Consider the following 230686-nt stretch of genomic DNA (forward strand, 5'->3'; position numbering starts at 1 on the left):
TCGCTGCGACGATGAAGCCGAAAACCGAGGAGTCCGACGAGCTCTAACGGTTAACTGGAAAGATCAGCGCGCTGCGGCCTACCGCGTAGGGTTACTTCGGAGTAGGCTGCCAAGCCAAGCGCGCTGCATATAGCTGCGATCCTGACGAATCTGTTCATGGCTTCCCCTGTCTCGTTGCGGCCGACGTTTCAGGTCGCGGCGGCTACTCGTATAGACGCGGCTTTTGCACATCTTCGATCTTCTGCTTTCGGGAGATGCTCAACCGCCGCAAAATGTGCCGCCTCTTGAAGTGTCTATTTCCTTGGCGTGGTAGTCGGAGGCAGGCAGGGGATTTTTGCCCCAGGTCTCAGTCGAAGCCTCAAAACTCCATTTCAGCTCGACCAGGGCCCAAACGACGGCGGCTTGTCCGCAGAGGATCAGGACCAAAAGTGCTATTTCGAGCATAGATCTACCACCGTTCGTTTGACGCGCTCGGCCACATCTGAACGGCAGTTAGGGCCGTCTGCATCTAATTAAGGTTAGGTTGCGAGCCGGCACCGTTGCAGCGTGCCCAAATCCTATCAAATTCCATGTGGAACAGATGGTACAAACCGTCGCCGCCCTCTGTCGCGGATACGAGCCAAACCGGCGTTTGATCAACATGCGGACCGCCCGGCTGATAGTACTGTATCCAAAGCGTGCTGTTCGTTATGATTAGCTTCCAGTTCGGTTGGCCATCGTAGAAACGAGCATCAACAGCGTGCTGTTTTTTCTTTAGCTCCTTCAATCGACGGACTGATGCCTTGATAGCTTTCGTATAGTCGGCGACAGGGATCCCAACCGCGGCGGCGCGGCCCTTCATTGGAGATCCGTCCGGCTTGCACAAGACGACACGGATCGTTCCTCGAAAGCTTTCCATCGCGTCATAAAGCGGCGACTTCGGATTACCGAACGTGTCGATCCCGTTCGCTCCCAAAATGTAAACAAACTTGTTTTCTGGATGTAAAATTTCTTCGCAAAGCGTCTTCCAAGGCGCGCCACCGTCCGTCTGCCGTGCGTGGGGATATCTGGCCTTAATGCCTGCCTGAGAAACCAAGGCGTGGTTAGCATCAGCACCTTTCAAAATCTCGCTTTTCCTGTTGAGGCTTCTGTTGGCGCGTATCAACAGCGTCACTAGGATAATGTAGCCGACAATCAGTATCAGGAGCGCCGCAGATTGAACCGGGTTCTCGACTACAAGGTCGTAGGGGGTCGAAATAAACCAATCGCGCAAAAACGTTGGGAAGTTTTTGACTGAGGCCCAGACCAATCGCCCCGCTTCGGGCCAAGTCGGCGCGTGGTCGAGCCCGTAAACGGTTTGAAGTAGCGAAAGGGCGTACAGGCCAATTGCTGCATACAACCAACCGCGCACCTTCTTCCAACCCTCTTTCAAAGAGTCAGATAGAGTGCTTTTGGCGCTACTCTTTATTCGATCAAGAAGAACCACAGAAGAGACCGCTAAGCGGAGCTCTTTTCTCTAAACTGTCGTTCGGTTTTGTTAGGAGGGGCTAGGATAGGTTCATCCAAGCTGAAGTTTCGGTGCTCATATTTGAGCTTTTGATCTACGTACCTAGAACCATAGCTAATGCCGCCAGCCACTGCTGTGCCAACTGCGCTAACCACGCCGGCCACGACTAAAAATTCAATCATTTAAAATGCCCCCGATAGACGAATCGTACCATCGTGAGTTGTGAAAAAGAACCATGTATCGAATCGGTGAACACGGGGTTTATTCCCGCTGTGATAGATTTGCAACAGGATTTCGCGAGGTAACGCGCCAGCTTGCCCAAAGTGCCATTGAATCCTCGGATCGCGGGAGTGGTCCCACAACCCCCCTGCCCCGCCCGCATCGCACTAGGCCGGTCTGTCTAAGTGCGATGAGTTCAGTGCAGTGATCCGTCGATGGGGCAATGCCGCGCCTGCCATTCCTCGGCAGTGAGAGGATGGCGCCGGCCTCCATCGTACAGTACCGCGTGCCCCCTGAAGGCGACATGCGCCAGACCGGCCGCCAGCCACCGTCCAATCGTTTCGGGACCCAATGGCAGGTTAGTTTCTGGGATCGGGCAGGTGGCCACGATTACGCTTGGGGTGCCTTGCGTGCCACGGTCACCCTCGAGCTTTTCGATCCTTGCCTAAGCACCCGTGTCATAGATCGGCCCTCAGACCGGCGGCGACGGCCGCAGCACGCTGCTCGGGACTGGCCTGGGTAATCTGCCGCCGGTGCAGGTTTGAGTTCCTGCATCGCTTCGTGGTCACCTGCCACTGCCCGATCGATGAGGCATTTTCGGCGTTCATAGGATAAGCCCGGCAGGCGGTGGCGATGACGGTGCTCAAGCACGGCGACACGCAAATTTGCCACAGCGCGCGTCAATGGAGTGGTTTCCAGCCGGTGACCGAAATAAAGCCCTCGCGGGGGCCGACTTTCCCCGCGTCGACAAGTGCGGCAATCGGCCGGTCACTGTCGGCACGATCAGCGGCCTTGATGAAATGAACCACTCTATTGCCGACAGACTTCCGTTGCTCCAGCAGAGCAATGCGCCTTTCGATGACTCTAGTCATGTCGCTACTCCGAACGCCAGATGCAGCAAATCGTTGTCCGCAAGCTCGCGCGCCCGATTTGCCGACACAGGTGGAAGTTCTGCGGGCGGAGTCAAACGGTCGTCGCAACACTCGGAGGGTTGGAGGTTGCGATGAACGTTGTAATGCGTCGATCGGCGCGGTCAGGACGAGCCCCCTTGCCTTCGCCAGGACGGCCGTCTGTTGCAGGGCGCAATGAACAGAACAAATTTTGGCGGGCGATTGCCGCTGGGTTAAGCAGCGAAGCTGCTGCACTCGAAGCCGGATTGTCACAACCTGTCGGAGGCAGATTATTCCGAAAGGCGGGCGGCATGCCACCAGCGATGTTCAGAACTTCGGCAAAGGCGCTCTCCGGGCGGTACCTCTCGTTGATTGAGCGCGAGGAGATCGCACTTCCCAAGGTGCAGGGCCATTCCATACAGGAGATCGGGCGTCGCCTGGGGCGGGCTGCTTCGACAATCTCCCGTGAACTGCGGCGCAATGCGGCCACCCGCGGCGGCGGGTTGGAGTATCGGGCAACAACTGCCCAGTTGCATGCAGATCGCGATCCGCCCGCCGGCCCAAGCCGGCCAAGCTTGCGCTCAATGCAACCTTGCGCACTTATGTGGAGGAGAGACTTGCTGGCGGCGTCGTTGCCCCGACCGGCGCTCCCGTTCCCGGTCCCGCCGTTCCGTCGTGGCCTCGTCCGGCCGCAGGCCGGTGTTGGCCAGGAACAGCACGTAGTCGTGGAGTTGCTCCGCATTCCACTTGTAGTGCGGCTGGCTGTTGCGCACGCGCTCGCGCGTCGCCGTATAGAGCTGCTCGTATTCATCCGGGCTGAACCATGGCCGGTGCACCACCTTCCCCAATGTCTTGTAGGGCGGCGAGAAGTCCGGCAGGTGGGCCAGCCATCCCTTTTTCCTAGCGACTTCCTCGAAAGAGGTGTTTTTACACCACAAGCGCCCGTCGGAATTTGGAATGGCGTTGCGGAAGATTACAGACAATTTTGGCTCCGAGGCACCCGCACTTTGCCGACTCCCGCGACATCGAGAAATTGCAGATAGCTCCTCCAAATAGGAGCTGTGGCGAAAGGACTCGCCTTAATTAAATCGGAGACCCGGAGCCGGTGACCCTCGAGACTGCCTTCAATCGGCCTCGGTACGCGGGCACACCGCATCGCCACCTCAGACACCACTCGCAACGCATCGCCGATCCCGAGGGCGAGCCCCTGCGAGGCGAGAGCATCGCGGGCGAGGCTGGCGTCGCCGATCGGATGGGCGCCTTCCTCCCTCTCCTCTACCCATTGCAGGGAGGCAACTCCCGTACTGCCGCTCTCGAAGCGGGCGGGATCGAATTTGTCGGCGAACCAAGGGGCGAACGCACGGATTTTCGCCACAACGTCGCACGCATTACCGCGTAGTAGCCCGCCGTTACCGACGACCCCGAGCGTAGCATGCAGGCCGTTGCTGAGACGGTAGGCATAGCCTTCTGGCCCAGCTACAATGGCGAACCCGCCGAGCTCGTCGCTGCTCACGGCGTACCTGAAGGTCCGGCAGATGATAGGTCTCTTCGGGCGCAGCACCCGATGCGCCGTGACTGCAGACCGCCCTGTTGCATCAAGCACCGGCTTACCGCCGCGCAGCCACTGTTCCCCGGGCTGAATGCCGGATCGTATACGCACTCCGACGCGATCCGCTAGCCCCAAGAGTATCAGCTCAAGCGCCGGACGGGCGATATGCGCCGATCTCGGTGCGGGCTCCGCTAGGATCGTAGATGACCTCCACTGCGTGAGCCGCTTGTCGTGTAACCGATCAACGCCGACCGAGCGCGGCGGAACGCCGAGTTCGACGAGCAACGCTAGAAGTTGTGCAGGTATCACTTCAAGACGTGAGGGATCGGTCAGCGAGGGCATACGGTTCGATCTGATCTCAACGTCGACGCCAAGTTGCCGCGCACGGATAGCGGCTATGAGGCCCACTGGGCCTGCACCGAGAATGGTGAGCGGCGGGCGAGCGCGGCCACCGGACATCGCTGCTTGCCCCATAGTTTCATGCCGGGGGATCGAGCGGCGCGAAGTCTGCGCCCGCCGGTGGATCGAATACGACGAGGAAGCCTTGGCCGGCCACGGCATCCGCCAAAACATCGATGCCACCGGGCATGACCATGCTGGTACGAGCGGCGTTGATCTCGGTGGCGCCGAGGAAGCGGCCCTTCCGGTAGCCGTCTCGCAGACTTTCGAGCATGCCCCCGTATGCTGTCTGCAATTCCAGGTGCGCCGCATGTCCAGCAGGCGGGCGTGCTGGCGCGACCGACCGCAGATAGGCCGCCTCCGCGTGCTCCTGGAGCCACTCCTGCATGTCGAGAAACGTTTGGAAGTGGTCCTCACCCTCAGCGATAATGGAACGGATTGCTTCACGCCACTCGTCGGTCGCGAGTGGAGCTACATCAGCCGGCGGCGCGACTAGTGTCGCGAGAATGCGGGAATACAGGCCGTCGACGCCAGCCGATGGCGCCTCGACGTCAATGAAGTCCTTAACGGCCGCCTTGGTAGCGGCTCGCATCGAAACGTCGCGCATCTGGCCCGCTGCCCCGGGAACTCGGCTCGCGACACGCAGCGCGGGCTCGAATGTGCCAGGGGGCATCATGCCCCGAATAATGTCGTTCACCGCTCGGGTATGCCGCATCTCGCCGATGGCGATGCGCATCAGTTCGGCGCGGCTCGCGCGAATATCATCGCGTAAGGCAGCGTTGCCCGCAACGCCCGGGTCCGTTATCGGTTTCAGAGAGTAGGCGGCGCACAAGTACTCTTGTGCCACCGCCAACTCAACCCCCGCCGCGTAACGGAGATGCTCGATCAGGGTGTTAAGGTTTTGCAGCGGGGCCCCGGGCGCCGTCGCCCCGGACGCATACGGCGCGACTATCTCCCGTCTTCCCAAGACGAAGTGCAGCTCCTGCCAGCGATTGTTGATCTCATAATGCCGCATCTCGACTGGCTGGGAGCTCGTGTCAGTCGCTGGCTCTGGCGGCTGAATGCCGACCACACGCGCGCTGCGCTCCCAGGGTACGTCGCGTTGCCACGACTGACCAGTTGCACCGCCACTTGGCAGCACTGGCTGAGCTATGTCGGGATGGTTCGACGCCCAGTAAAAGCAGCCGCAATCACGAAAGTCGTGAGTCCAGGGGCTGCACAGTGATTGGGTCAATTCACCCGGAAGGAACACCGCTGCCAGCGCACCATTGTCGTCGAGGTAGCGGGCCCTCGGCGCCGTGAGTGTGGGCCGTGCCCCGGCTGCGCCCTGCCGCCTAAACGTTAGCGTCACGTCGATACCTTCTGTCAGGAGCCGAATAGCTGTCCAGGCATCGGAGGGGCGACGCCCGACACCTGAGCTGGTGTCGGATAGGTCGCCTTGCACTTCCGCCTCGCCGTCCATTGCGATGAGGGCGAGGTCGAATGCCATCTGCCCGAGCGGACCAAAACTTCCGGCCATACGCGACACAAATACAAAGCGGCTAGCTGCGACGTCGTCAGCGAGGGTGCGGTAAACCGCTACATCGGCTGGCGTGACCGAGCCAGCCGCCCCGCCACGCTCTACTGCATCCATGTCGATCGCAACGATCAACAGAAGATTGCCGATTGCCTCCGCTTCCAGAAACGGGAAGAAGCGGCGTTCGAGATTGCGGAGATCGCATTCGAGCCCGGGAAAGCAGTTACCAACGCCAGACTCGAGGCGCGTCGCAGCCGGATTGCCTGCGATCACCTGGGTGATTCCGCTCTGATCGCCGAAACGGCGGAACGCGGCGACGTTTCGGGCGACAATTTTCGCGGAGTTGGAGCCACTCATGGCTGTATCCCTCGGATTGGGTACGACGCGACGAAGTAGTCTGGGCGCTCGGTGGCGAGCTCGCAGTAGGCGGCGAGGCAGAAGGTCAGCCAGCCGCGGATAAAATCGCAGCCGGCTTCCGTGCGCGTCGCTGCCTCTTGGTGGCAGCTACCCGAGCACAAGTACCGTGCCCAGCAAGTGTTGCAGGGCTTCTGCGCATGCACGTGACGCGCGGTGAGGAAGCGCCGTCGGCGGTGCGAATCGAGACCTTCACTGTTGCTCAAGATGAAGTCGTCCTCACCGATCGCCCGGTGGCAAGCGTACCAGTGGCCATCGGCGGCGACAGAGAAGTAGCCCCCGCCTGCCCCGCAGGGATAGGGTGAGCTAGCGCCAGCGTGGATCTGCTTCAGCGCGACCGCAAGGTTTGTCAGGCGGATAGTTCGGCCGCTCCGCGCACCGGCAAGTTCGCTCCGTGCGACCGCGATGAGTTCGTCCAGGTATGCCTGCCACCCGTCGCCGTCTATGTTCGCATTGTCTTTCGCGGTCCGCAGCGGTGCCACGCCAGCCTCGCTGAAGCCCAGTGCGTACACGGCGGAGAGTCGGGTTGCGAGATCGAGCGCACCGGCTGTGACCGTCAGGCGGGCGGCGACTTGGGCGCGTCCTGGCTCGGCGAGCAATGGGGCGAGACGTTCGACGAGGCGCGCGAAGGTGCCCCGGCCCCGCGTGTCCGGGCGCTGCGCATCCTGCGTCGCTGCATCACCGTCGATGCTCACTGTCACCGCGAAAGGGTGCGTTCGAAAAAGGTCGATATCAGCGGGTAACAACGTCGTGCCGTTCGTAGTGATGGAGAAGCGCACGTCAAGCCCGCGATCGTTGCCGGCGCGACCGGCGTACAGCACGACAGAGTGTATCAACGCTCTGTTGAGGAGCGGTTCGCCACCGATGAAACCGATCGTAATCGGCCGCTCCGGATCCGCCACAGTGAGCAGCCGGTCGACCGCCGCGATCGCCGTGGCATGCTTCATGCGGTCGGCTTGCTTGCCACCAAAAGCGCCTTTGTCGGCATAGCAGTAGCTGCAGGCGAGGTTGCAAGCCGAGCTGACGTTGAGGGAAAGGCTTTGCGGCTGCGGCTCCACCACAAGGTCTAGTGGCGCCTCCCCCGGCGCGGTTTCTCCCAAGGCACTGGCCAGCCGCTGCGCCTCCTCCGGCCGAAGATCGAGGTCGGCCGCCACCTCTGGAGGGAGGTCGAACAGGCGCGAATGTGGCACCACCAGAAGGTGCTCGCCTCGGGCCGAGCGGAAACGTTTATAAAGGGGCGCCGCCGACGGCGCGGGTAGGTGGGTAATGACGTTCATCATTGCCTCGCAACCGCGTCAATACGTGCCAAAACGGCCCTCCGTCGCGAGCGTGCCGAGGTCGACAGGGTGCGTGCCGCCCGCTCCGGCAGAGCGGCCGTGAGCCCGGCAATCGTAAGCGCCCTAGTCTCATCCACCCACCGCATCAACAGCTCGTATTGCCAAGCCGCCAGAGTCAGAGGCAGAGCATTCGACTGGCGCATGAAAGGAGGCATGCGCATCGAGCTGGCGATGGCGTTTTCGAAGCTCTCGACCTCGAATGGCGCGCGCACGATTTCGGCCACCCGATTGCGGCCGGCGAGGGCATCTTGGGCGACAAGTGCCACGAGGTTCTGAATGTCCGCTAGCGCTCGATGCCGCATGCGGGCGTGCTGGCTGAGCGGCAAGGGATCGTCGTTCGTCGCGGCTGGCAGACGATAAACCTGCGAGCGCAACGCGTCGCGCCCGCCCATCGCTCGGTCGGGGGCTGACCGGACACCTTGATCGATGTCGATGGCCTGCAACTTGGCCTCCGGCAGCGATGCCGGAACGAAATCGGGCGGCGGGCGCACGGCGGCCCTCCGGCTGCGGTAGTCGTCGACATTGAACAACGAAACTGTCTCGTAGATGCGCTCGAACAGATCCTCCACCCAGCCAGCCAGTGCCGCGCCGGTAAGACCCGCATTGCGAGCAGCCGCCGTCCCATCACGATCGTTGATTTCGTCGGCGACCGACAGGAATGGCCGGCGGTCCGGTGCGAAGTCAGGCGGCGCAACGAATGCGATGGCCCGCGTCTTCAAGGCTCTCTCTCCGGAAATTTGCAACGTGACATCGAAATGCACCTCGCAAGTATCGTCGACAACCCCAAGTGACGGTCCGTCGGTATCGCCGTTTTGATTGATCAAATCATAAGTATCCCCGGGTTGGACGAGGTTCCCTGTTGAAGCTCCTCGCCACCCGGCTGCGGGATCGAGGAAGGCGTTGGCGCTCGGCACGGCAGGCGCCGGTCGCCCAAGCGTCGGCTGAGCGCTCGCAGCTTCCGGCGGGCCATAAAACTGGCCGCGTCCCGGAGTGTAGCGGAAGCGGATTGTGTCGGTGCGCACGCTGCCGGACCACGGCTGTCCGGCGAGTTGTGGCGTACTTCGCAGCATTTGCACCGTGCCGAGTGGGATGTTCCGGTTGGTCGGAATCATAGGTACCGTTACGCTTGGAGGGCAGCGGCCCTCGACCATTCGCGCGGTGAAATCGTTGCCGAGGAGCATCACCGCCTGCCAGTTGCCAAATGCATGCGCGGGATCGCCCGTGCGGCGCGCGGCCTTGAGGTTCCGCGCGGTGACAGCGACGCGTAGTGAGGCGAGGGAGAGGCCGTCTGCCGCCAACAGCGCCGTGGTCAGCGGCGCCTCTGTCCACGTCGCGGGCGCGCTTCCGGACTCGCCGAGTCGCGCCCAGACCTCGAAGAAGGGCGCCACAGGACGGATGAGATCACCATCTCGGAAGGCGATCGAGGTCGGCAGGAAAGGCGCCACCGATCCGTCCGGTTGCACCGCCAGTGTCCACGAAGGAGCGATGTCCGTCTCGCTTTCGGAGCGAAGCCGCTCGCTGTCGACCCAATCGTAACTGTGGAGTGGAGTAGTGCTACCACCGAGGCGCGCGACGGCGAATGATGGAGTGATGAACAGGGCTTGGATCGGCATGCTGCCTCCCGGGGTGCGATTGCTTCAAATGAGGTGATCGTTCACGCTTCACCTTGATCGTGACTTCCACCATCGCATGGTCGGTCGTGCCGCCCCTTGAGGAGGCATTGCTCACGAGGACTGACAGGCGCTGCAGATCGCGAGAGCTTGCGTGTCACCGAAGCCGTGGGTTGGGGAACGACAGCCCGATTGAATTGGTCTTACGTATGCCGAGCCCTTTATCGAAGAATACCAACCGGCCAAGCTTAACCTTCTGGGCTCAAGAGGTGGTCCGAGCTTTTTGGGAAGTTGCGCCTCATTTTGGCCAGTGACGCCGTAGCTAAAGCGATCGTCCAGCAACTCGTCGTAGGTATCGACAGTGCAAGCAGGGAAAGAAGCAAAGAACGCGATATGAAACATCATGCGCAGAGAACTTGACTTCATCGTCATCCCTCCAGCTGGAGCGGCGCGGCACAACCTTAGCGATGTTCGTCTTCTAGTTGAAGTGCGAATTTCTCCCCGTGCACATTTCGGAGTTCTTCACGTTAGCCCGCACTGATCGGTTCGCTCCTCAACCCGGCAACGCGCGGACGAACGCTGCTTCCGTAAACCTTCTTGCAAGGACGAAAATGGCGATTTCTGTGGGTGCCAATCCAAGCAATAGTTTGCCGGGAATTCCAGTGAGTCCTCGCCAGGCATAGGGGCTTCTTGCGAGACGAAGCCGGCGCCCCAAGGCAGGGCCCGCGACGCAACACCGTCCAAGCAACTCGACCGAAGCTGCGACCTTGTGCCGCAAGTAAAGGCAGGTCCACGTGTCGTCCAAAAGCACGGCGCTGGGACGCCGCAAGCAAAGCCAAGGAGGACTGCCCGCCGAGGCTGGCGCACGTGCCGCGGAGGTCTACCCAGCTGCCGAGTGGCGAGGCTGTCAAGTAGGCGAGGCTGTCAGGTAATTGTGGTTGCAGTACTACCGCGACAACGAGAAGGAAGGACCGCGCCGAACATCTGGAACATTTCGTAGTCGTTACAGGAAAAAAGCGTGGTTGCCGCGAATAAGCCTCGCAATGGCTGATGTGCGCTGAACAGAGCAGGATTCGAGACGGTCCTGCTGGAAACAATGGCATGTGAAGGCAGCATTATCAGCGATGACGGTAAAAACTGATCGCAACGATGCACGCGGGATTACCCAGTTGATCCGGACGGGATGGTTCCCCTCGGTGCTCGCAAAGTCGGATAGGGGCTCAAGAGGTTCGAGCGCTGCTGGTTGCACGCAAGCAGCTTCTTGGGCGACTTATCGATGTGGAATTGAGTATCCCCGGGATTTTGCGTGGCTTTGGGCTGAAGGTTGGCCCGTGACGCGGAAGAATTTCGAAGCGCGGATCCGAGAGTTGGTTGCCGGGCAAGCGACATTGGAGCGCATTGCCACAGCATGCTTTCGGCCCGACCGGCTTTGAAGGCAGAGTACGCGAGGCTACGCAAGGCTGTGCTAGCAACTGTGCGTGATGATGCGTTCTGTCGCCGTCGCGGTCTCATCATCGGCAGCGACAGGCGAGCAAACGTGGTGCGCCAAGGGGATCGTGGCCGACGTCCTAGATGGGCGAACGCACGCTCGGCGCGGCAAAGGTCTCGGCCGGCGGTGCTAGAGCGACGATCGCGGTGGCGGAGATTGGGCCGATGCCGGGACCGGTCATTAGCCGGCGCGATACCTCCTCCTCGCGAGCACGTCGCCCGAGACCCGTGACCCTGTTAGTGCGCCAGCGAACGGCGGAACGAACCGCGCCTACCGCGCTGGCGAACTCGACCAGCATGCCGTCCCCACTGGTGTTTGATATCCGTCCTCGATGGGCAGCGATAGTTGGGTCGACAAGGGTCTTCCTGAGCGCCTTGAGCTGGGCCAGCGTGCCTTCTTCGTCGGTACCCATCAGGCGGCTTTACGCAGCGTCCGCCGCCAAAAAATAGCGATCGTGTCTCGTGGCGTGGTGTAGCTGGTGGCGGGTCACCACGTTCGCCGGCGAGAGCCGGGCTGGTCAGCTGGCGATCGCCGTGAGGCTGACGCTCTGATCATCGCTCAACGTGGCGATTGTTTCCAGTGTCATGTAACGGGCGCGCTGGACGGCCCATTCATCATTCTGTTCGAGCAGGATCGCGCCGATGAGGCGAACGATGGCGTCGTCATTGGGCAAGATGCCCACCACCTCGGCGTGCCGCTTGATCTCGCCGTTTGCGCTCGATCGGGTTGGTGGAGTGCAGCTTGGTCCGGTGCTGCGGCGGGAAGGTCATGTAGGCGAGCACGTCGGTCTCGGCGTCGTGTAGGAAGCCGGCAAGCTTCGGCAGCTTTGGCCGGAGCTGGTCGGCGACCTTGGGCCACTGGGCTCGCGCGGCATCGGCATCGTCCTGTGCAAAGGCTGTGGCAATGAGGGCGGAGACGACCCGCCGTCCGCCTTGCCGGCATGCGCCAGCGCGCTGCGCGTGAAGTGGACGCGGCACCGCCATCAGCTGGCATTGAGCACCTTGGCTACGGCGGCGTTGATAATTCGTGGGCATCGGACACGACGAGCTTGACGCCGCGCAGACCGCGGCGGGTGAGCTTGCGCAGGAACGCCGTCCAGAACGTCTCGGGCTCGGACGGCCCGATGTCCATGCCGAGAACCTCGCGTCGGCCGTAGCGGTTGACGCCGACCGCGACAATCACCGCGACTGAGACGATGCGGCCATTCTGGCGCACCTTCACGTAGGTGGCGTCGATCCACAGATCCGGCCAGTCGCCCTCGATTGGACGGGCGAGGAGGGCCTTCACCTTGTCGTCGATCTCCGCGCACAGCCGGCTCACCTGGCTCTTGGAGATGCCGGTCATGCCCATGACCTGCGCCAAGTAGGAGCCCTTGCGCAGCTTGGGGATGCGCAGCTCGACGGCGCCGGCACGGGTCTCCCAGATCCGGTCGCGGTAACCGTTGCGCTGGGCCAGGTGTTCGGGATTCTTCTCGCCATAGGCCGCCCCGGTCTGGGGCCTCCCACTTCCAGCTCCATTGACGCGAGGCGGCAAAGCCGATCATCTCGCCCAACAGATCGGCGTCGGGGGTCTTCTCTACCAGCGTGCGCAGGTTCATCAGTCGTCGGTCATCGGTGGTTCCTCGGTTGCGTTGGCGTGTCGCAACCCGATCCTACCGGAGAACTGCCGGTGACCACCGCAAAGCCGCCCGCCCGCTACGGCGCTATCGGGGGCGCGTCCGGGCGGCTTTGCTCTACCGAGCTACACCACCACCGGCGACACGACGAAAATAGCTGCCAGTCGCCGTTCTACGATGCTCGCCGCTGGAGCGTTTCTGTCACAACGCTCAGCAGACATTATGTGGCGAACTTTAGATTCACGTTACTATTATGAGAGCCAAAGGCAGATCGACGGTTACTCCAAGTGAATGTCACGTTCGGAAATTCCCGCGCCCGGCAGCATCACCGACGATCAGCGTCGAACGCCTCTGACATTAGGACCGAGTCCAGCGCTTGCTATAACGCTGCTGGCTCCAGAGCGCCTCCGAAGCAATTTGCCTAAAATGCTCTGGTCCGAACAATTCGCCATTACGGCTGAATGAGTGAGATAGATCACAGAAAAAGTGACAACCTGTGCAACAATCCACTTGGGGCTGCAATCTGGAGGATTTGTTTCATGACGATCCTATTTCAATCCCACAGCGGAAGAGAAAAAGAAAAAGGCGCCGGCCCATCAGCAGCGCTTGCAGCTCCGCCCACTGGCACGGACATTGCGGTCGATGAGCAGGCGGACTTCGGCTATTTCGTTCCACCGCTGGATGCGCCCGAGAATTATTTACCGTTATCAGCCGCGACGGTCGGCGAACTCGATACGCTCGGCGACCTTATGATCGAAGCTGCCGCGGCCCCCAATACAGAAGACTCTGGCCCTGATTCGACGATGCCTCCGGTCTTGACATATTGGGGTCAATTCCTCGATCACGAACTGACCGCGCGCACCGACCGCGAGTCCGAAATTACTAGCGTCAAAGAACCGCATCCGCCCGCTGTGTCTTCGACGGTCGAAAGCAAGTTCAGAAACGCCCGCTCACCGCGCTTCGATCTCGACAGCATTTATGGGGGCTCGCCGATCGGTCCCGGCATTACAGCCGATACAGTCACTGTCATATCGGGTCTGCGTCACCCAACCCTCGTGAACAAAATGCGGATCGGAACGGCGGTTGATCCGGGTCCGCTTCCGGATGGATTGGATGAGCACCGCGATCTGCCGCGATACGTCCAAGTGCAGGCCGCCGTTCGGGATGCCGCACTTCGCGCCGCCCAGGCGTCTCTGCCTCCCCCGGAGTTCGCAAAATTCTCGGCGGGACTTCCGCAGCGAGCCCTGATCGGAGACACGCGCAACGACGAGAACCTCGTTGTTGCCCAATTTCATCTGAGCTTCCTCCGATTCCACAACAAGTCTATCGACTTCTTGGCCAGTCACAATACCGGCTGGATCCCGGATTTTTCGTCGGCCCAGGCTCTCACGCGTCTCCACTACCAATGGCTGATTGTCGAAGGCTACGTAAAGGGCGTTTGCGATCCGGCCGTGGTGGACCGGGTGGTTCAGGATCGGGCTTCGCACTTCTTCAAGTTCAGGGCCGAGTTTGATGCGCGACGACCGGGTTCCAGACTTGGCAATGCGCTACCCCTGGAGTTCTCCGTTGCCGGCTACCGGTTCGGACATTCCATGGTTCGCGCGTTTTATGATTACAACAAGAACTTCGGCCGGTCCTCGGGAGGAGCCTTTCTCGACAAAGCGCCCCTTAACCTGTTGTTCGGCTTTACCGGTGGCGGCGGCAATATCGATGGTCCGAAAAAGCTTCCCAAAAACTGGGTCATGGACTGGACACGATTTGTCGGTGTCGCTCCGCACGATTCCGCGGACGGGCTACCGGCACGTGTAGCCCGAAAGATAGATACTGCGCTGGCGCCGCCGTTGGGCGAGATGGTCAAGGAAGGCAACGACGAAACGGACGGGCAACTGAAGGCGCTATTCAAGAGCCTTGCACGGAGAAACCTTCGACGGGGCTACAATCTGAGACTGCCCACCGGCCAAGCCCTCCATAAACACCTCAAACAGACTGGAGCGGTTGAGTCCGATCCGATCACCGACCTGTCGGCCATTTTCAACTCCAAGCCCCAGCTGCGGGATTTCGTCAAGAACTCGCAATCGAAGTTCTTCGAACGGACGCCGCTGTGGTTCTATATTCTGGCGGAGGCGGAGAAAGGCGGTGGCAATAAATTAGGAGAAGTGGGCAGCTTCCTCGTGGCATCAACCTTTGTTGGCGTTTTGCTGGCGGATCCCGATTCCGCGCTGTCGCGTGGTTTCGATCCGACGCAAAGTCCGTTGCGGATGGGCGACAGCAGCCCGATCGACTCGATTGCAAAATGGATGCGCTTTGCAAGCGTCATGGAATAGTTCCACTGGTTAATCGCTCGACTATCCATCTATTTTTCGTCAGTGGGCCTCGCCGCAACAGCGGCGAGGCCCACTGGCCGATCGCACATGCGGGCGCTGGATTAGGGCTGCAGCAGCCACGGAATCGGCAGCGAACTTACTGTCACTCGGAACGCGTCGTCATCATGGGCAAACCGCAGTCGTCGGCCGGTCATAAGTCGCGTAGAATCCGTTTCGGCCCAAGCACGGCCAGCCGCTACCGGCGCTCGGACCAGCCCGACGGTCAGCTTGCTTGGGTTCCTCAGAGAATTGAGCAGTGCCGACAGCGCGCTTGTCGACATCGTGCGACGGTTGGTGGAGTAGCAATGGACAGAATAGCGATCGGCCCGTCGAAGATCGAGCATGCTGCATCAGACTGCTCTCCGAGAGCGGCGTCGCTTTACGACCTACGGCACGTCCTTCACATTCTTCGGCTTCGGCTGAATATCAGGTTGCGCAGACTCCAGGATCGTCTTGACTTCACCCCGCTTTGCGATGGCATCGAAGACATCAGGCACGTCGGTCGAAAGCGAGAAGGATTTTGCGGATCGGTATACCTTGCCGATCTTGATCGCGTCGGCCGGAAGGCTGAGGCTCGCGCTCATGTCGTTTACGATCTCTTTGGCCTTTTCTGGGAGATCATTCGCGGAAATCTCGTCGTTCAAGAACACTTGAACCGACGATGGTTGTCCGGGCGACGTCGTTTCGCGCAGCCGCTTGGCGACGGCTTCGGACTCCCATTCGGACGACGCCTTGATCTTGTCACTCATGGGCAGCTCCTGCCTGGGTGGCTCCCAGCGCACATTTAGCCATCCTATGCTCAGCCGTTTGCCACGGCTGAACATAGTAGCATGACTTGGCCCGATTTATACGGACTAGAGCCGGTCCCTGGCCGATCAGCCGTGCTTTCGCTTTGAGGCCAGGGCTTTTTTGGCCTTGGGCCGCTGCTTCTTGACAGCCCGTACCACTACCCGCCGCACGGGCGTCTTACCGCGAGCGCGTCGTTTGGCAACTCGTCTCGACGGCGCGGCTGCGGCCGTGGCGACCGGAAGCTGCGATCCCGTCAGCAGCTGGAAAGCGCGTACGGCGTCGGGCACGCCGTGACTGCCACGAGCCTGGGGCATGCCAGCTGGCAGAGTGCATGAACCAACGATCGCCCGTTCGAGGTCGTAAGCAGTCGCCGATGGGCTGGCCTGCAAAAGCAACGCCGCAAGACCCGCGACATGCGGGGTTGCCATCGAACTTCCGTTCATGGTCTTGAACTTTCCGCCCGGGACGGATGACAGAACGTCCACACCCGGCGCCGCCAAGGCAGGACACAGCGGATTGACCGGCCGATCGAATTGCTGGCTGCCCGAAAAGTCGGCCACCCGATCGCTGGAGTCCATCGCGCCGACGGATAGGACGTTGGCGTAGTTACCGGGTGAGCGGCTCGTTTCCGGTCCCTCATTGCCCACCGCGATCACGGGCAGAACGTTTGCCGCCCGCAAGGCATCGATAATAGTCTGAAATGCAGGCGTGAAGCCGCGCAGACCTAGCGACATGCTCATGATGCGCACGCCCTCACCGATCACCCAGTCCATGCCGGCCAGGATTCGATCGATCACCTGACCGCCTTCGATCACCATGGCGCTCGCGCGCTGGGCTTCAGGCGCCATCCCGAACTCGCCCTTCAATCCGGAACGGCCGACGATGGTACCGGCCGTATGCGTTCCATGTTCATCGCTGTCCGATGGTTGCGCGTTCGGTACTTGGTCCCCCGCCATGTCGAATTCCGCGAACCTTCCGATCGCCCCCTTCAGCGCGGGATGGGCTGCATCGACGCCGGTATCGAGATGGCCAACAAGAACTCCTTGGCCGGTGATACCGGCCGCCCACAGGCGGTCCGCCTTCAGGCGCTTGATGCCCCAGGTCGGGCCGATGCCGAGTTTCGCGGCCTCGATAGCGACCGGCCGGATAAGGCTCAACTCCGGAGCCTTTTCGACCTTCTTGACCTGCGGGTCAGCTTCCAGCGAAGCAAGACCGTTTGCATTAACATAGCCTATCGCCAAACCAAGATGCGGATAGACTCGAACACGGCGCGACGTCGGCGGCTCTGCCCGTTTGAAGTTGCGGCTTGCGAAGTGGCTTGCTGAAGCCGCCAGGCTTTCGGCTTGCGCCATGTTTGGAATCATAAAATGATTCTCTATCGAACTCTTCGTCTGCGCCGAGGCAGCCGCAGCACCATCTGGAACTCCCTTTAGCGCAACAATCACCTTGGCAAAGCCAATCGAAGCTACGGTATCTTGCAGACTGGATGTCGACATCTTCGTTGCTCCCGTAAAAACGCTTTGAAAAAATCCGACGCGCGATGTTAGTCAGCCGCTCTTACCCAAGATTAAATATTGTAGCATTGCTCGCAGTGGTTGACGGTAGCACCTTCCATGCAGGATTCAAGGCCCGAGCAATTCGCTCTTCCATATGCCTCATACCGACATTGCACGCTCCGTCTTGCGACTTATGCCGATGTATCTCAGGAGATTGGAGGGGCTGCATTTGCGCTGGTTCGCGTCGCAGCCAAATTATAATGATCGAGTAGCAGACATTCTCTCAGCACTGTCCAGCCCCGCCTCGCATTTCCTGATCGGATGGCATTGTCGAGGAGCGACTATCTCTTGTTTCCGGACCGTTGCGCCAAACGTCACTGCAAACGATGTCGTATTGGAAAAAACATGTGCGCTTACTCATGCGTTGGGAAAACGCTTCAGAGGACTTTAGCGTTCGAGCAAGGCGACAGCCTGCTTACAGCTACAGAGAGCAAGCCGCCGAGCGCGAGCTTGGCTCACTAGCTGGGTGCCGGTACACTCGGCCTATTAGGCGCACAGGCGGAGCTGAGTGGTCGCCAGGCGGCCCAAATGAGAGCAATATTGCCGCAGGATGCAAGCTGCGGGTCGTGCGTCCGTGACGCGGTTTGTGTCTACCCTGCACCGGAGCCAACATCATGAACTATTTATCCTACCGGAGCGCGCTTTCGTTGCTCGTGGTGCCTGCCCTTGTGGTGGCATCGTCCGCCCAGGCTGTCGATATCTGGACTGTCGGCGTCGACAACACCCGCCAGGGCTGGAACAGGTCCGAAACGGTTTTGAAGCCCGCTAACGTGCCTAGGCTCAAGAAAATTCGCGAATTTCCCGTTGACGAAAAGATTGACGTGTCCCCGCTTGTCGTCGGTGACAAGCTCTATGTGTTCACGATGACGAACACGGCCTATGTCTTCGACGTCAACACCGGCGCCGAACTCGTCAAACGCCAACTTGCCCCACCGTTCGACCCCGCCGATATCGCCAACCCGCAGGGCATGGGCATGGACCTCCACAATATGTATCGCCATTGGGGAATAACGGCGACCCCTGTGATCGAGGTGGCAACGAACACCATTTATGTGACCACGTTTGGCAAGCCAAACGAGGCCAGCCAGAACATCGAACGTAACAATATGCTCTGGACACTTGACGCAACTAGCCTGGCGGACAAGAACCCGCCAGTGCTCATTGCCGGAAATGCTGACAACGGCGGGGGTGGGATCGCGAACGGCTTCACGACGCCATACCAGAAGATGCGCGCGGGCTTGGGGTTGTTGACCGACCCTGGTGGCAATCGCGCCGTGGTGATCTCGTTCTCGATCAATGGTGAGAACCCGAATGGGCCAGGACACGGATTCGTCGTTGCTTATGACGTGCGCGGCCTCAATCGCGACCCTGGGTTCAAACCGACGCCGGGGATTTGGAACGTCACCCCCGGAGGAGGCGCCGGCGGCGTGTGGATGTCGGGCTCCGGGCCGGCGATCGACGGCACAGATATTTACCTCTCCACTGGCAACGGGATGGATCCCGGATCGATGGCCGGCAATTTCGCCGAGAGCTTCGTGAAACTTCGGTATACCCCCGGCATCGCCGACGTAAACAACGGCAAGCCGACCCTCGATGTTGTCGACTACTGGGGTGCGTTCAGCGATTTTCAGCGCCGCGACAGAGCCGCGCCTCCGGACCGTCAGGCAGCTCAAGATCAGGACCTTGGCTCCGCCGGTGTCGTCCTCATTCCCGCGCGAGGCAACCTGATCGGCGGTGGTAAGGACGGCGTCCTCTACAACCTCAATAAGGACAATCTCGGAAAGAACACGTGGAATCCCCACTTCAACCTCCCGTTCGTCGCGACGTACCTGCCGAATGCGCCAAACGGACCGGCAGGCCTTCCGACGACCACGACGACCGATCCAAACTGGCCGATCATCAAACTCGAACGCAATCTTCCCGCGCAAACACCTAACGGGAAGAGCTATCATATCCACGGAACCCCTGTGTACATGGAAGGGGCAAACAGCGGGATCGTGTTTGTATGGGGCGAGAATGAGCGCCTCAAGGCCTACAACTACAATTTCACAACGAAGCGCATCACATCCTTCAGCGCCCAAGGCACGCAGGTAGCATCCGGAAATGATCCCGGAATGCCCGGCGGACGCCTCGTCATCTCATCAAACGGCTCGGATCCCGGGACCGGCGTCGTCTGGGGCACGTACCCGGTGCTCGGGGACGCGAACTCCAAAGTCGTCCCCGGCGCTCTCGTCGCGTACAACGCGACCCCGGCTGCCAATGGCAAACTGAAGCAGCTTTTTCACAGCCAACCCGGCGAGTTAGGACTCTTCGCAAAGTATTCCACGCCGGTGGTGGCGAACGGGAAGGTCTACGTTGGCACATTCAGCAATAAGGTCGTTCAGTACGGCCTCTGACGCATCGACCGTTGCGCCTCGTCGTGAACATACGGGCCGGCGGGAAAGAGAAGGGAACCGTCGCGATGCAATGCGTTGCCCACCAGGCCGTTGAATCCACGACGAAACCGCAGATCTGCTTGCATCAGCAAGAGGCGGATGGAGTGCGGGCACCTTTCAAGACCACATTCGCTGGATGCGGTTTGAAAAACGTCATGAGAACCGCGGTGCTGGCGCTGGTCGCCTGGAGCACCGCGTCCCACGGACAGACTGGGGACGAGGCGGTACAGAATACACCGGCGCCACAGCGGCAATCTGCTCCCCTTGAGAACACCGCACCCGCGGGTGACGGCCTCAGCGACCTAAATGCCAGGACTTTTAGCTGTGTCAGGGCTGGCTTGAATGCGGCAGCACGCGAGGCCGCTAAAGCTCCGTCGCAGGGCAGTTATCAATTCTCCTACTTCAAGATCATCAAGGACACACACCACTCATTTTATCAGGTCCATTTCAAGAGCAACTATTCGGAAGAGCCCGATTTGAAGTACTGCGTCAGCATCTACTGCCAGCAAGGATGGGACCCAAATACCATGCAGATCTCGGTGAGGCTGATGAGCAATGAACGCAAGGCGACGCTAGCGGCGACTCATGGAGCCGATTGCGGCAACGAGCAGATGCAGGTGAAGCGTCGAGCTAAGCGATAAAGCGACATGCCTGGGTGAAGATCGGGATGAACGCAGATCTTTAAGTGCCCCTGCTAAACTGAGTGGTCATACCAGTCCAGAAACGTTGCTTACCCATCCTGGTAAATGGTGCGCTCGACTATCTGGACGATGTGCTGGCGACTTTCGATTTTGTGATTGCGAGCATCCACAGCCCATTCAAGCTCGATAAAGACGCCGACGGGAGCGCCTGCTGTGCGCCATCGCCGACCCTACTCCACAATCTTCGGCTACATGATGCGCCGCGAGCTTCGGGCGTCGGCCAGCCATTCGCACAATTTTCGGTCAAAATCGGCTGCATTTGCGTATGCCTTGGTATGGAAGATGTCGGTCAGCGGCCGAACTAGACCCCTCGCCGACCTACTACTATGCCTTCGCGATTGGTCTAGAGATCGCTCTCGATCCGCGGCACGCTTGAGCACCACAACGTAAAAGCCGGCGATGCGTTTTCCTCATTGCACCCTCGCGACCGCCTCGCTCACAAATTGGCGAGGGCTTCATCCGCGCGGGTCGCACGCGTCTGGAACGCGGCTGAGCTATTGCGCCCGAGATCCGATCCGTTCGTGGCCGCCGCAGTCGGGAAAGAGAATTCAGTCCAGTTCACGCATCTCCAAAGGCGTTTGCAATTGTATCGGCAGCCCAGAATTGGCAGCGCGGCTGACCTTCTCTGCACGCGGCTAAGCAGCTGCCTGATATCCATGTGAACTAGTTCACTTGGCCGTGCATAAACAGCAGACTTTTCGATTAGATCTACATCGGGGCAACTTCGAGGAGAGATCGGCCCTCTACCTGATGAGTTTGGCAGGACAGGATCATACGCACTCCTTCTCGGCGTAAAAGAGGAGGAAGCGCGATTTGATGCTCTTCACGGTCGCCTCCTACGTCTCGACCCAGAAGGCGCAATCGCTTTTGCAAACCAGCGAGCGAACAGTTGATAGGGGTAGCAGAACAGAATAGCGGGTCAACACGCAGCTCTTTGTTTGCCAGCTGCGACGTCGCACAACGCCACACCGTTTTTGAGGATTGGTTCAAATCGCCGGACGGTCGCAAGGAGAAGGCAGCACTCGTATCGACCAGCGGACAGATTACTCCGCTTCGGATAACGGTTGCGCCTGCTTTCGACACTGAGGAAAGCCGCTCGGGCGCAATCATTACTATTGTGCCGATGGCGGAAGAGCTCGTACGGGCGGAGTTACAGGAAGTCCTCAGTGTACCTGGCTACGAACCAGAAGAGCTGGTTCTCGGCGTGATGAGGGCAGCTAGAAAGCTAATCCCTTACGATCTCGCTACATTCGGAGCGTACACTGATGACACGCAGTATCACAAAACATTGGTGATCACTCCGACACCTGAATGGAAGTGGACCACTGCTTGGTTTGCATTGGGCGAGAAAGTTCGCACTTTTCTCCTAAGCGATCGAACCTGGGGTACGATCTTTAATACCACCGCGGTCGATCTCACCCCCGGAATAGATGAGGATCTCGTTCTTCAGATTCTCGTCAAAGCTGGAATGAAAGCTACGTCACCTTGCCGATTGAACCGTCCCGGGTTTGCCGGAGGCCATTTGGTTAAGTTAAGCTGCCATGGCCGGTTGTTCCAGCATGGCGTAGTAGCGTTGCTCGGCTTCGTCCGGCGGGATGTTTCCGATGGGCTCCAGGAGCCGTCGGTTGTTGAACCAGTCGACCATTCGAGAGTGGCGAACTCGACGGCCTCGAAGCTGCGCCATGGCCCGCGCCGATGGATCACCTTGGCCTTGTAGAGACCGTTGAGGGTTTCGGCGAGACGTTGTCGTAGGAATCTCCGACACTGCCGACAGAAGGCTCGACGCCGGCCTCAGCCAGGCGCTCGGTGTACTTAATGGATACGTATTGGCTTACCCCTGTCGCTGTGGTGCACGAGCCCGCCACGATGGACCGGCCGTCGATCATGTAGTGCCTGCTCCAGCGCATCGAGCACGAAGCCTGCATGCGCCGTGCGCGAGGCCCGCCAGCCGACGATCCTGCGGGCATAGGCATCGATCACAAAGGCGACGTAGACAAAGCCGGTCCAGGTTGCGACATAAGTGAAGTCGGAGAGCCAGAGAACGTTCGGCCTTGGAGCCTTCAACTGGCGGTTGACGTGATCCAGCGGGCATGGCGCGGCCTTGTCGCTGATCGTGGTCTTGACCGGTTTGCCGCGGGTAACCCCTTGCAAACCCATGTCCCGCATCAGTCGCGACACCGTGCAACGGGCAACATCGAAGCCTTCGCGCTTGAGCTGGCGCCAGACCTTGCGCACGCCGTAGACGGAGAAGTTTTGATCGAAGACGCGCCGAACCTCGATCTTCAGCGCGCCGTCCTGCCTGGCGCGCGCCGACCGCTTGGCCGGATCGCGCCGTTTGGCCACATGGGCGTGGTAGGTCGAGGGGCGATCGGCAACACCTTGCAGATCGGCTCGACCCATGCGCCCCACGATGATCGTCAATAAAGGCGATCATCGTGGGACCGGCGGTGGAGCTCCGCCATCGCAAATAAGCGCTCGCCTTGCGCAGGATCTCGTTGGCCTGTCGAAGCTCACGGTTCTCCCGTTCCAGGGCCTTCAGCTTCTCGGCCATCTCAGTCGGGACACCGGTCCGCTGCCCGCTGTCGATCTCGGCCTTCTTGACCCAGTCATGAAGCGTTTGCGGTGTGCAGCCGACCTTGGCCGCAATCGATGTCACCGCCGCCCAGCGCGAAGGGTGCCCGCTGGCGTGATCCAGAACAATCCGAACCGCGCGATCCCGGACCTCAGGCGAAAACTTTCGTCTTGCTTGTCACGGCTCCATCCTCTCAGGAGTTGGAGCCTCCGGCAAACCCGGGGCGGTTCAATACTGGTCACCCTGTTTGCGGTGGTCGGTTATCCACCTGATCGGGGAGCAGGGGCTCTTCGCCGAACGGGCGATTGATGATACCGAGCGCTTCTGTGGCGGCATACACGCGGTTGCGCGAATAGCCGGTACGCTCTTCCAGAATGCCCGCTTCTTGCAGTTGAGCGATCGCTTGATGGACCTGCGGAGGACTGATGTCCAGCAGTTCGCCGAGCCGCTTGGCGGTCACGACCGGATAGTTGTGAAGTTCGTCGAGAGCGCGCGCAGCCGCCGACCCTTTGCGGAATTTGCGGCGTTCTCTCCAGACATCGGATAATTCGGACAGCGCCGCACGGGTCTGGATGAGTTCGTCAACCGTGCCGGTGACGGCGTCGGCCATGAAGGTGATGATCGGCTGCCAGTCCAGCCGTTGTTGGGCATCCTTGAGCGAAGCGTAGTACGTATCCTTTTTACTCTCGATATATGGCGACAGGTACAGCGGCACGTGCTTCTCGGCCGCCATCATGAGCGGTAGGAGGAGACGACCGACACGGCCATTGCCATCGCGGAAGGGATGGACCGCTTCGAAATGAGTGTGCGCTATCGCCATGCGCGTGATGAACCCTTGAGTCATTTGCTGCATTCCCTCGTTCCGCAGAAAGTCGACGGTCTGAGCTAAGCAGCCGGGGACGTCGTCGGGAGGCGGAGGATTCAAACTCGAATATGCGATGTCCTTATTTCCGCCGATCCATACGACACGCGTGCGAAGGTCGCCGGGAACATCCTTGTAGTCCGGATCATCCTTCATCACGGCGCTATGGAGATCTTTGATCAGATCCATCGTGAAGACGCCGTAACCGTCCTTGGCAGCGAGTGGAATGAAGCCATCGAGCGCCACGGCGTAGTTGCGTACTTGACGCGCTTCATCCCTGGCGCCGTCGTCCCCCGTCTCCTCGACCGACAGCAGTTCGTCGAGGGTGCTTTGGGTACCTTCGATCGATGACGAACTCACCGCTTCACGTCTGGTCAGGACGCGGCTGACGATGTAAGGGTCTTTCATGTGGGCGGCGACGGCATCTACCTTGCCGAAGGCCGCTTGGGCGGCGTCCAAAGCCTTTACAGACCCGGCTACCGACACTCCTTCCTCGGGTGGGGCCGGCGGGACGATACCGTAGTGAGAATCGTACGGCGGCGGCAATCGCTTCAGGGTTTCCCGGATGGTGTGGCTGAGATCGCTGCGCTTCATGAAAAGCCAAAGTTAGGCACCAGATTTCCTATTTATAATTAGGGTTCCAGAAAAAAGCCATATCATGCTGCGATCTCAAGGTCGCGAATGTAGGTTTTCGAAGTACGCCGAAGTTCCGTTAGCCTCATTGTTCCCCATATGTTCCGCGCCACGAGTGGCCACTGGCAAAGCCGCGCAGCGCCCTATCCACGCTCCTGAACAGACGGAGAGGCTGGCCGCCAAGGCGGCCGTAGGCAGAACTCTGCCCCAATCGCGCCGGTCGGCCAGAGACGAGATGCCACCGCTTACTAGCGAGCCGTCCTGGACAACCCTTCCTGCCGATGTCAGGGCCCGCCGCTACCCCGGCTCGTGGCAGGCGACGATTGGATGCGGCTGGCCGACGAGGTCTATGAGCTGACGGCGCTGCGTGCGCCTGCGGTGCAACCGCGCCCCGAACGGGATGCGGCGAAATTAGCGGCAGCAGCGCACCGATGCTATGGGGGTGCGCTCAAAGACACAGATGAACAAGCTACCGTAGCTCTTGCTGGCGCGACGGTGGGCTGCCAGGCATGCGGAGGCGTGATGGTGGATGTAGCCATACGGCGGCGAAAGGGCTGAACGGTTCAACGCAGAGCCGCCCGGCACACCGCCCCGCTATTGCCCGCGAAATAGCCAGAGCCTGCCCGAATTGGTTAAAGATTTGTTAATCCGCCTTCGGCAGGCTTGCGGTAAGCGCTGCCGATTAGCCCCCCAGCCACGGTAGCGCGAAGCGATGGCCGGCGGCAGTGATGCCCGCCGGCCATTTCGTTGGTGAGCGCCGCTCGCAAACACCGCGGCGGAGCCCCAGAGGCGGGTGTGTGGACGCGTCGGTCATGAGGCCAACGCTTACCTGCCTACGACCGCCATAATCCGTACTGTCAAGCCAGAACGTCCGGAAAAGTCTTTCCAAAAGTCCTTTCCAACAAGCAGGAACGGACTGCGGACGAAAGACGAACCTCCGGATTTGATCAAGCTGTCCAATTTAGCGCTTGTCGAAGGCCTTCGCACGCTGGAACAGAACGGTTTGAAGTCCGGTGATGATCAACTTGTTCAGTGTCTGGCAATCGCTGGGCGACAGATAAGGAAGCTGGCGCGAACTCTTCCACTGCTCAATGGCGGCGGTGACCGCGGCGCATAATTCGTCATCAGTTGGGCTGGTCATTTGTCGACCTCAATGCGATCGGATCGGCGCTACTTAATCCGCTGCGGATGTGACCTTGCCACCTTATAGTCGACCGCCGCCGTCGATCACTCTAGTAACTGAGCAAAGATTTTCCCACACTTCCTACTCGCTCGCCCACGCTGTTTTTGAAAGCGCTGCAAGCGAGCGTAAACCGCTTGGCGAGTGCGGCCCAGCCGGCGGCCGACCTCCTGAGCTGTGGCGCCTGCGCCAAAGAGCGAGAGCAATTCCGCCTCTTCGTCCGGCAGCCACGGACGCGTCGATGTGCCATCGTTCGTCATGCGCGACGCCCCAAACGCCTAGATACGCGGCGGCGCCGGGCGGCGCGGTGGGTCGGGAAACCGAGTTGGCTGTTCCGAGCGCGGCGGCGCCGGCAAGCGGCTGTGGTCTGGCACGCGATTACCGCGCGTCATCCACGCTGCCAGTCGAGCGTAGCTTCGCCTGAGAGCCGGAACGAGCCAAGCAGATGCACCCTCGTGATCCATGCCGCAGAACAATATCCATGAACCATTTAGAAAAGATTGCCGGTTGTTCCTGATTTGTAACTGATCGTAAACCATGCGATGGCAACAAACGGCCATGGAAGCCGAACACCCGCTTGAAGCGATAGGTCAAGACATCGGTCAGGAGGAAAGGCGCAGGCCCCTTTTCAATCAGCATCACCGGCAAATGCTCGATCCTCTTCGTGACCGCGATTGGGTGTCTTCTTCGAAGCTTACCGATCACCCCGGAACAAAGCTCGCCCTTCTACGAAACGGATGGATGGAGCGACGCTCAACCGGCAAAGGTGTCGAATATCGTTTGACGGGAGCCGGCCTGGCAGAACTTAGCCGCGCCCGATAGGCGCAAACCGGTGGGAAACGACGAAACATGTCGAAATCCATGGAATTGATCGTCGCTAGCTACGTCAAGGTGCGGGACCGTCGCGCGCTGACGGAGTTGCTGGCGCATCGGTGCAAGGTGCTCGCTGAACTGCAAGCTGTATCAGGCATCAACCCCGAAAACGCAGTAAGGGCGATCCAAGACGAACTGGCTGTGATCGAAGCTGGCCTCAAAGAACTTAAACCTCCGCCCGGTTCGCTCCCTGAGAACGAGTGGAGCTAGCGATGCGCGTTAACAAGATCAATTGGGACAAAATCGGCCGAGTGACGGAGCCGGGTCGATACAAGTGCTTTTTCGGATATCTCACCGTCACGCCTGACGACCTCGATGTGTGGGCACGCTATCCGGACGCGACGTTTACTCTGGTCACGAAAACGGCGGATGAGCAGTCAGCTGGCGAAGAATATCGTCTCGGCGCCTTCGATATCGGAAATCCTGAACAGTAGGATGGCGCGCGATCGCCACCTGCGACACTGCCTCTATTGGCGCGGTCTCCAATAGATCGCGTTCGGCGCTACCTCGCGGATCGTGAACGGAACCGCTAGCGGTCGAGAACCCGAGAATTGGCCCGGACCCATCGTGATCTGTGGCTGCGCTAGCCCCACTATTCAGACCGCTTTGCCACTTCGGCTGCGAGCAAATCCCGCTCTTGCAAATGAGCCTTCTGGGTCTCAATCAGGGCATCGAGGATGGAAAACGCGAGAGCGAGATCGCGCCCCTCGCGCTTGAGGTGGGCGATGACCCTCTCTTGCTGACTGATGAGTTGCTCCCCTTCGCGAAGATAGCGCTCGGCTACGATCAAGCGCTCGCCCAAACGCGAAAGCGGCCGGTCCTGCCTCCGCTCCGGCTCAAAGCGGGCGAGACGCCGAGGACCGCACCAAACCTCGACTGGGTCGTTCGCCACCGCGGCAGAGCCTAGCTGTAGAGCCTCTTCGGCGTTATTGCAGTCGATTTCGTGCGCGTTCAGCGTGCTACCGCAGTCGTCGAGCGTGAAGATATAGCAGCGCATCGAGGTTTCGCAGCTCTTGTTCAGTCACCCTTCATTGGGCATTCACTGGGTCAGTACCTTCAGACCTTCCGTCGCGGCTTCTCGGTTCCCGAATTAACTTCCAGCAAGGGCATCAAGCTTAATCCGCGGTTTCGATTGCACCGGGGCTGCTGAGCGCTAGCCTCTCTGCGCCGGACATTGCGCCGTCCGGGTCCACCATGGCGCGGCCGTCGCGCCAAGATACTCGACGCGGCGGCTTCGTTTATCCGTTGCAACGCTATGAGCTTCATTTGGCAAATAAGCCCGACGGTGACCCGTTCGATCTCGTTGAGATGCGACGACAGATCACGAACTTGCGCTCGCAGCACTCAGACAATCTTCTCGTCACATCGCGATTGAACCGCTTCCTCGTGAAGATTGCTTTTCTCTCAGAGCCAAAAGATGCGGCGCACGCTCGACATCTTCAGTCTGAATTTGCTCGGATGCTGCGAACTGTTGACGAAATGGTCTCACGAGGCCGATCCACGAAGCCGCGGCCCAAGTAACACTAACGCACGCACGTTCTTGCGCCGATCCGGCCCTGCGCAGATGCTGGATGCAGTCGCGAAGTCGTCCTCCTTTCGCGTATTGGCGCCTTCGCGGCGAGGGGCCGCCGTCCCCCGTCGGCGGCCCCGCCCATGGGCGACCTAGTAAGCACGCCGCACTACCCGGGGCAGAGATGGCAGTCTCGGAGTAAACCGGTGGGCAAGCGCGAGCACTGCGGCTTCGTCGGTTTCGAGCGCGATCTTCTGGGCGAGCATCACATCGCCAGCCGCCAGGGCATGTTCGGGAACGAAACACCAGCCGATCGCGGGCTGCCCTGATGCGTCGAGCTCTACAACATTGCTCAGGGTACCATATTGAACTCGATATCGCCTGCCGGTGTGAGAACCGGCGACTTCGAAATAGTTGTTGGCATCGAATTGCGCGCGCTGCTCTGGAGATAACCAATCCCGCAGCAGGCGCCGCGAACGCGCTTCCGGGCCGTTTTGCTCGGTGACGCTCCGATAAAGCTCACGGAGGGCACGGAAGCGCGCACTGTTAGCCTCACTGCGTCTGAACAGAAACATCGTCGCATCGCGATAGCTTAGCCGCCGACGAGACGCGGATAGAATAGCGTCTCATCCGCGGTGGGATCAAACGATCCGTGTGACCTCTAGTTCACTGCCCGCCTTCCGCGTGGCGGCGGTAAATCCCTGATCCGTGAGCCGCTTAAATCGCCGTTCAGCCTCGGCGAGGCCCTTCGGATCAGTTTGTTCAAAGAAATGTCTGCTGTCGCCTGCGTGGTCCAGAACGATCTGGGTAGCCATGGAAAGAACTCCCAAGGCCTAGGGCTCTGATGAAGGAAACAAACCTCGCAGCACTGAAAAGTGTTCCTAAGTTCGGCACGCCTTGGCAGTTCTTCTGGCGACGCTTGAAATAAAAAAAACCTGATCCGCCGCCACCTGAGCCGGCACGGACGGGCGAAGGCCGCCGGAGCGGTAGGCGCGAACGGAAGGGGCCGCGGCGACACCGCCGCCAAAACGGGGACGGCTGAACGGTCGATCTACTGCGGAGCGACCCGCGCCCAAGGCACTGATCTGGATCGTTTCAAGACGTCGCGTACCAGCCGTCAGGAAATGGAATGAGCGGCCAGTGCGTGTTTTCGGTGTTGTCGTTCGCGGCGGCGGGTTTGCTCGCAGGTGTAAGATCGGAGGAGCAGGCCTCCACCTCAGCCACCTCAGCGTCACTCGCCGGGCTGCGCGCGGCGCACCTCAAATCGATTTGCATGAACAAAGCTCCCCACCGGAAGCGCGGTTAAATGTGCAGAGTTCTCAAAAAATCGATCAAGACTTAATCACCCCACAACATATGGGGTCGCGTTGGCTAGCGATAGGAGCGCGAACCTGACCTAGTTGGTGGCCAGCTACTCACCCGTTGCCGCGCGCCGACAAACGAAAACGGGGTTTCGGGAAAGCACGTGGAGATCGCCCTGAAAGCAAAAGGAGCCAACGCCCGAGGTAAGATCGCCGGATCACCGTCGTTTAAGGTCGCGCTTCTTCCATAGTGCCCCTAACTCCTCACCATCTGGCGCCATTAGCTGCGCGCGCGACAGGCTGCACAGAGTAGCATTCGAAACTGACGTGAGGCCTAAAGCGAAAATAGTTCCGCTTTGACCCTCTGGCGGAACTTAACTCGCTGCGCTGAACGACAAATTTAGTTATGCCCAGTAATCATGATGACTCCACCGCAATAATAAAAAATAAGGTTGGGCAGAAGCAGGGAGTTTTTCGATGGAAGCTATGCGCCGCTTTCGCGCGATGGCGTTGCTGTGCCGACAAGCCGCCGTGCGTGATCCCGAGAGAAGCTGGAAGCTGCTCGCAGAGGCAGAGTACTGGGAGCATCTGGCGGTTTCGGCTCTAGCTCACTGAGCTTCGGCCTAGCGATTATTCGACCTTCTCTCGTTTTTCGCCGACTACTTCACAAAATTAGGGGCGGGTAATGTCCAGTATTCGTCAAGTTTATAATTGTGCGGTTCTGCGTGAACGTCTGCAAACGATGCTGGCGGAGCTTAGAGAAGTCGAGAAGCTTCGAAACAGAGTCCGAGATGTAGAAGCGAGAACAATCGTCAGGAGACGGCGTGCCAAATTGAGCGGCAGATCAAGAGCGGTTTGAAGACGACGCTAGGTCGCAACCCGAACATTGGGCTGGATGGGCTCGCCCGCGCGACGTCGATGTGCGGATTGCGAGCCATCATGAAAGCTAACATCCTTTGGAAGCAAGGCTTGCGTCTCCATCCCCGCGAGTAAGACGAATGCTGGCAGGAGCTGGTCGGCATCGTTGATAGCCCTGCCACAACGGCGACGACAGCCGTTGGTACACGAATAGATCAGGGCGCCGTTCTCCAGGAGAACCATCTGAGGCCCAGCCGCTCCGAGTCAGAATTGCGTCCTTTCATCCTAGCATTCCGCCGGGCTGAGTGTCGTTGATGCGCTACGTGGCGTACGCGGTAGATTTGTCCGGAGCGGCAGTCGCCATCTACGAATTGGAACGTGCGGGCGATGATGGAGCAAGGCACCGAGCGGAGAAGTTTCTCGAAGCAGATCCGACGTAGAATGGGACGGAGTGCGGCGCGTTGCGCGGCTCACCCGTCCAGCAGCCGAAAGCGGGCGACTGATTACAATTGAGGCGACGGGCCTCTCCGTCCCCAATCAGTGAAGCACCTGTATCGAACCCGGATGTTGATAACGAATAGCTCGCGATCTAAGCTTGCAACCCTATTTAAGGATTGAAGAGCGGCTCATTTCAAGTAAGTAGTGTTCCGAGGCGTACCATGAATAGTCGTGCGCGGCTGTACAATCGGTCTTTTGCCTTGTGGCAGCGTTGTGAGGCGCCCGCACTAGATTTTTGACTGGTCCCCTTCGCCCTGCGGTTCTGAAGGCGCCGTTACTTCGTACGGTTGAACGCCGCGTGATAGCTCGCCACTAGGCGCACTTCTTTTCTGCTCAGCCTGCCAAGGTGTTCTTGTCAACCGCAACCTGCGGCTGCCCAGCTGAAGTCATAATGAGCGCCCAACAACTTCATTGTGACAACAGCGACAAGAACGCAGATGATCTGCAACAACGTTCTGGTCGAGAACACTCTATTGAAGCGCGTCATGGTGCGCCTTCTAGCGCTGGTGACCGAGCCGGATTCCAAGCTTGAGCGCCTTTTGGCGGAGTGAGCCTTCGGAGCGCTTTGTGAGCTTCGCAATTTTCGCAACCGGAGTCTTCGCTTTCGAATGAGCGCGCAGCTCCTTCACGTCAGCCTTCGTGTATTCACGACGCACAGGTTTCTTCTTCGTAGCCGTCTTCTTTGCCTTCTTCGCCACTCTTAGCTCCTCGATTCGAAAGTGGGCGTACTAGCACAGCTACATTGAGGCGCAACTCTCCATCAGTTGACCCGATCCGCTGGTCCGATGCGTGAACTCGCTCAGATGTAAGTTTTGCCGGCGATTTGATGCCGGAGAGATTCGGTATGTGCCCGAAGTTCAAGCACGCATTAATGCGGTGCTGGCGGCGGGTATGACCACCGGTGCTGCCAAATTCTCCACGGCGAGCGCGGCATCCAGACGTTTGGAAAGGCCCGGGCGCTGGCGCGCCTTCACGCCGACCTTCGTCTTTTCTTTGCACACGGGCCAAGTGAGCACGGGCACGGCGTGCTGCGAGCTTGCCCACAGCGCATCCGGTCTGTCCGATTTGCACGCTACAGCGCACAGAAGTTATGCGCCTCCGATCCGCGGCGCGACGCACCTCTTCGTTTGTCGCCGGACGGCCAAGGCTTGAATTGCGAGCAGATTTCATTTATGCCCTTCTATAGCAAGCCGCAGCGCCTTCGGGATACGCTGCGCTTTTCCGCATGAGATAAACGCCACACGTACACGCGCCGTGACCAAGAGATCCTCTGCGCGCCTGCATTCCTGCAGTAACGTAATTGACGCGCCTCTCACCTCTTGCGGGAGAGTAACGACGTCAAGCACGTCGTCCAAGACTGCCGGCCTTAGAAAATCGATTGTCATCGACCGGACGACAAAGGCAAAGCCGGGCGCATCGTTCCGCGCCTCTTGGAGCAGCGCGTGCTGACTCGTTCCGAGCAGGCGCAAGTAATTCGTCCTGCCGCGTTCCATGAAGCGTAAAAAATTTGCGTGATACACAATTTGGCCGGAATCCGTATCTTCGAAATAGACGCGGACCTGCATCTGATGGCGTCCATCGCGAATTTCGCCGTCAAGAGAGGCTGTCACAGTGCGATTTCCCTTGTTGGGTTTTCGAGAACTCGTTCTCTTGCACGGACGCTCTTTTCCAAGCAATCATCAAAATCTTGGGCATTGCAGCGCCCTCTCGTTCGCGCTGTGCGCATCGGGCGGGCAAGCGCCGAAGGGGTTCTCGCCCGCAGTGCTGGTACGTTGTTCGATATGATATCTGGAAGGTTAGGGCAGGTCCAATAGCAGTCAGCTGCTTTGGCGTCGTCTCCCGCAGCGGTGCAGATGACGGCTCCGATGGTTGCCAGGAGTTGGCATCGGATTCGCGTCGCAGGAGCGCGAGCAGTTAGATCCATCCGGCCCCAGAGTCGCAGGCCAGCGGGTCGGTGCGACTCCGACGTGCCTTGCGTCCCATTCAATGACGTTCGTCGTGTAATGACTGCGAAAACGGCATCGTCATGCCGATGAACCGGATCAATCGGATGTCTCGCACCCTCAGACACAAGTATTTCTACTCCGCTTTGCTTAGCAAATTCCCGCCGGCTTACGATTAGCTTCGCAGCGACGCGCTCGCGCCGTACATTCGAAGAATCTCATTTTCATTCACGGCTGCAACAGTCAACATGAATAGGCTCGCCATTGCCAATTGAGACTTCCATGAGCGCTGCGGGAGCAAAAGTCATCCGTCGCCCTGTCGTGACTCTTGTCAGGTCATGGCGCTTGCCGACTGAGGCTGCTGCCGGATGGCGATCCGCATCAGGCGAAAGCCGAATGCAGGGGCTTCGATCGAGCCTCCGAACGGAGCATGCGAACGCCGCACGTGATCCCAGCCGCCTATTCATAGCGCGCGCTAGAAATTTACGGTAGCTTGTGAAGGCTTCGCTGTAATGCCTATCCGAATCCGGTCGCCTCGGGGCCAAAAGGCGATCATGCGACCGCTTGATCCTTCTCACCTGCAAAGTTGGGACAATCCCAACAATGAGGAAATTTGGCTTGAGCTGGCGCGTGCCATTGGACGGCAGCTTGCGCGGGATGAACAAGGCGTTGCGGGGCAGTCGATAGGGGAACGGGATGGCGACACGATCACAAAAAAAGAGGGCCGCGATATACGCCCGCTACTCGAGCGACATGCAAAAAGTGACCTCGATTGATGGTCAGCTATTACTCTGCCGGAAGGTCGCCGCACGCAATAGCCTCGATGTCGTTGGTGAATTTGTCGACGCTGCAAAGTCTGGCCTTACCGAAGACAAGCGCGATGGCTATCAGCGTTTGCTCGAAGGTGTGCGAAAGCAAGACTTCGACGTGATCATCGTCGAGCATTTCGACCGCTTGTCGCGCGACCCCGCCACAATCCAGCGGCTCAAGCAGGTGTTTGAGTTCAACCGCGTTGAGCTGATGGATCAGAAAGGCGTTTATGCGACGGCGACTGACATCAGCATCGCAAGTCTCTACAATACGATCTACAAGCCACAGCTCGCCGACAAGGTTCGGCGCGGGCACGATAACGCTGTCAGCAACGGAAGAATTCCCGGCTCATACGCCTATGGTTATCGGCCAAGGCCGGGCGCGCCTGGCGAGCGGATGATCGATGAGAGCGAAGCGAAGATCGTGCGCCGTATCTTCATCGAGTATACGTCGGGCCGTTCAACGCGAGATATCGCCGCCGATCTTACCCGCGAACGCGTGCCCACGCCTGGGGCCACTCGTCATAAGAACAAGGCTGGTCGTACCACCTGGAATCATCAGTGCATCACTGGCGGCCGCCATGGTCGCGGCATTATCGGCAACGAACTGTATATCGGCGAAATACATTGGAATGTTCGCTCAACAATTCTCAATCCGGAAACGCAGAAGAAGCAGAAGCGCCGCAATCCTGAAGAACGCCACATCATCGTCAAAAACGCCGAGCTGCGGATCGTTCCCGAAACGCTCTGGGATAGAGCGCAGAAGGTTCGCAGTGAGCGCGCTATCCACCTGTTCGGACCGACCGGCAAGCCGCGGCGCCGACCCGTGGTCCCGCGCAACAACGAGCATCCGCTTGCAGGAGTCCTTCGGTGCGGCGTTTGCTATGGCCATATGCGAATCGCTCAGTCCTCCCGGAATGGCGGACCACGCGCCGCATGCGCCAACGCGCATCAGCGAAGCACCTGCGAGCATACCCGCAGCTTTGATATGGACGTTCTACTGAAGGATGTTGCGGAAAAAATGGAAGTAAGATTGCTTTCTCCGAAAGCCATTGAAGAGGCGATGCGTGCCTGGAAGGAGGAGCAGAAGAGCAATCCGCAAAAGACCAGCGAACGCTCTAACCTAGAGCGTCGGTGCCATGTGCTGAACACTGAGATCGAACGCTTGTCATATGCGATCGCGAACAGCCGTCGCAAGCCGGATGAGTTAGTCAAGCGGATAGATGAATGTGACGCGGAGCGGGAAACTCTCGAGGAGCGCCTGCGGTTGCTCGGCAACGGTGGCGAAAACGTGATCCCGTTCGATCATCCGAGGTTTGGTGACCGATATTGTTCGGAGGCAAAGAGACTGGTCACCGCGCTCAAGACAAATCCGAAGGCGATCGAGACTCGTGTCGCTTTCCGCAACCTGCTCAACTGCATTATAGTGCATCCGGCGCGCAAGCGGATGCCCTACGAGTACACCCCGTACTTGAACGCCGCAGCCCTTTTCAGCCCGCAGCTTTTCCCAGAAAACTGTCCCAAAACAGGGAACATCAGCACGTTGAGCTGTTACGACAACGTCCAGTCTGAGAAATCCGTGTCCTCGTAGTAGACGCGGACCTGCATGTGGTGGCGGCCGTCGCGAATCTCGCCGTCGAGATGAGACATGAAGCTACTACTCATGGAATATCAGGGGCGACGACGTGGCGGCGCATGCGCATCAGATTGAGTCCCTCCTGCGCGCGCAAGACGGCGTCTAGCTTCCATCTGGACGAACGCCCTCAATACCTGCTCGATGACGGCAGATGACTCTCCAAGGCCGGTAAACTGCCGTGCCTTTGCGAAAAGCTCATCGTCAATTGAAATCGTGGCAATCATGAGCGCTCCTCCACATCAGATGTAGCATCATCTGACGTAGTTTTCACGCCCCGTCGTCAGGACACCACGGCCCCCCGCCCCAGCGTCACTTCGACGATCTCAGGCGGCACGCCGACGCGGAGCGGCATGATGCTGCAACCGAGGCCGCCGGAGATGATGACGTCGCATTTCAGCCGGACATGACCATAGGCGAGCCGGAGGCCGTGCTGCGGCGGAACCGCCGGCGACCAGCCGAGCAGACGGACCTGACCGCCATGGGTGTGCCCGGACAGTTGCAACGCGACGCGGGCGGGCACGCGCGGCGCGATATTGGGCTCATGCGCGAGCAGGATGATCGGCGCATCGTCGGTGACCTTGGCAAGCGTCGCGTCGAGATCGTCGGCGCCAAAGCGCCCCGTGCTCCGGAAGCGTCGCGCCGGCAGAAAGGCGAGCTGATCGCCGAGCCCGGCGAGCCAGAATGCGCGGCCATCCTTCGCGAGCCGCATGACGTCGTTCTCGTAGACGGGAATACCGGCCGCCTCCAGCGCGCGATGCGCGACCGTCGGCCCGTGCCCGACCCGCTGCACGGTCCTGTCGTCCCAATAATCGTGATTGCCCATGACGGCATGGACGCCGAGCGGCGCTTTCAGGCCGGCCAGCACCTTGGCCCATTCGTTCGCCGGAATGATGCGCGTGACCTGGTGCAGGCCGGCGACATAGTCGCCGAGCAGCACGATGATATCCGCGTTCAGCGCGTTGGTGCGATCGACGATGGCCTCGATCCGCTCCAGCGACATCCAGGGATCGCAGGCATGGATGTCGGCGATCACGGCGATCTTCAGCGGGAAATCCGCCGGCCATTGCCGCGGCGTCGGATGATAGCGGGTGACCCGAAGCCGAAGCATCGGCTCGACGCCGACGCCATAGGCCGCGGTCGAGACGCCGAGGGCGGACAGGCCGCCGATGGAACGGAAGAAATGACGGCGCGTGATCATGGCAGCCCGATCGTGATGCGGCTTCTTGATGCGACCCTATTGGAGCGGAAATGGGGTGCGTTTGTGCAGACCATCTGCACGAGATGACCGGAAATTCATGACGGCCCGAGCAGTCTGCACTTGCGCAGATCAGTCGTCGCTCTCGTCGGTGCCGAACAGGCCGAACTGCGCCGCCGCATCGCGCGAGGGCTCGCTGATGCCGAGGTGGCGGAAGGCGTGCGAGGTGAGCAGGCGGCCGCGCGGGGTGCGCTGCAGATAGCCGCACTGGATCAGATAGGGCTCGATGATGTCCTCAATCGCATCGCGCGGCTCGGACAACGCGGCGGCCATCGTCTCGACGCCGACCGGGCCGCCGCCATAGTTCTGCGCGATGGTCGTGAGATAGCGGCGGTCCATGGCATCGAGGCCGGCGGCGTCGACCTCGAGCGCGCTCAGCGCGTGGTCGGCAATCTTGCGATCGATCCTGTCGGCATCGGCCGCCGAAGCAAAATCGCGCACGCGGCGCAACAGCCGGCCGGCGATACGCGGCGTGCCACGGGCGCGGCGCGCGATCTCGTTGGCGCCATCGGCGCTCATGCCGACGTTGAGCACGCGGGCGCCCCGGGTGACGATGCTCTCAAGCTCTTCGATCGTGTAGAAATTCAACCGGATCGGAATGCCGAAGCGGTCGCGCAAGGGATTGGTGAGCAGGCCGGCGCGGGTGGTGGCGCCGACAAGGGTGAATTTCGATAGCTCGATCTTCACCGAGCGCGCCGCCGGGCCCTCGCCGATGATGAGGTCGAGTTGAAAATCCTCCATCGCGGGATAGAGCACCTCTTCCACCGCCGGGCTCAGGCGATGGATCTCGTCGATGAACAGCACATCGCGCTCTTCGAGATTGGTGAGCAGCGCCGCAAGATCGCCGGCCTTGGCGATCACCGGGCCCGACGTGGCACGAAAGCCGACGCCGAGCTCCTTGGCCACGATCTGCGCCAGCGTGGTCTTGCCAAGGCCCGGCGGGCCGACGAACAGCACGTGATCCAGCGCCTCGCCGCGCTTGCGCGCCGCCTCGATGAAGATAGACAGATTCTTGCGCGCCTGCTGCTGGCCGACGAAGTCGGACAGCGATTGCGGGCGCAGCGCAGTGTCGCCGACATCATCGTTGCGGCGCTCGGGGGTGACCATGCGGGGAGGCGTGCTCATGCGGGCAGGATAACACGGTGCAGCGGTTTCGCGAGCCACCAGCACAGGCTGGCCGGGATGACAGCGACGATGGCGAGCATGGCGGAAAGCTTCAGCGCCTCAGGCGCGGAACGGACACTCGGCAAGATCACCGCCGAAGTTTCGGCAGGAACAACGAACATGCCAAACCCGACGAAGCCGGCGGCGGCCACGGCTGCGGCGAGCCACGCCATCCAGATCATGTTGAGGTCGGCGTAGACCGCAGCCAGTGCGAAGATCAAGCCGGCGGCGACTGCAGGAAGGAACGAGGCGAGAATCGTCGCGATGGCCAGCAGCACGACCGCGACCGAAACCAGGGTGCGCAGTGCCTCCAGTTCGAGGAGCGCAAGAAACATCTGCAGCACCGCGGCACCAAGCGTCGTCACCATCACCGAGACCAGCGCGGCGACCGTCAGCGGCCCCACAACGGAGAAGATCGCGACGATGCCGGCCACGCGCGAAAGGCGACGAAAAAGAATGGCGACAGGATTGGCGCGGGCCGCACTCACTTCGACAGCTCCTTCAGGCCCAGCCGGATGAGCTGCGCAGTCCCGGCGCTCTCGCCCGCGCTACGCGAGGCCGATGCGATCGCGGCGGCAGCTTGCGGCTGGCCGTAGCCGAGATTGACCAGCGCGGAGATCGCATCCGCCACCGGCCGCGGCGCGCGCTGGTCGTCGACGGCGCCGGCGAGGTGCACGACAGCCGGATCGACATTGGAAAAGGCCGGCGCCTTGTCTTTCAGTTCGGTGACGATGCGCTCGGCGACCTTGGGGCCGACACCGGGCGTGCGCGCCACCGCAGCCTTGTCGCGCAAGGCGATCGCGTTGGCGAGATCGGACGGCTGGAGCGTGCCGAGCACGGCGAGCGCGACCTTGGCGCCGACGCCCTGCACGGTCTGGAGCAGGCGAAACCATTCGCGCTCCTGGTCGCTGCGGAAGCCGAACAGCTTGATCTGGTCCTCGCGGACATAGGTCTCGATCGACAGCACGGCGGCCTCGCCCGGCGAGGGCAGATGCTGCAGCGTGCGCGTCGAGCAGTGCACCTGATAACCGACACCGCCGACGTCGAGGATGACGAAATCCTCGCCGTAGGAATCGATCAGGCCCTTGAGCTTGCCGATCATAACCCAGCCACCTTCAGCCGCAGCGCGGTGCTCTGGCGATGATGGGCGTGGGTGATGGCGATAGCGAGCGCGTCGGCGGCGTCCGCGGACGGCGGATCGGCCTTGGGCAGCAAAATCTTGAGCATCATCGCGATCTGCTGCTTGTCGGCATGACCGGCGCCGACCACCGTCTTTTTCACCTGGTTCGGCGCGTATTCGGCAACACTGATGCCGAACATCGCGGGCGCGAGCATGGCGACGCCGCGGGCCTGGCCGAGCTTCAGCGTCGCGACGCCGTCCTTGTTGACGAAAGTCTGCTCGACCGCGGCTTCCATCGGCTTGTGACCGGACAGGATGGCGGCGAGCCCCTCATGGATCGCGAGCAGCCGGCTCGCCAGCGGCAAATCGTCCGGCGGCTCCACCGAGCCGCAGGCGACGTAGATCAGCCGGTTGCCCTCGGCCTCGATCACGCCCCAACCGGTACGGCGCAAGCCAGGGTCGATGCCGATGATGCGAACGGGGCCACGAATCGGGAGCGTCGTCATGGGCCAGTGATAGCGGCTGGCCGCCGTGGGGGAAACAGAAACAGAACGGAAGTAACAGGGGAAGTGGCCCCCTACCCGCCCATCTTCGCCAGCAGCGCGTCCGACACCTCGAAATTGGCGTAGACGTGCTGGACATCGTCGTGCTCGTTGAGCAGGTCCATCAGCTTCAATAGCTTCTCGCCGGTCTCGTCGTCGACCGCGACCGTGTTCTGCGGCTTCCAGATCAGCGCGGCCTTGCGCGGCTCGCCGAACTTGGCCTCCAGCGCCTTGGCGACGTCGCGATAGCCTTCGGTCGAGGCATAGATTTCATGGCCGCCTTCGCTCGATACCACGTCGTCAGCGCCGGCCTCGATCGCGGCATCCAGCACCGCATCGTCGGAGGCGACGCTGCGGTCATATTCGACGATGCCGGTGCGGTCGAACATGAAGGAGACCGAGCCGGTTTCGCCGAGATTGCCGCCGGACTTGGTGAAGAAGGAGCGGATGTCGGAAGCCGCGCGGTTGCGATTGTCGGTCAGCGCCTCGACGATGACGGCAACGCCGCCGGGGCCGTAACCCTCGTAGCGGATCTCGTCATAATTCTCGCCGTCGCTGCCGAGCGCCTTCTTGACGGCGCGCTCGATATTGTCCTTCGGCATGTTCTCCTGGCGCGCCGCGATGATGGCCGCACGCAGGCGCGGGTTCATGTTGGGGTCGGGCGTCCCCAGCTTGGCCGCGACGGTGATTTCCCGCGCCAGCTTGCCGAACAGTTTCGACTTCTGGGCATCCTGCCGCCCCTTGCGGTGCATGATGTTCTTGAATTGGGAATGTCCGGCCATGCGTGATCTTCTCTAGGGACTCGTGCGCCAAGGTGAGCGTGGGAAGCGCGGCCTTATAGGCCGCCCCCCCACTGGAAAGAAAGAGGCTCTACGACTTTAAGGTAACACCGTACTGGACCGTGCCTAGATGTCAGGCATCGTTAACCCTGATTTCATTCCAGCCTGCGAAAATAGCGTCCGACCGTCCCCCGACAAGAGAGACCTGATGGCATTCGGACTATTTCGGAAGCGTCTGCCGGACATGGCTGCAACTGCGGCTGCCCCGCAGGCTGCGCAGCCGGTGGCCCATTCCGAGCCCGCGGCGGCCGTCGAAGGCGATTCGGCCAAGGAAATTCTGGAACTGCTGGAACTCGAGCTGGGCGCCATGATTCGCCAGCTCGAGCGCGCCGCCAATTCGGTGGCCGGCGGCGCCGAGGCCACCGCCACGACGCTTGCCGCCATTCGCGACCGCACCGACGCCCTGACCGGCCGGACCAACGCCGCGCAATCGAACGCCTCCACCTTCGCCCATGCCGCCGACAAATTCACCCAGTCGGCGCTGGGCATCGGCGCGCAGGTTCGCGAGGCCGGCAAGCTCGCCGACGAGGCCAGCGCCGCAGCACAGGAAGCCCGCGCCAATGTCGATCGCTTGCGCGAATCTTCGGCCGCCATCGGCAACGTCGTCAATCTGATCGCACAGATCGCACGGCAGACGACGCTGCTCGCGCTCAACTCGACCATCGAGGCCGCGCGCGCGGGCGCTGCGGGAAGAGGCTTTGCGGTCGTCGCCACCGAGGTCAAGGCACTCGCGGTGCAGACCCAAGGCGCGACGGAGGAAATCACCAAAAAGATCGACGCGCTGCAGCGCGACGCTGCCGGCTCCGCGGATGCGGTGCACCGCATCTCGCAGGCGATCGAGGCCATACGCCCGGTGTTCGAGACCGTCAACGGCGCGGTCGCCGAACAGAACGCCACCACCAGCGAAGTCTCCGGCAACGCGACAAGCGCGTCGGAGTTCATCATCTCGGTCGGCGAAAGCGCAGCCGAGATCGATGCTGCGACCAAGGCGGCCGAGAACCACGGCGAGAACGTCGCCAGCGCAGGCAAGGCCGTGACCGCCTTCGCACAGAAACTGAAATCGCGCTGTGCCGTGCTGCTCCGCCAGAGCGAGCACGACGACCGCCGCAAGACCGAGCGGCTGCCCTGCCATCTCAAGCTCGAAACCGCTCGCGGCGTGCTGCCGGTCTACGAGATATCGATGGACGGCGTGCTGATCGGCGGCGCCGACGCGGGCCGCCTTGCATCGCAAGCCATGATCGAAGGCACCCTCGAAGACGTCGGGGCGTGCCGCCTGCGCGTGATCGAGCAATCCAAGGCCGGCGCCCGCGCGCAATTCGTCAATCCCGATGCCGCGCTCAGCGAGAAGATCGAGGACAGGCTCTGGTCGATCCACGAAGAAAACACCGAGTTCGTGACCCGCGCCATGGAAGCGGGCAACGCGCTGACCGCGATCTTCGAGCAGGCGGTTGCCCGCGGCGAGGTGAAGATCGATGACCTCTTCGACACTGACTACGCCGAAATCGCCGGAACCGATCCGCAGCAGTACCGCACCAGATATCTGCACTGGGCCGACCGCGCGCTGCCGGCGTTCCAGGAAGCCTTTTTGGCAAAGGACCCGCGCTTGGCGTTCTGCGCCATGGTCGATCGCAACGGCTTCCTGCCGGTGCACAACAGGATCTATTCGCATCCGCAGCGGCCGGGCGATGCCGCTTGGAACACGGCCAACAGCCGCAACCGGCGGATCTTCAACGATCCGGCGGGGTTGGCTGCCGCGCGCAACCTGCGCTCGTATCTGGTGCAGAGCTATGCGCGCGACATGGGCAACGGAAATACGGTGATGATGCGCGAGATCGACGTTCCGATTCGCGTGCAGGGCCGGCACTGGGGCGGATTCAGGACGGCCTACAAGCTCTAGTGCGCGCTCAGGCAAGACGCCAACGCGCGAATCACCTCTTAAGACCGGAATTGGAATGGGAATGCCGCGGAGAGCCGGCGAACGGCTCTGACTGGAGGACTCTCAAGACATGTCCGTCGTACAACTTGCAGTACTGGACACCGGCTCCAACCGAACGCTTGCCGAACGGCTGATCGATCAGCTCGCCGATCGCATCGGCGGCCTCGGCGTGGAACTCGCCGACATCGCCGGCAACGTCCAGGAAGTCGCAAACCGCGTCGCGAACCAGTCGGAACGGTTTCATCATCTCCAGGAAACCGCCGAGACGATGGTCTCGGCCAATCACGACATCGCCAATGCGTCGCAGGCGGTGCAAACGACCACGTCAGCAGCGGTCGGCGAGATCGCGCAGTCGCGCGGCGCGGTCGACGCCGCCGTCAGCCACATTTCCGAGCTCGTTGCAGCGGTGGAGCGGATTGAGGCGCGGCTGAGCGCAGTCGGCTCCGCGCTGGCACAAGTCGCCAAAGTGTCCGGCTCGATCGAGGCGATCGCGAAGCAGACCAACCTGCTCGCGCTCAACGCCACCATCGAGGCGGCACGCGCCGGCAATGCCGGCCGCGGCTTCGCGGTGGTCGCAAGCGAGGTCAAGAACCTCGCGGAAGCCACCCGCCAGGCCACGCACCAGATCTCCGACACCGTGCGCGATCTCGACGGCCAGATCGAAGGCCTGATCGGCGAGAGCAGCGATGCCTCGCAGCGCGCGAAGACCGCCGGCGAAGGCGCCCAGCGGATCTCCGGCATCATCTCGCGTGTCCAGCAGGGCTTCGCCTCCGTGGAAGCGGAGATCGGCAGCGTCACGCGCGCGGCGACCTCCAATCTCGGACATTGCGACACCGTCATCAGCGAGCTCAACGAGCTCGCCAAGGGCGTCGACCTTTCGTCGCGCGATCTCAAGAATGCCGATCAGCGCGTGACCAAACTGCTCGACACGTCTGAAGGCCTGATCGCGCTGATCGCCGACAGCGGCGTCGAGACGTCGGATGCACCGCTGATCCGTCTTGTCGTCGAGACCGCAAAGCGGATCTCCGACGAGTTCGAAGCCGCCATCGGGCGCGGCGAGATCACGCTCGACCAGTTCATGGACGAGAACTACCGGGAAATCCCCGGCACCGATCCCAAGCAATACAACACTGACTATGTCGACTTCACCGACCGCGTGCTGCCCGCGATCCAGGATCCGATCCAGAAGTCCGATCCCCGCATCGTGTTCTGCGTCGCCTGGGCCAAGGGCGGCTATCTGCCGACGCACAACCCGAACTACCGCCTGCCGCAAGGCAAGGACCCGGTCTGGAATAACGCCAATTGCCGCAACCGCCGCCTGTTCACCGATCGCGCGGTGCAGAAGGTCGCTGCGAACACCAAGCCGTTCCTGCTGCAGACCTATCGCCGCGACATGGGCGGCGGTCAGTTCGTGCTCATGAAGGATCTGTCCTCACCGATCATGATCCGCGGCAAGCACTGGGGCGCGTTCCGGATGGGCTTTCGGCAGAGCTGACGGTCGTCGCGACGCGCTTGCAGCGGCGACGAATGGCCTCCCTGATTCAAAAACGTCGAAACAACCCCATGCACAGTAGCCGGGGCGAGCAGAATCAATGACTTAAGCTCCAGATGAATCCGTCGGTCCAGGCGCCTCGTGGGGCGTTGCGCCGTCGGGCAAAACAGGCGTAGAGTGCTATTATTCCGAAATTTCCAGCACCTCCTCTTCCGTGCTCTCCTTGTGGGAGCCACGCGATGCGAGCCGCCCTCAGGCCGCGCGGGTTCGCTGCGGGCCTACTGAATGCGACAGACGGGCTTGCCCCGCTTTCCGGTAGCCCGGCGCTGGCGGCGCGCTGTAGGGCCTTCCGGGCCTCCGTTGAGGCGGCCCGGTCGCTGTGCTTTGCCCGATGAACGGCCTACTTTTTCTGCTCTGTGGTCGTCGTGGTGGCCGGGGTGCCATCGCGAGCGTCCCGTCGCTCGTCGCGTCCTGTACGCCTCTCTTGGCGCCGCTCTGTGCGGCCGGTCCGGCGTTCCTGTCGCCGCTCGGTTCGACCGCTGCGCCGCTCCTGGCGGCGTTCTGTGCCCGACTTGGGCGCGTCCGCTGGCGGCGTGGTGGTCGTGGCGGTCGGCGCCGTGGTCTGAGCTTCCGCCGTTGACAGCGTCAAACTCACGGGCGAGGCCACTAGCCCAAAGACCGCTGCGCATCCCATGAAAGTGAGTGCGTTGCGACGACAGACCTGTTTCGGCTCCGAACGTTCATTCATGTTCAGGCTCCCGGTTGCTGCCCCCTCAGAGCATGTCACCAGCGTCGGTGGCCTCCTTATTGATCTGGATCAACTTGGTTCGGTGCTTCAAGCCATTTTGGGATTTCGGTCGATGGGATCGACACTCTCGGAAAGTGAGGGATGATAGTCCCTGCAGTGACGACCAGTCCGTCGTTAAATTTGGTTCGCGCAAAATCCTTGGCTGCTGCTTCGCTTTCAAACGTGTTGGTCAGGCGCGGATGTCGCCGTCGTGACAGTGTGCCGTCCGGCGGCACCTCAAAAGTGACGTACCAAGTGTGTTTCATGCCGTAATGCCGCCCCGGCGGTACCGGTGGCCTATCCCCGCCAGAGAAAGAAAAGCCGCCACCGGGACGAAACGATGACGGCTTCTTCCTGGCTTGTGAAACCGGCCTTTACCGCCGGGCTCCAACGCGATTGACGCCACCATTCGCATTGCCACCGGCGTTATGACGGACTGCGGCGCGCGCCACCGGGCGCGGGCTGAGCACGACGCCTGCCCGGGCAACGCAGCCCGCCGGGTAAGCAGTGTACTGGCAGTACACGACCGCATTGGCCGGGGCTGGAGTGAGGGTGAGACCTGCAAGCCCGAACAGGGCGCTGGCAGCAATCCCGGCAACAGTCGCGGACTTGATCGAACGAAGCTTTCTCGAATGCATGGCGGACCTCCCTTTTCGCACTTGCGTCACCGAAAGTGACGGAAGCCGCCTCAGGTGCGGCTGAACATAGCGTAGGGGTCGCAGTGCGCGGGTTCGATTGATCTACATCAACCTCACGCCCGGAGTGAGCCGCAATCTCGCGCGCGGGGCTCAATGAATTCATGGAAGGGTTCCATCATGCTCCGCTATATTCTCGCTTCTCTTGCCGCTTTCGTTTTGCTCACCGCCTGCTTGATCCCCGATGATGCCGAGGCTCGGCGCGGCGGAGGTGCCTATCGGGGTGGCGGCGGATACCGCGGCGGTGCGGTCGCAGTTCGAGGACCGCGAGGCGGCGGCGCTGTTGCAGTGCGCGGCGCAGGCTACCGTGGCTACGGCTATCGGGGCGGCTATCGCGGCTATGGCTATCGGGGCTACGGTGTAGGGGCGGCAGCGGTAGGCGCGGCTGCCCTTGGCACTGCTGCGTACCGCCGCAGCTGCTACGATGCTTACGGGAACTATATTTGCGCCTATTAATCCGTGGCGACGGGCGATCGCGCGGCTTCGCACTGTGCGGGTCCTTTCGAGGGCGTGGCCTTGTGCGGACCGCGCGACGGCCTGTTGCGAGGATATTCAAGAATCATCCCCCTAAATTACATAGATTAGTGTACACAACGCAGCGCGCGGGTCTTGCGGACCTGCTTGTGTCAGAATTGCCCCGCAGTTTCCCCTTGTTGCTAATCTAATCGAGCGGTTACGGTGCTCCACCTGGATCGGGGCTTGGAGTGCGATGCTTTTCTGGCTGCCTCCCTCACCATGGCGGACCCGTCCCGTGCGGAACCTCACCGCTGCGTTGACCGTCGCATTGTTGGTCGCGACGACAGGCCAAAGTTATGCAGCTGATCCAGCGCCGAAACGTGTTCTGATGCTGCATTCGTTCGGCCTTCGGTTCAAGCCTTGGACCGTTTATGCAGAGGCCATTCGATCTGAAATAAGTCGGCACAGCAAAGTGGAGTTTCAGGACCACTCGCTTGTGGTTGCTCGCCTGAATAACGACAAATCAGATGGTCCGTTCGTCGATTATCTTCACGCCCTTAATACCCAGAACCCGCCCGATCTGATCATGTCCATTGGCGCCCCAGCCGCCAATTTTGTCCAGCGGCACCGAAAAGAGCTTTTTCCAAATACGCCGATGGTCTTGACGGCTGTGGAGCGGCGGCGCGTGGCCTTCGATAAATTGGGCGAAAATGACACCGTGGTAGGGTCTACCAACAACACCATCGAGTTCTTCGAAAATATTCTGAGCGTCTTGCCTCTAACAACCACAATTGCAGTCGTAATCGGAGCATCTCCAAGCGAAACGTATTGGCTGGAAGAGACGCGCCGACGAACCGCGCCGCTGGCGGGGAGAGTACAAATTCGATACTACAATGAACTTTCATTTGAAGAAATTCAGAAGGACGCAGCGACCCTCCCGCCACATAGTGCGATCTTCTGGCTCTTGCTGAATGTTGACGCCGCGGGCGTGGCGTATGAGGGGCCCGGCGCGTTACTCCAACTTTCCAAGGTGGCCAACGCGCCGATCTTTACTCACGACCAATCTTTTTTTGGAGACGGCATCGTCGGTGGCCCCATGCATTCCGTGGTTGAGCAAAGCACCAAAGCCGCCACGGTCGCGCTTCGCATCCTCAATGGCGAAAAGATCGCCGACATCAAGCCATCATTCGTTGACGTTGCATCTCCCATATTCGACTGGCGACAAATGCAGCGATGGGGAATTGCCGAGCGCGATCTGCCGCCCGGTAGCGCCGTCTACTTCCGGGAGCCCACGTTGTGGGAGCGATATTGGTGGCAAATCACGTTCACTATCGCGCTTGTCCTCGCGCAAGCGGGACTGATCGCACTTTTGTTATTTGAGCATCGTCGGCGTCAATTCGCCGAAGTACAGTCGCGACAGCGGATGGCTGAACTGGCCCACGTCAATCGCTTCGCGACCGCTGGTGAACTGACCGCCTCGATTGCTCACGAGATCAACCAGCCGCTTGGGTCTATTCTGACGAACGCCGAAACCGCAGCCGCGATCCTGCAATCGCAGCGTCCCGATATCGCTGCACTTTCTGATGTTGTTGAACTCAGGGAAATTGTGAACGATATTGTACAGGATGACCGGCGTGCCACCGAGGTCATTCGCAGGATGCGCAGCCTCCTTAAAAAGGCGCCGTTCGAATTGAAGCAACTGGACCTCAATGAGGTTGTGCAAGAGACGGTGAGATTTCTTTCGGCACTAACCGTCAGCCGAAAATTCGAAATGGTCGACGTGATCACGTCCGATGCGCTACCGATCCTCGGCGACCGCATTCAGCTTCAACAAGTCATTTTGAACCTTGTGCTGAACGGGGTCGAGGCTATGAAGGACACGTCTCCCGAAAGCCGCACTATCAGCATCCGGACTGCGCGCGCCGATCAATTCGCCGAGCTATCCGTATCAGATCGCGGACCCGGCATTCCAGAAGACAAGTTGAAACAGGTTTTCGAGCCGTTTTACACCAGCAAAGCCGAAGGCATGGGCATGGGCCTGTCCATTGCGCGCACCATCATCGAAGCGCACAACGGGTTCATATCAGCGAGTAATCGGGAGCACGGCGGCGCCTCGTTCACGATCAGGCTTCCCTTTGTCGGTTGATTCAAAACGGCGCCCATACGCGGAGACCGACCCCTCACCCGAGTGAGCCTGCGTCTACCGGCGTCGCTGCCCTCTCCCACAAGGGGAGAGGGCACAACAATGAGCCGCTGCAATTGATCGCGTCAGAAGTGCTCGCCGTCTGACTTCCATAATCGCACGAGTTTCGTCATCGCATGATTTTGTGCATTCGCACGATCATCTGCGGCGATCAACGATCGCCCACTCAGAAAAACGTCAGAAAATGACGATTATCATATCAATTAGCCCAAAATCACTGCAGCGATCGCCGCACAAATTCGTGAACGTCATGGCCTGACGCTCACGCTCCGCAAATATGCATTGCCGGACATGTCGACGCTTCATCGTTTCGCATCGATATGATTATTGTGCGCGCGAATTCGCTGACTAGATCGCCGTAAGCGATCGAGCGAGCAAGGGGATGCATATGGCAACTGTTCTCACCATCAACGCGAAACGAAATCGTTCGACGCGCCACCTGAAATGCCGCTGCTGTGGGTACTGCGCGACGTCCTCGGGATGACCGGCACCAAATTCGGCTGCGGCATCGCGCAGTGCGGCGCCTGCACCGTGCACGTCGATGGCAAGGCAGTCCGCTCCTGCGTCTTGCCGGTCAGCGCGGTCGCGAACCGCGCCATCACCACGATCGAGCATGTCGGCAGCACGCCGGCCGGCGCAAAGGTGCAAAAGGCCTGGCTCGATGCCGAAGTGATCCAGTGCGGCTATTGCCAGTCCGGCCAGATCATGGCGGCCGCGGCACTGCTGGCGGCAACGCCCAGCCCTGACGATTCCGACATCGACGCCGCGATGGCCGGCAACATCTGCCGCTGCGGCACTTATGTGCGCATCCGCGAGGCCATCAAGCAGGCCGCCTCCGGCCGCCAGTCATGAGGTCCGCCATGATCGCAGACAAGACTCTTCCCGACGTTTCCCGCCGCTCGCTGCTAACTGGCGGTCTCGCGACCGGATTCCTGCTCGCCTTCCATCTGCCGCTGCGCGCCGCCGTCAACGAACCGGAGCAGCCGCGTGACACCACCGATGGCAAGTTCGCGCCGAACGCCTTCATCCGGATCGAAGACACTGGCCGCACCGTCCTGATCATGCCGCAGGTCGAGATGGGCCAGGGCATTTATACCTCGATCTCGATGATCCTGGCCGAAGAGCTCGACGCGGATTGGGCAAAGGTTGCGGTGCTGCACGCGCCGCCCAACGACCAGCTCTACGCCAATCCCGCCTTCGGCCTGCAGGCCACGGGTGGTTCGACCTCGATTCGTGCCTGGTGGAAGCCGCTGCGCACTGCCGGCGCGAGCGCGCGCGCGATGCTGGTGCAGGCCGCAGCGGCGCAATGGCAGGTCGAGCCTGCAAGCTGCACGACATCGAAGAGCGAGGTCGTGCATGCCGCAAGCGGCCGCAAGCTCGGCTATGGCGAACTGGCACTGGCCGCACAGGGCAAGACGCCGCCGAAGGACGTGCCGCTCAAGGACCCCAAGGATTTCGTGATCATCGGCCAGCCCCTGAAGCGGCTCGACACGCCGGACAAGGTCAACGGCAAGGCCGTCTACGGCATCGACGCAATCCTGCCCGGCATGAAGATCGCCGCGATCGCCAATTGCCCGGTCTTCGGCGGCAAGGTCGGCAAGGTCGACGACAGCGCGGCTGTGAAAATCCCGGGGGTGCGCAAGGTCGTGGTGCTCGAGGACACGGTCGCCGTGATCGGCGACCACATGTGGGCCGCCAAGAAAGGCCTCGATGCACTCAAGATCGAGTGGAACGAGGGACCGAACGCGAAGCTCAGCACAAACGACATCTGGCAGCATTTACGCGCCGCCAGCGCGAAGGACGGCGTGGTCGCGAAATCGGTCGGCGACATCGCCAAGGGGCTCGCGAGCGGCGACAGGTTCGAGGCGAGCTTCGAACTGCCGTTCCTGGCGCACGCCTCGATGGAGCCGATCAACGCCACCGTTCACGTCAGGCCGGATGCCTGCGAGATCTGGACCGGGACGCAGATCATGACGCGCGTGCAGTCGGAGGCGGCGAAGGCCGCGGGCCTCCCCGTCGACAAGGTGATCGTCAACCAGCATCTGCTCGGCGGCGGCTTCGGCCGCAAGCTCGAACCGGACATGGTGGTCGCCGCCGTGAAGATCGCAAAACAGGTCGACTATCCCGTCAAGGTGATATGGACTCGTGAGGAGGACATCCAGCACGACGTCTATCGCCCGGTCTACCGCGACCAGGTCACGGCGTCGCTGGTCGACGGCAAGGTCGCGGCCTGGAAGTACAAGGTCGCCGGCTCCGCCGTGCTGGCGCGCTGGCTGCCGCCGGCGTTCCAGAAAGGCATCGACATCGACGCGGTCGATGCCGCGGTGGATGCGCCCTACGACTTCGCCAACTTCCATGTCGAATATGTCCGCGCCGAACCGCCGGCGGTGCCCACCGGCTTCTGGCGCGGCGTCGGTCCGAACAACAACGTGTTCGCGGTCGAATGCGCGATGGACGAGCTCGCGCGCAAGGCCGGCAAGGATCCGGTCGAATTCCGCCGCTCGATGCTGACGAAGAATCCGCGCATGCTCGCGGTGCTCAATCTCGCGGCCGAGAAATCCGGCTGGGGCCAACCGCTGCCACCGCGCGTCGGTCGCGGCGTCTGCGTCCAGCCGTCGTTTGCAAGCTTCCTCGCCACCGTGGTGGAAGCGGAGATCGACGATATCGGCGAGATCGTGCTCCGCCGCATCACCTCGGTGGTCGACACCGGCATCGCGGTCAATCCTGATACGGTGAAGGCGCAGATCGAGGGCGGGCTAGTGTTCGGCCTCACCGCCGCGCTCTATGGCGAGATCACCATCGAGAAGGGCCGCGTGCAGCAGTCGAACTTCCACGACTACCGCATGATGCGCATCAACGAGACTCCGAAGATCGAGGTCTTCGTCGTCAAGAGCGGCGAGGCGCCCGGCGGCATCGGTGAGGCCGGCGTCAATGCTGGACCGCCGGCGCTGCGCAACGCCATTTACGCGGCAACCGGCGTCGCGCTGCGGCGCCTGCCGATCGATCGGAAACTGCTGGCTGCGGGGAAAAAGGCATGAGCGGCAAGATGCGTATCCTCACTGGCATCGTCGTGATCGCCATCGTGCTGGCGGGACTCGGCGTCTGGTTCATCCGCGGCCCCGGCCCGCTCGACTTCGCCGGCGGCCCCAAGGTGGCGCTGGCGGATTATCGCGCGGGCAAGCCGGCCGGCGTGCCGGCGAAGCTGGAGAAGGCTGGCATCGTCGAGCGCGGCGAATATCTCGCGAAGGCGGCCGATTGCATGGTCTGCCACAGCAAGCCGGGCGAGAAGGACTATTCCGGCGGGCTCGGCTTCAAGCTGCCGTTCGGCACGCTCTATTCGACCAACATCACGCCGGACAAGGACACCGGCATCGGCAATTACAGCGACCAGGATTTCCTCAACGCGGTCCAGCGCGGCAAGCGCCATGACGGCGCCCGGCTTTATCCGGCGATGCCGTACACGTCCTACACCTACATGACCGACGAGGACGTGCTGGCAGTGAAGGCCTATCTGTTCAGCCTGCCGGCGGTGCGTGCGAAGCCGCCCGAGAACACGCTGTCGTTCCCGTTCAACCAGCGCTGGGCCATGATTGTCTGGTCGGCCGTGTTCAATCCCGACACGCGCTTTGCGCCGGATACGTCGAAGAGCCCGGAGTGGAATCGCGGCGCCTATCTCGTGGAGGCGCTGGCGCATTGCGGCGAATGCCACACGCCGCGCAATCTCGGCTTTGCGTTGGACAACCGCAAGAAATTCGCAGGCGCAATCACGGCCGGCTGGCGCGCCTTCAACATCTCCTCCGACAAGGCCACTGGTCTCGGGAACTGGCGCGACGAGGACCTGATCTCCTATCTGTCGCTTGGCCATGCGCCGGGCCACGGCTCGGCGTCGGGTCCGATGGGTGAAGCGGTCGACCACAGTTTTAGCCAGTTCGCGCCTGAGGACATAAGCAGCATCGTCGCTTATTTGCGCAGCGTGCCGCCGCAGCCCTCGCCCGACCTGCCCGCAACCACCGCACCCGTTGCGCCCGCCTCGCACAAGGACGGTGTCACGGCGGACGCGCGCGGCAAGAAGATGTTCGCCAGCGCCTGCGCCAGCTGCCATGGCTGGAGCGGCGAGAGCCCGGTCTCGCCGATGGCGACGCTGACCGGCACCTGGGCCGTCAACGACCCCGCCGCCACCAACGTCGCGCAGATCGTGCTGTCAGGCACCAAGCGCCACACGCCGGACGGGGCACTATCGATGCCCGCGTTCGGCAACGCGTATAGCGATGACGAGATCGCGGCGGTCGCGAATTATGTCACGGCGCGGTTCGGGACGAAGGGCTCGAAGCTCACGGCGAAGGATGTTGCGGAGTTGAGGGAGCAGACGGCGGAGTAGTGGCGCAGCGGGATTGATGCGCAATCGCGCGTCAATCTCTACTGTCGTCCCGGACAAGCGTAGCGGAGCGGAGCGCAGATCCGGGACCCATACCCACAGGAAGTCGTTTGGCGAAGATTCGGAGTGGGAGCTGTGCCTCACACTACTCCCTGGGGTTATGGGTCCCGGCCCCCGTGCGCAATTGCGCACTAGGCCGGGACGACACTGAATTTGTCGCTTCAGCTCAACCAGAATTTCGGCGTCGCGGGCTCCAGCCGGCCGCCCGCGCGCACCGGCGCGATGCGCAGTGCCAGGCCAGTCGCATCATCGGTCTCGACCGCGACGCCGCTGAGCGTCGCGGCACCCGCTGCCGGCTCGAACCTCCCTGACGGGATCCCTGACGTGAACCTGCGCAGCGGCTCCTCCTTCTGCATACCGATGATGGAATCGTAGTCGCCGGTCATGCCGGCATCGGTCATGTAGGCGGTGCCCCCCGACAGGATCTGATGATCGGCGGTCGGCACATGGGTGTGGGTGCCGACGACGAGGCTGGCGCGGCCATCGCAGAAGAAGCCGATGCCCTGCTTCTCGCTGCTCGCCTCGCAATGGAAATCGACGACGATGGCGTCCGCGGCAACGCCGAGCGGACAGGCACCGAGCTCGCGCTCCAGCGCTGCGAAGGGATCGTCGAACGGGGTCATGAAGACGCGGCCGAGCGCGTTGACGACGAGCGCGTGCTTCCCGTTCTTGGTCTCGACCAATGCGGCGCCGCGGCCGGGCGTACCGCGCGGATAGTTCGCCGGCCGCACCAGGCGCTCGGCGCGCTCGATGAACACAAGCGCTTCGCGCTGGTCCCACGAGTGATTGCCGAGCGTCACCGCGTCGGCGCCGGCGTCGAGAAACTCCTGATAGATCGCTTCCGTGATGCCGAAGCCGCCGGCGGAATTCTCGCCGTTGACGACGACGAGATCGAGCGACCAGTCCTTGACCATGCCGGGCAGATATTCGGCGATGGCATTGCGCCCGGCACGGCCGACGACATCACCCACGAACAGAATGCGCAACTTCAGAACTCCGGAAATCGAATACGTCGGATTCCGTTAGCACATAATCCAGCGCGACGTCGTGGGCTAGTGCCGGAACCGCCTTGATCTCCTGCGCTGCAAAAGCGAGCCCGATGCCGACGATAGTCTTGGCTTTTCGCAGATGCGCGAAAGTGTGGTCGTAGTGCCCCGCGCCATAACCGATGCGATGGCCAAGGCGATCGAAGGCAGCGAGCGGCGTCAGCATGATGTCGGGAATGACTTCAGCGGCCCCAGGCGACGGCTCGGGAATGCCGAGCGGGCCGAGCATCAGGCGATCGTTGGGATGGAAGACGCGAAAGATCAGCGCCTGGCCGCGCGCGGTGACGCAAGGCAGCGCGAGCCTGGCGCCCTGCTCGGCGAGCTTCTTCAGCAGCGGCATCGGATCGATCTCGCTGCGGATCGGCGAATAGCCGGATACGATACTGCCAGGCAGGAGCTGGAACGGCAGCCCGCGCTTGGCGAGCTTGGCGGCGGCGGCGGTGCGTTTCTTTTCGCTCAGCGCATCGCGCGCCGCGAGGGCCTTGGCACGGAGTTCGGCTTTGGTGTTGGTCATGCGCGCTTGCTCCGAAGGCTGAGCCTTGCTCCGCCGTCATCGCCCGCGGAGCGGGCGATCCAGTATTCCAGAGACACCAGTAATCAAACGTCGACGCCGCGGCGTACTGGATGCCCCGGTCAAGCCGGGGCATGACACTGCCGGTTTGTCGTGGGCCATTCGACAAGAACGCATTGCCAAGCAACAAAAGTGCGAAGCCGCGAACGCCGTTGAAGCACTCGATCCCGGAGTTCCCTACGAAAGTAGGTGGGCACCATATGTCCGAGCCCACGGGCCCGGCCAGGGACAGTTCCCTAAAGGATCGATAAGGCCCCGGGGATAATGGCTCCTGACGCGCGTCGCAGCCCCGCTTGGGCAATGTAACAACGATGCTGACGAATCGCCAGCCCGGTGAAGGGTCAGCCGATGGCGATCCCGTTGCCGACGGTCCGGTTCAGGACCTGGGTCGACTTCTCGATGCGCTCGGCCGCAGAGTTCAATGCGTTCACGACCGCGGTCTGGGTCAAGCGGGCGCGCTCGACGGCGGCGTTGCGGAAATCCCGCAATTCGGTCAGCTCCTGCTCCATCGTCCGGATGCGGTTGCCGGCGTCGACCAATTCGTCGCAGACGGTCAGCGCCGCCATCACGGTGAGCCTGGCATCACCGATCTCGCCGAACTTTCCGCGCAGCGACTGAATCCGCGTCTCCAGGCTTTCGGCGAGCTTGAGCAGCCGCACCTCCTGGCCCTCCTCGCAGGCCATGCGGTATTGCCGGCCGTTGATGGTGACGTTGATGTGGCTCATCCGTCCTCTCCGGTATTGAGCACCGAACGTATCGTGACGATCGCGGAATCAAGCCGATCGGAGATCTCGCGGCTGGAGCGCTCGAGCTTGCGCGCCTTCACCAGCGCGCCGTCGAGCTCGTCGGCAAGGCGCGAGCGGTCCGCGCCCAGCGCCTGAATCCGCGCCGCGAGCTCGTTCTCGTCGCGATCGGCGTCACGCCGCCGCTCCACCGCGCTTTCGAGCGAGTCGAGCGCCGCCATGAGCCTGCGGGTCGCGATCTCGATCTCGACGGCCGAGGACTCGGTCATGGCAGAGCTGTTGGATACGCGATCGTTCATGCAGTCAGCGGCGGAACCTGTGGCCTATCCCCGGGGGGCTTGCCGTCCGGCAAAAGACTCGGTTCGGCAAGCGGTTAGAAGCAGAAATTTACGTGGCAAGCTAGCGGAGCGCAACGCCGCCACGAAACTATGCACTGATAGATCGGGATGGGCTTCACCCCGATCTATCAGTTCCTGCCGGGCATGATCTGGCCGGAAAACCGGCCTCCACTTTTCCGGATCATGCCGTAAGCAACTTTTGCGGCCAAACCGGCGTTTGATTGCCTTGGCCTGCCGGAACCGAGATGCTATCCCAGCCGCGACCCCAGCGGCCGAAAGGCTCCTTCCGGCGCGGCGAATCCAGCCACAAGCGCCTCATTTCAGACGGATTTTCAGACATGACGCAGGTCGATCACAACCGTATGGCCAATGCGATCCGCGGCCTTGCCATGGACGGCGTCGAAAAGGCGAAATCGGGTCATCCGGGCCTACCGATGGGCGCCGCCGACATGGCGACCGTGCTGTTCACGCAGTTCCTGAAATTCGACGTCGCCGCGCTGGACTGGCCGGACCGCGACCGCTTCGTGCTCTCGGCCGGGCACGGCTCAATGCTGATCTATTCGCTGCTGTATCTGATCGGCAGCCCCGAGATGACGATCGACCAGCTCAAGGACTTTCGCCAGTTGGGATCGCTGACACCAGGACATCCCGAGCACGGCCACACCAAGGGCATCGAGACCACCACCGGTCCGCTCGGCCAGGGCATTTCCACCGCCGTCGGCATGGCGCTCGCCGAGAAGATGCTCGCCGCCGAGTTCGGTAGGAAGATCGTCGATCACCACACCTATGTGATCGCTTCCGACGGCGATTTGATGGAAGGCGTGTCGCAGGAAGCGATCGCGATGGCCGGGCACTGGAAGCTCAACAAGCTCATCGTGCTGTATGACGACAATGGCATCTCGATCGACGGTCCGACCTCGATCTCCGATTCCGTGGACCAGGTGAAGCGCTTCAAGTCGGCGGGTTGGGCGGCCGAAAAGATCGACGGCCACGACCAGGCCGCGATATCAGCCGCGATCGCGCGCGCGCAGAAATCAAACAAGCCGACGCTGATTGCGTGCCGCACCACCATCGGCTTCGGCGCGCCGCACAAGGCCGGCACCAACAAGGTCCACGGCGAAGCGCTCGGCGCCGACGAACTCAAGGCCGCCAAGGAAAACCTCGGCATTTCGCTGGAGCCGTTCTCGGTGCCCGACGACGTGCTGAAGGCCTGGCGCGCGGCCGGCAGCCGTGGCGCGGCGGCACGACAGGAATGGGAAGCAAGGCTCGGTGAACTCGGCAGCCGCAAGCGCGCCGAGTTCGAGCGTCGCCTGCGCCACGAGCGCCCGGCCGCGCTCGCGAAGGCGTTCAAAGGTTACAAGAAGGAGCTGCTGGAAAAGCCGATGACCGCGGCGACCCGCAAATCATCCGAAGCCGTGATCGAAGTGATTGCCGGCGCGATGCCGATGGAATTTTTGGCGGGCTCGGCCGACCTCACCGGCTCCAACAACAACAAGGCGAAGTCGGCGACCGCGTTCTCGGCCAAGTCGCCGAAGGGCCGCTTCATCCATTACGGCATCCGCGAACACGGCATGTGCGCGGCGATGAACGGCATCTTCCTGCACGGTGGTTTTGCACCGAACGGTGCGACCTTCCTGGTGTTCACGGATTATGCCCGGCCCGCGATGCGGCTCGCCGCGTTGATGGGGACCGGGGTCGTTTATGTCATGACCCATGATTCCATCGGTCTCGGCGAAGACGGCCCGACCCACCAGCCGGTCGAACATCTCTCGGCGCTTCGCGCCATTCCCAACATGCGCGTGTTCCGCCCCTGCGATTCCATCGAGGTTGCCGAATGCTGGGAGCTCGCGCTCAACCGCATCGACGGCCCGACAGTGCTGGCGCTGACCCGGCAGAACCTGCCGCAGCTGCGCACCACCGCACCGAACGAGAGCCCCTGCCGGTTTGGTGCCTACGAGCTGGTCGCCGCCCAGGGCGAAGCCAAGGCGACGCTGTTCGCATCGGGCTCCGAAGTGGAGATGGCCGTGGCCGCCCAGAAGCAGCTCGCCGAGCGCGGCATTCCGACCCGGGTGGTTTCGGTTCCCTCGCTCGAGCTCCTGCTAGCGCAACCAAAGGAGCGCCGCGACGAGATCATCGGCAACGCGCCGGTCAAGGTCGCGATCGAGGCCGCCGTGCGCTGGGGCTGGGACGCCGTGATCGGCCAGGATGGCGAATTTATCGGCATGCACTCCTTCGGCGCCAGCGCCCCTCTCAACAAGGTATTCCAGCACTTTGGCATTACCGCCGAGGCCGCAGTTAACGCCGTTCTGAAACGCGTTTCCTGAGAGTTGAGATTGCCGAAAAAAAGGACTACCTAACTTCCCATATGATCAAGCCCCGCCCGGCCGAACCGGGCGTCCGCCCTAAAAAAACCCTCGCAGGCGCGCTAGCGCGTTGTGCGGGATGACAACGGTCATTGAAGGAGACGAAACATGGCAGTCCGCGTCGGAATCAACGGTTTTGGCCGCATCGGCCGCAACATTCTGCGGGCCATCGCTGAGTCCGGCCGCAAGGATATCGAGGTCGTCGGCATCAACGACCTCGGCCCGGTCGAGACCAACGCCCATCTGCTTCGCTTCGACAGCGTCCATGGTCGTTTCCCCGGCACCGTGACCGTCGATGGCGACACGATCAGCCTCGGCGGCAACAAGATCAAGGTGACCGCCGAGCGCGATCCCTCGAAGCTGCCCTGGAAGGATCTCGGCATCGACATCGCGATGGAATGCACCGGCATCTTCACCTCGAAGGACAAGGCCTCCGCGCATCTGACCGCCGGCGCCAAGCGCGTGCTGGTCTCCGCCCCGGCCGACGGCGCCGACGCCACCATCGTCTACGGCGTCAACCACGACACGCTGACCCGGGAACATCTGGTCGTCTCCAACGGCTCCTGCACCACCAACTGTCTTGCGCCGATCGCCAAGGTGCTGAACGACCTGGTCGGCATCGAGACCGGCTTCATGACCACGATCCACGCCTACACCGGCGACCAGCCGACACTCGACACCATGCACAAGGATCTCTATCGCGGCCGCGCGGCTGCGATGTCGATGATCCCGACCTCGACCGGCGCCGCCAAGGCGATCGGCCTCGTGCTGCCGGAACTGAAGGGCAAGCTCGACGGCGTCGCGATCCGCGTGCCGACCCCGAACGTCTCGGTCGTCGACCTCAAGATCGTCGCCAAGCGCGCCACCGATCCGAAGGAAATCAACGAGGCGATGAAGCGTGCCTCCGAGCAGCAGCTCAAGGGCATCCTCGGCTACACCACCGCGCCGAACGTCTCGATCGACTTCAACCACGACCCGCACTCCTCGACGTTCCACATGGACCAGACCAAGGTGCAGAACGGCACGCTGGTGCGCGTGATGTCCTGGTACGACAACGAGTGGGGTTTCTCGAATCGCATGGCGGACACCGCCGTCGCGATGGCGAAGGTGATCTAACTCCGCAGCTGTTTCGTCATTCCGGGATGGTCCGAAGGACCAGACCCGGAACCTCGAGATTCTCAGGTGCGCAATTGCGCACCATAGTTCGCGCTACGCGCGCCCGGAATGACCTCCTAGAGGCCCGGGACAAGAGAGCCCAGAGATGACCAACAAATTCCGCACCCTCGACGACGTCGACGTGAAGGGCAAGCGCGTGCTGCTGCGCGTCGATCTCAACGTGCCCATGGAGAACGGGCGCGTCAGCGACGCAACCCGGCTCGAGCGCGTCGCGCCGACCATCACCGAAATCTCGGACAAGGGCGGCAAGGTCATCCTGCTCGCGCATTTCGGACGGCCGAAGGGGCGCGATGCCAAGGACTCGCTCAAGCCCGTTGCCGAGGCGCTCGCCAAGGTCGTTAAGAAGCCCGTCGCCTTCGCCGACGACTGCATCGGAGAGCCCGCGGCCAAGGCCGTTGCCGGCCTGAAGGACGGCGACATCCTCTGTCTGGAAAACACCCGCTTCCACAAAGAGGAAGAGAAGAACGATCCCGCCTTTGCCGCGGAGCTCGCAAAACTCGGCGACATCTGGGTCAACGACGCGTTCTCGGCCGCGCACCGCGCCCACGCCTCGACCGAAGGCCTCGGCCACAAGCTGCCCGCCTATGCCGGCCGCACCATGCAGGCCGAACTGGTCGCGCTGGAGAAGGCGCTGGGCTCACCGACCAAGCCCGTCATCGCAATCATCGGCGGTGCCAAGGTCTCGACCAAGATCGACCTGCTCGAAAACCTGGTGACCAAGGTCGACGCGCTGGTGATCGGCGGCGGCATGGCCAACACCTTCCTGCACGCCCAGGGCGTCGGTATCGGCAAGTCGCTGGCGGAGAAGGATCTCGCCGCGACCGCGTTGCGCATCATGGAAAAGGCGGAAGCCGCCAACTGCGCCATCATCCTGCCGGTCGACGCCACCGTCGCCTATCATTTCGCGGCCAACGCGCCGTCGCACGCCTATGGCCTCGACGCGATCCCGGCCGACGGCATGATCCTCGACGTCGGTCCGCAATCGATCGCGCGTGTCCATGCCGCGATCGACGATGCGGCGACGCTGGTCTGGAACGGACCGCTCGGCGCCTTCGAGATGCAGCCATTCGACCGCGGCACGATGTCCGCCGCCAAGCACGCGGCCGAGCGCACCAAAGCCAAGAAGCTGATCTCGATCGCGGGCGGCGGCGACACCGTGGCGGCCCTCAACCAGGCCCATGTGGCCGGTCATTTCACCTATGTCTCGACCGCCGGTGGCGCATTTCTTGAATGGATGGAAGGCAAGCCCCTGCCCGGCGTCGAAGTTCTGCGCACCAAGTAATCGGTCGGCAATTCGTCAGCCGCCTTCAAGCAGTGGCCTTGCAGGCCCAAACGGGAGAAAAACACAGATGGCTCGGATCACGTTGCGTCAATTGCTCGACCATGCGGCGGAGAACGATTACGGCGTCCCGGCCTTCAACATCAACAACATGGAGCAGGCGCTGGCGATCATGGACGCGGCCAACCAGGTCGACGCGCCCGTCATCATCCAAGCCTCGCGCGGTGCGCGCTCCTATGCCAACGACGTCATGCTCAAGCACATGATGGACGCGGTGACCGAGATCTATCCGCACATCCCGGTCTGCGTGCATCTCGACCACGGCAACGAGCCGGCAACCTGCATGACCGCGATCCAGGCCGGCTTCACCTCTGTCATGATGGACGGCTCGCTCAAGGCTGACGGCAAGACCCCCGGCGACTGGGGCTACAATGTCGGCGTCACCAAGACCGTGACCGACATGGCCCATCTCGGCGGCATCTCGGTCGAGGGCGAGCTCGGCGTGCTCGGCTCGCTCGAGACCGGCATGGGCGACAAGGAAGACGGCCACGGGGCCGAGGGCAAGCTCAGCCACGACCAGCTCCTGACCAATCCGGATGAAGCGGTGAAGTTCGTCCAGGAGACCCAGGTCGACGCGCTCGCGATCGCGATGGGGACGTCTCACGGCGCCTACAAGTTCACCCGCAAGCCCGACGGCGACATCCTCGCCATGAACGTGATCGAGGAGATCCACCGCAAGCTGCCGAACATGCATCTCGTCATGCACGGCTCCTCGTCGGTGCCACAGGACCTCCAGGACATCATCAACACCTATGGCGGCAAGATGAAGCCGACCTGGGGCGTGCCGGTGGCCGAGATCCAGCGCGGCATCAAGAACGGCGTGCGCAAGATCAACATCGACACCGACAACCGCATGGCGATGACCGGCCAGATCCGGAAAGTGCTCAAGGACAATCCGGAAGAGTTCGACCCGCGCAAGTACCTGAAGCCCGCAATGGAAGCGATGACCAAGCTCTGCAAGCAGCGGCTCCAGGAATTCAATACCGCCGGGCAAGCCTCCAAGATCAAGAAGGTGCTGACGACGGCCGAGATGGCCAAGCGCTACGCCAAGGGCGAGCTCGCCCCGAAGGTGGCGTAAGGCCTCAACCACATCCTTCCGTCATTCCGGGGCACGCGGAGCGTGAGCCCGGAATCCATGACCACAGCCTGCGGTTATGGATTCCGGGCCTGCGCCTTTCGGCGCATCCCGGAATGACAGCGGCGCCCCTGCGACGAACGTTAACTCGGCATTTGCCCGAGAACGGTCTATTTTCACCGGCAAGGGCAGAATCGTTTTGGGAGGACATCTCGATGAATCTGACTGAGCTCAACAGGATCGCGGCCGCCATGGTCGCGCCCGGCAAGGGCATCCTTGCCGCCGACGAATCCTCCGGCACCATCAAGAAGCGTTTCGACGCAATCGGCGTGGAATCGACCGAGGAGAACCGCCGCGATTATCGCGAGATGTTGTTCCGCTCGAACGAAGCCATGAGCCGGTACATCTCCGGCGTCATCCTCTACGACGAGACGATCTGGCAGAACGCGAAGGACGGCACGCCCCTGGTCAAGCTGATCGAACAGAGCGGCGCCATTCCCGGCATCAAGGTCGACGAGGGCACGCAACCCCTGCCGATGTGCCCGGGAGAGCTCATCACCGTCGGGCTCGACAAGCTCGCCGAGCGCTTGAAGAAATATTACGAGCGCGGCGCCCGCTTCGCCAAATGGCGCGCCGTGATCGACATCGGCAGCGGTATTCCCTCGATGACCGCGCTCAGCGTCAACGCCCACGCGCTGGCGCGCTATGCCGCGCTGTGCCAGGCCGCGCAGATCGTGCCGATCGTCGAGCCCGAAGTGCTGATGGACGGCGATCACGACATCGACCGCTGCTATGAGGTGACGAGCCGCGTGCTCAACAAGACGTTCCAGGAATTGCGCGTGCAGCGCGTCGCGCTCGAGGGCATGGTGCTAAAGCCGAACATGGCCATCTCCGGCAAAAAGTGCGCGAAGCAGGCCTCCGTCGAAGAGGTCGCGGAGAAGACCATACGGCTGCTTAGGGCGTGCGTGCCTGCGGCGGTACCCGGCATCGCCTTCCTCTCCGGCGGCCAGTCGGATGAAGAGGCGACGGCGCATCTCAACGCCATGCACAAGCTCGGCCCGCTGCCGTGGGGCCTGACCTTCTCCTACGGTCGCGCACTCCAGGCTGCGCCGCAGAAGGCCTGGTCCGGCAAGGCCGAGAACGTCGCGGCCGGACAAAACGCATTCAGTCACCGCGCGCGCATGAATGGCCTCGCCTCCAAAGGCGAATGGCAAAGCAGCCTGGAAAAGAAAGCGGCCTAGATCTTGTCGAACAAATCTCCTCCGCCGCGCCCGGCGCCGCGCCTTTATCTCGCGACGCCCATCGTCGACGATCCCGCTTCGCTTCTGGCCGAGCTGCCTGGCCTGCTCGCCGCCGCCGACGTCGCGGCCGTGCTGCTGCGGCTGAAGGTGACCGACCAGCGCACCATGATCTCGCGGATCAAGGCCTTGGCGCCGCCGGTTCAGAAAGCGGGCGCCGCGCTGCTCGTCGACGGCCATCCTGAGCTCGTCGCACGCGGCGGCGCCGACGGCGCGCACCTGCCCGGCATCGCCGCGCTGAAAGAGGCGCTGCCATCGCTCAAGCCCGATCGCATCGCCGGCGTCGGCGGGCTGACAACGCGGCACCATTCCATGGATGCGGGCGAGATCGGCGCGGATTACGTGCTGTTCGGCGAGCCTGACGCGAAAGGCCAGCGGCCGTCGTCGCAAGCGATTGCCGAGCGGCTGGACTGGTGGGCCGAGCTGTTCGAGCCGCCCTGCGTCGGCTTTGCCATCTCGCTGGAAGAGGCCCACGAATTCGCCGTCAGCGGCGCCGATTTCGTGCTGGTGGGCGACTTCATCTGGGCCGATCCGCGCGGACCCAAGGCCGCGCTGGTCGAGATAGATGCTGCTATCAAGAAGGCCCATGCGGCTGCGCTTGCGGGCCAAAATCCTGCGGGTCAAGAGCACGGCTAGCGCCCGACATGAAGCTCCCGCGCATCACCATCCTGGCCACGCTGCTGCTGCTGCTCACAGTGCCCGCGGCCGCGCAGCTCCAGATCACGCCGCCCGTGGCGACGCCGAGCCCTTCGGCCGAGAAAACCAAGGACAAGCCGAAGGCCACGCCGCACACCATCACCAAGAAGAAGGAAGCGGCGCCGGCGCCCAAACCCTCAGCCTCCCCCAAGCCTTCAGCGTCCCCAAAGCCTGCTCCGGCCGCGACCGTGATCCCAGCGCCTCCGACGGACAATCCCAACGTCGATCTGGTGTACGGCGCCTATCAGCGCGGCCAGTACAAGACCGCCTTCGATCTCGCCACGGCCCGTGCCGAAACAGGCGATGCCAAGGCAATGACCATGCTGGGTGAGCTCTATTCCAACGCCATGGGCATCCGGCGCGACTATGCCAAGGCGCTGCAATGGTACAAGCGCGCCTCCGACGCCGGCGACCGCGAGGCGATGTTCGCGCTCGCCATGCTGAGGATTTCCGGCCGTGGCGGCCCGGTCGACAAAAACGAAGCGGTCAAGCTGATGGCGTCCGCCGCCAAGCTCGGCGAGCCCAAGGCGGCCTATAACCTCGCGCTGCTCTATCTCGACGGCCAGACCCTGCCGCAGGACGTCAAGCGCTCCGCCGAGCTGCTGCGCCAGGCGGCCGATGCCGGTCTGCCCGAGGCGCAATACGCGCTCGCGACCTTCTACAAGGAAGGCACTGGCGTGCCGAAGGACCTGGAACGGGCGGTGCGTCTGCTCCAGGTCGCCACTCTGACCGACAATGTCGATGCCGAGGTCGAATACGCCATCGCGCTGTTCAACGGCACCGGCACGCCGAAGAACCAGCCGGCGGCCGTAGCTCTGCTCCGCAAGGCCTCCCGCCAGGGCAGCGCGATCGCGCAGAACCGGCTGGCCTGGGTGCTGATCAACGGCATGGGCACGGCCGTGGACAAGGTCGAGGGCTTTAAATGGCATCTGGTGGCCAAGACCGCCGGCAAGGGCGATCCGGAGCTGGACAAGCAATTGTCGGATTTGCCGGCCGAGGACCGGGCCAAGGCCGAGACTGCCGCCAGGAAATGGCTCGGGACCAAATGACTTGACCTTAAGCCCCTCGCAGGGCACCCCATCCCTCAAACACGCGCGATTTCGCGCCATTTCCCCCGATCAAGACCAGAGCTCATGCTGTATTCCGCAACTATCAATGTCATGGTCAAGGCGGCGCGCCGCGCCGGCCGCAGCCTCAAGCGCGATCTCGGCGAGATCGAGCATCTGCAGGTCTCGCTGAAGGGGCCGGCGAATTTCGTCTCGCTGGCCGACAAGCGCGCCGAGGAGATCCTCTACCAGGACCTCGCCAAGGCGCGGCCCGGCTACGGCTTCATCGGCGAGGAAGGCGGCACGCGCGAGGGCTCCGACAAGAGCCACACCTGGATCGTCGATCCGCTCGACGGCACCACCAACTTCCTGCACGGCATCCCGCAATTCGCGATCTCGATCGGGCTTTCGCGCGAAGGCACGATCATCGCCGGCGTGATCTACAATCCCGCCAATGACGAGCTCTACATCGCCGAACGTGGCAAGGGCGCCTTCCTCAACGACCAGCGCCTGCGCGTGGCCGGCCGCCGCCAGCTCAACGAATGCGTGGTGGCCTGCGGACTGCCCCATATCGGCCGCGGCGACCACGAGGAATTCCGCCGCGAGATGACCGCGATGCAGGAGCGCGTCGCCGGCCTGCGCCGCTTCGGCGCCGCCTCGCTCGATCTGGCCTTCGTCGCCGCCGGCCGCCTCGACGGCTACTGGGAGCGCAATTTGCAATCCTGGGACATCGCGGCAGGCATGATCATGCTGCGCGAAGCGGGCGGCACGATCACCGACATCGACACGCCGGGCGATGCGCTGGTGACGGGCAATGTCGTGTGCGGGAATGAATTCGTGCACGGGGAGTTGGTGAAGATTTTGCGGAAGTAGGCCGCAGTAGCGCGACGGCTCGATCTACGGCGGCTAATCATCGTCCTCGTCGGGTTCGTCGTCGCGATATTCACCGCCGATGGTCAGGCCCTCGATGGCCGTGGCGCCTTTCGACTTGATCACCCGGCGAAGCGGGACCGAACTCTCGCTTCGCAATGCGTCCATCAACTGTTCCGAATGGGTGACAATCCAAATGTCGGCGCGGCGCGATGCCTTGGCGATGAGCCGGGCGAGCGGCGCGAGCAGCGACGGATGCAGGCTGGTCTCGGGTTCGTTCAGCGCGATGAACGGCGGCAGCCGGTAACCCATGAACACCGCGAGCAGGCAAATGTATTTGAGCGTCCCATCGGATAGTTTCATGAGCCCTGAACGGCCGCGGCATATCCGGCAATTGCAGATCGAATTCACACCTGCCATTTTCTTCCCATGCGCGGAGTTCGGCGCCCGGGAATGCATCCTGGATCGCGTCCTGCAGGTCGTTGGCGTCTTCCCGAATGACGTAGAGGGTCGCCAGGGTGGCAGCCAAATCGATGCCATCGGCGCTAAGCGAGGGCGTTGCGATCGCGAGACAAGGCTTTCGTATCGGTGACGCAGGATCCGTGCGGAAGTCATGATAGAAGCGCCAGCCCAGCATTGCATTTCTGATCAGGTCGATTTCCGGGCACTGCTTGCCATCGGAAAAAGCCGCAAGCGCGGTCTCCGACGGCAGCACCGCATCCTTGTGAGCGATCCAGGCGCCACTCTCGCCGCGGACGCTGATGAGCGAATTGACCCGCTCCATCAGCTTGACCGTGCGTTTGCCGCGCGTCGCCTCGATCATTTCGGTCTTGATCATCGGCTCGCCGGAAAACGCGGCCTGAAGCGGGCTGGGAAACCCGAGCTCGATGAAATATCTCATGCTATCGAATGTGGCCGACAGCCGCAGCCGCCCATCTTCGCCTCGTTTGCGTAGGCCGGACCAGCAGACCGAATTCAATCCGCCTTCATCGGCGATCGTGCGGGTGATTTGACCGGTCGCCGCGTCGCGCAACAGCGACAAGGACTTGTAGAGATTGGACTTGCCGACTCCATTTTCGCCGACAAACACCGACAGGGGATGGATGGGTATGGAGAGCCGCCGAATGGAGCGATAGTTCGAGATCGCAATTTCGCTCGGACGCATGACATGCTTTCGATCGGCAGGGTGTCTGTGCATTCGCGGCGTGGTGCGAATACGTTCTTTCAATCCAGGGATGCAGTCTGGATTGAGACTCCCGAGAAAGCAAGCCGACCGATCCGGCGTTCAGTGGCCGCCTCTCACCGGAGCAAACCCGACTGTCATCATCCGCGAAGGCGGATGATCCAGTATCCAGAGACGTCTGTTGGGTACGGAAAGGCCGCGGCCTACTGGATGCCCCGCCTTCGCGGAGCATGACACCTCACCTTACAGCTTGGCCGGTGCGGGCGGCCCGTACATCTCGGCTTTCTTCGCCGCCTTCTCCCGATCCCCGCCCAGCACGCGCTGCACCGAGACGAAGAACACCGGCACCATCAGCAGCGCCAAAATCACCACTGCGATCATGCCGCCCATCACGATGCTGCCGAGCGCCTGCTGGCTGGCGCCGCCGGCACCATGCGCGATGGCCATCGGCAGCACGCCGCAGATGAAGGCGAGGCCGGTCATCAGGATCGGGCGGAAGCGCAGGCGGCAAGCCTCGATGGTGGCGTCCACCAGCGGCTTGCCTTCTTTCCGCAGATCCTTGGCGAATTCGATGATCAGGATCGCGTCCTTGGCCGCAAGGCCAATGATGGTGATCAGACCCACGGTGAAATAGACGTCGTTGGGCAGGCCGCGCAGCATGGCGGCGACCACGGCGCCGACGATGCCGAGCGGCACGGTGAGCAGCACCGCGAGCGGAATGGTCCAGCTCTCGTAAAGCGCGGCCAGGCACAGGAACACCACGAACACCGAAAGCCCGAGCAGGAACGGCGCCTGCGAGCCCGAGAGTTTCTCCTGGAGCGACTGTCCGGTCCATTCATAGCCGAAGCCGCGCGGCAGCTTGCCGGCAAGCCGCTCCATCTCGGCGATGGCATCGCCCGAGGTGAAGCCGGGTCTGGCTTCGCCGGAGATGCGCACCGCCGGATAGTAGTTGAAGCCGGTGATCTGCGTCGGGCCGCGCGCCCATTCCACGGTGGCAAAGGACGAGAAAGGCACGAGCTGGCCCCGGCTGTTCTTGACGTTGTAGTTGAGGATGTCCTCGGTCCGCATGCGGTCGCGGGCATCGGCCTGCACCACGACGCGCTGCATGCGGCCGCGGTTCGGGAAGTCGTTGATGTAGTTCGAGCCGAGATTGGTCGAGATCGTGTTGTTGATGTCCTCGAAGGTGACGCCGAAGGCGCCGGCCTTTTCGCGGTCGATCACGAGATTGACCACGCCGGCTTCGGGCAGGCCTTCGACATAGACCTTCTGAAGCACAGCGCTCGCATTGGCCTCCGCGATCAACTGGTCGGCGGCGCGCATCAAGGCCGGATAGCCCTTCTGGCCGCGGTCCTGGAGCCGGAACGAGAAGCCGGAGGAGTTGCCGAGATTGTCGATCGGCGGCGGCTGCAGCGCGGAGATCTTGGCATCGCGGATCGACGACGACAAATCGCGGTTGATGTCGGTAACGATCGCCGCTGCCGAATCCTTCGGCCCGCGCTCCGACCAGTCCTTCAGGGTGATGAAGGCCTGCGCGGTGTTCATGCCCTGGCCGGAGAAGCTGAAGCCGGTGAGGAAGGTGACGTTGTCGACGCCCGGGCGCTGCGCCAGGTATTTTTCCACTTTCTCGATCACCGCCTCGGTCCGGCCATAGGACGAATCCGACGGCGTCTGCACGTCGGTGGTGACGAAGCCCTGGTCGTCAACGGGGAGGAAGCCGCCGGGCAGGTTGACGAAGGCCCAGGACAGGCCGGCGAGCAGCGCGACATAGACCAGCATCAAGCGGCCGGTGCGCTTCAGCGAGAAGCCGACGGTGCGGGAATAACCCTCCTTGCTGCTGTCGAGCATGCGGTTGAACCAGCCGAACACGCCCTTCTTGGCATGACCATGACCGGCCGCGACGGGCTTGAGCAGCGTCGCACACAGCGCCGGCGTCAGCGACAGCGCCAGGAAGGCGGAGAAGCCGATCGCGGCGACCATGGTCACGGAGAACTGGCGGTAGATGATGCCGACCGAGCCCGGGAAGAACGCCATCGGCACGAACACGGCCATCAGCACCAGCGTGATGCCGATGATGGCGCCGGTGATCTGCGACATCGCTTTGCGCGTCGCTTCCTTCGGCGGCAGCCCCTCCTCGGCCATGATGCGCTCGACGTTCTCGACCACTACGATGGCATCGTCGACCAGGATGCCGACAGCGAGCACCATGCCGAACATCGAGAGCATGTTGATGGAATAGCCGGCGAGCAGCAGCGTGGTACAGGCGCCCAGCAGCGCCACCGGCACCACGATGGTCGGAATGATGGTGTAGCGGATGTTCTGCAGGAACAGGAACATCACCACGAACACCAGCACGATGGCTTCGACCAGCGTCGACAGCACCTTCTTGATCGAGGCCTCGACCACGGGCGTGATGTTGTAGGGAATCTCGTAGCCGATATTGGCCGGGAAGAAGCGAGACAGCTCCTTCATCTTCTCTTCGACGGCGCTCGCGGTCGCCAGCGCATTGCCGGTCGGCGACATCAGCACGGACAGACCGGCGGTCGGCTTGCCGTCGAGACGGGTGTTGAACTGGTAGCTGAGACCGCCGACCTCGATGCGCGCGACGTCGCGCAGCCGCACGGTCGAGCCGTCGGCATTGGCGCGCAGGATGATGGTGCCGAATTCATCCGGAGACGAGAGCTGGCCCTTGACCAGCACCAGCGCGGAGGTGCGCTGGGTCGAGGTCGACGGCTCGGCGCCGATGCTGCCCGAAGCGACCTGCGCGTTCTGCGCGGCAATGGCCTTGTTGACGTCGTCGGCGGTCAGGCCATAGCCGACCAGCTTTGCCGGATCGACCCAGACGCGCAAGCTGCGTTCCGTCGAATAGAGCGTGGCGCGGCCGACGCCGGGGATGCGGCGGATCTCGCCGAGCACGTTGCGGATCATGAAGTCGCCGAGGCCGACCTCGTCGAGGCTGCCGTCGGTCGAGTTCAGCGTGATGATCTGGAGCACCGCGCTGGAGGCTTCCTCGATCAAAATGCCCTGCTGGATCACCGCGCGCGGCAGCCGCGCCTCTACGCGCTTGATGCGGTTCTGCACCTCGACCGAGGCGGCGCTGGTATCGGTGCCCGGCACGAAATTGGCGATGATCTCGACCTGGCCGAGCGAGTCGCTGGTCGATTCGAAATTGAGGATGCCGGAGGCGCCGTTGAGCTCCTCCTCGATCAGCCGCGTGACGCTGTTGTAGAGGTTCTCGGGCGAGGCGCCGGGATAGCTGGTCGAGATCGAGATCGAGGGCGGCGCGATGATCGGGTACTGCGCGATCGGCAACAGCGGAATCGAAATGGCGCCAACCAGACAGATGAACAGCGCGACCACCCAGGCGAAGATCGGCCTGTCGATGAAGAAGCTCGCCATAGCGCGTTACCGCATCAGCTTCTGGGCGTGCCGGTTGTCGGCGGTCGCATCCGCTTCCGACCAGGATTGCGGCTTGACCTTGTCGCCGGCGGCGAACTTCTGGAAGCCTTCGACCACGACCTTGTCGCCGGCCTTCAGGCCCTCGGTGACGAACCAGATTCCGTCCTGCACTGAGCCGGTGCGCACCGGCTGTACCGCGATGTGGTTGTCGTCCTTGACGACGAACACCTCGCTGCCGCCGCCGCCATTGCGCTGGATCGCCTGCTGCGGCACCGCGATCGCGTCGCTATCGAGGCCCTGGTCGATGCGGACGCGGACATACATGCCCGGCAGCAGCTCGCGCTTGGGATTACGGAACTCACCGCGCAAGGTCACCTGACCGGTATTGGCGTCGACCTTGGCATCCGAAAAAAGCAACTTGCCGTCGAGCGAGTAGAGAGTGTTGTCGTCGAGCACGAGATGCACCTTGGCGGCATCGGGCGCGATGCGCTCGAGATCGCCGCTCTCGAAGGCACGGCGGAGCTGGTTGAGCTCGTTCACCGACTGGGTGAAGTCGGCGTAGATCGGATCGAGCTGCTGAATGGTGGCCAGATTGGTTTCGTTCTGGACCGCGAGCGCGCCTTCGCTGACCAGGGCGGCACCGACGACGCCGTCGATCGGCGCGCGCACGGTGGCATAATCGAGATTGAGCTTGGCGCGCGCGAGATCGGCCTTGCGGCCCTCGACCTCGGCATGGGCCTGGCGTTCGGCGGCAATCGCCTTCTCGTTCTCGGCTTCGGGCGCCGCGCGCTGGCTGGTGAGCGTGGCGATGCGGCGCGCCTGCTGTTGGGCCTGCATCAACGCGGCCTCGGCCTTGGCGACCGCGGCGTCGTTGGCCATCACTTCGACCTCGAACGGACGCGGATCGATGCGGTACAGCGGATCGCCCGCCTTCACTTCGCTGCCTTGGCGGAACAGGCGCTCGACCACGATGCCGGACACGCGCGGCCGCACATCGGAGACGCGTGTCGGCGCAATGCGGCCCGGCAGCTCGCGCACCACGGCGCGCGGCTGCGGCTTGACGATGACGATGCTGACGTCGGGGTCGTTGGGCTGGGCGGCTGAAATGGCGGAGCTGGATTGGTCGCAGCCTGCCAACAGCGGCGTAAAGGCCGCGAGCATCATTGCAACGCATGCCGATCGCGCGCGAAGTCCTGACATGAAGTTAAGTGCCCCGATATTGTTGAAAACTGATCACGCGCCGCGGGACCCCGTTCTGGGTGATTCCGCGCGGCCGATGCCGCCAAAATAGAGGGGACTTGCTGCGACGCAACGCACGTTGCGGGCGGCCCAATGTCACACGGTCTAAGGTGCTGGGTTAACGAGGTTTTCTGCGCCTCACCCGATTGTGAGTCCGGTTCCACCGCCGCGTGCTGCGACGGAACATCGCAATTACCCCGCCGCCTTCATCCGGTAGTGGCTGACGCCCCACTCGGTTCCGTCGGCATAACCGAACAGGCCCGAGGTTGCGAGAAAGAACCAGCGCCAGCGTCGCATCCGCTGGGCGGTCTCCTCGCCATGGATGTTGCGCAAGGCCGCCTCGATCAAAGAGCGATGCACGTCGAAATTGGCGAGCCAGTCGTTGGCGGTGCGCTGATAATGCGTGCCGCTCCACAACCATTCCTTCTCGACCGTGAAGATATCGTCGAATTGCCTGACGAGGTGATGGCTCGGCATCAGCCCGCCGGTGAAGACGTGCTGCGCGATCCAGTCGTCGCGATCGGCCCGGTCGAACAGGTGAGAGCCGGAGCGATGGGCGACGATGTGCATGAAGAACCGTCCCTCCGGCGCCAGCCACGCGCGCAGGCGCGTCATCAGCTTGCGCCAGTTCATCACGCGCTCGAACATCTCGACCGACACGATGCGGTCGAATTGCCCGTCGGGCGCGAACACGTTGATGTCCGCCGTGACCACCCGCAGGTTGAGGAGACCGCGCTGCCGCGCCTCTTCCTCGATATGGGCACGCTGCGCCTGCGAGCTCGACACCGCCGTCACCTTCGCGTGCGGAAACTGCCGCGCCATCCACAGCGACAGCGAGCCCCAGCCGCAGCCGAGATCGAGGATGGTCTGACCGTCGGCGAGAGCGGCATGCTCGGCGGTCTGGCGCAACGCCTCCTCCTCGGCCTCCCGCAACGTGGTCGCGTCGGTCTTGTAGAAGCAGGACGAGTATTTGCGGTTGGGGCCGAGCACCTTCGCAAAGAACGAAGCGGGCACCTCGTCAGGCCCGGCATCCGCGTCCTCGGCGATCGGCCGCAGCATCATCCGCCCGGCGAAGGCGGCATCGTCGGCCCCGCCCAGCGCGGACAGGCGGGTCACCGTGCGCGAGCACAGACGCTGGATCGCCGCGCGGATCACGACATCAGGCAGCGGCACCCGTTCGGCAGTCCCGATGATCGCGGACACGACGCTCATGCGACGACTCCGTCTTGGGCGGCAGATCTTGGGCGGCCGGGGGAAAAGTGCGAACTGAACCTGTGGAATGCCGACGATTTGGAAAGTACGTCCTTACCAAAGCCCGGTTTCCGCTTTGGGTTCCCCAGCTCTCCCCGAAATCGGCGCATCCGGCGCTTTTTTTGGGCTGGCGCTGTGCCATAGTGCGCCCCGCAAGCAAGTTAACGGATGATACCGGCCATGCCGCCAGGCGCCTCGCCCCGCTCTTCCATCGACATCGAATATACCAAGCTATCCTCGCCCAGCGTCTTCCTGGTGCGGATGCTGGTCTTTCTGGTGCTCTGCGCTCTGGTGGGGGTGGTGCTCTACAAGCAGATCATCCAGGCCTTCTTCGCCAATCCCGGGCTCAATGCCCTGATCGGCGGCGTGCTGTTCATCGGCATCATCCTGGCCTTCCGCCAAGTGATCCGGCTGTATCCCGAAGTCTCCTGGGTCAACAATTTCCGCATCGCCGATCCCGGCCTTGCGCCCGCCCGCCACCCCAAGCTGCTGGCGCCGATGGCGATGATCCTCGGCGGCGAGCGCACCGGGCGGATGTCGATCACCCAGACCACCATGCGGCACCTGCTCGATTCGATCGCGACCCGCCTCGACGAGGCCCGCGACATCTCCCGCTACATGACCGGGCTGCTGGTCTTCCTCGGCCTGCTCGGCACTTTCTGGGGCCTGATCGAGACGGTCGGCTCGGTCGGCAAGGTGATCGATGGGCTCAAGGTCGGCGGCGATTCCGGCGCCCTGTTCGACACGCTGAAAGAGGGGCTGGCCGCCCCGCTCGGCGGCATGGGCATCTCGTTCTCGAGTTCGCTGTTCGGCCTCGCCGGCTCGCTGATCCTGGGCTTTCTCGACCTGCAATCAAGCCAGGCGCAGAACCGGTTCTACACCGATCTCGAAGACTGGCTTGCCACCACCGTGCGCGAATATGGCAGCGGCGAGGTGGCTGTCGCCGCCAGCAGCGGTGGCGGCGGCATTGCCAGCGGCGAGCTTCAGGCCGTCGTCGAGCGCTTGCGCTCCGTGCTCGAGGAAGGCAGCGGCAGCCGCGGCACCACCGCGGCGATGGCGAGCCTCGCCGAAGCCATCCAGGCGCTGGTCTCGCATATGCGGACCGAGCAGCAGATGATCCGCGAATGGGCCGACGGCCAGGGCGAGCAGAACCGCGAGATCCGGCGCCTGCTGGAGCGCATCGCGCGTCAGCCCGAGAAGGGTTAGCGACATGGCACTGGCGCGCGGCCGCCGCGGCGATACCTCCTTCAACTACTGGCCCGGCTTCGTCGACGCGCTGTCGACGCTGGTGCTGTCGATCGTGTTCCTGCTGTCGGTGTTCCTGGTCGTGCAGTTCTTCCTGTCACAGGAGGTCACCGGCAAGGACAAGGCGCTGGAGCTGCTCAACGCCAAGATCGCGCAGCTCAACGAGCTGCTGTCGCTGGAGAAGCTCGGCAAGCTGACGCTCGACGACCAGGTCTCGTCGCTGAAAGCCGGCCTCGCTTCGGCCGAGAGCGAGCGCGACCGCATCAAGGGCCTCTATGACGGGCTCGCCGCGGCCGGCAACGACGCGCAAGGCAAATCCTCCGAGCTCGGCAAGGCACTGGACTCCGAGAAGGCGGTTTCGGCCCGCGCGCTGGCGCAGATCGAGGTGCTGAACCAGCAGATCAGCGCGCTGCGGCGGCAATTGGCGGCGCTGGAAGAAGCGCTCGACGTCTCCGAGAAGCGCGACAAGGAATCGCAAAATCGAATTGCCGATCTGGGGTCTCGCTTGAATGTCGCCCTGGCGCAGCGCGTGCAGGAATTGTCGCGCTACCGCTCGGAATTCTTCGGCCGCCTGCGCGCCATCCTCGGCAACCGCCCCGACATCCGCATCGTCGGCGACCGCTTCGTATTCCAGTCCGAAGTGTTCTTCGACACCGGACAGGCGGTGCTGCTGCCCGAGGGCCGCGCCGAGCTCGACACTCTGGCGGCCGCCCTGATCGAGCTCGACAAGAAGATCCCGAACGAGATCCCCTGGGTGCTGCGCGTCGACGGCCATACCGATGTGCGCCCGGTCAACGGTCCGAACTTCAAATCGAACTGGGATCTCTCGGCCGCCCGCTCGATCTCCGTGGTGCAATATCTGGTCACGCTCGGCGTGCCGGCCCAGCGCCTCGTCGCCGCCGGCTTCGGCGAATTCCAGCCGCTCGACACCGCCAACACCGAGGAAGCCTACAAGCGCAACCGGCGCATCGAGCTGAAGCTGACGGAGCGGTAGTGTGAGGGTCGCGCGATACTCGCCACAACGTCATGGCCGGGCTTGTCCCGGCCATCCACGATCTTCGGTCTTAGCTGATGGAAAGGCGTGGATGCCCGGGCATAGGCGAGCGGAAGCGACGCCGTCCTTCGGACGGCTATGCCCGGGCATGACGACTTTCGTAAAATGACCGCCCTCCACCTCCGTCCCTACCGACCCGAGGACGAGGCCGCCTCGATTGACCTCTGGCATCGCACCTGGCAGCAGGCCTATCCGCAGATCGACTTCGCGGCACGCCTGGACTGGTGGCGCGAGCGCTGGCGTAGGGATCTGGTGCCGAAGGCCTCGATCGTGGTCGCGGAGCAGGACGGCGCGCTGACCGGCTTCGTCACCATCGACGGCGACGGCTATCTCGACCAGCTCGTGGTCGATCCCGCGCATTGGGGCACGGACGCGGCACGGCTGCTGGTCGATGAGGCCAAGCGCCTGTCACCAAGGGGCGTGACGCTGCTCGTCAACAAGGACAACAGCCGCGCCATCCGCTTCTACGAACGCAACGGCTTTGCCCATGCCGGCGACGAGGTGAATCCGACCTCGGGCCGGCCGGTGCTGAAGATGATGTGGCGGGCGTGACGCCCGTCACGTCGGGATCCCGGGACGTCAGCTAGTCGTTGTGCCCGGAAGTTGCGCCGGCAAGCGGATGGAGATGACCGATGAAACTGAGCGATCTGGCCAAGGGATCTTCGGTCCTGCTCGGCGTCATCGTCGCCGGATATGTCTCGACGAGCTACGTCGACCAGCGGTTGGCCACGCCGGTCAAGACGACGAGTGCTCCGACGAATGGCCTTGGGCCATCGGCCTGCGTTGATGAGGACGGGAGCTGGAAGAACTGGCCATGGCCGAATGTGCCGGCGCTATCGCCGAAGTGTCGATGATCGGCGCTGTTCGCCCACTCGCCGCGACGCGCTCTCGGCTCAGGCGGAGTTCAAGATTGAACTGCCACATTTCGGCTTGGCGGATCGCGCGCTGGCTGTATTCGCGAAGCCGGATCGACTCATCGATCGCTCGCCGCGCCCGCTCCAAAAGTTCGAGAGTTTCCTTGCTGTATGGCTGGGCCATGAGGCGCACTCCCGTTGAGGCGGGAGCGCAAATCATCTCTCAGGCACCGACGCCTACGGACGAGCCTTTGGCCGGCGATACCTGATTAGGCGCCACATCTGGGGGAACTGCAAGGTCCATCCACTCGGCTAAGGGGCGTGGGCTGACCTATCCGAAGTTGCGGAAGCCTACGATGAGCAATCCAAAATCTCCGCTGTCATTCCCCGCGAAGGCGGGGAATCCAGTACGCTGCGGCTTCTCGATTGCTCGCTACGGTCTCGGAGTACTGGATCGCCCGCCTTCGCGGGCGATGACATTGTGAGTGGGGCAGCAGTCCGAACGCCTCCGCCTCACGCCCCCTCGAACTGCAGCCTCGCCAATCTTGCATAAAGCCCGTTCGCGGCCACCAGCTCCGCATGCGTGCCCTGCTCGACGATCCGGCCCTGGTCCATCACCAGGATGCGGTCGCAGGACAAGACGGTGGCGAGGCGGTGCGCGATGACGAGGGTGGTGCGGTGGCGCATCAGCTCTTCCAGCGCGGTCTGCACCAGTGTCTCGCTTTCGGCGTCGAGCGCGGAGGTGGCTTCATCCAGCAGCAGCAGCGGCGCATCGCGCAGGATCGCACGCGCAATCGCGATGCGCTGGCGCTGGCCGCCGGACAGCGTCACGCCGCGCTCGCCGAGCGGGGTGTCGAAACCTTCGGGCAGGCGGCGGATGAATTCGGCGGCGTGCGCGAGCTCGGCCGCGCGCTCGACCTCGGCGTCGGTGGCATCGGGCCGGCCGAAGCGGATGTTGTCGCGGGCGCTTGCCGCGAACACGTTGGATTCCTGCGGCACCAGCGCGATGCGCGAACGGAATTCACGGGGATCGGCGGATTTGACCGGCACGCCGTCGAGCGAGATCGCGCCGCTGCGCGGATCGTAGAACCGCAACAGCAGATGAAAGATCGTGCTCTTGCCGGCGCCGGACGGACCGACGATCGCAACCTTCTCGCCGGGGCGCACGGTGAACGACACGGCATCGAGCACATTGACGTCGCGCCGCGCCGGATAGGCGAAGCTGACCTGGTCGAAGCCGACTTCGCCGCGCGCCGGCACCGGCAGCGCGCGCGGCGAGGCGGGCGCGGTGATGTCGGGCTGCACATGCAGGATCTCGAACAGGCGCTCGGCAGCGCCGGATGCCGCCGAGATCTCGCCCCAGACCTCGCTGAGCTGGCCGAGACCGGCCGCGGCGAAGGCCGCATAGAGCACGAACTGGCCGAGCCGGCCCGGCGTGATGGTGCCGGTCAGCACGTCGTGCGAGCCGATCCAGAGGATCGCGACCACGCTTGCGAACACGATGAAGATGATGATGGCGGTGAGCACGGCACGGGCCTGCGTGGACGTGCGCGCGGCCTCATAGGCCTGCTCCACCTCGCCGCCGAAGCGCCTCTCGGCGAGGCTCTCGCTGGTATAGGCCTGCACGGTTCGGATCGCACCGACCAGCTCGCTCGCATAGGCGGACGCCTCGGCCAGCGTGTCCTGCGCATTGCGCGACAGACGGCGCACCCAGCGCCCGAAGGCGACCAGCGGCAGCACGATCAGGGGAATGGCGAGCAGCACGAAGCCCGATAGCCGCGGGCTGGTGATCACCATCATCGCCGCGGCGCCGAAGAACATCATCAGGTTGCGTAGCGCGATCGAGACCGAGGCGCCGACGGAGGATTTGATCTGGGTGGTGTCGGCGGTGAGGCGCGATACCAGCTCGCCGCTGCGCGCGGAATCGAAGAAGGCCGGCGACAGCGACAGCAAATGGGCGAAGACGTCGCGCCTGAGATCGGCAACGATGCGCTCGCCGATCGTCATCACGAGGTAGTAGCGCGCGGCGCTCGCCAGCGCGAGCACGGCGACGACGGCGATCATCACCGAGAAGTAGCTGTTGATCAGCTCGATGCCTTCAGGCGTCAGGCCGAAATCGATCATCCTGCGCACCGCGACCGGCACCAGCAGCGTGGTCAGCGCCGCGATCGTCAGCGCGACGAAGGCCAGCGCCGCGCGGCCGCGATAGCGCGCGACATAGGGCGCAAGCGCCAGCAGCGGCCGCAGCTTCGCGCGGCTCTTCGCCGGCGCCTCGATCAGGTCGGCTTCGATCGACGGGGCTTCCGCGGGCCCGGTTTCAAGCCGTTCAACTGCGCTCATGAGATCCGACCAAAAGACAAAGAGAGGTGGTCCGCTCCAGATAGGCCGGGCGAGCGGGAGTGGCAAATCCGGGATGTCCCTTAGGGGGTCGCCCGGTCCCCTACCAAGGCCCTGCAATGGCTTGTTTTACAGGGCCTCGTGGGGTATAGACCGCGCCAAATCCGTCATTCGATAGCCACTCAAGTGAGGCGCCGGGGCGCCGAGGAATTGCCATGAAAGCCGAAATTCACCCGAACTATCATACGATTAAGGTCGTGATGACCGACGGAACCGAGTACCTGACCCGCTCCACCTGGGGCAAGGAAGGCGACACGCTGAACCTCGACATCGACCCCAAGTCGCACCCGGCCTGGACCGGCGGCAACGCCCAGCTGATGGATCGCGGCGGCCGCGTCTCGCGCTTCCAGAAGAAGTTTTCGGGCTTTCTCAAAAAGGATTGATCCGGCCGCAAGGCTGGAGACGAAAACGCCCCCGGAGAGCCGGGGGCGTTTTTTGTTTTTGGGGGATGCTCGTCATTGCGAGGAGCTCTTGCGACGAAGCAATCCAGACTGTCTCCGCGGAGGGATTTCTGGATTGCTTCGCTACGCTCGCAATGACAAGGGCTACCGCTCGAACGCCGCCTTCAGTGCGTTGAGATGCGGCACCAGCGGGTTGCCGATCGAGGAATGATCGACCGGCGGGGTGTGGATGGTGGTGTCAAGGCGGCGCACGCGGGTCTGGAGGCTCATCGAGCGATTGATCAAATCCTGGAGCTGCGACGGCAGCTTCTCGATGCTGTCGGTCGAGCCGGGATCGGCGGCGGAGAGCTTGACCTTGGTTTTTTCGCGGTTGGCTTGGCCGAGCGTCATCTCGCCTTCCTTCACCGCGCGGTGCAACAGCAGCCACGAAGCGAGCTGCATCAGGCGGGTGGTCAGGCGCATGCTCTCGGTCGCATAGGTGAGGCTGACGGCGCGATCGAGCGCCTTGGCTTCGGTGCGGCCGGCGCCATCGAGATAGGCGGCGGTCTCTTCGACCAGGTCCATGCCCTCGCGGAACAGGACGCCGAACGCCGCAGAATTGGTGAACCGCTCGCTGAGTTGAACGAGAGCGCCTTCGGCTTGCAAACGTTCCATGGTTAACGCCCCTTACGCAACTGTCTGACTGCCCGGCTTTGGCGCCGGCTTATGATGAACAAATCATTGCGCGGGCGGGACGCCGAGTCCAGTGACAAGCGCGGATATGGTTTCCGCGGGTCTTTGCTCGGAATTCAACCGCGGCGAGACGCAAAAAGGCAGAGCTGGGCGCAAAAAAAGAGCCGCCGGAAAACCGGCGGCTTTGAAAGTTGATAACAGGGAGGCGTCAAACAGAGTGGACAGGAGCCACTCGGTGTCCAAACGAGGACAGTTCCCAGTCATAAACTCGAAAGCTTAATGTGGAGTAAACGAGCGATTATTTTGAGGGTTCGTTAGCCATGTCGGTCAGTGGCCGAGTGGGGTGCGCGAACAAACTTCCGTCGCCCCGGCGAAGGCCGGGGCCCATAGCCACAGGGAAGGTCGTCGCGCGAGCCGGCAACTCCGAGTCTTCGTAAAACTGCTCGCCCGGCGTATGGGTCCCGGCCTCCGCCGGGACGACAGCTATTGTGTGGCTCTACGACTTGAACACGCTGTTGGCCGCATCGCGCGAGGCGCGCTTCTTTGTTGTGGCTTCTTCCAATCTTGCGATCTCGCCCTTGAGCAGCGCGATGCGATCGGTCAGTTCCTCCACTGACAAGAGTGAGAGATCCTGTCCGATGTCATGGCTGATCTTCTTGCGCAGACGGTCGTCGTCTTCCATCGCCATCCTTGTTCCTCCTGCGTTCGCATCACAAGCGGCTGAGGCGGTTGCCAGCCTGCATTGCGCTGGCTAAGCAATGGCCTCGTTCCATCCCGCACCTTTGCTCAAGGACACATCATGGACAAGCTGCCCGCGCAAATGACCGTGGTCGCCATCTCAAAACCCGGCGGACCGGAAGTGCTGGTGCCGGAACAACGGGCGCTGCCGCAGCCCGGTCCCGACGAGATCCTGGTCAAGGTGCAGGCCGCCGGCGTCAACCGGCCCGACGTCGCGCAGCGCTCCGGCGCCTATCCGCCACCGCAGGGCGCCAGCGACCTGCCCGGCCTCGAGATCGCGGGCGAAGTGGTGGCCGTCGGCAGCAACGCCAAGCGGCACAAGATCGGCGACAAGGTGATGTCGCTGGTCGCCGGTGGCGGCTATGCGCAGTACTGCATCGCCCAGGACGGTCAGGCGATGAGCGTGCCGCCGTCGCTGTCGATCAAGGAAGCCGGCGCACTGCCGGAAACGCTGATGACGGTTTGGCACAATGTGTTCGAGCGCGGCGGCTTGAAGTCCGGCGAGACGCTGCTGATCCATGGCGGCTCTTCCGGCATCGGCACCATGGCGATCCAGCTCGCAAAAGCGTTCGGCGCCAAGGTGATCGTCACCGTGGGATCGCAGGACAAGATCGATGCCTGCCTCAAGCTCGGCGCCGATCGTGCCATCAACTACAAGGACGAAGACTTCGTCGCCGTGGTCAAGGCGGAGACGAACAATGCCGGCGCCAATCTGATCCTCGACATGGTCGCCGGCGACTATGTCGATCGCAACTATGACGCCGCCGCACTCGACGGCCGCATTGTGCAGATCGCGACCCTCAACGGGCCCAAGGTCACCGTCAACATCGCCAAGGTGATGGTGAAGCGCCTGACCCATACCGGCTCAACGCTGCGCCCCCGTAGTAATGCGGACAAGGCGGCGATGGTGGCCGCGATCGAGGCGAAGGTGATGCCGCTTTTGCGCGAAGGCCGGGTCAAGCCGCTGATGGACAGCACTTTCCCGCTGGAAAAGGCATCCGACGCGCACCGGCGGATGGAAACCTCGGCACATATTGGCAAAATTGTGTTGGAGGTCTAGGCCAACGGCCCACAGGGCAAGCCGGAAACCCTTTGATTTTCCTTGCTTTCGTGGCATCTATCGCGACGCACCGAACCATCCTGTTCCGTTCGGAAAACGCCGTGCACCGAAGAGGCTGCACCGAAGAGTTTGCGTCGAACGCGGAGAACTGACCTTGCGTCTGATCAGGTGCCTCGCGCCCATAGCGCTGGGCCTCATGATTCTCGTCTGCGCGTTCCCGGCGCGCGCACTCGACGCTGTCAGCGTCCGCGGTGACGCGCCCGCGATCGACCTCACCGGCGTGCTCGAGCATCAGCGCAGCGACGCCGACCGCATCCAGGTCTCCACCGCGCCCGGTACCGACGGCATCGTCCGCCGCATCGAGGTGCGCGCCCGCGAAGGCGGCCAGAACTGGGTGGTGTTCGCGCTCGCCAACAACACCGACGACCAGCTCGACCGCCTGATCGTCGCCCCGCATTACCGCATCGTTTCCTCGGGGCTACTGTGGCCCGACCTCGGGCTGTCGCGCATCGCGACCATCACGCCCTCGACCGGCGACCGGCCGGAGCGGCAGGAGAGTCCGACCGCCGACGTCTTCCGCATCACCCTCGATCCCGGCGCCGTCGTCACCTTCGTCGCGGAGCTGCGCACAGACAAGCTGCCGCAGCTCTATCTGTGGGAGCCGGAATCCTACAAGGACAAGGTCAACTCGTTCACGCTGTACCAGGGCATCGTGATCGGCATCTCCGGCTTGCTGGCGCTGGTGCTGACCATCCTGTTCGTGGTCAAGGGCAGCATCATGTTCCCGGCCGCCGCGGCGCTGGCCTGGGCGGTGCTGGTCTATATCGGCGTCGATTTCGGCTTCTGGGGCAAGGTGCTCGACATGTCGAACAACGCCGAGCGCATCTGGCGCGCGGCGGGTGAGGCGATCCTGGCGGCGACGCTGCTGGTGTTCCTGTTCGCCTATCTCAATCTCAGTCGATGGCACGTGCGCTATTCCCACATCACGGTGGGCTGGCTCGCGTTCCTGGGTTCTCTCGTTGCGCTGGCCCTGTTCGACCCCGCGGTGGCCTCCGGCATCGCGCGCATCTCGCTGGTGCTGATTGCCTTCGCCGGCTTCGCGCTGATCGTCTATCTCTCCACCCACGGCTTCGACCGCGCGGTGCTGCTGATCCCGACCTGGTTCCTGCTGGTGGTCTGGGTGGTCGCGGCCGGCATGACGGTCGCAGGCTCCGTCACCAACGACATCGTCGGCCCCGCCCTGCTCGGCGGCCTCGTGCTGATCGTGATGCTGATCGGCTTCACGGTGATGCAGCATGCGTTCGCGGGCGGCGGCGCCACCACCGGCGTCGTCTCCGACATCGAGCGCCGCGCGCTGGCGCTGGCCGGGTCCGGCGATTTGATCTGGGACTGGGACGTTTCCGCCGACAAGGTCTTCACCAGTCCCGAGACCGAGGCCCTGCTCGGCCTCAAGCGCGGCACGCTGGAAGGCCCGGCCGCCTCCTGGCTGGAAGTGCTGCACCCGCTCGACCAGGACCGTTTCCGCGCCGCGCTCGACAGCGTGCTCGACCAGCGCCGCGGCCGCCTGGTGCAGGATTTCCGCCTGCGCACGCCGGACGGTCACTTCATGTGGTTCGCGCTGAAGGCGCGCCCGGTGGTCGGCTCCGACGGCGAGGTCTCGCGCGTGGTCGGCACGCTCACCGACGTCACCGAGCTGCGCAACGCCGAGGAGCGCCTGCTGCACGATTCCGTGCATGACAATCTCACCGGCCTGCCCAACCGCAAGCTGTTCATGGACCGGCTCGGCGCCGTCGCGCATTTCGCCAAGACCATGCCGACGCTGCGGCCGACGCTGATGGTGATCGACCTCGACCGCTTCAAGCAGGTCAACGATTCCGTCGGCATCGCGGTCGGCGATTCCATCCTGCTGACGCTGGCCCGCCGCCTCACCCGCATCCTGAAGCCGCAGGATACGCTGGCGCGGCTTGCGGGCGACCAGTTCGGGCTGATCCTGCTCTCGGAGCAGGACCCCGCCCGCATCACCGCCTTCGCCGAGACGATCCGCAAGACCATCCGCGCGCCGATCGCCTTCAACGAACGCGAGATCTTTCTCACGGCATCGATCGGTCTCGCTTTGTCCGATCCGCAAGTTCAGCTCACGGACGAGATCATCAAGGACGCCGAGCTTGCGATGTATCACTCCAAGCGCATCGGCGGCGACCGCATCGACGTTTACAAGTCCGCGATGCGCGCGCGAAAAACCGACCGGCTGACGCTGGAGAGCGAACTGCGCCGTGCCATCGAGCGGCAGGAGCTCACGATCCTGTATCAGCCGATCGTGCGGCTCGAAGACCGTTCGGTCGCCGGCTTCGAGGCGCTGGTGCGCTGGGATCATCCCAAGCTCGGACGCATGGCGCCGTCGGAATTCATCACCATCGCGGAAGAGACCGGCCTGATCATCGACCTCGGCATGTTCGTGCTCGACCAGACCGCCAAGCAGCTCTCGATCTGGCAGCGCGCGATGCGCTCGCGCGAGCCGATCTTCGCATCGGTCAACGTCTCCTCGCGGCAATTGCTGCGCCATGATCTGATCCACGACATCCGCACCGTGCTGTCGCGCTCGTCGGTCGCGCGCGGCACGCTGAAGCTGGAACTGACGGAATCGCTGGTGATGGAGAATCCGGAGCACGCGGCGCAGATGCTGACGCGGATCCGCGAACTCGGCACCGGGCTGTCACTCGACGATTTCGGCACCGGCCATTCGTCGCTGGCCTATCTGCAGCGCTTCCCGTTCGACACCATCAAGATCGACCAGTCCTTCGTGCGCACCACCAACCGCGGCACCCGCCCGGTGATCCTGAAGTCCATCATCGCGCTCGCGCACGACCTCGGCATGGACGTGGTCGCCGAAGGCGCCGAGACCGATTCCGACGCGGTCGAGCTCTACCAGATGGGCTGCGAGTACGCGCAAGGGTTTGCCTTCGGCGAACCCATGGACGCCGACGCCGCGATGCGCCTGCTCACGGAAGTCCGTCTGGAAGCGGCGAGCTAACTTCCCCTTCGTCTCACCCAGGCCTGCGCCGGTCGCTCTTCAGCTTCGTGAACCGCACGCTCGCACCGTCCGGCATCCGCATCGCCTTGAAACCCGCGGCGAGGCAGGCTTCGCGCTGCGGCATCTGGATGTCCGGGCTGCGCAGGCTGTCCCACCATGAGGCACGATTGGCCGCGCGCGGCAGGGCCGCGCCGATGATCTCTTCGATCTGTTCATAGGTCAGCACGAATTCCGCCTGCTTCTGCCGCATCAGATAATCGCGCAACGCGTCGTAGTCGTTCACCGCTGTCCTCTTCGCTGGTCGAAGGCCCGCTTTGCCCAAAAACGTGAGCCGCGGAAACCAATTTTTAACTCATTCCGGCAGCGCCGTCCCGGCTTAAACACTACTCAAGCTTTCGGGCGCATTCACTGGTGTCGGGAGCAAACGATGTTGTCTCGATGGCGCGACGTCACGGCCCGCCGGCCATGGCGGCTTTCGGCGAAGCTGCTGATCATCTCGTCCGTGGTGACGGTGATCGGCTTTTCCGCCATTTGCGTCAACGTCATGCTGGACATGCGCCGCGGCGAGGAGGCGCTCGCCCGCCAGACGCTGGAAAACCTGGCGACGACCATCGAGTCCGACGTCAGCCGCAACATCGAGATCTACGATCTGGCCCTCAAGGCGGTCGCCAGCAACATGCTGCTGCCGGAAATCGCCACGGTCTCCAAGCCGATCCGTCACCTCATCCTGTTCGACCATGCGACCACGGCGAGGCATTTCGGCGCGATCCAGGTGTTCGACGCCGACGGCCGGCTGACCATCGACGCCTCGACGCTTGATCCCGTTGCCGAGAACCGGAGCGACGAGGATTACTTCAAGGCCCATCGCGACAATCCGCAAGCCGGGCTCTTCATCAGCCGGCCGATGCTGTTCCGCGGCGCCTATTCGATCGTGCTGAGCCGGCGCATCAGCGACACCGACGGCGGCTTCCTCGGCGTCGTCGCCGGATCGATCCGCTTCAGCTATTTCCACGAATTGTTCGAGCGGCTGAGCCTCGATCCGGACGACACCATCACCGTGCTCAAGCGCGACCGTACCGTCATGATGCGGCGGCCGTTTGATCTCGACGTGATCGGCACGAATCTGGCCGCCCGGCCGGTCTGGAAGGCCGAAAATCTGAAGATCGGCGGCGCATTCGCCGGACAGGGGCCGATCGACGGCACGCCGCGGCTCTATGTCCGCAGCAGTGGGACCGGCCCGCTATTCGTGGTCGCAGGCAAGCCCCTGAAGGCCGTGTTCGAGCTCTGGCAGAGGGAAGCCTATCGCATCGGCGCCGTGGTCCTGGCGCTCAGCCTGTTCATGCTGGACGCTGGTGCTCGCGCGCGAGATCGGCCGGCGCGCCGAGGCCGAGCGCAAGCTCGAGGAGATGGCGACGACCGACGCGCTCACCGGCCTGAAGAACCGCCGCAAGTTCGACCAGGTGATCGACGTCGAATGGCGCCGCGCGATGCGGCAGCAGACGCCGATCGCGCTCTTGATGATCGATGCTGATCACTTCAAGGCCTACAACGACACGTTCGGCCACCAGGCCGGCGATCAGGTGCTGGTCGGCATCGCCATCTGCATTTCCGACTCGGTGAGCCGCGCCGGCGACTGCGCCGCGCGCTATGGCGGCGAGGAATTCGCCGTGCTGCTGCCGGGCACCTCGGTCACGGACGCCCTCGATGTCGCCGAGAAGATCCGCACCAAGGTGCAGGGATGGTCCGACGACCACACGAGCTCGACGGTGTCCTGCGGCATCGCGAGCCTCGTTCCCACCACCGGCATGGACTGGCCGCTGCTGGTCGCCGCCGCCGACAAGGCGCTCTACGCAGCAAAAGCCGGCGGCCGCAATCAGTCGGTGGTCGCGAGCCTGCCGAAGCTTTCGCTGGTGGCTTGAGGGATTGTGCCCTCGGTGTCGTCCCGGCGAAGGCCGGGACCCATAACCACAAGGCATAGTTTAGCGAAGACCCGTCGTTCGGTACTGCCACCGGCCGCAACCGATGGATCACGCGGTATGGGTCCCGGCCTTCGCCGGGACGACTGCAATCACTACTGCCCCAGATACTTCTTCATCTCCGCGATCAGCCCGTCACGCAACTCGGGACGCTTCAGGCCGTAGGCGATGTTGGCGCGGAGGAAGCCGGGCTTGGAGCCGCAATCGTGGCGCTCGCCTTCGAACTCGACGCCGTAGAATTTTTGCGATCTGGCGAGGCCGATCATGGCGTCGGTGAGCTGGATCTCGCCGCCGGCGCCGCGCTCCTGCGTCTCCAGGATCTTGAAGATCTCCGGCTGCAGGATGTAGCGGCCGGTGATCGAAAGGTTCGAGGGCGCGGTGCCCTTGGCCGGCTTCTCGACCATGCCGTCGACCTCGAACATCTTGCCGGTGCGTTTGCCGACGCCGCAGATGCCGTATTGATGGGTCAGATGGTCGGGCACCGGCTCGACCGCGATGACGTTGGATTTTTCGCCGAGCTTGCTGGCGGTGTCGATCATCTGCTTCAGGCAGCCGGGCGAATTGAGCACGAGTTCGTCGGGCAGCACCACCGCGAACGGTTCGTTGCCGACGATGTCGCGCGCGCACCAGACCGCGTGGCCGAGGCCGAGCGGCGCCTGCTGGCGGGTGAAGCTGACGGCGCCGGCTTCGGGCTGGTTCTGCGCCAGAACGTCCTGCTCGGTCTTCTTGCCGCGCGCGGCCAGCGTCGCATCGAGCTCGAACATCCGGTCGAAATGATCTTCGATGACACTTTTGTTGCGGCCGGTGACGAAGATGAAGTGCTCGATGCCGGCTTCCCTGGCCTCGTCATAGACGTACTGGATCAGCGGCTTGTCGACGATCGTCAGCATTTCCTTCGGCATCGCCTTGGTGGCGGGCAGGACGCGGGTGCCGAGGCCGGCAACGGGAAATACGGCTTTGCGGATTTTCATGGGATTGATCGAATACCTGAGGAACACGTGAAGGGAGCAATGGCATCTTGCTAGCTTGTTTGCAGCCGCCAACAAAGGCGGATGTGGGGCCTCATCCTCACAGAGTTAAGAAAAAGGCCACCATCAAAATTTCACCTTTGTTAAGCTGTTGGCAACCGTAGCCAGGCCTCCTGAGGGCGGATTTTGGCCGGACAGGTGTGGACATGATGCAATCAATGGCAGGGCTGGCAAAACGGGGCGGGTCCGTGACCGGTGCGACGATGATTGCGGTCGCCCTGCTGTTCCCGCTTCCCGCCGGCGCGCAGGCTCAGAACGGACTGTCCAATCTGTTCGGCGGTATTTTCTCCGGCCCGAACCCGGCGCCTTCGCAAGCAGCGCCCGGGCCCAGCGGCGTTCAAACGGGAGTTCAACCCTGGACCGGCGAGGACGGCGCCTCCGGCCATCCGCTGATGACAGCCGCCGCGATCCGGGAGGCCGCCGGTAACTTCAACAATTGCGTCGCAGCCATGTGGCCCGATGCCGCACGGCGCAACATCACGCAGGAAAATTTCCAGCGCTTCACGGCTGGGCTCGCGCCCGATCTGCGCATCATGGACCTGATGGACTCGCAGCCGGAGTTCACCAAGTCGATCTGGGATTATCTCGACATCCTCGTGAACGAGAACCGCCTCGCCAAAGGCCGCGAGGTTCTGGCCAAATACAAGGCGCAGTTCGACGCCACCGAAAAAGCCACCGGTGTCGACCGCTACATCATCGCCTCGATCTGGGGCATCGAGTCCAACTACTCGACGCAGATGGGCGACCGCAGCGTGCTGCAATCGACCGCGACGCTCGCCTGCGTCGGCCGCCGCCAGGCTTACTTCAAGGACGAATTCCTCTCCGCGCTGGAGATCGTCAACCGCGGCGACCTCAGGCCCGAACAATTGCGCGGCTCCTGGGCCGGCGCCTTCGGCCCGACGCAGTTCATGCCGACCGCATTCAAGCGCTTTGCCGTGGACGGCGACGGTGACGGCCGGCGTGACGTCGTCGATAATCCCTCCGACCTGATTGCGTCGACCGCCAACAATCTGAAGAAGGACGGCTGGCAGGCCGGCCAGACCTGGGGCTACGAGGTCGTGGTGCCCCAGGGCTTCAACTACATGCTGGCCGACCGCGCCAAGGCGATGACGGTGGCGCAGTGGGAGAAGCTCGGCCTCAAGCGCCCGACCAACCAGCCCTTCCCGCATCCGGCCGAGAAGGCCTATTTGCTGGCGCCGGCCGGCGCACAGGGACCGGGCTTCCTGATGCTGCAGAACTTCCGGGTCATCATGAAGTACAATCCGGCCGAGGCCTATGCGCTGGCGATCGGCCATTTCGCCGATCGCCTCCGCGGCGGCCAGCCCTTCGTGCAGCCCTGGCCGCGGCAGGAACGGGAGCTGTCCCGGACCGAGCGGCTGGAACTCCAGCAACTGCTGGCACAGCGCGGCTTCTACAAGGGCACCCCCGACGGCCAGTTCGGCGGCCAGACCCGGGAGGCCCTGCGCAACTTCCAGGCCTCGATCGGGGTCCCCGCGGATGGATTTGCCTCCTCCGACGCGCTGGACCGGCTGCGCGGGCGGTAAAATCGCGCCGAAAGTAACCCTGAACAGGGATTTTGGCCGGCAGCCTTGACCGGGGCGGCGGTTCACCGTGTATGGGCCAATAATCTTGGGCCAAGGATCCCAGTATCTGAAGAGAATCTGAAAAGAGAATCTGCCCGTTTGGCGCCCGATTCCGTTATTATATTCGAGCCTGTCCCGATCCCCGTTGCACGTGCCGAGATCGCATGTCGAAGAAGTCCTTTTTCAAGGTGCTGACCGAGACCGGCCCGCTGATCGCGCTGGGGACGGCGCTTGCGATTCTGGTCTCGATCGCGGGACCCGCCTCGGCGCAGTTCTTCAACTTCCCCGGCTTCGGCGGCCCGCCGCAGCGCGCGGCTCCGCCGCCGCCGCGGAACGGCGGAGGTGGAGGTGGAGGCGGCGGATGGTTCGGCGGCGACTTCTTCGCGCCGTTCCAGCAGCAACAGCCGCAAGCACCGCGTCAGGACTTTTCGCGCGCGCCGGCGCCGGCCAAGCGCGACACCATTCCCGACAGGAACGTGTTGGTGATCGGCGACGCCATGGCCGACTGGCTCGCCTATGGTCTCGAAGACGCCTACACCGAGCAGCCCGACATGGGGGTGATACGCAAGCACAAGACCACGTCCGGCCTGATCAAGTACCAGCCCAAGGGTGAGCCCTCGGACTGGACGGCTGCTGCGAAGGGCATCCTCGAGAGCGAGAAGCCCGACGTGATCGTGGTGATGCTCGGCCTCAACGACCGCATCGCGATCCGCGAGGCGGCGGCGCCCGATAAATCGGATAAGGCAACGGACAAGGACAAGAAGAACGACAAGGGCGCGCGCGGCAAACCACCGGCCAAGCCCGGCGATGCCAAGCCCGGCGACACCGCCGCGAAGCCGGACGACAAGCCGGCCGATGCCGACCTGCCGCAGGATGATGCCGACAACGCCGACGCACCCGCGGTCGCAGCGCCCGAGAAGACCGCACGCAACCCGAACGGCCTCTACGAATTCCGCGACGAGCGCTGGGTCGAGCTCTACGGCAAGAAGATCGAGGAACTCGCCAACGTCCTCAAGTCCAAGGGCGTGCCGGTGCTCTGGGTCGGCCTGCCCGCGATCCGCGGTCCCAAGGGCACCGCGGACATGCTGTTCCTGGATTCGCTCTATCGTGAAGGCGCGGCCAAGGCCGGCATCACCTATGTCGACGTCTGGGACGGCTTTGTCGACGAGGCCGGCCGCTTCCTGCAGAAGGGCCCGGACTTCGAAGGCCAGATCCGTCAGCTCCGCAGCGGTGACGGCGTCTATTTCACCAAACCCGGCGCGCGGAAGCTCGCCCACTATGTCGAACGCGAGATCACCCGCCTGCTCGCCGGGCGCTCCGGCCCGATCGCGCTGCCGAGCGAACCGGCGACCCCCGACACCAGTGCCGAACCCGGCAAGCCCGCGCCGCGGCCGCTGGCCGGCCCGATCGTGCCACTGGTTGCGGCCTCGATCTCGACCGATCAATTGCTGGGTGGGCCGGGCTCACGTCCTGCCGCCGTCGATGCGCTCGCTGCGAAGACGATGGTGAAGGGCGAGCCTTTGGCTGCGCCCGCCGGCCGCGCCGACGATTATGCCTGGCCGCGCCGCGAAGTCGGCCGCGAGCAGGCCAAGGGCGATACGCCGGTCGCCACGACGACACCCGATGGTGGTACGCCGGGTGCGGCCGCAGCGATCGCCCCGCCAAAGCTTGCGCCGAAGAAGCCACCGGCGCCGCAGCAACCGGCACAGGCAGCGCCATCGATGCGTGATTTCTTCGGCTTTGGTTCGCCGCCGCCCCCGCCGCGTCAATTGGCGCCGGCGCCGCGCAATCCGAATCCCAACCCTGCGATCCCGCGGCCGCCTGGCAACGTCGGGCGATCGGCGGAAGTGTTCCGGTAATTTTCTCAGCTGAGGTCTCGTGTCCCGGACACGCTGCAGCGTGAAAGCTGCGCAGAGCCGGGACCCAGCGTGTCCGACAGCCGCAAAAAGAATGGGCCCCGGCTCAGCAACGCGGCGTTACACGCCGCACTGCGTCCGGAGCCCGATGTATATCGCGCGTTGGCTTTAGCCGTAATAGCGCCAGCGCGGCGGCGGGCGGCGCGAAGGCCGCGCCATCAGCAGCGCGAGCGCGAAGCCGATGCCGCCGGCGACCAGCAGCGCACCCATCGGGTTGTCCTGCACCTTCTGGGCAATCGCCTGCGAACCGTCGCGCAAGGTTTCGGCCGGCTTGTCATAGGCGTCCTTGGCATAGCTGGCCGCGGTGTCCGTGGCGTCACGTACCGCATCCTTAGCCTGCCCGTAGAGATTCTGCACGGTGCCGGCGGCTTCGCGTGCCTTGCCGGACGCCTGTGTCTGCGTATCGCTGGCCATATCTCCGATAGCGCCTTCCGCGCGTCCGGCGAATTCCTTGGCCGATCCGACAATCCGATCTTTATCCATGATGCTCCTCCTCGGGGGTCAGCCCAAGTAACCGATCAGGAGCGGCGCAGTTCCATCTGACTTGAAATTGGACTCAGAGAATGAGCCCGCCGTCGACGACCAATGTCTGGCCGATGATGTAGGACGACAGCGGCGATGCCAGGAACAGCGCAGCGCCCGCCATGTCAGCCGGGGTGCCCAATCGCCGCAGCGGAATGCGTGAAAGTGCACCTTCGAGCCGCTTGGGATTGTCGGTCGTCACCTTGGTCATCTTGGTGTCGACCAGACCGGGCGCGATGCCGTTGACGCGGATGCCATCCTCGGCCCAAGCCTCGCCCAGCGTCCGTGTCAATCCGACCGCGCCGGTCTTCGACGCGTTGTAAGCGGGATTGCCCATGGTGGAATGATAGGCCGCGGTCGAGGACACCATGATCAGCGATCCCTGCGAGTCCCGCAGCATGGAATGAAAGCGCGTGGCGCAGGCCATCAGGCTCATCAGGTTGACCTCGACGACCTTGCGAAAGCCGGCCATCTCGAACTCGCCGCGGCGATAGAGCACCGCGCCCTGCGCGAGCACCAGGATATCGAGCCGATCGAACGACGGCTTGAACGCTTCGACCGCTCCGGCATTGCCGACGTCGAGTTGCGCGTAGGAGAGACCGGTGAGATCCGAGCCTTCCTCTTGCGAATATTCCTTCGCGTGAGCACGCGTGCCGCAAACCGCAACTTGCGCGCCCCTGACGCGAAAGGCTTGCGCGATACCGTTGCCGATGCCGCTGGATCCGCCGACAACCAGCACCTGCTTGCCTGAGAAATCGAGCTCGTTCGTCATCGCTGGCCTCCCCGATTGTCTTGCTTGTTTGACCTGTCTGCGGATCGATGACAGCCTTGTCAATCACAACAAGAACAAGCATGGCACAGGGAAACAGCATGTCCGATTTCAAACAGCTCAGCCGGTCCGTGAAGGGCCTGACTGTTCTCGTCACCGGCGCCGCCAGCGGCATGGGACGCGCGACGGCACGCGTGTTCGCCACTGAGGGCGCCAACGTTGCCGTCACCGACTATGACGAGCAGGGTGCGCTGGCCGTGGCGAAGGAGATCGCGGCAAGCGGCGGAGGAGCGAAAGCCTGGAAGCTCGATGTTGCCGACGGCGGCGAGATCAAGCGCGTGGTCGGCGACGTCGCTGCGCATTTCGGCGGGCTCGACATCATCGTCAACAATGCCGGCATCTCCGTCCGCATCGCGATCGACGACGAGGCCTATGAGGACGCCTGGGCTAGGGGTATCGCGGTGATGCTGACGGCGCATCCGCGCATCATCCGCGCCGCGCTGCCTCACTTGCGCAAGTCGAACAGCCCCCGCATCGTTAACATCGCCTCGACCGAGGCGCTCGGCGCCACCGCATTGCACAGCCCCTATTCGGCGGCGAAGGGCGGCGTCGCCAGCCTCACCCGCTCGCTCGCGGTGGAGCTCGGCCGCGAAGGCATCACCGTCAACTGCATCTGCCCGGGGCCGATCCGCACCGCCATCACCGACCGGATCTCGGAAGAGCACAAGACCATCTACGCCAGACGCCGCACCGCGCTGGGCCGCTACGGCGATCCCGAGGAGGTCGCGCACATGACGCTGAGCCTGTGCCTGCCGGCAGCGTCCTTCCTCACCGGCGCGGTCATCCCTGTCGACGGCGGCCTGATGGCGCGCAATGCTTGAGCGGCTGTAGCCCGGATGGAGCGCAGCGCAATCCGGGGAGGTCTCTCCGCGGCACGATGCCCCGGATTGCGCTTCGCTCCATCCGGGCTACGGGCTGCCATGCGCGCCCAGCGTTGACATCGCCGGCCGCCGGAGTAGTTTTTTTCTTCAACAGAGCGGGACCAACCGCTCGCGGTTCCGGGAGAAACGTCATGACGATCGCCATCCGGCAGCTTCACAAACATTTTGTCGGCGAGGTCTCTGGCCTCGACCTGCGACAACCTCTCACCGAGGCCGAGGCGCGCGAGATCGAAGCCGCCATGGACAAATATGCGGTGCTGGTGTTCCACGACCAGGACATCACCGACGAACAGCAGATGGCCTTTGCGCTGAATTTCGGCCAGCGCGAGGACGCGCGCGGCGGCACCGTGACAAAGGAAAAAGACTACCGGCTCCAATCGGGCCTGAACGACGTCTCCAATCTCGGCAAGGACGGCAAGCCGCTGGCAAAGGACAGTCGCGCGCACCTGTTCAACCTCGGCAACTGTCTGTGGCATTCCGACAGCTCGTTCCGTCCCATCCCGGCAAAATTCTCGCTGCTGTCCGCCCGCGTGCTCAACCCGAAGGGCGGCAACACCGAATTCGCCGACATGCGCGCGGCCTATGACGCGCTCGACGACGAGACCAAGGCGGAGATCGAGGACCTCGTCTGCGAGCACTCGCTGATGTATTCGCGGGGATCGCTCGGCTTCACCGAATACACCGACGACGAGAAGCAGATGTTCAAGCCGGTGCTGCAACGCCTCGTGCGCACCCACCCCGTCCATCGCCGCAAGTCGCTCTATCTCTCATCGCATGCCGGCAAGATCGTCGGCATGAGCGTCCCGGAGGGCCGGCTGCTGCTGCGCGATCTCAACGAGCACGCGACACAAAGCGAGTTCGTCTACGTCCACAAATGGACGCTGCATGATCTCGTGATGTGGGACAACCGCCAGACCATGCACCGCGTCCGCCGCTACGACCAGTCGCAGCCCCGCGACATGCGCCGCGCGACGGTGGCGGGCACGGAGCCGACGGTGCAGCAGCAGGCGGCGGAGTAGGCGCTACTCAGCAATCGGTGTCATCGCCCGGCTTGACCGGGCGATCCAGTATTCCGAGACAGTTGTGATAGAGCCGATACGCTCCGGCGTACTGGATGCCCCGGTCAAGCCGGGGCATGACAGCGGAGGGTGATACACGACAGCGAGAATGGCGCTACGCGTGCCCGGCCTCGTTCGAGAGCATGCCGGGATCGATGCCGATCTTGCGCAGCGCGCGTCCGTATTTTTCGTCGACGTCATCGCCGAAGATCAAATCCGAATCCGCGTCGCAATGCAGCCAGCCATTGCTCTGGATTTCGGTCTCGAGCTGGCCCGGCGCCCAGCCGGCATAGCCTAGCGCGAGGATGGCGTGCTTGGGGCCGGAGCCGTTGGCGATCGCGCGCAGGATGTCGACGGTCGCGGTGAGGCAGACGCCGTCGTCAATGCGGAGCGTCGCGTTTTCGATGTAGAAATCGCTGGAATGCAGCACGAAGCCGCGGCCGGTATCGACCGGACCGCCGCGCAGCACCTTCATGCTTTCGGCATTCTCCGGCAGCTTGATGTGCTCGCCCTTGTTGATGATGCCGAGCTGCTGCAACAGCTCCGGGAAATCGATGCTGCCGGCCGGGTGGTTGACGATGATGCCCATCGCACCTTCGGCGGAGTGGGCGCAGAGATAAATCACCGAACGCTCGAAGCGCTCGTCGCCCATTACCGGCATGGCGATCAACAACTGGCCGTCCAGGTAGCCCGCCGAACTGGGCAGCGCGGGGCCGGGCTTGCGGGTGCCTTCGCCTGTCCTCTTGCCTGTGGGAGCCATCGGTGAAGCACTCCGGTTTCAATTCCTATCCTGATGTCGGGCCGGCCGGCTGTCAAATCAAGGCTTTCAGGGACTTGATTCAAGTGCGTCCATCACAAGCAATTCAATGGTTTGCCGCGGGGCGACCCTGTAAAGACGTACCATGCTGACAAGAGTTCCCCTGCGTGCGGCAATTGGCGTCGCGACAACCCTGCTCGCGTCTTCGCTGGCGCTTGCAGCCCATGCCGACGATTCATCACCGTGGCAGCGCGACGGACATTCCGCGGTGCGGTTGCTTGCGGGATCGCGCAGCGGCGCCGTCCTGCTCGGCGGTATCGCCTTCCAGATCCAGCCCGGCTGGAAAACCTATTGGCGCATGCCGGGCGATTCCGGCGTTCCGCCGCGCTTCGATTTCTCGAAATCCGACAATGTCGAAGCGGTGACGGTGATGTGGCCGGCACCACAAAAATTCGACGACGGCGCGGGCGGCCATTCGATCGGCTATCACGACCAGATCGTGCTGCCCTTGCGTATCATCGCCAAGGCGGCCGACAAGCCGGTGACGCTGCGCGCCGAGATCAATTATGCGGTGTGCGAAAAGCTGTGCATCCCCGTCGAGGCCCGCGCCGAGCTTGGCTTCAACAGCGTCGCCTCGACCGAGGACGCCAATCTGCGTGCCGCGCTCGACACCGTGCCGAAGCCTGCCACCATCGGCGATCCCAACCCGCTCACCATCCGCGACGTCAAGCGTGACGGGCCCAAGAATGTCGTGGTCGACGTGGTCGCGCCGGATGCGCGCACCGTCAATCTGTACGTGGAAGGCCCGACGCCCGATTGGGCGTTGCCCATCCCGGCACCGGTCGAGCCCAGCCCACCGGGCGTGAAGCGATTTTCTTTCGAACTCGACGGACTGCCGCCCGGCGCCAAACCCGACGGCGCAGCGCTGAAGTTCACGCTGGTCGGACCGGAGAAGTCGTACGAGTTCAACACCAATCTGGAGTAGTTGTCGTCCTGGCGAACGCCAGGACCCATTACCCCAGGGAGTAGTTTGGCGAAGATTCCTAGTATGGAACTGCTACCCGATCCCTCCCGATAGATCACGCGGTATGGGTCCTGGCTTTCGCCAGGACGACGTTTGGGGTTGCAACACACTCCACCCAACCGAATCTTAACGAATGGTTGCTAATCCCCAAGGCTAGCGCAGAAGCCTGCCGCGGCATGCGCGTGCGCGCCTTGGGGACCCTTCGAATTGGCCGTGATGGATGCAGAACCCGCAACGACCGGACCTGCCGGCCTCATCGCGCGGCTGCGCGAGAAATTGACGGGCGGGTCGAGCGAGGCATCGCTGACGCGGCGGCTGGCCGGCACCATCTTCGTCATCCGCGTGATCAGCGCGGGCCTTGCCTATTTCTCGCAGGTCCTGCTCGCGCGCTGGATGGGGACGTCGGACTACGGCGTCTATGTCTATGTCTGGACTTGGGTGCTGCTGCTCGGCAGCATGATGGATTTTGGCATCTCGGCCTCCGCGCAAAAGATCATTCCGGAATACCGCGCCCGTGGCGAGCATGCGCTGTTGCGCGGCTTTCTCTCGGGCAGCCGCAGGCTGACCTTTGCCGTTTCCGCACTGGTGTCGCTGGGCCTCGCCGGTCTCGTCAAACTATTGTCGCCCTGGATCGATCCGGCCGAAGAGCTGCCGCTCTATATTGGCTGCATGACGCTGCCCGCCTTCGTCGTCGCCAATACCCAGGACGGCATCGCGCGCTCGCATGACTGGATGCAGCTCGGCCTGATGCCGCAATTCATCATCCGCCAGGCGCTGATCATCGGCATCACGGCCTGCGCCTTCCTGCTCGGCTATCATCTCGGCGCGGTCGCCGCGATGATCGCGAGCGCCGGCGCGGTGTGGATCGCGATGACCGGGCAGATGGTGGTGCTGAACCGCAAGCTCGCCGGTCACATCGAGGCGGGCCCCAAGGCCTACGACATCGGCGGTTGGCTCGCCGTGTCGCTGCCGATCCTGCTAGTCGAAAGCTTCTACCTGCTGCTGTCCTACACCGACGTGCTGGTGCTGCAGCAATTCCGTCCCTCCGACGAGGTCGGGGTCTATTTCGCCGTGGTGAAGACGCTGGCGCTGGTTTCGTTCATCCACTACGCGATGTCGGCGACAACAGCGCATCGCTTCGCCGAATACAACGCAAGCGGCGACAAGGCGCGGTTGTCGGCTTACGTGGCGCATGCCATCAACTGGACGTTCTGGCCGTCGCTGGCGGCGACCATGGTGCTGCTCGCGCTCGGCAAGCCGCTGCTCTGGCTGTTCGGGCCGCAATTCGTGGTCGGCTACGACATCATGTTCGTTGCCGCCATCGGCCTCGTGGTGCGCTCCGCGATCGGCCCGGTCGAACGGCTGCTCAACATGCTCGGGCAGCAGAAGATCTGCGCGCTGGCCTATGCGCTGGCCTTTGCAATGAACCTGGTGCTCTGCATCGCGTTGGTGCCGCGCTTCGGCGGCCACGGCGCTGCGGCCGCGACCTCGATCTCGCTCAGCTTCGAGACGGTGCTGCTGTTCTGGATCGTGCGACAGCGGCTCGGCCTGCACGTGCTGGCGTTCGGGAAATAGGACCAGCGCCCCGGCTCTTCCACGCTTCCGCTGGGGAACAACCGTTTCGCGGCACGCCGAGGAGCGCGGCTAAACTCCTGCCCGTTCAGGAGGGACAGCAAGATTTTTCTTATTGCTTCCAGATGGTTGCGCCGCAGGGAAAGTTTATTCTACGTCATATTGCCCAACTGACGAGATAAACCTAAGATTCCCTGGACATGATCGATCCACTCTACGTCGCCTCCGGTTTCGGCGTCGGCCTGCTGGTCGGGATGACCGGCGTCGGCGGCGGTTCGCTGATGACGCCGCTGCTGATCCTGCTGTTCGGGATTCATCCATCGACCGCGGTCGGCACCGACCTGCTCTATGCCGCCGCCACCAAGACCGGCGGCAGCGTGGTGCATGGCTGGTCGCGCAGCGTGCACTGGCCGGCGGTGCTGCGGCTCGCCTGCGGCAGTCTTCCGGCGAGTGCGCTGACGCTGCTGGTGCTGTGGAAGCTCGACCTCAAGAGCGATTCCGAGCGCAATCTCGTCAACCTCGTGCTCTGCTTCGCACTGCTGCTGACTGCGACCTCGCTGATCTTCCGCAGATCGATCATGGAGCGCTATCGCCGGCGCCTGGAGCAGGTCGATGACCGCACCACGGCGATCGCGACCGTCGTCACCGGAATCGTGCTCGGTGTGCTGGTCTCGATTTCATCGGTCGGCGCCGGCGCGGTCGGCGTCACCGTTCTGCTGCTGCTCTATCCGCGCCTGCCGATGGCGACCATCGTCGGCTCCGACATCGCCCATGCGGTCCCGCTGACCCTGATCGCGGGAATGGGGCACTGGGCGCTTGGCGACGTGGATTGGGCATTGATGGGCGTGCTGCTGTTGGGCTCACTGCCCGGCATCGTCGTCGGCAGCTTCAGCGCAACGCGCGTGCCCGAGACAGTGCTGCGCCTGACGCTTGCCAGCGTGCTGTTCGTGGTCGCCGGCAAGATCATGTTCGCGGAGCTGCACCTGTCCTCGGCATTCGAGACGGCGCTGGCGTGGACGCACTGAACGAAATGGCGGAGCTCGGCTCCGCCATTCGCCGGCGGTCGCGCTCTACTCCGCGGTCCAGCCGCCGTCGATCGACAGGTTGGTGCCGGTGATCTGCGCCGCATCGGCGCCGCACAGGAACAGCGCGAGGGCTGCGACCTGCTCGGAGGTGACGAACTCCTTGGTCGGCTGCGCGTCGAGCAGCACGTCGTTGATGACCTGCTCGCGCGTGAGATTGCGCGCCTTCATGGTGTCGGGGATCTGCTTCTCCACCAGCGGCGTCCAGACATAGCCGGGGCTGATGCAGTTGCAGGTGATCTTGTGGGTCGCGACCTCCAGCGCCACGGTCTTGGTCAGGCCGGCAATGCCGTGCTTGGCCGACACATAGGCCGACTTGAAGGGCGAGGCGACCAGCGAGTGCGCGGAAGCGGTATTGATGATGCGGCCCCAGCCCTTCTTCTTCATGCCGGGCACGGCGGCGCGAATGGCATGGAAGGCCGAGGACAGGTTGATCGCGATGATCTGGTCCCATTTCTCCGGCGGGAATTCCTCGATCGGCGAGACGAACTGGATGCCGGCATTGTTGACGAGGATGTCGACCGAACCAAAACTCTTCTCGCCGAGCGCGATCATCCCGGCGATCTCGGCCGGCTTGGTCATGTCAGCCGGCGAATAGACCGCCTTCACGCCGAAATCGGACTCGATCTTGGCGCGCTCCTTCTCGATGTCCTCCGGCGAGCCGAAGCCGTTGATGACGACATTGGCACCGGCGGCGGCGAAGGCGCGCGCATAGGCGAGCCCGATGCCGCTGGTCGACCCGGTCACGACGGCGTTCTTGCCTGACAAACTACCCATATTACTCGCTCCTTTTTGCCGGGGGCGCAGTGACGTCCCCCGTGAGATCGTAGGTCACCATGGTCTCGCCGGATTGCGGCCGCTCGAGCCAGTCCTTGTGGCGCATCGACAGATGCACGTCACGCACGCCGGCTTCCCAATGCTCGACCATGGCGACATGCGAGAAATCGTAATCCTTGGACGAGGATTCGTAATTCTTGCTGCGGTAGATCAGGTGCACCACGGTAACGGTGCTTTCGCGCGATACCTTGGCCAAGAATTCCACGGAAGGGTCGTTCTTGAGATAATCGGGCAATTTGGAAATCAGGTCGCGCACGGCCCTGCGGGCGTTGTGCACCTGTTTGTTCTTGTCGGTGTTCATCCGCGTGCGGCTGGAGAAGCGGATGTCCTTCTCGCGCTCGGTCGCCTCGAGCAGCGAGGTCGGCAGGTCGCCGCGGGCGCTGAACAGGTCGATCTGGAAGATCAGGAGATCGCGGTCCGTCTCGGCGTCCAGCACATAGTCGAGCGGCGTGTTGGAGGCGATGCCGCCGTCCCAATAATGCTCGCCATCGATCACGACGGACGGAAAGCCGGGCGGCAGCGCGCCGGAGGCCATGATGTGCTCGGGGCCGATTTTCTTGCCAAGCTTCCTGAACTCGAAATTGTCGAAATATTTGAAGTTGCCGGAGGTGACGCCGACCGCGCCGACCGACAGCCGCGTCTTCAGATCGTTGATGCGGTCGAAATCGACCAGACGCTCCAGCGTCTTCTTCAGCGGCGCGGTGTCGTAATAGCTCTCGGCCTGCGGGCTGCCGGGCGGCCAGAGCGGCGCGGGCGGGATGCGCGGCGTGAAGAAGCCGGGCACGCCGAAGGTCGCGATCAATGCGGCGCTGGTCGAGTTGAACAGCTCGCGGCTATGGTCGCTCTTGCCGATCGGCTTCCACGGCACCGGCGCGGAGACCATCTCCCAGAATTCCTTGAGCCGCTTGACGCGCGTCTGCCCTTCGTTGCCGGCGATGATCGCGGCGTTGACCGCGCCGATCGAGATGCCGGCGACCCATTCCGGCTCGAAGCCGGCATGGCAGAGCGACTGATAGGCGCCGGCCTGATAAGAGCCGAGCGCGCCGCCGCCCTGGAGGACCAGGACACGTTGCGCGTTCGCGGGGATTGTTGCGACGTCTGGGCTATGATCAGTCATGCGGAAACAATAGCAGATGGCGAGCGACCGTGGCGACAGTCTGCCGCGGCGTCAATGCATCCCAGGATCAAGTCTGGCTTATCGAGAGTCCGTCGAGGCCAGGATCATGGTCCAGAACACCTTGTATTTGGTGCCGGGAGCATAGCCCGCCGCGATGCCCAATTTTGTGACACCGCTCTTGAGCATGTTGGCGCGGTGCGGGGGCGAGTCGCGCCAGCCGGAAAACGCTTCCGCCAGCGTATGATAGCCGGCCGAGACATTCTCGACCGCAACGGTCGCCGGATAGCCGCCGGCGCTGAGGCGCTTGGCCAGCGGCGCGCGGACGTCATGATCCATCTTGTTGGCCGCCGCCATGGCCTGGGACTGGGATTCGGCAAGCCGCATCAGTTCGGGGTCGATCACGACGATGCCGAGCCCGTTGTTCTGGCGGTATTGCGAGATCATGATCGCCGCCGCCTGCGCATCGAGTTTGGCGCCCGGGACGGACATATCGGCATACATGGACGGCTGCTGGACCGGCGCTTCGTTGCCGGCGCAGCCTGCGAGCAGCAAAGTGATGAGTATTGCGGCCGCGGCGCGCATGAACAGGAGCCCCCAAATCAGGGGCCGTTGTTGCATACCAACCGTGGCTGAAAGGTGAATATTGAAGAAAATCGTCGAAGTCGTTCCGGGGCGATGCGAAGCATCGAACTATGGTGCGCAATTGCGCACCTGAGAATCTCGAGATTCCGGGGCTGGTCCTACGGACCATCCCGGAATGACGGAGATCTAGCCCGCAAATATCCGGTAGCGGCGGGGCTCGAGGCCAATCGTGTCGCCGGCGCGCAGTTCCCGACCACGAGGCGCATCGATCTCGATCGTTTGCCCGCCTGACAGTGCCACCTCGGCCCGCTGCACGGGACCGAAATTCCGGACATGCTGCACGGCCCCCTCGAAGGCGCCGCTGCCGGGCGGGCCGACCAGCATGTCGTGTCGCCGCACGAACAGTCTTGACGCGCCAGGCGCAAGCCCGTCGGCCGCGAGCCGAAGCGGCCGGTCGCCGAGCGTGACGACGCCGTCGGCGATCAGGACCGGAAGCTCGATGGACTCGCCGATGAAGCCGTGGACGAAGGCGGTCGCGGGGCTCTCATAGACGTCATCGGGCGAGCCGATCTGCTCGATCTTGCCCTTGTCCATCACCACGACGCGGTTGGCGACTTCGAGCGCCTCTTCCTGGTCATGGGTGACGAAGATCGAGGTGACGTTGATTTCGTGGTGCAGCGAACGCAGCCATTTGCGCAGCTCCTTGCGCACCTTGGCATCGAGCGCGCCGAAGGGTTCGTCGAGCAGCAGGATACGTGGCTCGATCGCGAGCGCGCGGGCCAGCGCGATGCGCTGGCGCTGACCGCCGGAGAGCTGGCTCGGATAACGGTCGGCGAGCCAATCGAGCTGCACGAGATCGAGCAGTTCCTTGACGCGCACACGGATGGTCGCTTCGTCCTTGCGGATCGCGCGCGGTTGCACGCGCAGCCCAAAGGCGACGTTCTCGAACACCGTCATGTGGCGGAACAGCGCGTAGTGCTGAAATACGAATCCGACGTGCCGCTCGCGCGCGCCCTGCGCCAGCGCGTCCTCGCCGTTGAAAGACACCTCACCGGAATCGGGCCAGTCGAGCCCGGCGATGATCCGCAGCAGCGTGGTCTTGCCGGAACCTGATGGACCGAGCAGCGCGAGCAGCTCGCCGTCGTTGACCTTGAGGTCGACGCCGTCGAGGGCCGCGAAGCTGCCGAACTTCTTGACGAGATTCCTGACTTCAATGCTCACTTGCGTCATGTCCTTCGTCGAGGTGACTTTCGAGAACGGTCTTGGCGATCAGCGTGATCAGCGCCAGCATCGCGAGCAGCGAGGCGATCGCGAACGCCGCGACGAACTGGTATTCGTTGTAGAGAATCTCGACCAGGAGCGGCATCGTGTTGGTCTCGCCGCGAATATGGCCGGAGACGACGGAGACCGCGCCGAACTCGCCCATCGCGCGCGCATTGCAGAGCAGGACGCCGTAGAGCACGCCCCATTTGATGTTGGGCAGCGTGACGCGGAAGAAGGTTTGCAGGCCCGAGGCGCCGAGCGAAATCGCGGCCTCCTCCTCCTGCGTGCCCTGCTCCTGCATCAGCGGGATCAACGCACGCGCCACAAAGGGGAAGGTCACGAAGGTGGTCGCAAGCGCGATGCCGGGCACCGCGAACAGGATCTGGATGTCATGATCGCGCAGCCAGCTGCCGAAATAGCCCTGAGCGCCGAACAGCAGCACGAAGACGAGGCCCGAGATGACGGGGCTGACCGAGAACGGCAAATCGATCAGCGTGATCAGGAAGGTCTTGCCCGAGAATTCGAATTTTGCAATCGCCCAGGCCGCGACCAAGCCGAAGACGAGATTGAGGCCGACGGAAATTGCCGCAACCAACAGCGTCAACTTGATCGCGGACAGCGCCTCCGGGTCGGCCAGCGCGGCGAAATAAGCGAGGACTCCCTTCGAGAACGCCTGCGCGAACACCACGACCAGCGGCAGCACGACGAAGACAGAGAGAAAGGTCATCGCGAGCGCGATGATGACGATGCGAACCGCCCTCGGTTCGGTGCGCAGGTTGTCCCGCGCGGCCGCCGCATGAGCGCGTGCCTTGGCGTCGGGGGCCGAGAGTTGGACGGAATCTGCGATCTGCATCGTCATGATCCGCCCTCAGCGTACCGGAATCCGGCTCTGCGCCCAGCGCTGGAGCCGGTTGACGGCGAAGATGATGACGAAGGATACGACCAGCATGACCACCGCGATGGCGGTCGCATCGGCATAGCGGAATTCGGACAGGCGGATCACGATCAGCAGCGGCGCGATCTCGGAGACGTTGGGCAGATTGCCGGCGATGAAGATCACCGAGCCGTATTCGCCGACCGCGCGTGCGAAGGCGAGCGCGAGCCCGGTGAGCAGCGCCGGACCGAGTGAGGGCAGGATCACGCGAATGATGGTCTGCCAGCGGCTCGCGCCAAGGCTGCCCGCGGCTTCCTCGATCTCAGGATCCAGATCCTGGAGCACCGGCTGCACCGTGCGCACCACGAACGGGATACCGATAAAGATCATGGCGACGAAGATGCCGACCGGCGTGAACGCCACCTTGATACCGGCCGCCGCGAGCGGCGCGCCGAGCCAGCCCTTCTCGGCGAACAACGCGGTCAGCGCGACGCCGGCGACCGCCGTCGGCAGCGCAAAGGGCACGTCGACGATGGCATCGAACAGCCGCCTTCCCGGAAAGCGGTAGCGCACCAGCGCCCAGACGATGATGCTGCCCATCACGAGATTGACGCAGGCCGCCGCGAAGGCGAGCCCGAAGGACACGCGCAAGGCATTCAGGGTGCGGCGGCTGGAGAGGATGTTCCAGAACTGCTCGGGGCTCAACTCGAGGGATTTCAGGAAGAGGCCGGCGAGCGGAATCAGGATGATGATCGACAGCCAGGACAGCGTCAGTCCCATCGTGAGACCGAAGCCTGGCAATGTCCGGCGTCGTGCTACGATTGCGCTCACCAGGCCCCCTGTTTAAGCCCCGTCGACAGCGCCCGATCAGTTCTTGTAGATCTGATCGAAGACGCCGCCGTCGGCAAAATGTTCCCTCTGCGCCTTGGTCCAGCCGCCGAAAAGTTCGTCGATCGTGAACAGCTCGACCTTCGCGAAGGAGCTTTCGTGTTTTTTAGCGATCTCGGGATCGCGCGGACGATAGAAGTTGCGCGCCGCGATTTCCTGACCTTCCTTGGTATACCAATATTGCAGGTAGGCGTCGGCGGCGTTGCGCGTGCCTTTTTTATCGGCAACCTTGTCGACGATCGTCACCGGCGGCTCGGCCAGGATCGAGAGCGGCGGCGCCACGATCTCGAATTTTTCCGGACCGAATTCCTTGAGCGCGAGGTACGCCTCGTTCTCCCAGGCGAGCAGCACGTCGCCAACGCCGCGCTCGACGAAGGTCACGGTCGCGCCGCGCGCACCGGTGTCGAGCACCGGCACCTGCTGATACAATTTGCCGATGAAGTCCTTGGCCTTATCGGCCGAACCGTACTTCTTCTGCGCAAAGCCCCAGGCCGCCAGATAATTCCAGCGCGCGCCGCCTGACGTCTTCGGGTTCGGCGTGATCACGGCGACGCCCGACTTGAGCAGATCGCCCCAGTCCTTGATGCCCTTCGGATTGCCCTTGCGGACCAGAAACACGATGGTCGAGGTATAGGGCGACGAATTTTGCGGCAACCGCTTCTGCCAGTCAGCCGTCGTGAGGCCTTTGCCCGCGATGGCGTCGATGTCGTAGGCGAGCGCGAGCGTCACCACATCGGCCTGCAATCCGTCGATCACGGCGCGCGCCTGCGAACCGCTGCCGCCATGCGACTGCTTGATCTCGACGCTCTTGCCGGTTTCCTTCTGGTAGGAATTCGCGAACGCCTTGTTGAACTCGACATAGAGCTCGCGCGTCGGATCGTACGATACGTTCAGCAGATTGATGTCAGCGGCGAGAGCCGAGCTTGCCAACAAGCCTGTCACGAGCAGTCCTGCCGCGAGCGGAACGATACGACGCATCATGTCCATCTCCATTCACATCAATGACGGCGGCGTCATCGATGGCAGGCATAACTCGGGGCGAAACGCGCTTAAGTCAACGGAACCGGATTTTCTTGTTCGTAGCCGGGCAGCGTAACTTTGCTACGAAGTCTTCATCGTGTGGATGCCGCATTCCGTCTTGGCCCGGCCGCGCCAGCGACCGGCACGCTCATCCTCACCTTCGGCCGTTCTGCTCGTGCAAGGCATACACCCGACCGACAGGAATCCCGACGCAATCAGAGGATGACGCGGCAATTTGGCGCGGGCGAAGATCGCCTCGAGTTCCTCGCGCGAAACATTGGCAAAGGGATTGAACTTCAACCGCGCACCATCGTCCTCGACCACCGGGATGTCGGCGCGCGAGTTGCCCTGGAAGCGCTTGCGGCCGTTGAGCCAAGCGTCGAACGGTTTCAGCGCCCGCGCCAACGGCTCGACCTTTCGGATACGGCAGCAGGCGTCGGGATCGGAGAACCAGAGGTCGCGTTCGGGATCTTCGCGCGACAGCGTCTCCTCGGCGGGCTTGATCGAGCGGACGTCCTTCAGGCCCAGCGTCGCGATCAGCGTGTCGCGATAGGCCAGCGTCTCCTCGAACAGCCAGCCGGTGTCGAGGAAGATTACCGGGATGGCCGGATCGACATCGGCCATGACCTTCAGCAGCGTCGCCGATTCCGTGCCGAAGGACGACACCAGCGCGAGCTTGTCGCGCCCGACCGTCTTCAGCGCAGCGGCGATGATTTCGGCGGGCGAGGCATCGCGCAAGGCGCGATCGAGCTCCTCCGCCGAAGGCAGCGCAGTGACGGACGTCGAAGCCTGAGGCGCGACTACGTTCACGTGCCGACACCCTCGGAATGACGCAGTTGCATGCGCCGGTGCAGCGCCGTGATGCGGCCGTCACCGGTGGGCTGGTAGAATACCGAGTAGCGCTTCGCGGTCTGCATGAAGGCTTCGGCGTCAGCCTGCTTCTTGACGTCGAAGGAATCGAAGCCCGCGCGCAGCATGAACACGAACTGGTCCCGCAGGATCTGGCCCGTCGCACGCAATTCGCCGCGGTAATTGTAGCGTTCGCGCAGCAGCCGCGCCTGGCTGTAGGCACGTCCGTCGCGGAAGGTCGGGAACACCAGCGCGACGACCGCGATCTTGCCGAGGTACGGCACCAGCTCGGCGATGTCGCGATTGTTCGGCCAGATCACACCGACCTTGCCGGTCCGCCTGAGCAACGCGTCGGCGTCGCCGACGAAGCGCTCCGCCGGCACCAGGATGTCGCCGCCCTCGGGCAGCGGCGTGTCGACCGCGAGCTTGACGAAGCCGTCGTCGGCGATCTTTCCGCCGTTAACGAGTGGCATAAACGCGCTCCTTGAAAGGTTCGACGCCGAGGCGCTTTACGGTGTCCATGAACAGCTCTTCAGGCCGCTCGCGTAGCGCCAGATAGGCTTCCACGATGTCCTCGACGACGTCGGCGACCTCGTCGAACTTGACGCCGGGGCCGATCAGATTGCCGAGTGCGGCACTCTCGTCGGCGCGACCGCCGATGGTGATCTGGTAGACCTCCTCGCCGTTCTTCTCGACGCCGAGAATGCCGATGTGGCCGACATGATGATGGCCGCAGGCGTTGATGCAGCCGGAGATGTTGATGTGCAACCGGCCGATCAGATTGGCGAGCTCGTGATTGGCGAAGCGCCGCGTCAATTCCTGCGCGATCGGGATCGAGCGCGCATTGGCCAGCGAGCAATAGTCGAGACCCGGGCAGGCGATGATGTCGGTGATCAGATTGACGTTCGGCGTTGCCAGCCCGAGCTTGTCGAGCGCTTTCCACAGCGCGGGCAGGTCGCGCTTGGCGACATGCGGCAAAGCGAGGTTCTGCTCGTGTCCGACGCGGATCTCACCGAACGAATATCTGTCGGCGAGATCGGCGAGCGCATGCATCTGCTCGGCGGTAGCATCGCCCGGAGGCGCGCCGATCGGCTTCAGCGAGATCGTGACGATGGAATAGCCCTGGACCTTGTGCGGGGCGACCGAGTTCTTGCGCCATGCCTCGAAATCGGGATCGGCCGCGGCCTGCCGCAGTTCGTCCGGCATGTGCGGAAGCTTCTCGTAGGCGGGATAGCTGAAGCGCGAACGGATGTCCTCGACAACCTCGTCATCGATCTGGAGCGAGGAGTTGCGGATGTGCTGCCACTCCTCCTCGACTTCGCGCGAGAACTTCTCGATGCCGAGCTCGTGCACCAGGATCTTGATGCGCGCCTTGTAGATGTTGTCGCGGCGGCCGTACTGGTTGTACACCCGTAGGATCGCCTCGATGTAGCTGAGAATGTCGCGGCCATGCACGAAGTGCTTGATGGTCTTGCCGATGAACGGCGTGCGCCCGAGCCCGCCGCCGACCAGCACCTCGAAGCCGGTCTCGCCCTTCTCGTTCTTGATCAGCTTCAGCCCGATGTCGTGGATCTTGATCGCGGCGCGGTCGTGGTCCGACGCGGTGATCGCGATCTTGAACTTGCGCGGCAGGAACGAGAATTCCGGATGCAGCGTGGTGTGCTGGCGGATCAGCTCCGACCAGATGCGGGGATCCTCGATCTCGCCGGGCGCCACGCCGGCCCACTGGTCCGAAGTGACGTTGCGCATGTTGTTGCCGGAGGTCTGCATCGCATGGATGCCGACTTCGGCAAGATCGGCCAGCGCGTCCGGCAATTCGGCAAGCTTGATCCAGTTGAACTGGATGTTCTGCCGCGTCGTGAAATGGCCGTAGCCACGGTCGTATTTGCGCGCGACGTGGGCGAGCGCGCGCAGCTGGTTCGACGCCAGCGTCCCGTAGGGGATCGCGACCCGGAACATGTAGGCGTGCAGTTGCAGATAGACGCCGTTCTGCAGCCGCAGGATCTTGAACTCGTCCTCGGTGAGCTCGCCGGACAGGCGGCGCTTCACCTGGTCGCGGAATTCCGAGACGCGCTCGTTGACGAGCGTGCGGTCGATTTCATCGTAAGCGTACATGCGAGAATGCCTTAAACCTGGACCGGCTGTCCGATGGTCACACCGGTGCGGCGGATCTGTTCGCGCAGATTGCCGGGTTCGATCCTGCCGTCCGCACCGACCTGTACCGGCGCGATATAGGGACCGATCGCGCCGACGTCATCGGCAACGGACTCCGCAAGCAACGCTTTCGCCTCGTCGGAGTTGCGCACGATCGCGGCTTCCGACAGCTCCGCGGACCAGCTCTTGGCGGCGGTGCGGTAAACCACGATGCCGTCCCAGGTGCGGTTGGCGGTCACGACCGAGGGACCGGCGATTTTGATCTTCTTCTGTTCAAGCGGGGAGGTCATTCGGCTGCATCCAATAGGTCAGAGATGATTTGCTTTGGGGTTTGGCGGCGAAGCGAGCCGGCATGCCGGACCACATCGCCGATGATGAGAATGGCGGGGCCGCCATTTGTCCGTCGCACCAGTTCGGGCAGGTCGCGCAGCGTACCGATCGCACCTTGCGCATCGGGACGCGTGACGCGGGCGAACACGCCGACCGGCGTCTCCGGCGAACGGCCGGCGGCCAAGAGGCCGGCGCGTACGGCCGGCGCAGCCGTCATGCCCATGTAGACCACGACGGTCATCCTGGCGTCGGTCAGCGCCGACCAGTCCACGACTTCCGCGTCGCGCGCCTTGTGCGCGGTGAGGAAGGTGATGCGGGTTGCTTCGTGACGATAGGTAAGCGGCACCTCGAAATCGGCGGCGCCGCCGAGGCCTGCAGTGATGCCGGGAATGATCGAATAGGCAACGCCGGCCGCACGCAACGCTTCGACTTCTTCGCCGCCGCGGCCGAACACGAAAGGATCGCCGCCCTTCAGCCGCACTACGCGCTGGCCGGATTGCGCAGCCTCGATCATGCGCTTGTTGATGGCGTCCTGACCGATGCCGGGCTTGCCGACGCGGCGACCGACCGGCACGCGGCTGGTGTCACGGCGGATGCGGTCGAGAATTTCAGGCGAGACCAGCTCGTCATGGAAGACGATGTCGGCATCCTGGAGCGCGCGCAGCGCCTTGATGGTCAGCAAATCCGGATCGCCGGGACCGGCGCCGACCAGCGCGACCGAGCCCTCCGGCTTGTCGGCTCGCGCGAACGCGGATGGATCGGAAATCGCCTTGAGGGCGGCTTCGGCCTCACCCTTGCGGCCCGCAAGCAGGGATGCGCCGATCGGGCCGTCGATGACGCGCTCCCAGAAACGGCGGCGCAGCGGAAACTCGGCAATACGTTCGTTGATGGATTTGCGGAAGCCGCCGATGAACTCGGCCAACTCGCCGATCCGCGCCGGCAGCAGTGCCTCGATCTTTTCGCGCACGCGCCGCGCCACCACCGGCGACGTGCCGCCGGTGCCGACGGCGACCACGACATCGCCGCGATCGACGATCGCCGGGAAGATGAAGCTCGAATGCTCGAGATCGTCCATGACGTTGACGGGCAGGCCGAGCGCCTTGGCGCGGACCGACATCGCCACGCCGACATCGCCTGCGCCGGCGCAAACGACGGCGATGATTCCCGAGAGATCGGCGGTCAGTGGATCGGTGGCCGCGACGTCGATACGCGCGGCGTCCTCGGAGCCCAGACCCAGGTCCTGATTGCCGTCGATCGCATGCACGCGAATGCGCGCACCGGCGGCTGCGAGCACGCGCAGCTTGGCGCGCAGAAGCTCACCCGCGCCGATGAGAACCACCGGACCGGCCTTGAGATCGAGGAACACCGGCAAGAACCGCATACGATACTCGCTCCCCCCAGATCCGGGGTTGACTGGAATTATTTTCTATATATGTGTCGTTTCGAGCGCGCAAAGAGAAAATTTTTTCTTCTCTCTTGCGCCGCAACTATAGAATTTTCGCCTTCAAACGCAAAGTGGCAGAGATGCATCTTCTCAAGGACAATTCCACTGCTGTCGGCTTGGGCAGCCCGGCCGCCGCCGAGCGCGCGCGCACGCAAGAATTTTCTGCTGACCTTGCCCCGAGCATGGACCATCTCGACCAGCTCGAGGCCCAGAGCATCTACATCTTCCGCGAAGCCTTTGGCCGCCTCAAGAAGATCGCCCTGCTGTGGTCGCTCGGCAAGGACTCCAACGTCATGATCTGGCTGGCGCGCAAGGCCTTCTTCGGCCGCCTGCCGTTCCCGGCCCTCCATGTCGACACCGGCAAGAAGTTTCCGGAAATGTATCGCTTCCGCGATCACTACGGCAAGGAATGGGATCTCGATCTACGTGTCGAGCCTTGCCCGCCGATTGATGCCGTCGACCCAACGCTGCCGCCCGCCGCACGTTCCGCCGCGCGCAAGACCGAGGGCCTCAAGATGGCGCTCGCCAAATACGGTTTCGACGGCCTGATTGCCGGCATCCGCCGCGACGAGGAGGCGACGCGTGCCAAGGAGCGCGTGTTCTCGCCACGCGGCTTGGAAGGCAATTGGGACGTGCGCGACCAGCCGCCGGAGTTCTGGGATCATTTCAATGCGTCGCCGCCGCAGGGCGCCCATTTGCGCATCCATCCGATCCTGCATTGGACCGAGTCCGATATCTGGGCCTACACGAAGCGCGAGAACATCCCGATCATCCCGCTGTATCTGTCGCAAAACGGCAAGCGCTATCGCTCGCTGGGTGATCAGGACATCACCAATCCGGTCGCCTCAAACGCGTCGAACATCGACGAGATCCTGATCGAACTCGAGCAGACCAAGGTGCCGGAACGTTCCGGCCGTGCGCTCGACCACGAGACCGAGGACGCTTTCGAGCGCCTGCGTGTCGCCGGCTATCTCTGATCAAGGACGCGAGCGCGATATGAACATGATCGTCACCCCCGCTTCGCCCGCCACCCCGAACGGCACGACGCGACCGCAGGTCCGCATCGTCATCGTCGGCCATGTCGACCATGGCAAGTCGACCTTGGTCGGCCGCCTGCTGCACGAGACCGGCAGCCTGCCCGACGGCAAGCTCGAGATGCTCAAAGCCGTCAGCGCGCGGCGCGGCATGCCGTTCGAATGGTCGTTCCTGCTCGACGCGCTCCAGACCGAGCGCGACCAGGGCATCACCATCGACACCACGCAGATCCGCTTCCGCACCAATTCGCGCGACATCGTGCTGATCGACGCGCCCGGCCACGCCGAATTCCTGCGCAACATGATCACCGGCGCCTCGCAGGCCGACGGCGCGGTGCTGATCATCGATGCGCTCGAAGGCGTGCGCGACCAGACAAGGCGGCACGGCTATCTCCTGCATCTGCTCGGCGTGAAGCAGGTTGCGGTCGTCGTCAACAAGATGGACCGCGTCGACTTCGCCGCCGAGCGCTTCAAGGAGATAAGCGACGAGATCTCGGCACATCTGCAAGGCCTCGGTGTGAAGCCCACGGCCGTGATCCCGATTTCCGCCCGAGACGGCGACGGCGTCGCCGAGCGCACCGATCGGATCGGCTGGTACAAGGGCCCGACCGTCGTGGAGGCACTCGACCGGCTCGAACCGGCGCGCCCGCTGGAGGCGCTGGCGCTGCGGCTGCCGGTGCAGGCGATCTACAAATTCGACGATCGCCGTATCGTTGCGGGCCGGATCGAATCCGGCAGCCTCATCGCCGGGGACGAAATCGTGATCATGCCGGCCGGCAAGATCGCCAGGATCAAGACGGTCGAGAGCTGGCCGGTGACGCCGGTCGCGGGCCGACAGGGTGCAGGCCGCTCGGTCGGCATCACGCTCGACCGCGAGCTGTTCCTCGAACGCGGCGATATCATAGCGCATACGAACAGCGCGCCGCGCGAGACGCGACGGCTGCGCGCGAGGATCTTCTGGCTGCACGACAAGCCGCTGGCCAAGGGCGACCAGCTCCTGGTTCGCTGCGGGCCAAAGGAAAGCCGTGCCACCGTTGTCGCGATCGAGAAGGCGGTCGATCCCGGCGAGTTGTCGAGCGTCGAGAACAAGGCAATCGGCCGCAACCATGTCGGCGAGATCGACATTTCCCTTTCGAATCCGATTGCCACCGATCCCTACACGGAAAATCCGCGCACCGGCCGGCTCGTGATCGAGGTGTCCGGGCGCATCGCGGGCGGCGGTCTCGTGCTGTCGGTCGATGCCGGCCAGCGCGCCCTGCCCGTCGACATCGTGCCGGTGGAATCCGCGCTGCGGCCCGACGAACGCTCCGCGCGCTATCGTCACAACGGCGCCGTGGTCTGGCTCACCGGCCTCCCCGCCTCCGGCAAGTCGACTCTCGCAAAAGCACTGGAGCGGCGGCTGTTCAGCAATGGCGGCTCGCCGATCCTGCTCGACGGCGATACGCTGCGCGCCGGCCTCAACAGCGACCTCGGCTTCTCCGCCGCCGATCGCAGCGAGAACATCCGCCGTCTCGCCGAAGTCGCGACACATCTCGCGCGCAACGGCCACATCGCCATCGTCGCGGCGGTCTCGCCCGCCCGCGAGGATCGCGCCACCGCGCGCTGCATCGCCGACACTTCGTTCCGCGAGATTCACGTCGCGACGCCGGCCGGGATCTGCGAGGAGCGAGACCCCAAGGGCCACTACAAGAAGGCCCGCGCCGGCGCGCTCGCGTCGTTCACCGGTATCGGCAACGACTACGAGCGGCCTGAGGCCGCCGAGCTCGTGATAGACACCTCGACGCGCACGGTCGCCGAGGCCGCGGACGAGATCGAACAAATGCTCAAGACGACCGGCGTGCTGTTCGACGAAGTCGTGGACCTCGCCGCGAATATTTGAAGGCGGGCTGCTGCCCCGCTGTCGTCGCCCGGCTTGACCGGGCGACCCAGTATTCCACCGACAGCCGTGATTCAGCCGAGAGGCCGCGGCGTACTAGATTCCCCGCCTTCGCGGGGAATGACACCGTGCGTACGCCCACCCGCCTTGACATTTTGACAACTTTTGGGGGCCTTCTCACGGCCCCGATTTTGGGGCTAATAAGACCCCGAAAGCCGCTCCTTGGAGCGCATTTTGCTGCGGTCGGGTCAAAAGCAGCCAAAAACAGCCATTTCCAACAAGAAAGCCCATCATGAAACGCGTCGACGCCCACGGATTGAAGATCGCTCCCATCCTGTTCGATTTCATCGCCAAGGAAGCGGCCCCGAAGACGGGAATCGCGCCGGATGCGTTCTGGGCCGGGCTTGCCGCCATCATCAAGGAGCTGGGGCCGAAGAACCGCGCGCTGCTGGCGGAGCGCGACACGCTGCAGGCCAAGATCGACGACTGGCACCGCGCCAACAAGGGCAAGGCGTTCGACCTCAACGCCTATACCGCGTTCCTGAAGGAGATCGGCTATCTCGTCCCGGAGCCGGCGACGCAGAAGGTCGAGACCGCCAATGTGGACGAGGAGATCGGCAAGATCTGCGGCCCGCAGCTGGTCGTGCCCCTGACCAATGCGCGCTACGCACTCAACGCAGCGAATGCGCGCTGGGGCTCGCTCTATGACGCCTTCTACGGCACCGACGCGATTCCGCACGATCCATCCGAGAGCGGCAAAGGCTACAACAAGGCGCGCGGCGACAAGGTGATCGCAAAAGCGAAAGCCTTCCTCGATGCCGCCGTGCCGCTGGCGACCGGCAGTCACACCGACGTCACCGCCTATAGCGTGGTCGCAGGCCAGCTCGCGGTGAAGCTGAAGAGCGGCAACGCCACCGCGCTGAAGAACGCCGCGCAATTCGCGGGCTTCCAGGGCGACGCAGCCGCACCGAGCGCGGTGCTGCTCGCCAACAACGGCCTGCATGTCGAGGTGAAGATCGACCGCAGCAGCGCGATCGGCAAGGACGATCCGGCCGGCGTCGCGGACATGGTCATGGAGTCCGCGGTCTCAACCATTCTCGACATGGAAGACTCGGTCGCGGCGGTCGATGCCGAGGACAAGGTGCTGGTCTATCGCAACACGCTCGGCCTGATGAACGGCACGCTGTCGGCCGATTTCGAGAAGGGCGGCAAGACGCTGACGCGCTCGCTCAATGCCGACCGCAGCTACAAGACGCCTGACGGCAAGGGCGAGGTCAAGCTGCACGGCCGCAGCCTGCTCCTGATGCGCAATTGCGGTCACCACATGTTCACCGACGCGGTGCTGGACGACAAGGGCGAGGAGATTCCGGAAGGCCTGCTCGACGCCGCCGTCTCCGGGCTTCTTGCCGTGCATGATTTGAAGGGCAACTCCAAGGTCAAGAACAGCCGCACCGGCTCTGCCTATATCGTCAAGCCGAAGATGCACGGACCCGACGAGGTGTCGCTGACCTGCGAAATCTTCGACCGCGTCGAGAAGATGCTGTCGCTGCCAGAGAACACGCTCAAGGTCGGCATCATGGACGAGGAGCGGCGCACCACCGTCAACCTCAAGGCCTGCATCCAGCGCGCCTCCAAGCGCATCATGTTCATCAACACCGGCTTCCTCGACCGCACCGGCGACGAGATCCACACCTCGATGGAGGCGGGGCCGATGATCCGCAAGAACGAGATGAAGGCGCAGGCCTGGATCAAGTCCTATGAGGACTGGAACGTCGATATGGGCCTGATCTGTGGCCTGCCCGGCCATGCCCAGATCGGCAAGGGCATGTGGGCGGCGCCGGACAAGATGGCGGACATGCTTGCCCAGAAGCTCGCCCATCCGCAGGCCGGTGCCACCACCGCCTGGGTGCCCTCGCCGACCGCCGCGACGCTGCACGCGCTGCACTACCACCAGGTCAACGTCACCGCGCGCCAGCAGGAGCTCGCAAAGGCCGGGCCGCGCGCAAAGCTCGAGGACATCCTGACCATCCCGGTGTCGAAGTCGAACTGGGCGCCCGATGACGTCAAGCAGGAGATCGACAACAACTGCCAGGGCATCCTGGGCTATGTCGTGCGCTGGATCGACCAGGGCGTCGGCTGCTCCAAGGTGCCTGACATTCACGACGTCGGCCTGATGGAAGACCGTGCCACCCTGCGCATTTCCAGCCAGCACCTCGCCAACTGGCTGCACCAGGGCGTCATCACCGAAGCCCAGGTAATGGAATCGCTCAAGCGCATGGCGGTCGTCGTCGACAAGCAGAATGCGGGCGATCCCATCTACAAGCCGATGGCGCCCGCCTTCGACGGCACAGCCTTCAAGGCGGCTAGCGACCTCATCTTTAAAGGACGCGAGCAGCCCAACGGCTACACCGAATACATCCTCACCGCTCGCCGCCGCGAGGCCAAGGCGGCTGGCTGAAAAGGCCCTTGGCTGACAAGGCGGCCTGCTGATCCGACTAGAACACCAAAAGCCCCGGCTCGCGCCGGGGCTTTTTCGTTGCGGCAGCTACGCTCCCGCTAGAACACTGCCAGATATTTCAGCAGCGACACGATACCGATAATGATGACGACCACGCGCGCGATCTGCTTGGCGCGGCCGTCCATCGGCAGCATGTTGATGAGGTAAAGTACGAGAATGACGACGAGAAAGGTGACGAGGACGCCGACCAACATTGTTAGGACCCCCATTAGGCCAGTTGCTGACGCTTCTTAACGCACAACTCCCGCGCCGGTTCCATTGAGGCAACCCTCTGCAACTTCTAGTAATTCCGTACTTCTACCGTCAGCCGGCCTGCCTAAAATTTTACCCTTTTCCTTTCAGATGCAGACACCGTTTGGCCCCTGAGCCACAAACGGCATGCGATTGCCTGGTCTTGCGTGCCCCTCTTTTCCGATGTTGCCCGGGGCGATTTCACGAACTTTGTAATGGGAATTGGGGGACTTCGATGCTGAATCGTCTGACCGTATCCGCGCTGCTGAAGGCGGTGATCGCGATCACATCGATCTGCGTGGTGATCGCACTCTCGCTCACCGCCTACGAGTCCTGGGATCGCCTGAAGACCGCCAACCGCATTTCGCAGATCGCCGACACGTCCGCCGATCTGTTCAAGGCGATGCACAATCTACGCACCGACCGCTCGACCACGGTCCGTCTCCTGAACGCGACCGAGCCGATGGACGGCGAGATCGAGAAATATCTGCGCGCCCTGCGCGATGCCCAAATGCCCGCCATGGCGCGCGCGCTCCAGCTGCTGCCCAGTATGGACTTCCCGCAGTCGGGCACCCTGGTACCGGAGCTCGCGCGTCTGTTCAAATTGCTGACCGAAGAGCAGAAGCAGTTCTGGGAGGATGTCGCCAAGCCGAAGGACCAGCGCCGCGCCAGCCTGCCCAAGGAATACATGGAGACGACGCAGGGCCTGCTCGACACGCTCGACAAGCTCTCGAACACCTTGGCCACCACCGTCAATCACCTGGACGCAGCGATCGACCAGCTCCTGTCGATCAAGCAGAACGCCTGGCTGCTCCGCAACACCGCGGGCGAGGCGTCGCTGATCGTCTCGACCGGACTGGCCGCCGGCAAGATCACGCCGGAAGGCCGCTACGCTTATACCCAACATGTCGGCGGCACGAGCGCGATGTGGAAGGCGCTGGAGTTGTCGACGTCCGGCATGCAGTTGCCGGCTGGGCTCGCCTCCGCGATGGCGGCCGCCAAGACCTCCTATTTCGAGCCGCAATATCTGGCCTTGCGCGACCGTCTCGCCGACGCGCTGGTCAAGGGTGAGAAGCCCGAGATGACGGCGAACCAATGGAGCCCGCTCACGGTCGGCCGCATGGCGAGCGCGGTCGCAGTGGCAGAAGGTGCGCTCGATGCTGCCAAGATCCACACGCAGGAGCAGCGCGGCGCCGCAGAGCGCGCACTGATCGTGCAGCTGACGCTGCTGGCGCTCGCCGTGGGGCTTGCCGTCGGCGCGATCATGCTGGTCAATCGCCGCGTCATCACTCCGCTCAACACCATCCGGGACGCCATGCTGAAGGTCGCCGGCGGCGACCTTGCCGTCGATAGCGGCTATCTCGATCGCAACGATGAGATCGGCGCGCTTGCCGGCGCGCTGGAGACCTTCAAGCAGCAGGCCAACGAGAAGCTCAAGATCGAGGCGCAGGAGCGCGAACGCAATGCGGGCGCCTCCGCGCGCCAACGCGCGGTCGAGACCTATGTCGGCGAGTTCGAGGGCGCGGTGCGCAAGACGCTCGGCGAATTGAGCGAAGCCTCCGGCGAAATGCGCAAGACCTCGGGCGATCTCTCTGCGGTGTCGCGGCAGACCAACGACCGCGTGCAGGTCGCGGGCAAGGCCTCCAATGACGCCTCCATGAGCGTGGACAGCGTCGCCGCGGCAGCCGAAGAGCTCAGCGCCTCGATCAACGACATCAGCCAGCAGGCCGCGCATGCCGCAGGCATCGCCAGCCGCGCCGTGACCCAGGCGCGCGACACCGACGGCACGGTGCAGGGACTTCAGAAGTCGGCCGGCCGCATCGGCGAGGTCGTCGGCCTGATCAACACCATTGCGCAGCAGACCAATTTGCTCGCGCTCAACGCCACGATCGAGGCTGCCCGCGCCGGCGAAGCCGGGCGCGGCTTTGCCGTGGTCGCCTCCGAGGTGAAGTCGCTGGCGAGCCAGACCGCCAAGGCAACCGAGGAGATCTCCGAGCAGATCGCCGACATCCAGAAGGTCGCGGGCGACGCCATCAGCGCGATCCAGACCATCGGCGGCATCATCGGCGAAGTGAATGAGGTCGCGACCGCAATCGCTGCCGCCGTGCAGGAGCAGGGCGCGGCCACGCAAGAGATCACCCGCAGCACCCAGTTTGCGGCGCAGGGCACCAAGAACGTCTCGGACAACATCACCGGCGTCAAATCCGATGCTGACGCTGCTGCCGCCGCCGCCGACAACGTGAAGCACGCCTCCGAGATGCTGGAGAGCCAGAGCCGCCAGCTCGGCCATGAGGTCAGCGACTTCCTCGGCAAGATCCGCGCGGCGTAGAACGGGCCGTTAAAGAGAGCCGCGCCCACATCCTCGGTGTCGTCCTGGCTTTCGCCAGGACGACGTTGAGGCTACTCCTTCGCCACCACCGGCACTTGGCGGAATCTTGCGCGCACCGAATCCGGCAGCGGAGAGAAATTCATTGCGACGCCGCGGCGGTCGTTGGCATTGCGGCTGGCGACCACCAGACCGTCGGCGCCCGCGACGATGTCGCCCTTGCGCAAGGTGGGATCGTCGTCGACCTTGACCTGAGCGAGCCCGACCGGATCCTTGCCGTTGCAGGTGCAGCCTGCGACAATCTCATTGCGATAGCGGAACGCGTTGGGCAAGTCGGAATAGGATTTCCCCTTGTCCGTCGTCGCGTCGTCGATGTTGCCGCCATAGACGAGCGAGGTCTCCGAGGCCGGGCAGAAGCTCTTGCAGGATTGCGCCTTGCTCTCGGAATCATTTCCCTGCGCCGGGAAATAACGTCCGTCGCAGCCGCGCACGCAATAGGCCGTGCCGCCGCCATAGGATGCCCGCTGGCGCGGCGTGTCGTAGCGCGGCGAGTCATCGGTCTGGAACGGCATGCGAATCTCGGGCGCCGGCCGCCCGCGGAAGCCGCCGAACAGCGCCGAGAAAAAGTCCTCCGCATGGGCCGATGGCGTCAGCGCGAGGCCGAAGGAGGCAACGGCGACGAATGCCGCCGCGCCACCGGCGAGTTTGCCGATCGAACGTCTCTTCATGTGACCTCACTCGACGCTTAGTTGACGGCCGAATTCGAAATGTTCAGCGCCTGCCGGCCCGAGGGCAGCGCCGTCACGGCCGGACGCTTGCGCACGGAATCCCCGCCTTTGGCCATCAGCGGCGCGTTCTTCGGCAGCACAACGACTTTGGCGCCGACATTGACGCGGCCGAACAGGTCGGTGACGTCCTCATTTGTCATGCGGATGCAGCCAGACGAGACGAACTTGCCAATCGTGCTGGGATCGTTGGTGCCGTGAATGCGGTATTCGCTCGACCCGAGATACATCGCACGCGCGCCGAGCGGATTGCCGGGGCCGCCAGCGACGAAGCGAGGCAGATAGGGTTGGCGCGCAATCATCTCAGCAGGCGGATGCCAGTCCGGCCATTCCGCCTTGCGGCTGACGCTCTGCACGCCCGACCAGGTGAAGCCCTCGCGCCCGACACCGACGCCATAGCGGATGGCGCGGCCCTGTCCGAGCACGTAGTAAAGATAAGTATTGTTGGTATCGATCACGATGGTACCGGCCGGCTCGCTCCGATCGAAGCTGACAATCTGCTTGCGCAGGCGATCGGGCAGCGCGGCATCCTCGTCGGGCGCCTGCGCGCTCTGGCTTGCATAGCCTTGGTTTGGATAGCCTTGGTTCGCATAGACTTGGTTCGCATAACCCTGCGAATAGCCCTGGTCCTGAGGGTAGGCCTGGTCCTGCGGATAGGTGTAGCCCAGTGTTTGTGCGCTTGCGGCGCCGAACGGCACTGCCAGCAAAGCGGTTGCGAAGGCGAAGGCGGTGATGCGGCGCGGCGATAAGCGGCGTCGGACTGCAGAGAACTTCGTCATGTGCTGCCCCGTTGGATGCCCGCATCAGGGTGATGCGCTGGTTCGATCAACGCGGTCGAACCGGCACAAGTTCCGCGGCGCGATGCAGCAGCGACGTCACAGTCAAGCGAGCATCTCTTCACGAAGCCGCGATGGAACCCGCAGGAGGCTTGGACGTTCTTGTCTGGTCGTGGGCGCGCGGACCGAAGACTCCGTGCCGGAGAGGTATTGTGCGCGTCCTTCCCAGTGAACGTATGACTTCCGGCAACGGCGAAGGCACTCCGCTTCCCGAGAGCCACGGCGAACTCCCGCCGGTGATCCGCCGCACCGAGCTCGTCGCCTTCTCGCTTGCCGGACTTCTCCTCATCGCAATCGTCGCGGTGCTCTATGTCGGAAAGGCGTTCTTTCTGCCTGTGGTGATGGCGTTCGTCACCGGCACGATGCTCTCGCCGGCAGCGACCTTCCTGGAGAAACAGAAAGTGCCGCGGAGTCTCGCCGCCGCGCTAATCGTGTTCGCGGTGACCGCCGTAGTCGGCTTCATCGTCGCGCTGATTGCCTCGCCGGCGATGGAATGGAGCTCGCGCCTGCCCGAACTCGGCGCGCAGTTGAAAGACAAGGTCCACGTGTTCGACCGGCCGCTGGCGCTGTGGCGAGAGCTGCAGACGATGCTCGGCGGCTCGGAGGGATTGCCGAGCCTCCAGATGCCGAAATTCGAGTGGGTGCAGCCGACGATCGAATTCCTGTCACCGACCTTTACCGAATTCCTGCTGTTCTTCGTCACCCTGATCCTGTTCATCGCCAGCTGGCGGGACCTGCGACGGGCGATGATCATGACCTTCAGCGATCATGACGCACGGCTGCGCACGCTTCGCATCCTCAATGAGATCGAGGTCCATCTCGGCAACTATCTCTTGACCGTGACCCTCATCAATGTCGGCGTCGGCGTCGCCGCCGGCATCGTCTGCGCGCTCACCGGAATGCCCAATCCGGCTGGCCTCGGCGCGCTCGCGGCCACCCTCAATTTCATTCCGATCATCGGACCGGTGGCCATGTTCGCCATTCTGGTCGTGGTGGGACTGGTCACCTTCCCGACTGTCAGCGGCGGCCTGATGGCGGCGCTCGCCTTTGGCGGCATCACCTTCCTGGAGGGACATTTCGTCACGCCGACCATCATCGGCCGGCGGCTGGCGCTCAATGCGCTCGCGGTGCTGCTGGCGCTGGCGTTCTGGACCTGGCTGTGGGGCCCGATGGGTGCGTTCCTGTCGTCGCCGCTCCTGATCGTAGCCCTGATCCTGAAGGAGCATCTGTTGCCGGAGGATTCGCCGCAGCTCCCGCAGGACTAACGGTTTCCGTGAACGGAACTTACCCGACGACGAAACGTTTCCCGGCTGTCTCAACCGTCAGCAGCTCGGAGCCCCTGATGTCAACCACCAATGCCGAAGCCGGGATGAGAGACTGGACCGACAAAGCCACCCGAGAACGCCTCGAGAAGGATGTAGCAGCCGTGAAAAGCGATATCGCCGCCCTCACCGATCAGATCACCGACGCGCTCAATACTTTCGCCAACTCATCCGGCAAGCAGGCCCGCCGCGGCTATCGCCAGGCGCGCGAGAACGTGGATTCCGCCATCGACGACATGTCGGAGCGCGGCAGCGCGATGATGGGCGCGGCACAGGAAGCCTACGGCTCGATCGAGGAGACGCTGGAGGACGCGATCAGCCAGCGGCCGCTTGCGACCGTGGGGCTCGCGCTCGGCATCGGCTTCCTGATCGGCGCGGCCTGGCGCCGCTGAGGTCGCGAAGGGGGTATCGAGACGGTGGCGCAGCGGCGCCGCCGGTGCCGGCTTGTGGGATCTGAGGAGCAAGGCCATGTTTCAGCGCATCATTGACGGGATCAGCGCATCCACCGGCACCACTGTGCGGCTGACCTCGCTGGCAGCAGGCGCGGCGTTCGCGCTGTTCATCACCACGTGCTTCCTGTGCGCGGCGGCGTTCATTTCGGTGCTCAACAAATATGGTCCGGTGCAGGCCTGCCTCGCCGGTGCAGGCATCTTCTTTCTGCTGACTCTGACCGCGGCGGTAAGCTATTGGGTCTACAAACGGCAGCTGCGCAAGCAAGCTCATATCGCGGCCGAGCGCGCCTCGAAGTCGGCGGCCTCGAGCATGCTCGCGGACCCCATGCTGCTCGCCACCGGACTCCAGATCGTTCGCGCCATCGGGATCAAGCGGCTGTTGCCGATCCTGGCGATCGGCGGCGTCGCCCTCGGAATCATGGCGAGCCGCGCCGGCCTACCCGACGAGACCTCGGCTGAACCTGCCGAGTAGCAGCTACCGCGAGGTAGAAAATTTCGTCACAAGTCCCGCGAACGCATCTATTGAATAGGCACCGGCGGCCCTGCGCCAAGTTTGGCGCCGCCCGGCGCCGTTTGCCTGCGCCATCACGCAAACGCTACTCGGATAGGCAGGCGGTTGCCGTTAAAAGCAGCGCCCCTGATTCCAAAAGCAATTTTTTCGATGAAACCGTCCGTCCAGGCGAACCTCGCCGCATTCCATCACGACCCCCGGCTCTATTTGACGCTCGGCATCGCCAACTGGTCGGTTTTCGTCGACCACATCCCGAACAACGTCGTCAATTTGCTGACGCTGCGCAACTTCGGCTTCAGCGGCGCCGCAGACTTGTTCGTGTTCGTGGTGGGCTATGGCGTCGCGATCATTCACGGCAGGATAGCACTGGAGCGCGGCTACGTCGTCGCGGCGACGCGCATCTTTCGCCGCGTCTGGCGGCTGTATGCCGCCTATGTCGTGCTATTCGTGATCTATATCGACACCATCGCCTATGTCGCCTCGCAATCCAAGGCGCCCGAGATCATCCACGAATACAACATATCGGGAATTCTCGAGCACCCGCTGCGTATCCTGGTGCGCGGCCTCGTGCTCCAGGAGGAGCCGCTGAATCTCGACCTGTTACAGCTGATGATACCGCTGATGGCCTTCTTTCCGTTCGCGCTGTGGGGGCTGTTGCGGCGGCCGAACCTGACGCTTGCGGCATCGGTCGCGCTGTACGTTGCGGCACGCTGGTTCGACTGGAATTTCCGGGTCTATCCGGACCAGGAGTGGACCTTCAACCCGTTCTGCTGGCAGATGCTGATGGTGCTGGGCGGCTGGTTCGCCGTGACCGGTGCGTCGGGCCGCGCGCTGCACGGCCTGTCCTGGCTGCGCGTGCTCGCAGGCGCCTATCTCGTATTCGCGATGGCGATCACGCTGATGCGCCACTCGCCGGCGCTTGCCGCCTACCTACCGGACATCGTGCTCAACAACATCACGCCGACCGACAAGGAAAACCTCGCACCCTATCGCGTGGTCCACTTCCTCGCGCTCGCTTTCCTCGCGACACATCTCGTCCCGGCCGATCATCCCGGCCTGCAATGGAGATCGCTACGGGCGGTCATCAGATGCGGCGAGGAATGGCTCGCTGTGTTCTGCGTCGGCGTATTCCTGTCCTTAGCCGGCCATCTCATCCTGATCACCGGCGCCAATCTGGTGGTGATGCAGATCGCCGTGAGTCTGGCCGGCTTCGCGGCGATGGCCGCGGTCGCATATTACATCGCCTGGTCGAAGCGGCAGGACCTGCCCGCGGCCTTGCGGCAGCAGGCCTAACCCGGCACCCTCCGATTCCGCTAGGCCGGCCATCACGGCTGGGCTATGCGGAGCGGCAGCGGATTGCGCGAGGAGACCGGGCGTGGTGATGGCGAATGGCGGGGGTGAGGGAGCCGAGACCGCGCCCCGGCGCGGCCGGCCAAGGTCGATCGAGACCGCCAACGCCATTCTCCAAAGCGCCTATGCGCTGATGGCCACCACCGGCCTTGCCGCCACCACCATCGACGCGATCGCGCGCCACTCCAGCGTCTCCAAGATGACGATCTACAAATGGTGGCCGTCCCGCGAAGCCTTGCTGATCGACGCCTTCCTTCACCATGCCGCGCAGATGCTGCCGCTGCCGCCTGCAAGCTCGGGCAGCCCCGCCGCGCGCGCACGCCGCCATGCCGCGGCCTATGCCGAAGCGCTCCAGGGCGAGTTCGGCAAGGTCCAGCTCGCCGTCATCTCCGAATGCATCTCCAAGACCGGCTCGGCGGAGCTGTTCTACGCCCGCTATCTGCAATTCCGGCGCGACGTGCTGATCGAGATGATCGCCGCGGGCCAGAGCGACGGCAGCATTCTGGCGGAAGCACCGCCCCAGGATCTCTACGACGCCATCTATGGCGGCCTATTCTACCGCTACGTCTTCGGCATCGCGCCGATCACGCCGGCCTACGCGCGGACTCTGGTTGACCTCGTGCTGCGGCCGAAGATCTAGGGCGCTTTCCGCGGCGGCCGGATCGGTGCTGACAGCTTGTCGGTGCGGTCGCGCTCGGTCATGTCCTCGACCGTCTCCATCGGCGCGGTCAGCTCGTAGACATAGGAGACATCGGTGAAATAGCGCTTGGCGGTGCCGCCGAGCGCCTCGGGCGCGACGCGGTCGAGCAGGATCAGGCCGAAATCGGAATCGGGGCGGCGCGTCGCTTCGCTGGTGTTGAACTCCTCCCAGCGGAAATAGAAGACCTCGCCGGTCCCCTCGTTCGTCACCGTCCAATTGGCAGTGATGTGCGGATGCTTGCCGACCAGCGACAGGCCCTCGTCGGAATGCGAGGCGAGCTCGAAGAACAGCAGCGACAGGCTCTGCGCCGCGCGCGCGCTGACTGCGATATCAGGACCGGTAACGGCGATGCGGTCGGCATGCGGAATGGCGCGCGCCTCGAACAGGCCCTTCAGCTTGACGCCCTGCCATTGGCTCTCGCTGAGCAGTGAGACGACATTGGACATGGCGTGGATGCGGCCGATCAGGAGCTCGCGCGCGACATCGATGTCGGAGCCATGGCGCAGCGTACGGGTCACGATCGACTGGATCACCGCCAGGATGTTTTTGACCCGATGGTTGAGCTCGTCGATGACGGCCGTCAGCCGGCGCTCGAAGCCGATTCTGACCTGGATTTCCCGGCTGAGCCGCAAATTGTTGTAGGCGACATAGCCGAACAGGCCGCACACCATCGCGGTGATCGCAAAGCCGATCGCCGCCACGATGATCGCAGTCTGCTCGGCGCGGCGCGCCGAATTGGTCTTGGCGTAATAGCCGAGCTGCCAGTCGCGACCACCGAAGCTCACCGTGCGCGTCGCCGACGGCGCCGCCCCATCGGCTGCCGTCGTTCGGGCCGAGACCACGCCTTGATCGTTGGCGACGAGTTCGCCACCCTCCCGGCGCGGATCCTTCAGCGCGACCGCGAACAACGACATGTCGTCGTTGGTCAGCATCAGGGAAGAGAGCTCGTAGGAAAATGTGATGAAGCCCGCCGGCTCCGTTGCGCCCTCGGGGATGACGGGAGCGGCCACAATGATGCCGATCGGCCCGTCGCCTCGCAGGAGGGCAACCGGTTCTGAGGCAACCGATCTCTTCTCCACTCTGGCGCGCGTCAGCATGGCGCTGCGCACCTGATCCTGGTCGTAACTGCGGCCGGGCAGCCCCTTGGTCTCGTTGCTGCGCGGCTCGAGATCCAGCAGCACGTCGATCGGCTGGGTGACACCTGCCGGATCGATCGGCTTGTCGTCATAGGTGCGGATTCGCGGATTGGGGAAGCCGGCGCTCGCGATGGCGGTCTGCGCTGCGGCAAGTTCGTTCGGCTTCAGGCGGGCGACCCAGCCCGCCACCACGAAATCGGTCTTGAAGGCGTAGATGGCCGAGCGCAACGGCTCGAGCATGTTGGGCTTGAGCACCGACGGCGCCCGGAACAGGCCGGAGGCAACCCGCGCGAGCAGTTCGCGCTCGGTGAGCCGGTCCTGGACCAGGCTGGCATGGACGTCGATCGCGCGCGCCAGCGCGATCCGGTCCAGCGCCAGCTCCTGGTCGTGGACGCGATAAGCCGCAAGCCCGGAGAGCAGGGCTCCGAGAAGAGCAATGAAGCCGATGATGAAACCCAGCCTGACCACGCGACTACTCAGGCGAAAGCAGGAGGTCGGCAATAAACACGGAGCATATGGACGCCGCTCGAACGGGCACGTGCCGAAACAGGGTGAACCCCAATGGCCGAGATAATGGAGGAGGAGGCATCGATACGCAACTTGGGTCGCCTGAAAAGCCCAAATCCGCCCAGCCGATGGTCCGGCCGGGGCGGATTTGCTCCGGGCACCGGAGGTAATCAATCGCCGTGACCGAAATTTGTTCCGCGGACACGGCTCTGCCCAACGCGTTAACGGGGAAACGCCTGCGTTAGGTCGTCGCGCCGGTCAGCCGGCCCGTTTCAAGCCGCCTTTGGCCTCAATGAAGCCGATGATGCGGTCCAGCCCCTGGCTCTTCTTCAGGTTGGTCATGACGAACGGCCGCTCGCCGCGCATGCGCCTGGCGTCCGTCTCCATCTTTTCCAGGGAAGCGCCGACATAGGGCGCCAAGTCGATCTTGTTGATGACAAGGAGGTCGGACCGGGTGATGCCGGGGCCGCCCTTGGACGGGATCTTGTCGCCGGCCGCCACGTCGATGACGTAAATGGTGAGATCGGCAAGCTCCGGGGAAAAAGTGGCAGCGAGGTTATCACCGCCGGATTCGATCAGCACGAGATCGAGCCCGGGAAACTTGGCGCGCATATCCGCCACCGCGGCGAGATTCATCGAGGCATCCTCGCGGATCGCGGTGTGCGGGCAGCCGCCGGTCTCGACCCCTGCAATACGATCCGGCGTCAGCGAGCCCGAGCGTACCAGGAATTCCGCATCCCATTTGGTGTAGATGTCGTTGGTGATCGCGGCGATGTCGTAGCGCTCACGCATGGTCTTGCAGAGCAGGTCCATCAGCGCGGTCTTGCCCGATCCGACCGGACCGCCGACACCGACACGCAAGGGGCCGTGGGAAGTAGGCATTGAGTGTTTCCTATTGTCGTCCTGGCGAAAGCCAGGACCCATTACCACTGAACCCGATTGTCACGGCACGCTGGAGCCACATCTGTGCATAGCCACGCGCACTCGTGGTTATGGGTCTTGGCTTTCGCCAGGACGACGATGGAAAGCTGCGCACCCCGCTCATGACCGAAACAGCCGCGTATATTGCGTCTCGTGCCGCAGGCTGGCGAGGTCGGCGCGAAACGTCGCGCCGCCGAGATCGTCCAGCGTCGCATTCAGCGCACGATTTGCAGTCCCGGCAACCGCGGCTTCCAGCCTCACCAGCACGCGTTGGCTGTCGGTCTGGCCGAGCGGAATGAGCCGGCTGGCCGCGGAAATCCAGTTCGAGACCAGCGCATGCAGGAAGGCGTGCAGCGTCGGCGCCAGCGGCACGCCGTGCATCGCGGCGACCACGCCAACAGCAACGGGATAGACCAATGGCGTGCGGCACGACGCAAGCATGGCATCCAGCCCGTCGGCATCCCACGCGGCGCGGGCGATCTCGATGAAAGCACGGCCCTGCGATGTCGTCTCCAGCTGCCGCTCGCGCGACGGCACGAAGGCCGCGGCGAGCTCGGCGATATCGCTCAAGGTGTCGCCCTCGCCCGCTTCAGTGGCGCGATAGGCGTGGACCAGAAAAGTCGCATCGCAGAAGCCCGAGCCATCGCGAAGCATCGCATCGAGCCAGTCCGCCAGCGACGCGGTGTCGGTGATGTCGCCGGCCTCGACCGCCCATTCGATGCCGCTGGAGTAGGAAAAGCCCCCGACGGGAAACGCGGGCGACAGCCAGGTCATCAGCCGGTACAGCGCCGCCGCCTCGCGCTCCGCGAGGTCGCGGGCCGCGACCGGCTCATTTGTGGTCATGAGCATGCTTGTGGCCGTGGTCATGGTCGGGGTGATCGCAATGCTCGTCGTGGTGGTGATGGTGAGCGTGACCGTCGCCATGTGCGGCATGACCATGGTGGTGATCATGACCGTGATGATCATCGTCGCCATGATCGTGATGCGCGTGGTCGTCGTGTCCATGCGCATGACCGGCATCGGCATAGGCGCCGCCCTCGGGATCGAACGGCGCCTCGATCTCGATCACGCGCGCGCCGAGGCCCTTCACCATGGCTTCGATGACGTGGTCGCGGCGGATGCGCAGGCCCTTGGCCATGATCTGCGTCGGCAGATGGCGATTGCCGAGATGCCAGCCGACGCGAATGAGGTGGTGCGGATCGTGGCCGCGGATCTCAAGCAGCGGTTCGGCAGCGGCGACCACCTCGATCAGCCGACCGTCCTCCAACACCAGCGCATCGCCGCCGCGCAGCGCGACGGCATTCTCCAGGTCGAGCAGGAACTCGAGCCCCCGCGTCCCCGTCATCGCCATGCGGCGGCGGTGTCGATCGTCGAAATCGAGCACGACCGTATCCGCCGGCGCTTCCGCGAATCGGTGTTGTCCCCTGACCTGCGTCGCCCGGATCATGCGCTTTTACCCCGTTACCGTGTCTCGACCTTCTCGGGCGTGATCACTTCGATTTTTGGCGGCGCCGTAAAACACTTCACCGCGACGCGGCCGAACGTCTTCATGTGCTCCATGGCGCGATGCGGCACCAGCGCCTCGGCATTCTCCCACTGCTCGACGAACACCATCTTGGCGGGATCGGTGACGCTCTCATGCAGATCATAGGCGATATTGCCGGGCTCTTTCCGGGTCTCCTTGATGCAGGCGATGGCGGCTGCAATGAATTCGGCGCGCGTTTCAGGCTTGATGGTCAAGGTGGCGACGACGTAGATCACGAGAAATCCTCCCGGCTTTTCTTCTGGGCTTCAGATACCGGGCGGGACCTTAGACCAGGCGGGATCGAACGCAAAACCCGGAAAAGCCGCCCCCGGATATGCGACCAAGACATGGTCCGGAGACATGCGTTGAGGCGCTATTTCAGTACATGAAATATCGCTGCGCCATCGGCAGCACCTCGGCGGGGGCGCAGGTCAAAAGCTCGCCGTCGGCGCGGACCTCATAGGTCTCCGGATCGACCTCGATATTGGGGGTGGCGTCGTTGTGGATCATGCTCTTCTTCGAGATCCTGCCGCGGGTGTTCTGGACCGCATAGAGCTTCTTGTCGATGCCGAGCTTGCGCGCGAGGCCGCCGGTGATGGCGGCCTTCGAGGTGAACACCACGGAGGACGCGGTCACCGCCTTGCCGAAGGCGCCGAACATCGGCTGGTAATGCACCGGTTGCGGGGTCGGAATCGAGGCGTTGGGATCGCCCATGGGAGCGGCGACGATCATGCCGCCCTTGACGACACAATCCGGCTTGACGCCGAAGAAGGCCGGCGACCACAGCACGAGATCGGCGAGCTTGCCCTTCTCCACCGAGCCGATCAGCTTCGAAACGCCATGGGCGATCGCGGGATTAATGGTGTATTTGGCGATGTAGCGCTTGACCCGGAAATTGTCGTTGTCCTTGCCCTTGTCCTGCGGCAGCGAGCCGCGCTGCTTCTTCATCTTGTCGGCGGTCTGCCAGGTCCGGATGATGACCTCGCCGAGGCGGCCCATGGCCTGGGAGTCCGAGGAGATCATCGAAAGCGCGCCGAGATCATGCAGGATGTCCTCGGCCGCGATGGTCTCCTTGCGGATGCGGCTTTCGGCGAACGCGAGATCTTCCGCGATCGAGGGATCGAGGTGGTGGCACACCATCAGCATGTCCAGATGCTCGTCGATGGTGTTGCGCGTAAAGGGCCGCGTCGGATTGGTCGAGGACGGCAGCACGTTCTTCAGTCCCGCGACCTTGATGATATCGGGGGCGTGACCGCCGCCAGCGCCCTCGGTGTGGAAGGCGTGGATGGTGCGGCCCTTGAACGCCTTGATCGTATCCTCGACGAAGCCTGATTCGTTGAGCGTGTCGGTGTGGATCATCACCTGGATGTCGTAGTCGTCGGCCACCGACAGGCAGGTGTCGATCGCGGCCGGCGTCGTGCCCCAGTCCTCGTGCAGCTTCAGCGCACAGGCGCCGGCCTTGATCATCTCGACCAGCGCGGCGGGCCGCGAGGCGTTACCCTTGCCGGAGATGCCGATATTGACCGGGAAGGCGTCGAACGACTGGATCATCCGCCCCATGTGCCACGGACCCGGCGTACAGGTGGTAGCGAAGGTGCCATGCGAGGGACCGGTGCCGCCGCCCAGCATCGAGGTGACGCCGGACATCAGCGCGTGCTCGATCTGCTGCGGGCAGATGAAATGGATGTGGCTGTCGAAGCCGCCGGCGGTGAGGATCTTACCTTCGCCCGCGATCACGTCCGTGCCGGGGCCGATGATGATGGTGACTCCCGGCTGAATGTCGGGATTGCCGGCCTTGCCGATGCCGGCGATCATGCCATCCTTGACCGCGACGTCGGCCTTCACGATGCCCCAGTGATCGACGATCAGCGCATTGGTGATGACGGTGTCCGCCGCGCCCTGCTTGTTGGTGACCTGCGACTGGCCCATGCCGTCGCGGATCACCTTGCCGCCGCCGAACTTCACTTCCTCGCCGTAGGTGGTGAAATCCTTCTCGACCTCGATGATGAGGTCGGTGTCGGCCAGCCGCACCTTGTCGCCGGTGGTCGGGCCGAACATGTCGGCATAGACGGAACGCTTTATTTTGACGGACATCACAAGCCCCGTTTGCGTTTGAATGTTGGATCGGCGCTCACAGCGAGGTCCTCGCTGTAAGCACCATGTCGTCGAATGTCGTATCGATCCAAGAGTTGTCGCCGCGGCAACCGGCGACAACCTGCTCGGCCCAGTCGGTGTAATCGACGAGGTCGTCACGTTCCTCGGCCGTCGGATCGGAATGTACGCGCGCGCCGATATTACTGATCTTGTCGGCGATCTTGATCAGCCTGGCGCCAGCCGATTTTTTCGGTGCGTCGAGCACCTGACGCCGCCGCCGCTCCGGCTTAGGCAGGCTCATATCGTCGGTGCATTCCTCGACAAGCGACGCGACACGGTCGGAGAATTTTTGCGCGAGCTCCTCGCGCGTGGTGTCGGTGTCCTCGATCGCATCATGCAGCCAGCCGGCTGCAACGAGTTCGGCGTCGGCGCCGTCGGTCGCGGTGGCTAGCAGGTTCGCGACTTCGGCGAGGTGGTTGATGTAAGGCTCATGACCGCGGCCCTTGCGCGCCATCCCGTTGTGGCGACGCGCGGCGAGTTCGGCGGCTTCGGAGACGAGGCGGACAGGTGACAGCATGGCAAAGTCCTCCGTTTTCGCCTCAACCGTGCCGCGCCACGCTCGTTCCTGTGGAATTCACAGCTTCCCCATCACGTCGCCGCGGAATCCGTAGATCGTCTTCTTCCCGGCCACCGCGACGAGCTGAACGTCGCGGGTCTGGCCCGGCTCGAAGCGAACGGCGGTGCCGGCGGCGATGTCGAGGCGCATGCCGCGGGCCTTCTTGCGGTCGAACTTCAGGGCCGGGTTGGTCTCGAAGAAATGGTAATGCGAGCCGACCTGGATCGGACGGTCGCCGGTGTTGGCAACCGTCAGCGTCACGGTCTTGCGGCCCGCGTTGAGCTCGATCTCGCCGTCCTGGATGAAGAGTTCGCCGGGGATCATTCTATCCTCCTCGTCATTCCGCGGCTCGCGCAACGAGAACCCGGAATCTCGATCAACAATTGCTGGATTCCGGGTTCGCCCTTCAGGCGCCCCGGAATGACGAATTCAAAACTACCTAATCGGTTCGTGCACGGTGACGAGCTTGGTGCCGTCCGGAAAGGTCGCCTCTACCTGGATGTCGTGGATCATCTCGGGAATGCCCGGCATCACCTGGTCGCGGTTGAGGACCTGCGCGCCCGCCTGCATCAACTCGGCGACGGTGCGACCGTCCCGCGCGCCCTCGAGGATGAAATCGGAGATGAGCGCGATCGCCTCGGGATGGTTGAGCTTGACGCCGCGATCCAGCCGGCGGCGGGCTACGATCGCCGCCATCGAGATCAGAAGCTTGTCCTTTTCGCGGGGAGACAGGTTCATGCGAAATCTCTTCCGTTCACTTCGTCAATTCAACCAGAGTCGCGGTAGCGCCGCGCCGGTGCGCGCCAATACGGCCATCATGTCACCGCGCAAGCGCGCCGCATCTTGGGCACAGAACCGCGCCATTGCAAAGCCATTCCAGGCGGATATCCCGACCTCGCCGGCGAAGGATTCCGAGGCCTCGCGGAGACGCTCGATCAGGGCCTCGTCGCCGGGCACGATCAGCGCCGTGCCGATCGCAGCGCCGCCCTTGGCCACCGCCGATCGCGCAAGCTTGGCGCCGATATTGCCGTCCAGCCTGACCGTCTCGGCGAACACCAGCTTGCCGCCGCGACGCAGCCGCCAGCGGTCGACGAACTCGCCCTGCTCCATCCGTTCACCCATCGCGGTACGGCCGAACACCACGATCTCGCACAGCAGGAGCGAGGCAGTCGCATCGAGGTCTATGTCGAATCGACGCCGCACGCGCGCCCGGTCGAACAGGATCGTCTCCTGCGGCAGCCAGCCGAGATGTGCGCCTGCGGCAACCTTCAGCGCTATATTGAGCTCCGCCGCCTGCCCTGGCGCGCGGTAGACCTTTTCCGCGGCCGCCGTCGTCAGCGTCAGCTTCGAGCTATCTGCGGCCGCGATCTCGATGTCGAAGCGGTCGCCGCCGGCGACACCGCCGGCCGTGTTGACGAACACGCCGGAGAGACCCTCGTCCTCCGGCGAAGGGAAGCGCACGCGCAGGGAGCCGGACTCATGCAAGATCCCGCGCCGCGTCACACCGTCGCGCGCGTGAACGTCGAAGCGCACCGCGCCGCGGGCCCGGTTGGCGTCGAACACCGAAGATGTCGCTAGAACGTCGCTGCGCATCCGCCTCCCCAGCCGGTCGCGGCAGAATGGCCTACAGCGCCATCTGGCGGCTGATTTCGCTCGCGTCCAGATTGGAGCGGTCGCAGGTGAACTTCACCGCGCCGCGATCCATCACCGCAAAACTGTCGCCGAGTTCGCAGGCAAAGTCGAGATATTGTTCGACCAGCACGATGGCGATGTTGCCGAGGTTGCGCAGGTACGAGATGGCACGGCCGATGTCCTTTATGATCGAGGGCTGGATGCCCTCGGTCGGCTCGTCGAGCAGCAGCAGCTTTGGCCGCATCACCAGCGCGCGCCCGATCGCGAGCTGTTGCTGCTGGCCGCCGGAGAGATCGCCGCCGCGTCGTCCGAGCATGGATTGCAGCACCGGGAACAACGAATACACGTCGTCCGGAATGTGCTTGTCCTCGCGCCTGAGCGGGCCGAAGCCGGTCTTGAGATTCTCCTCGACTGTCAGAAGCGGAAAGATCTCGCGCCCCTGCGGCACGAAGCCGATGCCCTTGCGCGCACGCTCATAGGGCTTCAGGCCCGTGATATCGCTGCCGTCGAGCACGATCGCGCCCGACGAGATCGGGTACTGCCCGACCATGGCGCGCAGGAGTGAGGTCTTGCCGACGCCGTTGCGCCCGAGCACGCAGGTGACCTTGCCGGGCTCGGCCGCGATCGAGACGCCGCGCAGCGCCTGCGCCGCGCCGTAGAACAGGTTGATGTCCTTGACCTCAAGCATCGCTCAGCGCCCCAGATAGACTTCGATGACCCGCTCGTTGGACGAGACCTGGTCGATGGTGCCTTCCGCGAGCACGGTACCCTCGTGCAGGCAAGTGACCTTGACGCCGAGCTCGCGCACGAACGTCATGTCGTGTTCGACCACCATCACGGTGTGGGTCTTGTTGATTTGCTTGAGCAGCTCGGCGGTGAGATGCGTCTCGACGTCGGTCATCCCAGCGACGGGCTCGTCAACGAGAAGCAGTTTCGGATCCTGGGCCAGCAGCATTCCGATCTCGAGCCACTGCTTCTGGCCGTGGCTGAGGCTGCCGGCGAGACGGCTGCGGGCATCTGTGAGGCGGATCGTCTCCAGCACCTTGTCGATCTGTTCGGATTCCGCCCGGCTGCCGCGCCAGAACAGCGTGCCCTTGACGCTGTGGTCGACATTGAGCGCGAGCAGCAAATTGTCCTGCACGGTCTGGCTCTCGAACACGGTCGGCTTCTGGAATTTGCGGCCGATACCAAGCTCGGCGATGCGGGTCTCGTCCAGCCGCGTCAGATCGGTGACGCCGTCGAACAGCACGGTGCCTTCGTCGGGCTTCGTCTTGCCGGTGATGATGTCCATCATCGTGGTCTTGCCGGCGCCGTTCGGGCCGATGATGGCGCGCATCTCGCCGGGCTCGAGCGTCAGCGAGAGGTTGTTGATGGCGTGGAAGCCGTCGAACGAGACGTGCACGCCGTCGAGATACAGCATTGCGGAGGTAGCGCGGGTGTCCATGACGTTCATTGCGCCTCCTCCGCCATTTTGGGTTCGGTGACGCCGTCTTCGGCCGCGGCGCTCGCAATGGTCGCGGCGTCGCGCCTTTCCTTCGACGAGTCCCACCAGGCGTTGAAAGTGCCGACGATGCCCTTGGGCAGCAGCAGCGTTACCAGGATGAACATGGCACCCAGCATGAACAGCCAGTAGGGCGCGAGCATGCCGGAGGTGAAGAACGTCTTTGCGTAGTTGACGACGACGGCACCGAGCGCAGCGCCGACCAGCGTACCGCGGCCGCCGACCGCCACCCAGATCACTGCCTCGATCGAATTGCCCGGCGCGAATTCGCTCGGGTTGATGATGCCGACCTGCGGCACATAGAGCGCGCCGGCGACGCCGGCCATGCAGGCCGATACCGTGAACACGAACAGCTTGTAGGATTCGACGCGGTAGCCGAGGAAGCGCGTGCGCGATTCCGCATCGCGCACGGCGATCAGCACCTTGCCGAGCTTGGACGAGACGATGGCGCGGCAGATCAGGAAACCGGCGATCAGCGCCAGGCAGCTCAGCGCGAACAGCGCAGCACGCGTGCCCTCGGCCTGCACGTTGAAGCCCAAAATGTCCTTGAAGTCGGTCATGCCGTTGTTGCCGCCGAAGCCGAAATCATTGCGGAAGAAGGCGAGCAGCAGTGCATAGGTCATCGCCTGCGTGATGATCGACAGATACACGCCCGTGACGCGGGAGCGGAAGGCGAGCCAGCCGAAGCAAAAGGCCAGTAGACCCGGCACGATCAGCACCATCAGCGCGGCAAACCAGAACATGTCGAAGCCGTACCAGTACCAGGGCAGCTTCGAATAGTTCAGGAACACCATGAAGTCCGGCAGGATCGGGTTGCCGTAGACGCCGCGGCTGCCGATCTGCCGCATCAGGTACATGCCCATCGCGTAGCCGCCGAGCGCGAAGAAGGCGCCGTGGCCGAGCGAGAGGATGCCGCAATAGCCCCAGATCAGGTCGATCGAGAGCGCCAGGATGGCGTAGCAGACATATTTGCCCCAGAGCGCGACGAGATAGGTCGGCACTTGCAGGAATGAGCCCGCGGGCAGCAGCAGGTTGGAGAGCGGGATGAGGATGCCGCAGGCCACGACGACGGCAAGGAAGATCGTCGCGCCGCGGTCCAGCGATCGCGTCAGCATGTGAGGGGTCATGCTTCCACCGCACGGCCCTTGAGCGCGAACAGACCGCGCGGCCGCTTTTGAATGAACAGGATGATGAGAACGAGGATGGCGATCTTGCCGAGCACGGCGCCGGCGACCGGCTCCAGGAATTTATTGGCGATGCCGAGCGTGAAGGCGCCGACCAGCGTGCCCCAGAGATTGCCAACGCCGCCGAACACCACGACCATGAAGCTGTCGATGATGTAGCTCTGGCCGAGATTGGGGCTGACATTGTCGATCTGCGACAGCGCCACGCCGGCGATGCCGGCAATGCCCGAGCCGAGGCCGAAGGTGAGCGCATCGACGCGCGAGGTGGCGATGCCCATCGAGGCCGCCATGCGGCGGTTCTGCGTCACCGCGCGCATCTCGAGCCCGAGCGCCGTGTAGCGCAGCATCGCGAGCAGGATCGCGAACACCGCGAGCGTGAAGACCAGGATCCAGAGCCGATTATAGGTGATGGTGATCTGGCCGAGCTCGAACGCACCGCTCATCCAGGAGGGGTTGCCGACCTCGCGGTTGGTCGGACCGAACATGGTGCGCACCGCCTGCTGCAACACGAGCGACAGGCCCCACGTCGCCAGCAGCGTCTCCAGCGGACGGCCATAGAGAAAGCGGATGATGCTGCGCTCGATCACGACGCCGAGCGCACCCGCCACCAGGAAGGCGAGCGGCACCGCGATTAGCAGCGAGTAGTCGAACAGGCCGGGATAGCGCGTGCGGATCACCTCCTGCACCACGAAGGTGGTGTAGGCCCCGATCATCACCATCTCGCCATGGGCCATGTTGATGACGCCCATCACGCCGAACGTGATGGCCAGCCCGATCGCGGCAAGCAGCAGCACCGAACCGAGCGAGAGGCCGTACCAGGCATTCTGCACCATCGACCAGACCGCGAGCGAACTCTGGATCGAGCCGATTGCGCTCGCGGCAGCCTTGGTCACCGAGGCCGGCTGGTCGCCCATGCCGGTGAGCAGCGCCATCGCCTCCTGGTCGCCGCGCGCCTTGATGGTGGCAACAGCTTCGAGCTTCTCCACCTCGGTGGCGTCAGGCTTGAACAACAAGATCGCCGCACGGGCGTCGCCGAGCGCAGCCTTGACGGATCGGTTGGTTTCCTTGGCGAGCGCGCCATCGACGGCTTCGAGCGACGTCTCCTCATGCGACTTGAAGACGGATTGCGCGGCCTGGAGCCGCGCTCCGATGTCCGGTGACTGCAGCGTCAGGCTGCCGATCGCGGCATCGACGCTGCGGCGCAGGCGGTTGTTGAGGCGGACCGCGCTTGCACTGTCGGGTACGCTGGCCACGGCCTGACCAGTCGCGGCATCAATCGACTTGCCGTCCGCGCCGGTGACGTAAACCTTCTTGCTATCGGGATCGGCCATGAGCCGGCCGTCCTGGAGCGCGCTGATGATCGGAAAGGCCAGCGTATTGCCGCTGCTCGCGACGACGCCGATCGCTTCTTCCGTGTCGGAATAATCGTCGTTGGCGAATTTGGCGACCGCATCCTCGAACGGGCCGGCGAAGGCCGGCAGTGCGAACGCGATCAGGAACAACGAGAGCAGGAGCGAACAGACGCGGGCGGACAAATTGGCTGGCACTGTGAAAGACCCCGGCAGAAAAGGGTGGAGAAGGCGGCGGGATCGCCGCCTTCTCCGATCTTGCAATGGAGCGTCAGATCCGGATCAGGAGCCCGAACCGAGACACTTGTTCGTCTTGGTGTTGAAGTTACCGCACTTCTTGCCAACCCAGTCGCCGACCAGGTCCTTGGAGCCGTCGAGTTCCTTCGACCAGGCATCGCCCGCGACAAGACCCGGGGTCTTCCACACCACGTCGAACTGGCCGTTGGCTTTGATTTCGCCAATGAACACCGGCTTGGTGATGTGATGGTTGGGAAGCATCTTGGAGGTGCCGCCGGTGAGGTTCTTGGCTTCGATGCCCGGGAGCGCATCGATCACCTTGTCCGGATCGGTCGACTTCACCTTCTCGACCGCCTTGACCCACATGTCGAAGCCGATCACGTGCGCTTCCATCGGATCGTTGGTCACGCGCTTCGGATTCTTAGTGTAGGTCTGCCACGCCTTGATGAACTTCTCGTTCTCCGGCGACTTGATCGACTGGAAGTAGTTCCAGGCGGCGAGATGGCCGAGCAGCGGCTTGGTGTCGATGCCGGCGAGTTCTTCCTCACCCACCGAGAACGCGACGACCGGGATGTCCTTCGCCTTGATGCCCTGGTTGCCGAGCTCCTTGTAGAAGGGAACGTTGGCGTCGCCGTTGATGGTCGAGACCACCGCGGTCTTCTTGCCGGCCGAGCCGAACTTCTTGATGTCGGCCACGATCGTCTGCCAGTCGGAATGACCGAACGGCGTGTAGTTGATCATGATGTCTTCCTGGGCGACACCCTTGGACTTCAAATAGGCTTCCAGGATCTTGTTGGTGGTGCGCGGATAGACGTAGTCGGTGCCCGCGAGCACCCAGCGCTTCACCTTCTCGTCCTTCATCAGATAGTCGACGGCGGGGATCGCCTGCTGGTTCGGCGCGGCACCGGTGTAGAACACGTTGCGCTCGCTCTCCTCGCCCTCGTACTGCACGGGGTAGAACAGGATGCTGTTCAGCTCCTTGAAGACCGGGAGCACCGACTTGCGCGACACCGAGGTCCAGCAGCCGAACACGACCGAGACCTTGTCCTTGGTGATCAGCTCGCGCGCCTTCTCGGCGAACAGCGGCCAATTCGAAGCGGGATCGACCACGACGGCTTCGAGCTTCTTGCCGTTGACGCCGCCCTTCTTGTTCTGCTCGTCGATCAGGAACAGGATGGTGTCCTTCAGCGTAGTTTCGCTGATGGCCATGGTGCCGGAGAGGGAATGAAGCACGCCGACCTTGATGGTGTCGTCCGCGGCTTTCGCACCAGAAATGGAAGCCAGACCAAGCATCAGTCCGGCGGTCGCGGCGAGAACGCCACGGCGGCTAAATGGCGCCGCCGCTATATCGTGAGTGGATTTGCTTTGCATGAGTGTCTCATCTCCCTGACGCAGACGTGAAAAACGCTGCGAAACGGCCCCAACGGCCGCCTGCGATTAACGGATTCGCAAGAACCGTGCCATGGATTAGACACCTATTAACGCGTTGATTTCGCTTAAAAAATTGAGATAAAAAGAAGGGCCGCCATGGCCAGTCCGCCTAAACATTGAGCAATTCAAATGTATGCGAATGCGGCAGGCAGGTTAATTTCTAAGCAAATTTCTCGCCCTGGCTAAATTTCCGGCATAACTATTTCTGCACCGCGATCGCCGTTTGTGTGGGGTGTGCCTTGAAAGCGCCGCCTCAATGTTCCATATGGAAGCCGAGGCCTCCTGCGAACCAGGAGACCGTTGCGAGCCGCGTGTTCTTAAGCCCTTGCGGGCGTCTGGCTTGCCCCATCCCATCAAGCCATCCGACACCCCAAACACGCAGGTGTCCCTCTCGACACCCTTTTGCGCGCGCCGCGCTGAATGCGCCGGGCGCCCGCTTTTGACATGGAAAGAACCCATCTTTTGACTTCGTTTCAGGATTTCGGCCTCGCCGAACCCATCGCGCGTGCTCTCACCGAAGAGAACTACGTCACCCCCACCCCCATCCAGGCCCAGACGATTCCGACCGCGCTGACCGGCCGCGACGTCGTCGGCATCGCCCAGACCGGAACCGGCAAGACTGCGTCCTTCGCGCTGCCGATCCTGCACCGCCTGCTTGAGAATCGCATCAAGCCGCAGCCGAAGACGGCCCGCGTCCTGGTGCTGTCGCCGACCCGCGAACTGTCCGGCCAGATCCTCGACAGTTTCAACGCCTATGGCCGCCACATCCGCTTGTCCTCGACGCTCGCCATCGGCGGCGTGCCGATGGGTCGTCAGGTCCGCTCGCTGATGCAGGGCGTCGAGGTGCTGGTCGCCACCCCCGGCCGTTTGCTCGACCTCGTGCAGAGCAACGGACTGAAGCTTGGAAGCATCGAGTTCCTCGTGCTCGACGAGGCCGACCGCATGCTCGACATGGGCTTCATCAACGACATCCGGAAAATCGTCGCCAAGCTGCCGATCAAGCGGCAAACGCTGTTCTTCTCGGCCACCATGCCGAAGGATATCGCCGAGCTGGCCGACGCCATGCTGCGCGACCCCGCCCGCGTCGCGGTGACCCCGGTCTCCTCGACCGTGGAGCGCATCCAGCAGCGCATCATCCAGGTCGACTTCTCCGCGAAGCCGGCGTTCCTCGCCCAGCTGTTGAAACAGGAGCAGGTCAACCGCGCACTGGTTTTCACCCGCACCAAGCACGGCGCGGATAAGGTGGTGAAGACGCTCGAGAAGGCCGGCATTCCCGCCAGCGCCATCCATGGCAACAAGTCGCAGAACCACCGCGAACGGACACTCGCGCTGTTCCGCACCGGCGAGATCCGCACGCTCGTCGCCACCGATATCGCCGCCCGCGGCATCGATGTCGACGGCATCACCCACGTCATCAATTTCGACCTGCCCAACGTGCCGGAGACCTATGTGCATCGCATCGGCCGCACCGCGCGCGCGGGTGCCGAGGGCACCGCGATCTCGCTGGTCGCAGGCGGCGAGGAGCTCAGCTATCTCCGCGACATCGAGCGGCTGATCAAGGTGGCGCTGCCGCGTGAGGATCGCCGCACCGACGCCGGCCGCCGCGATGCGGGCCCTCCCCCGCAGCAGCAACGACAGGGTCGGCCGGGCCGCCCGGGCCAGCGTCCGCAAGGCGCAAGGCATGGTGAGGGACGCCACGGTGACGGTCGCCGTGCCGACGAAAGGCATGCGGACGGGCGACACCACAGTGCCGCCAAGCAGGGCGACGGAAGGCCCGGCGAGGGACGGCATGGCGACGCCAGGCGTGCTGACGCACGGCCCGGGAGTGGCCCGAAGGCTTCGAAGGCTCCTCGTCGCGACCACGCCGGCGGCAAGGCGCATTCTTCGCCAAACGGCCGTCCGGAACAGCGTTCCGCGCATAGCGCCGGGGCGTCTGATGGGATACAAGGCGTTGCCTTTTTGCGCCGCGAGAGTCGGCCGAACGGCCAACCGAACCGCAAACCCCATTCGCACTAGCCGTCCACGACCTGGAGAAATTCATGGCTAAGGAAGAGCTGATCCAGTTCGAAGGACTGGTCACCGAAATCCTCCCCGACGCGCGCTACCGCGTGCAACTCGACGCCGGACACGAGATCGTCGCCTACACCGCCGGCAAGATGAAGAAGAACCGCATCAAGACTCTGGCGGGCGACCGCGTGACGGTGGAGATGTCGCCCTATGACCTCGAAAAGGGCCGGCTGATTTTCCGCCACAAGGACGAACGTCCGAGCGGGATGGGCGGACCTCCGCGTCCCGGACAGCGCGGCGGCCAGTTCCGCCGACGCTAGTCGGGGCCCAGCGCGCGAGCGCGGACCTGAAATTCCGACCTGTATGCTGATCCGCCGTGACCATCACGGCGGATCAAAAAATCGTGCACGTCAGCATTGTTTTGGGGCTCTGTTTCCAATAAAATGAATTAATCGATTTTCGGCCGGACGACATTAGCATCCACCGGTACAGCCGGTTCAGACACGCTGACGACCCTTCCAAAAATTCGATCTAACCTGTCCGCGCAAGCGGGCTCTGACATTGTGTTATCTGAGAAGGGACTACCCCCATGAGCATGGGAACCGTGAAGTGGTTTAACGCGACCAAAGGCTTCGGCTTCATCCAGCCCGACGATGGCGGCCAGGACGTGTTCGTCCACATCAGCGCTGTGGAGCGTGCAGGCCTCGGCACGCTGCGCGAAGGTCAGAAGATCTCCTACGAGATCGTGGCCGACCGCCGTTCCGGCAAGTCGGCAGCGGACAATCTCCGCTCCGCCGGTTGAGCCTACCGCTTACGGGCCCCGATCGGCTCGAGCGAACAAATCAAGGAAAGGGCCGGGCGCGACGCCCGGCCTTTTTTCAATCAGGATCTGCTCTCGTATTTCAGCACGGCGACACTACACCGGTGTAAGGAACGCAGGTGACCTGGCGCGGCCGCGTGTAGGAGACATCGCTCAGCGTGATGCCCGACTTCAGGACGAACTTGACAGAAGGTGTGTAGACGTAGCTCGCCTGGCTGAAAATGAGGTAGGTCGACGGGATCAAGAGCGTCGGCGGAATCATCGAGGTGACCGTGGTACCCTGAGCCAGAGCCGGGGGCGGAGCCGTCAGCGTGGCCTGCGTCGCACCGTTCGCAATGGTGGCGGACTTGCTCCATTGAATCTTGGCGACACTGCTTGAATCGATTTTGATCTGAACCACCGTGCCGTTCACAAGCGTAGCGTCGTAAGGCATGATCATCGATATGCTTGCCGTGAACGTGTCCTGCATGTCGCTATTGTCGACCGACGTTGACTGCGACGTCAAATCGGACAGAGTCCGTGCAATCATTGTGACTTTGCGATTGATCGCCACGGCCGACGAAAATTCGACGGTGCCGAAGAACATCACCAGCATCAGCGGCACGATGACCGCGAACTCGGTCGCCGCGATCGCACGCCTGTCGGCGACGAAGTCGCGCACGGAGCTACGGGCATTCCTCCAGATATTCGCAATCGCCTGCATCGGTGCGCTCGGATCCATCTGTCTCAAAAGGGTTCATTCTTGAAGGCCGCGGTCGCCACCAGCAGCCGCTTGTTGCTGCAGCCCATGTTGAAGCCAAGGCCAGTGACGAAGAGCGGCCACTGATAGAACAGCCGCACCACGACGACCTGGCCGCCGCTCCCGGCAACGTACTGCACGCCGGTCGGGTTGAAGCTGCAGGAATTGCCATAGTTGGTGAGGCTTAGCGCGCCGAAGGAATTTGTACTCACGACGTCGACATAGAGTTTGGTGCAATCAAACAGCGCCGGGATCTGGCTGCAGACGTAAGCCTTGAACGTCGTTTGCGTGCAGGGTTTGCTCACGCCGGACACCGCGCAGGCCGCCAGCGAGCCGGATTGCGCCTGCGCCTGCCCGGTCAGCAACGCGCGCGCAGAATTCTGCGAGACACTCTCGAGCACCTGGCTCGCCAAGAACATCAGCGCCGTCTCGATGACGGCGAACAGCAGTGCGAAGAACATCGGTGCGACCAGCGCGAACTCGACGGCTGCGGAGCCGCGGCGGCTGCCGCGAAACCGGCGCAGCGTGGCGAGGAGCGTAAACCTCGTAGGTGCAGGCGAAGGCATCAAATTCCTCAGCGGCAGCAGCAATGATCTGCCATGTTCAGTAGCGGAAACTGATTGTTTAAGTGTTTCAGGCGATCCGCACGGGGCGGCCCGGGCCGTTAAGGGCCGGTTAACCGCGAAAGACCCAGGGCATGGAGACGAGGACACGGAGACGAGGACACGGAGAGAGAAACTCGCGCGCGAGCGTCGGGCGGGGACGATCCTTGCCCCGGCAAATCCGTCAGTCAAACTCGCTGGTTGGTTTTACTTAGTTGGCCTTATTTAGTTGGCCTTGGCGCCCGCACCGGCACTGCCGCTGGCCGAGCCGCTTAACGAACCGGCCTGGCTCATCGCGCTGTTGAAGTAGGTGTCGCTGTCGCCGAGCGTCACGCGGCGCTGGCAAAGCGGCGCGCAGCTGTAGGACTCCCGGTCGATCCCGCGATAGACGGTCACGAGCCGATCGCTCGGACCTTCGACCTGGATCTGGCGGTCGACCAGGATCTCGCCGCCCCGGTCGAGCGCGATGAAATTGGTGGCGCCATAGCCCTTTCCGGTGACGACGATCATGCCGCCGGGCTGGAGCGTGACGTCGGCGATCAGGGGATTGCCGACCACGATGGTTGCCACCTTGCCAGGCAGCCGCACCAGCTTGGCCTGGTCGACATTGACGGCGATGGTATCGGCGGACTCGGCAACGACGGTAGCCGGCGACGCCAGCACCGCGGCCGCAACCAGAAGACAGACGCGCGCATGACGGCGCAGAAGTTGTTTACGCATACTCTTACCCCCGGGACGTGACAAACCGGCAGAAGCGATCAGATAACAGCCGAGCCGGTGCCCGACCCGGCTAACCTGCCCTCAATTCGTGAACGTTCCGCAAATTCGCCGACTATTGTTTGAACGGACTGGCGTTTCGCGGCCCTTGAGAACCTAGCGACGGAACGGATAGGCAAGCTGCCCTCCGATTTCCTTCGGCATGGTGGCTTCATCCTTGCCGTAATCCTGCGGCAGTTGCCCCTCGGGCATGCGGAAAGTGCCGAACAGCACGTCCCAGATCGGGAACGTGCCGGCAAAATTGGTGTCGCCGCCCTCTGCGAGCGAGGTGTGGTGCCAGCGGTGGAACACCGGCGTCGCCAGCACATATTTGAGCGGCCCGAAGGTCCAGTTCAGGTTGGCGTGCACGAAGGCCGAATGGAAGGTCGTGAACGGGGCGAGCCAGACCATGGCGTTCGGCGAAATGCCGGCCATCAGCAGCACGACATCGACCGCGATCGTACCGAGCACGAGATTGACGGGATGGAAGCGGGCCGCAGAAATCCAGCTGATCTCCTCCGAGGAGTGATGGATCGCGTGGTACTTCCAGAACCCTCCGCCGTGAAACAGCCGGTGCAGCCAGTACAGCATGAAATCGGACAGCACCAGGAACAGCACGGCCTGAACCCAGAGCGGCAATAGCGACAGCGGGCCGTGGCCATTGTCGTAGAAGGCGATGAGCCCGTCGGCATCATGGATGTTGAAGACGAAGCTCGCGCCGACGATCAGAAGGCTGATCCGCATGACGCGCGCGAACACCGGAACGACAAACCAGTAGCAGATGTCCGTGACGATCTCCCGCTTACGCCACCAGGGCACACCGGGATTGCAGGCCCAGACATGCTCGAGCACGGTGAAGACCACCGCGAGCGCGAAGGTCGTGGGGATCACCTTCGCGATGGTCTCGCCGAGCATCAGGGCGATTTCCATGGGCAGGCTCGACATTGTCGCCTCTCTTGCGAATTGCAGGTCCCGCCTACGCGTACTCCCCCAAATTTAAGGGACGGTGAAGCCGGTGCTGCGCTTGCTGCACATCCGGAACCGGAATGAATCGCAGCTCGCACCTTAAGGCGAAATTCACTCTGGCCAGCGGCAGGCGGGTTTGCCCGATCGAATTAACTCTCCCGAAAGAGCTCGGATCTCATGGTTATTGCGTCAAGCACAACGCCGAACGAGGCGATCCCACCCCAGATGGAGTTTTGTTCATGAAGAACCTGATTGCGCGTTTCGCGAAAGATGAATCCGGCGCCACCGCCATCGAATACGGTCTGATCGCCGCCGGCATCGCGCTGGCCATCATCACCGTCGTCAACAATCTCGGCACCACGCTGAACGCCAAGTTCACCTCGATCAGCACCTCGCTGAAGTAAGCGATCGACGAACGACTGCAAAAGCCCCGGACTTCCGGGGCCTTTGTTTTTCAGACGGCGAGTTCCAGTGGCGTTGAGCAAGTACAGAACCGATGCCGCGGTCGCGGCCAACGTGGCGGAGGCGGCGCAGACCGGCTCGCCGGCTTACTGGGTCTGCCTTGCCCTGCTGCTTGCGACGGTCGCGCTCGCCGCACGCATCGCCCTCCTCTGGTGAGCACGCTTTCGGCGGGTTTCGCTCCTCGAGACCGCCGCCGTTTTCGGTTTGTTTAGCACTGCCGGCTACAATCTGGCGACGCCAGCTCCGCGGCAAACCCAGGCCTCAAGACGCAGCCCATGATCCTCGACCTTGCGCGCCTTCTGCTCTTCCCTGCCCTGATGGCGTTTGCCGCCGCGAGCGATCTCTTCACGATGACGATCTCTAACCGCGTATCGCTGGCGCTGGTCGCTGGCTTTTTCGCGCTCGCTCTCGCCGGTGGCATGGCACCTTACGAGATGCTGAGCCATGTCGGCGCCGGCGCGCTTGTCCTGGTCGTGGCCTTCACCTGTTTTGCGATGGGCTGGGTCGGCGGCGGCGATGCCAAGGTCGCGGCCTCGGTCGCACTCTGGTTCGGGTTCGCGCAGCTGATGAATTTCGTGCTCTACGCCTCGCTGTTCGGCGGGGCGCTGACGCTACTCCTGCTCCAGTTCCGGCAGTGGCCGCTGCCATACGGGCTCGCGGGCCAAGCCTGGCTCGCGCGGCTGCACGCCAAGGAGAGCGGCATTCCCTACGGCATCGCGCTCGCACTGAGCGCGCTGATGGTCTACCCGGAGACCGAGTGGGTGAAGGCGATCGACCTCGCTCACCTCGCATTGCGCTGAACGCATCGGGTAACCCGGCGTTAAGGCGATTTAGATACGCCTCATTAACCATGCTTTGACGAATAGCTGGTCAACTGCCGATTACGGCGGCGTCAGCGTCGCAGCGTTTGTTGGAAAGTGAAGCGTATGAATAGGGCACGCATTGTCGTCCTGACGGTCGCCATCTGCGCCGGCGGTGTCGCCGCGTATCTGGCGAGCGGCTCGGACAATTCTGCACCGCCTCCGGCTCCGGTCGCGCAGCTTCCCACCGTCGACGTCCTGGTTGCGAAGAACGACATCGGCCTCGGCCAGACCGTCAAGCCGGAAGACGTGCAATGGCAGACATGGCCATCCGCGACCGCCAGCGCCACCTTCATCCGCCGCAACGAGCGCCCCGAGGGGGTAACCCAGGTCACCGGCTCGATCGCACGATCCCCGTTCATCCAGGGTGAGCCGATCCGCGACCAGAAGCTGGTCAAGGCCGAAGGCTCCGGCTTCATGGCGGCAATCCTGCCCACCGGCATGCGGGCGATTTCGACAGAGATCTCGCCCGAGACCGGCGCAGGCGGCTTCATCCTGCCCAACGACCGCGTCGACGTGCTTCTGACGCGCCGTCTCAAGAACCCTGACCAGACCAGCGGCGCTCCTGATGTGATCACGACCGAGATCATCCTGGCCAATATCCGCGTCCTGGCCATCGACCAGGCGCCGAAGGAGAAGGACGGGCAGAACGCGGTGGTCGGCAAGACCGTCACCCTCGAGCTCAATCCTGCGCAGACCGCGACGCTCTCCTCCGCACGCCAGAGCGGCACGCTCTCGCTGGCGCTGCGCAGCATCGTCGACGTCAAGCTGAGCGAGATCACGCTCGACGATTCCGCGCAGAAGCGCGAGGGCGTTTCGATCATTCGGTACGGTATCCCAAGCTCGACGGCGAAGGCACGATGAGGACTGTCGATATGAAATGCAGGGCGAAGTTGGCGACGATGCGAACCCCTGTGGTCCGCGCCCTGTCGTTTTCGGCCGCCGTCGCGCTCGCGCTCAACCCGGTGCTGACGCCAGCGGTCGCCGCCGACTATCGCCCTGTGGCGCAGGCTGCGGCCGACGGCCAGATGAACGCGCGATTTCTCTCGCTCGGCGTCGGCAAGTCGATCGTGATCGACCTTCCGCGCGACATCAAGGACGTGCTTGTCGCCGATCCCAAGATCGCCAATGCGGTCGTCCGCTCGGCGCAGCGCGCCTACATCATCGGCGCCTCGATCGGCCAGACCAACATCGTGTTCTTTGATTCCGCCGGCCAGCAGATTGCGGCCTATGACATCGCGGTCAAGCGCGACCTCAACGGCGTGCGGGCCGCACTGAAGCAGGTCCTGCCGAATTCAGACATCCAGATCGACGGCCTGGGGGACGGCATCATCCTGACCGGTTCGGCCGCGAATCCAGTCGAAGCCCAGCAGGCCAACGACCTCGCTGCGCGCCTCGCCGGCGGCCCCGAGAAGGTCGTGAACTCGATCGTGGTCCGCGGCCGCGACCAGGTCATGCTCAAGGTGACCGTCGCCGAAGTGCAGCGCAGCATCATCAAGCAGCTCGGAATCGACCTCACCGCCAACCTCAGCTACGGCACCTCGGTCGTCAGCTTCAGCAACTCCAATCCGTTCACGGCTCTCGGCCACAACCTCGTCGACGGCAACAACCTGACCACCAAGTTCGGCGGGGCCCCGTCGGTGCAGGCCACGCTGCGTGCGATGGAGACTGCGGGCGTGATCCGAACGCTGGCCGAACCGAACCTGACCGCGATCTCCGGTGAATCGGCAACGTTCATCGCCGGCGGTGAATTTCCGGTGCCTGCGGGCTATGCGTGCGACCCCACCACGCACGTTTGTACCACCCAGATCAGCTTCAAGAAGTTCGGCATCTCGCTCAACTTCACCCCCGTCGTTCTCACCGAGGGCAAAATCAGCCTGCGGGTGATGACCGAGGTGTCCGAGCTCTCGAACGAAAACGCGATCACGCTGTCCCAGGCCGTGACCTCGACCTCGGTCAACTCGCTCACCGTGCCCTCGATCAAGACCCGCCGCGCAGAAACCTCGCTGGAAATTCCCTCCGGCGGCGCGATGGCGATGGCCGGCCTGATCCAACAGCAGACCAAGCAAGCGGTCAGCGGACTGCCGGGTCTGATGCAGCTCCCGGTCCTCGGCACGCTGTTCCGCAGCCGCGACTTCGTCAACAACGCGACCGAGCTGGTCGTGATCGTGACGCCCTACATCGTTCGCGCAGTTGCGCAAAAGGATCTGTCGCGGCCGGATGATGGCTTCTCCGCGCCTGCGGATCCGCAGGCCGAGCTGCTCGGCAACATCAACCGCATCTACGGCGTGCCCGGCCGGACCGAACCGGCCAAGAACTATCGCGGCACCTACGGCTTCATCACCGACTGAGGCGGAACGGGGACTTCATGACGATCACTAGACCACCCCAGATTCGCAGACGCGCCATCCACCTCGGCGGTGCGCTCGTCGGCATGGCGCTCGCCCTTGGCGGCTGCCAGCATGACGAAGCGGTCACGGCCTCCATTCCGGACGACTACAAGCAGCGCCATCCGATCGCGATCGAGGAGCAGAATCGCTCCATCGTCGTCTTCGTCGGCCATGCCCGCGGCGGCTTGACCGCCGCCCAGCGCGCCGACGTGATGGGCGTCGCGTCGGCTTGGATGCACGAAGGCACCGGCGCGATCCGGATCGACGTGCCGTCCGGCACGCCCAACGCGCGTCCAGTCGCGGACACGATGCGCGAAATCCAGGCAATGCTGTCGGCGGCGGGCGTTCCGCCGCGCGGCGTCCTCGCCCGCTCTTACCAGCCGGAAGACAGGCGCTTCCTGCCGCCGATCCGGCTCACCTATTCCAAGATCGCCGCGGTCGCGGGTCCCTGCGGCCTGTGGCCGGAAGACATCGGACCTTCGATGAAGAACAAACGCTGGTTCGAGAACAAGGACTATTACAATTACGGCTGCGCCTATCAGCGCAACCTCGCGGCGATGGTCGACAATCCTTCGGATCTCGAGCAGCCGCGGCCTGAAACGCCGTCCTACACGGCGCGACGCACCGCCGCGTTCGAGAAATATCGCAAGGGAATGCCGACGGCGGTCGCCTATCCTGAGGCCGACAAGGCCAAACTCAGCGACACCGGCAGATGATCAGCTACGCTCGCCAGCCCCAAGAAGAGCAGTCCGAGGCATCGCTCCCGCCGGTCGAGGAGCATATTGCGCCTGCGCCGCGCGTTTCCGTCCAGGCTTTCTGCGAGACCGTGGAAACGGCGGCCGCCGTGCAGTCGGCCGGCGAAGACCGCCGTCTCGGCAAGGCCCATCTGAAGATCCAAATGGGCGGTATGGCGGCTGCGGTCGAAGCCTATCGCTCGGCACCCACGCCGAACGTGATCGTGCTCGAAAGCGACGGCCGCAACGACCTCCTGGGCGGCCTCGACCATCTCGCGACCGTCTGCGACGCCGGCACCCGCGTGGTCGTGATCGGCCGCATCAACGACGTCATGCTCTACCGCGAGTTGGTCCGCCGCGGCGTCAGCGATTACGTGCTTGCGCCGGTCGGCGCGATCGACGTCGTGCGCTCGATCTGCAACCTGTTCTCGGCGCCGGAAGCCAAGGCCGTCGGCCGCATCATCGCCGTGGTCGGCGCCAAGGGCGGCGTCGGCGCGTCAACCATCTCCCACAACGTCGCCTGGGCGATCGCCCGCGATCTCGCGATGGACGCGGTCGTCGCCGACCTCGACCTCGCCTTCGGCACTGCCGGGCTCGACTATAACCAGGATCCGCCGCAGGGTATTGCCGACGCCGTGTTCTCGCCCGATCGCGTCGATACCGCCTTCATCGACCGCCTGCTGTCGAAATGCACTGACCACCTCAGCCTGCTGGCGGCGCCGGCGACGCTCGACCGGGTCTATGATTTCGGCGTCGACGCCTTCGATGCCGTGTTCGACACGCTGCGCTCCACCATGCCCTGCATCGTGCTCGACGTTCCACACCAATGGTCCGGCTGGACCAAACGCGCGCTGATCGGAGCCGACGACATCCTGATCGTGGCGGCGCCCGACCTCGCCAATTTGCGCAACACCAAGAACCTATTCGATCTCCTGAAGGCCGCGCGCCCAAACGACCGTCCGCCGCTCTACTGCCTGAACCAGGTCGGCGTGCCGAAACGACCCGAAATCGCCGCGGCGGAGTTCGCCAAGGCGATCGAGAGCCAGCCGGTCGTCTCGATCCCGTTCGAGCCGCAGATCTTCGGCTCGGCGGCCAATAACGGCCAGATGATCGCAGAGATCTCGGCCAACCATAAGTCGATCGAGATGTTCCTTCAGATCGCCCAGCGCCTGACCGGCCGAAGCGAAACGAAGAAGCAAAAGTCGTCCCTGCTTTCACCCCTGATTGAGAAGTTGCGGGGAAAATAGGTCGCCGCATGGAGTTCTTAAGTGTTCGGTAAGCGTAGCGGAACAGACACCGACCCTCGGGCCCCAAAGCCCGGTGCCGTGTCGCCAGAGCCTGCCCAGGCTTCGGCGCCGACAGTGTCGCGCGTGCCGCCGCCGCCGGCAGTCTCCTCGCCGCCCCTTGCCCCGGCGAAGCCTGCGCCGACCATGGAAGCCCGCCGCTCGGACAATTATTACGAGGTCAAGGCGACCATCTTCGGCGCGCTGATCGAGGCCATCGACCTCGCCCAGCTCGCCAAACTCGATTCGGAGTCCGCGCGCGAGGAAATCCGGGACATCGTCAACGAGATCATCGCGATCAAGAACATCGTGATGTCGATCGCCGAGCAGGAAGAGCTGCTCGACGACATCTGCAATGACGTCCTCGGCTACGGTCCGCTGGAGCCGCTGTTGTCGCGCGACGACATCGCCGACATCATGGTCAACGGCGCCGACACCGTTTACATCGAGGTCGCCGGCAAGATCCAACGCACCGGTATCCGCTTCCGCGACAATCAGCAGCTCCTCAACATCTGCCAGCGTATCGTCAGCCAGGTCGGCCGGCGCGTCGACGAATCCTCGCCGATCTGCGACGCGCGCCTGGCCGACGGGTCCCGCGTCAACGCCATCGTGCCCCCGCTGTCGATCGACGGCCCCACGCTCACCATCCGCAAATTCAAGAAGGACAAGCTGACGCTCGATCAGCTCGTCAAGTTCGGCGCAATCTCGCCGGAGGGCGCGGAAATCCTACAGATCATCGGCCGCGTCCGCTGCAACGTGCTGATCTCCGGCGGTACGGGCTCGGGCAAAACCACGTTGCTCAACTGCCTGACCAACTACATCGAGCACGACGAGCGCGTCATCACCTGCGAAGACGCCGCCGAACTCCAGCTCCAGCAGCCGCACGTGGTGCGACTGGAGACCCGCCCGCCCAACATCGAGGGCGAGGGCCAGGTCACCATGCGCGAGCTGGTGCGCAACTGCTTGCGTATGCGTCCCGAGCGCATCATCGTCGGCGAAGTCCGCGGACCCGAGGCGTTCGACCTGCTCCAGGCCATGAACACCGGCCATGACGGCTCGATGGGCACGCTGCACGCCAACAATCCGCGCGAGGCGCTATCGCGCTGCGAATCCATGATCACGATGGGCGGCTTCTCCCTGCCTTCACGCACCATCCGCGAGATGATCTGCGCCTCGATCGACGTCATCGTCCAGGCCGCGCGCCTGCGCGACGGTTCGCGCCGCATCACCCACATCACCGAAGTGATGGGCATGGAAGGCGACACCATCATCACCCAGGACGTCTTCCTCTACGACATGGTCGGCGAGGACGCCAACGGCAAGATCATCGGCCGGCACCGGTCTACCGGAATCGGCCGCCCGAAGTTCTGGGAACGCGCCCGCTATTACGGCGAAGAGAAGCGCCTTGCCGCGGCGCTCGATGCCGCGGAAGTGGCGCCCACGACGTGAGCAGGTCAGCGCAGCCATGAACATGCAAGTCCTTGCCCTCGCCTTCCTTGCCACCGCCGCTGTCGGCGGCCTCGCCTGGGTCTTCCTTTATCCGATGCTGTCCGGGGAACGGAAGGCCGAGAGCCGCCGCGCCTCGATCTCGCGCGCCGAGGCGCCCACGGCCCGCGCGGCCGAGAAGACGCAGCGCTCGCGCCGCGAGCAGGTCGAGACCTCGCTCAAGGATCTCGAGGCGCGGCGCCAGCAGGAGAAGAGCGTACCGCTCAGTGTTCGCCTGTCGCAGGCCGGCCTCGACTGGGCGCCGCAGAAATTCTGGATCGTGTCCGCCGTCGTGGCGGGCGTGCTGTTCGCAGTCGCCTTGTTCATTGGGGGCGGCCTGCTCGGTGCCGCCGGCCTCGCTTTTGCCGGCGGCTTCGGTCTGCCCCGCTGGGCGCTGAGCTTCCTGAAGAAGCGCCGCGAAGCCAAATTCCTGAAGGCGCTGCCCGACGCAGTCGACGTCATCGTCCGCGGCATCAAGGCGGGCCTGCCGCTGTTCGAATCAATCAAGGTCGTCGCCGCCGACGCGCCGGAGCCGCTGCGCTCCGAGTTTCTGTCCATCATCGAAACGCAGGCGATCGGCATGCCGCTCGGCGAGGCCTGCACGCGACTCTATGATCGCATGCCGCTGCCGGAGGCAAATTTCTTCGGCATCGTCATCTCGATCCAGCAGAAATCGGGCGGCAATCTCTCCGAAGCACTCGGTAACCTCTCCAGGGTGCTGCGCGACCGCAAGAAGATGAAGGAGAAGATCCAGGCGATGTCGATGGAAGCCAAGGCCTCGGCCGGCATCATCGGCTCGCTGCCGCCGATCGTGATGTTCCTCGTCTACCTCACGACGCCGGGATACATCTCGATTCTTTGGACTCATCCCACCGGCCAGCTCATGCTGGTCGGCTGCGTCGTCTGGATGTCGATTGGCATCATGGTGATGAAGAAGATGATCAATTTCGACTTCTGATGGTGCCTTATGGTAGAGTTCCTCGTTGCGAAACTTCACGACGTCCACTTCATGACGATGCTGCTGGCGGCCATTGCCGCCAGCGCCACCGTCTATACACTGGTGATGCCGCTGTTCGCCGGCGAAGGCCTTTCCAAGCGCATGAAGGCGGTGGCGAACGAACGTGAGCGCATCCGGCAGCGCGAGCGCGAGCGCCTCCACAAGAGTGAAAAGGTCTCGCTGCGCCAAACGCCGAAGCAGCTCGTCTCGAAGGTCGTCGACGACTTCAACCTGACCAAATGGCTCGCGCAGGAAGCTGCGCGGGACAAGCTCATCATGGCGGGTTATCGAGGCCAGGCGCCCTACATCACCTTCCTGTTTGCCCGCCTGGTTGCCCCGATCGTGCTGTTCGTCGGTTCGATCGTCTACGTGTTCCTGATCGCGCATATGCAGCAGTCGATGCCGATCAAGATCGGCATCTGCGTGGGTGCGGCCTATCTCGGACTTCAGGCACCGATGCTGTTCCTCAGGAACGCGATCTCCAAGCGTCAACTCTCGATCAAGCGTGCCTTTCCCGATGCGCTCGACTTGCTCCTGATCTGCATCGAGTCCGGCATGTCGGTCGAGATGGCATTCCGGAAGGTCGCGGTCGAAATCGTGGGCCAGTCGATCGCGCTGTCGGAGGAGTTCACCCTGACCACGGCCGAGCTGTCCTATTTGCAGGACCGCAAGGTCGCCTACGAGAACCTCGCGCGGCGCACCGGACTCGAGGGCGTCAAGTCGGTATGTCTAGCGCTCCAGCAGGCGGAGCGTTACGGCACCCCGCTCGGCCACTCCCTGCGGGTGATGGCGCAGGAAAACCGCGACATGCGCATGAACGAAGCCGAGAAAAAGGCCGCAGCACTGCCGCCGAAGCTGACGGTGCCGATGATCCTGTTCTTCCTGCCGGTGCTGTTCGTCGTCATTCTCGGACCGACCGGCATCAAGGTCACCGAGATGCAATGACGTTAGACGCGGACCGCGCACGGTCCGCGGCTGCCTTCAAGATTGAACGATCAAGATTGGAAGATCACGTCTGATCAGTCGGGCTGGCCCAGCGAGGCGACCGGAGTCCGCTTCGGCGCACCCCGCCTGACGTCGCTGCGGGTCAGCATTTCCTTGAGATAGGCGACATTGGCCGCAGCCTGGTCCGGCGGCAGGTCCGACTTCACGATGGTCTCGGCTTCGGCGAAGCGGCCCTGGAGACCGACGACCAGACCGAGATTCTGCCGCACTCGCGCGCTTGCGTGCGGTGAGGCATAGGCCTGCCGCAGCGCATCTTCGGCCTTCGGCAGGTCTCTCGACAGCATGTAGGACAGGCCGAGATTGGAGAGCACGCCGGGATCGCCAGGCGCGATCTTGAGCGCGCTCGCATAATAGGAACGCGCTTCCTCGTGACGGCCCATCTGATCGAGCGCGGTCCCCTGCACCGAGAGCAGGCGCCAATCCGGATTGTCGGGCGAATGCGCCTTCGTCAGCACGTCGAAGGCTTGCTGAAAATTGCCGTTGTCGGAGAGCGCGCGGCCGTATTGCGCCATCAGCGCCTTGTTGCCGGGATTGGCGATGGTCGCCTGCTCGAGCACGGCGGCGGCCTGGGCGCGCTGGCCGTTGGCGCGCAGGGCTTGGCCGTAGGCGAGCGCCGCGTCGGCGTCCTTGGGATTGGCACGATAGCGCTCGCCATAGACTTCGGCAGCGCGCGCGGCATCGGTAGGAGCGGCTTCCGCCCGCGGCCCGACCGAGCCCGTGACGTCGGAGAGTTTCGACATCGCCGTGCAGCCGCCGAGGCCCATGGCCAACGCCGCGACCAGCGAGGTGGACGCAAGAAGCCGGGCAAGACTGAGCCGTCCAAGACTGAACCGGTCAAGACTGAACCGTTGACGCATGACGCTTTGACTCTCGAGCCGATTGATCGAGCCGAACGCGCCAGCAATAGACTGTTAACCCTAACGGCCGGTTAATGCCCCCGCCCCGCGCCCATCACTGCGGCGCCTGCGGCGGCATCTCGCCGCCAAGATCCGCATCGAGGCCGAGCGCCTTCGCCTGCTCGTTCAGGTCCCGCAGCAATTGCAGACGTTGCCGCGTCTCGATCTCCACATCGATGCCCGGGCGCGCCACCCACGGCAATTCGCGCCGAAGATCGTCACGATTGATCAGACGCCTCGCGCGGAGCTCGTCGAGCTGAAAATCGTCGATGCCGAGCACATTTGCGGATTGCTCGATCAACCGACGCAGCAGCGATGTCACCACGGCCACGGCGTCGACGTCATGCTTGCGTGCGGATCTCGAGAACTTGCTTTCGAGATCGGCCCAGACGTGAGAGGTGACGAGATAGACGTGAAGCAAATCGGCCCAATCCACCTCGCCGTCGGCATAGAAGGCGCGGCGCAGCAGGAGCCGGCGGGCGAATGCTGCGACCTGATCCCTCTTCAGCGTCGTGCATGCGTCGATCTCGATGCCCGACTGGACGGCCGGATCTCGGGAAAAATCCCGCCCGGCCGGCAGCCTGACGACGCCGTGCGGCAGGTTGGAATCGAGCGGCCTGAAGGCACCATCCTTGCGCGGACGTGAGTAGCGGGCGATCGCAAAGCGGTACTCGATGCGGCCGCCATGGGACATCGGGTGGGACATCGGGCCGAAATGGATGACATTGAAGCCGGCGTCGTCACCGGCCTGCCCCGTCGATGACGGACAGGACAAGACGTAGATCGTGCGCCAGAATGCTTCATCGCTCTCGCTCGTGGCGCGCGGATCGGGAATCGAATAGCGCGTCAGTCCTTCGACATGTCGGTGTCCGTGCAGAACCAGATCGACGTTGAGCGATGTCGCCGCTTCGAGGAAGGTCGCGGGCGCAGCGAGATACATCAGCGGCTCGTCGGGCACGCCGAGAAACCGCTTTCCTTCTCCGGTCGCCTGCGGCAGTGGATGATGGTGCAGCGCCAGCACGCGCACGAGGTTTTCCACCGGCTCGGCATAATCGGCGCGGCCGCCCGACCCGAGGCTCCCCGCGAGTTCGACGCTCAGCCGCGCGGACGCCGAAACTATGGCATTATAGGCTCTCTGGTCGACGTTCCCGCTCGCGAGCGTTGTGAGGCTCGCGCGGTTGGAATCCAGCAGCACCAGATCGAGGCCGGCCTGACGGTAGTAGACGCTCTTCGAGGTCCGCGGCAAGTGCAGGTAATCATAGACGTCGTGGCGGCCTGCACGCTGGCTCGGTCGCTTGACGTCGTGATTGCCGGCGATTGCCTGGATATCGGTGAACAGCCCGGTCTGTCGGAAGGACGCAATGACGGCGAGCGCTTCGTCGAGCGCGGGTGGCGTCGGGTCGTCCACGATATCGCCGGTGATCAGCAGGATGCGATCAGGAATGTCCGCGAAGTCCGCCATCCTCTCGCGAAGGGCGGCATTGAGCGTCTCGATCGTCGCAAGCAGCCGACCCGACCCGTCCAGATGCAGGTCGGAAATCTGTACGATGACGAACGATCTATCCATTTTGCGCCGCTTGTTTGCAAATGCCGCGCCGCCCAAACGATAAGAGAAATGCCTTCGAGGATAAGGTTCTCTCCAGTCTCAACCCGGGTCGTGATGAGCCAGGGTAAGAATTGACTCACGTTGCGTGCACAACCGCACGATACAATCTAAAATATCGGCCAATAATGCCACAACCCCAGCGCTAGTAAAGCCCTGCGGCAGCTCGCGTGAACCGCATGAGATACGGGTTCCGCCCGATGATGGTTTCGCTCATCAGCTCAATATTCGATGGCGAGCCGCTTGCGGATTTCGTCAATGCGCTTGTCGAGCGCATCGAACCGCGCGTGAACGGAGCGGTCGTGGAGATAGAAGACGTAACCACCGGCAAGGAACGCGAATATCCAATGATGATGCTCGACATAGCCAAAAATCGCCTCGACCGCCTGGCCGATGAATGTGACCGCGCTCCACACAAATTCCATTGCATTTCCTCCCGGCCGGCTTTGTCGTCGGCCGCCGGAGATCTCCGCACCCGACGGCCGTTGCCGGAACCTAGCATGGCCCCCTTACTGCGAGTAGCGAATCGCTGAACGATGGCAGCAAAGCTGATTGCGGCGGCGACGAAACTCTGCGAAATCTCGTCCGCTCGTATGACCCGCTCGATCTGACGATCCGGACCCGCCAATGCCTTCTGTCTTCGAGACGTCGCCTACCGCCATCCCGATCACCTTCGTCACCAAATCGAGCTGGGATCAGGTCGCCGAGGGGCTACCGGCGGCGCAACGCCAGTTTGCCACTGCGAGCGCGTTTACCGCAAAGCCGGGTGGCTATCTCGCGCTGCCCGCGCCCGATGGCGCGATCGCGCAAGTGCTGTTCGGGCTCGAGGACGAAGGTGCAAGATCGCGCGACCTGTTCCGACCGGGCGCCCTGCCCGGCCTGCTGCCACCAGGCATTTATCGCTTCGCCAATGCGCCGCACGATGCACGGCTCGCCGCGCTCGCCTTCGCGCTTGGCAGCTACCGCTTCGCCCGGTACCGCAAGGCCGATCGCCCCGAGGTCCGCCTCGTGCCACCCGACGGCGTCGACGCGACCGAGATCAACCGCATGGCGGACGCCGCAATGCTGGCGCGCGACCTCATCAACACGCCGGCCAACGACATGGGGCCGGAGGAGCTGGCCGCAGCCGCGCAAGATCTCGCCGCCGAATTCGGCGCAAGCTTTGCCTGCACCATCGGTGACGACTTGAAGACGAATTTTCCGCTGATCCACGCCGTCGGCATGGCCTCGGACCGCGCGCCGCGGCTGATCGACATCGGTTGGGGCGACCCGGCTCATCCCAAGGTGACGCTGGTCGGCAAGGGCGTCTGCTTCGACACCGGCGGGCTCGACCTGAAGCCGTCGAGCGGCATGCTGATCATGAAGAAGGACATGGGGGGCGCCGCCAACGTGCTGGCTCTGGCGCGCATGGTGATGGATGCGAAGCTGAAGGTGCGGCTGCGCGTGCTGATCCCGGCCGTGGAGAACGCGGTGGCGGGGAATGCCTTCCGCCCGCTCGACATCTTCACCTCGCGCAAGGGCATCACTGTCGAGATCGGCAATACGGACGCGGAGGGGCGGCTGGTGCTCGCCGACGCGCTGGCGCTTGCGGACGAGGAAAGGCCGGACCTGCTAATCGATCTCGGCACGCTGACGGGAGCGGCACGCGTCGCGCTGGGGCCGGATTTACCGCCCTTTTACACCAATGATGAGACGCTTGCCGCCGACGTCGCACGATGCGCGGTGAAGGAGAACGATCCGTTGTGGCGCATGCCGCTGTGGCCGCCTTACGATGCGTGGCTGGACTCTAAGACGGCCACCATCACCAACGCACCGTCCGGCGGCTTTGCCGGCTCGATCATCTGTGCGCTGTTCCTGCAGCGCTTCGTCGAACAGGCCAAGAGCTGGCTGCATGTCGACATCTACGGCTGGACGCCGTCGGCGAAGCCCGCACGCCCCGAGGGCGGCGAGTGCCAGGCCGCGCGCGCGATCTACGCATTGCTGAGCGAGCGCTATGCGTGATCCAGGACTCGATCCAAAATACGATCCAAGCCACGATCCAAGGCTGACACCCGCGCGCGGCGACCTCGCCGCAAAGTATCTCGAAGGCAAGGTGCAGGCGGAGCGCTTCGTCACGGGCGAGGAATTCGAGATAATCGAGGCGATCGCGCCCGTGCGCGAGCAGCCGTCGCCGAACGCGATGCTGATGACACAAGCGTTGCGCGGCGAGCGTGTCACGGTCTACGACCGCAACGGCGAAGGCTGGGCGTGGGGTCAACTTTCCGGTGACGGCTATGTCGGGTGGCTGCCGGACGCAGCGCTGATGAAGCCCTCGGCTGCCCCGACCCATATGGTCGTTGCGCTGCGAACCCTTGCCTTCCCCGGTCCCTCGATCAAGCTGCCGCCGGCAGACACGCTGGTGATCGGATCGAAGATCGCGGTTGCACGCGAGGACGGCAGCTTCGCCGTGACGCGCGACGGACAATATCTGCCGAAGGCTCATCTCGTCCCGCTCGGTCATCGCGAGCCGGATTTCGTCGGAGTCGCCGAGCGTTTCGTCGGCACGCCCTATCTCTGGGGTGGAAAGAGTAGCCTTGGCGTCGATTGCTCCGGCCTCGTCCAGGTCTCGCTGACATCGGCGGGGATCGGCTGCCCGCGTGACAGCGACATGCAGCAGGCCGGGCTCGGCCGCGCGCTGGAGCCGCATGAGCAGATGAGCTTGCTGCGCGGCGATCTCATTTTCTGGAAGGGCCACGTCGCCATCGTCAGCGACGCCGGCACGATGGTTCACGCCAATGCGTATCACATGGCAACGGTGATCGAACCAATCGAGCCGGCCATCGCACGGATCAAGCAAGCCGGCAGCGAGGTCATCGCGATCAAGCGGCTCTGACGGCGCTAAGTCGCCGCCGATCCGTTCCCCGCCGTCTCCAGCCGGAACGCCGCCGCAAACAGCGCGCGCGTGTAATCCGTCTTCGGATTCTTGAAGAGCTCGGCGGCCTGGCCTTCCTCGACCACCTTGCCGCCGCGCATCACGATCAGATGGCTGGCGAGCGAGGCAACGACGCGCAGATCGTGCGAGATGAACATGTAAGTGAGATCGCGACGGCGCTGCAATTCACGCAGCAGATCGACCATCTGCGCCTGAATCAGCATGTCGAGCGCACTGGTCGGCTCGTCCAGCACGACGAAATCCGGCTCCAGCACCACCGCCCGCGCGATGCTGATGCGCTGGCGCTGGCCGCCGGAGAATTCATGCGGATAACGGTTGCGGGTATCCGGCTTCAATCCGACGTCCTCGAGCGCCTTGACGACGCGCTCCTCACGCTCGCCGCGCGAGAGCTGCGGCTGATGCACGGTGAGGCCTTCGGCGACGATGTCGGCGACCGACATGCGCGGGCTGAGCGAGCCGAACGGATCCTGGAACACGATCTGCATGTCGCGTCGGAACGGCCGCATCTCCTTGAAGCGGAGACCCTGGATATCCTTTCCCAGGAACACAATGCGTCCGTTCGAGGAGATCAGCCGCAGCAATGCGAGCCCCAGCGTGGTCTTGCCCGAGCCGGACTCGCCGACGACGCCAAGCGTCTCGCCCTTGCGCACGGCGATGCTGACGCCGTCGACCGCTTTGATGTGACCGACCGTCTTGCGCATCAACCCGCGCTTGATCGGAAACCAGACCTTGAGGTCATCGGCCGACATCACCACCGGCGCATCCGGCTGCGGCGGCGCCGGATCCGGCTTCGGTTCCGCGGCGAGCAAGTCGCGCGTATAGGGATGCTTCGGGCTCTTGAAGACCTGCTCAACCGGCCCCTGCTCGACGATCTCGCCGCCCTTCATGACGCAGACCTGGTCGGCGATGCGGCGCACGATGCCGAGATCGTGGGTGATGAAGAGCAGGCTCATGCCGAGCCGGCTGCGAATCTCTGCGAGCAGCGTCAGGATCTGCGCCTGCACGGTGACGTCGAGCGCCGTGGTCGGCTCGTCCGCGATCAGGAGGTCCGGCTCGTTGGCGAGCGCCATCGCGATCATCACGCGCTGGCGCTGGCCGCCGGAGAGCTGGTGCGGATAGCTCTTCAGCCGCGTTTCGGGCTCGGGAATGCCGACCTGCGTCAGCAATTCCAGCGTCCGCCTGCGCGCCTCGGCATTGCTGGTCGGATTGTGCAGCTGGATGATCTCGCCGATCTGCGCCTCGATCGTGTGCAGTGGATTGAGCGAGGTCATCGGCTCCTGGAAGATGATCGAGATGTCGCTGCCGCGAATCTCCCGCATCTCCTGCTCCGACCGGTCGATCAGTTCCTGTCCCTTGAAGCGGATGCTGCCCGAGGGATGCGAGGCGTTCGGATAGGGCAAGAGTTTGAGGATCGAAAGCGCGCTGACCGACTTGCCGGAGCCGGACTCGCCGACCAGCGCCACGCACTCGCCGCGCCTGATCTGGAACGAGACCTTGTCGACCGCGAGCGTGGTGGCGCCGCCCTGGTGGAAGGCAACCGAGAGCTCGCGCACGCTGAGCAAAGGCTGATTGATCGCGTCCATTGGCCTACCTGAACGTCTTGCGCGGATCGAAGGCGTCGCGCACGGCCTCGCCGATGAAGATCAAGAGCGACAGCATGATCGCAACCGAGAAGAAGCCGGAGAAACCGAGCCAGGGCGCCTGCACGTTGGACTTGCCCTGCGACAGCAACTCGCCGAGCGACGGCGAGCCGGGCGGCAATCCGAACCCGAGGAAATCGAGCGCCGTCAGCGTCATCACCGAACTCGACACGATGAAAGGCAGGAACGTCATGGTCGCGACCATCGCGTTCGGCAACAGATGCCGGAACATGATGACCTTGTTCGACACGCCGAGCGCGCGCGCCGCCTGGATGTACTCGAAATTGCGCCCGCGCAGGAATTCCGCGCGGACGAGTCCGACCAGCGACACCCAGGAAAACAACAGCAGGATGCCGAGAAGCACGAAGAAACCGGGTACGAGCACCGACGACAGGATTAGCAACAGATAGAGCGAAGGGATCGCAGTCCATATCTCGATGAAACGCTGAAACAACAGGTCGATCCAGCCGCCGAAATAACCCTGTACCGCGCCGGCCGCGATGCCGACGACGGAGGAGACGATGGTCAGGCAGAGGCCGAACAGCACCGAAATGCGGAAGCCGTAGATCAGCCGCGCGACCACGTCGCGGCCCTGATCGTCGGTGCCGAGCCAGTTGTATTCGAGATCGCGGCAGCTCTTGAGGCCTTTCTTCTCGACCACAGGCTTGCACTGCGCTTCCGTCAACATCCAGGTCGGCCGCGACGGCGCGGGCGTCGGCAGATCGAGATTGTGGGTGTCGTAGGAATAGCGGATCAGCGGCCAGACGATGCTGCCACCCTTGTCCTTGATCAACTTCTGCAAATAGGGATCGCGATAGTCGGCTGCCGTTTCGAAGTCGCCGCCGAAAGTGGTTTCCGAATAGGTGACGACGGACGGCCAATAGAGGTGGCCATCATATTTGATCAGGAACGGCCGATCATTGGCGATCAACTCAGCGAACAGCGATACCACAAACAGGATCAGGAAGATCCAGAACGACCAATAGCCGCGCCAGTTCGCCTTAAAATTCTGCCAGCGGCGCCTGTTGAGCGGCGATGGCACGAACGGTTTGCGCGTCATCGGCACGGCGTCGCCGAGCGGCGATTTCGCAGTGGTTTCGATCGGCGTGGTAGGGGCGGCCAGTGTCATCAGACCTCCCGCGCCTCGAAATCGATCCGCGGATCGATCCACATATAGGTCAGGTCAGAGATCAGGTTGATCACGAGGCCGACGAGCGAAAAGATGAAGAGCGTACCGAACACGACGGGGTAGTCGCGGTTGAGAACGCTCTCGAAACTGAGCAGTCCCAGCCCGTCCAGCGAGAAGATGGTCTCGATCAGAAGCGAGCCCGAGAAGAAGGCGTGAATGAAGGTGCTGGGAAAGCCGGCGATGACGATGAGCATCGCGTTGCGGAAGACGTGACCATAGAGCACCCGATTCTCGCTGCAGCCTTTCGCGCGCGCGGTCATCACGTATTGCTTGCGGATCTCGTCCAGAAACGAGTTCTTGGTCAGGAACGTCATGGTGGTGAACGCACCGAGCCCCATGGCGATCAGCGGCAGCGTCAAATGCCAGAAGTAATCGATGATCTTCCAGTACCACGGAAACTGCGACCAGCCGTCTGACGTCAGTCCGCGCAGCGGGAACCAGTTGAAGAACGAACCGCCGGCAAACAGGATGATCAGCAGGATCGCGAACAGGAAGCCGGGAATGGCATAGCCGAGCACGAGCACGCTCGAGGTCCAGGTGTCGAAGCGCGTCCCGTCCCTGACCGCCTTGCGGATGCCGAGCGGAATCGAGATCAGGTAGGTGAGCAGCGTCAGCCAGATGCCGAGCGAGATCGAGACCGGCAACTTCTCCTTGACGAGCTGCAGCACGCTGACGTCGCGGAAATAGCTCTTGCCGAAATCGAAGCGGGCGAAGTTCCAGACCATCAGCGCGAAGCGCTCCGGCGCCGGCTTGTCGAAGCCGAACTGCACCTCCAGCTTTTTGATGAAATCGGGATCGAGGCCTTGCGCGCCGCGATATTTCGAATTGATGGCATCGCCGCCCGCGCCCAGTTGCCCCGGGGCGCGCTGCGCAAAGTCGCTGCCGCCCGAAATGCGCGAGGTACCGCCGGTGTCGGCACCCGAGAGCTGCGCGATCACGCGCTCGACCGGGCCACCCGGCGCGAACTGCACGACGATGAAGGAGACGAAGAGGATCCCGAGCAAGGTCGGGATCATCAGCAGGATACGGCGGGCGATATAGGCGCTCATGGCTGTTTCGCCTGCTCGAGCTTGGCGGCCTTGCCGCCATCATGCCACCAGATGTCGGGGGCGCCGACTCCGTTGGCATAACGCGGCAGCTTCTGCGGACGGCCGAACTGGTCCCAATAAGCAAGCCGGTGCGTCTTGTTATACCATTGCGGCACCCAATAACGGCCGGCACGGAACAGGCGATCGAAGGCGCGGCAGGCGACGGTCAATTCCTCGCGGGAGTCAGCCGCCATGATCTTCTCGATCATGGCATCGATGGCAGGACTGGCGATGCCCGCGAGATTGTACGAACCCTTCGTTGCCGCGACCTGCGACGAGAAGAACGAGCGCATGGCATCGCCCGGCGTCGCCGACATGCTGAAGCGTTGAATCGTCATATCGAAGTCGAAATCTTCCTGGCGCGCCTTGTGTTGTACGGCATCGACGAGGCGCACGCTCGCTTCGATGCCGAGCGTCGCGAGATTCTTGATGTAGGGCCCATGGTGCGGCTGGAATGAAGGCTCGTCCAACAGAAATTCGATCCTGAATATCTCGCCGTTCGGCAGCACCCGCTTGCCGTCCTTGATCGGCAGGCCGGCGTCGCTGAGCAATTGCTGCGCCTTGCGCAGCAGGCTGCGGTCCTGCCCGGAGCCGTCCGAGACCGGCGGCGTGAACGGCGCGGCGAACACCTCGTCGGGAATCTGGCCGCGAAACGGCTCGAGCAGCTTCAACTCTTCCGGCGGCGGAGGCCCGCCGCTGGCCATGAGGTCCGAGTTCTGAAATGGCGACACCGTGCGGGCATAAGCACCGTACATGATGGTCTTGTTGGTCCACTCGAAGTCGAAGGCGTCGATCAGTGCCTCTCGTACCCGAGGATCCCTGAACTTGTCGCGCCGCGTGTTGATGAACCATCCTTGTGCACCGGACGGCGTGTCGTCGGGTACGACCTCCATCTTGACGCGACCGTCCTTCACCGCAGGGAAGTCGTAGCGCGTCGCCCAGAGACGGGAGGTGAACTCCTCGCGGTAGAGATAGTTCTTGCCGGTGAAACCTTCGAAGGCGACATCGCGGTCCCGGTAGAATTCGTAGCGTACAACGTCGAAATTGTAGCTACCGCGACAGGGGGGCAGATCGGCAGCCCACCAATCCTTGACGCGCTCGTATTCGATGTAGCGGTTGACCTCGAACTTGCCGACCTTGTACGGGCCCGAACCCAACGGGATCTCCAGAGACGTTTCGTCGAACGGACGGGAGGCATAGTAGGCTTTCGAGAAGATCGGCAGGCTCGCCACATAGAGCGGCACGTCACGCGCGCGTCCCTTAGCAAAAGTGACGACAAGCGTCGCCTCGTCGACGGCTTCCGCGCGGACCATGTCGCGCATCTGCACGATGATCAGTGGGTGCCCCTTGGCCTTCAGCGACGTCAGCGAAAACGCCGCGTCGTGAGCGGTGAGCTTGGTGCCGTCATGGAATTTCGCCTCGGGCCGTATCGTGAAGCGGTAGACCAGCCTGTCCGCCGATATATTTACAGATTTCGCGGCAAGCCCGTACATCCCGTCCGGTTCGTCGTTGGCTCGCACCATCAGCGGCACAAAGGTCATATCCATGCCCTGCGCGCCGTCGCCTTTGAGGATGAAGGCATTGAGCGAGTTGAAGGTCTGGTAGGACTGGTTGTAGGCGCGCACCGACGGGATCAGCGAAAAAGTGCCGCCCTTCGGCGCGTCGACATTGACGTAGTCGAAGTGATGGAAATCGGCGGGATATTTGAGGTCGCCGAAGGCCGACATGCCGTGGGCCTCGGCGGGCATCTCGGACGCTGTCGCGCCCCGCAGCCGGGCGGCGCTGAACGCGCCACCGACACCCAGGGCCAGCACATGCCGGCGTGAAAGCTGCGTCATGCGAGAAATGCCCCTCACGACTTCTTTGCGATCCGCGCCGCCTTGTCCGCGTCGTACCACCAGATGAACGGAAAGCCGGACTGACCGTATTTGGGCAATTCCGCCGGCCGACCGAAGCGATCCCAGCGCGCGGTGCGCACCTTCGTATAAGTCCACTGCGGCACGACGTAGTGATTCCACAGCAGCACGCGGTCGAGTGCCTTGGTTGCCGCGACGAGATCGTCGCGACCCTTGGCGTAGATCACCCGCTCAATCAGCTTGTCGACCGCCGGATTCTTGATGCCGGTAATATTGCGTGAACCGGCGATGTCGGCCGTCTTCGATGACCAGAATTCGCGCTGCTCGTTGCCCGGCGACTGCGACTCGCCCCAGGAGTTGGTGACGATGTCGAAATCCCACTCGCGCGTCCTGTTCTCATACTGGGTGGGATCCACTGTCCGCACGCTGACGGCAATGCCGAGCCGTTCCAGCGACGGCTTGTAGAACAGCGTGATCCGCTCAAAGCTCGGATCCGAGTTCAGCAGCTCAAGCGAGAACTGAGCGCCGGTCTTGACGTCGATCAGCTTGCGGTCGCGCACCTCGTAGCCGGCTTCCTTGAACAAGCGCAGTGCCTCGCGCAGATTGTCGCGCACGGCTTCCGGACTGCCGCCGACTGGATTGGTATAGGCCGTCGTGAAGACTTCGGGCGGGACCTCGGCGCGGACCGTCTGGAGGATCTCGAGCTCCTTGCCCTGCGGCAACCCGGTCGCCATCAGCTCATCGATGCCGTCGAAATAACTGCTGATGCGCTTGTATTGGCCGTAGAAGATCTGCTTGTTCATCTCCTCGAAGTCGAACGCGTAATTAAGCGCGCGTCGCACGCGCGCATCTTTGAACTTGGCGCGGCGCAGGTTCGGCACGAAGGCCTGCATGACGCCCGAGCTGCGATTGGCGAACTCCTCGAGGATCACGCGCTTTTCGGTGACGGCCGGGAAGTCGTAGGCCGTCGCCCAGTTCTTCGCGCTGTTCTCGGTGCGCCAATCGACCTGATCGGCCTTGAAGGCCTCGATCGCCACGGTGGCGTCGCGGAAATACTCATAGCGCAGCTCGTCGAAATTATTTCGGCCCACATTGGCCGCGAGGTCGCGCCCCCAATAATCCTTCACGCGCTCCAGCGCGATCGACCGTCCGGCAACGAATTCCTTGACCCGGTAGGGGCCCGACCCCAGCGGCACTTCGAGCGTGGTGGCGGAGACATCGCGCTTCCGGCCCTGCGGGTCCGTTCCTTCCCACCAATGCTTCGGCAGGACCGTGAGCTGCCCGACAATCTGCGGCAGCTCGCGATTGCCCGGTGCGTCGAACACGAATTTCACCTCGCGCTCACCGACCTTCTCGGCCTTCACCACATGGCTATAATAGGCCGAGTACATCGGGTGGTGCTTCTTGAACGAATCGAGCGAGAAGATCACGTCGTCCACGGTAACAGGCTTGCCGTCATGCCATTTGGCTTGCGGCCGCAAGCGGTAAGTCACGGAGGAGAAATCATCCGGATGGCTGACGGCCTCGGCCAGCGCGCCGTATTCGGTCGAGACTTCGTCGAGCGAGGCCGTCGTGAGGGATTCGTAGATGAATGCCACGGCACCGGCGACTTGCCCCTTCACACCGGAGACGACGATGTTGAAATTGTCGAATGTGCCGACGGCGATCTGGCGTGCGACGCCGCCTTTGGGCGCTTCCGGATTGACGTAGTCGAAGCGCTTGAAGTCGGCGGGGTATTTGACCTGTCCGAACAGCGACAGCGCGTGTCGCCAGGTCAGCTCACTGGCGGATTGCGCGTGTGCCGCGCCGACGACGGGAAGGCCCCCTACGGAACCAAGGACGGGGAGCGCTGCGGCAGCGGTGCCGGTGAGCAGGAGATCGCGTCGGGTAATGGCCAAATCCACATTCCTGTCTTGAAGGAGGCTACTCCTTTAAGTTCCCAATATAGGCGAGGTTTCGACGGAATATGTTGCTTTTTCCTCATCTTGGAAGCCCGGCCGCTCCATCCGGTGCGGCCAAACGCCCTGATAACGTCACCGCGCGGCCCGGATATAAAAACGGCCAGGCTTTTCAGCCCGGCCGCATAGTCCAAGATGGGGTTTCGAGGCTTTTACTTTGAGGCCGTCGGCAGCGGCTGCGGATGCTCCGAGAGCGAATTCAGATAGGCAATGACGTCGGCACGCTCGGAATCCTTGGGAATGCCGGCGAAGCCCATTGCGGTGCCGGGGATGAAGCCCTTCGGGCTGGCGATGAACTTGTTGAGATCGTCAAACGTCCAGGTGCCGCCCTTGGCCTTCATGGCAGCCGAGAAGTTGAAGCCGCCACGGCCCTCGCCCCGCTTCTCGCCGACGACGCCATAGAGATTAGGACCGACACGATTCGGGCCGCCCTTCTCGAAGGTGTGGCAGGCGCCGCACTTTTTGGCGGCGGAGGCGCCCTTCTCGACCGAGGCGGTCTGGAGCAGCTTTTCGATCGGCTCGGCAGCCGCGGCGGCAGCGCCGCCTTCCTTGCCGTGGCCGGCGTCTTCCTTCGCGGCGATCTCGAAGCCCGGCTTTTCCGGCATCTTGGGCGAGAACAGCGCATTCGCGGTGAAGCTCGTCACCAGCAGAAGGAGACAGGTGCCGAGCACGGCACCGAGAATCTTGTTCAGTTCGAAAGAGTCCATTTCCGGCCAGGCCCCACACCGCAAGAAGGATCGAGCGGCCCAAAGCGGCCGCCAGGACGAGCCTCGAAGAATCAACGTTCCTTAATTGTTTCCCCGAGTTTTGCCATTGAGATATCGGTTTGCCCGGGGTCTGGCAACCCGTATAAGCGAGCGGGCTTCACGCCCGTCCCCACCCCATTTCCCGGCGCGGAAAACGCCCCGTTTCCAGGCCCTTGACCCGATGACCGATCCTCGCATCCTGGTGCTGATCCCGGCCCGCATGGCCGCGACCCGCCTGCCCGGCAAGCCGCTCGCCGATATCGCGGGGCAGCCGATGATCGTGCACGTGATGCGCCGCGCCGAGGCCGCCGGGATAGGCCGGGTCGCGGTCGCAACCGACACCGCGGAGATCGCGTCCGTCGTGACCGCCCATGGCGGCGAGGCCGTGATGACCCGCCCGGAGCACCCCTCCGGCTCCGACCGCATCCACGAGGCCATGCAGAAGCTCGATCCGGACGGCAAGGCCGAGATCGTGGTCAATCTCCAGGGCGATTTCCCGACCATCACGATCGACAATATCCGCGAGGTACTGCCGCCGCTGCAAGACCCCGCCGTGGATATCGCAACGCTGGCTTCGCAAATCCACACCGAGGAGGAGGATCTCGCGCCGAACGTCGTGAAGGCGATCGGGACCTCGCTCGGGGGCAGACGCATGCGCGCACTTTATTTCACCCGCGCAACCGCGCCGACCGGCGACGGGCCGCGTTACCACCATATCGGCCTCTACGCCTATCGCCGCGCCGCGCTGGAGCGCTACGTCTCACTGCCGCCTTCGCCGCTGGAACTGCAGGAGAAGCTCGAGCAGCTCCGGGCGCTCGAGGCCGGAATGCGCATCGACTTCACCATTGTCGATACCGTGCCCCGCGGGGTCGACACGCCGGCGGACCTGGAAACCGCCCGCAGCATCCTTTCCAAATCCTGAGCCGCTGTTACAAGGCCGAGCATGAGCAAGCTGAAAATCGCATTCCAGGGCGAGCCTGGCGCCAATTCCCACATCGCCATCGTCGAGGCCTATCCCGACGCCGAGCCGATGCCCTGCGCCACCTTCGAGGACGCCTTGTCGGCGATCTCGTCGGGCGAGGCCGATCTCGGCATGATCCCGATCGAGAATTCGGTCGCAGGCCGCGTCGCCGACATCCATCATTTGCTCCCGGCCTCCGGCCTCTTCATCATCGGTGAATGGTTTCTGCCGGTCCGGCATCAGCTGATGGCGGTGAAGGGGACCAGGCTCGAAGACATCAAGAGCGTCGAGAGCCATGTGCACGCGCTCGGCCAATGCCGGCGCATCATTCGCAAGCTCGGCATCAAGCCCATCGTGCACGCCGACACCGCCGGCAGCGCCCGCGACATTTCCGAGCGTAACGATAAGTCCGTCGCCGCGATCGCCTCGCGCCTCGCCGCGCAGATCTACGGCCTCGACATTTTGGCTGAGGACATCGAGGACGAGGCCCACAACACCACACGCTTCGTGGTGCTGGCGCGCGAACCGAAATGGGCCGCACAGGGCTCCGGTCCGCTAGTCACGACTTTTGTGTTTCGGGTGCGCAATTTGCCGGCCGCGCTCTACAAGGCGCTCGGGGGCTTTGCCACCAACGGCGTGAACATGACCAAACTCGAGAGCTACATGGTCGACGGCAATTTCTTCGCCACCCAGTTTTACGCCGACGTCGACGGCCACCCCGAGGACAAGGGCCTCGCTTTCGCGATCGAGGAGCTGAAATTCTTCTCGCGCGAATTCCGCATCGTCGGCGTGTATCCGGGTCACCCGTTCCGCGCGACGATGGAATAGTTTCGTGTCCCGGACGCGCGAAGCGCAAGCCGGGACCCAGAGGCTGCGAGGCGCAGGGGCACGAGTGCCTTATCCGACCGCCTTAAGCCCGAACGCCTCCGCCAGCAGCGAATAGGATTTCTTTCGCGCCTCGTGATCATACACGGCGGTGATCACCATCAACTCGTCCGGCTTGCTCGCATCGATCAACGGCTGGAGCGTTGTCCGCACGGTTGCCGGGCTGCCGACGAACAGACGGGAACGGTTGCGCCGCATCGAGGTGCGCTCCGAGTCGGTATAGGGATAGGCCAGCGCTTCTTCGACGCTCGGCAACGGAAGATACTGGCCGCGATCGCGGCGCAGGCGGTTGAGGTCGAAAGACGCGGCGAGCTTTTCGGCTTCCTCATCCGTGTCGGCCGTGATGACGGCGACCGCGAGGATCGCGCGCGGGCTCGCGCTCCAGGCCGAGGGCTGAAAACGATTGCGATAATGCACCATCGCATCGATCGCATCGTGGGACGCAAAATGATGCGCGAATGCGAAGCCCATGCCGACCTGCGCGGCGAGCTCCGACGAATAATCGCTCGAGCCGAGCAGCCAGATCGGCGGCAACGGCGTATCGTCGGGCATCGCGACGACGTTGTGGTAGGGATGGCCCGAGGGGAATTCCCGGGTCTGCCACAGGATCAATTCGTGCAGCCGCTCCAGGAAATCGTCGCCTTCGCGACGGTCGAGCCGGCTGCGCAGCGCATAGGCCGTGGCACCGTCGGTGCCGGGGGCGCGACCGAGGCCGAGATCGATGCGGCCGGGAAACAACGCCTCCAGCATCTTGAAGCGCTCGGCCACGACCAGCGGCGCGTGATTGGGCAGCATCACGCCGCCGGAGCCGACGCGGATGTGCTTCGTCACCGCCGCGATCTGCCCGATCATCACGTCGGGCGCTGGACTCGCGACCGAGGCGAGGTTGTGATGCTCGGCGAGCCAGTAGCGGACATAGCCGAGCCCGTCGACATGGCGCGCCAGGTCGATGCTGTTGCGCAGCGCCGCGGCGGGCATTGTGCTTGTTGTGACGACGGAGAGGTCGAGGACTGAGAGCGGGATCATCGCGCGCTAAGGTAGCGGAGGGCGGCGCAGCGGCAATGGCAGGGCGCGCAGGTCTGACGTGCAGGCCAGGGGCTCGCGCGACTTCGCCGCGGCGTTGGGACAGAGGTCACGCTGATATCGCAATTTTCATACTGCCCACCTCACGATCTCGTGTCAAGTAGCCCCACATCACCATTATACATCTGATATATCTATAGTTTCAACTGACTGCTCTCATCCCACCTCTATCTGAATCTGCAGGTAATTTTCTATTGTCTAAATGAAAGTGGGCAATTTCCCATCCCTGATGGGCTGTCGAGTGCGACCGCTTTGGCTTATCTTGACCTCTCCCAATCTAGACCTGACCGCCGGCCGCCAACGACCCTGCGAGCCCTTGGAGTGAGTGGTGCCCATGACTGACGCGACGATGCCTGCCCATACCGACGGGCAAGACGGGCACCTGAAGCGGCCTGCGATTTCGTTCGAGTTCTTTCCGCCCAAGACGGAAGATATGGAGCGCAATCTCTGGGACACCATCAACCGGCTGGCCCCGCTCGACCCGAAATTCGTCTCGGTGACCTATGGCGCCGGCGGCTCGACCCGTGAGCGCACCCACGCGACCATCTCGCGCATCCTCAAGGAGACTGCGCTGCTGCCGGCGGCGCATCTGACCTGCGTCGGCGCCTCGCGCGGGGAGATCGACGAGATCGTCGACCGCTATCACGAGGTCGGCGTCCGCCACATCGTCGGCCTGCGCGGCGATCCCGCGGGCGGCATCGGCACGGCCTATTCCAGCCATCCCGACGGCTACCAGAGCTCCGCCGACCTCGTCGCCGGCATCAAGAAGCGGCACGGCGATATCGAGGTGTCGGTCTCGGCATACCCTGAGAAGCACCCCGAGGCGCGCGACTTCGACGATGACATCGACACCCTGCAGGCCAAGGTCGATGCGGGCGCGACCCGCGCGATCACGCAGGTGTTCTTCGATAACGAGCTCTATTTCCGTTATCTCGACCGCGTGCGCGCGCGCGGGATCAACATCCCGATCGTGCCGGGCATCATGCCCATGCATAATTTCAAGCAGGCGCGAGCCTTCGTCACCCGCGCCGGCACCTCCGTGCCGGACTGGTTCGCCGCGAAGTTCGAGGGGCTCGACGAGGACGCCGAGACCCGCAAGCTGGTGGCGGCCACCGTCGCCGCCGGCCAGGTGCAGAAGCTCGCGAAGCACGGCGTCGACACCTTCCATTTCTACACCATGAACCGCGCCGATCTCGTGTTCGCGATCAGCCATTTGCTCGGCATTCGCGCCAAGAGCGCGCAGAAGGCGGCTTAAGACACCATGACCGTATCCACCTCTCCCAAGCGAACCGCCCTGCTCAACGCCGCGCGCGAGCGCATTCTCGTGCTCGACGGCGCCATGGGCACGATGATCCAGAATCTCCAGTTCGACGAGGTTGCCTTTCGCGGCGAGCGCTTCAAGACCTTCCATCGCGATTTGCGCGGCAACAACGACCTCTTGATCCTGACCCAGCCGCAGGCGATCGAGGACATCCACGCCGCCTATCTGCGTGCCGGCGCCGACATCGTCGCCACCAACACCTTCTCCACGACCTCGATTGCGCAGGCCGATTACGATCTCGGCGACATCGTCTACGAGATGGCGCGCGAAGGCGCCCGCCTCGCCGGCAACGCCGCGCGCCGCGTCGAAGCCGAGGACGGCAAGCCGCGCTTCGTCGCCGGCGCCATCGGACCGACCAACCGCACCGCGTCGATCTCGCCCGACGTTTCCAATCCCGGCTACCGCGCCGTCACGTTCGACGATCTGCGCAAATCCTATGGCGAGCAGATCAACGGCATGCTCGACGGCGGCGTCGATCTGCTGCTGGTCGAGACCATCTTCGACACGCTGAACGCCAAGGCGGCGCTTTACGCCATTGCCGAGATCACGGAAGAACGCGGCATCGACATGCCGGTGATGGTGTCGGGCACCATCACCGACAAGTCCGGCCGCCTGCTATCCGGCCAGCTGCCGGAAGCGTTCTGGCATTCGGTACAGCACGCCAAGCCCGTCACCATCGGCTTCAACTGCGCGCTCGGTGCGGAAGATCTGCGCGCGCATATCGCCGATATCGGCCGCGTCGCCGACACGCTCGTTTGTGCTTATCCCAATGCCGGCCTGCCCAACGAGTTCGGCCAGTATGACGAGACCCCGGAATACATGGCCCGCCTGGTCGGCGAGTTCGCGCGTGATGGTTTGGTCAACATCGTCGGCGGCTGCTGCGGCACCACGCCGGACCATATCGCTGCGATTGCCGCTGCGGTCGCGCCGCACAAGCCGCGCATCGTGCCGGAGATCGGACCTCGCTTGCGGCTCTCCGGCCTCGAGCCGTTCATCCTGACCGACGCCATTCCTTTCGTGAACGTCGGCGAGCGCACCAACGTCACCGGTTCCGCCCGCTTCCGCAAGCTGGTCACCGCCGGCGACTACACCGCCGCGCTGCAGGTCGCGCGCGACCAGGTCGAGAACGGCGCGCAGATCATCGACGTCAACATGGACGAGGGTCTCCTGGACTCGGAAGCCGCGATGGTGACCTTCCTCAACCTCGTCGCCGCCGAGCCCGACATCGCCCGCGTCCCCGTCATGGTCGACAGCTCGAAATTCTCTGTGATCGAGGCCGGCCTGAAATGCGTGCAGGGCAAGCCGGTCGTCAACTCGATCTCGATGAAGGAAGGCGAGGACAAATTCATTCACGAGGCCAGGATCGCCCGCCGTCACGGCGCGGCCGTCGTGGTGATGGCGTTCGACGAGGTCGGCCAGGCCGACACGTTCGCCCGCAAGACCGAGATCTGCAAGCGCGCCTACGACATCCTGGTGAACCGCGTCGGCTTCCCGCCGGAAGACATCATCTTCGATCCGAATATTTTCGCGATCGCGACCGGCATCGAGGAGCACAACAATTACGGGGTCGACTTCATCGAGGCGACGCGCTGGATCCGCAAGAACCTGCCGGGCGCGCACATTTCTGGCGGCGTGTCCAATCTGTCGTTCTCGTTCCGCGGCAACGAGCCGGTGCGCGAGGCGATGCACTCGGTGTTCCTGTATCACGCCATTAAGGCCGGCATGGACATGGGCATCGTCAATGCCGGGCAGATGATCGTCTATGACGACATCGATCCGGAATTGCGCCAGGTCTGCGAAGACGTCATTCTCAACCGCGACCCCGGTGCGTCCGAGCGTCTGCTGGCGCTCGCGGAACGATTCCGCGGCAACAAGACCCAGACCAAGGAAGCCGATCTCGCTTGGCGCGAATGGCCGGTGGCGAAGCGGCTGTCGCATTCGCTGGTGCACGGCATCACCGAGTTCATCGAGCAGGATACCGAAGAGGCCCGCAAGGCTTCGAAGCGCCCGCTCGACGTGATCGAGGGACCGTTGATGGCCGGCATGAACGTGGTCGGCGATCTCTTCGGTGACGGCAAGATGTTCCTGCCGCAGGTGGTGAAGTCGGCCCGCGTGATGAAGCAGGCCGTCGCCTGGCTGATGCCGTTCATGGAAGAGGAGAAGGCGCGCAATCTCGCCAACGGCATCGGCACGGAAGGCTCCTCGTCCGCCGGCAAGATCGTGCTCGCGACCGTCAAGGGCGACGTCCACGACATCGGCAAGAACATCGTCGGCATCGTGCTCCAGTGCAACAATTACGAGGTCATCGACCTCGGCGTGATGGTGCCGGCGGCCAAGATCGTCGAGACCGTGAAGGCGGAGAAGGCCGACATCGTCGGGCTGTCAGGCCTGATCACGCCATCGCTCGACGAGATGGCGTTCTTCGCCGGCGAATTGCAGCGCGAAGGCCTCAAGCTGCCGCTGTTGATCGGCGGCGCGACGACGAGCCGCGTGCATACGGCCGTGAAGATCGACCCGAGCTATCGCGCCGGCCCCGTGGTGCATGTCAACGACGCCAGCCGCGCGGTTGGTGTTGCGTCTGCTCTGCTGTCGCCCGAGAGGCGCGAGGCCTACGCCGCCGAAGTCCGCGCCGAATACGCAAAGATCTCGGATGCGCATATGCGCGCCCAGGCCGACAAGAAGCGGCTGAAGCTGGCGACCGCCCGCGCCAACCGCGTGCCGGTCGACTTTGCCGCGAACAAGCCGGTGAAGCCGACCTTCCTCGGCACCAGGAGCTTTGACGACTACGATCTCGCCGAGCTCGTGCCCTATATTGACTGGACGCCGTTCTTCCAGACCTGGGAGCTCGCCGGGCGCTTCCCCGCCATCCTCGACGATGCCAAGGTCGGCGAGGTCGCGCGCTCGCTCTACGACGACGCGCGCAAGATGCTCGACCTGATCGTCGAGGAAAAATGGTTCCGGGCGCGGGCCACCGTCGGCTTCTGGCCGGCGAACGCCGAGGGCGACGACATCGTGCTCTATGCCGACGAGAGCCGGACCAGGACGATCGCGACGCTGCACACGCTGCGCCAGCAGCTCGAGAAGCGCGAGGGCCGTTTCAACGCCGCGCTGTCCGACTTCGTCGCGCCTGCCACCACCGGCGTGCCCGATTATGTCGGCGGCTTCGTCGTCACCGCCGGCATCGGCGAGGATGTGGTGGCCGATCGATTCAAGATGGCCAATGACGACTACTCCTCGATCCTGTGCAAGGCGCTGGCCGACCGCCTTGCGGAGGCCTTCGCCGAGCGCATGCATGCCCGCGTCCGCCGCGAGTTCTGGGCCTATGCGCCGGACGAGGCGCTCTCGACCGACGAGTTGATCCTAGAAAAGTACCAGGGCATCCGTCCCGCCCCCGGCTATCCCGCGCAGCCCGATCACACCGAGAAGGCCACGCTGTTCGAACTGCTCGACGCCGAGAAAACCGCAGGCGTGAAGCTGACCGAGAGCTTTGCGATGTGGCCGGGCTCTTCCGTGTCGGGGCTCTATCTCGCCAGTCCCGAGAGCTATTATTTCGGCGTCGGCAAGATCGAGCGCGACCAGGTCGAGGATTATGCCGCGCGCAAGGGCATGAGCGTCGCCGAGGCCGAGCGCTGGCTCGCGCCGATCCTGAACTACATCCCGGTGCGAGAGGGCGCGAGCGACAAGGCGGCATTCGCGGCAACGCCTGCGAACGACGAGACGTCGAAGGAGCTTGCCTCGCATCCGCCGGGCTGCACCTGCGCGGTGCATTTGGTCTGGCAGAAGAAGCGCGCGGGCGCGGGTTAGGCGCCTCCAAACAAAAAGCGAAAATCAACCCCATGCACAGTAGACATGAGGTTGAAAAGGCTCAATCATTTTCGGTCTTGCCGAAATGGCTTGCGGCGTCGGGCAAAACACCTGTATGAATGCATGATCGCCGACCGCGCCCGTTTGACACTCGCTGCCTCGTCCGTCGCGATCATGGGCGCGTGCCACACGTTCGGTGTCGTCCGTTCGGTGTCGTCCTGGCGAAGGCCAAGACCCATACCGCGTGATTCATCGATGACGATCGCTGGCAATACCGAACGACCAATCTTCGCCAAGTGACCCGGTGGTAATGGGTCCCGGCTTTCGCCAGGACGACGGTGCAGCAAATGCTCAACCTGTACCGGAACGACGCAACACATCGAACAGCTGCAGATGCGCCCTCGCAAGAATCGGACGCGTGTGAACTCGTTCACTTGTCCGCTCAACCTTGGTTCGCTACTCTCTCGGCCTACTACCTTCAACCGACGATTTGCTTGGGATCGAACATATGAAGCAGTTCATTGCACCGTTCGTCGCCGCGATCGCTCTCGTCGTGCTGCCCACGATTGCCGCGGCGGACTGTCCGAAAGGCTATGTGCCATGCGGCGAGAAAAATCAGTTGTGCTGCCCGGGAAAGTAGCAAGCCGCAAATGGCTTTGGCTCGGTAGCGGGGTCTTTGTCGCGATCGGCCTCGTGATGGTCGCGGTCTTTGTCGGCTTCCCGCGAAAGAAGCAAACCATCACGGCCATCCTCTCCGAGACCGGATATTTCGAGGTGGTGCCGCCAAGCACGTTCGGCGGCCCCGGCACGATCAACACGATCGAGTATCTCAGCAACGGCCGGCTGGAGCTGCATCCGACTTGCGAGGTCGATCCAACGCTGCTGACCGGCAAGATCCAGAAATCGCGGACCGTCGACCGGGACCTGAAGCAGTCGCTTGAGAAAAAGCTCGACGTGTCGGCCCAGGTCAGGGACAAGCTGTCGGCTGTCGCCGGAATGCAGCAGGTCGAGGCCGTCAACCTCAAGCTCGAGAACGCCAACATTCTGCTGATATCGGACGAGTCGCTGATCTCTGCCCGCAACGCCTTGCTCAAGGCCGAGTGTGAGGACGCGGTCACCCAGAACGTTTCGAGCGGCGCCGTCGTGTGCCAGACGCGGTCCGTGCTGGAGGCCGACGTCGTCTACGAGATCAAATATCAGAATACGATTTCGATGGAGGAGCGGGCCAAACTGACATCCGAGATCGCGACGAAGCTCGATCTTGACGTCCATGAGGGGGCGAACGACAAGGTCTCCGGCTCCCAATTGTTCTTTGGCATCAGACTGTCGCCAAATCCGATCGTGATGCACTCTGCCTCGGGCGAGATCAAGCCCTGCACGAGGAGATAAAATCCGCGCCGTCCCCCTGCCATGAACGCAACGCGCGCTGGCTGCGACCAATGGCGGTCGCCGCCGAAGCGCAGGGGAATCGGATGCTGAACGCCCAACAATTGATGTGGACCCAGATTGCCGCCGGCGTCGCCGTGCTGCTGTTTGGATTGACGCTGTTCAATCTGGTCCGCATGTGGGGCCGGATGGTCGCGGTGCGGAGCTGGGACAGAGTGGAGGGCATCATCACGGTTTCCCGGGTTGACCAGCCGGCGGCACACGGCTCGGACGATCGGAATGACGCCAAGCCCATCATCCGCTATCGCTATCAGGCCGGCGGCCAGGAGCTGGAAGGCGACAAGGTCTTTGTCGGCGGCACCGTCATCACGACAAGGGTCCTGGCCGCAAAACTGACCGGACGATATCCGGTCGGTGCCCATGTCGACGTCCATGTCGATCCGAAGCAACCGACCGAGGCGCTGCTGGAGCCCGCCGCCGCGCAGAACGTCGCGGCACTGGTGGCGTTCACAATGGTGTTCGGCATCATCGCCGCCACCCTGACCGCGCATTCGTTCGCAGGCCACGTGCTCTACGCCGACAAGGGCGTCCCGCTATTCGCGTTCGCGGTGCCGATCATCGTGCTCGTGGGCGGGGTGTTCCTCGCCGCCGATTATGTCCGGACGCGCCGGCTGGCGAGCGCCAGCCTGCGCTGGCCGACCGCGTCGGGCAGGGTCATCCATTGCGACGTGATCGAGGAAATCGTCGAAGAGAAGACCGAGCACGACAATCGACCGACGACGTCAAAGCTCGTCCCCCGCTATCAGGTCGACCTGCGCTACGCCTACAGGGTCGGCAAGCGCGACTTCATCGGCACCGAAGTCGATTGGAACGGCACCATGATCTCCGGCCTGCGCGAGGTCGCCGAAGAGGGCGCGGCGAAATACCGGCCCGGGAAGAGCGTTAAGGTCTATTACGATCCGGACCGGCCGGGGCAGGCCGTGCTGGAGCCCGCAAGCCGGAAAGGCGCGCTGGGGCCGCTGATCGGTGCCGCGGTCTGCGCGGTCGTCGGCGGCCTGTTCCTGATGATCCTGATCAAGGTCGGGTTCGCGTAGCGGCGCCGCGACGCGTCGTCTGTCGATCGAGTGCAAAGGCGGCGCCACACTCTCCGTCATTGCGAGCAAAGCGAAGCAATCCAGACTCTCTCAGCTGTCGACAGACTGGATTGCTTCGTCGCTTCGCTCCTCGCATGACGAGCTTGGGGCGCAAGCTTTCCATTCGGTCGGCGCCGCCGCCCGCATGCAAGCGGATTCACCCTTTCGGCGGTGCCAGCGGTTGCACGATCTCCCGGAACGGCGCCAGCGCCTCGCAAGCGTCGGCGTGCGCCGACAGCGCCGGATAGCGCGACGGTTCGAACAGAAGCGGGTGCGCCTCGCGGGTGAAGCGGACGACGCAGGCCACCGCGATGTCGGCGTGACCGATGCGATCACCCAACCAGTACGGCGTGCCCACCTTGGCGCGCTCGGCCTCCAGCGCTTTCAGCACGTCCGCGATCTGCGCCTGGCAACGCTCGACCCACAGCGCAAGCTGCTCCTTCCGCAACACGCGCTCGTAGAGCAGACTGACCGCCTTGTCACCGAGGCCGGAAGCGAGCGCGCAGATCCGCAAATGGCGCCGGCGCTCGGCGCCGGAGCGCGGCAGCATCGCCTTCTCCGGCCCTACCAATTCGTCGAGATAGTCCAGGATGACCGTGCTCTCGATCAGCGCCTCGCCGTCGTCGAGCACCAGCGTCGGCACGCGTCGCAGCGGATTATAGGGCGCGATCTTGTCGGCGTCGCCGAAGGTCGACCACGGCCGGTGCTCGAAGGCGAGCCCGTAAAGCCGCAGCGCGATCGCGACGCGGCGGACGAAGGGGGAATCATATTGGCCGATCAGGAACATGGTTATGCGCTCTTCTGGCTTTGGACGAGGCAGGGCCGATCAGTTTCCACGGCAAGGCCGCAGTAGCGCAAGCAAAATCATGGAAGTGGAGCATTGCGCCGGATGCAACGGCGCCGCGACAGCGTCTCCCGGATGCGCTATCAAGGACGGCATCATGACAGCAACAATGGACATTAATCGGGAGCGGATCGCGGTGACCGAGGCCGTCATCCGCCCGCACATCCGGCGCACGCCACTCCTCCAGGCCGATCTCGCCGATTTTGGCCTGCCGGCTTCACCCGTCATTTTCAAGCTCGAGATGCTGCAGCATTCCGGATCGTTCAAGGCGCGCGGCGCCTTCGCCAACCTGCTGTTGCGCCAGTTGCCGGAGGCCGGTGTCGTCGCCGCATCGGGCGGCAATCACGGCGCGGCGGTGGCTTATGCGGCGCAGCGGCTCGGCGTTCCCGTCACGATCTTCGTGCCCGACATCACCTCGCCGGCCAAGGCCGAGCGCATCAAAGGCTATGGCGCGAAACTCGTGATTGCGGGCAGCCGTTATGCCGACGCGCTCGCCGCAAGCGAAACCCACGTCGCGCAGACCGGCGCCATGGCCGTGCATGCCTACGACCAGGTCGAGACCTTGCTCGGCCAGGGCAGCGTCGGCATGGAGCTGGAGCAGGATGCAGCGGGCATCGACACGGTGCTGGTGGCAGTCGGCGGCGGCGGCCTGATCGGTGGTATGGCAGCCTGGAGTGCCGGCAGGACGCGCATCGTCGCGGTCGAGCCGGAGCAATCGCCAACGCTTCACGCCGCCTTCGCGGCGGGCGCGCCGATCGATGCGCCCGCGGGTGGCATCGCCGCCGATAGTCTCGCCCCGCGACGTGTCGGACAATTGATGTTTCCGATTGCGCGGGCCCACGTCGAAAAGGTCGTGCTGGTCACCGACGATGCGATCAGGCAGGCGCAGGCGGCATTGTGGTCGAGCCTGCGCCTGGTGGCCGAGCCTGGTGGCGCGGCCGCATTTGCCGCCTTGCTCTCCGGTCGCTATCGTCCCTCACCCGGCGAGCGGGTCGCGGTGCTGATCTGCGGCGCCAACACCACGGCAGTCAATTTCAACAGCTAGCGAGCTTCGCGGTGCCGGCGCTCCGTCATTGCGAGCGCAGCGAAGCATCCAGTATCTTTCCACGGAAACAGTCTGGATTGCTTCGTCGCAAGGGCTCCTCGCAATGACGGTGGGGAGGCAGCTGCGCACTAGCCGATGATCGGCACATGCTTCGCCGCCGTTCGCGGAGCGGCGCCATCGAGGCGCGGATCGTCGGCAATCTCGATCTGGCGGCGGAACGGGCGGAAGCCGGAGCGCTGGTAGAATGCAACGGCGGACGGATGATCGAAGGTGCAGGTGTGCACCCAGACGCGGGACAGGTCGCGTGACCACGCGATTTCAAGTGCACGGTTCATCATAAAGCGGGCGGCACCGCTCCCGATCAGTTTTGCGGTGACACCGAAATACACGAGCTCGCACTGGCCGGCTTCGCGAAAGTCCAGCTCCAGCAGGCCTTCATCGCGGCCGTCCAAGACAAGCGCATAGACCTCGACGCCCGGTGCGTGGATGATTGCGGCGAGCTCGGCGTCGTGCATGCGCGTCCGCGAAAACCACAACCACTCCTCGCCGACGCGGCGATGGAGGTCGCGATACCAATGAAGCGCGTGGGTATCGACCTTGCGCAGGATCCAGGCGCCGGGCGAATCGTCACGGCGCGGAGGGGGCGTGGTCATCTCGAGATGGGTGACGACGGCAGCGATCTTGCCGGGGGAAATGTCGGAATAACCGTCGGGGAGGATCATTGCGTTCCTGTAGCGCGGAGTGCGACTTACGCATTCTATGTCGTCCCGGCGAAGGCCGGGACCCATAACCACAGGGAGTGGTTTGGCGAAGATTGGTCGTTCGGGATTGGCACCAGCCGCAATCGATAGACCTCGCGGTATGGGTCCCGGCCCCCCGTGCGCAATTGCGCACTAGGCCGGGACGACTAAGCTACCCCTCGCCCTCATCGCTCGCGAGCACGCCCTTCACCGCCCTCGCCCAGCCCGCCAGCTTCCGCTCGCGCGTCGCCTGGCTCATGTTCGGCTTGAAGCGGTGCTCGAGGCGCCAGTTGTCGGCGAACTTGGTCGGTTCGGGATAGACGCCGGCCTGGAGGCCGGCGAGATAGGCGGCGCCCAGTGCCGTCGTCTCCTGGATCACGGGGCGATCGACCGGCGCGTCGAGCAGGTCGGCGAGGCGCTGCATGGTCCAGTCGGACGCGGTCATGCCGCCGTCGACGCGGAGCACGACGCTGGCCACCTCCGAGCTCGGCCAGTCGGCGCGCATCGCGGCCCAGAGATCAAACGTCTGGTAGCAGACGCTTTCGAGCGCGGCGTGGGCAAGCTCGGCCGGGCCGGTGTTGCGGGTGAGGCCGAACAGCGCGCCGCGCACGCGCGGATTCCAGTACGGCGCGCCCATGCCGACGAAGGCCGGGACGAGATAGACGCTCTGCATGGAGTCCGACTGATCGGCAAGAGGTCCGGTCTCGGCCGCGTGCTTGATGATGCCGAGGCCGTCGCGCAGCCACTGCACCGCGGAGCCCGCGACGAAGATCGAGCCTTCGAGCGCGTAGGTGCGTTTGCCACCGAGCTGGTAGGCGATGGTGGTGAGCAGCTTGTTCTTCGAAGCCACGGGCGTAGTGCCGGTGTTGAGCAGGGCGAAGCAGCCGGTGCCGTAAGTCGACTTCATCATGCCCGGACGGAAGCAGGCCTGGCCGATGGTCGCGGCCTGCTGGTCGCCGGCGATGCCGGAGATCGCAATCGCGCCGCCGAACAGGTCCGGCGTGCTCTCGCCGAAACGGGCGGAGGAATCCTTCACCTCGGGCAGCATCGAGCGCGGCACCCCGATGATCTCCAAGAGCTCGTCGTCCCACTGGCCGGTGTGGATGTTGAACAGCAGCGTGCGCGAGGCGTTGGTGGCGTCGGTGGCATGCACCTTGCCGCCGGTGAGGCGCCACAGCAGATAGCAATCGACGGTGCCGAACATCAATTCGCCGCGCGCGGCACGCGCACGCGCGCCGGGGACGTGGTCGAGAATCCAGGCGACCTTGGTGCCGGAGAAATAGGGATCGATGATCAGGCCGGTCTTCTGCGAGATCACCGGCTCGCGGCCGTCAGCTTTCAGTTTCGCGCAGATGTCGGCGGTGCGGCGGTCCTGCCAGACGATGGCGCGATGCACGGCCTGCCCGGTGGCGCGGTCCCACACCACGGTGGTCTCGCGCTGGTTGGTGATGCCGATCGCGGCAATGTCCTTTGCGCTGATGCCGGCCTGCGCGATCGCGTCGCGGCAGACCGTCACGGTCGAGATCCAGATGTCCTCCGGCTCGTGCTCGACCCAGCCCGAGGCGGGGAAATGCTGCGGAAACTCGGCCTGCGCCTTCGCGGCAATGGAAATGTCGCCGCGAAACACGATCGCGCGCGAGGAGGTGGTGCCCTGGTCGATGGCGAGGACGAAAGACATGGCGGCGAACCTTGATGTTTTCTTTGGCGTTGTCTTTGACGTTGTCCCGTGAGGGGATCATTGTGTCGGCCCAAAAAGGAGCGGATTGGAGGCGGAAGGTCAAGCCCACCGCGCTCGTCGGGCCAAGCGGCGCGTGCGGAGGGGCTAGGACAGAGAATGCGAAAATGCTACATGCCGGGCGGGCAAATGGGGCGGCATGACCTTCACGTCTTTTCAGTTCGGCATCTTCGTCGCGATCGTGTTCGGCGTCTATTACCTGCCTTCACTGCGCGGTTTCCAGGTCCCGCTGCTCGTCCTCGCAAGCGTGTTCTTCTATGGCTTCGGTCAGCCCGAGCTGCTGCCGCTGCTGCTCGTCGCGGTCCTCGGCACCTATCTCTGCCTCGTGCTTGCGTTTGATAACCGAACTTTCTGGATGCCGGCCGGCATCGTTTTCAATCTCGGCCTGCTGGCGTTCTTCAAATACAAGTTCCTGTTCGTTGACGCCGCCGCGGCCCATCTCACCAGCGTCGGGCCGATCGACTTCCTGCTGCGGCTGCCGCTGCCGATCGGCATCTCGTTCTTCGCGTTCCACAACATCAGCCTGTTGGTCGACCTGACGCGCGAGAAACGCACCGTCCGCTTGCGCGAGGTGTTCCTCTACATCATCTTCTTCCCGCAGCTCGTGTCCGGCCCGATCACGCGCGCGGCCCAGTTCATGCCGCAGATCATTCCCAAGCGGCTTGGTGACGTCGCCTTCGTCGAGGCCGCGAAGTGGATCCTGGTCGGCTATTTTTTCAAGCTGTATGTGGCGAACAATCTCAACGAGATGACGTCCTACATGGACTTCCCGCTCTACGAGACGCTGCGCACGCAGGATCGCTGGCTGCTGGTGTTTCTCTACAGCTACCAGATCTACGCCGATTTCTTCGGCTACTCGGCGATTGCGCTCGGCCTCGGCCTGCTGTTCGGCTATCGCCTGCCCGTGAACTTCAACCTGCCCTACATCTCGACCTCATTCTCTGAGTTCTGGACGCGTTGGCACATCTCGTTGTCGAGCTGGCTCAGGACCTATTTGTACATTCCGCTCGGCGGCAACCGTCATGGACCGGGACGAACCTGTCTCAACCTGATGATCGTGATGACGCTTGGCGGACTCTGGCATGGTGCCAGCCTGAGCTACGCTCTGTGGGGCATGGCGCACGGGATCTTGCTCGTGATCGAACGACCGTTCCTGAAACTCATGGGCGATGGAAGCCCCGCGGTGCGGGTGATCCGGATGGGCATCGTCTTCTTCTGCGTCACGATGCTCTGGATCTTCTTCAAGCTGCCGAACTTCGACCACGCGCTCAGCTATCTCAAGGGAATGTTCATGGCGACGGACGCGCCCAATCCGCCAAAACTGTTCACCAATCTGGCTTTGCTCTATGCCTTGCCTGTTATCATCCAGCATGCGGGCATCGGCGCGCTGATCGAAGGCCGGTTGCGGCGATGGGAGCCCTATCTCTATGGCGCGCTCGCAGCGCTTGCCTGTCTCGAAGCGGGGCCCGACAGCACTTTCATCTACTTCCAGTTCTGACATGCCGCAGGATGTGACGCTTTCATGGCTGGTCAAGTGCGCTGCTGCTGCAACCGCGCTGCTGCTGGCCTGCGCCTTCACCACGGCGCGCTTCGGCTCGGCCCTGCAGCAGCCGGCGGTCACGACCCGCGGCGGCAGCCTCGTCAGCCTGAACCGCTATGTGCAGGATCCCACGCCTGAAGTCGTGCTGGTCGGCAGTTCGGTCGCCTGGCGTCTCAAGGAGGAGTATTTCTCGCCGCCGCGCGTCCGCAATCTTTCGTTGGCGGGCGGCTCGCCGGTGACAGGTCTCGAGATCGTCGCGAACCGGCCGAACCCGCCGAAGATTGTGCTGATCGAGACGAATGTCCTGACGCGCGAGTCGGACAGCGCGCTGATCGAGAAATTTTCCGGCGGCGCGCGCACGGAAGCGCTGCTGTTGCGCCCGGTGCGAACAGCGATCGCGGGCTATGAGACGTGGAAACACGGTGAACCTGATCCCGCCCGGGCGCGCGCCGAGCGGGATCGCCTGCTCAGCCAGCCGCCGGGCACGTTCGACAACAAGGTCTATCTCGACCGTGCGCTGGAGCAGATGAACGAAGCTGACCCGACCGTGCCGGTACGCGCGAATGTGGTTCGCATCAGGCAGCTCATTGACGAGCTCCAGCGGCGCGGCACCCGCGCGTTTCTGATCCATGTTCCCTTTGCGCCGGAAATCGAAGGCTCCCGCATGGTCCGGATCACCAACGAGATCGTCGACGAAGCTTTCCCGGATCGCGCGCTTTGGCTGCCGATCGATCCGCCGCGACGCGAGCTGCGTTGGGACGACGGCGTGCACCTCGACGAACGTTCGGCCCTGATCGTCGTACGCGCCATCGAAAGCGCCATCGAACGCACCTTGGCCGAGCGCCGCCCGTAGCAGAGGACCGGCGACTACGGCGCCGCCGTCGTCACGCCGCCGTCGATGACGATGGTCTGTCCGGTCATGAAGCTCGACGCATCGGAGGCGAGGTAGGCGACTGCGCCTGCGATTTCGTCGGGCTCGCCGATGCGGCGGAGCGGGGTGGTGGCGGTGCGGCGTTTCAGATTCGCTTCGTCTTCCCACAGCGCACGGGCGAAATCGGTCTTGACGAGGCCGGGCGCGATGCAATTGACGCGGACGCCTTTCGGGCCCCATTCGCCGGCGAGCGAACGGCACAATGCGAAGTCGGCGGCTTTCGAAATGCCGTAGGCGCCTATCACGGTCGAGCCGCGCAGGCCGCCGATCGAGGAGATGATGACGACGGAGCCGTTGCCGCGCTCGGCCATTTGCGGGATCGCCAGCGCGGAGAGCCAGATGTTGCTCTTGACGTTGCTGCCCATGATCTTGTCGAAGGCCTCGTCGGTGATGTCGAGCAGCGGGCCGTAATACGGGTTCACCGCGGCGTTGCAGACGAGGATGTCGATCTTGCCATAGTGCTTGGTCGCACCCGCGATCAGCGCCTCGACCTCTTGCTTGCGCGCGATGTTGCAGGGGATGACGGCGGCCTCGCCACCGGCCGCCTTGATGCCGTCGGCGACCTCCTGGCAGGCGTCCGCCTTGCGCGAGGAGACCACCACTTTGGCGCCGAGCTTTGCGAGCAGTTCGGCGGAGGAGCGGCCGATGCCGCGGCTGGAGCCGGTGACCACGGCGACCTTGCCGGTGAGATCGAACGGGGTGTTTTTCATTGTTGTTGCTCCCTCTTCTGATTCAGCTCGCTTGCTTCATCGTCATGGCCGGGCTTGTCCCGGCCATCCACGCCTTTGTCTCGCCGCCAAGCCGTGGATGCCCGGGACAAGCCCGGGCATGACGATCTTTATGCGGCTGCCGCCTCGCGATCCGGCACTAGATCAACCCGCCACCGTCCGCCACGCGGCGCTGGTGGTAGTCGGTGTCGCCGAACGAGTTCTCGATCATGGTCAGGCGCTTGAAGTAATGGCCGATCTTCGCCTCCATGGTCATGCCGATGCCGCCGTGGAGCTGGATCGCCTGCTGTCCCACGAACTTTAGCGACTTGCCGATCTGCACCTTGGCCGCGGCAACGGCGTTGCTGCGCTCCTTGGCGTCCTCGAAATCGGCAGCCATGGTCGCGAACATCGACATCGATCGCGCCTGCTCGGCGGCGACGAACATGTCGGAGGCGCGGTGCTGCAGCGACTGGAACGAGCCGATCGCGACACCGAACTGCTTGCGCGTCTTGATGTACTCGACCGTGGTCTTCAGCGACTCGTCCATCAGGCCGACCGCTTCGGCGCAGAGCGCGATGCGGGCTTCGTCGACCACACGCTCGATCAGCGCGAGCGAATCGTCGGGATTGCCGAGCGCCGCATCGGCACCGACCTCGACACCGGTGAAGGTGATGTCGGCGGCGTGCAGGCCGTCCTGGGTCGGGTACGACTTCTTGGCGACGCCCTTGGCATCGGCCGGCACCAGGAACACGCCGATGCCGCTCTTGTCGCGGCGCTCGCCCTTGGTGCGCGCGGTCACGATGAGGGTGTCTGCGTTCTCGCCGTTGAGCACGACGAACTTCTCGCCGTCGATGACCCAACCGTCGCCCTTCTTCTTCGCCGTCGTCGTGACGTCGAAGAGATCGTAGCGCGAGTTCTTCTCGAGCTGGGCAAAGGCGAGCGTCTTGCTGCCGTCGACGATGCCGGGCACATGCGCGGCCTTCTGCGCATCGCTGCCCGCATGGCGCAGGAAGCCGCCGCCGATCACGACGGTGGCGAGATAAGGCTCGAGCACCAGCGCCTTGCCGAGCGCTTCCATCACGATCATGGTCTCGACGCCGCCGCCGCCGAAGCCGCCATCGGCCTCCGCGAAGGGCAGACCGAGCAGGCCTTGCTCGGCGAGCTTGCCCCACACGGTTTTGCTCCAGCCGCCCTTCTCCTTCATGTACTTCTTGCGACTCTCGAAATCGTAGGAATCGGTCAAGAGGCCGTCGATGCTTTCCTTGAGAAGCCGTTGCTCCTCGTTCAGATCAAAATCCATGTTCTTTGCTCTCCGGTATCGATTTCGTCATGCCCGGCCTTGTGCCGGGCATCCACGTTCTTCGCAGCGCTAGGCGTGGATGGCCGGGTCAAGCCCGGCCATGACGGTGAGTGCGTGTTGATAGTGTAGGATCACAGCCCCAGCACCGCCTTGGCGATGATGTTGCGCTGGATCTCGTTGGAGCCGCCGTAGATCGAGACCTTGCGGTTGTTGAAGTAGCTCGGCGCGATCTGGGCGGTCCAGTCCATGGCTTCGTTCGAGCCGTCGTCGCCGTGCACGTCATAGGGTGCTGCGAACGGGCCGATCACTTCCATCAGCAGCTCGGTGGTGGTCTGCTGGATCTCGGAGCCCTTGATCTTCAGCACCGAGGAAGCCGGATTGGGCTTGCCCTTGCCGTGTTTGCCTTCGTCGGCGACGACGCGGAGCTGCGTGAGCTCGAGCGCCTTGAGCTCGATCTCGCAGGCCGCCAGCTTGTCGCGGAAGGCCGCGTCCTGAATGATCGGCTTGCCGCCGGATTCGACCTTGGAGGCGAGATCGCGGATGCGGCGCAGCCGCTCCTTGGAGACGCCGACGCGGGCGATGCCGGTGCGCTCATTGCCGAGCAGGAATTTCGCGTAGTCCCAGCCCTTGTTCTCCTCGCCGATCAGGTTCTCGATGGGCACCTCGACGTCGTCGAAGAAGACCTCGTTGACCTCGACGCCCCCGTCGATGGTCTGGATCGGACGCACGGTGACGCCCTTGGACTTCATCGAGAACACGATGAAGGAGATGCCCATCTGCTTCTTGGCGGTCGCATCGGTGCGGCACAGGCAGAAGATCATGTCGGCGTGCTGGGCGAGCGTCGTCCAGGTCTTCTGGCCGTTGATGATCCACTTGTCGCCCTTGCGCTCGGCCTTGGTCTTCAGCGAGGCGAGGTCGGAGCCGGAGCCGGGCTCGGAGAAGCCCTGGCACCACCAATCGTCGACATTGGCGATGCGGGGCAGATATTGCTTCTTCTGCTCTTCATTGCCGAAGGTGTAGATGACAGGACCGACCATGCTGACGCCGAAGGCGAGCGGCTGCGGCGCCGGATAGGACTGCAGCTCCTCGTTGAAGATGTAGTGCTGCACGGAGGTCCAGCCGGTGCCACCATATTGCTTGGGCCAGTGGCTGACGCCCCACCCCTTCTTGTTGAGGATGCGCCACCACGTCACCATCTCGTCCTTCGAGAGGTGGCGGCCCTCGACCAGCTTGCGCCGCGTATCCGGCGGCACGTTGTCGCGGAAGAATGACCGCACTTGCTCGCGAAACGCCTGCTCTTCTTTCGTGAATGCGAGATCCATCGGATCCTCCTGTTTCCTCGTCGTCCTGGCGAAAGCCAGGACCCATTACCACCCGCCTTCGTTGTGCGAAGGCAACTGCTGTCTGAGCACCACACTCCGGCTGCGGAGTATGGGTCCCGGCTTTCGCCGGGACGACGCAACTACTGCAACACCTCAAAAAGCCCCGCCGCGCCCATGCCGCCGCCGACGCACATGGTGACGACCGCGTACTTCGCCTTGCGGCGGCGGCCTTCGATAAGAGCGTGGCCGGTGAGGCGCGCGCCCGACATGCCGTAGGGATGGCCGACCGCAATCGCGCCGCCGTCGACGTTGATCTTGTCGGGGTCGATGCCGAGCTTGTCGCGGCAATACAGCACCTGCACCGCGAAGGCTTCGTTCAGCTCCCACAGGCCGATATCGTCGACGGTGAGGCCATGACGCTTGAGCAGGCGCGGCACGGCGAACACCGGGCCGATGCCCATCTCGTCCGGCTCGCAGCCGGCGGAGACGAAGCCGCGGAAGATGCCGAGCGGGTTCAGCCCGCGCTTGGCCGCTTCCTTGTCGCTCATGATCACGCTTGCGCTGGCCCCGTCCGAAAGCTGGCTGGCATTGCCGGCGGTGACCGAAAATCCCTCGCCGCGCACGGCCTTGAGGCCGGCAAGACCTTCAGCGGTGGTCTCGGGGCGCGGGCCCTCGTCCTGAGAGAGCGTGACGTCCTTGAACGAGACTGCACCGGTCGCCTTGTCGGTCACCGCCATTTTGGTGGTGATCGGTGCGAGCTCGTCCTTGAACTTGCCGCCCTGCTGGGCCGCGGCCGTGCGGCGCTGGCTTTCCAGCGAATATTCGTCCTGCTTCTCGCGCGAGATGCCGTAGCGCTTGGCGACGATTTCGGCGGTGTCGATCATGGGCATGTAGACCTCGCCCTTGATCTCGAGCAGCGCCGGATCCTGCGCGTGGAAGCCGTTCATCTTGTCGTTCTGCACCAGCGAGATGGACTCTCCGCCGCCGCCGACCGCGATCTCGACGCCGTCGAAGATCACCGAACGCGCGGCGAGTGCGATCGCCTGCAGGCCGGAGGCGCATTGCCGGTCGATGGTGGTGCCGGCAACGGTGACGGGGAGACCAGCACGGAGCAGCGCCTTGCGCGCGATGTTGCCGCCGGTCGCGCCCTGCTGCAGCGCTGCGCCCATCACCACGTCCTCGACCTCCTTGGGGTCGATCTTGGCGCGCGCGACGGCCTCGCCGATGGCGTGGCCGAGCAGGGTTGCGCCCTCGGTGGCGTTGAGCGCGCCGCGATAGGCCTTCCCGATCGGGGTGCGGGCTGTGGAAACGATGACGGCGTCGGTCAAGAGCGATCTCCTGATGCAAGTCGGGTGGCAAGTTGGGCGGATTGTGATGGTTTCTGCTGCTGACGCAACTCATGGCGCGACAGCTTTCCGACCGGCGTGCGCGGCAGATCGTCGACGAATTCGACCTCCGCCGGCAATTCGTGCTTGCCGAGCTTGCCGGCGAGCTGCGCGCGCAGCTCGTCAAGCGAGAACGGCTTTGCATCCGGCTTCAGCTTGATGAAGGCTTTGGCGGCCTCCCCGCGGTACTGGTCGGGGATGCCGAGCACGATCACCTCGTGCACGCCTGGTATGGTGTAGATCGCCTGCTCGATCATCTGCGGATAGACGTTGAAGCCGCCGGAGATGATCATGTCCTTCTTGCGGTCGACCAGGAAGAAATAGCCGTCGGTGTCGACATAGCCGATGTCGCCGGTGAGAAAGCGGCCGTCGACAAAGGCCTCGGCCGATCCCTCGGGCTTGTTCCAGTAGCCTTTGGTGACGTTCGGGCCCTTGATGCGGATCTCGCCAACTTCACCCGGCGGCAGCACCTTCGTGGGATCGTCCAGGGCAACGACGTCGAGTTCGATGCCGGGCAGCATCAGTCCGATCGAGCCAGGCTTCTCGGGACCTGTGGGCGGATGGCCGGTGCCAGGCGAACAGGTCTCGGTCATGCCCCAGCCGCTGCGGAGCTTCTTGCCCACCTTGCGCTCGAAGAAATTCGCGATCTCCACGGGCAGCGGCGCGCCCCCGGAGCCGATCGTCGCCAGCGAGGAGAAATCGCGCTTGTCGAGATCGGGAAGGGCTGCGATCGCAATCCACATCGTCGGCACGCCGGGAAAATAAGTCGCGCGCTTGATTTCGATGTCGCGCATCACCGCTTCGACGTCAAAACGCTGATGCAGCGAGATCAGATTGCCACGCCTGAGCGAGGACAGCAGCACGACGGTGAGCGCATAGATGTGGAACAGCGGCAGCACGCAGATCACGCGCTCGACGACGTCGCCGCGCGTCGCGCGCGACGGCTTGCCCCAGACGTCGTAGATCGACACGGCCGAGGTGAGATTGCCATGGGTCAGCATCGCGCCCTTGGGCAGCCCGGTGGTGCCACCGGTATATTGCAGCAGCGCGACGTCGTCCGCCGTCACCGACGGCCACTGTGCCGGCGCGGTAGCGCCCTCGACGAAGGTCTTGAAGGTGACGATGCGGGGATCATTGGGGACCGCGGCCTGCGGCGTGCCGACCTTGCCCCAATTGTCGTCCTCGCAGACGACCAGGCGGTCGATCAGGCCCTTCTCCAGGAATTTCAGCGCGGTCGGCAGCAGTGCCGCGAGGTTGGAGGTGACGAGCAGGCGCGAACCGGAATCGGAGACCTTGTGGGTCAGCGCGATCTCGCCGTCGAGCGGTGATAGATGCGCGACGCGGGCGCCGGCCTTCAGCGCGCCGAAAAAATTGACGGGATGATCGGGCGTGTTGCCGAGGAACAGCGCCACCGAGCTGTTCTTGCTGCAGCCGGCGCGGAGGAATGCAGCCGCCGCACGCTCCGCCATCGCGGCGAGTTCGGTGTAGGTGATCGGACGATCGCGGAATTCCAGCGCGGTGCGCGGGCCGTACTCGGTCGCGGCTTTTGCCAGCAGGTCAGGCAACGAACCCTGGACGATGGTGTCGTCCCAGCGCACGCCCTCGGGATAAAACTGTTCGCCGGGATGGGTCATTAACGATCAATGCTCTGCAAACGTAAAGCGGGCATAGACAGACGGGCTCCCTTCCCCCTTGTGGGGAAGGGTTGGGGAAGGGGGTGCCACGAACTTGGACCTCGCCTGGGGCCACCCCCCTCCCTGACCCTCCCCCACAAGGGGGGAGGGAAAGGAGAGAGCGTTGCCTTGGCAAAGGTGTTCGCAGTCACCGAGCCCAATCCAATCACGCTGCTTTCGAGCCCGCCGCGAGTGACGCGAAGGTCTTGCCTTCTGCCGCCAGCTTCTTCAGCAGTGGCGCGGGCTCGAGGCTGGGGTCGTTGGTCTCCTTGGCATAGTAGGAGAGACGATCGGCGATGTGCTTGAGGCCGACGGTGTCGGCCCAGAACATCGGGCCGCCGCGGTAGATCGGCCAGCCATAGCCATAGAGCCAGACCACGTCGATATCGGACGGGCGCGCGGCAATGCCTTCTTCCAGGATCTTCGCGCCCTCGTTGATCATCGGATACATCATGCGTTCGAGGATCTCGTCGTCGCTGACGATTCGCTTCTTGCGGCCGAGGCGCAGCAGCGTCTCGTCGATCAGCTTCTCGACCTCGGGATCGGGCAGCGCCGCGCGGGAGCCGGCTTCGTATTTGTAATAGCCCTTGCCGGTCTTCTGGCCAAAGCGACCGGCTTCGCAGAGCGCGTCCGCGATCTCCGACTTGATGCCGCGGTCCTTGCGCGAGCGCCAGCCGATGTCGAGGCCGGCGAGGTCGCCCATCGCGAACGGCCCCATCGGCATGCCGAATTTCGTGACCACGGCATCGACCTGCTGCGGCAAGGCGCCTTCGAACAGCAGCTTTTCGGACTGCTTGCCGCGCTGGGCCAGCATGCGGTTGCCGACAAAGCCGTCGCAGACGCCGACCACGGCCGGCACCTTTGCGATCTTGCGCGCGATCGAGACCGCCGTCACAAGGGCATCCGGCGCGGTCTTGTCGGCGCGCACGATCTCGCACAATTTCATGACGTTGGCGGGCGAGAAGAAGTGCATGCCGAGCACGTCCTGCGGGCGTTTGGTCGACTTCGCGATCTCGTCGATGTTCAGGTACGAGGTGTTGGAAGCGAGCACGGCACCCGGCTTGACGTACTGGTCGAGCTTGCCGAACACTTCCTTCTTCACCGCCATGGTCTCGAACACGGCTTCGATGACGAGGTCGGCATCGCCGACGTTCTCGATGCCCACGACGCCGTTGATCAGCGCCATGCGCTTGGCGGGCGCATCCGCCGGGATACCGCCGCGCGCCGCGGTCGCTTCCCAGTTCTTCTGCATGATGCCCATGCCGCGCTTGAGCTGCTCCTCGCCGGTCTCGATCAGGGTGACGGGAACGCCGGCATTGGCAAAGGACATCGCGATGCCGCCGCCCATCGTGCCGGCGCCGAGGATGGCGACGCGGTTCACGGGCCGCGGCTTGGTCCCTTCGGGAACGCCGGCGATCTTGCTGGCCTCGCGCTCGGCGAAGAAGGCATAACGCTGCGCCTTGGACTGATCGCTGGCGACGAGCTTCAGAAAGCCTTCGCGCTCCTTCTTCAGACCTTCGTCGAACGGCAGGTCGATGGCGTAGCCGACCGCGTCGGCCGCCGCGAACGGCGCTTCCAGGCCGCGCGACTTCTTGGTCATGGCGGCAACCGCATTGGTGAAGATCGAGCGGTCGGCCTTGGCCGCCGCGATCTTGGAATCATCGTCGCGCAGACGGCGCAGCGGACGCTTTTCAGCCAGCAGCTTTCGCACGAAGGCTTCGCCTCCGGCGGCCGGGCCCTCGACGATCTCCTCGATCAGACCGTTCTTCAGCGCTTCCGCCGCGCCGATCGGATCACCGCCGACGATCATCTTGACCGCAAGCTCCGGTCCGACCGCGCGCGGAAGGCGCTGGGTGCCGCCGGCGCCCGGCAACAGGCCGAGCTTCACCTCGGGCAGGCCGAGCTTGGCTTCCTTTACTGCAACGCGGAAATGACAGGCGAGCGCGACCTCGAGGCCGCCGCCGAGCGCGGTGCCGTGGATCGCGGCCACGACCGGCTTCGGCGAATTCTCGATCTCGGAAAGCACGTCGTTGAGGGCGGGCGGCTTCGGCGGCTTGCCGAATTCGGTGATGTCGGCGCCCGCGATGAAGGTGCGGCCGGCACAGGTCAGCACGATGCCCTTAATTGCGGGATCGGCGACCGCGGCCTTGATGCACTCCAGAATTCCGCCGCGAACCGCCGCGCTCAGTGCATTCACCGGAGGGCTGTCGACCGTGACGATCCCGACTTCGTCATGACGCTCAAGCTTGACCACTTCGCTCACGGTGTTCCTCCTTGGTGGGGTAACTTTTGTTCAATTTCGCACTGCGGAATTTAATTCCGCATCTTGACGGCAGGGTTATTTTGAAGCACGTGGCTTGTCAACGACTCCGCGCAAGAAGCAGATCAGGGATGAAGCGTACAGGAAAGAAGCCAGCGACCGATCGGAATTTCGTCGTCGCGCTTTCCCGCGGACTAGACGTATTGCGCGCATTCCAGCCCAGCGACGGACTTCTTGGCAATCAGGAAATCGCGGCCCGCACCAATTTGCCCAAACCGACCGTTTCGCGGCTGACCTATACGTTGACCAAGCTCGGCTATCTGACGCCGGTTCCCCGCTTCGAGAAATATCAGCTTGCGCCGGCCGCGATGGCGCTCGGCTACGCCGCGTTGTCCAATCTCGGCGTTCGGCATTTGTCCGAACCATTCCGCGAGGAAATGATGCGCGCCACCGGAGGGGCCGTTGCCGTCGGCGGCCGCGACCGTCACAGCATGATCTATTTCGGGCAAAGCCGCGGCAGCGAGACGGTCGGCGTTCAACTTGACGTCGGCTCCCGCGTGCCGATTGCAACCAGCGCGATGGGCCGCGCCTATTTCTGGGCGCTCGAGGAAAACGATCGGGCGGAACTGTCTCGTGTCTTGCGCGAACATTACGGCAGCCGCTGGCCCAAGATGCGCGACGGGCTGGAACGTTCCGGCGAGACGGTCGCGAAATACGGATTTGCGATTTCGGTCGGCGACTGGCACGACGACATCGGCGCCGCCGGCGTCGCGCTCAGGCTCAACGACGGAACCGGTCCTTACGCATTCAATTGCGGCGCGCCCGCATTCCGCTTCACGGAAGAGCGATTGATCAACGACATTGGACCGCGTCTGCTTGCGATGGTAAGGAACATCGAAGCGGCACTTGGGGGTCTGATGCCGCATTCCAAAAAAGACGTCAGCAAAAAGCTGAAATCAGGAGGGAAAGTTGCGCGTGTGGCCGAGGGGATCAGATAGCCTTTGTCGTCATCGGGAGCGGTTCACATCGCCCCTTCGCTCACCGAACAGAGTGGGCGAGACGAGATGACGCAGGCACAGCTCGCGCAGGGGACATCGCCCCTGCTCGCGGTTCGCGACGTCAGCGTCGTGTTCGGCGGCATCGTCGCGCTCAACGGTGTGTCCTTTGACATGCACAAGGGCCAGATCCTCGGTTTGATCGGCCCCAACGGCGCCGGCAAGACTACGCTCTTCAACTGCCTCTCGCGGCTGTACCAGCCGTCGTCCGGCAACATCCTGATGGAGGGCGCGAGCATCCTGACGCGCCCGCCGCACCGGATCGCTGAGATCGGCATCGGCCGCACCTTCCAGAACGTGGCGCTGTTTCCGAACCTCTCCGTGATGGACAATGTCCGCGTCGGCACCCATGCCCGCACCTCCAGCGACATCATCAGCGACTCGCTGCGTCTGGCCTGGATTCGCCGCAGCGAGAGCGAGGTCAACAAGAAGGTGCACGAGATCCTCGCCTATCTCGACCTCGAGGACGTCGCCCACACCGTCGTGTCCGGCCTGCCGTTCGGCACGCAGAAGCGCGTCGAGCTGGCGCGCGCGCTCGCTGCCGATCCGAAGATCCTGCTGCTCGACGAGCCCGCCGGCGGTCTCAACCACGAGGAAGTCTACGCGCTCGGCGATCTCATCCGCCGTATCCGCGACGACCGCCACATGACCGTGCTCCTGGTCGAGCATCACATGGGTCTCGTGATGTCGATCGCCGACCACGTCGTCGCACTGAATTTCGGCAAGAAGCTCGCGGAAGGCACGCCGGCCCAGGTGCAGGCGGATCCCGAAGTCATCAAGGCCTATCTCGGGAGCAAGGACCAATGACGACGCTGCTCAACGTCAAGGACCTGCGCGCCTATTACGGCCAGGTCCAGGCGCTCCACGGCCTGTCCTTCTCGCTCAGCGAGGGATCGCTGACCACGCTGCTGGGAGCCAACGGCGCCGGCAAGACCACTACGCTGCGCGCGATCTGCAACATGGTGCGCTCGACCGGCGGCATCGAGTTCGACGGCAAGCCGCTGAACAACCGCTCCACCGAGAGCATCGTGCGGTTCGGCATCGCCCATGTGCCGCAGGGCCGCGGCACCTTCACCACCATGACGGTGGAGGAAAACCTCCAGCTCGGCGCCATCACCCGCAAGGACAGCGCCGGCATCATCTCCGACATCGAGCGCATGTATGCGCATTTCCCGGTGCTCAAGCAGCGGCATACCCAGCAGGCCGGCACGCTTTCGGGCGGCGAGCAGCAGATGCTCGCGGTCGCCCGCGCCCTGATGCTGCGGCCGCGGCTGATGCTGCTGGACGAGCCTTCGTTCGGCCTGGCGCCGCTCGTCGTGCGCGACCTGTTCGGCATCCTCGGCAAGATCAATCGCGAGGACAAGGTGTCGATCCTGGTGGTCGAGCAGAACGCCCAGCTCGCTCTTGAGCTCGCCGACCAGGCCTATGTGATCGAGACCGGACGCATCGTGATGTCGGGCAACGCCAAGGACATCGCGAACAACGAAGAAATCCGCAAATCCTATCTGGGTTACTGAGGAGCCGGCACGATGGAGCTGTTCACCAACCAAGTGCTGGCCGGCATCGCCACGGGCGCGATCTACGCCTGCATGGCGCTCGCCGTGGTCATGATTTACCAGGCGATCGATCATCTCAACTTCGCGCAGGGCGAGATGGCGATGTTCTCGACCTTCATCTCCTGGCAGCTGATGCAATGGGGCATCCCCTATTGGGCCGCCTTCGTGATCACGCTGGCGTTGTCCTTCGTCGGCGGCATCGCGATCGAGCGCATCCTGTTCAAGCCGCTCGCCAAGGCGCCGGTGCTGACCAATGTCGCCGGCTTCATCGCGCTGTTCGCGATCATCAACTCCTCGGCCGGCCTGATCTGGGACTTCACCATCAAGCAGTATCCGACCCCGTTCGGCTCCTCACCGTTCCTCGGCAGCCAGCTGATCTCGACCCACCAGGCCGGCATGATCGGCGTCACCGTGCTGCTGCTGCTCGGCCTCTACTTCTTCTTCCAGTACACCAAGATCGGCCTCGCCATGCGCGCGGCCGCCTCCGTGCCTGAATCGGCCCGGCTGGTCGGCATCAACACGAGCTGGATGATCGCGCTGGGCTGGGGCATGGCATCCGCGATCGGTGCGATCGCCGGCATGCTGATCGCACCGGTCGTGTTCCTCGAGCCCAATATGATGGGCGGCGTGCTGATCTACGGCTTCGCCGCGGCGGTGCTCGGCGGACTGACCAGCCCGTTCGGCGCCGTGGTCGGCGGCTTCCTGGTCGGTGTCTTCGAAAACCTCGCCGGCACCTACATTCCCGGCGTCGGCAACGAGCTGAAGCTTCCGATCGCGCTCGCGCTGATCATTTCCGTCCTGGTCGTCAAACCCGCTGGCCTGTTCGGCCGGCAAATCGTCAAGCGAGTTTGATCATGAGCGCTGCAGAAGAAGTCGTTGCAGAAGGTCATCAAGCGGTCGAGGCCGTTCCGAAGCGGGCGATGACGCTGGGCACGGGCACTTCCCTGTTGGTGCTGGCGGTGCTGTTGATCGTGCCGATGTTCGTCAAGAACTTCATCATCTTCCAGATGACGATGCTCCTGATCTACGGGCTCGCGGTGCTGGCCTTGAACATCCTGACGGGCAGCTCCGGCCAGTTCTCGCTAGGCCAGAGCGCCTTCTACGCCGTGGGTGCTTATACGTCGGCGGTGCTGATGGAGTACTTCAACGTCAACTATGCGCTGACAATTCCGATTTCCGCGGTGGTCTGCTTCGGATTCGGCTACCTGTTCGGCAAGCCGGCGCTGCGGCTGTCGGGCGTCTATCTCGCGCTCGCGACCTTTGCCCTTGCCACCGCGATGCCGCAGCTGCTGAAGCTGAACTTCCTCGAGCACTGGACGGGCGGCGTGCAGGGCCTCGTCGTCACCAAGCCCGACGCGCCGTTCGGGCTGCCGATGTCACAGGACACGTGGCTCTACTACTTCTCGCTCGCCGTCGTGCTCGCGATCTACATCTTCTCGGTAAACCTGCTGCGCTCCCGGTCGGGCCGTGCCTTCATGGCGATCCGCGACAACGAGATCGCGGCCTCCTCGATGGGCGTCAACGTCGCACTGTACAAGACGCTGGCCTTCGGCGTGTCCGCTGGCATCACCGGCGTTGCCGGCTCGCTTGGCGCCATCGCCGTGCAGTTCGTCGCGCCCGACAGCTATACGATCACGCTGGCGATCTCGTTGTTCCTCGGCATGGTCGTCGGTGGCGTCGGCTGGCTGCCAGGCTCGTTCGTCGGCGCAGCCTTCATCATCTTCGTGCCGAACATGGCGGAGGGCATCTCCAAGGGCCTCTCCGGCGCGGTGTTCGGCGTACTCCTGTTCGCCGTCATCTACCTCGTGCCGCACGGCGCCAGGCAGATCGCGATCATGGGCCAGCAACTCGTCGGCCGGCTCAGGAAGAACTGAAAGTCCGTTAATTAAGCCAAGGAGACCCGAATTGCTTTTTGAAAGAACACTGCGAACCGCTGCGCTGGTCACGGCAACGGCGGTCATCACTCTCACCTCAGGCGCCGCATTCGCCCAGAAAAAATATGACACTGGCGCGTCCGATACCGAGATCAAGATCGGCAACATCATGCCGTACAGCGGTCCGGCGTCCGCCTATGGCATCATCGGCAAGACCGAAGAAGCCTATTTCAAGATGATCAACGACAAGGGCGGCATCAACGGCCGCAAGATCAACTTCGTCACCTATGATGACGGCTATTCGCCGCCGAAGGCCGTGGAGCAGGTCCGCAAGCTGGTCGAGAGCGACGAAGTAATCGTCGTGTTCAACCCGCTCGGCACGCCCTCGAACAGCGCGATCCAGAAGTATTTGAACGCCAAGAAGATCCCGCAGCTGTTCGTCGCCACCGGCGCCACCAAGTGGAACGACCCGAAGAACTTCCCCTGGACCATGGGCTGGCAGCCCTCCTACCAGAGCGAAGCGCAGATCTACGCGAAATGGCTCTTGAAGGAGAAGCCGGACGCCAAGATCGCGATCCTCTATCAGAACGACGATTTCGGCAAAGACTACCTCAAGGGCACCAAGGACGGCCTGGGCGCCAAGGGCGCGTCCATGATCGTCATGGAAGAGAGCTACGAGGTGTCGGAGCCGTCGATCGATGGTCACATCGTCAAGATCAAGGCCGCCAATCCCGACGTCCTGCTGATCTACACGACGCCGAAATTCGCGGCCCAAACCATCAAGAAGACCGCCGAGCTGAGCTGGAAGCCGCTGCAGATCCTCACCAACGTGTCGATCTCGGTCGGCAGCGTGATGAAGCCGGCCGGCTTCGAGGCTGCGCAGGGCGTGCTGTCGGCGGCCTATGCCAAGGACTCCACGGACCCGCAGTGGGCCAACGACCCCGGCATGAAGAAGTGGAACGAGTTCGTCGACAAGTACATGCCGGGTGCCGACAAGTCCGACACCAGCATGGTCTATGGCTACGGCGCGGCGTCGACGCTGGCCAAGGTCCTGGAGATGTGCGGCGACGATCTGACCCGGGCCAACATCATGAAGCAGGCGGCTTCGTTGAAGGATTTTGCACCGGACACCCTGCTGCCCGGCGTCAAGATCAACACCGGCCCGACCGACTTTGCCCCGATCGCGCAGCTTCAGATGCAGCGCTTCAAGGGCGAGAAGTGGGAACTCTTCGGCGAGATCATCAGCGGCGACATCGCCACCGAGTGACACCCTGACGCTATAGTCCAACGCTTCAAGAAGCCCCCGCGAGTCATCGCGGGGGCTTTTTGTTGACGTCTTGCATCAATCTTGTTCAATGCGGCGACGATCCGTTCCGGGTGGAGAAAGATGACTGCCGTTCGATTTCAGGTTGCGGCCGTTCTGGCTGCATTCGCGTTGTGCACTGCGATGAGCGGCCCGGCACTGGCCCAGAAGAAATACGACGCCGGCGCTTCCGATACCGAGATCAAGATCGGCAACATCATGCCCTATAGCGGCCCGGCGTCCGCCTATGCGGCGATCGGCAAGGCCGAGGAAGCCTATTTCAACAAGATCAATGCCGAGGGCGGCATCGGCGGCCGCAAGATCAAGTTCATCTCCTACGATGACGGCTATTCGCCGCCGAAGACGGTGGAGCAGGCCCGCAAGCTGGTCGAGAGCGACGGGGTGCTGCTGATCTTCGGCTCGCTCGGCACCTCCACCAACGGCGCGATCCGCAAATACATGAACGAGAAGAAGGTTCCGCAATTGTTCGTGGCGAGCGGCGCTTCGAAGTGGAACGATCCGAAGCAATATCCCTGGACCATGGGCTGGCAGCCGAGCTACGCGAGCGAGGCGCGCATCTACGCCAAGTACATCATGAAGGAGAAGCCGGACGGCAAGATCGGCGTGCTCTACCAGAACGACGATTTCGGCAAGGACTATCTCAAGGGGCTGAAGGAAGGCCTAGGCCCTAAGGCCTCGATGATCGTGCTGGAAGACGGTTACGACACTTCGGAGCCGGCAATCGACGAGCACGTCGTGAAATTGAAGGCCTCCGGCGCCGACATCTTCGTCAGCATCACCACACCGAAATTTGCAGCGCAAGCGATCAAGAAGGCGGCCGAGATCGGCTGGCATCCGGTCCACATCATCTCCAACGTCTCGGCCTCGGTCGGCGGCGTGCTCGAGCCGGCCGGGCTCGAGGTCTCGCAAGGCGTCCTGTCGGCGAGCTACACCAAGGACGGCTCCGACCCGCAATGGAATGCCGACGACGGCATGAAGAAGTTCTACAACTTCCTCGCCAAATACGATCCCAAGGCTAACAAGCTCGATGCCGGCGTAGTGTTCGGCTATGCCGCCGCGCAGACCATGGTGAAGGTGCTGCAAATGTGCGGCGACGACCTCACCCGCGACAACGTCATGAAGCAGGCCGCCAGCCTGAAGGATTTCGAACCCGACACCCTGTTGCCCGGCATCAAGATCAACACCGCAGCCGATAATTTCGCCCCGATCGAGCAGCTCCAGATGATGAGGTTCAAGGGCCGGAAATGGGAGCTGTTCGGGGACATCATCTCGAGCGAGCTCGGCCACTGAAGCCGCGCAACTCAAACTCGCTCCTGATCGGTTGATCAACTCAGACGGATGCACCTTCTCGCAGTCGCACACCAGCGCGCGGGCGCCCTGACTACTAAAGAAGCAGCTCCTGCGACCCCGCCGCAGGGGCTTTCTGTTGTAGGCATCAGGTAAATCGTATTGAATTGCGGCTGCGTCACCAAAAACGAGCAACACAAGAAAAGGGACGCACACACACCAAGAAAATAGGGAGATAGGAATGCCCGCTGTCACCGGCAAACTTGCGGCCGCGTCACTTGCGCTCGCGCTCATTGCGGCCTCGGCCTCCACTGCATCGGCCCAGAAGAAATACGATACCGGCGCGACCGATACCGAGATCAGGATCGGCAACATCATGCCCTACAGCGGCCCGGCCTCCGCCTACGGCATCATCGGGCGGACGGAAGCCGCCTATTTCAAGAAGATCAACGACGAAGGCGGCATCAACGGCCGCAAGATCAACTACATCAGCTACGACGACGCCTACTCGCCGCCGAAGACGGTGGAGCAGGCGCGCAAGCTGGTCGAGAGCGACGAGGTGCTGTTCATCTTCAACTCGCTCGGCACGCCGCCGAACTCGGCGATCCACAAATACATGAACTCGAAGAAGGTGCCGCAGCTCTTCGTCGCCACCGGCGCCACCAAGTGGAACGATCCGCAAAACTTCCCGTGGACCATGGGCTGGCAGCCCAACTACCAGAGCGAGACGCAGATCTATGCGAAGTGGCTCTTGAAGAACAAGCCGGACGCCAAGATCGCCGTGCTTTACCAGAACGACGATTACGGCAAGGACTATCTGAAGGGCCTGAAGGACGGCCTCGGCGCCAAGGCCGCGTCAATGATCGTCATGGAGGAGAGCTACGAGACATCCGAGCCGACCATCGACAATCACATCGTCAAGCTGAAGTCGACCGGCGCCGACGTCTTCATGAACATCACGACGCCGAAATTCGCCGCGCAGGCGATCAAGAAGAACGCCGAGATCGGCTGGAAGCCGCTGCACTTCCTCAACAACGTCTCGGCCTCCGTCGGCAGCGTGATGAAGCCCGCCGGCTTCGAGAACGGCCAGGACATCATCTCGGCCGATTATCTCAAGGACGTATCGGATCCCGCTTGGACCAGCGATCCCGGCATGAAGGACTTCTTGGCGTTCATGACCAAATACTTCCCCGAGGGCGACAAGCTCGATAAGGGCACCATCGTCGGCTATGCCGTGGCCCAGACGCTCGTTCAGGTCTTGAAGCAGTGCGGCGACGATCTCACGCGCGCGAACATCATGAAGCAGGCGGCGAGTCTGAAGGACTTCCGCACCGAGGCGCTGCTGCCGGGCGTGAAGATCAACACCTCCCCGACCGATTTCGCGCCGATCAGCCAGCTCCAGCTCGAGAAGTTCAAGGGCGAGAAGTGGGAACTGTTCGGCGACGTGATCAGCGCCGACGTGGGCGGCTAGCCGGCTCGACCATACGACGACGAGAGCCCCCTGCGAGATGATCGCAGGGGCTTTGCTGTGCCGATTATGATCACGCGATTGCACAATCGAATGATGGCGAAGCCGGCTTACGCTTTGGCGCATGATGCGGTAGGCAGGTGAGCGGCGCGTTTGCCGCCAGTCTTTCCTGTCCGCCAAGGCCTTTCGTCATGACCGACCGACGCCCCCTGCTCCGCGCGCTCTACGACGCCGCCGTTGCCGCCGCTCATCCGAGCACGATTCTGGCGCCACACCTGCGGCCCGCACCGAGGGGACGCGTGATCTGCCTCGCCGCCGGCAAGGGCGCGGCCGCGATGGCCGCCGCCGCCGAGCGGCATTATCTCGACACGCTCGGGCTCGCACCGGAACGCCTCGTCGGCATCGCCACCACGCGCCACGGCTACGGCGTACCGACCCGCCGCATCCGCGTGGTCGAGGCCGGTCATCCCTTGCCTGACGAAGCCGGCCTGAAGGGCGCGGCCGATACGCTCGCGCTCGCGGCCGAGGCCGGGCCCGACGATTTGCTTCTGGTGCTGCTGACCGGCGGCGGCTCGGCGAACTGGATCGCGCCCGTCAACGGCATCAGCTTCGCGCAGAAGCAGGCGGTCAACAAGGCGCTGCTCCGCTCCGGCGCGCCTATCGGCGAGATGAATGTCGTGCGCAAGCACCTGTCGCGGATCAAGGGCGGCCGGCTGGCGCGCGCAGGCAGAAATGCCGCCGAGATCGTGACGCTTGCGATCTCCGACGTGCCGCATGACGACCCCTCCGCGATCGCCTCCGGTCCGACCGTGCCCGATCCGACCACGCTCAATGATGCGCGCGCCATCGTCGCCAAATACAAGCTCGACATCGACGATGCCGTCCGCCGCGCGCTGGACGACCCCGCCAACGAGAGCTGCAAGCCCGGCGACGCCGCGTTCGCGCGCGCGCATTTCGAATTGATCGCGCGTCCGAAGCAATCGCTCGACGCTGCGGTGAAACTCGCGCATGAAGCCGGTTACGAGACAATCGATCTCGGCGCCGACCTCGAAGGCGAGGCCCGCGACGTTGCCGCCGATCACGCCAAGCTGGCGCTTCAGGCCCGCGCGCAGGGCAAGCGCGTCGCGATCCTCTCCGGCGGCGAGCTCACGGTCACCGTGCGCGGCAATGGCCGCGGCGGCCCGAACCAGGAATACGCGCTGGCGCTCGCGGGCCTCTTGAAGGACACGCCTGACATCTCCGCGCTCGCCGGCGACACCGACGGCGCCGATGGCGGTGCCGGAAATCCCACCGACCCCGCCGGCGCGCTGATCGACGCGGCGACGTTCGCGAAGATGACGGCGCAGCGGCTGCATGCGCAGACCTATCTCGACAACAACGACGCGACGACGTTCTTCGAGGCGACGGGCGACCTGTTGCTGCCGGGTCCCACGCTGACCAACGTGAACGACATCAGGGTAATCCTGATCGACTGACCCAGCGGCATCGCTATCCCGCCGGCTCAGCGCGCGGTTCGGCGGGACAGCATGGTTAATGATCTCTGAGTTCTCGTCGGCGTCCTCTTTTCCAGGGGCCGCCATTGCCGCTTTTAACCTCGCGTTCGCTGCAGTTTCAGGAATGCGCCCTGAAATCGGGCGAATCATTGGGCTCATTCACCACCGCCTGCTCTAATCGCGTCGTCCCGGGGGCAACGCGCATGGCGCAGAGTGATCAGGAGGTCGCAAGCATTGATCCGCTCGTGCTCGGCGAGCTGCTCAAGTGCGCCGCCAATAATCTGTGGCTCGGCATCATCCTCTTTGGGAGCGACCGCAGGGTCATTTTCTGCAATCCGCGTTACCGCGAAATGTACGCGCTCTCGCCCGAGCAGGTGCACCCGGGTACGCCGATCAAGGACCTGATCCAGCATCGGCTCGAACTGGGCCTGAACATCCGCGGAGAAGCCGGCGCCTATGTCCGCGCCCGCACGGAGGGTTCGGTCGTCAGCGAGCAGACGGTCCAGCAGTTCGCCGACGGACGAATCATCGCCTACACCATCCATCCCCTGCCCGACGGCGGCGGCATGGCGACGCACGAGGACATTACAGAGCGCGAAGAGCTCAGTGCGCGGCTACAGGAACGCAATTTTCAGTTCGACATTGCGATCAACAACATGTCGCAGGGACTTTGCTTCTTCAGCGCCGACCATCGGCTGCTGGTCTGCAACACGCACTATATCGAAATGTACGGCCTGCCGCCCGACCGCGTTCGTCCGGGCACGCCGCTCCAGGAGATCCTCGACATGCGCTTCGAAGCCGGCAGCGTGCCGGCCATGACGCGGGAGGAATATGCTAGATGGCGGACCGATGTCGCCACATCAGCCGAGGCCATGGACAGCGTCGTCGAGATGCGGAACGGGCGAACCTTCAAGATCAGGCATCGACCGATGCCCGATCTCGGATGGGTCGCGACCCACGAAGACATCACCGAGCAGCGCAAGGCGGAATTGAAGATCGCGCATATGGCGCACCACGACGCGCTGACGGACCTCGCCAATCGCGCCCTGCTCGGTCAGCGCCTCAAGCAGGCGCTCGAACAGAGTGGGATGTTCGCGATCCACCACATCGATCTCGACAAGTTCAAGGCCGTCAACGACACCCTGGGCCATCAGGCCGGCGACATCCTGCTGCAGGATGCCAGCCGCCGCCTCAAGCAGCTCGCGCGCGACAGCGATACGATCGCGCGCATGGGTGGCGATGAATTCGTGATCCTCCAGACCCCGATTTCCAATTCGAGCGAAGCGGACGCGCTGGCGCGTGATGTTGTCAGCACGCTGAGTGCTCCGTTCGGGCTCGACGGACACCAGACCATTGCGGGCGCGAGCATCGGGATCGCCATTGCGCCCGGCGACGGCTCGACGCCCGAACAACTCCTGCACAATGCCGATCTGGCCCTGTATCGCGCAAAAAGCGGCGGCCGCGGCATGCACTGCTTCTTCGAACCGGCCATGGGCGAAGAGGCGCAAAGCCGTCGCGCGCTGGAGCAGGACCTGCGCAACGGCCTTGCCGCCGGCGAGTTCGAGCTGCACTACCAGCCGGTCGTGAAGACCGACGGCGGCGAGATCAGCGGCTTCGAAGCCTTGATCCGTTGGCGACATCCACGGCGCGGACTGGTCGCGCCGAACAGCTTTATCCCGCTTGCGGAAGAGATCGGCCTGATCGTGCCGATCGGCGAATGGGTGATCCGGCAGGCCTGTGCCACTGCAAGCCGGTGGCCGGACCATCTGCACGTCGCCGTCAATATCTCGGCGGTGCAATTCCGTCAGCCGGGCCTGACGGAGGTGATCGTCGGCGCGCTGGCGGCCTCCGCCCTCGATCCGCGGCGGCTGGAGATCGAGATCACGGAAAGCGTTCTGCTGCAGGACAGGCATGGGACGCTGACGACGCTGCACCAGCTCCGCGCACTGGGCATCAAGGTCGCCATGGACGATTTCGGCACCGGCTATTCGTCACTGACCTATCTGCAATGCTTTCCCTTCGACAAGATCAAGATCGATCGGTCTTTCGTCAGCGGCGTGGAAAACAATGCGGCATCCCTCAGCATCGTGCGAGCGGTGGCGGCGCTGGCGCGCGGAATGGGCATGACGACGACGGCGGAGGGCGTGGAGACCGAGGAGCAAAGGGACCGGATCGCAGCGGAGGGCTGCACCGAAATGCAGGGCTATCTGTTCAGCCCTCCCTTGCCCGCCGTGGAAATCGAGCGCCGCTTCCTGTCCGCGGACGCACCTGCCATGCCCGACCGGTTCGCTGCAGCCTAACCGCCGCCAGCCCGCCCGCGGGTTCGATGCTCCGTCGCCGGCGCAACGAATCCGTCAAAACTCGTTGGCGATCTTCGAGAGCATTCCGAGCAGGGCTTCGCGGTTGGACGGCCCGAGCAGCTCGTTCAGCCGGGCCTCGTGCTTGGTGGCGACGAGCTTCTTGGCACGGGCCAGCACGGCCTTGCCCTTATCGGTCAGCACCAGGATGTGCGAGCGGCGGTCGTTGGTGGAGCGGATCCGCGCGCAAAGATCGCGGCTCTCGAGATTGTCGAGCATGGCCACGAAGTTCGGGCGCAGGATGCCGAGGGTGGAGGCGATCTCGGTCTGGTTACGGCCCGGGTTTTTCTCGACCAGCAGCAGCACGGAGAACTGCGCCGGCGTGAGCTGGAGCGAGGCCATGCAGCGCAGGAAATTCTCGAACACCTTGAGCTGTGCCCGCTTCAGGACATAGCCGAGCTGCTCCGAGAGCTCGCCGAGCTGGAGGGCTTCGCCGGGCCCTTCGGCCGCGTCCTTGCGGCCCTTGGCTGTGTCGGCGGATTTTTCAGCGGTTTTGGAAACGGTCATCGCCTCATGCTCGCAATCCCGTTAAGTTCGGGAGGATCGTTCGCCACACTTGATGTTATATTTGATAATTGTTATGGACCATATCAAATATCGTCAGCGCTGTTCAATGGCTGTGAGCGGACCGTCCACCACAATCAGGGGACCGGTCCTGAATCTTTGAGGGGGGGCGTCCGGTCTTGAATACCACCATCATGCTGTTCCTGCTGCAGGACGGCATCACCAATGGCGCGATCTATGCGCTGCTCGGCCTGGCGCTGGTGCTGGTGTTCGCCGTCACCCGCGTCATCCTCATTCCGCAAGGCGAATTCGTCACCTATGGCGCGCTGACCTATGCCTCGCTGGCCGCGGGCCAGATGCCGGGCACGGCAAAACTCGCGCTCGCCCTGGGCATCGGCGCCTTCGCCTTCGACTTGTTCGCGGCGCGCAAGGCGCTGCACGGGCGCCTGATCCTGCGCAGCACCGTCACCAATATCGTACTGCCGGCCATCGTGCTGGCGCTGACCGTCTATTTTGCCGCTCAGAAGCCGCCGGTTGCGGTCTGCATCGCGCTGTCGCTGGTGATCGTGGCGATGATCGGCCTGTTTCTCTACCGCATCGCATTCCAGCCGCTGGCGCACACCTCGGTGCTGGTGCTGCTGATCGCGTCGGTGGGCGTCCATCTCGCGCTTCAGGGACTAGGCCTTTTGTTCTTCGGCGCCGAGGGCCAGCGCGGACCTGCCGTGCTGTCGGGATCTTTCACCGCCGGCGCGCTGCGCTTCACTGGCCAGAGCATTACGGTCTATGGCATCACCATCGCCTTCATCGTCGGGCTGTGGCTGTTCTTCGGGCTCACGCTCTACGGCAAGGCGCTACGCGCGACCGCCGTGAACCGGCTGGGTGCCCGGCTCGTCGGGATCCGCACGACGCTGTCCGGGCAGATCGCCTTCCTGCTGGCGTCCGTCATCGGTGCGCTGTCGGGCATCATGATCGTGCCGATCACGACGCTCTATTACGACTCGGGCTTCCTGATCGGCCTGAAGGGCTTTGTCGCTGCCATCATTGGCGGGCTTGTCAGCTATCCCCTCACGGCGGTCGCGGCGCTGGTCGTCGGCATCGTCGAGGCGTTCTCGTCCTTCTATGCCTCCAACTACAAGGAGGTGATCGTTTTCATGCTCTTGATTCCCGTGCTGCTGTTGCGCTCGCTCGCGGCGCCTGCGGTCGAGGAAGAAAAGGACTGACGCCAAGATGCAGAGCCGGCTCCCCATCCTCATCTTCGCGCTGATCATGGCGGCGATCCCGTTTGTTCCGGGCATGCCCCCGTTCTGGATCGTGCTGCTCGACAATATCGGCCTCGCGGCCCTCGTCGCGATGGGCCTCGTGCTGCTGACCGGCGTCGGCGGCCTGACCTCGTTTGGACAAGCGGCCTTCGTCGGTTTCGGCGCCTACACCACCGCGGTGCTGTCGACGGCCTACGGCATGTCGCCCTGGCTGACACTGCCGTTGTCGCTGGTGGTCAGCGGATTGTTGGCGGTGCTGCTCGGCCTCGTCACGGTCCGTCTGTCCGGCCACTATCTGCCGCTCGGCACGCTCGCCTGGGGGCTCGGCTTGTTCTATCTCTTCAGCAAGCTGGAATTTTTGGGAAGAAACGACGGCATCTCGGCGATCCCGCCGCTGTCGATCGGCTCGTTCAAGATGCTCTCGCCCGGCTCGATCTACTACGCGATCTGGGTTGCCGTGATCCTCTCGGCGCTGCTCACGATGAACCTGCTGGACTCCCGCACCGGCCGCGCCATCCGCGCGCTCCGGCGCGGCCATATCGCGGCCGAGGCGTTCGGCGTGCACACGCCGCGGGCGAAAATGCTGGTGTTCATCCACGCCGCCGTGCTCGCCGGTCTCTCCGGCTGGCTCTACGCCCATCTTCAACGCGCGGTGAACCCGACGCCGTTCGGCGCGCAGGCCGGCATCGAATATCTCTTCATCGCCGTGGTCGGCGGCGCCGGCTATGTCTGGGGCGGCGTCCTGGGCGCGGCGCTCGTCGTGGTCCTGAAGGAAGTGCTGCAGAGCTATCTGCCGCTGATCCTGCCCGGCTCCGGCCAGGTCGAAACCATCGTGTTCGGCATCATGCTGGTGGCGCTGCTCCAGCTCGCACCCGGCGGCGTCTGGCCCTGGCTGATGTCGTTCCTGCCTCAGCGTACCAGTGGCAAAAAGCCGGACACCTCGCTGAAACTGGAGCAGCGCACCCGCTCACCCGGCCAATCCAGCGTCCTGCTCCAGGTCGAGAAGGCGCGGAAGCAATTCGGCGGCGTGGTCGCGGTGAACAACGTCTCCTTCGACGTTCAGGCCCGCGAGATCGTCGCGTTGATCGGCCCCAACGGCGCCGGCAAGAGCACCACCTTCAACCTGATCACCGGCGTACTGTCGGCCAGCTCGGGCTCGATCTCCGTGCTCGGCAACAAGGTCGACAGGGCGCCGCCGCAGGAGATCGTCAAGCTCGGCATCTCCCGCACCTTCCAGCACGTCAAGCTGGTGCCTGATATGACCGTGCTGGAGAACGTCGCGATCGGCGCCCATCTGCGCGGCCATTCGGGGCCGATCTCCTCGATGCTGCGGCTCGACCGCGCCGACGAGGCAAAGCTGCTCGCCGAAGCCGCCCGCCAGATCGAGCGGGTCGGACTTGGCGAGCAGATGCATCAGCTCGCAGGCTCGCTGTCGCTGGGACAGCAACGGATCGTCGAGATCGCCCGTGCGTTGTGCGTCGATCCGATGCTGCTGCTGCTCGACGAGCCGGCGGCCGGCCTGCGCCACATGGAAAAGCAGCAGCTCGCGACGCTGCTGCGGGAGCTGCGCGACGGCGGCATGAGCGTCCTGCTGGTCGAGCACGACATGGGCTTCGTCATGAACCTCGCCGACCGCATCGTGGTGCTCGATTTCGGCACCAAGATCGCGGAAGGAACGCCGGCCACGATCAAGACCAATCCCGAAGTGATCAAGGCCTATCTCGGAGTGGCGGCATGAGCGCACTGTTGTCCGTCGCCGACGCCCATGTCGCCTATGGCAAGGTCGAGGCCGTGCGCTCAGTCTCGCTCGAAGTCGGCCAAAACCAGATCGTCACCATCGTCGGCGCCAACGGCGCCGGCAAGACCACGCTGCTCTCCGCCATCATTGGCATCTTGCCGCTTAAGGGGCGCGTTTCATTCGCAGGTCAGGATCTGTCGCGGCTCGACATCGAGGACCGCGTCGCCATGGGGCTTGGCCTCGTTCCCGAGCATCGCGAATTGTTCGTGACCATGAATGTCGAGGACAATCTCGAGCTGGGGGCCTTCCGCATCGAGAGAAGCAAGGCGAAAGCCTCGATGGAGCGGGTCTACACGCTGTTTCCACGGCTCAAGGAGCGGCGCAAGCAGCTCGCCGGCACGCTCTCCGGCGGCGAGCAGCAGATGCTCGCGATGGGCCGCGCACTGATGGGTGAGCCAAAGCTCCTGATGCTGGACGAGCCGAGCCTCGGCCTCGCCCCGATCATCGTCGCCGACATTTTCCGCATCGTCACCGAACTGCGCGCTGCCGGCGTCTCCGTGCTGCTGGTCGAACAGAACGCCCAGGCCGCGCTCAAAATCGCAGATCAGGCCTATGTCATGGAGCTCGGCGAGTTCGTGCTCAGCGGCAAGGCCAGCGACATCGCGGCGAACGAGCGCGTCGCCGCCAGCTATCTCGGCTTCCAGCACGAAGGCGCGAGCGGGCTGTAAGTTCGGGAATTGTTGGCGCCGCACACTCGGTCTTCTTCCCTTCTTCCCTTCTCCCCTTGCGGGAGAAGGTGGCGCGAAGCGCCGGATGAGGGGTTCTCTCCGCGAATGACGATGTGGGACCATCGCCTGCGGAGAGAGACCCCTCACCCGTCTCGTCGCTCCGCGACGAGCCACCCTCTCCCGCAAGGGGAGAGGGTGCACCGTGCAAGCCGCTCCAGCTTCGTTGACAGGTAAGCTCAACTTTTCCCCTTCTCCCCCTTCATCGCCGCCACCTCCGCCTCCAGCTCCGCAATCCTCGCATCCCTTGCCGCCAGCGCCGCTGCCACATCCGTCGCGTCGAACTTCTGCGGGATGTGCTGCGGGCAGTTCGTGTCCCACGCTTCGATCTTGAACAGGATCACCTGCTCCGGCCGGGCACGATAGCCTTTCGGCATCAGCGATGCCGTCAGCGCCTCGTCGTCCTCGACCACGCGCGCCTCGCCCCAGATCTTCACCCGGCGGCGATGGGCGTAGTCCATCACGAAGATGTAGGCCTTGGGATTTTCGGACAGGTTTCCCTGGGTGATGTATTGCCGATTGCCGGCGTAGTCCGTGAAAGCCAGCGTCTGCTTGTCCAGCACCTTCAAAAAGCCCTTCGGGCCGCCGCGATGCTGGATGTAGGGCTGGCCATTGGCCGAGGCGGTGGCAAGATAAAAGCTGTTGGCGTCGGCCAGGAACGCCGCGAGGTTTTCATCGACCTCGGTGCGCCAGCCGCGCTGCTCGGCATGGGCATAGCCTTCGCGTGATCCTTTTCGGGTCTGGATCGACTTCACCGCCGGCGTGAATGCCACGTCGCTGGCATAGGTGTGAGTTGCCGTCATCGGACCATCTCCTGAAATCCCGGCGCATCCCTGCGTCTTCGCGATCTAAAATGGACCTCCCGGCGACTAAAACAATCAGGCCGCTTGACACTTCATCATTGCGGCATATGCAATAATGCCATGGACCGCCTTGAAGCCATGCATGTTTTCGTCACCGTCGCCGACCTGCGCGGCTTCGCGCCGGCGGCACGAAAGCTGCGGCTGTCGCCCTCCGCGGTGACGCGGCTGATCGCAGCGCTGGAGGAGCATCTCGGCGCGCGGCTGTTGCAGCGGACCACCCGACAAGTGACCCTGACCGACGTCGGCACGCGCTATCTGGAGCGCGCGCGTCGGATCCTGGCCGATGTCGAGGAGGCCGACGGCTCGGCACGGGAGGAGCGCAACCGGCCGAGCGGGCGGCTGGTGGTGTCGGCCCCGGTCGGCTTCGGCCGGCTCCATGTCGGACCTGTCATGATCGCCTACCTCAAGCGCTATCCCGAGGTCGCCTGCGAATTGCGGCTGTCGGACAACCTCGTCAATCTGGTGGAAGACGCCGTCGATGTCGCGGTGCGGATCGGCCATCTCGCCGACTCCTCCCTCGTCGCGCGCCAGGTCGGCGAGATGCGGCGGATCGTGGTGGCGACGCCAGGCTATCTGAAGCGCCATGGCGAGCCGAAGACGCCGGAGGCACTGCTCGCGCACCAGACCATCGCTTTCGGTCCATCCGCCAGCTGGCGCTTCGTGCAGGACGGCCGCGACATCGAGGTGGCGCCGAATCCACGCTTCGCCAGCAACAGCGCCGACGCCGCCCTGCAATATGCCGAGGCCGGCGGCGGCGTGACCCGGGTGCTGGCCTATCAGGCCGCCGAGGGCTTGCGGCGCGGGCGGCTCAGAATCGTGTTGGCGAAATACGAGCAGCCGGCGCTGCCGATTCACATCGTCTACCCGACCTCGCGCCTGCTCTCCGCCAAGGTGCGCGCCTTCGTCGATCTCGTGGTGGAGACCGCGGAGTGGAGGTTTGGGTGACAACTGTCATTCCGGGGCGGTCCGCAGGACCGAACCCGGAATCTCGAGATTCCGGGTTCTCGCTTCGCGAGCCCCGGAATGACAACTATCCTTTCTTCGGCACGACGCGAAAGGTGCCGCTGGCGCGCGCGATCACGGCGTCGTCGGCCTTCGCGAGGCACTGCGCGAAACAGATCGTGCTGCCGGTCTTGATCGCCTCACCCTCGACCGCGAGCCATTGGCCGATCTCGCCGGCGCCGACATAGTCGACCGACAGCGAGATCGTGACCAACGAGGTCGCCCAGCCCGTCGCCTGCGCGCAGCTGTAACCCATGGCGGCATCGGCCAACGCGGCGATCAGGCCGCCATGGATCAGCCCGCGTGCATTGGTGTGCGGCTTTGCCAGCCGCAATCCCACGGTGACGCCGTTGTCGGTCTTCCTGGAGTAAAGCGGCTCCCAGGGGTCGGTGAGTGGGGCCTTGCGAAAATGCGGCTCGAAGCCGGCGGGAATGTCGGTGCTGGTCATGTCTGTCTCGCGTTGGTGGCTGCCGCCATTGAACGCGAGGGACGTGACGGTTGCATCACCTACAAAATTTTAAACGGAATTTGCGCGGGTGTTTGAAATGGTCTCCCCCCTGTCATTGCGAGGAGCGTAGCGACGAAGCAATCCAGTCTCCCACTGCGGAGGGATTCTGGATTGCTTCGCTACGCTCGCAATGACGGGGGTATGCGGTACGGGCCGCGCCCTAAAACGGCAGCCCCACATAGTTCTCCGACAGCGATGTCATCGCTGCCTGCGACTGCGTGACGTAGTCGAGTTCGGCGAGCTGGATGCGCGCGCCGATCGTGCCGGTGTCGGGGAATTTGTGCAGCATCGAGGTCATCCACCAGGAGAAGCGCACGGCTTTCCAGACCCGCGCCAATGCCTTCGCCGAATAGGCGTCGATGCCGGCGCTGGATTTTTCGTCGTAGAACTCGCGGAATGCGCTCGACAGATAATGCGCGTCGCTGGCCGCCAGGTTCAGCCCCTTGGCGCCGGTCGGCGGCACGATATGGGCGGCGTCGCCGCACAGGAACATTTTGCCGAAGCGCATCGGCTCGGCGACGAAGCTGCGCAAGGGCGCAATGCTCTTCTCGATCGAGGGGCCCGTGATCAGGCTGTCGGCGGCGTCCTGGTCGAGCCGGCGCCTGAGCTCGTCCCAGAAACGGTCGTCCGGCCATTGGTCGACATGGTCGTCCAGCGCGCACTGCACATAGTACCGGCTGCGTTTGGTCGAACGCATGGTGCAGAGCGCAAAGCCGCGGGCGTGGTTGGAATAGATCAGCTCATGGCTGACCGGCGGCGTATCCGAGAGGATGCCGAGCCAGCCGAACGGGTAGATGCGCTCGAACTCCTCGATCGCCGAAGCCGGAACGCTGGCGCGGCTGATGCCGTGAAAGCCGTCGCAGCCGGCGATGAAATCGCAATCGATGGTGTGGGTGACGCCATCCTTCACGTAGGTTACGCGCGGGTGACTGCCGTCGAAATCATGCGGCTGCACGTCCCTGGCCTCGTAGACCGAGGTGAGGCCGGCGGCGTTGCGCGCATTCATCAGATCCAGCGTGACCTCGGTCTGGCCGTAGATCATGACCGTCTTGCCGGTCGCAGCCTTCATGTCGATGCGGTGCCGGCGCCCCGAGAAGGCGAGCTCGATCCCTTCATGCACCAGCCCTTCGGCATGCGCCCGCGCGCCGGCGCCGATCTGGTCGAGCAGCGCAACGGTTCCCTCCTCCAGCAGCCCGGCACGGATGCGGCCGAGCACATAATCGGGGCTCTGCCGCTCCAGAATGACATTGTCGATGCCGTAACGGTGCAGCAGTTGCCCAAGCAACAATCCAGCCGGCCCTGCCCCGATGATTGCGACTTTTGTCCGCAATACTTGCTCCTCCCGATCCTGTAGGCTTTCGTCGCGGCTCGCTTGTCGCAGCCGTCCGCGCACGATAATTATATCATATAACGGTTGGGCAAAAGGGAGTGCGCGGCGGCACGTCGCGCCAGTTCCGGCTTGAACGCGCCGGCCAATTAGATAACATGTTAATTAACGAGACCGGGCCATCGAAGCCCGCCGTCAAAAGAGGGAGAGACGCGTGATGAGGAAAGCCTGTCTGGCGTTGCTGCTGGCAGCAAGCGTGAGCCCTGCGTTCGCGCAGGACAAGACCTTCGATTTGAAGATCTCCCACTGGGTGCCGGCCTCGCATCCGCTGCAGAAATCGCTCGAGGACTGGGCCGCCGCGGTCGAGAAGGATTCCGGCGGCACCATCAAGGGCAAGGTGTTTCCGGCCCAGCAGATGGGCAAGGCGTTCGATCATTACGACATGGCGCGCGACGGCATCGCCGACGTCACCTATGTCAATCCCGGCTACCAGCCCGGCCGCTTCCCGATCATCGGCGCCGGCGAGCTGCCGTTCCTGATCTCGGATGCCAAGGGCGGCTCGATGGGGCTGGACGCCTGGTATCGCAAATACGCCGAGAAGGAGATGAAGGACGTCAAATACTGCCTCGCCTTCGTCCACTCGCCCTCCTCCTTCCATTCCAAGACCAAGAAGATCGTGATGCCGGAGGACGTGAAGGGCCTGAAGATCCGCCCCGCTCACGCCACCATGGCGAATTTCGTCACCTCGCTCGGCGGCACCAATGTGCAGTCCTCCGCGCCCGAAGTGCGCGACATCATCGAGCGCGGCGTCGCCGACGGCGTCACCTTCCCCTGGGGATCGCTGGTGCTGTTCGGCATCGACAAGGTGACCAAGTACGACATGGAGGCGCCGCTCTACACCACGACGTTCGTGTTCGTGATGAACAAGGACAAGTACAATGCGATGTCCGACAAGCAGAAGGCCGCGATCGACAAGAATTGCACGGTCGAGATGGCAGGCGTCGTCGGCGAGCACTGGGGCAAGTTCGAGGATGCCGGCATCGACAAGGTCAAGGCGGAGACCAGCCACGAGGTCTACAAGCTGACGCCTGAGCAGACCGCCGCCTGGAAGAAGGCCGCCGAGCCGCTGGTGAAGACCTGGAGTGACGGCGCGAAGAAGACCGGCGCGGATCCGGACGCGGCGCTTAGCGAGCTGAAGGCCTCGCTGAAGAAGTACAACGCGCTGGCGGAGTAGCTCTTCGTCGAAACACATGCGGCGGCGGGATGCATCTCGCCGCCGTTGTTCTGCAAGCGGGTCGAGACGCGAGGAACGCATTGCGCGTACTCTCCCTCTCCCGCCCGAGGATGGCATCTCTTAGGAAGCTCCCATGAAGCGCGCCTGGATGGATCGCATTATCGATTCGATCGAATGGATTGCCGCGGCTTTCGTCGGCATCGTCGCGCTCGACATCTTCCTGTCGGTGCTGCTGCGCAACACGCTGAACTATGCGATTCCGGATAGCTTCGACATCGGCCGCATGCTGCTCGGCATCCTTATCTTCTGGGGTATCGCCGCAACCTCCTATCGTGGCACCCACATCACGGTCGACCTGGTCTGGGGCAATGTCGGGCCGCGCTACCAGCGCTGGATCGACGTGTTCGCGACTCTGGTGCTGCTGTTCGTCGTGACCGTCCAGACCTGGACGCTGTTCGACAAGGTCCGCGGCACTTACAACGACAACGTCCAGACCTTCGACATGCACATGCCGACCTGGCCTTTCTTCGCGATCGCATGGATCGGCGACGTCTCCGCCGTGCTGCTGATCGCGATCCGCACCTACCGGTTGATCTTCCATCCCGAAGAGATGCACGACCCCAAGCTGAAGGCGACGGAGTAATCATGAGCACCGATGCCGTCGCCGTTATCGGCTTTGTTTCCCTGTTCGCCCTGATGCTGCTGCGCGTGCCCGTCGGCATGGCCATGGGCCTCGTCGGCGTCTCCGGCTTCTCCTATCTCGTCGGCGCCACGCCGGCGCTGAAGCTGGTCGGCCAGACCTCGATGCGCACGGTGACCGACTACACCTTCGGCGTCATTCCGATGTTTTTGCTGATGGGCTCCTTCGTCAGCAATTCCGGCATGAGCCGCGAGCTGTTCCGCGCCGCCAACGGCTTTGTGGGCCATTTGCGCGGCGGACTCGGCATCGCCACCGTCGGTGCCTGCGGCGGCTTTGCCGCGATCTGCGGCTCCTCGGTCGCGACCGCAGCGACCTTCTCCGCAGTCGCTTATCCCGAGATGCGCCGCTTCGGCTATCCGCAATCGTTTGCCACCGGCGTGATCGCGGCCGGCGGCACGCTGGGCGCGATGCTGCCGCCTTCCACGGTGCTCGCCGTCTACGGCATCATCACCGAGCAGGACATCGGCAAGCTGTTCATCGCCGGCATCATCCCGGGCATCCTGGCGATGACCATGTACATGATCACGATCTTCCTGATCGGCTATTTCCGGCCCGACTTCCTGCCCAAGGGCAAGGTGACGCCGTGGCGCGAGCGCTTCGCCGGCCTGAAGGACATCTGGGCGCCGGTGCTGCTGTTCGTGTTCGTGATCGGCGGCCTCTACGGCCTGCCCTATCTGCCGCGCTTCACGCCGACGGAAGCCGGCGGCGTCGGCGCTGCCGGCGCCTTCATCATCGGCGTGGCGACCGGCCGCCTCGACCGCGAGAAGATACTTGCCTCGCTGCTCCAGGCGACGCGCACCGCGGCCGCCGTGTTCACCGTGCTGATCGGCGCCCTGATCTTCGGCTATTTCCTCACGGTGACGCAGACCCCGCAGAAGGTGACGGAATTCCTCACCGGCCTCGGTCTCGGCCCCTACGGCGTGCTGGCGCTGATCATGGTGATGTATCTCGTGCTCGGCTGCCTGATGGACGCCATGGCGATGATCATCCTCACCGTGCCGATCATTTTCCCCGTGATCATGCATCTCGGTTTCGACCCGATCTGGTTCGGCGTCATCATCGTCATGACGGTCGAGCTCGGACTGATCCATCCGCCGGTCGGCATGAACGTCTTTGTCATCAAGAGCGTGGTGAAGGACGTCTCCTTCTCCACAATTTTCAAGGGCGTGATTCCGTTCGTGGCGACAGACCTCGTGCGCCTGGTGATCCTGATCGCCTTCCCGTTGCTGGCGACTTGGCTGCCGACGCGGATGATGGCGCATTGAGAGGCAAGCGATGACCATACCCGTACTGGAAACTAAATACGTCTTGACCGTCACCGCACGCATCGGCGACGTCGTCACCGCCGGCGAGACCGGCATCGGCATTCGCCGCATCATCCCGATCATCGGCGGCGAGGTGACGGGCGCGATCACCGGCAAGGTGCTGCCGTTCGGCGCCGACTTCCAGACCATCCGCCCGAACGAGCTGATAGATCTCGAAGCGAAGTACGCGTTCGAAACCGACGACGGCGCCATCGTCTATGTCGAGAACAAGGGCATGCGCTTCGGCCCGGTCGAGCTGTTGCAAAAGCTCAAACGCGGCGAGCCGGTCGACCCGAAGCAAATCTATTTCCGCACCGTGCCGAGGTTCGAGACCGGGCACGAGAAGTACCGCTGGCTGATGGAGCACATTTTTGTGGGCTCAGCAGCGCGGCATGCGGATCGCGTCGTGATCGACGTGCATCAGGTGATGTGAGAACACAGGCCTTAGGGTCAAGTCGGCGCCACATACTCCGCTCGTCGTCCCGGCGAAGGCCGGGACCCATACCGCGGAATCCATCGATTGCGGATGGTCTGAGCACTTAACGACTGTCGTCGCCAAACTTCTCCCGGTGGATTATGGGTCCCGGCCTTCGCCGGGACGACATAGTATCTTGGAGCAAGGCTCTACCGACCCTGAACTGCCCTTCCCTCCTTGACTCCCCCTGAATTCGTTATACAACATAACTATTCTGACAAGGACGCAAATGACACAGGGAAACGCCGAGACCGCTGACGCGGGCGCCTCCGGGCTTTTGAGGATCGAGCGGGCGGACCGGGTTTTGACCGTCGGTCTGAATCGGCCGGCCAAGCGCAATGCACTCAACGACGGCATCATCCTGGAAATCGGCGAGTGTTTTGCGTCACTGCCCGAGGATATCGGCGCGGTCGTCATCCATGGCATCGGCGACCATTTTTCCAGCGGTCTCGACCTCTCCGAACTGACCGACCATGATGCCACCGGCGGCCTGCTGCATTCGCAGATGTGGCACCGGGTGTTCGACCGCATCCAGTACAGCCGGGTGCCCGTGATCGCGGCGCTGAGGGGCGCCGTGATCGGCGGCGGGCTGGAGCTCGCCTGTGCGGCACATATCCGCGTCGCAGAACCCTCGACCTATTTCGCGCTGCCGGAGGGGCAGCGCGGCATCTTCGTCGGTGGCGGCGGTTCGGTGCGCCTGCCGCGGCTGATCGGTGTCGCCAGGATGATGGACATGATGCTGACCGGCCGCGTCTATTCCGCGACCGAAGGCACCTCCTACGGCTTTGCGCAATATGTCACGGAAGCCGGCAACGGACTCGGCAAGGCGATGGAGCTTGCGACCAAGGTCGCCTCCAACGCGCCGCTGACGAATTTCGCCGTGCTCCAAGCCCTGCCGATGATCGCGGAGGCCAATCCGCAGACCGGCCTGTTGATGGAATCGCTGATGGCGACGGTGGCGCAGAGCGACAAGGAAGCAAAACGCAGGATCCGCGAGTTCCTCGAGCACAAGACCGCAAAGGTAAAGCCGAAATCATGAGCGCGCAGCCGTCGTCCTCTTCCAGCATGGAGCGCGGCGCGAGCACTTCCCCGCTGCGGCCCATTTCGTTCGGCGATCCCGTCGTCAACATCGAGCGGCGCGACGACGGCACGATTTATCTGCGGCCCAAACAGCCGCTCGGCGATTATCCGACCCGCATCACCGACCGCCTGCATCACTGGGCGAGCGCGACGCCGGATCGCGTCTTCATGGCCGAGCGCGAAGGTGGCCGCTTCTGGCGCAAGATCAGCTACGCCGAGCTGCTCGCCGCGAGCCGGCACATCGCCTCAGGGCTCATTGCGCGCGGATTGTCGGCGGAGCGGCCGGTCGTCATCCTCTCCGGCAATTCGATCGACCACGCATTGCTGGCGTTCGGAGCGTTCTATGCCGGCATTCCGTTCTGCCCGGTGTCGCCGGCTTATTCGCTGGTATCGAAGGATTACGGCAAGCTCTCCTATCTGATGAAGCTGCTGACGCCCGGCCTCGTCTTCGCCGAAGATGCCGACAAATTCGCCGATGCGCTCGCCGCCAACGTCTCGCTCGGCACCGAGATCGCCGCATCCTACGGGCGCGTGCCGGGCCGCGACGTCACCTTGCTCGCCGACCTCATGGCGACGCCGATCCGCGGCGATCTGGACGAGGTCCACGGCAAGATCGGCCCCGATACCGTCGCGAAATTCCTGCTGACCTCGGGCTCGACCGGCAACCCGAAGGCGGTCATCAATACCCAGCGCATGATCTGCGCCAACCAGGTGATGCTGCGCGAGACGCTCGCCTTCCTCAAGGACGAGCCGCCCGTCATTATCGACTGGCTGCCCTGGAATCACACTTTTGGCGGCAACCACAATATCGGGCTGACGCTCTACAATGGCGGCTCGATGTATCTCGATGCCGGCAAGCCGGTGCCTGGAGGCATCGAGGAAACGGTGCGCAATCTCCAGGAGATATCGCCGACAGTTTATTTCAACGTGCCCAAGGGCTACGAGTCGCTGCTGCCTTATCTGCGCGACGACCAGGGCCTGCGCGCGAAATTCTTCGACCGGCTGCACGCGATGTTCTTCTCGGGCGCGGCTCTGTCGCCGTTCGTCTGGAACAGCCTCGACGAGCTCGCGGTGAAGGAAAAAGGCTACCGCGTGCCGATGCTGACAGGCCTTGGCGCAACCGAGACCGCGCCGTTCTTCATGTCGGTCAACCCGCGCACCAGCCGCTCCGGCCATGTCGGGCTTCCCGTATCCGGCAACGATGCCAAGCTGGTGCCGAACAACGGCAAAATGGAAGTTCGTTGCAAGGGGCCGAACGTGATGCCCGGCTACTGGCGCCAGCCCGACATCACCGCACAATCGTTCGACGAAGAAGGCTTCTACAAGCTGGGCGATGCGCTCAAGCCTGTCGATCCCGACGATCTCAACGCCGGCTTCGATTTCGACGGCCGCATCGGTGAGGATTTCAAGCTCGGCAGCGGCACCTGGGTCAGCGTCGGCCCGTTGCGCGCGCGCTTCGTTGCGGCCTGCGCACCGCTGGTGCGCGACGTCGTCATCGCCGGCATCAACCGTGACGAGGTCTCCGCGCTCGTCGTGCTCGATCTCGACGGCTGCCGGCTGATCAACCCGACGCTGCCGACCGACGACCTCGTCGTCGCGACCCGCGACCGGCTGGTGCGCGAGGCATTTCGCGAACGGCTGACCCGCTTTCTCGGCGCGGCCACGGGATCCTCGACGCGGATCACGCGCGCGATCCTCATGGACACGCCGCTCTCGATCGACAAGGGCGAGGTAACCGACAAGGGCTCGATCAACCAGCGCGCGGTGCTCGAGCATCGCAGCCTGCTGATCGAGGAGCTCTACGCTGCCAATCCATCGGACCGTGTGATATCGGTCGGGTAAGAAATATCGCACCAGGGAGAACGCCATGTTGTTGAAGGATCAGGCTGTCATCGTCACCGGCGGCGCGTCGGGACTTGGTGCGGCGACTGCGCGAAAGCTGGCGGCGCAAGGCGCCAAGGTCGCGGTGTTCGATCTCAATGCCAAGCTCGCCGAGACTGTTGCCGCCGAGATCAAGGGCGTCGCGGTGGCTTGCGACGTCTCCGATGCCGCTTCGGCGGAAGCTGCGATCGCGCAGGCGACCAAGGCCCATGGACCCGCGCGCGTGCTGGTCAATTGCGCCGGCATCGGCGTAGCCAAGCGCGTCGTCGGCCGCGACGGCCCGATGGCGCTCGCCGATTTCGACAAGGTGATCAAGGTCAATCTGATCGGGACCTTCAACATGCTGCGCCTTGCCGCAAACGAGATGTCCAAGCTCGAGCCGCAGGCGACCGGCGAGCGCGGCGTCATCATCAACACGGCTTCCGTTGCCGCTTATGACGGCCAGATCGGGCAATCGGCCTATTCGGCCTCAAAGGGCGGCATCGTTGGCATGACGCTGCCGATCGCGCGCGAGCTGGCGCAGTTCGGCGTCCGCGTGCTGACGATCGCGCCCGGCCTGTTCCTCACGCCGCTGCTCGCCAACCTGCCGCAGGAAGCCCAGGACTCGCTCGCCGCCGCGATCCCGTTCCCGCGCCGGCTCGGCCACGCCGACGAGTTCGCGGCGCTCGCCCTGCACATGGTCGAGAATTCGTACCTGAACGGCGAAGTGGTGCGCCTCGACGGCTCGCTGCGCATGGCGCCGAAATAGGACGCGGCCTATGTTCGTGAACCGGCGCGACGTCCAGATCCAGTGGGGTGACTGTGACCCCGCCAACATCGTCTATTACCCGCGCTATTTCGCGATGTTCGACGATTCGACGTCGACCCTGTTCGAAGTCGCCGGGTTCTCCAAGCAGGACCTGGTCCGCAAATACGGCTTGGTGGGCATTCCCATGGTCGACACCCGCGCCAAGTTCTACATCCCCTCGACTTATGGCGACTGGATCACCATCGAAACCAAGGTCGAGAGCATCAAGCGCTCGAGTTTCGAGGTGAAGCACAGCGTCTACAAGGGCGAGGCGCTGGCGCTCGAGGGTTTCGAGACCCGCGTCCTGGTCGGCCGCGACCCCGTTAACCCCGACAAACTGAAATCGGCACCGTTTCCTGCGGAAATGGTAGCCAAATTCACGGGGAGCGATGCCCGGAGCTAAATCGCCACATCACCAAAAGAGGGGGCTGAATTACCCCCCGATTTCTGCTTTCAAAGAAACACATAAAGGGAGGAATAGATGAAACGCTTTTACCTGACCGCCGCCGTCACCGCGGCCGCGCTTGCGCTGCCGGCCGTGCCCGCGCTGGCCCAGACCGCCGAGGTCACCATCGGCATCACCACCACCACGACCGGCCCGGGCGCAGCGCTGGGGATTCCCGAGCGCAATGCGCTGGAGTTCGTGCCGAAGGAGATCGGCGGCGTGCCGCTGAAGGTGATCGTGCTCGACGACGGCGGCGATCCCACCACCGCGACCACCAACGCCCGCCGCTTCGTGACCGAATCCAAGGCCGATATCATCATGGGCTCGGCGCTGACGCCGCCGACCATCGCGGTGTCCAACGTCGCCAACGAAGCCGGCATTCCGCATTTCGGCCTGGCGCCGTTCCCGATCACGCCGGAGCGCATGAAGTGGTCGGTGGCGATGCCGCAGCCGATCCCGATCGTGGGCAAGGTGCTGTACGACCACATGAAGGCCAAGGGCGTGAAGACGGTCGGCTATATCGGCTATTCCGACTCCTATGGCGACCTCTGGTTCAACGATTTGAAGGCGCAGGGCGTGCCGATGGGCATGACCATCGCCGACGAGGAGCGCTTCGCTCGTCCCGACACGTCGGTGACCGGACAGGTGCTGAAGCTCGTGGCTGCGAATCCCGACGCCATTCTGGTCGGCGCTTCCGGTACCGCGGCCGCGCTGCCGCAGACCGAGCTGCGCGAGCGCGGCTATCAGGGCCTGATCTACCAGACCCACGGCGCCGCCAGCATGGACTTCATCCGCATCGCCGGCAAAGCGGCGGAAGGCGTGCTGATGGCCTCTGGTCCCGTCATGGATCCCGAGGATCAGCCGGACGAAGCCGCCACCAAGAAGCCGGGCCTCGCGCTCAACTCGGCCTATGAAGCCAAGTACGGCCCGAACAGCCGCAGCCAGTTCGCCGGTCACTCTTACGATGCGTTCGAGATTCTCAAACGCATTATCCCGACGGCACTCAAGACGGCGAAGCCCGGCACGCCGGAATTCCGCGAAGCGATCCGCCAGGCGCTGCTGTCGGAGAAGGAGCTTGCGGCGAGCCAGGGCGTCTACAATTTCACCGAAAAGGACCGCTACGGCCTCGACGAGCGCTCGCGGATTTTGCTCACGGTGAAGAACGGCAAGTACATGCTGGTGAAATAGACGCAGCGGCAGGATTGAGACGACGAGAGCCGGCCCGATGGGCCGGCTCTTTCTTTTGGCTCCTAGAATGGCATTGCCATATTATCGTCATGGCCGGGCTCGTCCCGGCCATCCACGCCTTGCCATACGGCGCGAAGAACGTGGATGCCCGGGACGAGCCCGGGCATGACGAAGAGAATACGCCGCGTTCCTACGCCGCCTGTCGCAGCGGGGTCCAGGCGAACTCCGGATAGTAATTGTCCATCATCCGGTCGACATAGGCGGTGAGGTTCGGAAATCCCTCGGCGCGACGGCGCAGTGCGGATTCGAAGAACGGCGTCAGGATGCCGGCGAGTGCACCGAAGGCGGTGGCATCGACGCCGCAGGGCTTGTTGCCCATCAGATAGGACTTGTCGCCGAGTTGCACCGAGAGCGCAAACAGCGAGCGCACGGCGAGATCGACGTCGTCATCGGGCGCGTGCCGTCCGAGTCCGGAGAGCAGGTAGTTCTCGGCGACACGGAATTGCGCGTCCTCGCGCAACTTCTCGCGATTGTGCTCCGGCGCGCCGTCGAAGAAATGCGCAGGCCCCTTGGCGAAGTTGACCGGGTCGACCCAGCGCGCCCCGACCAGCGCAAAATAAACGTGATGCTCGATCATACGCTCGAATGCCCAAGCTTGTGCGCGCTCGGCAAGCGACAGGCCGGCGTCGAAATCGAAGCCATAGCGGCGCTCGATATGGGCGCGGATGAAGGTGGAATCGGCCACCGCCTCACCGCCATCGTCGATGAAAGGCAGCTGTCCCTTGGGAGAGGCGGGCGGCATCGCCCGCTCCTTACGGTAGGGCAATCCCGCCATCTTGAGCTGCACCTCGGTCTTGGTGACGAAGGGGCTGATTTCCGGCAGGCCGAAGCCGGTGCCAAAGCCGTAAAGCGTGATCATGAAGGCTCTCCTGAAAACGACCGAAAGAGTTGAGGGAACTTAACCGCGGGCTGCTGCCACCATGGTGGCAGCAGCCGTGATATCTTCTGCGAAACGGGCCCCCCGCCAGGCGCGGGCCATGACATGATGGACCAACGCGTCCGCGGCCTCGACCAGGAAGCGGGCCACCGCGGTCGCGAGCGCAAGGCGGAGGTCGACGACCATGAGATCAAGCGATACGAGGCGGCCGCACACCCATGCGTACCAAGCTCGGACTTGCAAACGCAGGACTTGCAAACGCAGGACTTGCAGAGGCTGGACCCTTAAAGGCTGGGTCCGCCACAGCGCCGCGGCCGGGCCGAAATGAGTTGGAATGATCATGGACAAATCCTCTTCAGTCGACGTGTTGACCCGGTATAGAACTCCCCTGCTGCCAACATCCTGTCAGCAGCCGCGCGCCGCCTTGTGAAAAAACCACCGACAAGAGACCCGTCATGAGACGCGCCGACCGGCTGTTTCAAATCATCCAGGTGCTGAGGCGCACGCGTAAGCCGCTGACGGCGGACGCCATCGCGGCCGAGCTCGAGACCTCGAAGCGCACGATCTATCGCGACATCGCCACGCTGATCGGCCAGCGCGTGCCGATCCGCGGTGAAGCCGGCATGGGCTACATCCTGGAAAAGGGTTTTGACCTGCCGCCTTTGATGCTGACACCCGACGAGATCGAGGCGGCGGTGCTGGGCGCGCAATGGGTCGCCGGCCATGCCGATCCCGCGCTGGCGCGCGCGGCTGAAGACTTGATGGCCAAGATCGCCGACACTGTCCCCGAGCGCCTGCGCCCCTTCGTGCTGGAGCCGGCAAGCCGGGCCCGGCCGAGCTGGAACAGGGAGCCGGACCGCCTGGACATGGCCCGCACGCGCACCCAGATCCACGAAGGCAAGAAGATCATGCTGCGCTATCGCGACGAACAGGGCCGCGCCAGCGAGCGCATGATCTGGCCGATTTCGATCGGCTATCTCGAAGCCGTGCGCCTGCTCGCGGCCTGGTGCGAGCTGCGCGGCGACTTCCGCAGCTTCCGCACCGACCGCGTGGTGGATGCGAGCTATCCCGACGAGAGATATCCTGAAAGGCGCGACGTGCTGCGCGCGAAATGGCGGCAGAGCCTGGTCTGGGGCCCGCCCAAGGATACCTGAAGGACACGTGACGATGGACGAGAACGCCCCCATCGACCTGTCGAGCTGCTGCCAGAGTTGCGGCGCCTGCTGCGGCTATTCGGCGAACTGGCCGCGCTTCTCGATCGAGAGCGACGAGGAGCTTGCCGGCATTCCCGAAGCGCTCGTCAACGACCGTCAATCCGGCATGCGCTGTGAAGGCGATCGCTGTTCGGCGTTGCAGGGAGAGATCGGACAAGCGACCGCGTGCGGCATCTACGCAGTGCGGCCGGAGGTGTGCCGCACATGCATGCCGGGCGATGCCGAATGCGCCATGGCGCGGCGGAAATTCGGACTGCCAATTATCGCGAGCGTTTAGGCGGGGACGGCTTCGCTGATCTCGTCGTCGATCTCGTCGTCCAGCGGCGCGAGCACCGAGAGCGGCTTGGTCGACAGCGTGATCGGCTTGCGGCCACCGGACAGCGACGGCGAGGATTTCGCCGCGCCTTCGCGCGCAAGCGCGTAGAGCGTCGAACCGACACGGCCGCCGTTCTCGATCAGGTCGCGCTCGTTGCAGCTGCCAGCGATCGCGACCGCCAGCGAGTGCAGATGGCTGCGGCGATAGCAGAACAGCGCCAGCCTGGCGCGCGCGTCAGGGGAAACACTTTCAACCAGCCTCGGCAGGCCACTCTCGCTGGCGCGGTACATCTCGCCAAGGAGTTCGTCGCGGACCGGGCACGAATCGCCTTCAAAGGTATCGCGGCTTGAAAACATTGCAGTTCTCCCTCTTGTGGGAAGATGCAGTGCAATTCTCTAACGAAAGGTTAACCACGCGGCCCGGTAGTCACCCGGGGTCCTTGCGCCCTGGCAGCGAATCAATGGCCGGAAATGCCTCCACAGCGTCATGGCCGGGCTTGTCCCGGCCATCCACGGAAGCCGAGAGGCGCAAAGAACGTGGATGCCCGGGCCTTCGCCTCGCCGAAGCGGCTTCGGCCGCGCAGGCGGGACAAGCCCGGGCATGACGACCTCTTGTGGACGCCGATGGACGACTACCTACGCCGAGACCGCCGTCCTTCAGTTCGCCGCCATGAAGATGGAGAGGCCGAAGCCGGTCAGATGGTGCAGGGCCTGGTCGACACCGATCAGGGTCCAGAACCAGGGATGCGCAAGATCGACACCGAAATTGGCCGAGACCAGGCCCTTGGCGCGGTCGATCGTGATGTGGATCACGAAGTCGATCAACGCCACAAACCAGAATTTCGGCGCCACGATCAGGATCAGCGGAAGCGCAACCGCAAGGTGAACCAGGCAGTGCACCAGGAGCGGCAGGGCCCAGCCGTGCTTCTGGTCCTTGCCGTGCGCCATCCAGGCAGTCTGGAGCACGAAATCGGCGATGATGTGCTTGAACGTGAGCAGCAACATCCAACCAATGAGGGCTTCGACCGGAACTGCCGATGACAGGGGTGGAAACGACAAGGCGCCCTCATTGACGTGACAAGAAGAATTGGAGCGTTCAGCGCAATCTCTTCCTGGACCGGTCAAATCGCCGGGACGTGCGATTTATGACATCTCCCGCGACGGAATGCAGCCGGGGGGAACCGGAAAATCGCCAACTGTGGCTAACCGGTGATAGGATGACCAATCGCCACGGCCGAGCTGAGTAAGGTTACCTTCGGCTCGGAATTTGCTTTCCGCAGCCTGCGCGCTATCATTGCCGGTAGAGAATATCTTTCTTTTTTCAGACGTTTACGAATTACAGGGCGACCGCAGCGATCACATCCGCGATGCCGCCCGCCACCGGAATCATAAGGCCAGAGTGCTGCCATGAGTACTGAGGGCCCTACCTCATCGCCGATCGAGCCACCGCCCCGGCGACCCAAGGTGATCAAGACCAACCAGCAGCAGGTCTTCCTCTACGTCGTGCTGACCCTGCTGTTGTCGCTTGCCACCGTCTGGGGCGGCCGCATGCTGGTGCACAATTCGGAGACGCTGACCTTTGCCGTCGGCGCCCCCAACAGCGACGAGGCGCTGTTCGCAGCCAAGCTCGCCGCGGTCCTGAAGAACAACGCCTCGCGCTTTCGGATCAAGATCGTCAACAACGCCGACAACGCCAAGGCGATCGCCCAGTTCGATCGCAAACAGGCCGACCTCGCGGTGCTTCGCACCGACGCCAAGGTGCCGTTGCGGGCACGCACGCTCGCGATCCTCGAGCACGATCTCGTGCTGCTGCTCGGGCCCGGAAACAAGAAGATCAAGTCGCTCGCCGAGCTGAAGAAGAAGAAGGTCGCCGTCCTCGCCGACAACGAATCCTCGCTCGCCTTCGTCCGCGGCATCCTCGACATTCCCGACGGTGCGGACGCGGCGAAGATCCAGATGGCGCCGCAGGGCGCAACGCTCGACAAGCTGTTCGCGCCGGCAAGCGGCTTTGGCGCGGTCGTCGCCATCGTCCACGCCTCGCGGGCGGTGCGGGACAAGGCGTATGAGCAGGTCGCCAGGCGCGGCGGCTTCACACTGAACGCGATCGACGAGGCGAAAGTGCTGGCGCGCAAGATCCCCGGCATTTCCAGCGAGACACTGACGGCGGGCATGCTGTCCGCATCACCGGAAATTCCCGACGACGATCTCGACACGATCGGGCTCGAATGGTTGCTGGTCGTCCAATCCAGGATGTCGCCGACGGCGGCCGGGGATCTCGCGCGCATCGTCTACGAGAACAAGTCCGCGCTCGGGCTCGACGGCGGCTTTGCCAGCAGAATCGAGCCCGCGTCCGTCGAGAAGGACGCCTTCGTGATCGCGCATCAAGGGGCGGCCGACTACATCAACGACGACACCAAGTCGTTCATGGATAAGTACAGCGACCTGATGTATCTGGGCGCTGCCGCGCTCAGCGTCATCGGCTCGATCTTCGCCGCGATCTACGCCAAGATCACCCGGATCGCGCCGGAGAAGGCCAGCGAGCTCGCCACCGCGATCCTCGACGTCGGCGAGCGGATCGAACACGCTCATTCGCTGGACCAGCTCGAATGTCTCCAGGACGAGCTGGAAGGCATCTTGCGTGGCGCCGTCATCGGCTTGCGAGACGGCACGATCAGTAGCGACGGGCTCGACACATTCAAGCTCGGCTACGAATTCGTCCGCGACGAGATCGGCATGCGCCGCGACTACCTCAAGCGCCATGCGGGCGAGAGCGGGAAGGCCGCTCACGATGTGGCCCCTCCCCAGCACGACGAGAGCAATGTCGTGGTGGTGAAGACAGCTCAGAGTGCCTGACCTGTCGGTTTGAGGGTCTGCGGCGACGCCTTGCCGGCACGTCCGCGGGCGACCGGGCTTTAGTCCGGGAACCGTGCTCGTCCACAACCGTTTGCTCCCGGGTACAACCGGAGACCGCGCGATGCGTGCACTCCTCATCATCTTCCTGCTGGGCATGCTGGCGGCGGTAGGCTATTTCGCCTATTCCGCGATGGCGGTCGACGGCGAGCCGATCCCGACGGAAGGCTATGTGGCGCTGGCGCTGGGAGCCGGATTTTCCGTTCTTGTCGGCATCGGCTTGATGGTGCTGCTGTTCTTCAGCAGCCGTCGCGGCTACGACGAACCGCCGCATTTCAAGTAGCGGCGCGTGGCCCGTGGCCGCGCCTGTCGTTGACGGCCTCGGCCCGGGCAGGCACTTTGGCACCGAGGTTCCAGCCGGGGACCGCAAAGACAAAACCGAGCCGCCGTCCCGCATGTCCAAGCCGCTGATCTCCGCTCTGGCCCAGTTCGCGGCCGCCACGGCCGGCCGCAACATGACCAGGGCGGCCTATGTGGCAGTCGGCGTCGGCGTGCTCGGCATGATGCTCCTGACGGTCAATCCGGCCTATGAGACGGCGCATCGCTGGGTCGATGCCCTGCTTTGGACCTGCCTCGTCTACTTCGTGTTCGAATGGGTGGTCCGGCTGCGCCATATGGCGCGACAGGGGCGCCTTGCACTCTACATGTCGTCCTCCGCCGGGCTGGTCGACGCGGTCGGAGCGTTGGCCGTGCCGGCCGCGCTGATTCTGGGGATCGAGCCGAGGACGGCGTGGCTGCTCAGTGTGCTCTGGGTCCTGAAGGTGGTGCCGGGGATTCCCGGCCTGCGGCAGCTCCGCCGGGTGCTGGTGCTGGAATCGGGGCCGCTGCTCAGCGTGCTCGTGATCTTCCTGATGGTGGTCTTCCTGGCCTCGGTCGCCGAATATTTCCTGGAACGGGACGTGCAGCCGCAGACGTTTGGCAGCGTCCCGGCCGCGCTGTGGTGGGCCGTCGCTACCCTGACGACGACGGGCTATGGCGACGTCGTGCCGGTGACGCCGCTGGGCCGCATGGTGGCGGCGCTGGTGATGATCTCCGGCCTCGGTGTGTTCGGCCTCTGGACCGGTATTTTGGCGACCGGCTTTGCCGCGGAGACCCGGCGCGACAATTTCCTCAAGACCTGGGAATCCGTCAGCAAGGTGCCGTTCTTCGCGGCGCTCGGACCGGCGGCCATCGCCGACGTCACCCACATGCTGCGCACCATGGAGCTGCCGGCGCGCACCATGATCATCCGCAAGGGTGCGCAGGGCGACTGCATGTATTTCATCGCCGCCGGCGAGGTCGAGGTCGACCTGCCCGGCAAGAAGGTGCGGCTCGGCGATGGCGCGTTCTTCGGCGAGATGGCCTTGCTCGGCAACAATTTGCGCGGCGCCAATGTCTCGACCACTAAGGTGTCGCGGCTTCTTGTGCTCGACCTCGTCGACTTTCGCGTGCTGATGGCGCGGCATCCCGATCTCGCCGAAACCATCGATGCCGAGGCGAAGCGGCGCACGCTCGAAAACAAATGATGGCGACAAGCAAGTAAATGGAGACACGAATGTCGGACTCAGCCGACGCAGCCACTGGCCCGGTGCTCGAACTCATTGGCGCACGCGCCACCATCCGCCTCAACCGGCCCAAACATCTCAACCGGCTTCAGGCCGAGGATCTCGGCGAGCTGGTCAAGCTGTTCGACCGGGTCGAGGCCGATCCTGATATCCGCGTGCTGGTACTGACAGGCACGGGGCGCGCCTTCTCCGCGGGCTATGACCTCAACTCCGTTGCCGAGCGCGCGGTCAGCGCGAGCGAGCAGCAGAGCGCGGGCTCGGCCTTCGAGGTGGTCGTCAACCGGCTGGAGGATCTCGGCGTATCCACGATCTGCCGGCTCAACGGCGGCGTCTATGGCGGCTCGACCGACCTCGCGCTCGCCTGCGATTTCCGCATCGGCGTCGACACCGCCGAGATGTTCATGCCTGCGGCCCGGCTCGGCCTGCACTATTACAGCAGCGGCATCAAACGCTATGTGACGCGGCTCGGCGTCGACAATGCGAAGAAGCTGTTCCTGACCGCGCAAAAGATCAGCGCGCCGGAGATGCTGCGGATCGGCTATCTCACCGATATGGTGGCGGTCGAGTTTCTGGACGAGGAGGTCGATAAGCTCGCCAACATCCTCGCCGGCAACGCGCCGCAGGCGATGCGCGGCATGAAGCGCGCCATCAATGAATTCGCCCGCGGCGAACTCGACGAGCAAGCCGCCGACCAGCGTCACCGCGACAGCATGCGCGGCGACGAAATCAAGGAAGGCATCCAGGCGTTCGCGGAAAAGCGGCCGCCGCGGTTTTGAGGGAGATGGACATTATTGCGCAACAGCGCGCCACACCCTCGGTGTCGGTCCTAGTGCGCCTTACCCACCAGCCGCCGCAGCATGCTGCGCCGCCATCTCATCATCCGCCGCGTTGATGCGTTGGAATGCGGGCCGCACCGTCATGCGTTCGGCATAGCGGACGAACACGTCCTTCTTCGGCACAATACCGAACATCATCGTCCAGCTGAACGCGACGCCCCACAACACATCTGCGGCCGTCATGCGCTCGCCGAGCAGATACGGCCCCTTCGACAGCTGCGCCTCGAGCGCACCGAGCATGGTGTCATAGTCGGCATAGGGCGATTGCGTAATCGGTGCCGGCTCGCGCTGCATGAACTTGTCGATCAGGGCCGGTTCGAACGAAGCACCGTAATAGGCGATCCAGCGCAGATAAGGGCCGCGCAACGGATCGTTCAGCGCGGGCGTCAGCCCGGCCTCCGGAAACAAATCGGCGAGATAGATGGTGATCGCGACCTGCTCGGTCACGAGCTGCCCGCGGTGGTGGATCGCCGGCACCTTGCCGAGCGGGTTGATGGCGAGGTAGGCCGGCTGGCGCTGCTCGCCGGCCTTCATGTTGAGGACGTGAAGATCATAGGGCGCCCCCAGCTCCTCCAGCAGCACCCGCGTGCCGGTGGCGCGGCTTTGCGGCGAATAATACAGCGTGATGCGGTTCGGATCGGTCATGGCAGGTCTCCATCTGGCCGGCTGGCGATGGCGTTGTAGCGGATCATACCTGACATCCTGTGTCAGGTATGGTTTAAAGGATCATGCGCGCGAGCCGGATGCTGTCGATCCTCACCACCCTCCAGGCCAAGGGGCAGGTCACCGCGCCTGAACTCGCGGAGGCCTGCGAAGTCTCGGTGCGCACGATCTACCGCGACATCGACGCGCTCGCGGCGTCGGGCGTGCCTGTCTATGCCGACCGCGGCGCGGAGGGCGGCTATCGCCTGCTCGACGGTTATCGCGTGCGGCTGAACGGTCTGTCGCAGAGCGAGGCGGAAGCGCTGTTTCTGGCGGGATTGCCGGGCCCGGCGGCGGCGTTCGGGCTGGATGCGGCGATGATCGCCGCACAGAACAAGCTGATGGCCGCGCTGCCCGCCAATTTGCGCGAAGACGCCGGACGGATGCAGGAGCGTTTTCACCTCGACGCGCCGGGCTGGTTCGGCGAGGCGGAACAACCAAGGCACCTGCGCACCATCGCCGGCGCGACCCTGCGCGGGACATTGATCAAGATCCGCTACCAGAGCTGGCGCGCCGAGAGGCAGCGCCGCGTCGCGCCGCTCGGTCTCGTGCTGAAAGGTGGCAGCTGGTATCTCGCAGGTCTGGTCGACGGCAGCGTGCGGACCTATCGCGTCGCGCGCGTGCTCGACTGCACCGCGCTCGACGATCGCTGTGAGCGGCCCGCCGGCTTCGATCTCGCCGGCTATTGGCGGGACGCAACGCTGCGTCTCGAGGCGGAGATGCATCCCAATGTCGCGATCGTTCGGCTGTCGCCCTTCGGCGTGAAACTGCTCGATGCACTGAGCCAGCCTTACGTCAGGGCGCGGACGCAGTTCGAAGAGACCGCAGATGCAGACAGCTGGCGCATTGCCAGAGTGCCGACCGGCAAGACGTCATGGCATGCCGCGGCCGAATTGTTGCGGCTCGGGCCAGAGGCCGAAGTGCTGGAGCCGGCCGATCTGCGCGAGAAGATG

203 protein-coding genes, 1 other RNA gene, 9 pseudogenes and 1 other annotated feature (1 of these 214 cut by a window edge) are annotated in these 230686 nt (G+C 63.5%); of the genes and pseudogenes, 103 read left to right on the forward strand and 110 right to left on the reverse strand.

Translation table 11 applies throughout. From position 1 onward, the window contains the following. Positions 1-508 precede the first annotated feature (508 nt). Positions 509-1465: a hypothetical protein gene (locus ABIB66_RS26625; protein ID WP_275174231.1), complete on the reverse strand. Its 957-nt coding sequence runs from the start codon at positions 1463-1465 to the stop codon at positions 509-511. Between the two features lie 920 nt (positions 1466-2385). Beyond that, the gene (locus tag ABIB66_RS26630) at positions 2386-2577 is read right to left on the reverse strand and encodes a hypothetical protein (protein ID WP_275174233.1); all 192 of its coding nucleotides are present in this window, start codon (positions 2575-2577) and stop codon (positions 2386-2388) included. A gap of 131 nt (positions 2578-2708) precedes the next feature. Here ABIB66_RS26630 and ABIB66_RS26635 point away from each other — a divergent pair. Next, positions 2709-3295, forward strand: a pseudogene (locus tag ABIB66_RS26635) (transposase); the annotation flags it as partial. On the opposite strand, the gene ABIB66_RS26640 reads toward ABIB66_RS26635, so the two are convergent. From ABIB66_RS26640 to ABIB66_RS26660, 5 genes are all read right to left on the reverse strand, one after another. After that, entirely contained in the window at positions 3177-3578 is a 402-nt protein-coding gene (locus tag ABIB66_RS26640; RefSeq protein ID WP_275174312.1) for a hypothetical protein, read from the reverse strand. The pseudogene ABIB66_RS26635 and the gene ABIB66_RS26640 overlap by 119 nt on opposite strands. Further along, on the reverse strand, positions 3569-4108 hold the full coding sequence (locus ABIB66_RS26645; protein WP_354256146.1) for a hypothetical protein: 540 nt from the start codon (positions 4106-4108) through the stop codon (positions 3569-3571). Before ABIB66_RS26645 ends, ABIB66_RS26640 begins: the two co-directional genes overlap by 10 nt. A 514-nt stretch (positions 4109-4622) precedes the next feature. Next, a complete protein-coding gene (locus ABIB66_RS26650; RefSeq protein WP_275174237.1) occupies positions 4623-6416 on the reverse strand; it encodes a ferritin-like domain-containing protein in 1794 nt (597 codons plus the stop codon). After that, on the reverse strand, positions 6413-7750 hold the full coding sequence (locus ABIB66_RS26655) for a radical SAM/SPASM domain-containing protein (RefSeq protein ID WP_354211928.1): 1338 nt from the start codon (positions 7748-7750) through the stop codon (positions 6413-6415). Before ABIB66_RS26655 ends, ABIB66_RS26650 begins: the two co-directional genes overlap by 4 nt. Then, on the reverse strand, positions 7750-9198 hold the full coding sequence (locus tag ABIB66_RS26660) for a hypothetical protein (RefSeq protein ID WP_354256149.1): 1449 nt from the start codon (positions 9196-9198) through the stop codon (positions 7750-7752). The genes ABIB66_RS26655 and ABIB66_RS26660 overlap by 1 nt, the downstream gene beginning before the upstream one ends. Before the next feature lie 1260 nt (positions 9199-10458). Between ABIB66_RS26660 and ABIB66_RS26665 the strand changes: the two are divergent. Next, positions 10459-10921: pseudogene (locus tag ABIB66_RS26665) on the forward strand (transposase); the annotation flags it as partial. Between the two features lie 67 nt (positions 10922-10988). On the opposite strand, the gene ABIB66_RS43645 reads toward ABIB66_RS26665, so the two are convergent. Together ABIB66_RS43645 and ABIB66_RS26680 are read right to left on the reverse strand one after the other, a co-directional pair. Beyond that, the gene (locus tag ABIB66_RS43645) at positions 10989-11321 is read right to left on the reverse strand and encodes a hypothetical protein (protein WP_502917447.1); all 333 of its coding nucleotides are present in this window, start codon (positions 11319-11321) and stop codon (positions 10989-10991) included. A 105-nt stretch (positions 11322-11426) separates the two neighbouring features. After that, positions 11427-12506, reverse strand: a pseudogene (locus ABIB66_RS26680) (IS256 family transposase). A 557-nt stretch (positions 12507-13063) separates the two neighbouring features. Here ABIB66_RS26680 and ABIB66_RS26685 point away from each other — a divergent pair. After that, a complete protein-coding gene (locus tag ABIB66_RS26685; protein ID WP_354256152.1) occupies positions 13064-14848 on the forward strand; it encodes a peroxidase family protein in 1785 nt (594 codons plus the stop codon). 425 nt (positions 14849-15273) lie between these two features. Here the strand turns inward: ABIB66_RS26685 and ABIB66_RS26690 are convergent, their stop codons facing one another. Together ABIB66_RS26690 and ABIB66_RS26695 are read right to left on the reverse strand one after the other, a co-directional pair. After that, complete coding sequence (locus ABIB66_RS26690) at positions 15274-15711, reverse strand: hypothetical protein (protein ID WP_354256155.1); 438 nt, start codon at positions 15709-15711, stop codon at positions 15274-15276. A 51-nt stretch (positions 15712-15762) separates the two neighbouring features. Next, the gene (locus ABIB66_RS26695) at positions 15763-17172 is read right to left on the reverse strand and encodes a S8 family peptidase (RefSeq protein WP_354256158.1); all 1410 of its coding nucleotides are present in this window, start codon (positions 17170-17172) and stop codon (positions 15763-15765) included. Positions 17173-17846: 674 nt separating this feature from the next. Here ABIB66_RS26695 and ABIB66_RS26700 point away from each other — a divergent pair. Then, on the forward strand, positions 17847-19628 hold the full coding sequence (locus ABIB66_RS26700; RefSeq protein ID WP_275174249.1) for a hypothetical protein: 1782 nt from the start codon (positions 17847-17849) through the stop codon (positions 19626-19628). Positions 19629-19639: 11 nt separating this feature from the next. After that, entirely contained in the window at positions 19640-20308 is a 669-nt protein-coding gene (locus tag ABIB66_RS26705) for a hypothetical protein (protein ID WP_275174251.1), read from the forward strand. Positions 20309-21899: 1591 nt separating this feature from the next. Here the strand turns inward: ABIB66_RS26705 and ABIB66_RS26710 are convergent. The 4 genes and pseudogenes from ABIB66_RS26710 to ABIB66_RS26725 all read right to left on the reverse strand — a co-directional run bounded on the left by ABIB66_RS26710 (position 21900) and on the right by ABIB66_RS26725 (position 26263). Beyond that, positions 21900-23069: pseudogene (locus tag ABIB66_RS26710) on the reverse strand (IS3 family transposase). Next, positions 22729-22842, reverse strand: a sequence feature (AL1L pseudoknot). (Overlaps the previous pseudogene by 114 nt.) A gap of 109 nt (positions 23070-23178) precedes the next feature. Next, positions 23179-24396 carry a Fic family protein gene (locus ABIB66_RS26715; RefSeq protein ID WP_275174253.1) on the reverse strand — a complete coding sequence of 406 codons (1218 nt, stop codon included), beginning with the start codon at positions 24394-24396 and terminating at the stop codon, positions 23179-23181. A gap of 1000 nt (positions 24397-25396) precedes the next feature. Continuing rightward, positions 25397-25576 carry a hypothetical protein gene (locus ABIB66_RS26720; RefSeq protein ID WP_275174255.1) on the reverse strand — a complete coding sequence of 60 codons (180 nt, stop codon included), beginning with the start codon at positions 25574-25576 and terminating at the stop codon, positions 25397-25399. Between the two features lie 417 nt (positions 25577-25993). Further along, positions 25994-26263: a hypothetical protein gene (locus ABIB66_RS26725; RefSeq protein ID WP_143273042.1), complete on the reverse strand. Its 270-nt coding sequence runs from the start codon at positions 26261-26263 to the stop codon at positions 25994-25996. 201 nt (positions 26264-26464) lie between these two features. Between ABIB66_RS26725 and ABIB66_RS26730 the strand changes: the two genes are divergently transcribed. Together ABIB66_RS26730 and ABIB66_RS26735 are read left to right on the forward strand one after the other, a co-directional pair. Continuing rightward, complete coding sequence (locus ABIB66_RS26730; protein WP_275174259.1) at positions 26465-26698, forward strand: hypothetical protein; 234 nt, start codon at positions 26465-26467, stop codon at positions 26696-26698. A gap of 2 nt (positions 26699-26700) precedes the next feature. Next, the gene (locus ABIB66_RS26735) at positions 26701-26922 is read left to right on the forward strand and encodes a hypothetical protein (protein ID WP_275174261.1); all 222 of its coding nucleotides are present in this window, start codon (positions 26701-26703) and stop codon (positions 26920-26922) included. A 158-nt stretch (positions 26923-27080) separates the two neighbouring features. Here the strand turns inward: ABIB66_RS26735 and ABIB66_RS26740 are convergent, their stop codons facing one another. From ABIB66_RS26740 to ybgC, 6 genes and pseudogenes are all read right to left on the reverse strand, one after another. Then, positions 27081-27485, reverse strand: coding sequence for a hypothetical protein (locus ABIB66_RS26740; RefSeq protein ID WP_275174263.1), 405 nt, complete (start codon positions 27483-27485; stop codon positions 27081-27083). A 665-nt stretch (positions 27486-28150) separates the two neighbouring features. Then, positions 28151-28573 (reverse strand): hypothetical protein, encoded by a 423-nt coding sequence (locus tag ABIB66_RS26745; protein WP_275174264.1) that lies wholly within the window; start codon positions 28571-28573, stop codon positions 28151-28153. A 17-nt stretch (positions 28574-28590) separates the two neighbouring features. Next, positions 28591-28813: pseudogene (locus ABIB66_RS26750) on the reverse strand (hypothetical protein). 2339 nt (positions 28814-31152) lie between these two features. Beyond that, positions 31153-31353: a hypothetical protein gene (locus ABIB66_RS26755; RefSeq protein ID WP_057848204.1), complete on the reverse strand. Its 201-nt coding sequence runs from the start codon at positions 31351-31353 to the stop codon at positions 31153-31155. A 159-nt stretch (positions 31354-31512) separates the two neighbouring features. After that, the gene (locus ABIB66_RS26760) at positions 31513-31677 is read right to left on the reverse strand and encodes a hypothetical protein (RefSeq protein WP_354256167.1); all 165 of its coding nucleotides are present in this window, start codon (positions 31675-31677) and stop codon (positions 31513-31515) included. 144 nt (positions 31678-31821) lie between these two features. Further along, complete coding sequence (gene ybgC, locus ABIB66_RS26765) at positions 31822-32265, reverse strand: tol-pal system-associated acyl-CoA thioesterase (protein ID WP_275174265.1); 444 nt, start codon at positions 32263-32265, stop codon at positions 31822-31824. A gap of 887 nt (positions 32266-33152) precedes the next feature. On the opposite strand from ybgC, the gene ABIB66_RS26770 reads away from it, so the two are divergent. Both ABIB66_RS26770 and ABIB66_RS26775 read left to right on the forward strand, forming a co-directional pair. Further along, positions 33153-33374 carry a hypothetical protein gene (locus ABIB66_RS26770; protein ID WP_275174266.1) on the forward strand — a complete coding sequence of 74 codons (222 nt, stop codon included), beginning with the start codon at positions 33153-33155 and terminating at the stop codon, positions 33372-33374. Then, positions 33352-34998, forward strand: coding sequence for a recombinase family protein (locus ABIB66_RS26775; RefSeq protein WP_275174267.1), 1647 nt, complete (start codon positions 33352-33354; stop codon positions 34996-34998). The genes ABIB66_RS26770 and ABIB66_RS26775 overlap by 23 nt, the downstream gene beginning before the upstream one ends. On the opposite strand, the pseudogene ABIB66_RS43650 reads toward ABIB66_RS26775, so the two are convergent. The 8 genes and pseudogenes from ABIB66_RS43650 to ABIB66_RS26810 all read right to left on the reverse strand — a co-directional run. Then, positions 34977-35057 (reverse strand): annotated as a pseudogene (locus ABIB66_RS43650) (acyl-CoA thioester hydrolase); the annotation flags it as partial. The gene ABIB66_RS26775 and the pseudogene ABIB66_RS43650 overlap by 22 nt on opposite strands. A 21-nt stretch (positions 35058-35078) precedes the next feature. After that, positions 35079-35267 (reverse strand): type II toxin-antitoxin system VapB family antitoxin, encoded by a 189-nt coding sequence (locus ABIB66_RS26780; protein ID WP_354063124.1) that lies wholly within the window; start codon positions 35265-35267, stop codon positions 35079-35081. Between the two features lie 56 nt (positions 35268-35323). Continuing rightward, a complete protein-coding gene (locus ABIB66_RS26785; RefSeq protein WP_354256171.1) occupies positions 35324-36241 on the reverse strand; it encodes a metallophosphoesterase in 918 nt (305 codons plus the stop codon). Between the two features lie 129 nt (positions 36242-36370). Next, positions 36371-37423: a Holliday junction branch migration DNA helicase RuvB gene (gene ruvB / locus ABIB66_RS26790; RefSeq protein ID WP_354209419.1), complete on the reverse strand. Its 1053-nt coding sequence runs from the start codon at positions 37421-37423 to the stop codon at positions 36371-36373. Continuing rightward, positions 37420-37896 carry a hypothetical protein gene (locus ABIB66_RS26795; protein ID WP_354209420.1) on the reverse strand — a complete coding sequence of 159 codons (477 nt, stop codon included), beginning with the start codon at positions 37894-37896 and terminating at the stop codon, positions 37420-37422. The genes ruvB and ABIB66_RS26795 overlap by 4 nt, the downstream gene beginning before the upstream one ends. A 50-nt stretch (positions 37897-37946) precedes the next feature. Continuing rightward, entirely contained in the window at positions 37947-38564 is a 618-nt protein-coding gene (ruvA, locus tag ABIB66_RS26800; protein WP_354209421.1) for a Holliday junction branch migration protein RuvA, read from the reverse strand. Beyond that, positions 38561-39088 (reverse strand): crossover junction endodeoxyribonuclease RuvC, encoded by a 528-nt coding sequence (gene ruvC, locus ABIB66_RS26805; RefSeq protein ID WP_275174276.1) that lies wholly within the window; start codon positions 39086-39088, stop codon positions 38561-38563. The genes ruvA and ruvC overlap by 4 nt, the downstream gene beginning before the upstream one ends. 71 nt (positions 39089-39159) lie before the next feature. After that, positions 39160-39906, reverse strand: coding sequence for a YebC/PmpR family DNA-binding transcriptional regulator (locus tag ABIB66_RS26810; RefSeq protein WP_354209423.1), 747 nt, complete (start codon positions 39904-39906; stop codon positions 39160-39162). A 205-nt stretch (positions 39907-40111) separates the two neighbouring features. Between ABIB66_RS26810 and ABIB66_RS26815 the strand changes: the two genes are divergently transcribed. Both ABIB66_RS26815 and ABIB66_RS26820 read left to right on the forward strand, forming a co-directional pair. After that, positions 40112-41860 (forward strand): methyl-accepting chemotaxis protein, encoded by a 1749-nt coding sequence (locus tag ABIB66_RS26815; protein ID WP_354209424.1) that lies wholly within the window; start codon positions 40112-40114, stop codon positions 41858-41860. Positions 41861-41969: 109 nt separating this feature from the next. Then, positions 41970-43394 carry a methyl-accepting chemotaxis protein gene (locus tag ABIB66_RS26820; protein WP_354256175.1) on the forward strand — a complete coding sequence of 475 codons (1425 nt, stop codon included), beginning with the start codon at positions 41970-41972 and terminating at the stop codon, positions 43392-43394. Positions 43395-44195: 801 nt separating this feature from the next. On the opposite strand, the gene ABIB66_RS26825 is transcribed toward ABIB66_RS26820, so the two are convergent. Together ABIB66_RS26825 and ABIB66_RS26830 are read right to left on the reverse strand one after the other, a co-directional pair. Then, positions 44196-44444: a hypothetical protein gene (locus tag ABIB66_RS26825; protein WP_275174284.1), complete on the reverse strand. Its 249-nt coding sequence runs from the start codon at positions 44442-44444 to the stop codon at positions 44196-44198. Positions 44445-44552: 108 nt separating this feature from the next. After that, on the reverse strand, positions 44553-44816 hold the full coding sequence (locus tag ABIB66_RS26830) for a hypothetical protein (protein ID WP_275174286.1): 264 nt from the start codon (positions 44814-44816) through the stop codon (positions 44553-44555). 177 nt (positions 44817-44993) lie between these two features. Here ABIB66_RS26830 and ABIB66_RS26835 point away from each other — a divergent pair, with 177 nt between their 5' ends. The 5 genes and pseudogenes from ABIB66_RS26835 (at position 44994) to ABIB66_RS26855 (ending at position 51910) form a co-directional block, all read left to right on the forward strand. After that, positions 44994-45329 (forward strand): hypothetical protein, encoded by a 336-nt coding sequence (locus tag ABIB66_RS26835; RefSeq protein WP_245286150.1) that lies wholly within the window; start codon positions 44994-44996, stop codon positions 45327-45329. A 253-nt stretch (positions 45330-45582) separates the two neighbouring features. Then, on the forward strand, positions 45583-47475 hold the full coding sequence (locus ABIB66_RS26840; protein ID WP_354209426.1) for a sensor histidine kinase: 1893 nt from the start codon (positions 45583-45585) through the stop codon (positions 47473-47475). A gap of 445 nt (positions 47476-47920) precedes the next feature. Continuing rightward, positions 47921-48384: pseudogene (locus ABIB66_RS26845) on the forward strand ((2Fe-2S)-binding protein). 8 nt (positions 48385-48392) lie between these two features. Next, complete coding sequence (locus ABIB66_RS26850) at positions 48393-50570, forward strand: xanthine dehydrogenase family protein molybdopterin-binding subunit (RefSeq protein ID WP_354209427.1); 2178 nt, start codon at positions 48393-48395, stop codon at positions 50568-50570. Further along, positions 50567-51910 (forward strand): c-type cytochrome, encoded by a 1344-nt coding sequence (locus ABIB66_RS26855; RefSeq protein ID WP_354209429.1) that lies wholly within the window; start codon positions 50567-50569, stop codon positions 51908-51910. Before ABIB66_RS26850 ends, ABIB66_RS26855 begins: the two co-directional genes overlap by 4 nt. A 218-nt stretch (positions 51911-52128) precedes the next feature. On the opposite strand, the gene ABIB66_RS26860 is transcribed toward ABIB66_RS26855, so the two are convergent. The 5 genes from ABIB66_RS26860 to ABIB66_RS26880 form a co-directional block, all read right to left on the reverse strand. Next, positions 52129-52953: a TIGR00282 family metallophosphoesterase gene (locus tag ABIB66_RS26860; protein WP_275174298.1), complete on the reverse strand. Its 825-nt coding sequence runs from the start codon at positions 52951-52953 to the stop codon at positions 52129-52131. Next, entirely contained in the window at positions 52931-53527 is a 597-nt protein-coding gene (locus ABIB66_RS26865) for a 5-formyltetrahydrofolate cyclo-ligase (RefSeq protein WP_275174300.1), read from the reverse strand. Before ABIB66_RS26865 ends, ABIB66_RS26860 begins: the two co-directional genes overlap by 23 nt. 190 nt (positions 53528-53717) lie before the next feature. Further along, positions 53718-53877: non-coding RNA, 6S RNA (gene ssrS, locus ABIB66_RS26870), on the reverse strand. A gap of 48 nt (positions 53878-53925) precedes the next feature. Then, complete coding sequence (locus ABIB66_RS26875) at positions 53926-54309, reverse strand: cell division protein ZapA (protein WP_007599950.1); 384 nt, start codon at positions 54307-54309, stop codon at positions 53926-53928. Beyond that, positions 54306-54626: a DUF4164 domain-containing protein gene (locus ABIB66_RS26880; RefSeq protein ID WP_502918335.1), complete on the reverse strand. Its 321-nt coding sequence runs from the start codon at positions 54624-54626 to the stop codon at positions 54306-54308. The genes ABIB66_RS26875 and ABIB66_RS26880 overlap by 4 nt, the downstream gene beginning before the upstream one ends. Before the next feature lie 377 nt (positions 54627-55003). Between ABIB66_RS26880 and tkt the strand changes: the two genes are divergently transcribed. The 8 genes from tkt to ABIB66_RS26920 all read left to right on the forward strand — a co-directional run bounded on the left by tkt (position 55004) and on the right by ABIB66_RS26920 (position 64531). Further along, complete coding sequence (gene tkt / locus ABIB66_RS26885; RefSeq protein ID WP_354209430.1) at positions 55004-56989, forward strand: transketolase; 1986 nt, start codon at positions 55004-55006, stop codon at positions 56987-56989. 147 nt (positions 56990-57136) lie between these two features. Beyond that, positions 57137-58144, forward strand: a complete 1008-nt coding sequence (gene gap / locus ABIB66_RS26890) for a type I glyceraldehyde-3-phosphate dehydrogenase (RefSeq protein ID WP_027515515.1) — start codon at positions 57137-57139, stop codon at positions 58142-58144. Between the two features lie 145 nt (positions 58145-58289). Continuing rightward, complete coding sequence (locus ABIB66_RS26895; protein WP_354256182.1) at positions 58290-59486, forward strand: phosphoglycerate kinase; 1197 nt, start codon at positions 58290-58292, stop codon at positions 59484-59486. A gap of 67 nt (positions 59487-59553) precedes the next feature. Then, positions 59554-60621 carry a class II fructose-bisphosphate aldolase gene (gene fba, locus ABIB66_RS26900; RefSeq protein ID WP_275174305.1) on the forward strand — a complete coding sequence of 356 codons (1068 nt, stop codon included), beginning with the start codon at positions 59554-59556 and terminating at the stop codon, positions 60619-60621. A 212-nt stretch (positions 60622-60833) separates the two neighbouring features. Continuing rightward, positions 60834-61859, forward strand: coding sequence for a class I fructose-bisphosphate aldolase (locus ABIB66_RS26905; protein ID WP_354256185.1), 1026 nt, complete (start codon positions 60834-60836; stop codon positions 61857-61859). Positions 61860-61862: 3 nt separating this feature from the next. Continuing rightward, positions 61863-62552 carry a thiamine phosphate synthase gene (locus ABIB66_RS26910; protein WP_354209432.1) on the forward strand — a complete coding sequence of 230 codons (690 nt, stop codon included), beginning with the start codon at positions 61863-61865 and terminating at the stop codon, positions 62550-62552. Positions 62553-62560: 8 nt separating this feature from the next. Next, positions 62561-63661: a tetratricopeptide repeat protein gene (locus ABIB66_RS26915; RefSeq protein WP_354209433.1), complete on the forward strand. Its 1101-nt coding sequence runs from the start codon at positions 62561-62563 to the stop codon at positions 63659-63661. Between the two features lie 84 nt (positions 63662-63745). After that, the gene (locus tag ABIB66_RS26920; protein WP_027515509.1) at positions 63746-64531 is read left to right on the forward strand and encodes an inositol monophosphatase family protein; all 786 of its coding nucleotides are present in this window, start codon (positions 63746-63748) and stop codon (positions 64529-64531) included. 33 nt (positions 64532-64564) lie between these two features. Here the strand turns inward: ABIB66_RS26920 and ABIB66_RS26925 are convergent. The 4 genes and pseudogenes from ABIB66_RS26925 to ABIB66_RS26940 form a co-directional block, all read right to left on the reverse strand. Continuing rightward, a pseudogene (locus ABIB66_RS26925) lies at positions 64565-65693 on the reverse strand (AAA family ATPase). A gap of 261 nt (positions 65694-65954) precedes the next feature. Beyond that, the gene (locus tag ABIB66_RS26930; protein WP_354256188.1) at positions 65955-69107 is read right to left on the reverse strand and encodes a multidrug efflux RND transporter permease subunit; all 3153 of its coding nucleotides are present in this window, start codon (positions 69105-69107) and stop codon (positions 65955-65957) included. A gap of 6 nt (positions 69108-69113) precedes the next feature. Further along, on the reverse strand, positions 69114-70307 hold the full coding sequence (locus ABIB66_RS26935; RefSeq protein ID WP_354256191.1) for an efflux RND transporter periplasmic adaptor subunit: 1194 nt from the start codon (positions 70305-70307) through the stop codon (positions 69114-69116). A gap of 231 nt (positions 70308-70538) precedes the next feature. Next, positions 70539-71558: an SAM-dependent methyltransferase gene (locus ABIB66_RS26940; RefSeq protein WP_354209436.1), complete on the reverse strand. Its 1020-nt coding sequence runs from the start codon at positions 71556-71558 to the stop codon at positions 70539-70541. A gap of 219 nt (positions 71559-71777) precedes the next feature. On the opposite strand from ABIB66_RS26940, the gene ABIB66_RS26945 reads away from it, so the two are divergent. The 4 genes from ABIB66_RS26945 (at position 71778) to ABIB66_RS26960 (ending at position 74750) form a co-directional block, all read left to right on the forward strand. Further along, on the forward strand, positions 71778-72803 hold the full coding sequence (locus ABIB66_RS26945) for a flagellar motor protein MotA (RefSeq protein ID WP_354209437.1): 1026 nt from the start codon (positions 71778-71780) through the stop codon (positions 72801-72803). A 4-nt stretch (positions 72804-72807) separates the two neighbouring features. Continuing rightward, on the forward strand, positions 72808-73836 hold the full coding sequence (locus ABIB66_RS26950) for a peptidoglycan -binding protein (RefSeq protein WP_354209438.1): 1029 nt from the start codon (positions 72808-72810) through the stop codon (positions 73834-73836). 165 nt (positions 73837-74001) lie between these two features. Next, positions 74002-74448, forward strand: a complete 447-nt coding sequence (locus tag ABIB66_RS26955; RefSeq protein ID WP_354209439.1) for a GNAT family N-acetyltransferase — start codon at positions 74002-74004, stop codon at positions 74446-74448. Positions 74449-74528: 80 nt separating this feature from the next. Further along, positions 74529-74750 (forward strand): hypothetical protein, encoded by a 222-nt coding sequence (locus tag ABIB66_RS26960; RefSeq protein WP_027570257.1) that lies wholly within the window; start codon positions 74529-74531, stop codon positions 74748-74750. A 513-nt stretch (positions 74751-75263) separates the two neighbouring features. On the opposite strand, the gene ABIB66_RS26965 is transcribed toward ABIB66_RS26960, so the two are convergent. Continuing rightward, positions 75264-77090, reverse strand: a complete 1827-nt coding sequence (locus tag ABIB66_RS26965; RefSeq protein WP_354209440.1) for an ABC transporter ATP-binding protein/permease — start codon at positions 77088-77090, stop codon at positions 75264-75266. Between the two features lie 212 nt (positions 77091-77302). On the opposite strand from ABIB66_RS26965, the gene rpmE reads away from it, so the two are divergent. Then, positions 77303-77530, forward strand: coding sequence for a 50S ribosomal protein L31 (gene rpmE, locus ABIB66_RS26970; protein ID WP_007599895.1), 228 nt, complete (start codon positions 77303-77305; stop codon positions 77528-77530). A gap of 162 nt (positions 77531-77692) precedes the next feature. Here rpmE and rcdA read toward each other — a convergent pair whose 3' ends face one another. Together rcdA and ABIB66_RS26980 are read right to left on the reverse strand one after the other, a co-directional pair. Then, entirely contained in the window at positions 77693-78202 is a 510-nt protein-coding gene (gene rcdA, locus ABIB66_RS26975) for a protease adaptor protein RcdA (RefSeq protein ID WP_354209441.1), read from the reverse strand. A 514-nt stretch (positions 78203-78716) separates the two neighbouring features. Then, complete coding sequence (locus tag ABIB66_RS26980) at positions 78717-78908, reverse strand: DUF1192 domain-containing protein (RefSeq protein WP_354209442.1); 192 nt, start codon at positions 78906-78908, stop codon at positions 78717-78719. A gap of 111 nt (positions 78909-79019) precedes the next feature. Between ABIB66_RS26980 and ABIB66_RS26985 the strand changes: the two genes are divergently transcribed. Together ABIB66_RS26985 and ABIB66_RS26990 are read left to right on the forward strand one after the other, a co-directional pair. Further along, a complete protein-coding gene (locus tag ABIB66_RS26985) occupies positions 79020-80018 on the forward strand; it encodes an NAD(P)H-quinone oxidoreductase (RefSeq protein WP_354209443.1) in 999 nt (332 codons plus the stop codon). 154 nt (positions 80019-80172) lie between these two features. After that, a complete protein-coding gene (locus ABIB66_RS26990; protein WP_275172242.1) occupies positions 80173-83049 on the forward strand; it encodes an EAL domain-containing protein in 2877 nt (958 codons plus the stop codon). Positions 83050-83062: 13 nt separating this feature from the next. Here ABIB66_RS26990 and ABIB66_RS26995 read toward each other — a convergent pair whose 3' ends face one another. Then, a complete protein-coding gene (locus ABIB66_RS26995; RefSeq protein WP_018454627.1) occupies positions 83063-83332 on the reverse strand; it encodes a DUF7662 domain-containing protein in 270 nt (89 codons plus the stop codon). Between the two features lie 144 nt (positions 83333-83476). Here ABIB66_RS26995 and ABIB66_RS27000 point away from each other — a divergent pair. After that, positions 83477-84968: pseudogene (locus ABIB66_RS27000) on the forward strand (sensor domain-containing diguanylate cyclase). A 152-nt stretch (positions 84969-85120) separates the two neighbouring features. On the opposite strand, the gene ABIB66_RS27005 reads toward ABIB66_RS27000, so the two are convergent. Continuing rightward, on the reverse strand, positions 85121-85996 hold the full coding sequence (locus ABIB66_RS27005; protein ID WP_007599884.1) for a UTP--glucose-1-phosphate uridylyltransferase: 876 nt from the start codon (positions 85994-85996) through the stop codon (positions 85121-85123). Between the two features lie 203 nt (positions 85997-86199). Here ABIB66_RS27005 and ABIB66_RS27010 point away from each other — a divergent pair, with 203 nt between their 5' ends. Together ABIB66_RS27010 and ABIB66_RS27015 are read left to right on the forward strand one after the other, a co-directional pair. After that, on the forward strand, positions 86200-87597 hold the full coding sequence (locus ABIB66_RS27010; protein ID WP_354209445.1) for a lytic murein transglycosylase: 1398 nt from the start codon (positions 86200-86202) through the stop codon (positions 87595-87597). Between the two features lie 203 nt (positions 87598-87800). Beyond that, positions 87801-89495, forward strand: a complete 1695-nt coding sequence (locus ABIB66_RS27015) for an SGNH/GDSL hydrolase family protein (RefSeq protein WP_354209447.1) — start codon at positions 87801-87803, stop codon at positions 89493-89495. 165 nt (positions 89496-89660) lie between these two features. On the opposite strand, the gene ABIB66_RS27020 is transcribed toward ABIB66_RS27015, so the two are convergent. Together ABIB66_RS27020 and ABIB66_RS27025 are read right to left on the reverse strand one after the other, a co-directional pair. Then, the gene (locus ABIB66_RS27020) at positions 89661-90035 is read right to left on the reverse strand and encodes a CsbD family protein (protein ID WP_027515488.1); all 375 of its coding nucleotides are present in this window, start codon (positions 90033-90035) and stop codon (positions 89661-89663) included. Positions 90036-90108: 73 nt separating this feature from the next. Next, complete coding sequence (locus ABIB66_RS27025) at positions 90109-90846, reverse strand: SDR family NAD(P)-dependent oxidoreductase (RefSeq protein WP_354063055.1); 738 nt, start codon at positions 90844-90846, stop codon at positions 90109-90111. Between the two features lie 98 nt (positions 90847-90944). Here ABIB66_RS27025 and ABIB66_RS27030 point away from each other — a divergent pair, with 98 nt between their 5' ends. Together ABIB66_RS27030 and ABIB66_RS27035 are read left to right on the forward strand one after the other, a co-directional pair. Continuing rightward, a complete protein-coding gene (locus ABIB66_RS27030; protein ID WP_354101103.1) occupies positions 90945-91724 on the forward strand; it encodes an SDR family NAD(P)-dependent oxidoreductase in 780 nt (259 codons plus the stop codon). A gap of 191 nt (positions 91725-91915) precedes the next feature. Continuing rightward, on the forward strand, positions 91916-92803 hold the full coding sequence (locus ABIB66_RS27035; RefSeq protein ID WP_027570245.1) for a TauD/TfdA dioxygenase family protein: 888 nt from the start codon (positions 91916-91918) through the stop codon (positions 92801-92803). A 154-nt stretch (positions 92804-92957) separates the two neighbouring features. On the opposite strand, the gene ABIB66_RS27040 is transcribed toward ABIB66_RS27035, so the two are convergent. After that, on the reverse strand, positions 92958-93602 hold the full coding sequence (locus tag ABIB66_RS27040) for a YqgE/AlgH family protein (protein WP_275172249.1): 645 nt from the start codon (positions 93600-93602) through the stop codon (positions 92958-92960). 142 nt (positions 93603-93744) lie between these two features. Here ABIB66_RS27040 and ABIB66_RS27045 point away from each other — a divergent pair, with 142 nt between their 5' ends. The 3 genes from ABIB66_RS27045 to ABIB66_RS27055 all read left to right on the forward strand — a co-directional run bounded on the left by ABIB66_RS27045 (position 93745) and on the right by ABIB66_RS27055 (position 97220). After that, positions 93745-94584 (forward strand): protein-disulfide reductase DsbD domain-containing protein, encoded by an 840-nt coding sequence (locus tag ABIB66_RS27045; protein ID WP_354063050.1) that lies wholly within the window; start codon positions 93745-93747, stop codon positions 94582-94584. A gap of 246 nt (positions 94585-94830) precedes the next feature. Then, the gene (locus tag ABIB66_RS27050) at positions 94831-96198 is read left to right on the forward strand and encodes an oligosaccharide flippase family protein (RefSeq protein ID WP_354209451.1); all 1368 of its coding nucleotides are present in this window, start codon (positions 94831-94833) and stop codon (positions 96196-96198) included. A gap of 197 nt (positions 96199-96395) precedes the next feature. Then, a complete protein-coding gene (locus ABIB66_RS27055) occupies positions 96396-97220 on the forward strand; it encodes a sulfite exporter TauE/SafE family protein (protein WP_275172252.1) in 825 nt (274 codons plus the stop codon). 45 nt (positions 97221-97265) lie between these two features. Here the strand turns inward: ABIB66_RS27055 and ABIB66_RS27060 are convergent, their stop codons facing one another. The 12 genes from ABIB66_RS27060 to cysG form a co-directional block, all read right to left on the reverse strand. Beyond that, positions 97266-98054, reverse strand: a complete 789-nt coding sequence (locus tag ABIB66_RS27060) for a 3-hydroxybutyrate dehydrogenase (protein ID WP_275172253.1) — start codon at positions 98052-98054, stop codon at positions 97266-97268. Position 98055: 1 nt separating this feature from the next. After that, on the reverse strand, positions 98056-99231 hold the full coding sequence (locus ABIB66_RS27065; protein WP_354209454.1) for a DUF3734 domain-containing protein: 1176 nt from the start codon (positions 99229-99231) through the stop codon (positions 98056-98058). Positions 99232-99309: 78 nt separating this feature from the next. After that, positions 99310-99813, reverse strand: coding sequence for a CAP domain-containing protein (locus tag ABIB66_RS27070; protein ID WP_275172255.1), 504 nt, complete (start codon positions 99811-99813; stop codon positions 99310-99312). A 186-nt stretch (positions 99814-99999) separates the two neighbouring features. Beyond that, positions 100000-101034 carry a sulfate/molybdate ABC transporter ATP-binding protein gene (locus ABIB66_RS27075; protein WP_354209456.1) on the reverse strand — a complete coding sequence of 345 codons (1035 nt, stop codon included), beginning with the start codon at positions 101032-101034 and terminating at the stop codon, positions 100000-100002. After that, positions 101024-101935, reverse strand: coding sequence for a sulfate ABC transporter permease subunit CysW (cysW, locus tag ABIB66_RS27080; RefSeq protein ID WP_354063034.1), 912 nt, complete (start codon positions 101933-101935; stop codon positions 101024-101026). The genes ABIB66_RS27075 and cysW overlap by 11 nt, the downstream gene beginning before the upstream one ends. Positions 101936-101944: 9 nt before the next feature. Beyond that, on the reverse strand, positions 101945-102751 hold the full coding sequence (cysT, locus tag ABIB66_RS27085) for a sulfate ABC transporter permease subunit CysT (RefSeq protein ID WP_210351243.1): 807 nt from the start codon (positions 102749-102751) through the stop codon (positions 101945-101947). A gap of 66 nt (positions 102752-102817) precedes the next feature. Continuing rightward, entirely contained in the window at positions 102818-103831 is a 1014-nt protein-coding gene (locus ABIB66_RS27090; protein ID WP_473301936.1) for a sulfate ABC transporter substrate-binding protein, read from the reverse strand. Positions 103832-103939: 108 nt separating this feature from the next. Beyond that, positions 103940-104668: a phosphoadenylyl-sulfate reductase gene (locus tag ABIB66_RS27095; RefSeq protein WP_354209464.1), complete on the reverse strand. Its 729-nt coding sequence runs from the start codon at positions 104666-104668 to the stop codon at positions 103940-103942. After that, positions 104665-105180 carry a DUF934 domain-containing protein gene (locus ABIB66_RS27100; protein WP_354209466.1) on the reverse strand — a complete coding sequence of 172 codons (516 nt, stop codon included), beginning with the start codon at positions 105178-105180 and terminating at the stop codon, positions 104665-104667. Before ABIB66_RS27100 ends, ABIB66_RS27095 begins: the two co-directional genes overlap by 4 nt. Next, positions 105167-106822 carry a nitrite/sulfite reductase gene (locus tag ABIB66_RS27105; RefSeq protein ID WP_354209468.1) on the reverse strand — a complete coding sequence of 552 codons (1656 nt, stop codon included), beginning with the start codon at positions 106820-106822 and terminating at the stop codon, positions 105167-105169. The genes ABIB66_RS27100 and ABIB66_RS27105 overlap by 14 nt, the downstream gene beginning before the upstream one ends. Positions 106823-106833: 11 nt before the next feature. Next, a complete protein-coding gene (locus tag ABIB66_RS27110; protein WP_354209469.1) occupies positions 106834-107151 on the reverse strand; it encodes a DUF2849 domain-containing protein in 318 nt (105 codons plus the stop codon). Then, positions 107148-108572, reverse strand: a complete 1425-nt coding sequence (gene cysG / locus ABIB66_RS27115) for a siroheme synthase CysG (RefSeq protein WP_354209470.1) — start codon at positions 108570-108572, stop codon at positions 107148-107150. Before cysG ends, ABIB66_RS27110 begins: the two co-directional genes overlap by 4 nt. Before the next feature lie 245 nt (positions 108573-108817). On the opposite strand from cysG, the gene cysD reads away from it, so the two are divergent. The 3 genes from cysD (at position 108818) to ABIB66_RS27130 (ending at position 114003) form a co-directional block, all read left to right on the forward strand. Next, on the forward strand, positions 108818-109612 hold the full coding sequence (gene cysD / locus ABIB66_RS27120; protein ID WP_027515469.1) for a sulfate adenylyltransferase subunit CysD: 795 nt from the start codon (positions 108818-108820) through the stop codon (positions 109610-109612). Positions 109613-109631: 19 nt separating this feature from the next. Then, the gene (gene cysC, locus ABIB66_RS27125) at positions 109632-111548 is read left to right on the forward strand and encodes an adenylyl-sulfate kinase (RefSeq protein WP_354209471.1); all 1917 of its coding nucleotides are present in this window, start codon (positions 109632-109634) and stop codon (positions 111546-111548) included. Positions 111549-111837: 289 nt separating this feature from the next. Further along, on the forward strand, positions 111838-114003 hold the full coding sequence (locus tag ABIB66_RS27130) for a malate synthase G (protein ID WP_354256196.1): 2166 nt from the start codon (positions 111838-111840) through the stop codon (positions 114001-114003). Positions 114004-114101: 98 nt separating this feature from the next. On the opposite strand, the gene ABIB66_RS27135 is transcribed toward ABIB66_RS27130, so the two are convergent. Beyond that, positions 114102-114257, reverse strand: coding sequence for a Thivi_2564 family membrane protein (locus ABIB66_RS27135; protein ID WP_007599832.1), 156 nt, complete (start codon positions 114255-114257; stop codon positions 114102-114104). 272 nt (positions 114258-114529) lie between these two features. Between ABIB66_RS27135 and ABIB66_RS27140 the strand changes: the two genes are divergently transcribed. After that, entirely contained in the window at positions 114530-116623 is a 2094-nt protein-coding gene (locus ABIB66_RS27140) for a methyl-accepting chemotaxis protein (RefSeq protein ID WP_354256199.1), read from the forward strand. A 71-nt stretch (positions 116624-116694) separates the two neighbouring features. Here ABIB66_RS27140 and ABIB66_RS27145 read toward each other — a convergent pair whose 3' ends face one another. After that, positions 116695-117348 carry a DUF2865 domain-containing protein gene (locus ABIB66_RS27145; RefSeq protein ID WP_354209474.1) on the reverse strand — a complete coding sequence of 218 codons (654 nt, stop codon included), beginning with the start codon at positions 117346-117348 and terminating at the stop codon, positions 116695-116697. A gap of 17 nt (positions 117349-117365) precedes the next feature. After that, on the reverse strand, positions 117366-118184 hold the full coding sequence (locus ABIB66_RS27150; RefSeq protein ID WP_354209475.1) for a L,D-transpeptidase: 819 nt from the start codon (positions 118182-118184) through the stop codon (positions 117366-117368). Positions 118185-118393: 209 nt separating this feature from the next. Between ABIB66_RS27150 and ABIB66_RS27155 the strand changes: the two genes are divergently transcribed. The 5 genes from ABIB66_RS27155 (at position 118394) to ABIB66_RS27175 (ending at position 122516) form a co-directional block, all read left to right on the forward strand. Next, positions 118394-119506 (forward strand): AI-2E family transporter, encoded by a 1113-nt coding sequence (locus tag ABIB66_RS27155; protein ID WP_354209476.1) that lies wholly within the window; start codon positions 118394-118396, stop codon positions 119504-119506. A 77-nt stretch (positions 119507-119583) separates the two neighbouring features. Beyond that, a complete protein-coding gene (locus tag ABIB66_RS27160) occupies positions 119584-119955 on the forward strand; it encodes an ElaB/YgaM/YqjD family protein (protein ID WP_007599824.1) in 372 nt (123 codons plus the stop codon). Between the two features lie 76 nt (positions 119956-120031). Continuing rightward, on the forward strand, positions 120032-120487 hold the full coding sequence (locus ABIB66_RS27165) for a hypothetical protein (RefSeq protein ID WP_354209477.1): 456 nt from the start codon (positions 120032-120034) through the stop codon (positions 120485-120487). A 189-nt stretch (positions 120488-120676) separates the two neighbouring features. Further along, positions 120677-121819: an OpgC domain-containing protein gene (locus ABIB66_RS27170; RefSeq protein ID WP_354256202.1), complete on the forward strand. Its 1143-nt coding sequence runs from the start codon at positions 120677-120679 to the stop codon at positions 121817-121819. 88 nt (positions 121820-121907) lie between these two features. Further along, positions 121908-122516, forward strand: a complete 609-nt coding sequence (locus tag ABIB66_RS27175) for a TetR/AcrR family transcriptional regulator (protein WP_354209621.1) — start codon at positions 121908-121910, stop codon at positions 122514-122516. Here the strand turns inward: ABIB66_RS27175 and ABIB66_RS27180 are convergent. From ABIB66_RS27180 to urtA, 15 genes are all read right to left on the reverse strand, one after another. After that, the gene (locus ABIB66_RS27180) at positions 122513-124180 is read right to left on the reverse strand and encodes a CHASE domain-containing protein (RefSeq protein WP_354209479.1); all 1668 of its coding nucleotides are present in this window, start codon (positions 124178-124180) and stop codon (positions 122513-122515) included. The genes ABIB66_RS27175 and ABIB66_RS27180 overlap by 4 nt on opposite strands. A 297-nt stretch (positions 124181-124477) precedes the next feature. After that, complete coding sequence (ureG, locus tag ABIB66_RS27185) at positions 124478-125101, reverse strand: urease accessory protein UreG (RefSeq protein ID WP_275172272.1); 624 nt, start codon at positions 125099-125101, stop codon at positions 124478-124480. A 159-nt stretch (positions 125102-125260) separates the two neighbouring features. Beyond that, complete coding sequence (locus ABIB66_RS27190; RefSeq protein ID WP_354209622.1) at positions 125261-125989, reverse strand: urease accessory protein UreF; 729 nt, start codon at positions 125987-125989, stop codon at positions 125261-125263. Continuing rightward, entirely contained in the window at positions 125970-126587 is a 618-nt protein-coding gene (locus ABIB66_RS27195) for an urease accessory protein UreE (RefSeq protein WP_354209480.1), read from the reverse strand. Before ABIB66_RS27195 ends, ABIB66_RS27190 begins: the two co-directional genes overlap by 20 nt. Before the next feature lie 14 nt (positions 126588-126601). Beyond that, positions 126602-126901, reverse strand: a complete 300-nt coding sequence (locus tag ABIB66_RS27200) for a putative quinol monooxygenase (protein ID WP_354256205.1) — start codon at positions 126899-126901, stop codon at positions 126602-126604. A 142-nt stretch (positions 126902-127043) separates the two neighbouring features. Then, a complete protein-coding gene (gene ureC / locus ABIB66_RS27205) occupies positions 127044-128759 on the reverse strand; it encodes an urease subunit alpha (protein ID WP_354209481.1) in 1716 nt (571 codons plus the stop codon). A 37-nt stretch (positions 128760-128796) separates the two neighbouring features. Next, on the reverse strand, positions 128797-129336 hold the full coding sequence (locus tag ABIB66_RS27210) for an HD domain-containing protein (RefSeq protein ID WP_275172275.1): 540 nt from the start codon (positions 129334-129336) through the stop codon (positions 128797-128799). Positions 129337-129393: 57 nt separating this feature from the next. Further along, entirely contained in the window at positions 129394-129699 is a 306-nt protein-coding gene (locus ABIB66_RS27215) for an urease subunit beta (protein ID WP_007599812.1), read from the reverse strand. Positions 129700-129810: 111 nt separating this feature from the next. Continuing rightward, positions 129811-130113: an urease subunit gamma gene (locus ABIB66_RS27220; RefSeq protein ID WP_275172276.1), complete on the reverse strand. Its 303-nt coding sequence runs from the start codon at positions 130111-130113 to the stop codon at positions 129811-129813. Between the two features lie 24 nt (positions 130114-130137). Beyond that, complete coding sequence (locus ABIB66_RS27225; RefSeq protein ID WP_354209482.1) at positions 130138-130968, reverse strand: urease accessory protein UreD; 831 nt, start codon at positions 130966-130968, stop codon at positions 130138-130140. Positions 130969-130999: 31 nt separating this feature from the next. Then, a complete protein-coding gene (urtE, locus tag ABIB66_RS27230) occupies positions 131000-131695 on the reverse strand; it encodes an urea ABC transporter ATP-binding subunit UrtE (protein WP_007605420.1) in 696 nt (231 codons plus the stop codon). 3 nt (positions 131696-131698) lie between these two features. Then, positions 131699-132460: an urea ABC transporter ATP-binding protein UrtD gene (gene urtD / locus ABIB66_RS27235; protein WP_275172278.1), complete on the reverse strand. Its 762-nt coding sequence runs from the start codon at positions 132458-132460 to the stop codon at positions 131699-131701. Further along, positions 132457-133635 carry an urea ABC transporter permease subunit UrtC gene (urtC, locus tag ABIB66_RS27240; protein ID WP_354209483.1) on the reverse strand — a complete coding sequence of 393 codons (1179 nt, stop codon included), beginning with the start codon at positions 133633-133635 and terminating at the stop codon, positions 132457-132459. The genes urtD and urtC overlap by 4 nt, the downstream gene beginning before the upstream one ends. After that, positions 133632-135239, reverse strand: a complete 1608-nt coding sequence (gene urtB / locus ABIB66_RS27245; protein WP_354209484.1) for an urea ABC transporter permease subunit UrtB — start codon at positions 135237-135239, stop codon at positions 133632-133634. The genes urtC and urtB overlap by 4 nt, the downstream gene beginning before the upstream one ends. Before the next feature lie 84 nt (positions 135240-135323). After that, positions 135324-136649 (reverse strand): urea ABC transporter substrate-binding protein, encoded by a 1326-nt coding sequence (urtA, locus tag ABIB66_RS27250; protein ID WP_354209485.1) that lies wholly within the window; start codon positions 136647-136649, stop codon positions 135324-135326. A gap of 480 nt (positions 136650-137129) precedes the next feature. Between urtA and ABIB66_RS27255 the strand changes: the two genes are divergently transcribed. The 3 genes from ABIB66_RS27255 to ABIB66_RS27265 all read left to right on the forward strand — a co-directional run bounded on the left by ABIB66_RS27255 (position 137130) and on the right by ABIB66_RS27265 (position 139518). After that, positions 137130-138725, forward strand: a complete 1596-nt coding sequence (locus tag ABIB66_RS27255; RefSeq protein ID WP_354209487.1) for a DEAD/DEAH box helicase — start codon at positions 137130-137132, stop codon at positions 138723-138725. Positions 138726-138748: 23 nt separating this feature from the next. Continuing rightward, positions 138749-139036 carry a translation initiation factor IF-1 gene (gene infA / locus ABIB66_RS27260; protein ID WP_007599789.1) on the forward strand — a complete coding sequence of 96 codons (288 nt, stop codon included), beginning with the start codon at positions 138749-138751 and terminating at the stop codon, positions 139034-139036. Between the two features lie 269 nt (positions 139037-139305). After that, on the forward strand, positions 139306-139518 hold the full coding sequence (locus tag ABIB66_RS27265; protein WP_007599788.1) for a cold-shock protein: 213 nt from the start codon (positions 139306-139308) through the stop codon (positions 139516-139518). A gap of 100 nt (positions 139519-139618) precedes the next feature. On the opposite strand, the gene ABIB66_RS27270 is transcribed toward ABIB66_RS27265, so the two are convergent. The 4 genes from ABIB66_RS27270 to ABIB66_RS27285 all read right to left on the reverse strand — a co-directional run bounded on the left by ABIB66_RS27270 (position 139619) and on the right by ABIB66_RS27285 (position 142578). Continuing rightward, positions 139619-140239 (reverse strand): TadE/TadG family type IV pilus assembly protein, encoded by a 621-nt coding sequence (locus ABIB66_RS27270; RefSeq protein WP_354209488.1) that lies wholly within the window; start codon positions 140237-140239, stop codon positions 139619-139621. Between the two features lie 23 nt (positions 140240-140262). After that, a complete protein-coding gene (locus tag ABIB66_RS27275) occupies positions 140263-140841 on the reverse strand; it encodes a TadE/TadG family type IV pilus assembly protein (RefSeq protein ID WP_354209489.1) in 579 nt (192 codons plus the stop codon). Between the two features lie 261 nt (positions 140842-141102). Beyond that, a complete protein-coding gene (locus tag ABIB66_RS27280) occupies positions 141103-141597 on the reverse strand; it encodes a pilus assembly protein N-terminal domain-containing protein (protein ID WP_354209490.1) in 495 nt (164 codons plus the stop codon). A gap of 153 nt (positions 141598-141750) precedes the next feature. Then, the gene (locus ABIB66_RS27285; RefSeq protein ID WP_275172285.1) at positions 141751-142578 is read right to left on the reverse strand and encodes a sterol desaturase family protein; all 828 of its coding nucleotides are present in this window, start codon (positions 142576-142578) and stop codon (positions 141751-141753) included. Positions 142579-142838: 260 nt separating this feature from the next. Here ABIB66_RS27285 and ABIB66_RS27290 point away from each other — a divergent pair, with 260 nt between their 5' ends. The 10 genes from ABIB66_RS27290 (at position 142839) to ABIB66_RS27335 (ending at position 151755) form a co-directional block, all read left to right on the forward strand. Continuing rightward, positions 142839-143003, forward strand: a complete 165-nt coding sequence (locus tag ABIB66_RS27290) for a Flp family type IVb pilin (protein ID WP_106941836.1) — start codon at positions 142839-142841, stop codon at positions 143001-143003. Between the two features lie 73 nt (positions 143004-143076). Then, a complete protein-coding gene (locus tag ABIB66_RS27295; protein ID WP_275172371.1) occupies positions 143077-143217 on the forward strand; it encodes a hypothetical protein in 141 nt (46 codons plus the stop codon). A 119-nt stretch (positions 143218-143336) separates the two neighbouring features. After that, the gene (locus tag ABIB66_RS27300; protein ID WP_275172286.1) at positions 143337-143861 is read left to right on the forward strand and encodes an A24 family peptidase; all 525 of its coding nucleotides are present in this window, start codon (positions 143337-143339) and stop codon (positions 143859-143861) included. Between the two features lie 126 nt (positions 143862-143987). After that, the gene (cpaB, locus tag ABIB66_RS27305; protein ID WP_275172287.1) at positions 143988-144785 is read left to right on the forward strand and encodes a Flp pilus assembly protein CpaB; all 798 of its coding nucleotides are present in this window, start codon (positions 143988-143990) and stop codon (positions 144783-144785) included. Positions 144786-144796: 11 nt separating this feature from the next. After that, positions 144797-146272, forward strand: coding sequence for a type II and III secretion system protein family protein (locus tag ABIB66_RS27310; protein WP_354209623.1), 1476 nt, complete (start codon positions 144797-144799; stop codon positions 146270-146272). A 17-nt stretch (positions 146273-146289) separates the two neighbouring features. Next, complete coding sequence (locus tag ABIB66_RS27315) at positions 146290-147027, forward strand: CpaD family pilus assembly protein (protein ID WP_354209491.1); 738 nt, start codon at positions 146290-146292, stop codon at positions 147025-147027. Continuing rightward, positions 147024-148292: a CpaE/TadZ family protein gene (locus tag ABIB66_RS27320; RefSeq protein WP_354209492.1), complete on the forward strand. Its 1269-nt coding sequence runs from the start codon at positions 147024-147026 to the stop codon at positions 148290-148292. The genes ABIB66_RS27315 and ABIB66_RS27320 overlap by 4 nt, the downstream gene beginning before the upstream one ends. Before the next feature lie 21 nt (positions 148293-148313). Beyond that, a complete protein-coding gene (locus tag ABIB66_RS27325) occupies positions 148314-149777 on the forward strand; it encodes a TadA family conjugal transfer-associated ATPase (protein ID WP_275172290.1) in 1464 nt (487 codons plus the stop codon). 16 nt (positions 149778-149793) lie between these two features. Further along, positions 149794-150771 (forward strand): type II secretion system F family protein, encoded by a 978-nt coding sequence (locus ABIB66_RS27330; RefSeq protein ID WP_354209493.1) that lies wholly within the window; start codon positions 149794-149796, stop codon positions 150769-150771. A gap of 9 nt (positions 150772-150780) precedes the next feature. Next, positions 150781-151755 (forward strand): type II secretion system F family protein, encoded by a 975-nt coding sequence (locus tag ABIB66_RS27335; protein WP_275172292.1) that lies wholly within the window; start codon positions 150781-150783, stop codon positions 151753-151755. 74 nt (positions 151756-151829) lie between these two features. Here ABIB66_RS27335 and ABIB66_RS27340 read toward each other — a convergent pair whose 3' ends face one another. From ABIB66_RS27340 to ABIB66_RS27350, 3 genes are all read right to left on the reverse strand, one after another. After that, positions 151830-152672, reverse strand: a complete 843-nt coding sequence (locus tag ABIB66_RS27340) for a tetratricopeptide repeat protein (protein WP_354209494.1) — start codon at positions 152670-152672, stop codon at positions 151830-151832. A 94-nt stretch (positions 152673-152766) separates the two neighbouring features. Next, positions 152767-154278, reverse strand: a complete 1512-nt coding sequence (locus tag ABIB66_RS27345; RefSeq protein ID WP_354256209.1) for a metallophosphoesterase family protein — start codon at positions 154276-154278, stop codon at positions 152767-152769. Between the two features lie 257 nt (positions 154279-154535). Further along, positions 154536-154739 carry a hypothetical protein gene (locus tag ABIB66_RS27350; protein ID WP_354209496.1) on the reverse strand — a complete coding sequence of 68 codons (204 nt, stop codon included), beginning with the start codon at positions 154737-154739 and terminating at the stop codon, positions 154536-154538. 202 nt (positions 154740-154941) lie between these two features. Between ABIB66_RS27350 and ABIB66_RS27355 the strand changes: the two genes are divergently transcribed. Both ABIB66_RS27355 and ABIB66_RS27360 read left to right on the forward strand, forming a co-directional pair. After that, positions 154942-156315, forward strand: coding sequence for a leucyl aminopeptidase family protein (locus ABIB66_RS27355; protein ID WP_354209497.1), 1374 nt, complete (start codon positions 154942-154944; stop codon positions 156313-156315). Next, positions 156308-157186, forward strand: coding sequence for a C40 family peptidase (locus tag ABIB66_RS27360; protein ID WP_354209498.1), 879 nt, complete (start codon positions 156308-156310; stop codon positions 157184-157186). The genes ABIB66_RS27355 and ABIB66_RS27360 overlap by 8 nt, the downstream gene beginning before the upstream one ends. A 5-nt stretch (positions 157187-157191) precedes the next feature. Here the strand turns inward: ABIB66_RS27360 and ABIB66_RS27365 are convergent, their stop codons facing one another. The 6 genes from ABIB66_RS27365 to ABIB66_RS27390 form a co-directional block, all read right to left on the reverse strand. Next, positions 157192-158829, reverse strand: a complete 1638-nt coding sequence (locus tag ABIB66_RS27365; RefSeq protein ID WP_275172297.1) for an ABC transporter ATP-binding protein — start codon at positions 158827-158829, stop codon at positions 157192-157194. Between the two features lie 4 nt (positions 158830-158833). After that, positions 158834-160015, reverse strand: a complete 1182-nt coding sequence (locus ABIB66_RS27370) for an ABC transporter permease (protein ID WP_354209499.1) — start codon at positions 160013-160015, stop codon at positions 158834-158836. Further along, the gene (locus ABIB66_RS27375; RefSeq protein WP_007605353.1) at positions 160015-161124 is read right to left on the reverse strand and encodes a microcin C ABC transporter permease YejB; all 1110 of its coding nucleotides are present in this window, start codon (positions 161122-161124) and stop codon (positions 160015-160017) included. The genes ABIB66_RS27370 and ABIB66_RS27375 overlap by 1 nt, the downstream gene beginning before the upstream one ends. Further along, complete coding sequence (locus ABIB66_RS27380) at positions 161121-163001, reverse strand: extracellular solute-binding protein (RefSeq protein WP_354209500.1); 1881 nt, start codon at positions 162999-163001, stop codon at positions 161121-161123. The genes ABIB66_RS27375 and ABIB66_RS27380 overlap by 4 nt, the downstream gene beginning before the upstream one ends. 14 nt (positions 163002-163015) lie before the next feature. Next, positions 163016-164917: an extracellular solute-binding protein gene (locus ABIB66_RS27385; protein ID WP_354209501.1), complete on the reverse strand. Its 1902-nt coding sequence runs from the start codon at positions 164915-164917 to the stop codon at positions 163016-163018. Positions 164918-165129: 212 nt separating this feature from the next. Continuing rightward, positions 165130-165684 (reverse strand): c-type cytochrome, encoded by a 555-nt coding sequence (locus ABIB66_RS27390; protein ID WP_354209502.1) that lies wholly within the window; start codon positions 165682-165684, stop codon positions 165130-165132. Between the two features lie 220 nt (positions 165685-165904). Between ABIB66_RS27390 and ABIB66_RS27395 the strand changes: the two genes are divergently transcribed. Continuing rightward, the gene (locus ABIB66_RS27395; protein WP_354209503.1) at positions 165905-166645 is read left to right on the forward strand and encodes a 3-deoxy-manno-octulosonate cytidylyltransferase; all 741 of its coding nucleotides are present in this window, start codon (positions 165905-165907) and stop codon (positions 166643-166645) included. A gap of 21 nt (positions 166646-166666) precedes the next feature. Beyond that, positions 166667-167512, forward strand: coding sequence for a prephenate dehydratase (locus ABIB66_RS27400; protein ID WP_085351723.1), 846 nt, complete (start codon positions 166667-166669; stop codon positions 167510-167512). Positions 167513-167581: 69 nt separating this feature from the next. Here the strand turns inward: ABIB66_RS27400 and ABIB66_RS27405 are convergent, their stop codons facing one another. Next, positions 167582-168595, reverse strand: coding sequence for an LLM class flavin-dependent oxidoreductase (locus tag ABIB66_RS27405; RefSeq protein ID WP_354209504.1), 1014 nt, complete (start codon positions 168593-168595; stop codon positions 167582-167584). Between the two features lie 391 nt (positions 168596-168986). Between ABIB66_RS27405 and metF the strand changes: the two genes are divergently transcribed. The 5 genes from metF (at position 168987) to ABIB66_RS27430 (ending at position 176257) form a co-directional block, all read left to right on the forward strand. Further along, on the forward strand, positions 168987-169907 hold the full coding sequence (metF, locus tag ABIB66_RS27410; RefSeq protein WP_354209505.1) for a methylenetetrahydrofolate reductase [NAD(P)H]: 921 nt from the start codon (positions 168987-168989) through the stop codon (positions 169905-169907). 6 nt (positions 169908-169913) lie between these two features. Continuing rightward, positions 169914-173777, forward strand: coding sequence for a methionine synthase (metH, locus tag ABIB66_RS27415; protein WP_354209506.1), 3864 nt, complete (start codon positions 169914-169916; stop codon positions 173775-173777). A gap of 508 nt (positions 173778-174285) precedes the next feature. Further along, positions 174286-174417, forward strand: coding sequence for a hypothetical protein (locus ABIB66_RS27420; RefSeq protein WP_256379063.1), 132 nt, complete (start codon positions 174286-174288; stop codon positions 174415-174417). Then, complete coding sequence (locus tag ABIB66_RS27425) at positions 174399-175166, forward strand: hypothetical protein (RefSeq protein WP_354101104.1); 768 nt, start codon at positions 174399-174401, stop codon at positions 175164-175166. The genes ABIB66_RS27420 and ABIB66_RS27425 overlap by 19 nt, the downstream gene beginning before the upstream one ends. Positions 175167-175249: 83 nt before the next feature. After that, positions 175250-176257, forward strand: a complete 1008-nt coding sequence (locus tag ABIB66_RS27430; protein WP_354209507.1) for a DUF3592 domain-containing protein — start codon at positions 175250-175252, stop codon at positions 176255-176257. A gap of 196 nt (positions 176258-176453) precedes the next feature. On the opposite strand, the gene ABIB66_RS27435 is transcribed toward ABIB66_RS27430, so the two are convergent. Continuing rightward, on the reverse strand, positions 176454-177083 hold the full coding sequence (locus ABIB66_RS27435; protein WP_354209508.1) for a glutathione S-transferase family protein: 630 nt from the start codon (positions 177081-177083) through the stop codon (positions 176454-176456). A gap of 154 nt (positions 177084-177237) precedes the next feature. Here ABIB66_RS27435 and ABIB66_RS27440 point away from each other — a divergent pair, with 154 nt between their 5' ends. Beyond that, positions 177238-178185 carry a threonine/serine dehydratase gene (locus ABIB66_RS27440; protein ID WP_354209509.1) on the forward strand — a complete coding sequence of 316 codons (948 nt, stop codon included), beginning with the start codon at positions 177238-177240 and terminating at the stop codon, positions 178183-178185. A 128-nt stretch (positions 178186-178313) separates the two neighbouring features. Here ABIB66_RS27440 and ABIB66_RS27445 read toward each other — a convergent pair whose 3' ends face one another. Then, positions 178314-178907 carry a GNAT family N-acetyltransferase gene (locus ABIB66_RS27445; RefSeq protein ID WP_354209510.1) on the reverse strand — a complete coding sequence of 198 codons (594 nt, stop codon included), beginning with the start codon at positions 178905-178907 and terminating at the stop codon, positions 178314-178316. A gap of 190 nt (positions 178908-179097) precedes the next feature. Beyond that, positions 179098-180603: a glycerol kinase GlpK gene (gene glpK / locus ABIB66_RS27450; RefSeq protein WP_354209511.1), complete on the reverse strand. Its 1506-nt coding sequence runs from the start codon at positions 180601-180603 to the stop codon at positions 179098-179100. A gap of 196 nt (positions 180604-180799) precedes the next feature. Between glpK and ABIB66_RS27455 the strand changes: the two genes are divergently transcribed. Together ABIB66_RS27455 and ABIB66_RS27460 are read left to right on the forward strand one after the other, a co-directional pair. Next, positions 180800-182158, forward strand: coding sequence for an MBOAT family O-acyltransferase (locus tag ABIB66_RS27455; protein ID WP_354256212.1), 1359 nt, complete (start codon positions 180800-180802; stop codon positions 182156-182158). 1 nt (position 182159) lies between these two features. Continuing rightward, a complete protein-coding gene (locus ABIB66_RS27460; RefSeq protein ID WP_275172313.1) occupies positions 182160-183053 on the forward strand; it encodes a hypothetical protein in 894 nt (297 codons plus the stop codon). A gap of 14 nt (positions 183054-183067) precedes the next feature. Here the strand turns inward: ABIB66_RS27460 and ABIB66_RS27465 are convergent, their stop codons facing one another. The 6 genes from ABIB66_RS27465 to ABIB66_RS27490 form a co-directional block, all read right to left on the reverse strand. Then, positions 183068-183841 carry an SDR family NAD(P)-dependent oxidoreductase gene (locus ABIB66_RS27465; RefSeq protein ID WP_275172314.1) on the reverse strand — a complete coding sequence of 258 codons (774 nt, stop codon included), beginning with the start codon at positions 183839-183841 and terminating at the stop codon, positions 183068-183070. A 157-nt stretch (positions 183842-183998) separates the two neighbouring features. Next, complete coding sequence (gene pimD / locus ABIB66_RS27470; protein WP_354209513.1) at positions 183999-185141, reverse strand: pimeloyl-CoA dehydrogenase small subunit; 1143 nt, start codon at positions 185139-185141, stop codon at positions 183999-184001. A 131-nt stretch (positions 185142-185272) separates the two neighbouring features. Next, a complete protein-coding gene (gene pimC, locus ABIB66_RS27475; protein ID WP_354209514.1) occupies positions 185273-186463 on the reverse strand; it encodes a pimeloyl-CoA dehydrogenase large subunit in 1191 nt (396 codons plus the stop codon). Between the two features lie 140 nt (positions 186464-186603). After that, positions 186604-187791: an acetyl-CoA C-acyltransferase gene (locus tag ABIB66_RS27480; RefSeq protein WP_354209515.1), complete on the reverse strand. Its 1188-nt coding sequence runs from the start codon at positions 187789-187791 to the stop codon at positions 186604-186606. Continuing rightward, the gene (gene pimA / locus ABIB66_RS27485) at positions 187788-189482 is read right to left on the reverse strand and encodes a dicarboxylate--CoA ligase PimA (RefSeq protein ID WP_354209516.1); all 1695 of its coding nucleotides are present in this window, start codon (positions 189480-189482) and stop codon (positions 187788-187790) included. The genes ABIB66_RS27480 and pimA overlap by 4 nt, the downstream gene beginning before the upstream one ends. A gap of 205 nt (positions 189483-189687) precedes the next feature. After that, positions 189688-191784 (reverse strand): 3-hydroxyacyl-CoA dehydrogenase NAD-binding domain-containing protein, encoded by a 2097-nt coding sequence (locus ABIB66_RS27490; protein WP_275172319.1) that lies wholly within the window; start codon positions 191782-191784, stop codon positions 189688-189690. 128 nt (positions 191785-191912) lie between these two features. Between ABIB66_RS27490 and ABIB66_RS27495 the strand changes: the two genes are divergently transcribed. The 10 genes from ABIB66_RS27495 to ABIB66_RS27540 all read left to right on the forward strand — a co-directional run bounded on the left by ABIB66_RS27495 (position 191913) and on the right by ABIB66_RS27540 (position 204138). Further along, positions 191913-192779 (forward strand): IclR family transcriptional regulator, encoded by an 867-nt coding sequence (locus ABIB66_RS27495; RefSeq protein ID WP_199198222.1) that lies wholly within the window; start codon positions 191913-191915, stop codon positions 192777-192779. Between the two features lie 66 nt (positions 192780-192845). After that, positions 192846-193643: an ABC transporter ATP-binding protein gene (locus ABIB66_RS27500; protein WP_275172320.1), complete on the forward strand. Its 798-nt coding sequence runs from the start codon at positions 192846-192848 to the stop codon at positions 193641-193643. Continuing rightward, complete coding sequence (locus ABIB66_RS27505; RefSeq protein WP_275172321.1) at positions 193640-194353, forward strand: ABC transporter ATP-binding protein; 714 nt, start codon at positions 193640-193642, stop codon at positions 194351-194353. The genes ABIB66_RS27500 and ABIB66_RS27505 overlap by 4 nt, the downstream gene beginning before the upstream one ends. Before the next feature lie 12 nt (positions 194354-194365). Next, complete coding sequence (locus tag ABIB66_RS27510; protein WP_007599708.1) at positions 194366-195244, forward strand: branched-chain amino acid ABC transporter permease; 879 nt, start codon at positions 194366-194368, stop codon at positions 195242-195244. Between the two features lie 2 nt (positions 195245-195246). Next, positions 195247-196266, forward strand: a complete 1020-nt coding sequence (locus ABIB66_RS27515; protein WP_354256215.1) for a branched-chain amino acid ABC transporter permease — start codon at positions 195247-195249, stop codon at positions 196264-196266. Between the two features lie 31 nt (positions 196267-196297). Beyond that, entirely contained in the window at positions 196298-197533 is a 1236-nt protein-coding gene (locus ABIB66_RS27520; RefSeq protein ID WP_354209517.1) for an ABC transporter substrate-binding protein, read from the forward strand. Between the two features lie 120 nt (positions 197534-197653). Further along, positions 197654-198880 (forward strand): ABC transporter substrate-binding protein, encoded by a 1227-nt coding sequence (locus ABIB66_RS27525; RefSeq protein WP_354209518.1) that lies wholly within the window; start codon positions 197654-197656, stop codon positions 198878-198880. 238 nt (positions 198881-199118) lie between these two features. Beyond that, positions 199119-200348 (forward strand): ABC transporter substrate-binding protein, encoded by a 1230-nt coding sequence (locus tag ABIB66_RS27530; protein WP_354256218.1) that lies wholly within the window; start codon positions 199119-199121, stop codon positions 200346-200348. Between the two features lie 188 nt (positions 200349-200536). Further along, a complete protein-coding gene (locus tag ABIB66_RS27535; RefSeq protein WP_354209519.1) occupies positions 200537-201820 on the forward strand; it encodes a glycerate kinase type-2 family protein in 1284 nt (427 codons plus the stop codon). Between the two features lie 221 nt (positions 201821-202041). After that, positions 202042-204138: a putative bifunctional diguanylate cyclase/phosphodiesterase gene (locus tag ABIB66_RS27540; RefSeq protein WP_354209520.1), complete on the forward strand. Its 2097-nt coding sequence runs from the start codon at positions 202042-202044 to the stop codon at positions 204136-204138. Between the two features lie 54 nt (positions 204139-204192). On the opposite strand, the gene ABIB66_RS27545 is transcribed toward ABIB66_RS27540, so the two are convergent. Further along, positions 204193-204702: a MarR family winged helix-turn-helix transcriptional regulator gene (locus ABIB66_RS27545; RefSeq protein WP_275172328.1), complete on the reverse strand. Its 510-nt coding sequence runs from the start codon at positions 204700-204702 to the stop codon at positions 204193-204195. A 176-nt stretch (positions 204703-204878) separates the two neighbouring features. On the opposite strand from ABIB66_RS27545, the gene ABIB66_RS27550 reads away from it, so the two are divergent. From ABIB66_RS27550 to ABIB66_RS27560, 3 genes are read left to right on the forward strand one after another with little or no spacing between them, the layout of a single operon-like run. Continuing rightward, entirely contained in the window at positions 204879-205919 is a 1041-nt protein-coding gene (locus tag ABIB66_RS27550; protein WP_354062929.1) for a branched-chain amino acid ABC transporter permease, read from the forward strand. A gap of 7 nt (positions 205920-205926) precedes the next feature. Continuing rightward, on the forward strand, positions 205927-207696 hold the full coding sequence (locus ABIB66_RS27555; RefSeq protein WP_354209521.1) for a branched-chain amino acid ABC transporter ATP-binding protein/permease: 1770 nt from the start codon (positions 205927-205929) through the stop codon (positions 207694-207696). After that, the gene (locus ABIB66_RS27560; protein WP_354209522.1) at positions 207693-208424 is read left to right on the forward strand and encodes an ABC transporter ATP-binding protein; all 732 of its coding nucleotides are present in this window, start codon (positions 207693-207695) and stop codon (positions 208422-208424) included. The genes ABIB66_RS27555 and ABIB66_RS27560 overlap by 4 nt, the downstream gene beginning before the upstream one ends. A gap of 236 nt (positions 208425-208660) precedes the next feature. Here the strand turns inward: ABIB66_RS27560 and ABIB66_RS27565 are convergent, their stop codons facing one another. After that, positions 208661-209284, reverse strand: a complete 624-nt coding sequence (locus ABIB66_RS27565; RefSeq protein ID WP_354209523.1) for a pyridoxamine 5'-phosphate oxidase family protein — start codon at positions 209282-209284, stop codon at positions 208661-208663. Between the two features lie 120 nt (positions 209285-209404). On the opposite strand from ABIB66_RS27565, the gene ABIB66_RS27570 reads away from it, so the two are divergent. Further along, positions 209405-210289, forward strand: a complete 885-nt coding sequence (locus tag ABIB66_RS27570) for a LysR family transcriptional regulator (RefSeq protein ID WP_354209524.1) — start codon at positions 209405-209407, stop codon at positions 210287-210289. An 85-nt stretch (positions 210290-210374) separates the two neighbouring features. Here ABIB66_RS27570 and ABIB66_RS27575 read toward each other — a convergent pair whose 3' ends face one another. Further along, positions 210375-210794, reverse strand: coding sequence for a PaaI family thioesterase (locus ABIB66_RS27575; protein ID WP_275172333.1), 420 nt, complete (start codon positions 210792-210794; stop codon positions 210375-210377). A 220-nt stretch (positions 210795-211014) separates the two neighbouring features. Continuing rightward, a complete protein-coding gene (pobA, locus tag ABIB66_RS27580; RefSeq protein WP_275172334.1) occupies positions 211015-212184 on the reverse strand; it encodes a 4-hydroxybenzoate 3-monooxygenase in 1170 nt (389 codons plus the stop codon). Between the two features lie 214 nt (positions 212185-212398). Here pobA and ABIB66_RS27585 point away from each other — a divergent pair, with 214 nt between their 5' ends. From ABIB66_RS27585 to ABIB66_RS27625, 9 genes are all read left to right on the forward strand, one after another. Further along, positions 212399-213415 (forward strand): TRAP transporter substrate-binding protein, encoded by a 1017-nt coding sequence (locus ABIB66_RS27585; RefSeq protein WP_275172369.1) that lies wholly within the window; start codon positions 212399-212401, stop codon positions 213413-213415. Positions 213416-213548: 133 nt separating this feature from the next. After that, the gene (locus ABIB66_RS27590; RefSeq protein ID WP_195800841.1) at positions 213549-214058 is read left to right on the forward strand and encodes a TRAP transporter small permease; all 510 of its coding nucleotides are present in this window, start codon (positions 213549-213551) and stop codon (positions 214056-214058) included. Positions 214059-214060: 2 nt separating this feature from the next. Continuing rightward, positions 214061-215380 (forward strand): TRAP transporter large permease, encoded by a 1320-nt coding sequence (locus tag ABIB66_RS27595; RefSeq protein ID WP_275172335.1) that lies wholly within the window; start codon positions 214061-214063, stop codon positions 215378-215380. 10 nt (positions 215381-215390) lie between these two features. Then, on the forward strand, positions 215391-215852 hold the full coding sequence (locus tag ABIB66_RS27600; protein ID WP_354209525.1) for a DUF3237 domain-containing protein: 462 nt from the start codon (positions 215391-215393) through the stop codon (positions 215850-215852). A 271-nt stretch (positions 215853-216123) separates the two neighbouring features. Further along, a complete protein-coding gene (locus ABIB66_RS27605) occupies positions 216124-216933 on the forward strand; it encodes a crotonase/enoyl-CoA hydratase family protein (protein WP_247283469.1) in 810 nt (269 codons plus the stop codon). Then, positions 216930-218816 (forward strand): feruloyl-CoA synthase, encoded by a 1887-nt coding sequence (locus tag ABIB66_RS27610; protein ID WP_354062916.1) that lies wholly within the window; start codon positions 216930-216932, stop codon positions 218814-218816. Before ABIB66_RS27605 ends, ABIB66_RS27610 begins: the two co-directional genes overlap by 4 nt. A 25-nt stretch (positions 218817-218841) precedes the next feature. Beyond that, complete coding sequence (locus ABIB66_RS27615) at positions 218842-219603, forward strand: SDR family NAD(P)-dependent oxidoreductase (protein WP_354209527.1); 762 nt, start codon at positions 218842-218844, stop codon at positions 219601-219603. Positions 219604-219613: 10 nt separating this feature from the next. Further along, on the forward strand, positions 219614-220045 hold the full coding sequence (locus ABIB66_RS27620) for an acyl-CoA thioesterase (RefSeq protein ID WP_275172339.1): 432 nt from the start codon (positions 219614-219616) through the stop codon (positions 220043-220045). A gap of 78 nt (positions 220046-220123) precedes the next feature. Beyond that, positions 220124-221275 (forward strand): ABC transporter substrate-binding protein, encoded by a 1152-nt coding sequence (locus tag ABIB66_RS27625; protein ID WP_354209528.1) that lies wholly within the window; start codon positions 220124-220126, stop codon positions 221273-221275. 190 nt (positions 221276-221465) lie between these two features. Here ABIB66_RS27625 and ABIB66_RS27630 read toward each other — a convergent pair whose 3' ends face one another. Then, positions 221466-222194 carry a glutathione S-transferase family protein gene (locus tag ABIB66_RS27630; protein ID WP_354209529.1) on the reverse strand — a complete coding sequence of 243 codons (729 nt, stop codon included), beginning with the start codon at positions 222192-222194 and terminating at the stop codon, positions 221466-221468. 39 nt (positions 222195-222233) lie between these two features. Further along, positions 222234-222554 (reverse strand): hypothetical protein, encoded by a 321-nt coding sequence (locus ABIB66_RS27635; protein ID WP_354209530.1) that lies wholly within the window; start codon positions 222552-222554, stop codon positions 222234-222236. Between the two features lie 113 nt (positions 222555-222667). Here ABIB66_RS27635 and ABIB66_RS27640 point away from each other — a divergent pair, with 113 nt between their 5' ends. After that, positions 222668-223366: a helix-turn-helix transcriptional regulator gene (locus ABIB66_RS27640; RefSeq protein ID WP_007599649.1), complete on the forward strand. Its 699-nt coding sequence runs from the start codon at positions 222668-222670 to the stop codon at positions 223364-223366. A gap of 13 nt (positions 223367-223379) precedes the next feature. Beyond that, complete coding sequence (locus ABIB66_RS27645) at positions 223380-223703, forward strand: YkgJ family cysteine cluster protein (RefSeq protein ID WP_354256223.1); 324 nt, start codon at positions 223380-223382, stop codon at positions 223701-223703. On the opposite strand, the gene ABIB66_RS27650 is transcribed toward ABIB66_RS27645, so the two are convergent. Together ABIB66_RS27650 and ABIB66_RS27655 are read right to left on the reverse strand one after the other, a co-directional pair. Then, entirely contained in the window at positions 223700-224098 is a 399-nt protein-coding gene (locus ABIB66_RS27650) for a hypothetical protein (protein ID WP_007599645.1), read from the reverse strand. The two genes, ABIB66_RS27645 and ABIB66_RS27650, sit on opposite strands and share 4 nt — an antisense overlap. Positions 224099-224398: 300 nt before the next feature. Further along, positions 224399-224746 carry a DUF3307 domain-containing protein gene (locus ABIB66_RS27655; protein WP_018458457.1) on the reverse strand — a complete coding sequence of 116 codons (348 nt, stop codon included), beginning with the start codon at positions 224744-224746 and terminating at the stop codon, positions 224399-224401. 402 nt (positions 224747-225148) lie between these two features. Between ABIB66_RS27655 and ABIB66_RS27660 the strand changes: the two genes are divergently transcribed. From ABIB66_RS27660 to ABIB66_RS27675, 4 genes are all read left to right on the forward strand, one after another. After that, positions 225149-226594: a type 2 periplasmic-binding domain-containing protein gene (locus ABIB66_RS27660; protein WP_275172344.1), complete on the forward strand. Its 1446-nt coding sequence runs from the start codon at positions 225149-225151 to the stop codon at positions 226592-226594. A gap of 121 nt (positions 226595-226715) precedes the next feature. Then, the gene (locus tag ABIB66_RS27665; RefSeq protein ID WP_354062908.1) at positions 226716-226934 is read left to right on the forward strand and encodes a hypothetical protein; all 219 of its coding nucleotides are present in this window, start codon (positions 226716-226718) and stop codon (positions 226932-226934) included. 112 nt (positions 226935-227046) lie between these two features. Beyond that, a complete protein-coding gene (locus ABIB66_RS27670; protein WP_354209532.1) occupies positions 227047-228156 on the forward strand; it encodes a cyclic nucleotide-gated ion channel in 1110 nt (369 codons plus the stop codon). A 29-nt stretch (positions 228157-228185) separates the two neighbouring features. After that, positions 228186-228971: an enoyl-CoA hydratase/isomerase family protein gene (locus ABIB66_RS27675; RefSeq protein WP_354256227.1), complete on the forward strand. Its 786-nt coding sequence runs from the start codon at positions 228186-228188 to the stop codon at positions 228969-228971. Positions 228972-229031: 60 nt separating this feature from the next. Here ABIB66_RS27675 and ABIB66_RS27680 read toward each other — a convergent pair whose 3' ends face one another. Next, positions 229032-229676, reverse strand: coding sequence for a glutathione S-transferase family protein (locus tag ABIB66_RS27680; protein ID WP_354209534.1), 645 nt, complete (start codon positions 229674-229676; stop codon positions 229032-229034). Positions 229677-229759: 83 nt separating this feature from the next. Here ABIB66_RS27680 and ABIB66_RS27685 point away from each other — a divergent pair, with 83 nt between their 5' ends. Then, positions 229760-230686, forward strand: partial view of a helix-turn-helix transcriptional regulator gene (locus ABIB66_RS27685; RefSeq protein ID WP_354256230.1) — the 5' portion only. It continues 93 nt past the right edge of the window; 927 of the gene's 1020 nt are visible here — the first part of the coding sequence; it begins with the start codon at positions 229760-229762; its stop codon lies off the right edge, out of view.

The organism is Bradyrhizobium sp. F1.13.3 (assembly GCF_040548265.1).
Classification (GTDB): Bacteria; Pseudomonadota; Alphaproteobacteria; order Rhizobiales; family Xanthobacteraceae; genus Bradyrhizobium.

Excerpts from the sequence above, each read along its gene's own strand:
- ABIB66_RS26630 (WP_275174233.1), bottom strand. The coding sequence starts at position 2,577 with ATGACTAGAGTCATCGAAAGGCGCATTGCTCTGCTGGAGCAACGGAAG.
- ABIB66_RS26650 (WP_275174237.1), bottom strand. The coding sequence starts at position 6,416 with ATGAGTGGCTCCAACTCCGCGAAAATTGTCGCCCGAAACGTCGCCGCG.
- ABIB66_RS26655 (WP_354211928.1), bottom strand. The coding sequence starts at position 7,750 with ATGAACGTCATTACCCACCTACCCGCGCCGTCGGCGGCGCCCCTTTAT.
- ABIB66_RS43645 (WP_502917447.1), bottom strand. The coding sequence starts at position 11,321 with ATGGGTACCGACGAAGAAGGCACGCTGGCCCAGCTCAAGGCGCTCAGG.
- ABIB66_RS26685 (WP_354256152.1), top strand. The coding sequence starts at position 13,064 with ATGACGATCCTATTTCAATCCCACAGCGGAAGAGAAAAAGAAAAAGGC.
- ABIB66_RS26690 (WP_354256155.1), bottom strand. The coding sequence starts at position 15,711 with ATGTTCAGCCGTGGCAAACGGCTGAGCATAGGATGGCTAAATGTGCGC.
- ABIB66_RS26695 (WP_354256158.1), bottom strand. The coding sequence starts at position 17,172 with ATGTCGACATCCAGTCTGCAAGATACCGTAGCTTCGATTGGCTTTGCC.
- ABIB66_RS26700 (WP_275174249.1), top strand. The coding sequence starts at position 17,847 with ATGAACTATTTATCCTACCGGAGCGCGCTTTCGTTGCTCGTGGTGCCT.
- ABIB66_RS26715 (WP_275174253.1), bottom strand. The coding sequence starts at position 24,396 with ATGAAGCGCAGCGATCTCAGCCACACCATCCGGGAAACCCTGAAGCGA.
- ABIB66_RS26720 (WP_275174255.1), bottom strand. The coding sequence starts at position 25,576 with ATGACCAGCCCAACTGATGACGAATTATGCGCCGCGGTCACCGCCGCC.
- ABIB66_RS26730 (WP_275174259.1), top strand. The coding sequence starts at position 26,465 with ATGTCGAAATCCATGGAATTGATCGTCGCTAGCTACGTCAAGGTGCGG.
- ABIB66_RS26735 (WP_275174261.1), top strand. The coding sequence starts at position 26,701 with ATGCGCGTTAACAAGATCAATTGGGACAAAATCGGCCGAGTGACGGAG.
- ABIB66_RS26740 (WP_275174263.1), bottom strand. The coding sequence starts at position 27,485 with ATGCGCTGCTATATCTTCACGCTCGACGACTGCGGTAGCACGCTGAAC.
- ABIB66_RS26745 (WP_275174264.1), bottom strand. The coding sequence starts at position 28,573 with ATGTTTCTGTTCAGACGCAGTGAGGCTAACAGTGCGCGCTTCCGTGCC.
- ABIB66_RS26770 (WP_275174266.1), top strand. The coding sequence starts at position 33,153 with ATGCGACCGCTTGATCCTTCTCACCTGCAAAGTTGGGACAATCCCAAC.
- ABIB66_RS26775 (WP_275174267.1), top strand. The coding sequence starts at position 33,352 with ATGCAAAAAGTGACCTCGATTGATGGTCAGCTATTACTCTGCCGGAAG.
- ABIB66_RS26780 (WP_354063124.1), bottom strand. The coding sequence starts at position 35,267 with ATGATTGCCACGATTTCAATTGACGATGAGCTTTTCGCAAAGGCACGG.
- ABIB66_RS26785 (WP_354256171.1), bottom strand. The coding sequence starts at position 36,241 with ATGATCACGCGCCGTCATTTCTTCCGTTCCATCGGCGGCCTGTCCGCC.
- ruvB (WP_354209419.1), bottom strand. The coding sequence starts at position 37,423 with ATGAGCACGCCTCCCCGCATGGTCACCCCCGAGCGCCGCAACGATGAT.
- ruvA (WP_354209421.1), bottom strand. The coding sequence starts at position 38,564 with ATGATCGGCAAGCTCAAGGGCCTGATCGATTCCTACGGCGAGGATTTC.
- ruvC (WP_275174276.1), bottom strand. The coding sequence starts at position 39,088 with ATGACGACGCTCCCGATTCGTGGCCCCGTTCGCATCATCGGCATCGAC.
- ABIB66_RS26810 (WP_354209423.1), bottom strand. The coding sequence starts at position 39,906 with ATGGCCGGACATTCCCAATTCAAGAACATCATGCACCGCAAGGGGCGG.
- ABIB66_RS26815 (WP_354209424.1), top strand. The coding sequence starts at position 40,112 with ATGGCATTCGGACTATTTCGGAAGCGTCTGCCGGACATGGCTGCAACT.
- ABIB66_RS26820 (WP_354256175.1), top strand. The coding sequence starts at position 41,970 with ATGTCCGTCGTACAACTTGCAGTACTGGACACCGGCTCCAACCGAACG.
- ABIB66_RS26825 (WP_275174284.1), bottom strand. The coding sequence starts at position 44,444 with ATGAAACACACTTGGTACGTCACTTTTGAGGTGCCGCCGGACGGCACA.
- ABIB66_RS26830 (WP_275174286.1), bottom strand. The coding sequence starts at position 44,816 with ATGCATTCGAGAAAGCTTCGTTCGATCAAGTCCGCGACTGTTGCCGGG.
- ABIB66_RS26835 (WP_245286150.1), top strand. The coding sequence starts at position 44,994 with ATGCTCCGCTATATTCTCGCTTCTCTTGCCGCTTTCGTTTTGCTCACC.
- ABIB66_RS26840 (WP_354209426.1), top strand. The coding sequence starts at position 45,583 with ATGCTTTTCTGGCTGCCTCCCTCACCATGGCGGACCCGTCCCGTGCGG.
- ABIB66_RS26850 (WP_354209427.1), top strand. The coding sequence starts at position 48,393 with ATGATCGCAGACAAGACTCTTCCCGACGTTTCCCGCCGCTCGCTGCTA.
- ABIB66_RS26855 (WP_354209429.1), top strand. The coding sequence starts at position 50,567 with ATGAGCGGCAAGATGCGTATCCTCACTGGCATCGTCGTGATCGCCATC.
- ABIB66_RS26865 (WP_275174300.1), bottom strand. The coding sequence starts at position 53,527 with ATGACCAACACCAAAGCCGAACTCCGTGCCAAGGCCCTCGCGGCGCGC.
- ABIB66_RS26875 (WP_007599950.1), bottom strand. The coding sequence starts at position 54,309 with ATGAGCCACATCAACGTCACCATCAACGGCCGGCAATACCGCATGGCC.
- ABIB66_RS26880 (WP_502918335.1), bottom strand. The coding sequence starts at position 54,626 with ATGAACGATCGCGTATCCAACAGCTCTGCCATGACCGAGTCCTCGGCC.
- tkt (WP_354209430.1), top strand. The coding sequence starts at position 55,004 with ATGACGCAGGTCGATCACAACCGTATGGCCAATGCGATCCGCGGCCTT.
- gap (WP_027515515.1), top strand. The coding sequence starts at position 57,137 with ATGGCAGTCCGCGTCGGAATCAACGGTTTTGGCCGCATCGGCCGCAAC.
- ABIB66_RS26895 (WP_354256182.1), top strand. The coding sequence starts at position 58,290 with ATGACCAACAAATTCCGCACCCTCGACGACGTCGACGTGAAGGGCAAG.
- fba (WP_275174305.1), top strand. The coding sequence starts at position 59,554 with ATGGCTCGGATCACGTTGCGTCAATTGCTCGACCATGCGGCGGAGAAC.
- ABIB66_RS26905 (WP_354256185.1), top strand. The coding sequence starts at position 60,834 with ATGAATCTGACTGAGCTCAACAGGATCGCGGCCGCCATGGTCGCGCCC.
- ABIB66_RS26915 (WP_354209433.1), top strand. The coding sequence starts at position 62,561 with ATGAAGCTCCCGCGCATCACCATCCTGGCCACGCTGCTGCTGCTGCTC.
- ABIB66_RS26920 (WP_027515509.1), top strand. The coding sequence starts at position 63,746 with ATGCTGTATTCCGCAACTATCAATGTCATGGTCAAGGCGGCGCGCCGC.
- ABIB66_RS26930 (WP_354256188.1), bottom strand. The coding sequence starts at position 69,107 with ATGGCGAGCTTCTTCATCGACAGGCCGATCTTCGCCTGGGTGGTCGCG.
- ABIB66_RS26935 (WP_354256191.1), bottom strand. The coding sequence starts at position 70,307 with ATGTCAGGACTTCGCGCGCGATCGGCATGCGTTGCAATGATGCTCGCG.
- ABIB66_RS26940 (WP_354209436.1), bottom strand. The coding sequence starts at position 71,558 with ATGAGCGTCGTGTCCGCGATCATCGGGACTGCCGAACGGGTGCCGCTG.
- ABIB66_RS26945 (WP_354209437.1), top strand. The coding sequence starts at position 71,778 with ATGCCGCCAGGCGCCTCGCCCCGCTCTTCCATCGACATCGAATATACC.
- ABIB66_RS26950 (WP_354209438.1), top strand. The coding sequence starts at position 72,808 with ATGGCACTGGCGCGCGGCCGCCGCGGCGATACCTCCTTCAACTACTGG.
- ABIB66_RS26955 (WP_354209439.1), top strand. The coding sequence starts at position 74,002 with ATGACCGCCCTCCACCTCCGTCCCTACCGACCCGAGGACGAGGCCGCC.
- ABIB66_RS26960 (WP_027570257.1), top strand. The coding sequence starts at position 74,529 with ATGAAACTGAGCGATCTGGCCAAGGGATCTTCGGTCCTGCTCGGCGTC.
- ABIB66_RS26965 (WP_354209440.1), bottom strand. The coding sequence starts at position 77,090 with ATGAGCGCAGTTGAACGGCTTGAAACCGGGCCCGCGGAAGCCCCGTCG.
- rpmE (WP_007599895.1), top strand. The coding sequence starts at position 77,303 with ATGAAAGCCGAAATTCACCCGAACTATCATACGATTAAGGTCGTGATG.
- rcdA (WP_354209441.1), bottom strand. The coding sequence starts at position 78,202 with ATGGAACGTTTGCAAGCCGAAGGCGCTCTCGTTCAACTCAGCGAGCGG.
- ABIB66_RS26980 (WP_354209442.1), bottom strand. The coding sequence starts at position 78,908 with ATGGCGATGGAAGACGACGACCGTCTGCGCAAGAAGATCAGCCATGAC.
- ABIB66_RS26985 (WP_354209443.1), top strand. The coding sequence starts at position 79,020 with ATGGACAAGCTGCCCGCGCAAATGACCGTGGTCGCCATCTCAAAACCC.
- ABIB66_RS27005 (WP_007599884.1), bottom strand. The coding sequence starts at position 85,996 with ATGAAAATCCGCAAAGCCGTATTTCCCGTTGCCGGCCTCGGCACCCGC.
- ABIB66_RS27010 (WP_354209445.1), top strand. The coding sequence starts at position 86,200 with ATGATGCAATCAATGGCAGGGCTGGCAAAACGGGGCGGGTCCGTGACC.
- ABIB66_RS27015 (WP_354209447.1), top strand. The coding sequence starts at position 87,801 with ATGTCGAAGAAGTCCTTTTTCAAGGTGCTGACCGAGACCGGCCCGCTG.
- ABIB66_RS27020 (WP_027515488.1), bottom strand. The coding sequence starts at position 90,035 with ATGGATAAAGATCGGATTGTCGGATCGGCCAAGGAATTCGCCGGACGC.
- ABIB66_RS27025 (WP_354063055.1), bottom strand. The coding sequence starts at position 90,846 with ATGACGAACGAGCTCGATTTCTCAGGCAAGCAGGTGCTGGTTGTCGGC.
- ABIB66_RS27030 (WP_354101103.1), top strand. The coding sequence starts at position 90,945 with ATGTCCGATTTCAAACAGCTCAGCCGGTCCGTGAAGGGCCTGACTGTT.
- ABIB66_RS27035 (WP_027570245.1), top strand. The coding sequence starts at position 91,916 with ATGACGATCGCCATCCGGCAGCTTCACAAACATTTTGTCGGCGAGGTC.
- ABIB66_RS27040 (WP_275172249.1), bottom strand. The coding sequence starts at position 93,602 with ATGGCTCCCACAGGCAAGAGGACAGGCGAAGGCACCCGCAAGCCCGGC.
- ABIB66_RS27045 (WP_354063050.1), top strand. The coding sequence starts at position 93,745 with ATGCTGACAAGAGTTCCCCTGCGTGCGGCAATTGGCGTCGCGACAACC.
- ABIB66_RS27055 (WP_275172252.1), top strand. The coding sequence starts at position 96,396 with ATGATCGATCCACTCTACGTCGCCTCCGGTTTCGGCGTCGGCCTGCTG.
- ABIB66_RS27060 (WP_275172253.1), bottom strand. The coding sequence starts at position 98,054 with ATGGGTAGTTTGTCAGGCAAGAACGCCGTCGTGACCGGGTCGACCAGC.
- ABIB66_RS27065 (WP_354209454.1), bottom strand. The coding sequence starts at position 99,231 with ATGACTGATCATAGCCCAGACGTCGCAACAATCCCCGCGAACGCGCAA.
- ABIB66_RS27070 (WP_275172255.1), bottom strand. The coding sequence starts at position 99,813 with ATGCGCGCCGCGGCCGCAATACTCATCACTTTGCTGCTCGCAGGCTGC.
- cysW (WP_354063034.1), bottom strand. The coding sequence starts at position 101,935 with ATGACGATGCAGATCGCAGATTCCGTCCAACTCTCGGCCCCCGACGCC.
- ABIB66_RS27090 (WP_473301936.1), bottom strand. The coding sequence starts at position 103,831 with ATGGAGATGGACATGATGCGTCGTATCGTTCCGCTCGCGGCAGGACTG.
- ABIB66_RS27100 (WP_354209466.1), bottom strand. The coding sequence starts at position 105,180 with ATGCCACTCGTTAACGGCGGAAAGATCGCCGACGACGGCTTCGTCAAG.
- ABIB66_RS27105 (WP_354209468.1), bottom strand. The coding sequence starts at position 106,822 with ATGTACGCTTACGATGAAATCGACCGCACGCTCGTCAACGAGCGCGTC.
- ABIB66_RS27110 (WP_354209469.1), bottom strand. The coding sequence starts at position 107,151 with ATGACCTCCCCGCTTGAACAGAAGAAGATCAAAATCGCCGGTCCCTCG.
- cysG (WP_354209470.1), bottom strand. The coding sequence starts at position 108,572 with ATGCGGTTCTTGCCGGTGTTCCTCGATCTCAAGGCCGGTCCGGTGGTT.
- cysD (WP_027515469.1), top strand. The coding sequence starts at position 108,818 with ATGGACCATCTCGACCAGCTCGAGGCCCAGAGCATCTACATCTTCCGC.
- cysC (WP_354209471.1), top strand. The coding sequence starts at position 109,632 with ATGAACATGATCGTCACCCCCGCTTCGCCCGCCACCCCGAACGGCACG.
- ABIB66_RS27130 (WP_354256196.1), top strand. The coding sequence starts at position 111,838 with ATGAAACGCGTCGACGCCCACGGATTGAAGATCGCTCCCATCCTGTTC.
- ABIB66_RS27135 (WP_007599832.1), bottom strand. The coding sequence starts at position 114,257 with ATGTTGGTCGGCGTCCTCGTCACCTTTCTCGTCGTCATTCTCGTACTT.
- ABIB66_RS27140 (WP_354256199.1), top strand. The coding sequence starts at position 114,530 with ATGCTGAATCGTCTGACCGTATCCGCGCTGCTGAAGGCGGTGATCGCG.
- ABIB66_RS27145 (WP_354209474.1), bottom strand. The coding sequence starts at position 117,348 with ATGAAGAGACGTTCGATCGGCAAACTCGCCGGTGGCGCGGCGGCATTC.
- ABIB66_RS27150 (WP_354209475.1), bottom strand. The coding sequence starts at position 118,184 with ATGACGAAGTTCTCTGCAGTCCGACGCCGCTTATCGCCGCGCCGCATC.
- ABIB66_RS27160 (WP_007599824.1), top strand. The coding sequence starts at position 119,584 with ATGTCAACCACCAATGCCGAAGCCGGGATGAGAGACTGGACCGACAAA.
- ABIB66_RS27165 (WP_354209477.1), top strand. The coding sequence starts at position 120,032 with ATGTTTCAGCGCATCATTGACGGGATCAGCGCATCCACCGGCACCACT.
- ABIB66_RS27170 (WP_354256202.1), top strand. The coding sequence starts at position 120,677 with ATGAAACCGTCCGTCCAGGCGAACCTCGCCGCATTCCATCACGACCCC.
- ABIB66_RS27175 (WP_354209621.1), top strand. The coding sequence starts at position 121,908 with ATGGCGAATGGCGGGGGTGAGGGAGCCGAGACCGCGCCCCGGCGCGGC.
- ureG (WP_275172272.1), bottom strand. The coding sequence starts at position 125,101 with ATGCCTACTTCCCACGGCCCCTTGCGTGTCGGTGTCGGCGGTCCGGTC.
- ABIB66_RS27190 (WP_354209622.1), bottom strand. The coding sequence starts at position 125,989 with ATGCTCATGACCACAAATGAGCCGGTCGCGGCCCGCGACCTCGCGGAG.
- ABIB66_RS27195 (WP_354209480.1), bottom strand. The coding sequence starts at position 126,587 with ATGATCCGGGCGACGCAGGTCAGGGGACAACACCGATTCGCGGAAGCG.
- ureC (WP_354209481.1), bottom strand. The coding sequence starts at position 128,759 with ATGTCCGTCAAAATAAAGCGTTCCGTCTATGCCGACATGTTCGGCCCG.
- ABIB66_RS27210 (WP_275172275.1), bottom strand. The coding sequence starts at position 129,336 with ATGCTGTCACCTGTCCGCCTCGTCTCCGAAGCCGCCGAACTCGCCGCG.
- ABIB66_RS27215 (WP_007599812.1), bottom strand. The coding sequence starts at position 129,699 with ATGATCCCCGGCGAACTCTTCATCCAGGACGGCGAGATCGAGCTCAAC.
- ABIB66_RS27220 (WP_275172276.1), bottom strand. The coding sequence starts at position 130,113 with ATGAACCTGTCTCCCCGCGAAAAGGACAAGCTTCTGATCTCGATGGCG.
- ABIB66_RS27225 (WP_354209482.1), bottom strand. The coding sequence starts at position 130,968 with ATGCGCAGCGACGTTCTAGCGACATCTTCGGTGTTCGACGCCAACCGG.
- urtE (WP_007605420.1), bottom strand. The coding sequence starts at position 131,695 with ATGCTTGAGGTCAAGGACATCAACCTGTTCTACGGCGCGGCGCAGGCG.
- urtD (WP_275172278.1), bottom strand. The coding sequence starts at position 132,460 with ATGAACGTCATGGACACCCGCGCTACCTCCGCAATGCTGTATCTCGAC.
- urtC (WP_354209483.1), bottom strand. The coding sequence starts at position 133,635 with ATGACCCCTCACATGCTGACGCGATCGCTGGACCGCGGCGCGACGATC.
- urtA (WP_354209485.1), bottom strand. The coding sequence starts at position 136,649 with ATGCAAAGCAAATCCACTCACGATATAGCGGCGGCGCCATTTAGCCGC.
- ABIB66_RS27255 (WP_354209487.1), top strand. The coding sequence starts at position 137,130 with ATGCGCCGGGCGCCCGCTTTTGACATGGAAAGAACCCATCTTTTGACT.
- infA (WP_007599789.1), top strand. The coding sequence starts at position 138,749 with ATGGCTAAGGAAGAGCTGATCCAGTTCGAAGGACTGGTCACCGAAATC.
- ABIB66_RS27265 (WP_007599788.1), top strand. The coding sequence starts at position 139,306 with ATGAGCATGGGAACCGTGAAGTGGTTTAACGCGACCAAAGGCTTCGGC.
- ABIB66_RS27270 (WP_354209488.1), bottom strand. The coding sequence starts at position 140,239 with ATGCAGGCGATTGCGAATATCTGGAGGAATGCCCGTAGCTCCGTGCGC.
- ABIB66_RS27275 (WP_354209489.1), bottom strand. The coding sequence starts at position 140,841 with ATGCCTTCGCCTGCACCTACGAGGTTTACGCTCCTCGCCACGCTGCGC.
- ABIB66_RS27280 (WP_354209490.1), bottom strand. The coding sequence starts at position 141,597 with ATGCGTAAACAACTTCTGCGCCGTCATGCGCGCGTCTGTCTTCTGGTT.
- ABIB66_RS27285 (WP_275172285.1), bottom strand. The coding sequence starts at position 142,578 with ATGTCGAGCCTGCCCATGGAAATCGCCCTGATGCTCGGCGAGACCATC.
- ABIB66_RS27290 (WP_106941836.1), top strand. The coding sequence starts at position 142,839 with ATGAAGAACCTGATTGCGCGTTTCGCGAAAGATGAATCCGGCGCCACC.
- ABIB66_RS27300 (WP_275172286.1), top strand. The coding sequence starts at position 143,337 with ATGATCCTCGACCTTGCGCGCCTTCTGCTCTTCCCTGCCCTGATGGCG.
- cpaB (WP_275172287.1), top strand. The coding sequence starts at position 143,988 with ATGAATAGGGCACGCATTGTCGTCCTGACGGTCGCCATCTGCGCCGGC.
- ABIB66_RS27310 (WP_354209623.1), top strand. The coding sequence starts at position 144,797 with ATGAAATGCAGGGCGAAGTTGGCGACGATGCGAACCCCTGTGGTCCGC.
- ABIB66_RS27315 (WP_354209491.1), top strand. The coding sequence starts at position 146,290 with ATGACGATCACTAGACCACCCCAGATTCGCAGACGCGCCATCCACCTC.
- ABIB66_RS27320 (WP_354209492.1), top strand. The coding sequence starts at position 147,024 with ATGATCAGCTACGCTCGCCAGCCCCAAGAAGAGCAGTCCGAGGCATCG.
- ABIB66_RS27330 (WP_354209493.1), top strand. The coding sequence starts at position 149,794 with ATGAACATGCAAGTCCTTGCCCTCGCCTTCCTTGCCACCGCCGCTGTC.
- ABIB66_RS27335 (WP_275172292.1), top strand. The coding sequence starts at position 150,781 with ATGGTAGAGTTCCTCGTTGCGAAACTTCACGACGTCCACTTCATGACG.
- ABIB66_RS27340 (WP_354209494.1), bottom strand. The coding sequence starts at position 152,672 with ATGCGTCAACGGTTCAGTCTTGACCGGTTCAGTCTTGGACGGCTCAGT.
- ABIB66_RS27345 (WP_354256209.1), bottom strand. The coding sequence starts at position 154,278 with ATGGATAGATCGTTCGTCATCGTACAGATTTCCGACCTGCATCTGGAC.
- ABIB66_RS27350 (WP_354209496.1), bottom strand. The coding sequence starts at position 154,739 with ATGGAATTTGTGTGGAGCGCGGTCACATTCATCGGCCAGGCGGTCGAG.
- ABIB66_RS27355 (WP_354209497.1), top strand. The coding sequence starts at position 154,942 with ATGCCTTCTGTCTTCGAGACGTCGCCTACCGCCATCCCGATCACCTTC.
- ABIB66_RS27360 (WP_354209498.1), top strand. The coding sequence starts at position 156,308 with ATGCGTGATCCAGGACTCGATCCAAAATACGATCCAAGCCACGATCCA.
- ABIB66_RS27365 (WP_275172297.1), bottom strand. The coding sequence starts at position 158,829 with ATGGACGCGATCAATCAGCCTTTGCTCAGCGTGCGCGAGCTCTCGGTT.
- ABIB66_RS27370 (WP_354209499.1), bottom strand. The coding sequence starts at position 160,015 with ATGACACTGGCCGCCCCTACCACGCCGATCGAAACCACTGCGAAATCG.
- ABIB66_RS27375 (WP_007605353.1), bottom strand. The coding sequence starts at position 161,124 with ATGAGCGCCTATATCGCCCGCCGTATCCTGCTGATGATCCCGACCTTG.
- ABIB66_RS27380 (WP_354209500.1), bottom strand. The coding sequence starts at position 163,001 with ATGACGCAGCTTTCACGCCGGCATGTGCTGGCCCTGGGTGTCGGTGGC.
- ABIB66_RS27390 (WP_354209502.1), bottom strand. The coding sequence starts at position 165,684 with ATGGACTCTTTCGAACTGAACAAGATTCTCGGTGCCGTGCTCGGCACC.
- ABIB66_RS27395 (WP_354209503.1), top strand. The coding sequence starts at position 165,905 with ATGACCGATCCTCGCATCCTGGTGCTGATCCCGGCCCGCATGGCCGCG.
- ABIB66_RS27400 (WP_085351723.1), top strand. The coding sequence starts at position 166,667 with ATGAGCAAGCTGAAAATCGCATTCCAGGGCGAGCCTGGCGCCAATTCC.
- ABIB66_RS27405 (WP_354209504.1), bottom strand. The coding sequence starts at position 168,595 with ATGATCCCGCTCTCAGTCCTCGACCTCTCCGTCGTCACAACAAGCACA.
- metF (WP_354209505.1), top strand. The coding sequence starts at position 168,987 with ATGACTGACGCGACGATGCCTGCCCATACCGACGGGCAAGACGGGCAC.
- metH (WP_354209506.1), top strand. The coding sequence starts at position 169,914 with ATGACCGTATCCACCTCTCCCAAGCGAACCGCCCTGCTCAACGCCGCG.
- ABIB66_RS27420 (WP_256379063.1), top strand. The coding sequence starts at position 174,286 with ATGAAGCAGTTCATTGCACCGTTCGTCGCCGCGATCGCTCTCGTCGTG.
- ABIB66_RS27430 (WP_354209507.1), top strand. The coding sequence starts at position 175,250 with ATGCTGAACGCCCAACAATTGATGTGGACCCAGATTGCCGCCGGCGTC.
- ABIB66_RS27435 (WP_354209508.1), bottom strand. The coding sequence starts at position 177,083 with ATGTTCCTGATCGGCCAATATGATTCCCCCTTCGTCCGCCGCGTCGCG.
- ABIB66_RS27440 (WP_354209509.1), top strand. The coding sequence starts at position 177,238 with ATGACAGCAACAATGGACATTAATCGGGAGCGGATCGCGGTGACCGAG.
- ABIB66_RS27445 (WP_354209510.1), bottom strand. The coding sequence starts at position 178,907 with ATGATCCTCCCCGACGGTTATTCCGACATTTCCCCCGGCAAGATCGCT.
- glpK (WP_354209511.1), bottom strand. The coding sequence starts at position 180,603 with ATGTCTTTCGTCCTCGCCATCGACCAGGGCACCACCTCCTCGCGCGCG.
- ABIB66_RS27455 (WP_354256212.1), top strand. The coding sequence starts at position 180,800 with ATGACCTTCACGTCTTTTCAGTTCGGCATCTTCGTCGCGATCGTGTTC.
- ABIB66_RS27460 (WP_275172313.1), top strand. The coding sequence starts at position 182,160 with ATGCCGCAGGATGTGACGCTTTCATGGCTGGTCAAGTGCGCTGCTGCT.
- ABIB66_RS27465 (WP_275172314.1), bottom strand. The coding sequence starts at position 183,841 with ATGAAAAACACCCCGTTCGATCTCACCGGCAAGGTCGCCGTGGTCACC.
- pimD (WP_354209513.1), bottom strand. The coding sequence starts at position 185,141 with ATGGATTTTGATCTGAACGAGGAGCAACGGCTTCTCAAGGAAAGCATC.
- pimC (WP_354209514.1), bottom strand. The coding sequence starts at position 186,463 with ATGGATCTCGCATTCACGAAAGAAGAGCAGGCGTTTCGCGAGCAAGTG.
- pimA (WP_354209516.1), bottom strand. The coding sequence starts at position 189,482 with ATGACCCATCCCGGCGAACAGTTTTATCCCGAGGGCGTGCGCTGGGAC.
- ABIB66_RS27495 (WP_199198222.1), top strand. The coding sequence starts at position 191,913 with ATGAAGCGTACAGGAAAGAAGCCAGCGACCGATCGGAATTTCGTCGTC.
- ABIB66_RS27500 (WP_275172320.1), top strand. The coding sequence starts at position 192,846 with ATGACGCAGGCACAGCTCGCGCAGGGGACATCGCCCCTGCTCGCGGTT.
- ABIB66_RS27505 (WP_275172321.1), top strand. The coding sequence starts at position 193,640 with ATGACGACGCTGCTCAACGTCAAGGACCTGCGCGCCTATTACGGCCAG.
- ABIB66_RS27510 (WP_007599708.1), top strand. The coding sequence starts at position 194,366 with ATGGAGCTGTTCACCAACCAAGTGCTGGCCGGCATCGCCACGGGCGCG.
- ABIB66_RS27515 (WP_354256215.1), top strand. The coding sequence starts at position 195,247 with ATGAGCGCTGCAGAAGAAGTCGTTGCAGAAGGTCATCAAGCGGTCGAG.
- ABIB66_RS27525 (WP_354209518.1), top strand. The coding sequence starts at position 197,654 with ATGACTGCCGTTCGATTTCAGGTTGCGGCCGTTCTGGCTGCATTCGCG.
- ABIB66_RS27530 (WP_354256218.1), top strand. The coding sequence starts at position 199,119 with ATGCCCGCTGTCACCGGCAAACTTGCGGCCGCGTCACTTGCGCTCGCG.
- ABIB66_RS27535 (WP_354209519.1), top strand. The coding sequence starts at position 200,537 with ATGACCGACCGACGCCCCCTGCTCCGCGCGCTCTACGACGCCGCCGTT.
- ABIB66_RS27540 (WP_354209520.1), top strand. The coding sequence starts at position 202,042 with ATGGCGCAGAGTGATCAGGAGGTCGCAAGCATTGATCCGCTCGTGCTC.
- ABIB66_RS27545 (WP_275172328.1), bottom strand. The coding sequence starts at position 204,702 with ATGACCGTTTCCAAAACCGCTGAAAAATCCGCCGACACAGCCAAGGGC.
- ABIB66_RS27555 (WP_354209521.1), top strand. The coding sequence starts at position 205,927 with ATGCAGAGCCGGCTCCCCATCCTCATCTTCGCGCTGATCATGGCGGCG.
- ABIB66_RS27560 (WP_354209522.1), top strand. The coding sequence starts at position 207,693 with ATGAGCGCACTGTTGTCCGTCGCCGACGCCCATGTCGCCTATGGCAAG.
- ABIB66_RS27565 (WP_354209523.1), bottom strand. The coding sequence starts at position 209,284 with ATGACGGCAACTCACACCTATGCCAGCGACGTGGCATTCACGCCGGCG.
- ABIB66_RS27570 (WP_354209524.1), top strand. The coding sequence starts at position 209,405 with ATGGACCGCCTTGAAGCCATGCATGTTTTCGTCACCGTCGCCGACCTG.
- ABIB66_RS27575 (WP_275172333.1), bottom strand. The coding sequence starts at position 210,794 with ATGACCAGCACCGACATTCCCGCCGGCTTCGAGCCGCATTTTCGCAAG.
- ABIB66_RS27585 (WP_275172369.1), top strand. The coding sequence starts at position 212,399 with ATGAGGAAAGCCTGTCTGGCGTTGCTGCTGGCAGCAAGCGTGAGCCCT.
- ABIB66_RS27590 (WP_195800841.1), top strand. The coding sequence starts at position 213,549 with ATGAAGCGCGCCTGGATGGATCGCATTATCGATTCGATCGAATGGATT.
- ABIB66_RS27595 (WP_275172335.1), top strand. The coding sequence starts at position 214,061 with ATGAGCACCGATGCCGTCGCCGTTATCGGCTTTGTTTCCCTGTTCGCC.
- ABIB66_RS27600 (WP_354209525.1), top strand. The coding sequence starts at position 215,391 with ATGACCATACCCGTACTGGAAACTAAATACGTCTTGACCGTCACCGCA.
- ABIB66_RS27605 (WP_247283469.1), top strand. The coding sequence starts at position 216,124 with ATGACACAGGGAAACGCCGAGACCGCTGACGCGGGCGCCTCCGGGCTT.
- ABIB66_RS27610 (WP_354062916.1), top strand. The coding sequence starts at position 216,930 with ATGAGCGCGCAGCCGTCGTCCTCTTCCAGCATGGAGCGCGGCGCGAGC.
- ABIB66_RS27615 (WP_354209527.1), top strand. The coding sequence starts at position 218,842 with ATGTTGTTGAAGGATCAGGCTGTCATCGTCACCGGCGGCGCGTCGGGA.
- ABIB66_RS27620 (WP_275172339.1), top strand. The coding sequence starts at position 219,614 with ATGTTCGTGAACCGGCGCGACGTCCAGATCCAGTGGGGTGACTGTGAC.
- ABIB66_RS27625 (WP_354209528.1), top strand. The coding sequence starts at position 220,124 with ATGAAACGCTTTTACCTGACCGCCGCCGTCACCGCGGCCGCGCTTGCG.
- ABIB66_RS27630 (WP_354209529.1), bottom strand. The coding sequence starts at position 222,194 with ATGATCACGCTTTACGGCTTTGGCACCGGCTTCGGCCTGCCGGAAATC.
- ABIB66_RS27635 (WP_354209530.1), bottom strand. The coding sequence starts at position 222,554 with ATGATCATTCCAACTCATTTCGGCCCGGCCGCGGCGCTGTGGCGGACC.
- ABIB66_RS27640 (WP_007599649.1), top strand. The coding sequence starts at position 222,668 with ATGAGACGCGCCGACCGGCTGTTTCAAATCATCCAGGTGCTGAGGCGC.
- ABIB66_RS27645 (WP_354256223.1), top strand. The coding sequence starts at position 223,380 with ATGGACGAGAACGCCCCCATCGACCTGTCGAGCTGCTGCCAGAGTTGC.
- ABIB66_RS27650 (WP_007599645.1), bottom strand. The coding sequence starts at position 224,098 with ATGTTTTCAAGCCGCGATACCTTTGAAGGCGATTCGTGCCCGGTCCGC.
- ABIB66_RS27655 (WP_018458457.1), bottom strand. The coding sequence starts at position 224,746 with ATGTTGCTGCTCACGTTCAAGCACATCATCGCCGATTTCGTGCTCCAG.
- ABIB66_RS27660 (WP_275172344.1), top strand. The coding sequence starts at position 225,149 with ATGAGTACTGAGGGCCCTACCTCATCGCCGATCGAGCCACCGCCCCGG.
- ABIB66_RS27665 (WP_354062908.1), top strand. The coding sequence starts at position 226,716 with ATGCGTGCACTCCTCATCATCTTCCTGCTGGGCATGCTGGCGGCGGTA.
- ABIB66_RS27670 (WP_354209532.1), top strand. The coding sequence starts at position 227,047 with ATGTCCAAGCCGCTGATCTCCGCTCTGGCCCAGTTCGCGGCCGCCACG.
- ABIB66_RS27675 (WP_354256227.1), top strand. The coding sequence starts at position 228,186 with ATGTCGGACTCAGCCGACGCAGCCACTGGCCCGGTGCTCGAACTCATT.
- ABIB66_RS27680 (WP_354209534.1), bottom strand. The coding sequence starts at position 229,676 with ATGACCGATCCGAACCGCATCACGCTGTATTATTCGCCGCAAAGCCGC.